Source organism: Mycobacterium sp. ENV421, assembly GCF_002887815.1.
In the GTDB taxonomy this organism is placed as follows: domain Bacteria; phylum Actinomycetota; class Actinomycetes; order Mycobacteriales; family Mycobacteriaceae; genus Mycobacterium.
This window is the reverse complement of record NZ_PDHO01000001.1, coordinates 173,014-399,753: the sequence shown is the minus strand read 5'-3', so window position 1 is coordinate 399,753 and position 226,740 is coordinate 173,014. Positions and strand designations below refer to the sequence as shown.

Sequence of the window (226,740 nt, the reverse complement as noted above, 5' to 3'; positions counted from 1 at the left end):
GGTTGATGCAGCCGTTGGTGACGTTGGTATTGCCCTGCGCACCGGAGCTGGCCGGGTTGGCGTGGATGAACTCGCCGTTGTTGGAGATCCGAACCGCCCAGCGCTCATGGACATTCGAATATCCGGCGGCCTGGTTCGTCATGTAGAAGTCGGCGTACTTCTCGCTGACGACGTGAATGCCGCTGCGGGTCACGTTGCGGGGCTTGTCGGCTTCGCCATAGCTGCACGGGAAGTCCATGATCACGCCCTCGTCGGTGATCACCTGGATGCGGTGCGACGTCGCATCGGCCTTGACCACCTGCCGGCGGCCGATCTCGAAGTCCAGCGTCGAGTCCGTCGCGCCGAAGGAGTCATCGCCGAACTTCACCCCGTAGAGCCGCGCGTCGACGTGGACCTTGGTTCCCGGTTGGTAGTACTCCTTGGTGCGCCAGTGCACCCGCGAGCCGCCCACCTCGTCGGGAAGCCAGGCCCAACTGCCCTCGTTCGGCGGCGTGGTGGTGACGGTCAGCGCCCTTTCGACATCCGGCTTGTGCTCGTCGTCGATCGCGGCGTCGAACTGCAAGATGATCGGCGCGGCCACCCCGACGGTCTGCCCGTCGGACAGCTGGAACTGGCCGTTGACCTGTTTGGTGGGGTTGATCGTGGTGAACGCCGCGGCGATTGGTACCGCCTGCCCGTCGCGTCCGACCGCCGAACCGGTCCAGGTGTAGGACGCGCCGTAGCCCAGCGGTTCGGTGACGGTGAAGGCGGTGCGATCGCGATTGAGCGTGCCGGCCACGGGATTGCCGTCGGCATTGGTCAGCGCGACGTGCTGGAGCCAGCCGTCTTTGACCTCGAGGCTCACCGGGTTGGTGGGCAGCACATCCTTGGCGTCGTCGGCCGGGGTGAAGTTCAGCGACGCCTTCGGCGGGGGTCCCTGCTTCTCGGCCTGTTTGCCAGGGCCACTCATGCATGCCGCCAGCGCACTGGGCGCGGCAACGCCGACCGCCAGCGCTGCCAAAGCGCGTCGCCGGTTGATCGGCGGTCGGTCGGCTGGGCTCACGTCAATCCAAGATACGGAACCCAGCCGCCCGGCGGCCAATCGGCGGAATGTGGGATTCGCCCCACCCCCGCGGGATCAGAGGCCGAAGATCGCCAGGAACGCCGGTGCGGCACCGCCGAACTTCGATCCGGCAAACACGATGTCGCCGGCGCTCAGCGTCACCGTGACGCCGGACTGGTCGGTGCTGTACTCATCCCAGGTCACCCGCAGCGACCGAGCCGGGGAGAAGAACCCGCCGACGGGGATGTGCGCAACGATCGCCGGACCTGTTCCGCCGGTCGGGATCGGCAGGTCGAGCGTGCTGCTGCCGAACAGCAGCGCATTTGTGAACTTCGGTGCGGCCGCCGCCCAGGCGACGAACGCCCCCACCACGTTTCCGCTGCGTGCGGCGGTGACAAAGGTGTTCAGGCTGTCGGCCGCGCTGAGTCCGGCGCCGACGAACGCCCCGGCCGCGCTGGCGGCGAATGCCACCGCCGGCGGCACTTGGAGAGTTCCTTCGGTTAACGCCGTCGTGCTGGTGGTCGGCGGCCCTGCGACAAACGTCTGGGTGCCGCCGAGCGAGAACTTGGCACCGCCGATCGGAGTCTTGGCGGTCACGTCCACCGTCACCGCACCGCTCTGGCCGGGATCCGGGATGGTCACATTCGCCACGAACGAGATCGGGCCGAACGGCGTGTCGATGGTCTGGTTGATCGGCGGAATCGCGGCGTTGGCGGTGGCTGTCTTGACCTTGGCGGCCGGTTTGACGCTGGCTGCGGGCTTGGAGACCGCCGCGCTCGAGGGAGCCGTCGTCACCTTGGCGACCGTGCGGGCCGAGGCGGCCACGGTGCGCTTGGGCCCGGCGTCGGACTTGCCGGACGAGCTCGAGGAGGCCGAACCCGACGCCGAATGGCCGCCGGTATCAGCCGACGCGACAGCAGTGGCGCCGGCCAGTGCGGCGCCGACGCCGAGGGTCAGTGCCCCCGCCCCCAGCCATGTCTTGACGCCCAGTGTGCGGTTGCGTCCGCGATTGACAGTTTTGGTGCTGGCAGTAGCCATTCACATCCCCCGTAGATGATCTAAGCAAACCCGGTGCCGGGCTGACACCCACCATTCTCCGCATTTTTCGTCGCGCGGGTTAATTATCAGAATATTCGCGGACCGGGCACCGGAAGTGCCTACAGCGAACAGCCGACCAGCACCGGTTCCGGCACCAAAGTGATGCCGAAGCTGTCTCGCACACCGTCGCGGACCGTGCGCGCCAGCGCCAGGACGTCGGCGGTGGTCGCACCCCCGCGGTTGGTCAACGCCAGCGCATGCTTGGTCGACAGCCGGCACGGTGCACCATCCGGGCCGGGGTAACCCTTGCCGAAACCGGCGTTCTCGACCAGCCAGCCGGCCGCCAGCTTGACCCCGTCGTCGCCCGGATAGTGCGGCACCGGGCCGTCCACCCGGCCCTGCAGCTCTTCGAATTGCCCCGCGGGGACAACAGGATTGGTGAAGAACGATCCGACACTCCAGGTGTCATGGTCGTCGGCGTCGAGCACCATGCCTTTGCGGGCGCGCAACGACAACACGGCGCTGCGCACGTCGGCAGGTGCGGCCCGCTCCCCCATAGGCACGCCGAGCGCCCCGGTCAGCTCGGCATACCGCAGCGGAGCCGAGCGACCGTCGGTGTCCAGGCCGAATTCCACCTCCAGCACCACCACGTCGGACGAGCCCTTCAGATCGCTGTGCCGGTAGCCGAGACCCAGATCCGCGGCGGGCACCCACCGCACCATCGAGCTGCGCCGCTCGAGCAGCCGGACGCGGGTCAGGCAGTCGGCCACCTCCACGCCGTAGGCGCCCACGTTCTGCACCGGGGTGGCGCCCGCCGACCCCGGGATCCCGGACAGGCACTCCAGTCCGCCGAGCCCGGCCGCGACGGCGGCGACGACCAGGTCATCCCAGACCGCGCCTGCCTCGGCGCGAAGCAGCCCGCCCTGGATGCTGATGGTTCGGCTGGCCAGCAGCACGACGGTCAGGTCGGTGAGGTCGTCGGCGATCACCACGTTGGAACCCCCGGCCAGCACCAGAACCGGGCCGTCGGAGTCGCCATCGACGGTGCCCAATGTCGACACGATCTGCTCGGTGGTGGTGCAGGTGATGAGGCGACGCGCGACCGGACCGACCCGCAGGGTGGTCAGCGGAGCCAGCGACACGTTCTCGGCAACCGCCGCGCCACCGTATGAGTTCCCAGCTGCCACGGCCCGTAACGGTAGCCTCACCAGCTATGCCGCGCTCATTCGACATGGCCACCGCCTACGAGGGCAGCGTCGAACAAGTGCACCGGGCTCTGCGCGACGAGCAGTACTGGCTGGCGCGGTTGGCCGATTCCGGTGCCGACCACGCGTCGCTCGACTCGATTCGGTTGACGGCCGGCGGTGGCGTCGACGTGGCGACCACCCAGGTGCTCAGAGTCGACCGACTGCCTGCCGTGGTCACCCAGTTCCACCACGGCGATCTCGAAATTCGCCGGGTGGAGAGCTGGACCGGACTGGTCGACGGCACAGCCGAGGCAACTGTCAGCGGCGCCATCCCCGGAGCGCCGGTGTCATTGACCGGAAGTGCTCACCTGACACCGGCAGAGTTACAGGCGCACTTGGCTTTTCGCGCCACGGTCGAGGTTCGCATCCCCCTGGTGGGCGGCAAGGTGGAGAATTTCATCGGCCACCAACTCGTCGACCTTCTGATCGCCGAGCAGCAGTTCACCACCAGGTGGATCGCCGAGAACAGCTGACGTCACAGGTACCGTTGGGCACATGTCCCGCCGCATGGACTACGTCATCGGGCTCGACAAGCCCGTCGCTGAGCTCTACCAGAGCTTCACCAGTCGCGAGTACTGGGAAGACCTCGTCGCCGAGCATCAGCAGCACACGGATTCAGAGATGACGCGTTTCCACTCCGACGCCAACGGCACCGACATCGTGTTCACCCACACCGTGTCGCGCCGCGATATGCCGTCGATGATCGCCGCGGTGGTTCCGTTGCGGCTCACCATCACCCGCGAGCAACATTTCGACCCGTTCGACGCCGGGACGAACTCGGCCGACGGGCACTATCGGGCACTGGTGCCCGCCGCCCCGCTGGACTTCGACGGCACCTACGTCCTTCAGCAGACCGGCGCGGGAAGCGAACTGCGCCTGCGCAGCCTCTGCAAGGTCAACGTGCCACTCCTCGGCGGCAAGATCGAAAAGTGGGTACTGGACGGTCTGCGCGGATTGTTCGACAACGAACGGGATTTCACCCGCGACTGGATCGCCAGCCATCACTAGACCACCACGGCCGGTGGGTGTCCCCACCCGCGGCACCACCAACGCCAACCGGCTGCGGCGTGCCGATCGCTGGATGGTCAACTCCCCCCGGGTGCGCGCGGCGCTGGAGTCGGCCACCACCCCGGTGATCGTCGACCTCGGGTACGGCCGATTGCCGGTCACCACACTGGAATTGGCCGCACGCCTTCGCGCGGTCCGGCCCGATGTGCGGGTCGTCGGGCTGGAGATCGACCCGCAGCGGGTGGTGCCCGACGTCGACGGGGTCGAGTTCAGGGTCGGCGGTTTCGAACTCGCGGGCCTGCATCCGGTCCTCGTGCGGGCGTTCAACGTGCTGCGGCAGTACCCCGAAGAGGCGGTGGACCAGGCGTGGGCGCAGATGCGGGCCCAGCTGGCGCCGGGCGGGCTGATCGTCGACGGCACCTGCGACGAGCTCGGGCGGCGCTGCTGCTGGGTGCTGCTGGACCGCGACGGACCGGTGAGCCTCACCCTGGCGTGCGACCCCCGACATATCGACCGCCCGTCCGACCTGGCCGAGCGGTTGCCGAAAGTGCTTATCCACCATAATGTTCCGGGCCAGCCTATCCACGACCTGTTGTCGTCGGCGGACCGGGCGTGGGCGAGCGCGGCCGGGCATTCGGTGTTCGGCCCGCGTGATCGCTGGCGCGCGATGCTGGCCGAGCTGCGGGCGGCCGGTGCCCCCATCGAGGCACAGCGCCGCACCGTCCGGGATGCGGTGCTCACCGTGCCCTGGTCGACGGTCGCACCGGACGTAGGCTGAAGCCATGCGGATTGCGCTGGCCCAGCTGCTGTCGGACACCGACCCGGCCGTGAACCTGAAGCTGGTCGAGGACTACACCCGTCGCGCCGCCGACGCCGGTGCCCGGCTGGTGGCCTTCCCGGAAGGCACGATGTGCCGCTTCGGGGTGCCGCTGGCCCCGGTGGCCGAACCACTCGACGGCGCCTGGGCTGACGAGGTGCGCCGCATCGCGCAGGGTGCGGGCATCACCGTGCTGGCCGGGATGTTCACTCCCGCCCCCGACGGGCGGGTCACCAACACGATCCTGGCGACGGGACCAGACGTCGACGCGCACTATCACAAGATCCACATGTACGACGCGTTCGGATTTGCTGAATCCGAGGCGGTGGCCCCCGGCCGGGAACCCGTCGTGATCACCGTCGACGGCGTCGGCGTCGGGATCACGCTGTGTTACGACGTCCGGTTCCCCGCGCTCTACACCGAACTCGCCGACCGCGGGGCGCAGCTCATCACCGTGCATGCCTCGTGGGGCGCAGGGCCGGGCAAATTGGAGCAGTGGACCCTGCTGGCCCGCGCTCGCGCGCTGGACTCGCAGTCTTTCGTCGCCGCCGTCGACCAGGGTTACCCGGGCGACGAGCTGGCGACGTCGACCAAGGCGCCGACCGGTGTCGGCGGCAGTGTGGTGGCCTCGCCGCTCGGTGAAGTGGTCGCCGTGGCGGGCGCCGATCCGCAGCTCCTGGTGACCGACATCGACATCGATCGGGTCGCGCCGACCAGGGAAACCCTCGCGGTGCTGCGTAACCGCTCAGAGTTCGCTCAGATTGATAAGGCAGAATCGCCCAGGTGACGAATCCGCCACAGGGCCCCAACCATCCCGTCGGCCCCGGCGACCCGACCACGCCGGCATGGGCCGCCTCCCCGGGTCAAGGCACACCCACCGAGTACATCCCCCGACCGGGCGGCCCCGCTGACGCGCCGACTCAGCACATCCCGCATATGCCCCCGCCGTCGCAGACACCGCCCGGCGAGGAGCCGGACGAGGGTAAGCGGGGGTTCCTGCGCGACCCGCTGTCGATCGTGCTGGTACTGGTCATCGTGCTGGCCGTGGTGATTGCCGGGCTGCTGGGCACCGAACTCTACGTGCGCCACGAGGCCGACACCGTGGTGTCGCGGGCCGTCTCCTGCGTGGTGCAGGACCAGGCCGATGTCTCGTTCGGCGCGCGGCCCTTCCTGCTGCAGCACCTGTCGAAGCACTACAGCGACATCCACGTGCAGACCGCCGGCAATCAGATTCGCGGGGCCAAGGGCATGAAGCTCGACCTGTGGCTCGATGACATCCGGATTGACCAGACCGCGAACTCGGCCGGCACGATGGGTTCGCTGGACGCCACGATCGCCTGGACCAAGGACGGCATCAAGGAGACCGTGCAGAACGCCATCCCGTTCTTCGGCAGCCTGGTCAGCGGCGTGAGCACGAGCCCGTCGGACGGCACAATCGAGCTGAAGAGCGCGATGGGCTCCATCACCACCAAGCCGGCGATCTCCAACGGCGGCCTCACCCTGCAGGTGGTGAATCTGACCGGGCTGGGCTTCACGCTGCCGCGGGAAACCGTGCAGCCGGCGCTGGACGCCTTCATGTCGACGCTGACGAAGAACCTGCCGATGGGCATTCACGCGGACAGCGTCGCGGTCACCGACGAGGGCGTCACGGCCAAGTTCGTCACCCAGAACGCGACCATCCCCAACGGCCAGCAGGATCCCTGCTTCGCCGGGGTCTAGCCCGCCAACCCGTCGAGCACCGCTCGCGTCCCGGACAGGCCCAGCCTGGTCGCGCCCGCGTCGAGCATCGCGATCGCGTGCTCGGCGGTGCGGATACCGCCGCTGGCTTTGACGCCGAGCCGACCACCCACGGTCGCCGCCATGATCTCGATCGCGACCACGGATGCGCCGCCGGCGGGATGGAATCCGGTGGAGGTCTTGACGAAGTCGGCTCCCGATTCCTCGGCGGCCCGGCACACCGCGACCAGGGTGTCCTCGTCGGCCAGGCTCAGCAGGGCGGCCGATTCGACGATGACCTTCAGGACAGCTCCGGGCACCGCGGAACGGACGGTCGCGATGTCGGCCGCCACCTGGGCGATGTCGCCGGCCAGGGCGGCCCCGACGTCGATGACCATGTCGATCTCGGTGGCACCGTCGTCGACCGCCGCGAGAGCCTCCTGCGCCTTGATGACCGGCAGGTGCTTGCCCGACGGGAACCCGGCGACAGCGGCGACGACCAGGGCCTCCGGATGCGCGCTCGCGGCCTTGACGGCGACGGACACCATCGACGGGGACACACAGACCGCCAGCACGCCGAGGTCCACGGCCTCGTCGACCAGCGCAATCACGTCAGCGTCGGTGGCCTCGGGCTTGAGCAGCGTGTGGTCGACCAGTGCGGCGACCTGAGCGGGGGTCAGCATCAGAACGGCTCCTCGAGGCCACCCGGATTGCAGCCGGCTTCGGTCATGGTCTGGTCGTCGACCACCGGCCGCCACGGCTCCAGATTCCAGCTGGTCTTGCCGGGCTGACCGAACTCCGCGAACCGGAAGTGGCAGACGAACTGGTCCCGCATCCCGGGCAGGTCGGCCTCGGGTGCCAGCGCCAGCACCTCACCCCAGGCTTCGTCGATGTCGGTCTGCGGCTTGAGCAACTGACCGGCCACCGCGCGGCCGGCCGATGTGGGATAGACCCGCAGGCTTTTCAGATCGCCCCAGGCGGCCCACGTGACGTGGTCGATGTACGGCGGAGCGGGAGTGGGCGCGGCGGCGGCCGGAGCGGCGAGCATCAGCCCGACCGGGCCGGCCAGGAGCACCGCGGCCAGACGGCGTCGAGCGCTCAGCGCGACTTCCCCTGGACCTCGAGCAGCCTGGGCCGCACGTCCACCAGGTAGACGCCGGTGGCCACAGCGGCAATCGCCACGCCGGTGACGCCCAGGAACAGCGACAGCAGACCCGCGACACCGAGGATCACCAGCCACACCGGCTTGGTGAGTTTCTCGGCCGCGGTGTAAGCATCCGGTCGCTGCATCGCCGCATTGACGAACGCATAGATGGTCACCGCGGTGACCACCCAGAAGACGACCTGAAGAACAAGACCCGCCACACCTTGCAGCATCACGGCTACAAGCGTAGGCGGGTCTTGTCCTTACGACGAATTGCTTCTGCTTACTTCTGGGTGACCTTCTTGGCCGGCGCCTTCTTGGCGGGAGCCTTCTTGGCCGCAGCCTTGGCCGGGGCGGCCTTCTTGGCCGGCGCCTTCTTGGCCGGAGCGGCCTTCGTGGCGGGGGTGGCCTTGGCGGGCAGTTCGACACCGACCAGCTTGGCGGCGCGCTCACCGACGGCGCGGGTCTGCGACGACACGTTGCCCAGGGCCTCCTGGGTCAGCTCGACGGCCTGGTCGACGTAGCCCTCGGCACGAGCGGCGACGTCCTTGAGGTCCGACTGGCTGCGCAGGCGCTCCAGGGCGGCCTCGCCGCGCTCGACGAGGCTGTTGTAGGTCGCGGTGGCCGACTCGACGTAGCCCTCCGCAGCCTTGCGCAGCTCCTCGCTGGACAGCCGGCCGCGCAGCTCCTCGGCGCGCTGCGGCAGGTCTTCCTGCAGCTTGGTCAGCGCGGCGCGACGCTCTTCGACGCGGGTGCTGGCCTCGCTGCGGGCCTCTTCGGCACGGTCACGCAGAGTCGCGAGGATTTCGTTGACGGTGGCCAGGGCCAGATCGGCAGCGCCGACCGCAGCGAGCAGCGGGGCCTTCAGATCTTCGACATTGGGGTTGTTCTCAGCCATCGTAGTGGCTCCTTTCACATGTGGATGTTGTTGTCTGGTAATGGTTTTCGTGGGTTGCTGGTCTGTTACTCAGTGAGGAACTCCTCACGGGCAGCTTCGTTCTGCTGACAGAACGAGGTGTAGATATCGAGCAGCACCTGCTTCTGACGCTCGGTGATCACGGTGTCGCCGATGATCGCGTCGTGCACCAAGCTCGCCTCCCCGGGCTCGAGAATTCCCGCCCGGATGTAGAGCACCTCGGCCGATAGCCGCAGCGCCTTGGCGATCTGGCTCAGCACCTCCGCAGACGGCTTCCGCAGTCCCCGTTCGATCTGACTGAGGTACGGGTTGCTGACACCGGCCTTCTCGGCCAACTGCCGCACCGAAACCTGAGCGGCTTCACGCTGCGCCCTGATGAAGCCACCGATGTCATGCGCGGCGTTGGATACCACGGCCTGAAGATCGCCGTCTTGCGCCATGAGTTCCCTCCCGCCGCGATGGGTGTCCGATGCGTACGAACGCCACCCTACGCGGGGGTGCTAGCTTTTGCAAGCACTCGTGCTAGCGCAGGTCAGAACAGTAATTGCGCCACGGTGTAGATGATCAAGCCGGCCAGCGAGCCCACCACGGTGCCGTTGATCCGGATGAATTGCAGGTCGCGTCCGACATGCAACTCGATGCGCCGGCTCGCCTCGTCGGCGTCCCAGCGCTCGATGGTGTCGGTGATGATCGTGGTGATCTCCGCCCCGTACTGGGCGACCAGGTGCTGCGCGCCGCGCACGATCCAGTTGTCCACCTTGTCGCGGAGTTCGGCATCGTCGCGCAGCGACTCCCCGATCCGCATCACCGACTCGGTGACGCGGGTTCGCAGGGTGCTCTGCGGGTCGTCGACGCCCTCGAGTACCAAGCGTTTCAACGTCTTCCACGCCGTCTCGGCCGCCCGTGCGACCTCGTCGCGTTCCATCAGCTGCTCTTTGACCGCTTCGGCGCGCGCAATGGTCGCATCGTCGTTCTGCAGATCGCTGGCGAACTCGAACAGGAATCGGTTGGCCGATTGCCGCAGTTCGTGATTCGGGTCGCGCCGCACTTTGTCGGTGAAATCCATGAGCTCACGGTGAATCCGGTCCCCCACCAGCTGGTCGACGAATTTCGGTGACCAGCTTGGTGAGTCACGGGTGACCACCCGCTCGATCGTGTCGCCGGCATTGAGCGCCCACTGGAACGCGCGGTCGCACAGCAGCTGGATCAGGGCTTCCTGACGGTTCTCCGCCAGAAGTTGCCCGAGCACCCGGCCCACCGGCGGCCCCCACTGCGGTTCGGCGAGACGACGGACGATGGTGCGATCGATGACCTGCTGGATGTCGTCATCGTTGAGCAGCTCCACCACGACCCGCAGCACGGTGCCCGCCTCGGTGGCGACCCGCTCGGCATGTGACGGCTCGGATAGCCACTTGCCAAGGCGCCCAGCGACTTCGGCGTCACGCAGCTTGGTCTCCACCACCGCGGGCGACAGGAAGTTCTCCCGCACGAACGTGCCGAGCCCCTCGCCGAGCTGATCCTTTTTGCGCTTGATGATCGCGGTGTGCGGGATCTTGAGCCCCAGCGGGTGGCGGAACAGCGCGGTGACGGCGAACCAGTCGGCCAGCGCGCCGACCATCCCGGCCTCGGCGGCCGCCCCGACGTACCCGATCCAGGCCGGGCCGCCGTGGGCCTGGCCCCAGCGGCAGGCCAAGAAAATCACCGTGGCACCGAGCAGGAAGCTCAGCGCCACCGCCTTCATCCGGCGCAGGGCACGTGCTCGTTGCGCGTCCGCCTCCGGGTCGGCACCGGCGAACGATTCCGCAAGCGAGGTACCTGTGCGGACTGCCTCCGCGGGCAACCCCGGGAGGCGATGTTTGGCTGCCACTCCACCATCATCCGCTATCCCGCGACCCAGTTAATGTGACGCTGCCCTCGGATCAGACCGTAGAATCGTTGCGAACGAGGGGAACGGACTCCGCGATAGTGGCACAGAACATGAGCCATGGCCTGGACGGCAGCCGGGCCAAGACAGACGGTCGCAAGCGACGCTGGCATCAGCACAAGGTCGAGCGACGCACCGAATTGGTGGACGGCGCGCTCGAGGCCGTCCGCCAACGCGGCCGTGACGTCAGCATGGACGAGATAGCTGCGGAAATCGGTGTGTCAAAGACCGTGCTGTACCGCTATTTCGTCGACAAGAACGACCTCACCACCGCGGTGATGATGCGCTTCGCGCAAACCACCCTCATCCCCAACATGGCCGCCGCCCTGTCGTCGAACATGGACGGTTTCGACCTCACCCGCGAGATCATCCGGGTGTATGTGGACACCGTCGCGGCCGAGCCCGCAACGTACCAATTCGTGATGGCAAACAGTTCCGCCAGCAAAACCAAAGTCATCGCCGACTCGGAGCAAATCATCGCCAGGATGCTCGCCGTGGTCCTGCGCAGACGCATGAAGCGGGCCGGGATGGACACCGGTGGCGTCGAGCCCTGGGCTTATCTGATCGTCGGCGGCGTGCAGTTGGCGACGCACTCGTGGATGTCGAACCCGCGGATGAGCAGCGACGAGTTGATCGACTACCTGACGATGCTGTGCTGGAACGCCCTGTGCGGCATCGTCGAGGCGGGCGGATCGCTGAAACGGTTCAACTCCGGCCCGCATCCGTCTCCGACGCTGCCGCCGCTCATTTGATATACGGGCCGAGCAAGGTATCCCACGAACTGCTCAGCTTGGTGTACTCGTCCTCGCAACCATCGGCGCGGTCCTGGGGCAGCGCGCCGCTGCTCACCAGATCGGCGTTGCCCGTGGGATCGGCGCCGTAGACCCAACACTCGAGGTTGTACATCCGAGCCAGATCCAGTGTGTGCACGTCGGCGAGCTGACCTTCGTCGATCTCGCCGCCCCGCTGGTCGCTGTATCCCTTGAACTCCCGGGCGAAGTCCTTGACCGCCTGGACCGATTCCGGGTCGATCTTCCCGTCGGGGCCGGGTGCCAGCAGGATGTACGCAGCCAGCTGATCGGCGACGTCCTCTTCCCGCCCGGTCGCCGGCAGGTCGTAGATGTCGATCACCATGTGCCCGGTCTCGTGATAGAACGTCGCGATCTCGGAGTTGATCGCCGAGGCCGTCGGGTCGGGGTCACCGGCCCTGGTGTAGATGCTCAGCGCGTCGGCGGCGTCTTCGTAGCAGATGGTGACCGACTTGGCGTCGGGGCTCCAGTACGCGTTGGCCGTGCCGCACTGCTTGCCGATCAGCGGGATGTCGAACGGCAGCTTCAGCGACTCGTTGATGCCGTCGGCCAGATCCTCCAGCAGATGGTCATTCTTGATCAGGTCGCGACCCGTCACCGCCTCCGGCGAGGTGGCGTCCTCATAGGTCGCCGTCATCTTGCCCGGCCAGTCGTTGTCGTCGGCCGAGGAGTCCGGAACGCCGTTCTCGTTGACGTCCGGTTGTCCCGACGGCGTGGCAGATGCCTGAGCTGTCGACGGGGCCACCACCGACTCCGACGTCGATGTCGCTGAGGTGTCGCGTCCACAACCGGCGGCGGCCACCGCGACCGCAAGCACCGCTGCACTGATCGACCAGGTTCGCGCCCGCACCAATCCCCCCGAGGCTCATCCGCACATAAGCACATGATGTTAACTGCCTGCCGGGGAAAACGGACGCGCACGAGCGCAGGAAACCCAACCTCCCATGAAAGTGCTGCGAATCATGTAGAACAATCCTTCGGGCCTGCCCGTGAGATATGTCCTCGGGCGGAATGGTTTCGCGTCATAAGGGTCTAGGGAGGCCGGGGTGGACAACGACAGCACCGCAAAATTCCGTAAGCCGGCGGCGGTGATCGCCGCCGTCGCTTTATCGACGTCGGCGCTGTTTGCTGGTACCGCGGTCAGTTCAGCGGATCCGTTCGGCGACGACGACGGTGGCGGCAGCAGCTACAGCGGCGACGACGGCGGCAGCGCACCCGAGGCCCCGTCCGGCGGCGGCGTGGAGGAGCCCTCGGACGGCGGGATCCATCAGGAACCGGGCGGCGGCGAACCGCCTGCCGGCGCTCCTCACGACGAACCGGGCGGCATCGACATGCCGGGCGGTGGCATGCACGACGAGCCCGGCGGCACCGAACCGCCCACCGGCGCCACAAACGACGAACCAGGCGCGCCCTCTGAGCCCGGCGGTGCCGAAGCCCCCGGCGGCGGCGGCACGAACGAGGCGCCCGGCACCCCGGCGCCGGCGCCCGGCGGCGGCACGCAGGAACCCACGAACGCCGACGGGCTGGCCGAACCGGCCGAGCCGCAGGTGTCCCAGGAAGACGTCGCCACGGCGCTCGCCTCGGAGGTCGAGACCACCACGTCCACCGAGGTGACGTCCGAGGAGGTCACCTCCTACCAGGAGTCGGTGTCGTCGACGGTGAGCACCTCGACCATGACCACCGGCATGACCCTGAGTAGCCCGGTGACACTGTGGAATTCGAGCTGGATCACCTATGACCGCTTCTACCGTCCGGTGTTCACCAATCCGTACCGCACGCCGCTGAGCGTGCTGTACGACTACGGCGGACGCACCCAGGTCTTCACGGTGCCCCCGCTGCAGCGCGCCGCGCTGAACGTGCCCAATGCCGGCACCTACAACTTCACCGCGATGACGCGTCCGGCGTCCGGACCGGCTACCAACCTGTCGGTGGGCAGCTTCTCCGGCGGCGGGTACCAGCCGGGTCCGGGCCAGGCGCCGCCGCAGAAGCCGGCGCCGGTGAACACCCAGAAGAACGTGCTGGTTCAGGTCAAGTTCGACCGGGGACAGTCCGAACCGTTCCGGGTGACGTCGCTCACCGACCTGGGCAAGGATCCGGCCGTCAACAACGCCACCAAGGTCCTGCTCGACGAGGAGGTCCCGGCCTGGGGCGAGTGGTCGAAGACCGACAAGGGCGACGCGTTGTTCGTCATCAACCAGACGCAGCTGCTGCCCGGCATCCAGCGGCCGGCCCAGGAGCCGCTGCCCGGCTACAACGTGAAACTGGCCGCCGCGTCCAAATCGACGTCGTGGATCGACAGGAACCGGAGCGTCCTGATCAGCGTGGCCGTCGCGGCGGGCGTACTGGCACTGGCCGTGGTCGGGTTCATGATGGTTTCGCGGCGCCGCGGCACAGGCGGGTGATTGAGGGTTAGTCTCGTCCGCTATGAGTGATCTGCCGTCGCAATGGACCCATGAGCCGCGCAAGGTCCTGCGGTTCAGTCCCGGTGACAAGGTGGCCGACATCGACACCGATTCCTCACCGGGTTACTCCGACGGCAAGGACGGGTCGGAGGAGCTGCAGGACGAACGCAACGAGCGGTTCGCCGGTCTGCAGGAGATGCTCTACGCGAACGGCCGCGCCGGCGACAACCGCTCACTGCTGCTCGTCCTGCAGGGCATGGACACCGCCGGCAAGGGCGGCACCGTGAAACACGTTGTCGGAGCGGGCAATCCGCAAGGCATCCATTACACGAGCTTCGGCGTGCCAACCGAGGAGGAGCGTGCCCACCACTACCTGTGGCGCGTACGCAAGGCGCTGCCCGCGGCAGGCAACATCGGGGTGTTCGACCGGTCCCACTACGAGGACGTGCTGGTCGTGCGGGTGCACGAGCTGGTTCCGCGCGACGTGTGGGAGCCACGCTACGACGAGATCAACGCCTTCGAGAAGGAGCTCGTCGAATGCGGGACCACGATCGTCAAATGCGCGATGTTCGTCTCCCTCGACGAGCAGAAGAGGCGGCTCTCCGAACGCCTCGAACGTCCGGACAAGTACTGGAAGTACAACCCGGGCGATGTCGCTGAGCGCAAGCTGTGGCCGGCGTATCAAGAGGCGTATCAGGCAATGCTGGACCGGACCTCGACCGATTACGCCCCGTGGTTCGTCATCCCCTGTGACAAGAAGTGGTATTCCCGGCTGGCCATCAACGAGCTGTTGATCGAGGCGCTCAAAGGAATGAAGCTGGAGTGGCCGCCCGCCGACTTCGACGTCGAGGCGGAGAAGAAGAAACTGGCGGAGGCTTAGGCCGGCCTGAGCCTCAGCCCTTGACCAGGGTGAACTGACCGATGTTGGTGATGCCGCGGCGGAAGAAGTCCGCGCACCCGGTCAGGTACTTCATGTAGCGCTCGTAGATTTCCGTCGAGGTGATCGCAATGGCCTCGTCCCGGTTGGCGACCAGCTTGGCCGCCCACATGTCCAGCGTGCGAGCATAGTGATGCTGCAGCAGGTGAACGCGCTCGAGGGTGAAGCCGGAATCGACGGCCAGCTGCTCGATGTCCTCGACGGCAGGCAGCCGGCCGCCCGGGAAGATCTCCTGCTCGATGAACTTCATGAACTTCAGGTCGCTGATCGTGACCTTGATCCCGTTGTCGCGGAAGAACTTCTGGGTGTGCGCCAATATCGTGTGCAGCAGCATGCGGCCGTCGTCGGGAAGCAGCTGGTAGGCCTTCTCGAAGAACAGTGGGTAACGCTCGACCTTGAACGCCTCGAAGGCGCCGATGCTCACGATGCGGTCGACGGGCTCGTCGAACTCCTCCCAGCCCTGCAGCCGCACCTCGATGGAGCGGTTGGTGTCGAGTTTGGCCAGGCGCTTACGTGCGAACTCCGACTGGTTCTTGCTCAGAGTGATGCCGATGACGTTGACGTCGTACTTCTGGACGGCCATCTCGAGCGCCCCGCCCCAGCCGCAACCGACGTCGAGCAGTGTCATGCCGGGCTGCAGGTCGAGCTTGCCCAACGCGAGGTCGAACTTGGCGGTCTGGGACTCGTCGAGCGTCATGTCGTCGCGCTCGTAGTAGCCGCAGGTGTAGCCCATGGTCGGGCCCAGGAACAGGGCGAAGAAGTCGTCGGAGACGTCGTAGATGGATTGTGATTCCTCGTAGTAGGGAGTCAGATCCGTATCCACATCGGCCATCGACAGCTACCTCCAACGCATTGTGTGCACGGCCGGTTGCCGCGAAATGCAATGTTGCTGCGCGGCCCCCCGACCAAATCCAGGAGCCTAGCCAATCAGCGAAGGAAATGCACAAGCGGCGCGTGCGGCGGTGCGCTCAGTAGGTGTAAAACCCCTGGCCGGATTTCTTGCCCAGCTGTCCCGCCTCGACCATGCGCAGCAGCAATGGCGGCGGCGCATAGTGCGCGTCCTTGAGTTCGTCGTACATCGAGTCGGCGATGAGCTTCATGGTGTCCAGGCCGATCAGGTCCGAAAGACGTAGCGGGCCCATCGGGTGGGACAGGCCGGCGACGATTGCGGTGTCGACGTCCTCGATGGTGGCCACGCCGGCCTCGACCATGCGGATGGCGGACAGCAGGTAAGGCACCAGCAGGGCGTTGACGACGAACCCGGAGCGGTCGCCACAGCGCACCACCTTCTTGCCGAGCACCTCACCGGCGAACTGCTCCACCCGGGCGATGGCGTCCGCGGAGGTGACCAATGTGTTGACCAGCTCGACGAGCGGCAGCACCGGAACCGGGTTGAAGAAGTGCAGGCCCAGCACCCGGCTCGGATTCTTGGTCGCCGCAGCGATCTTCATGATCGGGATGCTCGAGGTGTTGGACGCGAGCACGGCGTCGGGGTCGGTGATGAGCTCGTCGAGTTGGGCGAAGATCTTGCCTTTGACGGCCTCGTCCTCGACGACGGCCTCGATCACCAGCTGACGATCCGACAGAGCCGCCATATCCGTGGTGAACGTCAGTCGGGCCAGCGTCGCGTCGCGATCGGCTTCCGAGAGCTTGCCCTTGCTCGTCGCGCGTTCGAGCGAGGAGGTGACGCGGTCACGTCCGGCGTTGATCAATGCGTCGGTCGGCTCGTAGACGACGACGTTCGCACCCGCCTTGGCGCACACCTCGACGATGCCCGAGCCCATCTGCCCGGCTCCGACCACACCCACTCGTTCAATACTCACGAGAACTCTTTCTACTAGAGGCGCGAACAGACACAAACTCGCACTCTCGGATGTCCGATCGTGCGAGTTTGCGTCTGCTCGTGCGGTGATTTAGTGGAACTGGCCCTCTTCGGTCGAGCCCGCGAGCGCGGTGGTCGACGAGGTCGGGTCCACCGTGGTGGCGATCCGGTCGAAGTAACCGGCGCCCACCTCACGCTGGTGCTTGGTGGCGGTGTAGCCGCGCTCCTCGGCGTCGAACTCGCGCTCCTGCAGCTCGACGTAGGCGCTCATCTGGTTGCGGGCGTAGCCGTAGGCCAGATCGAACATCGAGTAGTTCAGGGCGTGGAAGCCGGCGAGGGTGATGAACTGGAACTTGAAGCCCATCGCGCCGAGCTCCTTCTGGAACTTCGCGATCGTCGCGTCGTCCAGGTGCTTGCGCCAGTTGAACGACGGCGAGCAGTTGTAGGCCAGCATCTGGTCCGGAAACTCGCTCTTGACGCCCTCGGCGAACTTGGCTGCCAGCTCCAGGTCCGGGGTGCCGGTCTCCATCCAGATCAGGTCGGAGTACGGCGCGTAGGCCTTGGCGCGGGCGATGCACGGCTCGAGACCGTTCTTCACCCGGTAGAAGCCCTCGGCGGTGCGCTCACCGGTGACGAACGGCTTGTCGCGGTCGTCCACATCTGAGGTGATGAGCGTGGCGGCCTCGGCGTCGGTACGGGCGATGACGACGGTCGGGACGTCGGCGACGTCGGCCGCCAGGCGGGCCGAGGTCAGGGTGCGGATGTGCTGCTGGGTCGGGATCAGCACCTTGCCACCGAGGTGGCCGCACTTCTTCTCCGAGGCCAGCTGGTCCTCCCAGTGCGAACCGGCGACACCGGCGGCGATCATCGCCTTCTGCAGCTCGTAGACATTCAGTGCGCCACCGAAGCCGGCTTCGCCGTCGGCGACGATCGGGGCGAGCCAGTTCTCGATCGAGGTGTCACCCTCGACCTTGGCGATCTGGTCGGCACGCATGAGCGCGTTGTTGATCCGGCGCACGACCTGCGGCACCGAGTTGGCCGGGTAGAGGCTCTGGTCGGGGTAGGTGTGGCCGGACAGGTTCGCGTCGCCGGCGACCTGCCAACCCGACAGGTAGATGGCCTTCAGGCCGGCGCGGACCTGCTGCACGGCCATGTTGCCGGTCAGGGCGCCCAGCGCGTTGACGAACTCCATGTCGTGCAGCTGGTTCCACAGCACCTCGGCGCCGCGGCGGGCCAGGGTGGCCTCTTCGACGACACTGCCCTGCAGCGCGACGACGTCGGCCGGGCTGTAGGTACGGGTGATCCCTTTCCAGCGGGGATTGGTGTCCCAGTCCTTCTGGATTTCTTCTGGGCTCTTCGGCTGGCCAACGTTGGACAGTGTCATGGGCGCCTGCGCTCCTTCTTTATCGACTGGCCACCTTGACGGCAAATCAGTTGTTAACGTCAACGCAGCGTGGCTGGTGTGCTGAGTCGAGCATGCCTCGCACCATTAGCGCAGTTCAAGCCATTAAGAGTGCCAATTTTCGCCAACCCGACTGGTAACTCTGCAAAGGTTGCGAAGACAGCCAACAGCTGAACCGGTTCAGAAGTTACCGTTCAGTAGCAGATTCCCGCAGGTCAGTACGCCCGTACTGTTAAACCGGGGATGGTCAGACCGCGAAGATCGATGCGACGGCTTTGACGTCTTCGCCGACAACGTATGTGAGCGTTCTAACAGTGCGATCCGCGAGCTCCGGGCCGAACTTGTCGGTGGAGCCGGGCGGATACACGTGCAGCAAGATCTCCAGCCTGTCGCCGAACGCGACCGGCGCATCGTGTTCGATGGTGACCCGCAGCGGCGACTCGAACAGCTCCGGCTGCGGCGCCAGGAACTCCTCGACCACCTTCCAGTACACCGAGTTGTTGACATGGTCGAATAGGTCGATGTCGCTGACCCGGATGGGGAAAGCACGGATCTCGTTGGCGTCATGCCGGGAGCCGGCGGTCAGATAGGCCTTCCAGCGCAGCCGCTTCACATCGGTGGTGCGCTGCAGACCCTCCAGGAAGTCGTCGGCGATGCGGGCCGGCCCCTGAGTCTCCCGGTTGATGTTGATCCAGAAGGCCTCGGATTCAATGAGGCCGCCCTTGCGGCCGTCGATCCGGACCCGCATCTCACACCAGCGGTTCGAGGTCCCCGAGCACCAGCGCCGCAGCCGCAGCATCTCCGGGTACTCGATCGGGCGGATCAGATCGACCATGGTGCGCCGGACGATCCACAGCGGATGCGTTTCCTCGTGGCCCATCTCGCGGAGCTGGTCCTGGCCGATGTCCTGGATATGGCGGCAGGCGGCGTCCAGACGCAACCGGCCGACGCGATCGATATCGCCGACGCGCAGCGGCCATTCGCGGTCGAAAACATCGGGATGCGGATCGGGAACCGGCATCAACACCTTTGCCAAGCCGGTGTCGGTGGTGCTGGTGGTCATCTGGTCTGTCGTCCTCTCCCATCCCGTCCCAGCGCGATCATGCCAAAGGCCCTCCCGGATGCCAACCAGCCTGCGTTGGCAACGCTGCGAAGCAGCCTTCGCAGGCGTGAGTAGGCTGGGCGCGTGGCCAAGACGTTCGTCGGCTCCCGGATACGACAGCTCCGCAGCGAACGCGGATTCAGCCAAGCCGCACTGGCCCAGATGCTGGAGATATCACCGAGCTATCTCAACCAGATCGAGCACGACGTCCGGCCGTTGACCGTCGCGGTGCTGCTGCGCATCACCGAGGTATTCGGGGTTGATGCCACCTTCTTCTCGTCGGAGGACGACACCCGACTGGTGGCCGAACTGCGCGAAGTGACCATGGATCGCGACCTCGACCTCGATGTCGACATGACCGAGATCGCCGACATCGTCGGCACCCACCCGGCGATCGCCCGCGCGATCGTCAATCTGCATCGCCGCTACCGGATCACCACCGCGCAACTCGCGGCAGCCACCGAGGATCGATTCAACCTCAACACCGGGGGCAGTGGCTCGGCGTCGATCTCCATGCCGCACGAGGAAGTTCGCGACTACTTCTACCAACGGCAGAACTATCTGCACGAACTCGACACCGCCGCCGAGGATCTCACCATCCGGATGCGGATGCACCGTGCCGAGCTGTCCCGGGAGTTGGCCGACCGGCTGACGATGGTGCATGGCGTGCACATCATCCGGCGTGTCGATATGGGCGATACCGTGCTGCACCGATACGACCCGGTGGCGCGCACTCTCGAGATCAGTAACCACCTGTCGTCGGGCCAGCAAGTGTTCAAGATGGCCACGGAGCTGGCGTATCTCGAGTGCGGTGACCTGATCGACAAGTTGGTCGACGAGGGAAAATTCACCAGCGAGGAGTCGCGGAAGCTGGCCCGCCTGGGCCTGGCCAGTTACTTCGCGGCCGCAACGGTGTTGCCCTACGGGCAGTTTCACAATATGGCCGAGAACTTTCGCTACGACATCGAGCGACTCTCGGCCTTCTATCAGGTCAGTTACGAGACGATCTGCCATCGGCTCTCGACGTTGCAGCGGCCGTCCATGCGTGGCGTACCGTTCTCGTTCGTCCGGGTGGACAAGGCCGGGAACATGTCGAAACGCCAGTCCGCCACGGGCTTTCACTTCTCCTCCGCCGGCGGCACCTGCCCACTGTGGAACGTCTACGAGACGTTCTCGAACCCGGGCAAGATCCTGGTGCAGATCGCGCAGATGCCCGACGGGCAGAACTACATGTGGGTGGCGCGCACAGTTGAACGGCGGGCGTCGCGCTACGGCCAGCCGGTCAAGACCTTCGCGATCGGACTGGGCTGCGAGATGCGGCATGCCAACCGGTTGGTTTACTCGAAGGGTCTTGATCTGTCATCAGACAGCGCGACACCGATCGGTGCGGGCTGCCGGGTGTGCGAACGGGACAACTGCCCGCAGCGGGCATTCCCGGCATTGGGACGGGCGCTGGATCTCGATGAGCACCGCAGCACGGTGTCACCCTATTTGGTCAAGGAGTCTTGATGGGTCAACGTATTCCACCCGGGAGCCGACGTGAGCTCGGCCTGGTCAACTGGGGCATCTCCCGGCTGGGTGCACGGTCGATTCGCGCTCCGCACATGCACCTTTTCGAAGTCCTGGGCCGGCACAAGCTGCTGTTCCTGTCATTTCTGCCGTATTCGGGTGTGCTGCTGAATTGGGGCAAGCTACCCAAGCGGGACAAAGAGCTGGTGATCCTGCGCGTCGGTCACCTGCGCGGTTCGGAGTACGAGCTGCAGCAGCACCGCAGGCTGGCCGGCAGCCGTGGCGTCGATGCGGCGTTGCAGGACAGGATCTTTGCCGGCCCGGCGGCCGAGGGACTGACTGACCGGCAGCGCGCGCTGCTGACCGCGGTGGACGAGTTCGTGCTCAATCGCGACCTGTCCGATGACACGTTCGCCACACTGTCGACGCACTTGAGCCGCGAGCAGGTGATCGAATTCTGCGCCCTGGCAGGGCATTACGACGCGATCGCAGGGATTCTGGCCACTCTGCGGGTTCCGATGGACTTCCCCGACTAGGACGGGCTACCCCTTGTAGGGCTGGGCCTTGTGCGTCACGACGGCCTTCTCGGTGTCCAGAACGGTCGGTGGAATCGTTGTGGTCACCGTCTCACCCTGAGTCATGGGGCCAGGCATCACCGGTGCCGCCACCGGCGACGAATCCATCGGCACACCGTCGTCGAACGCGACGGTCAGGCCCCCCATCGCGAGCACGGCGCCGCCCCCGATCACTGCCATCAGAACTTTCGTGCGCCCAGCACGTGCCGACTCGGCCATGTCGCCCCCCGTTCACAGCCGGACCCTGTCTGGCACCGGCTATTACGGAGTCGACACCCTGTTGCTTGAGGCAGCCTGAAACGGACCTGCCGAACAGCTGGCAGATCCGTCTACAGGTAGGTGACGCCGAGAACGATCAGCGTGAAGATCACCGGTGAGACCGGCACGCAGCCGAGAAAAGCCGCCCACACCATGCTCTTACGCTGGTACGCCCGCCATGCCAGATAGCCGACGACCGCGGTGACAACGAGGATCACCGCCGAGAGGATCAGCACCCAGAAGCTGACGTCCTGCCCGCTGGTCGCCAACGAGATACCGATCAGCCATAGGATGTGGCCCAGCACAATGCCGCCGATACCGGCTATCAGCGTCGGTCTCAAAAGTTGATCATGTGGCCGGCGAGACCGTGGAAGCATTCCTGGAGTGCCTCCGACAGCGTCGGGTGGGTGTGCACGTTGCGGGTCAGCTCGTTGACGGTTAGATCCCACTTCTGTGCCAAGGTCAGCTCCGGCAGGAGTTCGGAGACGTCGGGCCCGATCAGGTGGCCGCCGAGGAGCTCGCCGTATTTGGCGTCGGCAATGACCTTGACGAAGCCGGTCGGGTCGCCCAGCCCGTGCGCCTTGCCGTTGGCGGTGAACGGGAACTTGGCCACCTTCACGTCGTAGCCCTCGTCGCGGGCCTGCTGTTCGGTGAGGCCGAAGCTGGCGACCTGCGGCTGGCAGAACGTCGCGCGCGGCAGCATCCGGTAGTCACCCAGGGCCAGCGTTTCGGCACCGGCGATGGTCTCGGCGGCCACCACACCCATCGCCTCGGCGACGTGCGCGAGCTGCAGCTTGGCGGTGACGTCGCCGATGGCGTAGATGTGCGGCACATTGGTGCGCATGTAGTCGTCGATGCCGATGGCCTTGCGGTCGGTCAGCTCGACGCCCGTCTTGTCGAGTCCGAAGCCTTCGACATTCGGGGCAAAGCCGATGGCCTGCAACACCTTCTCGGTCTTGATCTCCTCGGTCTTGCCGTCCTTGCTGACCACGACAACCACGGACCCGTCGGCCTCGTTATCAGTGATGGACTCGACCTTGGTGCCGGTGAGGATCTTCACGCCGAGCTTCTTGTACTGCTTCTCGATCTCCTTGGAGACCTCGGCGTCCTCATTGGGCAGCGCGCGCGGCAGGAACTCGACGATGGTGACGTCGACGCCGTAGTTCTTCATGACGTAGGCGAATTCCATGCCGATCGCGCCGGCGCCGGCGATGACGATCGACTTGGGCAGCTCCCGGGACAGGATCTGCTCCTCGTAGGTGACGACGTTCTTCGACAGCGAGGTGCCCGGAACCAACCGGGTACTCGAGCCGGTCGCGATGATCGCGTTGTCGAACTCGACCTTCTCGGTACCGCCCTCGTTGAGGTCGACCTCGATGCTGTTCGGGCCGGTGAACTTCCCGTAGCCGTGGATCTCGGTGATCTTGTTCTTCTTCATCAGGAAGTGCACCCCGGCCACACGGCCGTCGGCGACCTTGCGGCTGCGGTCGAAGGCGACTCCGTAATCGAAGGTGGCCTCTCCGCTGATGCCGAACGTCTTGGCGTCCTTGGTGAAGATGTGGGCCAGCTCGGCATTGCGCAGCAACGCCTTCGACGGGATGCAGCCGACATTGAGGCAGACTCCGCCCCAATACTTGGGTTCGATGATTGCGGTGTTCAGTCCGAGCTGTGCCGCGCGGATCGCCGCGACGTATCCGCCGGGACCGGCTCCGACAACGACGACGTCATAGTGAGTCACGACCTCAGCCTATCGTCGGACGGGCAATCCATTCGAAGTAGTAGGCGCCATGCAGCAGCGCGGCGGTGGCCACCGAGGCCAACGGTGCCGACATCAGCGCGATGGCCAGGGCCGTTACCGATGGCCGGTTCGGCACCATCGAGACCAGCATGCTGGCGACCGAGCAGACGATCAGGTAGATCAGCACGCAGAACACCGCGGGGGTCTTCTGCAGCGAGGTGTACCACCAGAAGTAGAAGCCCAGGCCGGCGGCTGCGGCCAGCACCCATACCGCGGCGACGATGAACACGAAGTGCCACCGCTTCACGTACTGATGGGTGCCGGCGGCGGCGGTCGACGCGGGCGGCACCACCACCGGCTCCGCGTGTAGCGAACCCTCGACCCGGTGCAGGAACGCATCGGTGTCGAAGTTCTCCAACTCGCTAAAGGCGATGGATTCCTCCGAGACTTCCGCCTCGGGTTCGTCGGTCAGCGACCGGAGTGCGTGGGGATGCGGGCCGGTGTCGAAGATCGGCGCGTGGTGGGGCTCGGTCGACGGAAGGGACGTTTTTTCAGCCATGGGACACCACCTGAACCAGAACCAATGCCCCCAGCCAACCTGGCGCCATCGCCAGAATGAATGCCCCCACTGTCGTCATCCAGCGGCGGCCCGAGAACAGGATCAGCAGTATGCCGATGACGCTCGGAACAGCCACCACCAAGCCGACCACCAGGTCGGGGCGAACGGGGGTCTTGACCAGCAGGGTGGCCACGACCGCCGCAATGAGGCCGGTCACGGTGCCCACCAGCAACGCACTTGTGAGCAGCCATGCCCGAGGCAGGGGTATCACGCTTATCAGGGTACGTGCAGTGGCACGGACTATTGCTGAACGACTCCGGCGCGCCGACCAGGGATTGCACACGCGTCTGGTGCCTCGATGACCACAAGATCGGTCCGTTCAGCGGGTCGCGCACCGCGCTCGTAATCGGCTCCGGTCAGCGGAGAATCGCTGGCCAGCAACCGGTTTTCCGCATCGGTGAACGCCCGTCCGCGGCTGAGGAAGCGCATCCCCTCGGGGGCCTCGAGGCTGAAGCCGCCGCCGCGACCGGGGACGACGTCGATGACGAGCTGGGTGTGCTTCCACGTCTCGAACTGCGGGCCGGAAATCCAGACCGGGGTGCCTTCGAGAACCCCGAGCAACACGTCACGGTCGCCGACGATGAAGTCCCCGTCCGGGTAACACATCGGCGACGACCCGTCGCAGCAGCCGCCGGACTGATGAAACATCAGCGACCCGTGCCGCTGCTGCAAGCGATGCAGCAGCTCAGCAGCCGCCGCGGTGATCAGTGCCCGCGGCGGCGTCTGCTCCGTCATCAACGGTGCCAATCCTTCCTTCTTCGCTCCGCTCGTCAGAAGAATCCCTGCGCCTTGTTGGAGTAGGACACCAGCAGGTTCTTGGTCTGCTGGTAGTGGTCGAGCATCATCTTGTGGTTCTCGCGGCCGATGCCGGACTGCTTGTACCCGCCGAACGCCGCGTGCGCGGGATAGGCGTGGTAGCAGTTGGTCCACACCCGGCCGGCCTTGATGTCGCGGCCGGCGCGGTAGGCGGTGTTGCCGTCGCGGCTCCACACTCCGGCGCCCAACCCGTAGAGGGTGTCGTTGGCGATGCGGATGGCGTCGTCGTAATCGCTGAACGAGGTCACCGACACCACCGGGCCGAAGATCTCTTCCTGGAAGACCCTCATCGCGTTGTCCCCGGTGAAGATCGTCGGCTGCACGTAGTAGCCGCCGTTGAGGTCGCCACCGAGGTCGGCGCGCTCCCCGCCGGTGACGATCTGGGCGCCCTCACTCTTGCCGATCTCGATGTAGGACAAGATCTTCTCGAGCTGATCGTTGGACGCCTGCGCCCCGATCATCGTCTCGGTGTCCAGCGGGTCACCCTGGCGCACCGCCTTGGTACGGATCGCGGCCATGGCCAGGAACTCGTCGTAGATATCCGACTGGATCAGGCTGCGCGACGGGCATGTGCAGACCTCGCCCTGGTTGAGGGCGAACATCGTGAAGCCCTCCAACGCCTTGTCCTGGTAGTCGTCGTTGGCGGCCATCACATCGGAGAAGAAGATGTTCGGGCTCTTGCCGCCCAACTCCAGGGTGACCGGGATCAGGTTCTGGGAGGCGTACTGCATGATCAACCGGCCCGTGGTGGTCTCCCCGGTGAACGCGATCTTGGCGATCCGGTTGCTCGACGCCAGCGGCTTACCCGCCTCGACACCAAAGCCGTTGACCACGTTGAGGACTCCGGCGGGCAACAGGTCGGCGATCAGCGAGATCAGATACAGCACCGAGGCCGGGGTCTGCTCGGCGGGCTTGAGCACGATCGCGTTGCCCGCGGCCAGCGCCGGCGCCAGCTTCCACACCGCCATCAGGATCGGGAAGTTCCACGGGATGATCTGCCCAACCACACCAAGCGGCTCGTGGAAGTGGTAGGCGACGGTGTCCTCATCAATCTGGGACAGGGCGCCTTCCTGGGCGCGGATCGCGGCGGCGAAGTACCGAAAGTGGTCCACCGCCAACGGAATATCGGCGTTCAGCGTTTCCCGGATCGGCTTGCCGTTGTCCCACGACTCGGCCAGCGCGATCGACTCCAGGTTCGCCTCGATGCGGTCAGCGATCTTGTTCAGGATCACCGCCCGCTCCCCCGCCGACGTCTTCCCCCAGCCGGGCGCCGCAGCGTGCGCGGCGTCCAACGCCTTCTCGATATCGGCCTCGGTGGACCGCGCCACCTCGCAGAACACCTCACCGGTCACCGGTGTCGGGTTCTCGAAGTACTGGCCGCCCACCGGCGCCGTCCACTCACCACCGATGAAGTTCTCGTAGCGGGACTGAAAAGACATGGCAGATCCCGACGTTCCGGGGCGGGCGAACACTGGCATAGGTACTCCTCTACGAGACACTTGCATTGATACGAATAGCGCGAACCGCGGGTGCGGTCGACGCGGGCAACACCATCGAGAGGTCCGTTGGGTAGCGCACCGTCACCTCGATTCCGCCGGCGAAGCGGTAGGGCTGGGCGGCAAGCAGACCGGCGAACTGCTTGCGCAGCCGGGACAATTCGGCGCGAACCGTGACGAACCGGGAACGATCACCATAAAGGTCGGCGGCCAACTCGGGCGCCGAACGGCCGCGGGGATCACGCGCCAGGATCAGCAAGATCTCGGCGTGCCGCAGCGAGACGTCGTGGCGCCACCGCCCGAACTGTCCAGTCATGTCCAACGCCGGTGCGCCGGCGACGCTCAAGTCCAACGAGGCCTGTGCCAACGCGGGCGCGTCGTCGTCGTCAGCCGGCCGAACCAGCCACCCGCCGGGCAGCACATCGATATCGCAGATTCCGAAGGTGGGGATCCACGAGCGGCCTGCCGCGATGTCCTCCGGTAACAGGATGCGGTGATGCAGCGGCAGCGAGTCGACAGCCGCCACCCAGCCCTCGGCGTCGACCGCCAACGCCGGCTTGCCGATCCGGGCCAGGATCGGGGCCGCGACCATGCGCAGCCGGTTCAAGGTGCGGTCGTGTTGTTCACGCAGGTGCGACTCGGCGAGCCGGGCGACGGCGTCGACCAGCGCGACGGTCGTCGGGTGCACGGTCGCCGCGGGACCGGATACGTCGACCACGCCGATCACCTGCCCGGTTCGCGGATCGCGGATGGGCGCGCCCGCACACGTCCAGGAGTGGTGGGTGCGCAGAAAATGCTCGGCGGAGAACACCTGCACGGCGCGCTTGGACACCAAGGCGGTGCCGATGGCGTTGGTGCCGACTTCCCCTTCCGCCCAGTGCGCACCTTCGATGAAGCCCAGCCGGTCGGCGTTGTTGAGCACCGCGGGCGAGCCCGACCGCCACAGCACCCGGCCTTGCGAGTCGGCGACGACGAGGATGTTGGTGCCGTCGGCGACCAGGGATTCCAACCCGCGGGAGACCTCGTCGAGCACCGCCATCAAGCCGGACGCCCGGCGCAGCGCCTCCAGCCCGCCGGCTTCGACGACGGGCTGGGCGCGGCGGTCCGGGTCGACCCCGGCCGACATCAGCCGGTGCCACGATTCGCCGATGACGTCGCGCGGGCGGGCGGGGGCGCGATGGCCCGCCATCGTCGCGTCGTAGACAGCCGACATCAGCCGCGCATAGTTGCGCGGGTCCTCGCCGAGCGCGACTGCGGGCTCAGGCACGTACACCCCTTGCATTACTGCCGATTGTGCTCCGCATCTCAGCGGTAGACCAGGCCGCCGTCGATCAGACCCGACTGGCCGGTCATGTAGTCGGCGTCCGGGCCGGCCAGATACGAGACGAAGCCCGCCACGTCATCGGGGGTTTCGGCACGTCCCAGGGCGATACCACCGACGAACTTCTCGTAAGTCTCGCCTTCGGCGGCCCCGGTCAGTTCGGCGAACCGTTTGTCGATCTCCACCCACATGTCGGTGCCCACCACACCCGGGCAGTAGGCGTTGACGGTGATCCCGTCGGCGGCGTGTTCCTTGGCGGCGGCCTGGGTCAGCGCGCGCACGGCGAACTTGGAGGCGCTGTACGGGCCGAGCATCGCGAAGCCGTCGTGGCCGGCGATCGACGAAGCATTGATGATCTTTCCCTTGGTGCCGTTGCGTCTGAACATGGCGACGGCGGCCTGGGTGCCCCACAGCACGCCGTTGACGTTGATCGCCCAGAGCTTCTCGATCTGGTCGGGCGTGACGTCGGCGATCGGGCCGACCAGTGCGATACCGGCGTTGTTGACCATGATGTCGAAGCCGCCAAGCGCCGAGGCGGCATGGTCGACGGCGGCGAAGACTTGTAGGCGATCGCTGACGTCGGCGACGAATGTGGTTACTTTGCAGCCGATCTCGCTGATCTCGTTGGCGACGGCGTCGATACCTTCCGGTCGCACGTCGACCAGGGCCAGGTCAGCGCCGTCGCGGCCGAGCCGCAGCGCGATGCCGCGTCCGATGCCTCGTGCGGCACCGGTGACCAGCGCGACCTTTCCGTTCAGGCTCATGATTCTCCGTTGGGGTCGACGAGAACTTTCATCTTGGTGCCGGCATGCAACGCCTCGAACCCCTCGTCGACCACATCGTCGATCGGGATGCGGGTCACCCAACCGGTGGTGTCGTACTTGCCGTCGGCCATCAGCGCGATGACCGCGTCGAAGTCGGCGCCGGTGTAGCACAGCGATCCCTGGATCCGGGACTCGTTCATCACCAGGTTGAGAAGTGGTGTCTCCAGTGGTTTTTCGTAGATCGCGACACTGACCATGGGTTTGCGGGAACCTACGCACGCCAGCGCGGTCGCCACTGCGGGGGTGACGCCGGCGGCATCGAACACCGCATCGGCGCCGCGCCCTCCGGTGTGTTCTGCGACGAAGCCGGGGATATCGAGGGCGGCGGGATCCAGGGTCGTCGCGCCGAGCACCTCGATGGCGGCGCGCCGGGTCGGAGAGGGTTCGACAACCAGAACGTCGTCAAGCCCCTTGCCGCGCAACGCGAACCACAGTCCGATGCCGATCGGCCCGGCACCGAACACCATCGCGGTGTCGCCGGGGCGGACATCGCCCAGGGTGGCGGCGTGATAGGCCACCGACATCGGCTCGACGAGTGCCCCGAGTTCCAACGAGACGTTGTCGGGGAGTTTGTGCAGCATGCTGGTCGGCACCGTCGTGTACTCGGCCATCCCGCCGTCGGACATCAGGCCGTGGAAGCCGATCTGCTGGCAGACGTTGTAGTTGCCCGCCCGGCACGGTGCACAGTGGTCGCACTTGTAGATGGGTTCGACGGCGACGCGGTCGCCTTCCGCCCAGCCCGTGACCCCGTCGCCGACCGCGGTGATGGTGCCCGAAAATTCATGGCCGATGGTAAGTGGCAGCTCCGCGCCGGTCAGGGGATGTGGCTGGGTCGGGATGAAGATCGGCCCGGCGTAGTACTCGTGCAGGTCGGTGCCGCAGATCCCGTTGAAGCCGACCTTGAGTTTGACGGTGCCCGGCTTTGGGTCGGGCTCGGCGACATCGTCGATCTCGATCTTGTTCGGTCCGTAGTACACAGCTGCCTTCATTCCGCAGTTCTATGTGACGGCGACCACATCCGAAAGAGTTGCAGGGGGTTGCAGCCGGCGCAGTGCAACGGCTCGCAACTCTTGCCAGACCGTGCACCTCGGGTGTGGTGTGGCTCACATGACTTCAACTCTGGACCCTCAGACCACCAGCGACGTGACTGCGCAGCAGCGCGTCGATGCCTGGCTCGCCGACTTCGAAGCCGCGTTGGCCGGCCGCGACGTGGAACGGGTCGCCGGCATGTTCGCCATCGACAGTTTTTGGCGTGACCTGGTGTCTTTCACCTGGAACATCAAGACGATGGAGGGCCGCGACCGGATCGCCGAGATGCTCGGAGCCCGGCTGGCCGACACCGACCCGTCCGGTTTCCGCACTCGTGAGGAACCCACCGTCGACGGCGATGTCACGTCGGCGTTCATCGAGTTCGAAACCGGCGCCGGACGCGGCATCGGACATCTGCGGCTTCGAAGCGACTCAGAGACTACTGAGGCGTGGACCCTGCTGACCGCGCTGCAGGAACTCAAGGGACACGAGGAGCGCAAGGGCGCCTCCCGGGTGCTGGGCGCGGTTCACGGTGACGACCCCGACGCCCGGTCGTGGGCGGAGAAGCGCGCCGAGGAGGAAGCCCAGCTGGGTCGCACGGTGCAGCCCTACACACTGGTCATCGGGGGCGGTCAGGGCGGGATCGCGTTGGGTGCGCGGCTGCGCCAGCTCGGCGTGCCCGCCATCGTCGTCGACCGCCACGAGCGGCCCGGGGATCAGTGGCGCAAGCGGTACAAGTCGCTGTGCCTGCACGACCCGGTCTGGTACGACCACCTTCCGTACCTGCCGTTCCCGCAGAACTGGCCGGTGTTCGCGCCGAAGGACAAGATCGGCGACTGGCTGGAGTTCTACACCCGGGTGATGGAGGTGCCGTACTGGCCGAAAACCACCTGCCTGTCGGCGACTTTCGACGAGGCCGCCCAGCAGTGGACCGTCGAGGTCGACCGCGACGGTGAGCGGCTGACCCTGCATCCCGCGCACCTGGTGCTCGCGACGGGCATGTCGGGCAAACCCCACGTTCCGGTGCTGCCGGGTCAGGACATCTTCCGCGGCGATCAGCACCACTCCAGTGCCCACCCCGGCCCTGATCCGTACGTGGGCAAGAAGGCGGTGGTGATCGGCTCGAACAACTCCGCCCACGACATCTGCAAGGCGCTCTACGAGAACGGTGTCGACGTCACCATGGTGCAGCGGTCCTCGACGCACATCGTCAAGTCGGACTCCCTGATGGACATCGGCCTGGGTGACCTGTATTCCGAACGCGCGCTGGCGGCGGGAATGACCACCGAGAAGGCCGACCTCACGTTCGCGTCGCTGCCGTATCGGATCATGCACGAGTTCCAGATCCCGCTCTATGACCAGATGCGGGAACGCGACAAGGAGTTCTACGCCAGGCTCGAAGCAGCAGGCTTCGAACTGGACTGGGGTGCAGACGGATCCGGACTGTTCATGAAGTACCTGCGCCGCGGCTCCGGCTACTACATCGACGTCGGCGCCTGCGACCTGGTGGCCGACGGCAGGATCAAGCTGGCCCACGGCCAGGTCGATCGGCTCACCGAGAACTCGGTGGTGCTCGCCGACGGCACGGAACTACCGGCCGACGTGGTGGTCTACGCCACCGGATACGGGTCGATGAACGGCTGGGCGGCCGACCTGATCGGCCAGGAGGTCGCCGACAAGGTCGGCAAGGTATGGGGGTTGGGTTCGGACACCCCGAAGGACCCCGGACCGTGGGAGGGCGAGCAGCGCAACATGTGGAAGCCCACCCAGCAAGAGAACCTCTGGTTCCACGGGGGCAATCTGCACCAGTCGCGGCATTATTCGCTGTACTTGGCGCTGCAGCTCAAGGCTCGCTACGAGGGAATTCCCACTCCGGTGTACGGGCTGCAGGAGGTGCATCACCTCAGCTGAGGCCCCGCCCGCAGAATAGAGGGCATGCCCGAAGACGACCCGTACCTGTGGCTCGAAGAAATCGCCGGTGAAGACCAGCTCGCATGGGTGCGCAAGCACAACGATCCGACTGTCGCCGAATTCAGCGACGAGAGGTTCGAGCAGATGCGCGCCGAGGCACTGGAGGTTCTCGACACCGATGCGCGGATTCCGTACGTGCGCCGGCGCGGTGAGTATCTCTACAACTTCTGGCGCGATGCCGAGAACCCCAGGGGGCTGTGGCAGCGGACCACGCTGGAGAGCTACCTGACCGAGGATCCCGACTGGGATGTGATCATCGACGTCGATGCACTCGCCGCCGCCGATGGCGAGAAGTGGGTGTGGGCGGGCGCCGACGTCATCGAACCGGATTGCACCCGGGCTCTGGTCAGTCTGTCACCGGGCGGCTCGGACGCGGCTATTGTGCGCGAATTCGACATGGTCACACGAGAATTCGTTGCCGGCGGGTTCGAACTCCCGGAGGCGAAGTCGCAGGTGTCGTGGGAAGACCATGACACGGTCTTGGTGGGAACGGACTTCGGACCCGATTCGATGACGGAGTCCGGCTATCCGCGAGTGGTCAAGCGATGGCGCCGCGGCCAGCCGCTGACCGAGGCGCAGACCGTGTTCACCGGACCGGTCACCGACGTGATCGTCGGGGCATCGGTGGACCGCACACCCGGCTATGAGCGCACGATGCTGCACCGCGCCATCGACTTCTTCAACGATGAGGTGTACGAGCTGCGCGCCGGCGAGCTGGTCCGCATCGACGCCCCGACCGACGCCAGCGTGTCGGTCCACCGTGAGTGGCTTCTGATCGAACTGCGCAGCGACTGGGAGACCGGGACCGCGTCATACCGGGCCGGGTCGCTTCTGGCCGCCGACTACGACGAATTCCTGTCGGGGACAGCGCAGTTAGTGGTCGTCTTCGAACCTGACGAGCATTCCAGTCTGCACCAATACTCCTGGACGCTGGATCGCCTGCTGCTGGTGAGTCTGGTCGACGTCGCCAGCCGGGTCGAGATCGTGACACCGGGATCCTGGACTCGTGAACCCGTCACGGGCGTCGGGGACAACACCGTCATCGTTGCCACCGATCCAGACGGTGACGAGATCTTCTTGGATTCCAGCGATTTCATCACGCCATCACGACTGCTGCACGGCACGGCCGGTGGCGAACTGACCGAGATCAAGCGCGCGCCCTCATTCTTCGACGCCGCCGACCTGGAGGTGTCCCAGCATTTCGCCACCTCGGATGACGGCACAGCCATCCCCTACTTCGTCGTCGGCCACAAGCACAGCGGGGCGCCAGGCCCGACGCTGCTGGGTGGATACGGTGGTTTCGAGGTGTCCCGAACTCCGGGGTACGACGGGGTGCTGGGACGACTGTGGTTGTCGCGGGGCGGGACGTACGTGTTGGCCAACATCCGTGGCGGCGGAGAGTACGGCCCGGGCTGGCATACCCAGGCCATGCGGGAGGGGCGGCACAAGGTAGCCGAGGACTTCGCGGCGGTCGCAAGTGATCTCGTTGCCCGCGGGGTGACCACCGTCGAGCAGCTGGGCGCCCAGGGCGGCAGCAACGGTGGGCTGCTGATGGGCATCATGCTGACCAAGTACCCGCAACTGTTCGGTGCTCTGGTGTGCCAGGTGCCGCTGCTGGACATGAAACGGTTTCATCTGCTGCTGGCGGGAGCATCATGGGTGGCTGAATATGGTGACCCGGACGAACCCGAGGACTGGGCGTTCATCTCGGAATATTCGCCGTATCAGAACATTTCGCCCGACAAGCGGTATCCGCCGGTGCTGATCACCACGTCGACGCGTGACGATCGGGTGCACCCGGGTCATGCCCGCAAGATGACGGCCGCGCTGGAGGCCGCCGGGCATCCCGTCTGGTACTACGAGAACATCGAAGGCGGCCATGCCGGGGCGGCCGACAATGCGCAGACGGCGTTCAAGTCCGCCCTGAGCTACTCGTTCCTGCATCGGATGCTGGGCTGATTGGGTGAGTTGACCAGCATGGACTATCGAGTACCCTCTAGCTAACAGCTAACTCGCTTGGGGGTGTTTCATGCAGGTCGATGTCGAAGAAATGCGCTCCGGCGCGAACCGGTCGTACAACGCCGCATCCTTCGCCATGGAAGGCGCTGACCAGCTGAGTCGCTCACGCGTGGGCGCGGGCATCTTCGGTGATTTCTCGGCCGCGGAGTCGTTTCACAGCGCACTGTCCGATGCGCACAGCAACCACATCCAGCGGCTGCGCGACCACGAGAACCGGCTGGGGGTCGTCGGCGACAAGGGGCACAAGACGGCGTCGGTGTTCGTCGAGATGGAAGAGCGCAATGCCGAGGCCCTGCGTTCGGTGCTGTGACCGAATACCCGAGCCTCAAGCACATCAGCATCGGCGCCCTCGTCGGTGAGGCCGGCGGTGATCCGTGGAAGGTAGACCAGACGCTGCAGAGCGGGGATCCCGGGGCGATCAACGACCTCGGGCGGGCGTTCTACAGCGCGGGCGCATGCACGGCCGAGACGTACTCGGAGTTCGAACAGGCGCAGCAGCGATTCCGCGCGTCTTGGAATCGGGAGAACGGCGAGCACCCGATCAATGACAGCGCTGAAGTTCAACGCGCCACGACCCGGCTGATGGTCCAGCGTGACCAATTGCCGGCGATCGGAGTGGACCTGTCCAACATCGCGGCAACTCTCGCCGAGACACAACGCTTTTCGGGCATGCAGGTGGAGAACCTCAACACCCAATTGCACTACATCGACGCTCTCATCGATCAAGCGCTGGCGCATGACCAGGACACCTCCGCACTCGAGGACAGCGCGATCACTGCCACCTCCGGGGTGCTGCACCAAGTCGAGGCGCTGCGCGACGACTACGGCACAAAATTGAATGCGGCGTTGACCGACCTACGCGCCGAGCACGGCTACGATCCGGCCCCGATCGAGGACGTCGACGGTGACGGTGAGCCCGGCGGCGAACAGCGCGGCCGCGAATCCACCGACTACTACGACGCCAACCAGCGCGCCAAAGACGAGGCGTTGGTCAACAGCGACGGCCCGATGACACCGGAAAAGGCCGACGCCGCAGCGCGGTTGCGTGACTTCGCCACCGCCACCAATCCCGCCGCCGATGCCGATGCACGACGGCTGGCGGGCGAACGGCTCGATGATTTTCGAATGGCTCACTTCACGGGGCCGTTGCCGAAGGATCCCATTCTCGGCGGGGACGCCCGCACGCGGGCGCAGTCCCGGCTGGACCTTCAGCGGAAGCTGGAGCAGGGGCTGTACGGCCTGCCGCCGATGTCGGCTGATCAAGCGACCCAGCAACTTGACGATGGAGAGCAGTTCGCGCGGTCCCTCACTGTCAAACAGGCTGTGAATGCACTTGAACACCAAGGTATGTCACCTGCGGGAGCAGCCACCACAGTCAGTGAATTGTCAGATGGCGTGACCCTAGCTGATTTGACAAAGGGCTTGACCACTTACGGCGGTGCTACCGCCAGCGGTATCGAAGTGTACGGCGACTCCGCGAGCACAGGCAGGCACGCAATCGGAGCCTTGTCGGCTGCGGATGCGGAGGCGCTCAGCACGATCGGGAAGCGTATGGGCGCCGTTGGCGCCGCCATTGAGATCGTGATGGCTGGTCGTGCCCTGGAGGACGGCGCCCCCATGGGGCAGACGATCGGCGAGACGGCCGGTTCGATTGGCGGCGGCTATCTTGCCGGCGTCGGCGCCTGGGCGCTGGCGGGTACCGCAATCGGTCCGGCAGGCGCGGCAGCTGCCGCAGTAGTCGGTGCAATCGTGCTGGGCTTTGGCGGAGGCAAGTTCGGTGGATGGGTAGGTTCGCAATTTGACAATTGAGTCGCTCGCATACGCGGGGAGATCGGTGGCGATAGCTGCCGCGGGCCCGGTGCGTCTAAGCGCTTCGTCTGCCCTTCTGCTATGTGCGGCAGCAGGAGTCGTGTTCGTCGTGATGTCTCAGCTTCTATGCCAGGCGCGCCGTATGGCACGTCTGTGTTACTGGCTCGGATGTACGGCCACAACGGCAATCCTTGGACTCGGGTTGCAGCAGTCGGGACGACCCTTGCGGGTGGTACTACTCGCAGTGGGGCTGGGCTTAGTCTTCGCAATTGGCTTCGCATATTTTGTTGGTTGGCAACTGAGAATTGGTGGCCGGACGCGCTCCGTGTTCGTCAAGAACACTCATCCGGACCCGCCGGAAGACGGGTCAGAGCCCCCGCCACCGCCTCCCCCACCCCCACATAGCTACAGCGGCGTGGTTACAGCTGACGGGTTCTGGTGGATTGCAGTCGTTCTTACTTCAATAATCGCGGCTGACGTGTACTTGTTCGGCTGGGTTTGGCAGTCAGTGATCGGAGCCATTGCGTTGACAGTGATGGGTGCGTTCGCCGGTGCGGATGACGCATCACGAGGTGAGCCAGTTGCGCGTGGACAGATTGTCCAGGCTGTCATCGCCGTTGTCGCGTCATTGCTGTTGTGGGGACTACCAACCATCGCGTACGCGGCTGGCTACCAGTTCGGCAAGCGCCGTCCACTCAAAAGCGCCGGTCGCACTGAGCGGCAGCCCCGACATTGAAGATGACACGTGACCTCCTGCCCGACCTCCAACTCGCGTGGTGAGAATGCAAGAAGTATTCGGTTATTCAGCAATAGGCGCGCTCGGTGCGGGCGCAATCTTTAGCAGCTTCCCGCTGTGGAAGTCCGCGAAGCTCTCACCTGACTCGATCCAACGTCGCGTTTGGTGGACGGGTTGCGCCGTCACCGCCGTATCGCTGTTCTTGTCCCAGCTGCCGTATTGGCAAGGTGGATTATTCGCTGCGGTCATGACGGTCCTCGCGTTGTTCGCTGTCGCCGGATTCTGGACGAACTTCATCAAGATCAACGGCCGCGTCTACGGCGCCTTTACACATAACCGGCCCGATCGACCGCCGGCGTTGGCGCCCGTCGATCCCGATGACTGAACGCCTACTGTTCGCGGCCGGATTGTTCGCCGGCTTCATAGGCGTTGCCGCGGTGGCATTACCGTTGAGCACGAAACAGAAGCGGCGGGTGTTTTGGAGCGGATGGTGTGGCGCAGCGGTTCTCTTCGCGCTCTATGTCTCCGATCGTGGTGCTACCACCTCTGCTCTAACCGCTGCAGGATGCGTCTTCGTTGCGGCCATATATGCCTTTTATTTCACGCCCTTCATCAAGATCAGTGGCCGTGTATGGACCTTCTGGATCAGTGATGCTCGTGAGGACCCGGACACCCCGCCTCCTCCGCCAGACAGCTACCTAGAGCGCGTCACAGCTCCCAGCATGTGGTGGAACGTAGCCCTACTTGGCGTTATCACAGGCGGGTTTGCTTTGTCGATGGGATGGCTTGTCCCAGTTGGCATCATGGGTGGCGCGCTCGTCGCGGCGCCGCTCGCTCTAATGGGGCACCTAGACAGGAAGGACCGGTATCCAGTAGCTCGAGGGCACTATCTTGCATTTGCCATCGTGGTCCTGTCATCAATACCGACGCTGCTGTGGCCGACGCTGGTGTACTTCGTCGCCTACTACATGACCACGCCGACGCCGCGTGAGGAACTCACGCACGAACCCTTAATGGACCATGACTCTTGAAACCTGGTCGCAATGGCTGTTTATCGTAGGCGCAGCACTTCTCGTCGCCGGCTGGCTCGGCACCGCCTTCGTCAAAGACCGTCAGTACGAGCGGTGGGTGTACTGGTTCGGCTCGCTGCTCGGCGGCTCCTTCATCTCCCTGAGCTTGGCAGGCCGGGGATGGAAGGTCGTTGTGGCCGCGGCACTCTGCATCGCGTTTGTCACCGTCCTGCAGGCGTATTTCAAGACGCCCTACATCAGGATCCGCGGACGCAATCATGCATTCTCGATGCAGGACAGCGCGCCTGACCCAACCGACGCCGACGCCGACGAGCCGGCATCGATGCCGCCGCGCGACAGCTACCCCGGTCGCGTCACAGCGTCCAAGACGTGGTGGTTGTTCGTCGCATGTGTCGGGTTTTTCGGTCTCGGAGGCGCACTGACGGAGTGGAACGCGAAGACTCTACCCGCCGCAGCAATAGTTTGTCTGGGAGCCCTCGTCTCCGGTATCGACGACGCGACACGCAAACTCCCGAAGGCGCGCGGGCAGAACACCCAAGCCATCATTGCTGCGGCACTGTCGGTTTCGATGGCGTTCCTGCCGCCGATCCTCTATCTCATCGGCTACCGAATCGGCACCATCCGACCGATGGGCTACGGCCTACGAGACCCGGTCGCCCGGCACTACGCCCGTGAAGACGACGACGAGTCGTCTGCCTAGTTCGTCCTGGCCAGACTCACCAGCAGCGACACGATCACCCCGATGATCACCAGCCCGCCCCCGGCAATCAAAGTGATGTTCAACCACTGATGCATGCTGTCCTGCGCAGTGCCGACCATCACCTCGGCGATCCGCCGGATATCACCAGACGAGTTGTTCAACACCGCATCCAGGCGACGGCGGCCGAATTCGATTGCGGCCCAACCAGCCGCGCCTACCAGCAGAGCCGACACGCCCAGTCCTATGAGCATCTTGCCCCGACTGCGTGCCACGAAAAGGGTCAGCAGGGCGAACAGCCCGGCCACTACCGCGGCGCCGACGCTGACCCACGGGCCGAATGTCGCAACCGGACGTAACGCGCCGGGCCGTAACGCCGCAGGCGCGTTGTCGGTCAACGGGATTGGCAGAGACGACGGCAGCGTGACGTTGTAGTCGCTGAGCGTCTCTGTGAACGCGGCATCTGACAGCATCGGCGCGGCGTCAATCACCCACCGGCCTTGCGAATCGACACTCGACCGGACCCGATCAGTGAACAGCCATCGGTGCGCGAAGCGATTCGCCTGCGCGAACTGTCCTGGGAACGTCGAACTCGCGGTGTATGCGGCCGCGACCAAACTCACCGTCCCGGTGTTCACGCCAGTACCCAATCGGCCCACCTGTGAGGTCAGCTCCGAGGCCATCGCCGACTGCAACCCGGGATCGGCCGCCGCCTTCTGCGCCAGCGCCGCGTACCCGTCCTCGTCGACCAGGTGCTGCTGCACCCAGACCGCCGGCAAGGCGACCGCCAACAAGAGCGTCGTGACGAGCCACATCAGTAGCGTCGTCGCGAACCGCACGCGCCCTCCTCTGCGGGGACGCGACGCCTCAGTCGGAGTGAGTGGCGCGGCCCACGATCAAGGGGTCGGGCTGGCCGACCACCTCATGGTCTTTGTTGTCGTAGTTGAACTTACTCAGCACGTGGCGCATCGCGTTGATCCGCGCGCGTTTCTTATCGTTGCTCTTGATGACCGTCCACGGCGCGATCTCAGTGTCGGTCCAGGCGAACATGTCTTCCTTGGCCGAGGTGTAGTCGTGCCATTTGTCCAGCGACGCCAGGTCCGTCGGCGACAGTTTCCACTGCCGGACGGGGTCGACCTGGCGGATGGTGAACCGGGTGCGCTGCTCGCTCGAGGACACCGAGAACCAGAGCTTGGTCAGGCTGATGCCGTCGTTGACCAGCATCTGCTCGAACAACGGCGCCTGCCGGATGAACTCGGCGTGCTGCTTGGGCGTGCAGTACCCCATCACCCGTTCCACCCCGGCGCGGTTGTACCAGGACCGGTCGAACATCACGATCTCGCCTGCCGCAGGCAGGTGGTTGACGTAGCGCTGGAAGTACCACTGAGTGCGTTCCTTCTCAGTGGGTTTCTCCAATGCCACCACCCGAGCGCCCCGCGGGTTGAGGTGCTCCATGAAGCGCTTGATGGTGCCGCCCTTGCCCGCCGCGTCGCGCCCCTCGAAAACCAGGACGTGCCGCAGCCCGTTCGTCTGGCTCCACTTCTGCAGCTTCAGCAGCTCGATCTGCAGCAGCCGCTTCTGCTCCTCGTACTCGTTGCGCGACATCCGATGTTCGTACGGGTAGTTCTCCCGCCAGGTGTCGACGGCCAAACCGCTGGCGTCGAGCAGCACCGGGTCGTCATCGTCGTCATCGAAAACGGTGTATCCGTGGCTGTCTAGTGACACGCGCGGAAATTAGCAGCGTGAAGGAAACCGGGGGTGACGCCGCGGTGAACGAGCGGTCCCGCCGACAAGCGCGGCGGCCAGGCAGGCGATCGCGCTGCCCAGCAGGAGCCCACCAACGGCGTCGGTGAAGTAGTGATAGGTCACCGCCTGCCCCAGCATCCCCAGCAGCGCCCAGACAACGGCGACCACCACGACATACAGCTGCGCCCCCACCACCAGAAGGACCATGCCCAGCACCACCACCATCAGCGTGGTGTGGCCGCTCGGATAGGCGAGCCCGCCACCCTTCTGGCGACCGAAGATGTCCTTGAAGAAGCGCGAAAGCCAAATGGCGGCAACAGGACTCACTGCGACTGCGGCGACCGGGAGCCAGCGGCGCCGGTAGACGGCGAGCGCCAGCACACCGACCACAAGAACCGCCATCGTGCGCTGATCGGTGAAGAACAGCAGTCGTCCCAGCCCGCTGCCGTTGGCAAGCTGGAACCAGTCGTCGACCGCGGTCGAGCCCTTCCCCACGGCCCACCCGAGCAGCGCCATCACGGCCAGCCCGACCGGCGGCCACCAGCGGACCGCGGAGGTGATCAGCGGGCGATGCCCCGCACGTACGCCGCCTGCCCCAGATGCTGGACACAGTCGTCGATGATGCTGACCAACCGCGCGCTTGCCGTCACCGGCGGATTCCAGTTCTTGTCGACGACGCGGGCGAGTTCCTCGGTGGTGACGCTGGCGATGTACTCCAACGTGATCTTGTGCACGGCGTGGTAGTAGCCGGCCAGCAAGTCTGCGGGAACCCGAACCTTGCCGACCTCCTCGGGAGTGTGGCCGTAGCCGTGCGCGTCGCGGGGCAGGTCCAGATCGAAGCGGTCCACCCATCCGCCGCTGAACCACACCTGCTCGGTTCCGGCTATATCAGCGAGCTGCGCATCCTGAATCCGGGCGCTGTGCCACACCAGCCACGCGATGCTGTTGGCCGTGGAGGTCGGCCGGAAGAACGAGAGTTCCTCGGTCAGATCGTCGGTGATGTCCTGGACATGCTCGATGATGCGGGTGAACGAGTCGCGCAGGAGTTCGCGGGCGGCATCTGCATCGGACAGTGAGTCAGCCATAACCGGAACGCTACGCGGAGTTCGTCGGGGTCTGAGCCTCAGGCTGGGCGCCATGGAAGACCGCTTCGACGTTGTTGCCCTCGGGGTCGCGCACGAAAGCGCCGTAGTAGCCCGGATGGTATTCGGGCCACAGCCGCGGCTCGTGCAGTGGCTCGACGCCGAGCGCCAGGGCGGTGTGGAAGAACGCCTGGACCGATTCGGCGTCCTTGGCCGCGAAGGCGATGTGCACCTCCCGGTTGGGTCCGGTGGCGTCACCGGCGGAGGCGTCGGCGATCCAGAACGAGGGCTTGCCGTCGGTGCCGTAACCGATGGCTTCACCGAAGTCCATCACCCGGTGGTAGCCCAAGACATGCAGGACCTTGTCGTAGAACTCCTGGGATTCGGCGTAGTTGTCGCAGTTGATTCCGAAGTGATCGATCACACCTCCATCGTGACAGGAGGTTGCGACGTAATGTCGTCGGTATGAGCTATGACCTGGTCATCCGCAACGGAACGATCGTCGACGGGCTGGGCGGCGAGCCCTACCCCGGTGACGTCGCGGTGTCCGACGGCGTCATCGCCGCGGTGGGCACCGTCACCGAGAAAGGTGAGCGTGAGATCGACGCCACCGGCCTGCTCGTCACCCCCGGCTTCGTCGACCTGCACACCCATTACGACGGGCAGGCGATCTGGTCGGATCGGATGACGCCGTCGTCGGCTCACGGGGTGACCACTGCAGTCATGGGCAATTGCGGCGTCGGCTTCGCGCCGTGCCGTCCGGAGGACCACGACACGCTCGTCGACGTCATGGCCGGTGTCGAGGACATCCCCGGCGTCGTGATGGTCGACGGTCTGCCGTGGACCTGGGAGACCTTCCCCGAATTCCTCGACGCACTGGATTCGCGACGGCGAGACATCGACGTCGCAGCGTTCCTGCCGCACTCCCCGCTGCGGGTGTACGTGATGGGTGAGCGCGGCGTCAACCGTGAGCTTCCGACTCCCGAGGACCTGGCGATGATGCGCAAGCTGGCGGAGGAGGCGATTCGCGCGGGTGCGCTGGGCTTCGCCTCGTCACGGCTCACCCTGCATAAAACCTCTGGTGGACAACCTATTCCGAGTTACGAGGCGCAGTACGAGGAGATCGAGGCGATCGCTCGAGGTGTCGACGACGCCGGCGGCGGACTGCTGCAGTTCGTGCCGGATCTGATGGCCGGAGACTACGAGGGTGCGCTCAGCGCGGTGTTCGACGTCGCCTCGGACGTGGGATTGCCGGTGACCTTCACGCTCGCGATCGGTAACGCGGGTCCGCCGATCCACCTCGACGCATTGCGTATGGTCGAGAAGGCCAACGCCAACGGCGGCGATGTCACGGGGCAGATCTTCCCGCGGCCGATCGGCCTGGTTCTCGGTCTGGACCTGTCCGGCAACCCGTTCGTCATGTACCCGGCATACCGGGAGATCGCCGATCTGCCGCTGGCCGAGCGCGTCGCCGAGATGCGCAAACCGGAAGTGCGCGAACGCATCCTGAACGACCAGCCGGCCAGCGACGGACATCCGCTGATGTTCGCCGCGCAGGCGTGGAACTACATGTTCCCGCTGGGTGACCCGCCGAATTACGAACCCTCCCCTGAGGATTCGATCGGTGCACGGGCGGCCACACGGGGCGTCAGCCCCCTGGAGGAGGCGTACGACCGGCTGCTCGACGACGACGGCCACGCCATGCTGCTGGTGACGCTGGCCAACTTCCGGGACAACTCGCTGGACACGGTGGCCGAGCTGATTCAGCGCGACGATGTCGTCCTGGGTCTGGGCGACGGCGGCGCGCATTACGGAATGATCTGCGACGCAAGCTTTCCCACCTACATGCTGACGCACTGGGTGCGAGACAGGCCATCTGGCCGGCTCTCGCTGCAACGGGTGATCCAGGAGCTGACGTCGGTGCCCGCCCGCATCGCCGGCCTGGCCGACCGCGGCCGGCTCGCGGTCGGCTACAAAGCCGACGTCAATGTGATCGACGCCGATGCGCTGCGGCTGCACCAGCCGACCGTCAAGGCCGATCTGCCCGCGGGCGGGCGGCGGCTCGACCAGACCGCCGACGGCTATGTGGCGACGATCGTCGCCGGTGAGGTGATCTCGGAGAACGGGGTGCCGACGTCGGCGCTGCCGGGCAAACTGATCCGCGGACGGCAACCCGTGCCTGCCCGGTGAGCCGCGCTGCGCCGCTGGCCCAGCCGTGGAGTGACGCCGACGCCGCCGACATCGGCAGCTGGGGCCATCCCGATCGCACCTATGAGCCGTTGCTGCTGGTGCGGTGTCTGCAGCGGCACCCCGACATGGCGCGCAAGCTGCGCAAGATGGGTGAATCCCTCTACGTCGACACCCGGCTGCCACCGCGCGTCCGAACGATCGCGATCCTGCGGATCTGCGGGCTGCTGCGCTGCGCCTACGAGTGGGGCGGGCAGGCCGCATTCTGGGGACCGATCGCCGGGGTGTCCGGTGATGAGGCCGACGCCTTGACGGTCGGCTCTGCTGACGATGCGCGATGGAGCGCTTCGGAGCGGATGCTCATCGAGGCCGTCGACGAGCTGGAGCGCACCGGCTCGTGGTCGGCGTCCACCTGGGCCGCGCTGGGTGAGAGCTTCGACGACGAGCAGCGGATGGAACTGCTGATCGCCGTCGGCTGGTACCGGACCGTGTGCACGCTGTGCAACGGACTGGACCTGCCGGTCGAGGGCTGGATGCGGGCCTGGCCGGGTTCAGCGTCGTGAACGAGTAGCGCTAGCCGAGGACACTGGTCTTCACCACCGTGACCCGGGTCGGGAAGGCAATCGACAACGGCGCCGAGGATCCGTTGTTGGTGTCGTAGATCTTCGTGCCGTCAGGTGAAATCAGTGCGCTGGAGACAGTGCCGCTGATCGCTTGTGTGCCTGTCGAGATCGCCGTGACGGCCGTCAGTGCCGTCACCTGCGTTTGCGAGCCGACGGCGGTGAGCTGATACACCCGTGAACCACCGTGATTCACCAAGAGGACTGTCGGTGTCCCAGGCAGCCACCTCGAGGTACCGGTGGCCGAGCCGTCTCCGTTGACCACACTGACTTGGACCTGGCCGGCGAGGCTGGCGGCGGACACGTACACATTGCCTACGTCGGGACCAGACACAATCGCGCCGTAACCCGGCAACGTCACGGGCGTCCCCACCACCGTGCCGTCGGAGGTGTCGACGACGGTGATGACCATCGAGTCGTAGGTCTGGGTGATCCCGGAGGCGACGAACAGGTGGCTGTCCGCCGGGTCGGGAACCTGTACCGCCATGAAGCGAGTGTCGTTGCCGGGCAGAGCGATTGGGGTACCGACGAGGTCGCCGGTGCTGCTGTCGATGATCGTCAGGACGGTCGAGCTGGTCTTGGTATCCGGGTCGTAGGCCCCGGTGATCTGATTGAGCCGCGCGCCGCCGTCGTTGAATAGCGGAACCGCGGCCGGGGCGCTGTAGGTGAAACCCTTGATGACCGTGGGTGTTCCGATCACGGTCCCGCTGGCGAGGTCGACGAGCGTGACGACGACGGTGTTGTCGGGAAAGCTGCCACGGTCGGTCGTCACCACAGCCCGGGTGCCGTCTGGGCTCGCGACGACGCCGCCGTTCGGGGAGCCGTCGACAGCGATCGGCGGAGCGACGAGCGACATGTCCGAGGTGTCGATCACTGCAACCTGGTCCGCGGTGGCCAGACAGAGCCGAGTGGCGTCGAGGTTGCGCACCATCGACCCCCGAATCCAACCCTGCACCGTCACCGGATCGCCTACGGTAGCGACCTTTGTGGTGTCGATGGCGCTCACCGCGGTGGTCAAGACGCTCCCGACACTGATGGTGGTCGCCTGGTAGGCGTAGTGGCCGTCGGCGCTGAGCACCACGCCGCCGGCCGACCAGCCGTCCAGCCGGACCGGCCGCCCGACGACGTTGCCGCTCGCGGTGTCGATCACCGTCACATACGTCGTGTTCACCCCGCCCGCCACCGACGAGCTCTGGTAGGCGCGGGTACCGTCCGCGCTGATCACGGGTGCCCCGATGGGGACGCCGCGGACGTTGATGGGCACTCCCACGACCGTGTTCGTCGCCGTATTTATCACCGTCAGCGTGGAGTACGCGGGCGGGACGTAGAAGATGCCCCCCAGGGGACTCGGCGGCACGGTGAGCTCGAACAGCAGATTGCCGGTGGGGCTCAACACCGCGCTGGACGGTGTCCCGGCCAGCCGGATCACGGTGGCCCCCGGCGTTCCCGGCGGATCGACGATGTTGAGCAGGTCGCGTATCGGGGTGTTGTTGATCAGCGGCACCAACGCGTTGAACAGTCGCGGGATGATCGCCCCGAGCGGCGGTGGTGGCGGCACCGCGGACGCCGAGGGCTGCACCGCCGCTCGACTGGCGGCTGCGGTGCGGATACGAGGCGAATGCCCAACGGAGGCAATCGTTATCGCGGTATCCGGCTTCTGTGCGCGCGCCGAGACGGCTCTACGCGCAGCACCGGGCGACGCGACCGGCGGGTGTGCGGCACGAAGATGTGGAGTGCCGGCAGCCGCGTGTGGCTTCGCGGGACCCGCGGCGGGCGAAGACCCGGTGGTGTCGGCATGGGCAAGGGCTGCACCACCGGTCACCGCAGCCCCCACGCCGACGGACATCACGCCTGCGGCCAACCACAGACGTCGCTGATCACGCTTCATGGCAATCCCCCAACGCTCACCGAAACCCCCGAAGGAGCATTCAAACTGTAATCGCAGGGAGCGCCCGGCGGACTCAGTAGCTAACTACTGAACGTCAGTGTCGGGTTTTGTCGCGCTTGAGCGCGGGGTGGCTCTTGGCCAGCAAGGGCAGCAGCACGCGATGCGGCAAGGTCTGGAAGATGCGGGTGCTGACCACGTTCTGAATACCGGCGATCACGTCGCCGCGGTCGCCGGCCAACGCGTCGACACCGATCTTCGCGACTGTCCGTGACGGCATCCACATGAATTTCGGGAAGGCCGAGGCGAATTCGCGTTCGTCCATCCCCGCGGCGGCGAGGAACTCGGTGCGTACCGGTCCGGGGTGCAGGACCGCGGCGGCCACGCCGGTGCCCGCGAGTTCGCCGCGCAGCCCCGCGGTGAAGCTGCGGACGAAGGCTTTGGTGGCGGCGTAGCCGGCCTGGCCCGGGAACGGTTGGAAGCCTGCGGTCGAACCGACGTTCAGGATCGCGCCGCGACCGCGCGGCACCATCTGCTGCACAGCGCGTGAGGTGAGGTCGATGACGGCTTCGACGTTGACACGTACTTGAGCGATTTCGTCGGCGACCGGTGCGGTGGCGACCGAGCCGACCACGCCGATGCCGGCGTTGTTGATCAGGATGTCGACGGTCAGGCCGCGTCGCTCGACCTCGTCGAACAGCGCTGCGCGGGCGTCGGCGTCGGCGACGTCGCAGGCGATGACCTCGACGCGAACCTGGTTGGCGAGTTCGGCCGCGAGCTCTCGGAGCTTGTCCTCGCGGCGGGCGACGAGGGTGACCCCGTGCCCGCGGGCGGCGAGTTCACGGGCGATGTCTGCACCGATTCCCGAGGAGGCCCCAGTGACGACGGCAGTGGACGTGGGGGACGGCGTAGGCAGCGGCATGTGGTCCTCAACTCGTGCGGGCAGCGACGGTATTCCCACGCTAGACCGGCGCAGTATCGTCGGCGCATGAGCGTCAAGGTGGATCTCGATCAGCTCGCCGGAGCGCTGGCCGACTATCCGTTCGGCTATCTGATCACCGTGAGCGACGAGCACCGCGCGCACACCGTCGCGATAGACCCTCAGCTCGTCGCGGGTGTGCTCGATGTCGGATCGGTGGGCAACAGCACGCGGCGCAACGCGCTCGCGCACCCCGACGTCACCATGGTATGGCCGCCACGAGAGCCTGGCGGGTACAGCTTGATCGTCGACGGCCGCGGCGAGTTCGCCGACGACCGGCTGCAAGTCGTCCCGCAGCGCGCGGTGTTGCACCGCCCTGCCGTCCCGGGTGTGGCGACGGCATCCGGCTGCGGCGACGACTGCGTCCCGCTGGCCTGACCGCCGAGCGTGCGGTTTCATCCGCGACACGCCGTCGATCGCGGATGTGGACGCACACTCACCACGTCCGCGGGCAGCCTCGCGCCGTGAGCGCTTGCCCGACCCGGTCGAGGATGACCCGCGGATTGTTGTGCAGCATAGAACTTGTCACCCGAACGTCGGTCCATCCGAGCTCTGGCAGTCGCGCGTAGCGTTCGATGTCCTTCGATCGCTGCTGTGGGTCAGTCCAGTGGTGCGCTCCGTCGAAGTCGACGCCGACTCGGTATTCGGGCCATCCCATATCAAGTCGGGCCACCACATATCCGTCGTCGTCGCATACTCGAACCTGCGTCCGTGGCCGCGGAAAGCCATTGCGGACAAGCAGTATTCGGGTGAGCGACTCGTACGGCGATTCAGCCCCGCCGTCGACAAGCTCAAGCAGTGACGTCAACTGCCGTAATCCGCGTACGCCCCCGTGGTGAGCTATGACGGACCAGACGTCGTCGACCTTCACGTCCGTGGCGTTCATGAGGGCGTCGATCCGTTGTATTGCCGTCGTGAAGTCGAGCCGCCGTCCCAGATCGAAGGCCGTTCGAGCCGGCGTGGTGACAGGCAGCCCGCGCGCGAGTTGGATCTCGGCAGGCAACAAGGTGTCCGAATGCACTGAGATCAGTTGTGGTGCGCGCCGATTGGTGTGCACCAGCTCCGCGGGCACGTCCGGATCGATCCATTTCGCGCCCAGCAACGCCGACGCGGACAAACCGGCCAGTACACCTCGGCGCCCCGACCAGAGCCATGCGGCGCGGGCGCGATCGATTGCTGAGAGTTCGACACCGCGCGGCGTCCACACACCTGGATAGACCGCTGCATGAAACCGTCTGAGCTCGCGAAAGGTGAGCTCATTGGCGGCCAATGCCTCGGCCGCGAGGAACGGCCAGGCAATGGTCTGCATACGCGAAGACTGCCAATGCGTCGCAGCGTGTGCGTCCTGCTGTCCACAGCGCAGCCGCGAGTGTGCGGATCGATACGCCAACCGCGGCGTGTTGCGGATGAAACCGCACACTCGGCGGAAGGAAGCGGAACGGACAAACGAAAAAGCCCCGATGCGCGGAGCGCACCGGGGCTTCTTTCGTACAGGGACTTAGAAGTCCATACCGCCCATGCCACCGGTCGGGTCGCCCGCAGGTGCGGCGGCCTTCTCCGGCTTGTCGGCGACGACGGCCTCGGTGGTGAGGAACAGCGCCGCGATGGACGCCGCGTTCTGCAGCGCCGAACGGGTGACCTTCACCGGGTCGGCAACGCCGGCCTTGAGCAGGTCCTCGTACACACCGGACGCGGCGTTGAGGCCGGTCCCCTGAGCAGAGTTCTGGACCTTCTCGGCGACAACGCCGGGCTCGAGGCCCGCGTTGAAGGCGATCTGCTTCAGCGGAGCCGACAGCGCGACACGCACGATGTTGGCACCGGTCGCCTCGTCACCCTCGAGCTTGAGCTCGTCGAGAGCCGGAGCCGACTGCAGCAGAGCCACGCCACCACCGGCGACGATGCCCTCCTCGACGGCGGCCTTGGCATTGCGCACAGCATCTTCGATGCGGTGCTTGCGCTCCTTGAGCTCCACCTCGGTGGCAGCTCCGGCCTTGATCACCGCAACACCGCCGGCCAGCTTGGCCAGGCGCTCCTGCAGCTTCTCGCGGTCGTAGTCGGAATCGCTGTTCTCGATCTCGGCACGGATCTGAGCCACCCGGCCGGCGATGGCGTCGGAATCACCGGCACCCTCGACGATGGTGGTCTCGTCCTTGGTGACGACGATCTTGCGGGCCTGACCCAGCAGCGAGACATCGGCGGTCTCGAGCGAGAGGCCGACCTCCTCGCTGACAACCTGGCCACCGGTCAGGATCGCGATGTCCTGCAGCATGGCCTTGCGGCGGTCACCGAAGCCCGGGGCCTTGACGGCGACGGACTTGAAGGTGCCACGGATCTTGTTGACCACCAGGGTGGACAGGGCTTCGCCCTCGACGTCCTCGGCGATGATCAGCAGCGGCTTGCCCGACTGAATGACCTTCTCCAGCAAGGGAAGCAGGTCCTTGACCGTCGAGACCTTCGACGACACCAGCAGGATGTACGGATCCTCGAGGACCGCTTCCTGACGCTCGGCGTCGGTCACGAAGTAACCCGAGATGTAGCCCTTGTCGAAGCGCATACCCTCGGTGAGCTCGAGCTGCAGGCCGAAGGTGTTCGACTCCTCGACGGTGATGACACCCTCGTTGCCGACCTTGTCCATGGCCTCGGCGATCAGGTCACCGATGGTCTGGTCGCCCGCGGAGATCCCGGCGGTGGCCGCGATCTGGTCCTTGGTCTCGACCTCCTTGGCGCTCTTGAGGAGCGTCTCGGTGATCTTCTCGACGGCCTTCTCGATGCCGCGCTTCAGGCCGAGCGGGTTGGCGCCGGCAGCGACGTTGCGCAGGCCTTCGCGAACCAGAGCCTGAGCGAGCACGGTGGCGGTGGTGGTGCCGTCGCCCGCGACGTCGTCAGTCTTCTTGGCGACTTCCTTGACCAGCTCGGCGCCGATCTTCTCGTACGGGTCCTCGAGCTCGATCTCCTTGGCGATGGACACGCCATCGTTGGTGATCGTGGGGGCGCCCCACTTCTTCTCCAGGACGACGTTGCGACCCTTGGGGCCCAGCGTCACCTTTACCGCGTCGGCGAGGGCGTTCAGGCCCCGCTCGAGGCCGCGGCGAGCCTCTTCGTCGTAAGCAATGATCTTGGACATTGCGAAGTGAATCCTCCGGTTGGGGATGGCACGTCTTCGGTCGGGTGCAGTGCCCGCGACGGACGGCTGGAGAGTGCTCCGCGCGTGCGCGGCCCCGGCCTCACCGTCCCGACCTAGCACTCACTGGTCGTGAGTGCCAACCACATTCTTAGCACTCGACCTAGGTGAGTGCAAGAAGTGGATCAGCCGTTCACCCGGCGCGTAAACCGGCCACGATGACGTTGGTGATCCGGTCGGCGACGTCCTCGCCGTATTCCTGGCCGCTCTTGCACACGACCAGCAGTGCCTTCAGTTCGGCGACACCGACGTCAGCTCGGGCGGCACCGGCCTTTTGCGCCGCCACCAGCATCTCCCCCAGCACCTCGAGAAACTCCGCTTCGGCGCCGGGCGCCGCGGAGTCGAGGTCGATCCCGTATCGCGCCAGCGCCTCGACCATCCCGTGGTCGGCAGCGCCGGAACGCACCATCTCGCGGAGGAATTCGAACAGCGCGGTGGACGGATCGGCAGCGAGCAGTTCCCGTCCTCGCGCCACCACCAGCCGTACCCGATCGCTGATGACGGCCTCGAACAGTGCTTCCTTGGTCGGGAAATGCCGATAGACGGTGCCGGCGCCGACGCCGGCCCGCCGGGCGATCTCGTCGATCGGCACGGCCAGCCCCTGCTCGGCGAAGACCTCGTAGGCCACCTGCAGCACCCGGGCACGGTTGCGCGCGGCATCGGCCCGTAGCGGCCGGCAGCTCAGCACCACCTCACACCCCTTCACGCGTTGACAAAGCGGGGCGCGCGTTCCGTATAGTCGGATAAAACCGGGGCGCACGCTCCGGTTAGCCAGTCTAACCGAGGAGAACCGCATGGCACCCTGGACTTCCGCCGACATCCCGGACCAGACCGGGCGGACAGTCGTCATCACAGGCGCCAATACCGGACTGGGCTATGAAACCGCCCGCGCACTCGCAGCCAAGGGCGCGCACGTGGTTCTCGCGGTCCGCAATCTCGACAAGGGCAAGGCCGCCGCCGACCTCATCGTGCGGCGCTACCCTGGGGCCGACGTCAGCGTGCAAGAACTCGACCTCACCTCGCTGGCGTCAATCCGCGCTGCCGCCGAGGAGCTGCGCGCCCGCCACGACCGCATCGACCTGCTGATCAACAACGCCGGTGTGATGATGACGCCCAAGCAGACCACCCAGGACGGGTTCGAGCTCCAGTTCGGCACCAACCACTTGGGCCATTTCGCGCTCACCGGGTTGGTGCTCGACCGGCTCCTCGCCACTGCGGGCTCCCGGGTCGTCACAGTCAGCAGCAACGGACACCGGTTCGGGCGCATTCGCTTCGACGATCTGCAGTCCGAGCGCAGCTACAGCCGCACCGGCGCCTACGGTCAGGCCAAGCTGGCCAACCTGCTGTTCACCTACGAACTCCAGAAGCGTCTGGCCGGCACCGACACCATCGCCACCGCAGCCCACCCGGGAAGCTCGGCCACCGAGCTGGGGCGCAACCTGCCCAAGATCGTCGAACGGGGTTTCGGCCTGACCGTGCAGAGCTCCGAGATGGGTGCGCTGCCCACGTTGCGCGCCGCGACCGACCCGACGGTGCACGGCGGCCAGTACTACGGCCCCGGCGGATTGCTGCAGATGCGGGGCTACCCGAAGCTCGTCTCCTCCAATGGGCGGTCGCATGACGTCGCGGCGCAGAAGCGGTTGTGGGCGGCGTCCGAAGAACTGACAGGCGTGACCTACCCGCTCGGATGACCGGCACAATGTAGCCATGTCGCTGCACGTGCCGCCCTATCCCCCGCCGCGGTACGACGGGGACGGCGAGGTCAGCGCCACCCTGCGCAAGGCCGATACCCCGGCCGACTTCGAAGTCGGCCCGGTCAAGTACACGTACCTGGCCACCGAGAAATCGACCGGCGGTGACTTCGGTCTGTACCGCGTCGACCTCGGCCCGAAGGCAGGTGGACCCGGGCCGCATTTCCACAAGGCCATGTCGGAGTCCTTCTTCGTGATCTCCGGCCGGATCCAGTTGTTCGACGGCCGCCAGTGGACCGTCGGCGAGCAAGGCGACTACCTCTACGTCCCACCCGGCGGAATCCACGGTTTCGGGAACCAGTCCGACGAGCCCGCCTCGATCTTGATGTTGTTTGCTCCCGGCGCGCCCCGTGAGTTCTATTTCGAGGGGTTGCCCAAGCTCGGTGAGCTGACCGACGACGAACGCCGCGAGTTCTTCATTCGCAACGACAATTTCTTGGTCTGACGACACGCCGGATCGAAGTGCGCGGGCGGATCTGCTTGCACTAGAGTCCATCTCGACCGAGAGGAGTCCCAGGGGTGCGGGCAGTTGATGCGCCCAGCACCCAGGCGTTACGGGGCTGGCAGCGACGGGCGTTGGTCAAGTATCTGGCCGCCAAGCCGCGCGATTTTCTCGCTGTCGCGACCCCCGGGGCCGGTAAGACCACCTTCGCCCTGCGGATCGTCGCCGAGCTACTCGCCGAGGGCACCGTCGAAGCGGTCACCATCGTCGTCCCCACCGAGCACCTCAAGATCCAGTGGGCGCAGGCCGCGGCACGACACGGGATCGCCCTCGACCCCAAGTTCTCCAACTCGAATTCGCAGACCTCCGCGGAGTATCACGGCGTCGTGGTCACCTACGCCCAGGTTGCCAGCCACCCAACCCGGCACCGGGTACGCACCGAGAACCGCAAAACGCTCGTCGTCTTCGATGAGATCCACCACGGCGGTGACGCCAAGACGTGGGGCGACGCCATCCGGGAGGCGTTCGACGACGCGACTCGGCGGCTGGCGCTCACCGGGACGCCGTTCCGCAGCGACGACAGCCCGATCCCGTTCGTCAACTACGAGGTTGGTCCCGACGGCTTCGCCCGCTCGTCCGCCGACCACACCTACGGCTACTCCGACGCACTGGCCGACGGCGTCGTGCGGCCGGTCATGTTCATGGCGTACTCCGGGGAAGCCCGCTGGCGCGACAGTGCCGGCGAGGAGCACGCGGCTCGCCTGGGTGAGCCGCTGACCGCCGAGCAGACCGCGCGGGCATGGAAGACCGCACTCAACCCCGCCGGCGAATGGATGCCCGCGGTGATCGCAGCAGCCGACACCCGGCTGCGCGGACTTCGCGAACACGTCCCCGACGCAGGCGGCATGATCATCGCCTCCGATCAGACCGCTGCCCGCGCCTACGCCGATCTGCTACTCAAGATCACCGGTGAGGCCCCCACCGTCGTCCTCTCCGACGACAAGGGCGCCTCAGATCGCATCTCGCAGTTCTCGGAGAGCACATCGCGCTGGCTGGTGGCGGTGCGGATGGTGTCCGAAGGTGTCGACGTACCGCGTCTGGCGGTCGGCGTGTACGCCACCAGCGCCTCGACCCCGCTGTTCTTCGCCCAGGCGATCGGCCGGTTCGTGCGGTCCCGGCGGCCCGGCGAGACCGCCTGCATCTTCTTGCCGTCGGTGCCCAACCTGCTGCTGCTGGCCAGCGAGATGGAGGCTCAGCGCAATCACGTGCTGGGCAAGCCGCACCGGGAGAACCTCGACGACGATCCGCTCGAGGCGGAGCTGGCCAAGCAGAACCGCGACGAGCCCGACGAGGGCGACAACAAGATCGAGTATCTGGGCGCCGACGCCGAGCTCGATCAGGTCATCTTCGACGGGTCGTCGTTCGGGACCGCGACGCCGGCCGGCAGCGACGAGGAGGCCGACTACCTCGGCATCCCCGGCCTGCTCGACGCCGAGTCGATGCGAGATCTGTTGCGGCGCAGGCAAGAAGAGCAGATCGAGAAGCGGACCGCCAGCGGTGAGGTGCCACGGCTGACCACGCACGGCCAGCTGCGGGATCTGCGCCGCGAACTCAACGCCCTGGTGTCGCTGGCCCATCACCGCACCGGCAAGACGCACGGTCAGATCCACAACGAACTGCGGCGGGTCTGCGGCGGACCACCGGTGGCCGCAGCCACCACCGATCAGCTGAAGGCCCGCATCGAAGCCGTTCGCAGCCTGACCTCGTCGTAAACCAGTTACGCTGCCGCCATGACGCCAGCCGGCCTCTCTGGAATCCCCACGGCGCCAGGGCGTCTGCCGTTGATCGGCCACGCCCACATGGTCACGGGCGATCCCCGCGAGTTGCTACTGCGCGCTCCCGGTATCGGCCCGATCGTCCGGGTGTATCTGGGCCCGCGGGCCTCCTACCTGCTCACCATCCCGGAGCTGATCCGCGACGTCAGCCTCGGCCGCGCGGGTGCGTTCCACCGCGAGCCGATGCGCGAGGCGATCCACGAATTGGTCAGCGGCGCGACCAATGTCCTCAGCGGGCCCGAACACGACTTGCGGCGCCGACTGATCGCCCCGGTTTTTCGGCAACGCCGTCTCACCGAGTACGGGCTCACGGTCGCGGCGATCGCCGACGACTGGTCGGGCTCACTTGTCAGCGGGACCCAGACCGACTTGCGGGCCAGCGTGCACCAGCTGGTGATGCGCACCATGCTGGCAACCCTGTTCCGCGCCCAATCCGACGCCGAGGAGATCGACGTCATCCGCGAGCGAACCCCTTGGCTGCTCAGCGAAGTCATCATTCGCGGCGCCCTGCCCAAGACCGCGAGGCAGTTGCGGCTGCTGGCCAACCGCCGATTCATCTCCGACTCGAGGCGAGTGCGCTCCGCGCTGAGGTCACTCATCGAGCGACGGCGCCAAGCACCCGACGAGGGCGACATGCTCTCGGCACTTCTGCATCACGTCGACGAGGAGACCGGGGCGACGCTGTCCGATGACGACCTCGTCGACGAACTGCTGCTGGCACTGGCGGCGAGCATCGGATCGCAGTCGTCGATGTTCTCCTGGCTCATCTACGAGACGAGTCGCGCCCCCGACATCACCGCGAGGATTCGACACGAGCTGGACTCCGTAGTCGGTTCTCGCCCTGTGGAAGTGGGCGATGTTCCCGCACTGCGCTACCTGCGCAACGTTCTCACCGAGACGCTGCGAATGTGGGCACCGTGGATCAGCATCCTCACCGCCGACGGACCGGTACACATCGGCTCGGTCGAGTTCCCGGACGGCACCAACATCTTGTTCAGCCCGTTGATGATCCATCTGCAGGACCAGTATTTCCCCCATGCCTCGACCTTCGACCCCGACCGCTGGGAATCCGACTCGGTGGACCGCGAGGTCATGATGGCGTTCGGCCTGGGGCAACGACATTGCCCCGGAAGCCAATTCGCGTTGTTGTCCATCACCTTGCAAGCCGCGGCGCTGTTCTCCCGATGGGACATCCGGTTGCCCGCCGGTTTCGAGGTCAAGCCGCAAGCCAAGGACTTCGTCCTGTCGCCGGCCGCCCTGCCGGTGGTGTTCTCGCCTCGACAACCTAGCTAGCGGGCCGCGGTCTTCTCCACGATGTCGCACACTCGCGGTACACCGTCTCCGGTCGCCTGCAGGCGTGCGCCGAACGCTTCGGCCCGGCGGCGCATCTGCGGATCCAAGATGGCATCGATCCCCGCGCCGAGAGTGTCGGCCCGCAACTTGGTGAACGGCACATGCGCGCCGACACCGAGCTTTTCGACCTGGTGGCCCCACACCGGCTGATCGAAGGACACCGAGCACACCAGAGTCGGCAGTCCCGCCCGCAGGCTCTCGAAGAGGGTGCCGATGCCACCGTGGTGGACGGCTGCCTTGCAGTGCGGGAAGACCAGGTCGTGAGCCAGCGCATCGACGACCTTGACGTTGTCGGAGGTGTTCCGCAGTTCAGGGCTCAGGGTGGCGCCGCCGACGCTGACCAGCGCCCGCTCGCCGGTTCGTTCGCAGATGTGCTCGATCATGTCGAGCACCGACCCGAAATCCAGGATGGGCATGCTGCCGAACCCGAAGAAGATCGGCGGTGTGCCGCCGTCCACCCACTGGAGCACCTCGGCGTGATCTTCGGCCGACTCGCCGATCGCCGCCCGGGCCGACTGCGGCAACCACAGGAAGCCGACCATGGGACGCGACGAGCCCCACTCCTGCGCCAGCCCCGGCACGAACGCGGGGTCGTACATTTGCAGCTCTGGGACATTGCGCTGGGCGAGAATCGATTCCGTGCTGGCCCACGATCGCGGCAAACCGAGCTTGCCGCGAAGGTTGTTGAGGTACTTGCCGAACACCACGGTCCGCAGTCGCTCGATCGCGGACCACGCGACGCGGGTGAACACGCCGGGCACCTTCCAGTTCGCCGGCACCGAGCCCGGCGGCGCGTACAAACTGTTCTTGCGGCACGGGTAGGTGTGCAGGGTCACCATCGGAATGCCCAGGGACTCAGCCACGATCGCCGACCGGTCCTCACTGAAGGTGGTGCAGACGATCATCTCCGCCCCGCTGGAGATGTCGATCAGCTCCTCATCCATCCGGTCGGCGTATTCCGACATCTGCTTCGACACCATCGACATCAGCTTGAACGTGCTGCCCGCCGCCAAGGCCTTCTGACCCTCCGGAGAGGAGTACAACGCATGGACGTCGGGACCGAATTGGCGCGCGGTCAGACCTGCTTTTGCGACGAAGTCGACGAAATTCGGTGGCGCGCCGATGATCACGTCATGGCCGCGACGCTCGAGTTCCAAACCGAGCGCAACCCCGGGCTGAACGTCCCCGCGACTGCCGACCAGCGGTATGAGGATCCGCACTCTAGGGCCCCTTTCTAGTGGTAGGCCAAACCTTGGCCGACGATGGCGAGGTAGAACACGATCACGAAAAGCGTTGGCAATCCTCGAGGGTGGACCTCGACCCGCCGCACGAAGAAGATCCACGCCGACAGGCACGGCAACGCCACAGTCGCGACGGGCGCCCAGGCAATCGGCCACCAGTGCCCCGCCCAATTCCACGGCGAGGTGACCAGCAGCTCCACCAGCACGGCCGACAACCCGAGAACCAACACCACGAGTCCGCTTGCGGTGGGCCCGATGACCCGCGAATACGACCGCAGGTCATCGGCTGCTGCCACCCGAGTGGTCTTGCGCGCCAACTCCACATGCAGGAAGGCGGTGGTGAACACCAGCAGGATGGCGGCCAGCTGTCCCCAGGACGCGTCCGCGACACCCGGCAGGCCCGTCATCGCGAAACCCGTTGCCAGGAACTGCGCGGGACATGCCGCCGCCAGGTTCACCAGCGGGTTATCCCGCACCACCGGAACCCGCGATTCCACCCACCACAGGACAAGGCTGTAGCCGAGAATGAACGCCACGAGCAGCGCCGTCCAGACCGAGACCGTCGCGCCCACCAGCACGGCCATCGCAGCAGCCGGGACCATCGCGATCCGCAACTCCCGGGTGCTGATCCGGCCTTGGACCAGAGGCCGGTCCGGGTTGTAAACTCGGTCGTAATCCAGATCCTTCTGGTCGTCGACCATGCGCAGGAAGGCACCGGCGGCGTTGAGCGCCACGATCTTCAGCGCGGTATCCCAGGACGGCCGCCACGGCCCGGGCGACTGGCCGACCACCACGACCATGCACTCGACTGCGATCACCCACAGCGCCAGATAGACGGGATAGACCGGCAGGCATCGTTCGACGAGGAATGCGCCGATACCGCCCGTCCTCCGCAGGACCGTCATTCCATGAAGGCCAGTTCGATGGTGGCCCTGGTCTGACCCGACTGCGTGATGTCGCCTCGGAAGGTCAGCGGGTCGGCACCATCGCGTGTCATCGACACCGTGCTCACCGAATCCAGTTCGGCGAACGACCGGAACCCGATCTTAAGCCACGCCGGACCGACCAGGTCCTGCGCCCGAGAGTCGGCGATCACCAGGGAAAGCTGTCGAGCGGCCTCGATGATGAGTCCGCCGGGCAGATGGTCGAGGGGATGGTCGAAGAGCGTCGCGTGACTGATGTCCACCACGAGCGGCGCGCTCGCCGCGCCGCCCTCCGCCGCCTGCGCGGGGGCGCCGATCACCACGTTCTCCATCCGCGTCCGGCCGACCGACCGAGGATCGGCCGGAGCCGGCTGCGGCCCCGGGTCCCAAGACGCGCCAGCCCGCAGGCGGTCCCACTTCTCCAACGGCATCCAGTTGAACGCGGCCGACAGCTCCATCATCTTCGTGCCGTCATGGGCCACGACGGCACGGACTTCCAGACCATGCACCGCGTCATGGCCGTCACGACGGAATTCCTTCTGCACCGCCATGTTCAGTTCCAGATCCAGCATTTCGGGCCCGCACACCAGATGGTCGAAGTCGACCACGGCCAGTTCGTACAGCCGCACGGTGTGCCGGGCGTCCGGCGGTGCGTCATAGAACAGATGGCTGCCCGCGATGCATGCCTGCCGAAACGCCTCCAGGACGAGGAGCGGATCGTAGTACGACCGCTGCCGCCCTAATCCGTCGGAGTGAAAGCTGTGCAGGCGTGGCAGTTGGGCATGCGCTGTCCAGGTGTCCCCTTGGCCGCCCATCGAGGTGACGAGCACCTCGGAGACCGCACGCTTGTGCACAAACTCTCGGCGGATCGTCTGAGAATATTTCTCCCCGTTCATATCCCGTCACTCCCCTGTCGGTGCATCGGAAGATAGGAGGACTCGATCACGATCCGGAACCACGGATCGACGTCGATGCCTCGTTTCTCTGCATCCACCAATGCGGCCAGCCATTCCTCACCGGTTCGGGGTCGATCCCACACATCGACCCCACCAAGGCCCTGCCAGACGGCGTCCTGCGCGGCGGTGAGGTCACCGCTTCGCAGGTCAAGGCCGGACTCGATGCCGTCGACGATGCGCACGGCATCTGCTGTTGCGTCGGCGCCGTGGACGCATGCGGAAATCACGGCGCTCAGTTGCGGATCGGGAAAGTAGATGCTCATTTCCCGCAACACTTCGTCGGGGTCGTCGGGGGTATGAACTTTGTTCAGCAGATAAGTTCCGGCCGCCAGCGCATGCCGGAGGTGATGAGGCTGCCGCTGCGCCGGGTCGGCGGGGCCTTTGTCCGCCGTGAGCCGGACCGACACCGGCTGCTCAGCGTCGGGATGGCTGACGACGAGAACCAGCGACGGTGACAGCGCGGCGAGGCGGTCGGCAACCCGGCGGCGCTCGGCGGTGGCTCGGTGCCAGTTGAAATACCACAACGCCCGTAGATGCAGATACGTCAGTTGCACCGGGTACGCCCCTACGATGAGGTAGCCGTGGTCGAGCAGCCAGGTGATGGCCGATCCCATCGCTGCGGTGACGGCCGCATCAGGCTTGAGCAGCATCAGTGCATACTCGTGGGCGAAGGTGTCACGGTCGACGTTCATCGAGGCGAGCGCATCGCACGTCTCGATGAAGTAGGTGTCCGAGTCATACCTGCTGCCGGTGCGGATCATGCGGAACTCCTCTTGGCCTGCAACCGGTCCAAAACCTCGGCGACCGATGGCTCGGGCCTTCCCAAATAGCCAGTGCGTAAGCAGGAGTCGAGAAGGCGCCGGAAGTAGCCGGCACCGATGGCGGGCGGGGTCACACCAAGTCGATCGCGGGTGTTGGTGCTGTCGAACTCCAGGCGCCGTCGCAGGTAGCTCGTATAGAGGACCCCGACCTTGTCGAAATAGCGGCGCTCGATGTCGTCGAGGTCAGACTCGCTGAACGTGCTGGGCGGCACGAAATCAGGTATGCAGAAGGACGGATACTCGGCCAGGACGTCGGAGACGGTGCGAAGCGACAGGGCGTTGGCGCCCACCGCATGGAATGTCCGTCCGATATTGTCGTCGAACGTCTCCACGGCGGCCGAGATAACGTCGGCGACATGGCCGATCGGGACCAGTCCCAATGTCGCGGAATAGTTCCCGGGCAGCGTCCGCAATCTGCCCTCGACGATCACCTTGAGCAGCTGGTAGATGTGCTTGTAGACCTCGGTATTCCCGGTGCGGTATTCGCCGGTCACGATGCCGGGGCGGACGACCACCGACCGGACTCCGGCTGCGGCGACCAGTTGTTCGGCCCGATACTTGCTGTGTTCGTAGGCGTTGCTGAACCGCTGACCGATATCGAGCTGATCCTCGGAGAAGACCCCTTCGGTGTCGCCGCAGACATAGGTGGTGCTCACATAGACCAGGCCGGCATCCACGCGGCGCGCCAAGGCCAGTGCATTGGCCGTCCCGTCGACGTTGATCTCGGTGTAGCGCTGCTCCGGCAGCCCGAAGTCGGTGACCGCGGCGGAATGCACCACCACGTCAACCTCGTTCGCGAGTTTCGACACGGTCTGGTCGTCGAGGCCGAAGTCTTCGCTGCGGACGTCTCCGGTCAGCATTCGTGCACCGGCGACCGGACGATCATGAGTCAGCGCGATCACGGTGTACCCGCGCCGGGACAGACGGGCGACGACGCCGGCGCCGACGTGCCCGGCGGCACCCGTGACCAGCACCGTCCTGCTCATGTCGATTCCTTTTGGGCCTGAACGAGATTCACCAGATCACCGACGGTCACGACGCCGGCGAGCATTTCCTGGTCGAGCTGCGGCAGCTCGAAGGCGCGCTCGGCGGCGATCGACAGCTCGAGCAGTCGCAGCGAGGTGTATCCGAGATCGCCGATCAGAGCGCTGCTCAACCCCGGCTCGCCCGCCGTCTCGGGGGCCATCGCCGCGACCAGCGCCAGAACCTCATCACCGATGTCGCTCATGGGGTAGGCCTCGCACAGGGTTGGGCTCCGCCGGTGGTCAGCAGATCGCGGGTCTCGTCGAGTTCGACGTAGGCACCGAAATATCCGCCCATCCGCAGCCAGTGGTATCCGTACCGGATGGTGCGCTGCCACTCCTCCCTCGACGCGAACGACGACGGGAAGTTCTCACCGCAGGTGACCTTGCGCACCTCGGCAACGAACGCATCGAGTTCCTGGTGTACCGATCCTGCGTCGTCCTCATCGGCGATCGAGAGCTCGCTGAGGCCGCGGGCGGTCTGGGCCAACCGTGGATGCTCGGGTACCAGCATGTCCAGCCTGCTCACCAGCACCGGGTCGGCAGGCAGCGGGGTGATTCCCCAGGCGCTGGCCAGGATTCGGACCGCCATGGTCACAATCCGTCGCCCGCACAGTGATGCGACCCGCCACTGCCCGTCTTTGACAGCTCCGCTGAAATCTTCGCGCGCGTTCTCGAGCACCATGTTGGCCAACAGCAACGCCCCTGCGCACTCGGCGAAAGCCCGTGCACCCAGCGGGGATCGAACGATATCCCGATCGGTGATGGCACCGTCGATCGTGATCGCCGGGCGCTGGTTGGACGGCAGCGGTGTGAGCGGGCGCCCGGGTGCGCACATCGCCGCCACCGGTGTGATCACTGCCCCTCCCCGCCATGCCAGCCCGACGAGGCCGTGGTCGACGAACAGCGCGATGTGATTCACGGCAGCCTGGGTGGTGGCGATCGACTCACCGAAGATCACCTTCCGCCATGATTGGGCGCAGTCGGCGGACAGGACGAACACGTCGGTCTTGTCGCGCACGACATGGGTGGCGGTTCCGATCGGCCAGGTGGTGACTCCGGGCACCCGCCGTAGTACGACGTTCGTGGGATCGAGCGAAATTTTCGGACCGCCCAATCGCGCGGCCAATTCCAGTGCCCGCTCGATGATGTCCCGGCTCGAATCCGTTGACGTGGCTGTCGCGTCGAGGGTTTCGTACTCATCCAGAAGTGCCGCGACAGTCACGTCGGCGTCGCGCGAGAGCCGAGCGATCTGTTCCGGCAGCCACTTGATCTCGATGTAACCCTCACCGTGGGCGGCGAGGAACGCTTTCATCTGCTGCGCCATGCCTTCTCGTACCCACCGCACGGCCTCGTAGCCGTCACCGAGCAGGGTCAGCGCGACGGCATGTCGCAGGCATCCGCCGGCCCGCCGGCGCCACCACGAGCTGAGCAGGGTGGTGAGCTCGGCGTAGGAGACGATGTCGAGGAGCTGCTCGTAGTCGGGTCCGACGTACAGCGGGATACCCCGCAGGAACCGCTGAACCCGGTTGAGGAGGTCTTCGGACACCCCGGCCACCGACCCAGTGTCGATCGCCCGCCTGACCTTCAGTAGCCGTTCGCGAATCTGCCCATGCGATTGGGCCCGAATCTCCACTCGGCGGCCGTCGACGAACAGGACCGTGGGCATCACCGCCTGTGTGGCCGTGCCGGGCACCAACAGCAGGAAGTCGATGTCCGAGCCTTCGTTGCCGAATCCCTCGGCGAGCGATCCCTCGAAATGCACTGTCGCATCGTCGGGAATCACGGCGAGCTCGCGGGCTTGCTCGAACAGAGCGCGGATCCGCTGGAGCCCCTGCACGTCTCGATTCGCGCCACCGATGGCGAGCAATCGGGACCTGCTGAATCGGCCCGAGCGCCACTGTTGCCACATGTGCGCCCGACGCGGCTTGCCACTCGACGTCCGGGACAGCGTTCCGCGCGGTGTGCTGATCAGCCACAGCGGGGCTTCCTCGCCGACGTTCGCCTGCAGGGATCTGAGTGCGGCGGTGATCATCTCGGGGGTCACCTTCATGTGTTCGATGAACACCGCGATACCGGGCCGCTCGGCTTCGTTCACCGCGACGGCGACCACGCGACTCGGGGCGATCCCGAGCGCATCGGCGGTGGTCACGTCCAAGTCTTCGGTGAAGACACTGCGCCCGTTGATCTTCAGGCTCGTCCCCATCCGGCCCAGTACGTGCAATTGGCCGTCGAGCAGGAATCCGGCATCACCGGTGCGCAGTTCGTCGTCGACGAACCGCGTGGTGCTGTCGCAATCCCCGTGGTATCCCTGCCCCACCGACGGCCCGGACAGGACGATCTCGCCCAACATCCCGTCGGGCAGCCGGTCACCGGACTCGTCGGTGATCCAGACCGCATGTCCTGGCGCGGCCTTGCCGACCGACACCACCCAATCGCTGCCGGTGTCGGCGGTGATATCGCCTGTCACGCGCGCGAGCACCCGAACCGGATGGCCATGACGCAACGCGGTCCGGTCCACCCGAACCATCCGGTGCGGCTCGCCCAGCCGGTGCGAGGTGGCGAACAAGGTGTGTTCGGCGAGTCCGTACGAGGGCATGAAGGCTTCCGGGGAAAAACCATGGCCCGCAGTGAGTTCGGTGAACGCCCGCAGATGGGCCGGGTTGATCGGCTCCGCCCCGACGACCAGCGTCCGAAGTCCTGACAGATCGATGCCACCGAGATCATCCGGAGTGAGCCTGGTGCTGGTGTACACCAGCCCGAACGACGGGGATGCGGTGTGTTGCGAGGTGGCGGCCGCTTTCAGCCACCGCAGCGGGTCACGGATGAACTGGTCGGGCCGCATCAGTTGCAGAAAGCGCTGCCGCGTCATGGCCTGGAAGAGCACGCCGATCAGCCCCATGTCGTGATACAGCGGAAGCCAGGAGACACCGACCTGGCCGTCGGCCATCCCGCAGAGTTCTTCCATCACATCGAGGTTGGTGGCCAGGCTGTGCCAGCCGATGCTGGCACCGCGAGGTGCGCTCGTCGAACCCGAGGTCATCTGCAGCAGCACGGCGGGAGCGGGCTCGGCGAGCTCGTCCAGGAGGTCGCACTCCGGAACATCATCGATGGCAATCAATTTGGGCTCGCGAGCAAGACCGGCTATCGCACGGCGCGCCAGCTCGACGAATGCGGACGACACCACCATCGCGCGGCAACCCGATGCCCCGAGGATGCCGCGCAGGTGGGTGGTGTACTGATCGGGCGGTTGGAACATCGGCGGCACGATCGGGGTGAGCGTGGCACCTGCGGCCAGCACCCCGAACATCGTCGACAAGCACAGGTCGGAGGTCGGCATCAGCACGCTGACGACGTCACCCGGCCGCACACCGTCGTCGATCAGCCGGCGCGCGATGCGTCGCGCATTGTCGGCCAGCACGCGGTAGGTGACGTAGTCCCACCCGTTCTTGTCATTGGCCAGGTGAATCCCGGTGTCGTCCCGTGGCTGCATCAACCAGCCGCGGATGCGGTCGACGTCGTTCATGACCCGGGTTCTTCCACCAAGACCACCCGGCCAGTGGATCCGTCGACCCTCAGCGTCATTCCGGTGCGAACCGCGTCGGTCAGGCCGTCGATCTGCACGACGGTCGGCACTCCGAGTTCGCGGGCGATGATCGCCACATGGGTGAGGGGGGACGCGCGCTCGATGAGGAGCGCGGATGCGAACGGCAGGGCCGACGCCCAGCCCGGATCGGTCCGGTATGCCACCAGGATGCCGCTGGAGAAGTCCTGCGGCTTCTCCACCACGACCGCGCGGCCGGTGACCACACCTGGGCTGGACGGCGTCCCGGTCAGCACGGTGCCGACGGGCGAGTGCGTCGACTCTTCGCCCGGCCGCCAGCCGGCCCGGGCCAGCTGGTGTTCCGAGTAGTCATATCCGGTTGTGGTGAACCGGGCGGGCGCGGCGAATCGTGAGTAGCTGTCCTGCAGCAGTTTTCGGCGAGCGATCGCCGACTGCGCGGCGGCGGTGGTCATCGTGCCCTCATAGAGATCGAACAGCTCGTCGATACGCAACAGGAAAACATCGGAGCGGTGGTCGATCGTTCCCCGTTGCTCCAATTCCCGACCCATCACCCCCACAAGCGATTTCAGAATGCCGAAGCCCTGAGTGCGGCAGAAACGCAGATGCTCACGGTGCGTCGCCGCGCGTTGGACCTTTCGCCGCAACGCATCGAACACCTTTCGGCGCCGACCTGGCAGGTGTGCATCGAGGTAGTCCTCGACCGAGCTCCCGGCGTGCTCGCGCCGCCCGGCGGTGTCCATCCGCAGTAGATGAAAGATCCCGGTCGGATCTTGGCGCAAGTCCGGTGTTTCGAGCTTGAGTTCGTCCAGACACCGATACCCGAAGCGATCGATGTACTTCTCGATCCTGGAATGCAGCTCTTGCCATATGGACGCGCCGTCGTCGGCGCGTTCGGCGAGATGCGCGTACGCGACCGAGGGCTCGGCTGACGCGATGAACTCATCGAGTTCGGGGTGCTCCCGGACGAAGGCGGCGATGTCGGCCAGTTCCCTGGCCGGTTCGACGGAGATCACGTCCGGCTCGGGGTTGACGACGGCGAACTGCACCCATTCCGGCGCACCGCGCAGGAACACTTTGGTGAGCACGGCCAGCGAGCCGACCATGGTCAGCAACATGGCGTCGAGCACCATCATCGGGCCCCACAGGTCGGCGACTTCGTCGTAGATCTGGCGGAACATCCGGTATGCCGACGGTCCGTCCATCGCCGATACGTCCATCAGGCCGTGGCGGTCGATGAAGTCGACGAACGTCTCATCGAAGTCGTCGATCATGGCATCGACGGATCTGATGCTGCGCAGGTAGGCGATGGTCGTGCGGCCGCGCGACACCGCTTTTTCGACCGGATTCGCAAAGGCGAACGGACGCAACCGATTTGCCGTCACACGGTCGAGTGGTTCGCTGACGCCGAGCGCGACTTCCAGGACCCGTCGGTTCAGCGGATAGCCCGGCGCGATGCCCACCATCCGGTACCAGTGCAGCAGGTTGTAGTAGACGTGGCCGTGGAACTGGCCGAGCATCACCGGCAGCCACGATTCCATCTGTTCGAGCTGGGCGGGTGGGACTTTCAGGCTCCGGGCGTAGGCCCGGTAGACGTCGCCGTACAGTTTGCGGGCCGTGGTGAAGGTCAATGGCGACGTGACACCGGCGAAGCTCTCGATGATGTTCGAGTTGTCCCAAATGCGGATCCCGTCGGTGAATTCTCCGAAATGCTCAGCTGTTAGGTCGAACTCGCGATGAAGGGTGGTGACCGGGCGGGATTGCAGGATCCAGGTGCTGGTGTCGTCACAGGCCCACTCGACATCCTGCGGGCAGCCGAAATGCTGTTCGAGCCGAATCCCCAAGTCCACCAACGTGGCACGCAGTGCAGGGCCGACGCTGGTTTCCTGCTGACGGTCGACCGGCACGCCGACGGTGGCAACTCCGCCGCCTGCGGCGCTGACCATCATCTCGCTCTTGGCCGAGACCATCTCGTCGAGGATTCGGCCAGTGTCCTTGTCGATGCTCACCGAGTCGGAGTCGACGGAGCCGGAAACCAGACCCTCACCAAGGCCCAGTACGCCGTTGATCACCAGCCGGTCTGGCGCACCCGTAAGCGGGTCGACGGTGAACATCACCCCGCTGCTGTGGGGTGTCAACGATCGCTGGATCACGACCGCGAGGGCGACCTCGCCGAAGTCGAGCCCGCGCACATGGCGGTACCGGGTGGCACGTTGGGAGAAGGCCGACGCCCAGCAACGCCGCACCGCGTCTTCGGTGGCATCGAGCCCGGCCACATTCAAGAATGTGTCGAACAGTCCCGCAAACGAATCGCGCTCACCGTCTTCTTGCCGCCCGGACGAACGGACGGCCACAGTTTCGGCACCGACGTAGTCGAGCGCCGCGGCAATGGCGTCCCGAATGTCGGCCGGCATGGTCAATTCGCACAGCGCGGTTTCGGCGGTCGCCGCCTCCGTAAGGCGTTCGGCCAATGAGAGCGGTGCTGGGCTGATGCTCACGCCGGCGGCCGCACAGGCGTTCTCGAAGGCTTCGGTGCCGAGGATGGCCCACCGTGGCACGGGGAAACCGGCGGCCGTCAGGTCGCACAGATTGCGGGCTTTTCCGCCGGCCAGTTTTCGCAACTGCTCGTCGGATTCTTGCCCCGTGAGGAGGATCGGCACCGCGCGCCCTTCGTGTCGGTTCCGCGATATCTCAAGCGATGAGATCGGGTGCCGACGTTAGGGATCCAGTTCCGCTACCGGTTCCAAGTTTCGAGAGTATTGAATTCAGATGTGGCATGACTGTCCCCCCGACAGGTAAAACCCACGGCCCCTTTCGGCACCACCGATGGCTGAATGCTTACCACACGCAGTGGCACGTCGGCAGGCAGACGCAGCAAATTTACATGCGCGTTGCGCCACGCCCGGTCAGCGCGCGTGCGGGCTGTCCGCGAGGCCTTGTCGAGGTGGTCAGCGGCCTCATCCCCTGTCGATGGCCAGCTTGCCCAGATTCGCCAGCGAATTATCGAGGTGGGAGACGGGGAACGGCGGGAAGACGATGTTCTTCCGGATCTCCGGGGTGGCACCCGACCAGTCGTAGGTCAGCGTGACCCGAGTCTGCTCGTCGCCGAGGGGCTCGAGGTCGTAACGCCATGTCCAGCCGCCGAGTTCGATACTGCCGTCCTCGGCCAGGCCGCCCGGCGCCCACCCGATCACCCGGCCCGGTTCGAGCGCGGTGACCTGGTTGGCCATCTCGTAGTGCTTGTCGGGATGGTTGTCGTGGTACATCGCGATCCGGAAGATCTGTCCTGCTTCGGTCAGTTCCCGGCCGTCGTCCAAGGGTTCCCGAACCCAGCCGGTGCCGTCGATGTCCTGGTGAGTGCTCGGATCGGCGAGCACCCCGAATACGGCGGCGGCGGGTGCGTCGATGGTGGTGGTGACAATCAGAATTTCGGTCATAGTCAGACAGACCCGCCCCGGCGGAGAAACTCATCGCCGCCGGGCGTCACACCAGCGTCACGCTCGACGTCGACGGTGACTCTGGAGTGACGTTGGGCGCACGTGGGGAGCCGCGTCCGCCGCTACAATCCGAGCAACTCCGGCAGCGCGGCGACCGAGTCGATGACGTGGTTGGGCTGCATCGCAAATTCGTCTGCGGCCCAACGGTCCAGGGTGTCCTGACGGAACTTGCCGGTGCGCACCAGCACACCGGTCATCCCGACCACCTGGGCGGCCAGAACGTCGTTGTTGAGGTCGTCGCCGACCATGTACATCTCATCGGGATCGACGCCGAGGCGGGCCGCGGAGGCCAGAAAGCCTGCGGGCGCGGGCTTGCCGACACCGGTGGCCTTGCGCCCGGAGGTCTCCTCCATGCCGATCAGGTACATGCCGGTGTCGATGCGCAGACCTTCGGTGGTGGTCCACGCGGTACTGCGATGCATGGCCACCACCGGTACGCCCTGGGCCATCCATTCGTACACCCGGCTCAGGGTGCGGTGGCTGTACTCCGGACCGGCGCCGCCGAGCAGGATGACGTCGGGGGCCTCGAGATCGGCGCCGTCGTACGCCTCCGAGTCGACGATGTCGATGCCCGGCATGTCGTCGGTGATCTGGCCGTTGTTGACCAGCAGGCAGTGCGCATCGGGATAGTTGGCGCGCACATAGTCGGCGGTCAGCGCCGCCGCGGTGATCACCTCGTCGGGCCGGACGTCCATTCCGGCGTCGCACAACGCCGCTGCGATCTGCTTGCGGGTGCGGGTGGTGGTGTTGGTCAGGTAGGACCGCGCGATCTGGTGGTCGGCCAGCACCGCCAGCGCCTCGGCGGCACCGGGGATCGGCGTCCATGAGGTCACCAGGACACCATCGATGTCGAACAGCACCCCACCGATAGCCATACCGCGACAGTAAACGGCCACCGATTGTCCGCAACTTGGGCCGTCTATCGTCGTGCCATGAGCGCACAGAAGTGGACCGAAGCGGACGTCCCCGATCAAAGCGGACGCATTGCGATCGTGACCGGCTCCAATACGGGGCTCGGATTCGACACGGCCCGGGTGCTGGCACAGCACGGGGCTCAGGTGGTGATGGCGGTCCGCGACACCGCCAAGGGTGACGCGGCGGCCGCCGAGATCCGGCGAGCCGCACCCGGCGCCGAGGTGACGGTGCACAAGTTGGATCTGGGCTCGCTGGCATCGGTGCGGGAAGCAGCGGCCGAGCTGGGCAGCGCCTACCCCCGGATCGATCTACTCATCAACAACGCCGGGGTGATGTATCCACCGAAGCAGACCACTGCCGACGGTTTCGAATTGCAGTTCGGCACAAATCATCTGGGCCACTTCGCGCTCACCGGCCTGTTGCTGAACAATCTGCTGGGAGTCGACGGATCACGGGTGGTTGTGGTGGCCAGCGTCGCGCACAACATCCGCGCCAAGATCGCGTTCGACGATCTGCAGTGGGAGCGCCGACGCTATGAGCGGGTCGCCTCCTACGGACAGTCGAAGCTGGCCAATCTGATGTTCGCCTACGAGCTGCAGCGGCGCCTCGCCGCGGCCGACGCGAAAACGATTGCCGTAGCGGCACACCCAGGTGTCTCGGACACCGAGCTGATCCGCCACGTCCCGGGCAGCTCGCTGCCCGGGGTCAAGCTCATCAGCGGGCTGCTGTTGAACAGCGCGGAAATGGGCGCGCTGGCCACACTGCGGGCCGCCACCGATCCCTCGGTCACCGGAGGGCAGTACTACGGGCCCGACGGGTTCCGCGAGCTGCGCGGCCACCCCAAGCTGGTGAGCTCCAGCAATCAGTCCCACGATCGGAACGTCCAGCAGCGGCTCTGGGCAGTATCCGAGGAGCTGACCGGCGTGAAATTCCCCGTCTGATGCGCACTGTCGAGGAGCACCAGCGGGTCGTCGCCGATCTGATCACCGCGCGCCCGGCCGCGACGGTGGGGCTGGCCGACGCCGAGGGCCTGATTCTCGCCGCCGACGTGGCGGCCCCGATGTCACTGCCGGTGTTCGACAACTCGGCGATGGACGGCTACGCGGTTCGCGCCGAGGACGTCGCGGATGCCTCCCAGACCAGTCCGGTCACATTGCCTGTCGCCGAGGACATTCCGGCTGGGCGCGTTGACTCCTTGACGTTGGCGGCGGGCACCGCGCACCGGATCATGACGGGCGCACCGCTGCCCGCCGGGGCGACGGCGGTGGTGCCGGTCGAGGCCACCGACGCCGGTATCGACACCGTCGAGATCCGGACCGCGTCCGCACCCGGCCAGCACGTGCGGCGCGCCGGTGAGGATGTGACGGCGGGGACGACGGTGCTGCGCGCCGGCCAGCTGGTGACGCCGGCGGCTTTGGGGCTGGCCGCCGCGCTGGGCCTGGGCTCGCTGACGGTGCAGCCGCGGCTGCGGGTCCTGGTGATGTCGACGGGTTCGGAGCTGGTGTCGGCGGGCACCGAGCTGCAGCCCGGCCAGATCTACGAGTCCAACGCGATCATGCTGGCCGCCGCGGTCCGCGAGGCCGGCGCCGACGTGATCGCGACCCCGACGTCGAGCGATGACGTCAACCAGTTCAGCACCGTGCTGGAGGGCTTCGCCGGCCAGGCCGACCTGATCATCACCACCGGCGGCGTGAGCGCCGGCGCCTACGAGGTGGTCAAGGATGCGTTCGGCGCGGGGGCGGTGGACTTCGTCAAGGTCGCGATGCAGCCCGGTATGCCGCAGGGCGCCGGCAAGGCAAACGGCACGTCGATCATCACGCTGCCGGGCAACCCGGTCAGCGCGCTGGTCTCCTTCGAGGTGTTCGTCCGGCCCGCACTGCGCGCGGCGATGGGCCTGGCCACCCCGAACCGGCCGCGTCGCACCGCCGTGCTGGCCGACGACCTGACATCGCCGAAGGGTAAACGCCAGTTCCGGCGTGGTGTCTACGACCCGGAGGCGGGCACCGTCACGACCTATGGGCCGCCGGCATCGCACCATCTTCGCTGGCTGGCCTCGGCGAACTGTCTTCTAGAGATCGCCGAGGACATCACCGAGGTGGCCGCCGGCGAGCAGGTTCAGCTCTGGGATCTGTCCTAGGTCTGCGCCCGCACAATCACAGCGCGCACGTAGAATCGTCGCCGATGGCCAGACGCCCCCGCACAGCGGAAGACAACATGAAGTCCGGCCCCCAGCGGCTGGTCGCGCTGGTGCGTTCCTCCGTTCCCCCTGTTCACCCCGCCGGCCTGCCGTTCATCGCGGCGGGCCTGGCGGTGGCGGGCGTCGGCCGGAAGAACCGCTGGCTGCGCCGCGCGGGCCTGACCGCGGCCGCCGCGAACGCCGGCTTCTTCCGGCATCCGCCCCGGACTCCCCCGAGCCGTCCCGGCGTGGTGGTCGCCCCGGCCGACGGACTGATCTGTCTGGTCGAAGAGGCCGAACCACCAGCCGAGCTCGGTCTGCCCCCGGGTCCGCGTCCGCGGGTGAGTATCTTCTTGTCTCTGCTCGACGCCCATGTGCAGCGGTCGCCGGTGGGTGGCGAGGTGCGCGCCGTGGAATACCGGCCCGGCCGCTTTCATTCCGCCGAGCTGGCGGCGGCGAGCGAGGACAACGAACGCAACAGCGTCCTGATCCACACACCGGACGGGCACGAGGTGGTGGTCGTGCAGATCGCCGGGTTGATCGCGCGTCGCATCGTCTGCGACCTGCACCCCGGTGACAAGGTCGCGATCGGCGACACCTACGGGCTCATCCGGTTCGGCTCGCGGTTGGACACCTACCTGCCTGCCGGCTCGCAGATCCTGATCGAACCCGGTCAGCGCGCGCTCGCCGGCGAGACTGTGTTGGCGCAGCTGCCGTGATCAAACCCCGCCCGTCCGCCATGCGCATCCTGCCGAGCGCGACGACGGTGCTGGCCATCTGTGCGGGGCTGACCTCGATCAAGTTCGCGCTCGACGGCCGCCCGCACATCGCGTTGGCCCTGATCGGTGCCGCGGCGGTGCTCGACGGGATCGACGGCGGCATCGCGCGGGCCCTGGACGCTCAGTCCCGGATGGGCGCCGAGATCGACTCGCTGGCCGACGCGGTGAACTTCGGTGTCGCGCCCGCGCTGGTGGTCTATGTGACGCTGCTGCCCACGTCGCCGGTCGGCTGGATCTTCGCGTTGCTCTACGCCGTGTGCATCGTGCTGCGGCTGGCCCGATTCAACGCACTGCTCGACGACGACACCCGCCCCGCCTACACCCGCGAGTACTTCACCGGTATGCCGGCGCCGTGCGGTGCGGTCGGCGTGATCGGACCGCTGGCGGCGATGCTGCAGTTCGGCCACGGCTGGTGGACCTCGCCGTGGTTTGTCTGCTTATGGTTCGCCGCCAACGCCGCTCTGCTGATCAGCCGGGTGCCCACGCTGGCGCTCAAGGCTGTGAAGATGCCGCCCAATGCCGCGCCGATCCTGCTGATCCTCATCGCTGCCGCCGCGGCGGCGCTGCTGCTGTTCCCGTACATCCTGGTGTTGCTGATCATCGCGGGCTACCTGTGCATGATCCCGTTCACGGTCTACAGCCAGCGCTGGGTGGCCGCGCGACCGGAGGCCTGGAACGACGCGCCCAAGCAGCGGCGCGCTGCGCGACGTGCGAACCGCCGTGGCCTACCGAATCGCCGCTCGACGCGCCTCGGCCTGCGCAAGCCCGGTCGCTGACATGGCGCCGTCCAACCTGTCGCTGACCGCACGGTTGAACACCTCGGCGCTGGACTCCCGGCGCGGTGTGGTGCGGCTGCATCCGGAGGCTCTCGCCGCGCTCGGCATCCGCGAGTGGGATGCCGTGTCGCTCACCGGCTCCCGAACCACCTCCGCAGTCGCAGGGATGGCTCCTGCGGATGTTCCGGCCGGCACCGCCCTCCTGGACGACGTGACGTTGTCCAACGCCGGCCTGCGTGAGGACACCACCGTGCTGATCGCCCCGGTCACCGTCTACGGCGCACGGTCGGTCACGTTACGCGGATCCACCCTGGCCACTCAGTCGGTCACGTCGGCGACATTGCGCCAGGCCCTGCTCGGCAAGGTGATGACCGTCGGTGACACGGTGTCGCTGCTCCCGCGCGACCTCGGTCCCGGGACGTCCACCACCCAGGCCAGCTCGGCGCTGACCTCATCGGTGGGTATCACGTGGACGTCGGAATTGTTGACCGTGACCGGCACCGATCCGGCGGGACCGGTGAGCGTGCAACCGAATTCGTCGGTCACCTGGGGGGACGGTGTGACCTCCTCGGTCGGCGGGCCCGGGCCCACCGCGGCGGTGAGCCAGCCGATGACGTGGCCGGAGGCCCCGGCGGTCTCGATCGACGACCTCAAGGGCCAGCACGTGCAGGCCGGCCGGCTCACCGAATGGCTCAAACTCGCACTCGATCAGCCGGAGCTGCTGGAAAAGCTCGGCGCCACAGCAAATTTGGGTGTGCTGGTCACCGGGCCGGCGGGCGTAGGCAAGGCGACATTGGTGCGCGCGGTGTGCGCCGGGCGACGGTTGGTCGAGCTCGACGGGCCTGACACCGGCGCCCTGGCGGCGCAGGATCGACAGCGCGCTGTTGCCGACGCGGTCGCCACCGTCACGAATGGTGGTGGCGTGCTGCTGGTCACCGATATCGACGCGCTGTTGCCCACCCCGGCCGAACCGGTGTCCGCGATGATCCTGACCGAGCTGCGCAAGGCGGTCGTCGCTCCCGGGGTCGCGCTGGTGGCCACCTCTCAACAGCCGGACGCGGCCGATCCGCGGCTGCGCGCACCGGATTTGTGCGACCGCGAGCTGGGCCTGAGCCTGCCCGACGGCGCCACCCGCAAGGCACTGTTGGAGGTGCTGCTGCGCGATGTCCCCGCAGGCGATCTGAAACTGGACGAAATCGCAGAGCGCACACCGGGATTCGTTCGCGCCGACTTGGTCGCGCTGGTTCGGGAGGCCGCCTTGCGGGCCGCTGCCCGCGCCAGTGAGGACGGCAAGCCGCCTGCACTCACCCAGGACGATCTCGCGGGCGCGCTGAGCGTGATCAGGCCGCTGTCTCGCTCGGCCACCGAGGAGGTGTCCGTCGGGTCGGTGACCCTCGAGGACGTCGGCGACATGGTCGAGGTCAAGCAGGCGCTGACCGAGGCGGTGCTGTGGCCGCTGCAGCATCCGGACACCTTCGCCCGTCTCGGCGTCGAGCCACCCAGGGGCGTGCTGCTGTACGGCCCGCCCGGCTGCGGCAAGACCTTCGTGGTGCGCGCACTGGCCAGTTCCGGCCGGCTCAGTGTGCACGCGGTGAAGGGCGCCGAGCTGATGGACAAGTGGGTCGGCTCCTCGGAGAAGGCCGTCCGCGAATTATTCCGCCGGGCAAGAGATTCCGCGCCATCGCTGGTTTTTCTCGATGAAATCGACGCGCTGGCGCCCCGGCGCGGGCAGAGCTTCGATTCCGGTGTCACCGACCGGGTGGTGGCCGCGCTGTTGACCGAGCTCGACGGCATCGAGCCGCTGCGCGACGTCGTGGTGCTCGGCGCCACCAACCGGCCGGATCTGATCGACCCGGCACTGCTGCGCCCGGGCCGGCTGGAGAAGCTGGTGTTCGTCGAGCCGCCCGATGCCGATGCGCGTCGCGAAATACTGCGCACCGCAGGCAAATCCGTGCCGTTGTCGGCGGACGTCGACCTCGACGCGCTGGCCGGCGAACTGGACGGATACAGCGCGGCGGACTGCGTGGCACTGCTGCGCGAGGCGGCGCTGACCGCGATGCGCCGCTCGATCGACGCCGCGGACGTCACCGCCGCCGATGTGGCCAAGGCCCGCGAAACGGTACGGCCGTCGCTGGACGCGGCGCAGGTGGAGTCGCTGAGAGAGTTCGCCGAGCGCCGCTAACCCTGTTCGGCGAGCGCGGCGAGCCGGTCGATCGAGGCCGCCAGTTTGTCCGCGGTGGTGGCTTGCGCCCGGGGCAGACGGTCCGGGTCGGTCAGCTCCGTCCAGTCGTAGGTGTGCGTGACGACGGTGGTGCCGTCGTCGGCGGGGTCGAGCCGCCAGCGCCACAGGTGACCCGGTTGGGCGCCGCCCGGGGGCGCGGGCCGCCACGCGATCAGTCGGCCCTCGTCGAACTCGACGACGTGGTTCTCCCGGTTCGCACCCTGGGTGAGCGTGGTGGTGAAGACGTCCCCGACGGCGCGGACCCGCTGACCCCGGGCTGCTTGCGCGAGGTTGTCGTTGCCGTCCCATTCCGGCTGGCGCGCCGGGTCGGCGATCAATTCGAAGATGGTCGTGGCGGGTGCGGAGATCCGTCGGGTGGCGCTGACGATCTTGTCCTGGTCGGCCATGCCCCAATTCAACAACACCCGTTGACAGTCCATTAGTGACATGTCAGAGTTGGACGGTATGACCACCACCGTCGTCCGGGTCGGAGACCGCGACCGGGAAAACACCGCTGACCTGCTCTCCTACGCTCTCGCGCAGGGATACGTCGACCTCGCCGAGTACGAGACCCGTGTCCAGGCCGCCTTCGCCGCGGAGAACACCGAGCAGCTGCGCCGAGTCCTCGTCGACCTTCCGGTCGATCACCTGCGACGCACCGATCCCCGCCGCGTGGCCGCCCGCAAGCGAGCCGCCCGCGCCTCGGTGCGCCTGCATGCGGCCGGCTATCTGGCGATGGTCGCGATCGTCCTGGCGGTGTGGCTGGCGGTGGCCCTCACCACGGGCGAGACAGCGTATTTCTGGCCGGTGTGGCCGATCCTCGGCGGGGCGATCGGGCTGCTGGGGCACGTGCTCCCGGTCCGTACGTACTGCCGGTAGTCCGATTGGGGGACACCGGTTTCCTCCCGCACGCCCTCCGATCGGCCGATGCGCAGTCGTCACCGTCCACGGGATCCTTACTGGCACTTGGCAGTTACCTCGAGCGCAGAAGGACACCCATGAACGCCACCATGACCGCTATGCCGGATCAACCAGATCTCTGGGGACCGAACTACGACGGGTGGGAGTTCGAGCTGACCAACACGACCGACCACGATCTGGTCTTTGTCGCCGACATCACCGCCAACGTCGCGAGCTATCCGCCCCGGATCGCCGCGGGCGCAACGGCATTCCTCAAAGGAAAAAGCCGCGCCAAGGGCGGTCCGGCGAACTGTAACTTCGCCTACCGGCACCCGGATCACCTGGTCAATGCCGGTGGCATCGCGATCGCCGCGAGCGCCGACGCGCGTCGCGCCCGGATGACCGCCAGCGCAACGGGTACCACCGAAGTCCTCCATACCCCGAACCCGGCCGTCAACAGCGTCCAGACGATCACCTATATGCAACGTTAGGCCGGTGCGTCCGGCACTGGCGCCGTCAACAGCGCCCGAACCGATGCAGACAGATCGGCCCGCGCCCACGACGGCACGCCCTCGCCATGGGCATGGCGCCGCACCACGGCGTAGGGCAGGTCGACGACCGCCCTGGTGACGGCGTCGACGCTGCGGGCGTCGGAGCGTCCGTACAGCTGGCGAGCCAGCTCAGCCACCCGGTCGGCCAGCGGCGCATTCATCGCCGTCAGCGTCGCCGTGAATTCCGGGTCCGGCTGAGCGTCGCGTAGATCGCCGGGCCGGATGGCCAACAGCACGCGCGCATCCTCGGTGCAGTCCGTCGCGAATTCGAGCGCGGCCAGGGCCATCGCGACCGCAACCTCCAGCGGGTCCGAGCCGGCCGCAGCCATCGCCCGGGACTGGAAGCGGGTGAGGGCGCGCAGCCACACCGCCGTCACCACCGCGTCGCGATTACCGAACCGGTGGTAGAGCGTTCCCACCGGGGCGCCGCTGGCTTTGGCGATGGCCGCGACGCTGGCCGCGCGAGGCCCCTCGGCGAGGATCAGGCCGCGCGCCGCATCCAGGATGGCGTCGGTTTCATGCTTCCGCGGGGGTGCCACGATCTAGTACAGTCCTTCTATATGGAGCGTTTGCCCTATATTGATGAGCATGCCATAACGGTCCCCGCGGACCGGGCAGCGACGTGGCGCGCAGTGCTGCGAACGATGTGCAGCAACCCCGACGACCCCGAGACGGTGCCGCTCGGATTCACCCTCGAGGCCGCCGAGCAAAACGAACGCCTCGCCCTCACTGGACGCCACCCGTTCTCGGTCTACCGCTTGATCTTCCTGCTCGACGACGACGCGAACGGCGGCACCCGGGTGGTGGCACAGAGCTGGGCGGCCTTTCCCGGATTCACGGGCAGGATCTACCGTGCCCTGGTGATCGGATCCGGCGGACACCGGGTCGTCGTCCGCAACATGCTGAAACGCATTGCTCGACAAGCACTTTCAGCACCAGCGCCACAACGCTGAGCACCAAGGCAGTCCGACCGGCCATTCTGCGCAGCAGTCAACCACGTAGACTGCACGAAGGACATAGCCGAAAACCTTTGGCTGACACCCCGACCGACCGGTAGATCCCGACACGCTGGCGCGCCCAACAGATCCACGACGCGCAGGCGGGTCCTCAAGATCGGAGTGCCATGCTCGTCATCCTGATCGCGCACGCGATTGCCGCCGCCGTGGCGCCGGCTCTCGTATGGCGATGGGGGCGGCTGGCCTTCTACCCGCTGGCCCTGGTGCCGGCGGGCTCACTGGTCTGGGTGGGGCTGAACTGGCCGCAGTCCGGGCGCCCGGCCCCATCGGTCAATATCCCGTGGGCGCCCGAGCTGTCGATGAACATCACCCTGCGATTCGACACCCTGACCGCGATCATGAGCGTCCTCGTCCTGGGTATCGGGGCGCTGGTGCTGTTCTACTGCGCGGAATACTTCCACCACCACGACGGCCACACCGAGAACCGGTTGCCCAGCTTCGCCGCCGAACTCGTCGCGTTCTCGGGAGCCATGTTCGGCCTGGTGGCCAGCGACAACATGCTGCTGCTCTACACGTTCTGGGAACTGACCACCGTGTTGTCGTTCCTGCTCGTCGGGCACTACGCGGAGCGGGCCACCAGCCGCCGGGCAGCCATGCAGGCACTGCTGGTGACCACCGCGGGCGGGCTGGCCATGCTGGCCGGCATCGTGATCCTCGGCCACTCCGCCGGCACCTATCTGCTCTCGGAACTGGTGGTCACGGCTCCGCACGGCACCGCCGTCGCGGTGGGCGTCGTCCTGGTCCTCGTCGGCGCGTTGTCGAAGTCGGCGATCGTGCCGTTCCACTTCTGGCTCCCCGGCGCGATGGCCGCGCCGACTCCGGTGAGCGCGTATCTGCACGCCGCCGCGATGGTCAAAGCGGGCGTCTACCTGATCGCCCGGCTCGCCCCGGGGTTCGCCGACTCACCGGGCTGGCGCCCCACGGTCATCACCCTGGGCGTGCTGACCATGTTGCTGGCCGGCTGGCGCGCGGTTCGCGAGAACGATCTCAAACTGATCCTCGCGTTCGGCACGGTCAGCCAGCTCGGCTTCATCACGGTGATGGTCGGTGGTGGCGGTCAGGATCTGATGCTGGCCGGGCTGGCCATGCTGTGTGCGCACGCACTGTTCAAGGCGACTTTGTTCATGGTCGTCGGTGTCATCGACCATTCCACCGGCACCCGCGACATCCGCAGGCTGGCGTGGCTGGGCCACCGGATGCCGGGACTGTTCGTCATCGCGGCGGCAGCGACCGCGAGTATGGCTGCCATCCCGCCGTTCCTCGGGTTCGTGGCCAAAGAGGCCGACTTCGAGACCATCGCGCACAGCCAATCGCTCGGCGCCTGGGCACCGGTCGTGCTCACCTGCGTGGTGACGGGATCGGTGTTCACCACGATCTACAGTCTGCGATTTCTGTGGGGTGCGTTCGCGCGCAAGGGATCTCACCAACCCACGACGCTGGTGGCCAATCTGCACCGCCCCAAGGCGAGCTTCCTGGTGGCGCCCGCGATCCTGGCCGCGGCCGGATTGTTCTTCGGTCTGGTGCCCAGCCGGCTGGACACCACACTGGACGGCTACGCGGCCACCATGCCGGCCGCCGGCGCCGACGACGGCCACTACACGCTGGAACTGTGGCACGGGGTCGGCCTGCCGCTGCTGCTGTCCGCTCTGGTGCTGGCGATCGGCATCGGGGCGTTCGTCAGCCGTGAGCGGCTACGCCTCGCCCAGCTGGGATCCTGGCTGCCGCTGGGCAACGCCGACCGGATCTACGACGCGGTGATCCGCGGCGCCGACGTCGCCTCGGTCCGGTTGACCGCCATCACCCAACGCGGATCGATTCCCGTGACGCAGTCGGTGATCCTGTCGACGCTGGTGTTGTTCCCCGTGGTGGTGCTGGCGTTCGGCCCGCTCGACCGTCCCGAGTTCCGGCTGTGGGATTCCCTGGTCCAGCCGGTGGTGGGCCTGCTCATCCTGGCCGCCGCGGTGGCCGCCACCGTGATGCGCAACCGGTTGGCGGCCGTGCTGCTGGTCGGCATCACCGGCTACGGCTGCGGCGCGATCTTCGCCTTCCACGGCGCCCCCGACCTGGCGCTGACACAGTTCCTGGTGGAGACCTTGACGCTGGTCATCTTCGTCCTGGTGCTGCGCACGCTGCCCGCCGAGGCCGAGGAGTCGCCGCGCTTCCGGCTCCCCCGAATCGCGCTGGCGCTCGCCGTCGGCGCCACCGTCACCACCCTGGCCGCATTCGCGATGGCCGCCCGCACCGGCACCCCGATCGCCGATCTGCTGCCCGACGCGGCCTACTACCGCGGGCACGGCGCCAACACCGTCAACGTGCTGCTGGTCGACATCCGCGCCTGGGACACCCTCGGCGAAATCTCGGTGCTGGTGGTCGCGGCCACCGGCGTCGCATCACTGGTGTTCCGCAACCGCCGGTTCGGCGCCGCGCCGCGAGTCTCCGATGCCGGCCAGCCCGACATCGGGGCGCTACCGGCACCGGCCTACAGCCCGGCGGTCGGTGACACCACCTGGCTGCGGGGCAGCGAATTGCGCGACCCCCGCAACCGCTCCCTGGTGCTCGAGGTGGCGACCCGGCTGATCTTCCCGTTGATCATGGTGCTGTCGGTGTACTTCTTCTTCACCGGGCACAACACTCCCGGCGGCGGGTTCGCCGGCGGGCTGACCGCGGGCCTGGCGCTGGTGCTGCGCTACCTGGCCGGCGGTCGCTACGAACTCGGCGAGACACTGCCGCTGGACGCCGGCAAGATCCTCGGGGCGGGGCTGGCGCTGTCGGGCGGCACCGCCGTCGGCTCGATGCTGCTGGGCGCTCCCGCGTTGTCCTCGGCGGTCATCTCGCTGCATCTGCCGCTGCTGGGCTCGGTGAAGTTCGTGACGGCCCTGTTCTTCGACCTCGGCGTGTATCTGATCGTGCTGGGTTTGGTGCTCGACGTGTTGCGCAGCCTCGGCGCGCGCATCGACGAGGAACTGGCCACCGCCGCCCGCCCCGCGCTGAGAGCGAAAGCGTCATGATCGTCTACCTGGTCCCGTTGATCATCATCGGTGGCCTCACCAGTTGTGGTGTGTACCTATTGCTTTCGCGCAACCTGACCCGGATGCTGCTGGGTCTGCTGCTGGCAGGCAACGCCGTCAACCTGTTGATCCTGACCGTCGGGGGGAAAGCCGGGAACCCGCCCATCCGCGGCCGCACCAGCGGTGCGGAGACGACGACGGCTGACCCGCTGGCCCAGGGCATGATCCTGACCGCGATCGTCATCGCGATGGGGATCGCGGCGTTCGTGCTGGCGTTGACCTATCGGTCGTTCCGGTTGACCACCGAGGAGGACGTCGGCAACGATCCCGAGGACACCCGGGTGTCCAAGTTGTCCGACTCCGAAGCTGCCTCGATCGACGAGGACGCACCCCGGCCTGTGCCGGCGCGCGACACCGACGAGCCCGACGAACTCGATGCGCTGCCCGGCCACGAGGGGTCGCGATGACAGCCACGGGTGTGTTGATGCCGCTGCCGGTGCTGATCCCATTGATCGCGGCCGCACTGACGCTCGTCGCCGGGCGCAGGCCGCGGCTGCAGCGGCTGATCGCCCTGTTCGCGCTGAGCGGCGTGCTGGCGGTCTGCGCGGTGCTGCTCTACTTGACCGACCGCGACGGCACCCAGGCTTTGCATGTCGGCGGGTGGGGCCCTACCGACGCGGGACTCGGGCCGCTGGGCATCACGCTGGTGGCGGACCGCCTTTCGGCGCTGATGCTGGTGGTGTCGGCGATCGTGCTGCTGGCCGTGGTGTTCTACGCCATCGGGCAGGGCATCCGGGACGGCGACGAGCGCCAACCGGTGTCGATCTTCCTGCCCACGTATCTGGTGCTGTCGGCCGGCGTGTGCACGGCGTTCCTGGCCGGTGACCTGTTCAACCTGTACGTCGGTTTCGAGGTGCTGCTGTCGGCGAGCTTCGTGCTGCTGACCATCGGAGCGAGCAAGGAACGGGTCCGCGCCGGCATCTCCTACGTGATGGTGTCGATGGTGTCGTCGCTGATCTTCCTGATCGGATTGGCACTGATCTACGCAACGACCGGAACGCTGAACATGGCGGAGCTGTCGCTGCGGCTGCAGGACGTCACCACCGGCACTCGCAGCGCCATCTTCGCGGTACTGCTGGTCGCGTTCGGCATCAAGGCGGCGGTCTTCCCGCTGTCGGCGTGGCTGCCGGATTCCTATCCGACCGCGCCGGCCCCGGTCACCGCGGTGTTCGCCGGCTTGCTGACCAAAGTCGGTGTCTACGCGATCATCCGGGCGCACTCGCTGCTGTTCCCCGCCGGGCGGCTGGACAACGTGCTGCTGGTCGCGGCACTGCTGACCATGCTCGTCGGCATCCTCGGCGCGATCGCGCAGAGCGACATCAAACGACTGCTGTCGTTCACCCTCATCAGTCACATCGGCTACATGGTGTTCGGCATCGCGCTGTCCAGCAGGCTGGGCATGTCGGGGGCGATCTACTACGTCGCCCACCACATCATCGTGCAGACCACCCTGTTCCTGGTCGTCGGATTGATCGAGCGGCAGGCCGGGGCGTCGACGTTGCGCCGCCTCGGCGGGCTCGCCGCAGCCAGCCCGCTGCTGGCATTCGTGTTTGTGGTGCCGGCACTCAATCTCGGTGGTATCCCGCCGTTTTCGGGCTTCATCGGCAAGGTTGCGCTGCTCGAGGCCGGAACCGCCAGCGGTTCGGTGTTGGCCTGGCTGCTGGTCGCCGGGTCGGTGATGACCAGCCTGCTGACGCTGTACGTGGTGGCCCGGGTATGGACCAAGGCGTTCTGGCGGGCGCGGGTCGACGCACCGGAAGGCGCGCTGGCCGACTCCGCGCCGTCGGTTCTGCTCGACGACTACGCGCAAGACGTCGCGTTCGACGACCGGGGCGACGTCGGCCGGATGCCGGCCGGAATGCTGGTCCCCACAATGGCTTTGATCGCCGTCGGGCTGGTGTTGACCGTCGCGGCGGGGCCCATCCTCGGCTACACCGATCGCGCGGCCGACGAGGTGCTCGACCGCGGCCAGTACATCACCGCGGTGCTGGGGAGCCACCGATGAGAATCTGGGCGCTTCGGGTCTGGACGCTGGTGTGGCTCATTCTGGTGTGGTTGCTGCTGTGGGGCACCGTGTCGGTGGCCAACGTGCTCTCGGGGCTGGCGGTGGCGCTGCTGATAATCCTGCTGCTGCCGCTGCCGTCGGTTCCCGTGCAGGGCCGGCTGCATCCCGTGTCGCTGCTGCGGCTGGCACTTCATGTCGCGTGGTGGCTGACGCAGTCCTCGGTGCAGGTGGCATGGCTGGCGATCCGGCCGGGCAAGCCACCGCCGTCCGCGGTGCTGCGCGGCCACCTGGCGCTCAAGTCCGATCTGGTGCTGGCCCTGGCGGTCAATATCGTGAACCTGACGCCGGGGACGATCGTGCTCGAGATCGACCAGGCGCGACGGCTGGTGTACGTCCACGTGCTCGACGTGGGCTCCCCCCGCTCGGTGCAGCGGTTCTACCGGCAACTGACCCAGCTGGAGCGGATGCTGGTCGCCGCGTTCGAGCGGGATTCCGAATGGCGTCCCGCGGCAAGCGAAGCCGAGGAGGAGATCCCGTCATGACGATCGTGTGGGTGCTCTCGGGCGTGATGCTGGTCGCGGCGGCCGCGGTGACGATGATCCGGCTGTTGATGGGGCCCAGCACACTGGACCGGCTGGTCGCGGTCGACACCCTGGTGGCGGTGACGATGTGCGGCGTCGGCACGTGGGCGGCGTTCAGCCTGGACACCACCGTCACCTACAGCCTGGCTGCTCTCGCCCTGATCAGCTTCGTCGGCTCGGTCAGCGTGGCCCGGTTCCGGGTGCCTGACGTGGCGCGGCGGGACGAGTCATGAACTCCCTCAACCTGCTGGCGGGCGTGCTGGTCCTGGCCGGATCCGCACTGGCCCTGACCGCGGCCATCGGTGTGCTGCGCTTCCCGGACACGCTGACCCGCATGCACGCCGCAACCAAACCGCAGGTGCTGGGACTGCTGCTGGTCCTCGCGGGCGCGACGATCCGGCTGCGCGGCAACGTCGATGTCGGCATGCTGGTGCTCACCGCCATGTTCACCCTGATCACCGCGCCGGTGATCGCGCAACGGGTCGGGCAGCTGGCCTACCGGGAGCAACGGGTCAGCGACGGGCTGACGGTCGACGAGATGCGTGCGGACAAACGGACGCAGGTCCCGCCACCGGATGACTTTCGACCCTGACCCTCCCCGGCCCGACTCCGACAGTGTGGGACAGCCACCAGCTGACAAACCCGCTGTGAAGTAAGGAGCTCTTGGCCTTGACAGTGTCAGCGGCCGCCGCGCATCACGGCCTAGCCGAACACGAGGTGGTCCTGCTTCTGCAGACTGACCCGCATCGCGGGTTGTCGGATTCAGAGGCAGCAGGGCGACTGGATACTTTCGGACCGAACGCATTGCCGCCCTCGCCTGGGGCAGGGCTCCTCGTCCGTGTGCTGCGGCAATTCCACCATCCGCTGATCTACGTTTTGCTGGTCGCCGGGATCATCACTGCTGGGCTGGGCGAATTCATCGACTCCGCAGTCATCTTCGGCGTCGTCGCGATCAACGCCGTGGTGGGATTCATCCAGGAATCGAAAGCGGAGTCCGCACTGGCGAGCCTGCGGTCGATGGTGCACACCAATGCCAAAGTCGTCCGCGACGGCCACGAGCACACCGTCGTCTCAGACTGCCTGGTTCCTGGAGATCTGGTGCTGCTGGACTCCGGTGACAAGGTCCCCGCCGACCTTCGGCTGCTCCGAGCGACCGAGTTGAGGATCAACGAGTCTGCATTGACGGGGGAGTCGGCACCTGTCCATAAGGACGAGCTCGTCGTGCCGGACGCCGCGCCGGTGGCCGACCGACGCAACATGGCCTATTCCGGCACCCTGGTGGTAGCGGGCAGCGGCGCCGGGGTGGTCGTCACGACGGGAGCTGAGACCGAGGTCGGTCAAATCCATCGCCTCGTCGGCGCCGCCGACAATCTCAGCACGCCGTTGACCGCCGACCTCGCCCGGTTCAGCAAGATCCTGACTATCGGCATATTGGGCCTGGCTGCAGTGACTTTCGGTATGGGTCTGCTGCGCCATCAGGGCGCGGTCGAGACGTTCACCGCGGCGACCGCGCTTGCGGTCGGAGCCATACCCGAGGGATTGCCGGCAGCCGTCACGATCACTCTGGCGATCGGCGTCGCGCGAATGGCCAAGCGCCGCGCTGTCATCCGACGCCTACCGGCAGTGGAAACGCTGGGCAGCACGACAGTCATCTGCACTGACAAGACCGGCACCCTCACCGAGAACCAGATGACGGTTCAGGTGATCTGGACACCAAACGGTCGCGTCGAGGCGACCGGAACGGGGTACGCACCACAAGGTTCCCTTCGCGATGTCTATGGAGCCCCGGTGGAGGTGGAGTCCGACAAGGCATTTCGCTGGTCGTTGTTGGCGGGTGCTTGCTGCAACGATGCCGCCTTGATCAGCGACGGTGGACGGTGGGACGTTGTCGGTGACCCGACCGAGGGTGCGATGTTGGCTGTCGCCGCCAAAGCCGGTCTGGACAGGGCCACACTCGCCGCCGCGCTGCCCCGACTGGATGTCATCCCATTCAGCTCGGAACGCCAGTACATGGCTACCCTCCATCGAGACGGCGAAGACGACCATGTCGTGCTCGCCAAGGGAGCCGTCGAGCGTGTCCTGCGACTGTGCACCTCGCAGATGAACGCAGACGGCACGACTCGGCCCGTGGACCGCTCAGAGGTTCTACGAACGGCTGAATTGCTGAGCTCACAAGGTCTTCGCGTGCTCGCCACCGCAGTCCGCGCCGCCAGTGGTCCCGACGATTTCGGGGAGGAAGCGTTGCCCGGCTCGCTGACGTTCACCGGGTTACAGGCCATGCTCGATCCGCCGCGGGCGGCGGCGTCCTCAGCTGTGGCCGCGTGCCATAACGCGGGTGTCCAAGTCAAGATGATCACCGGCGATCACGCAGCCACCGCATCCTCGATCGCCGCCAAAGTTGGACTGCTCGACGACAGTCAAAACCACCGAGGCGCGGTGCTCGCCGGCGCCGACCTGGCTGCGCTGGACTCCGAAGAACTCCAGGAAGCAGTGGCCGAGGCCACCGTATTCGCCCGGGTCTCACCCGAACAGAAGCTGCGGCTGGTGGAGGCACTACAGGCCAGGGGGCACGTCGTGGCGATGACGGGCGACGGCGTCAACGACGCACCCGCGTTGCGGCAGGCCAACATTGGCGTCGCGATGGGCCTCGGCGGTACCGAAGTCGCCAAGGACGCGGCCGACATGGTGCTCACGGACGACGATTTCGCCACAATCGAGGCTGCCGTTGAGGAAGGCCGGGGGGTATTCGACAACCTCACCAAATTCATCACCTGGACCCTTCCGACCAACATCGGTGAGGGCCTGGTGATCCTCGCCGCCATAGCGTTCGGCACCGCGCTGCCGATCTTGCCCACGCAGATTCTGTGGATCAACATGACCACGGCAGTGGCGCTCGGCCTCATGCTCGCATTTGAAGCTAAAGAAGACGGCATCATGACCCGCCCGCCCCGCGACCCCCGGCAGCCGCTGTTGACGCGTGGTCTGGTGATGCGGATCCTGCTGGTATCGACGATGATGGTCGCCAGTGCATGGTGGCTGTTCGAATGGGAGCTCAGTCGGGGCGCCAGTCTGGCCGAAGCCCGGACCGTGGCGTTGAACCTTTTCGTCGTGATCGAGGTGTTCTACCTGTTCAGTTGCCGATCGACGTCCTATTCGGCCTGGCGGATCGGCATCTTCAGCAACCCCTGGGTCATTCTCGGCGTAGCGGCACAAGCCGCCGGTCAGTTCGCTATCACCTACCTGCCCGCCATGAACACCATGTTCGGCACCGCACCCATCGACGCGCCGGCGTGGCTACGGATCCTCGGCGTCGCTGTCGTCACGAGCATCGTTACCTCCATCGACAAGCGACTGCGCCGACCGCGGGATGCGGCCCCGGAGTAGAGCTGACCGCACTAGTCTCGAGCTCAGCGAACGACACACCCAAGACTGAGGTCCGTGGGCAGAGCGTCCGTGACGACAACGAGAGAGCGAAACCCAATCCGTGAGCCGAACAGACGATGACACCTGGGATATCACCGAAGGGGTCGGCGCCACCGCGCTGAGCGTGGCCCGTGCACGGGCGACGGAGACCGGCGCCGAATGTCCGCTGTACCTCGACCCGTATGCCCACTTCTTCGTCGAGGCCGCGGTCGAGGCAGGTTGGCGTTCACCGTTTCTCGACGAAGACCCGGTGCGGGCGCAGGCCATGGCCGCCTACATCGCCTCGCGCACGAAGTTCTTCGATGAGTTCTTCACCACGGCCGGTGCCAACGGACTGGATCAGGCGGTGATCCTGGCTGCCGGCCTCGACACCCGCGCCTGGCGGCTGCCGTGGATCAGCGGCACGACGGTCTACGAGATCGACCAGCCGAAGGTGCTCGAATTCAAGGAGCGGGTGCTGGCCGAGCATCAGGCAAAGCCCGGTGCCGGGTATGCCGCGGTGGCCGTCGACCTGCGTCATGACTGGCCAACGGCACTGCGCGAGAACGGTTTCGACCCATCACGCCCGACAGCATGGTCGGCCGAGGGGTTGCTGCCCTACCTGCCCGCCGCCGCGCAGGACGCGCTCTTCGAGCAGATCGACCAGCTCAGCGCAGCCGGCAGCAGACTGTCGGTGGAGGCGTTCGGCGAGACGTTCTACTCCGCCGAACAGCTGGCTCGCCGGCATGAGCGGATGGCGCAGGCCCGCCGGGCCGCGGCCCAGGCCGGTGGTGCGGGGTCAGCGAGAAGCGAAGCGGGATCGCGCATGTCCCAGCCCGACGTCACCCGGCTCTGGTACATGGAGGCGCGCACCGATGTCGAGAAGTGGCTGACCGAGCGCGGCTGGGAGGTCACCGCGACCTCGGCTGTCGACCTGATGGCGCACTACAAGCGGCCCGCACCAGACGGTCTCGAGGACCCGGTTCCCGATACCGTCCTACTGGACGCCCACAAGCTCTGAGCCTGCGCTCCGGGCACCGATTCTGCGTTCAGCGCTACCGCGCGCTGGTGAATCACGCGCTCACCGCAGAGTCGGCGCGGAGAAGTTGGCCAACAGGTTTCAGACCCCGGCCGCCCCGTCGATGCATTCACGGATCAGGTCGGCGTGCCCGCAATGGCGGGCGTACTCGGTGACCATGTGGGTGTAGATCCAGCGCAGACTAACCTCCCCGCCCATGAAGGGGCTGGTGTCATCGAGTGCCCGCGCCGCACAGTTCGCGCGCGCGTGCCTGACCTCGTCCTGCCAGATCCCCATGGCGGCGCGATATGACGACTCCGCCGTCACCGCGAACCCACCGTCGTGGCCTTCGGGTTGATCGGCTGGACCGAAAATCGGCGGCACGTTCTCGCCGGCGAGGACGCGCCGGAACCAATTCCGCTCCACCTCCGCGGCATGCTGAAGCAAACCCAGCAACGTCAACGGCGACGGCGGCACCGACGCAAGGCGCAACCGGTCGTCCTCGAGTCCTTCGCATTTGGTGGCCAGGGTCACGCGGTAGAAGTCCAGCCAACTCTCCAGTGTGGTGCGCTCATCGGCATTCAGCGGCGGCATCGGCCGTTCCATCGATGTCATGCACCAAGGGTGTCACCCCGCCCCGACAGTCTGACGGCGGACTCGGTCCGGGAGGAAACTGGCGCGGCTATTCCCCCGTGTCGTCGGAGGCGATCTGGAATTCGACCATGGCAGAGACTGTTTCGATCGCGTCGGCCAGCACGTCGACCCGTTCGGCGAGTGTCGGCGCCGCCAGCACCGCGTACCGGTCGGCCTGCCCCATCGGCACCCGCGAGGCGAGTGCGTAGATGTGCCGGGACGGGTCGTCGGCGACCTCGGGCGCCACCGCGAGCGCATCGGGTCGCAGCCGCGCGCCCCGCGCGCTGACGATCCGTTCGAACAGTGCCAGCATCGCATCGACGATCTCGCCGATGCGTTCGTGCGTCACCGGTGGGCCCGGCTCGTCGGGCCAGGGTTCGATGTCAGCGCGGGGGTAGGGGTCATCGTCCAGCCACTCGCGTACCCGGATCCGTTCACCGATGACGGTGCCCAATTGGTATTGGCCCATCCCGTGGTCGGCGTATTCGGTGATGCGGGCCAGCGCCCCGACGTCGCCGCGGACATCGCCGCCACCGACCTCGAGGCCGCGGGTGATCAGCACGACCCCGAACGCGGGATCGGTCATCTCCAGGCAGTCCCGCACCAGCTGCGAGTACCGCGGCTCGAAGATCCGCAGCGGCAATGGTTCTCCGGGCAGCAGCGCCGACTGCAGCGGGAACATCGGCTGGGCGGTCATGGCTACCGGATGCCCTGCCCCATGACCACATCCTTGACCGGCGCGGAGGGATCGACGAATCCGCACAGCGCGCTGGCCACGCCCGCCCACAGTTGCGGGTTCATCGAGACCAGCTGATTTCCGCTCTTCCCGATCGCCACGATCACTTCGCGCCGGGTGACGGTGTCCATGGTCAGGAACTCACGGCAGGTCGTGGTGAGCAGATCGGCGGGCACCATCCCCTTGCCGGCCTCACCGGGGGTGGCCACCGGGGTGCCGGTGATCGGTTTGGCGCAACCGCCACCGGTCAGGACGACGGCCGTCGCCACCACCGCGAGTCCCAGTCGTCTAATCCTCATGGGCGCCTCCCTCGGGTCCATTGCACCACTCCTCCTCGGGCTTGCGGCCCGCATCGTCGTGACGCGGGCTAGATATCCAGCTCCCCGACCAACGAGTCAACCACCGCGAGCAGATCACCGCCGCTGTCCTCGGCCACCCGGTGCTGGCGCTGATAGGACGCGCCACGCCGGGGGATGTCGGCGACCGCTGCCAATTCGTCTGCGCAGTGCAGTGATTCGGCCACCGGCTGCAGCCGGGTCAGCAGATCGTCGAGGTCCTCGGTGACCAGTCGTTCATTGCTGTCCGCGTCGAGGATGATGATGGCGTCCAGACCGTACCGGGCGGCGCGCCATTTGTTCTCCTGCACGTGCCACGGCGGCATCACCGGCAGCTGTTCACCGGCTTCCAGTCGACGGTCGAGGTCGACCACCAGGCAGTGCGTCAGCGCCACCAGTGCCGCGAGCTCTCGCAGATTGGACACCCCGTCGAAGACCCGCACCTCGATGGTGCCCAGATGCGGCGACGGCCTGATGTCCCAACGCACTTCGTTGATGTGGTCGATGATGCCGGTCTTCTTCTGGTCGTGCACGAACCGCTCGAACTGCCGCCAGGTCTGGAATTGGAACGGCAGGCCCGCGGTCGGCAACTGCTGGAACATCATCGCCCGGTTGCTGGCGTAACCGGTGTCTTCGCCGGCCCAGAACGGTGAGGAGGCCGACAACGCCAGCAGATGCGGATACTGGTTGAGCAGTGAGGAGATGATCGGCATTACCTTGTGCGCCGACGACACCCCGATGTGAACGTGCACACCCCAGATGAGCATCTGCCGTCCCCACCACTGGGTCCGCTTGATCAGCTCGGCGTAGCGCGGCGCGTCAGTGAGTTTCTGCGTCGACCACGACGCGAACGGATGGGTGCCTGCGCAGAACAGCTCCATGCCGCGTCCGTGCACGATCTCGCGCGCGCTGCGCAGGGTGCCCTTGAGATCGACCATCGCCTCGTCGACGGTGTCACAGACGCCCGTGACGACCTCGATGGTGTTGCGCAGCAACTCTTTATGGACGTGCGGGCTCTCACCGACATCGGCGATCACCTCGGCCGCCTCGTTACTGAGGTCGCGGGTGGCCGCATCGATCAGCGCGAACTCCCACTCGACGCCGAGCGTCGGCCGGGGCGACCCGGCGAAGTCGATGCGGCCGGGCTTCTCCGAAGGTGTTCTAGCCGGTGCCGACGACACCGCACGCCACCCGCTTGCCGGCGTCGCCGGTGGCCATCGTGGCTTCATCCGGGCCGGGCGCGCCACCCTGGATCTGCTGGTAGCGCTCCGGCGGGATGTTGGCGAAGTTGTCGGCGTCGGCGTGGATGATGATCGCGGTCCCGTTGCCGCCCAGCAGATCCTGCTTGGTGAAGGCGTCGGTGGTGGTCACCAGCATTGCCGAACCGTCCTCACGCACCTGCAGCGAGGCGAGGTCACCGCTGGCGGGATGCCCGCTGTGGCCGCCGGCCTGGAAGTGGCCACCCGCGGAGAGGAAGTCGCCGGGCGCGCCGCCGGTCGGGGCGACGGAGTTGGCCTCGCACTTGGCGAACGAGTGCAGGTGCAGGCCGTGGAAGCCCGGTGCCAGCTTGCCGGTTCCGGTGGTCTGCACAGTGACCGTCGCGAAGCCGTCCTGGAACTCGAAGGTCGCCGCGGCGACCTGGGTGCCATCGGCAGTCTTGATCTGGGCGGTCAGGGTGTCGGCGCTGGACGCGGACGCCTGCGGAGCGGCGTGGGTGTCCTCACCGTGGCTGGTGCCGTGGGTGCCTTCGCCCGCGGCGGCCGGCGCCGGGGATCCGGTCCACACGGGCGGCGTGGTTCCGGGCTGCGAGGCGATCGGCTCGTTCGGGCTGCACGCGCTCAACACGGCGACGGGAGCGACGAACAGGATGGCGGCGGCAGTTCTCAGCGGGCTGACGGTCGTGACCATGAGCCGAAGCCTATCCGGTCACCAAAACGATCACGCCCGGTGGCTGCTCGGCGATTTCCGGGATTCTCGGGGCCACCGGCGCGTTGAGCACCTTGGCCACCGCTTCCGCGGCGTCCTGCTCCCCGTCGGTGGTGCCGTAATACACCGTGGTCGCAGGCAGCGGCGGCACCTGCAGGTTGCTGGTCTCGGTGACATTCCAGCCGGCTTCGCGCAGCCGGTCACCGATCCGGCTGGCGGCGCCTTCGCCTTCACCGACGTTGAAAACCCGCACGTCGGCCTTGGGTGCGGGCGCGGCCGAGGTCGTGGACGTCGTCGTGGTGACCGTCCGCACCGACGTGTCGTCGCTGCTGTCGTCAGTGCCCGAGCCCATGGCCTGGAAGCCGACCAGCAGGAAGATCACCCCGAGGAACAGCAGCACCATCACCATGGCGCGCAGCGGCAGCCCGGCGGAATCAGGTACGCGGTCGTTCATCGCGCCCACTGTAACCAGCGGGTCCGCCACGGGAGAAAAATCAGGTGACCTCGAAGCCGAGTCGGCGCGCCGCGCGCGCCTTCTGCCGGCTCGCCCGAAGCCGTCGCAGCCGCTTGACCAGCATCGGATCGGCGGCAAGCGCCTCGGGGCGGTCGACCAGGGCGTTCAGCACCTGGTAGTAGCGGGTGGCCGACATCGAGAAGAGTTCCTTGATGGCCTCTTCCTTGGCGCCGGCGTACTTCCACCATTGCCGCTCGAAGGCCAGGACGTCGTATTCGCGGCGAGTCAGCCCATCGGGAAGGTCAGCGTCGTCATTGGACCGCTCGGCCCGTGCCATGGCGCCGTCCATTTCGATCTGTAGACCCTTTCGAAGACCTGCAAAAGACTTGCCTATGCTCGGCGCTCATTCAATCACGGTTGTCTCGGTTGGGACGGCAGCCAAGCCCGCGCGTCGGCTGACTTAAGCTTGCCGATCATGGCGGTTAGACCAATCGTGATTCTGGGTGATCCTGTTCTGCATTCGCCGACGCAGCCCGTGCCGGTCGGTGACGACGGTTCGCTGCCCGCGGATCTGGCCGATCTGATCACGGACATGTACGACACGATGGACGCGGCCAACGGAGTCGGGCTGGCGGCCAACCAGATCGGCGTCGGCAAGCGGCTGTTCGTCTACGACTGCGCCGACGAGCGCGGCAAGACGACGCGGCGGCGGGGTGTGGTCATCAATCCCGTGTTGGAGACCTCGGAGATTCCCGAGACCATGCCCGACCCGGACAACGACGACGAGGGCTGCCTGTCGGTTCCCGGCGAATCGTTTCCGTGCGGCCGCGCCAAGTGGGCGCGGGTCACCGGCCTGGACGCCGACGGCAACGCGGTCACCCTGGAAGGCCACGACCTGTTCGCCCGCATGCTGCAGCACGAGACCGGCCACCTCGACGGGTTCCTCTACGTCGACATGCTGATCGGCCGGCACGCGCGGGCGGCGAAGAAGACCGCGAAGCGGAACGGCTGGGGGGTGCCCGGCCTGTCGTGGACACCTGGTGAGGTGCCCGACCCGTTCGGTCACTGACCGATGGTCAGTCTGCCGCCGGTCGGCAGCCGGGTGAGCATCCGCTACCGCCTGCCCGCGGGGACCACACCGCCGATGTCCGACGTGATCGGTGAGCTGCTGGCGCAGGACCCGATGATCGTGGTGCGCACCAAGTCCGACGGCGTGGTGGAGGTCCGCCGAGCTGATGTGGTTGCGGTACGCGAGCTCAGCGTGGTTCCGGTGCGCACCTCCGAGATCCGCAACCTCGAGCACGCGGCCGCACTGGCCTGGCCGGGCACCGAACAGAGCTGGCACGACGGCTGGCTGCTGCGGGCCGCTGGCGGGTACACCAGTCGAGCCAACTCGGCTGTGCCACTCGACTTCTCGTCGAACATCACCGCCCTGCCCGCGATCGTGGACTGGTACGCGCAACGCGACCTGCAGCCGTGGCTGGCGCTGCCGGAGCGACTATTGCCGATTCGCGCCGACGGCATCAAGCACACCCGGGTGATGGTCACCGACGTCACCGCCACCGAGCCGGACGAGGCGGTGACATTCCTGCCGAGCCCGGATGCGGCCTGGCTGGCGTGCTACCAGCGCAACGTGCCGCCTGAGGTACTGACGGCGGTGGTCGACGGCGAGGTCGTCTTCGCCTCGACGGCCGGCGCCGGGGTCGGGCGCGGGGCGATCACCACCGCACCCGACGGCACCCGCTGGCTGGGCATCTCGGCCGTGCACGTCGACGCCGAACACCGCAGGCGCGGGCACGCCCGCCGGCTGTGCGTGGCCCTGCTCGACTGGGGCGCGCACCGCGGCGCCGACCGGGCGTACGTGCAGGTGCTGAACGACAACTCGGGCGCGATCGTGCTGTATCACTCGCTGGGTTTTCGGCTGCATCATCAGCACCGCTACGTCGATGCCCGGTCGTTGAGCCCCCGTACGCTGTAGGCCATGTCTGCCGACGTCTTGCGCCTGGCCACCTGGAATGTGAATTCGATTCGCGCGAGGGTGGACCGGGTCGTGGACTGGCTCGGCCGCGCCGATGTCGACGTGCTGGCCATGCAGGAAACCAAATGCGCCGACGACCAGTTCCCCACCATGCCGTTCCTGGAAGCCGGCTACGAGGTGGTGCACTGCGGGTTCAACCAGTGGAACGGCGTGGCGATCGCCTCCCGCGTCGGCTTCGACGACGTCGAGGTCGGCTTCGACGGCCAGCCGTCGTGGGGCAAGGACGCCGACGCCAAGGCCGAGGCCCGCGCCTTGGCGGCCACCTGCGGCGGCGTACGGGTGTGGAGCCTGTATGTGCCCAACGGCCGTACGCTGGCCGATCCGCACTATCAGTACAAGCTGGAATGGCTTGCCGCTCTCCGCGATACGGCTGAGTCGTGGCTGCGCGACGATCCGCAGGCGCCGATTGCCCTGGTCGGCGACTGGAACATCGCGCCGATGGACGACGACGTCTGGGACATCTCCGTGTTCGACGGCGCCACCCACGTGTCGGAACCGGAACGCAAGGCGTTCAACGACATCGTCGAGACCAGGTTCACCGACGTGGTGCGCCCGTTCACTCCCGGCCCCGGGGTCTACACCTACTGGGATTACACCCAACTGGCGTTCCAGAAGCGTCGCGGCATGCGCATCGACTTCATCCTGGGCTCACCGGCATTGGCCGAACGGGTGACGCACGCCGAGATCGTCAAGGACGAACGCCGCCCGGGTAAGAAGGGCGATCCCTCCCCCAGCGACCATGCCCCGGTGCTGGTCGATGTGAGCCGCTAGGCGTCCTCAGACCTTCGCCGGCTCGCTGACCTTCACCAGCATCTTGCCGATGTTGGCACCGGTGAACAGTCCGTTGAGCGCGTCGACGCAGGCTTCCAGACCGTCGAAGACGGTTTCGCGGTGCACCAGCTTGCCCTCGGATTCCCAGCGCCGCAGATCGGCGAACGCCTCATCGAAGCGGCCCCACATGTCCAGGGCGTTGAACCCCTGCATCGAGGCGGTCTTGGCCAGCAGGTTGACGTAGTTGGCCGGCCCGGGATGCTCGCCGGTCAGGTAGCTGGAGATGACCCCGCACAGCACGACCCGCGCCTTGGGTGCCAGCCGACCCAGCACGGCGTTCAGGATCGGACCGCCGACGTTGTCGAAGTAGACGTCAACACCCTTGGGGCAGTGCTGTTTCAGCGAGGCGGCGATGTCGTCGTTCTTGTAGTCGATGCAGGCGTCGAATCCGAAGTCCTCGACCACCGCCCGGCACTTGTCCGGGCCGCCGGCGATGCCGACCACCCGGGCACCGGCGATCTTGGCGATCTGCCCCGCCACCGAACCGGTGGCACCGGCCGCCGCCGACACCACCACCGTCTCGCCCTCTTTCGGACGGCCGATGTCGGTCATCCCGAAGTAGGCGGTGGCGCCGGTCGGTCCGTACACGCTCATGATGGCCAGCTGATCGGTCTCGCCGGGGATCGGGGTGCTGAACATGTCGTCGCGGATGACGGCGTAGTCCTGAAACCCGGTCAGGGTGGTGACGATGTCCCCGACCGCGAACGCGTCGCAGCGCGATTCCACCACCTCACCGATACCGGCGGCGCGGATGACCTCGCCGAGCTGCACCGGCGGCAGGTAACTCGGCTGATCGTCCAGCCAGGTGCGGACCGCGGCATCCAGGCCCACGTAGGTGGTGCGCAGCAGCGCCTCCCCCTCGGCGAGGTCGGGTGCGTGGGTGGTGATCAGCTCGGTGTCGGTGGATTGCACCAGGCCCGAGGGGCGGCGGCGAAGGAGTATCTGGCGGTTCGTCAGCGCGGGCACGGTGTCCGAAGCTACCGAAGGCAGCGCCGATTCGGAGGCCAGTTGGGACAGTCGCGATGCGGCGGCATGACACGCCACCACTGCCCAGCAAACGGCGAAGACGTTCCATCATCGCGGCCAGGATGATTTGATGGCAGTGCCACGGCCGGTCCGTGGTTCCAAGGGGGAGGTCTCGGTGCGCCGCGCAACCGCAATGTTCTGTTACAAGCCTGCAGCTTTCACGGCAGCCGTCGCCCTGTCGATGTCGACGTTGTTCGCCGGAATCCCGGTGAGCTCCGCCGACCCGGACGACGGCGACGGCGGCAGCAGCTACGACGATGGTGGCGGATACGACGACGGCGGCTATGACGACGGCGGTGCCTACGACGAGGGCGGCGTGGATTTCGACGACCCGGGGGACGTCGACGACGGCGGCATGGATGATGCGCCCGAGGTGGACGACCCCGCCGACGAGGACGCGCCGGAGTCACCGGGAGAGGACCAGCAGGAGCCCGAGCAGGCCCAGCAGCCAACGGGCGAGGAGCCTGGCGCCGAGGATGAGCACCCCGACGGCGAGCACCCGGACGGCGGCCCCGCGGAGCCGTCCGCCCCGGACACCCACAGCCCCGACGACGAACCGAATCCCACCGCGGACCCGGACGACGAGCCCGACGCCGAGCCCAAGCCGGACACCGCCGAGGTCCCGCGCGACGACGGCACCACCGCTCGGCGCGGCAGGGTCGTCGGCCCGAAGACCACCACCAAGGGTGCCCGTTCCTACGCGAACAAAGTGAAGGCCGCAGTCCCCCGGCCGGCCCGATCCAGGGGTGGGCGGCTGACCAGTCCGGTAAAGAAATGGAACTCCCGCTGGACCTCATACGACCGGTACTACCGGCCGGTCTTCATCAACCCGTACCAGGCACCGCTGCGGGTGGTATACGAATCCGGTGGTACACCAAGGACATTCACTGTCCCGCCGATGCAACGAGCTGTGATCGACACCCCAGGACCCGGCGTGTACAGCTTCACCGCGTCGATTGAAACCGGTTCTGCCCCACCGACCAACATCGCGGTCGGCAGCTTCTCCGGCGGCGGCTTCAAACCGGCGCCCGGGCAGGCGCCCCCGCAGAAGCCGGCACCGCTCAACATCATCAAGAACGCCCTTGTCCAAGTGACGTTCGACCAAGGCACCTCCGCGCCGTTCCGGGTGCGCACGCTGACAGATCTGGGCAAGGACCCCGCCGTCGGCGATGCCACGCGGGTTCTTCTCGACGGCGAGATTCCCGCCTGGGGGCAGTGGTCGAAGGACGACCACGGCGAAGCGCTGTTTCAGATCTCCCGGACGCAGCTGCTGCCCGGCGTCGACCCGCCCGCTCAGGACCCGCTGCCCGGCTACGACATCAAACTCGTTGCCGGCCAACAGGCGCCCCCGGCGCAGGCTCAGCGACACCAGAACCGCGCGCTGTTGATCGGCGGTGGGGTCGCAGCGGTAGTGGTCCTCGCGGGCGTCGCGATCACCGTCGTGGTGGTTCGCCGGCGGCGTTCCAGTGAGCAGCCGGAGAGTGTGGAGATCGCCGACGGCGGCGCGTGAGCCGTCGCCGTGATCCCGCGCCCCAGAGCACGGGCGGGCATTGTCCGTAGTATTTGGCGAATGGCGCAGATCGGCTGGACTCTCGTTGCCGCTCTCGCGCCGGTGATGCTCGCATCGTGCGGCGCCCCCACATCCGCGACACCGTCACCGACCTCGGTGGTCGCGTCGAGCGGCGCGGAGTTGCCGTCGACGATTCCGTCGAGCCCTGGGCAGCCGTGCCACCTGGCGCCGGTGCGTGACCTCATCGAGTGGCACAGATCCAGCCATCCGCCCAGCGTGGACGGTTCCACAGGGCCGGCAGCGTCAGCGGTCAGACTTGGCAACGTGAACCTCGTCGGCTGCAAGAGCGTGCTCGACGGGTGGGTGGAAGATCATTCGGTCAGCGACGCCGAAACCGCAGCAGGGTTTCGCGACTGCTCCGAGATCGCCTGGGCTGATGACAATCCCGGCTATGACGTTCACGCCGTACCGGCACCGCGCCTGAAAAAGGTTCTCCTGCAGGCCGGCAACGACTGCTGATCCGCGCCGGTCGCTCTCCCTGCTGTCCATCGGTCGTTCCGGTCCACGCCATCGCCGGGTTTCCGGGAGATGAACATTCCGCGATTCGTGTGGCGCCCACGGCTGTCCGCAAGAACCATGGTCGAGATGGGGTCGTTTGTGTCGGTGTACGTCGATTGGGCAGCGACGGTGGAGCACGTTCGTGCGGCCGCCAGGCAACTTCCATTGCCTGTGGGCGTGCAGGGCATCAACGTGGTGGAGGCCGGCGATACGTTCGGCTGCCGGATCGCCGTCGATCTGACCGGTGACTTCGACGAGCAGCGCGACGGGACCCGCATCGCCCGATCCTTCGCCGCCCAGCTCTCCGATGCGCTCGCCGTCCCGGCGTTCGCGCTTCGTGACCTGATCTTGGTCGGCCGTTCGGATTCGTGATCCGTAGCCGTTCTCGGCTGGTCACGGTCCGTTCGAGCGGGCGTGCTGGGCTCTGAGGGTGAGCTCGGACCTCAGCATCCCGATCCCGAAAAGCACTGCGCATCAGGCGTTGACCTGTATCGACGCACTCATCGAAGGATATCGACGGCAGCGTCCGGCCGGCGGTGCCAGGATGGTCGGCGATCTGCTCGAGTTCCGTGAGGCGATCGCGCAGAGCATGCGCGCCTCGCGGGACCGCACCGCCCGGATGGGCGCCCTCACCCTGTCCAGGATCTCCGAGCGCCTGACCGCATGCGCACAAGCCGAGGTCGGGCCGGCCGAACTGCAGGCCGCAATGTGGCGCACCGCGGGACGGTTACATCGCTGGGTCGCCGAGGGCAGCGCCCCGCCGCCGGCTACTCGGTCGTCGTCGCGGGCGCCTGGTCTTCGGTGACCTCCGCGACGCCGTAGCGGCCCGGGTTGAACATCGAGGCGATCGCGCCGATCACCATCATCAGCGCGGCGGCACCGAACACCACCACCAAGCCGGAGTGGAACGGTTCGGTGATCAGATTCGGGAAGAACGTCTGCCCGGTCAGCACGTCTGCGTTGACGCCGGGCTGGTGCAACGCATTGTAGGGCGCCAGGAGTTCGCCGATCGGGTTGTACCCCAGGAACGCCGCGAACAGGCTGCCGACGGGCGGCAGGTTGGCGACGTCGTGGGCTACCGAAGCCGAAACACCTTGAGCCTGAAGGCCTTCGCTCATCGCAGCGGGCAGGGTGTGGGCCAGCCCGACGATCATCAGTGAGAAGAAGATCCCGATGGACAACGAATTGCCCGCGTTGAAGAACGTCGAGCGCACCCCGGAGGCGGCCCCGCGCTGCGACGCGGGGACGCTCGACATGATGGCCGCGGTGTTGGGTGCGGTGAAGATGCCACCGCCGATGCCGTTGAGGAACACCAGAACCGCGAACACCCAGTAGTTGAAGTTCACCGGAATCAACAGCAGGGCAACGAAAGTGACCGCCATCAAAAGCATGCCGCCGACGGTGAACGGCCGCGCGCCGAACCGGTCGGCGAGCGACCCGGCGATCGGTGCTGCGGCCAGGAAACCGAACGTCGCGGGCAACAAATAGATGCCCGCCCACAGCGGAGTCGATTCGAAGCTGTAGCCGTGCAACGGAAGCCAGATGCCCTGCAACCAGATGATCAACATGAACTGCAGGCCGCCGCGGCCGACGGAGGACATCAGCCCGGCGAGGTTGCCCATGCCGAACGCCGCCGACCGGAACAGCCGGATGTCGACCATCGGTTGCGACACGCGCAACTCGATGAAACAGAACACCACCAGCAGCGCCAGCCCACCGATGATCGAGCCCAGCACCATCGGGCTCGTCCAGCCGGTCGTCGAATCGCCGTAGGGCTGGATGCCGTAGGTGATGCCGATGAGCAACACGGTCAGCCCGACACCGAAGGTGATGGTGCCTGCCCAGTCGACGCGGCCCGGGTTTCGCACGCCCAGTTCCTTCAGCGAGCGCACGCTCCAGAGGGTGCCGATCACGCCGATCGGCACACCCACCCAGAAGATCGCTTGCCAGTGCACCTCGGAGAGCACGCCGCCGATCAGCAGGCCCAGGAACGAGCCGGCAACGGCGGCGACCATGTTGACGCCCAGCGCCATGCCACGCTGGTTGGCCGGGAAGGCGTCGGTGAGGATGGCCGACGACGACGACATCAGCATCGCGCCGCCGACGCCCTGGACCACCCGCCAGGCGATCAGCCAGATCGCGCCGCCGTCGAGGTGGAACGGATCGAATGACAGCGCGATGGCCGCCAGGGTGAACACAACGAAGCCGATGTTGTAGATCCGCACCCGACCGAACATGTCGCCGAGTCGGCCGAACGGAACCACCAGAACCGCAGTCACCACGAGGTAGCCCATCAGCATCCACAGCAGGTAGCTGACGTTGCCGGGAGCGAGCGGATTCAGGTCGATACCGCGGAAGATCGCGGGCAGGGAGATCAGGACGATCGAGGCGTTGATCGAGGCCAGCAGGATGCCGAGCGTCGTATTGGACAGGACCACCCACTTGTAGTGCGGGTGGTCGTGGTCCATCCGGCGGCGGCGCCGGTCGGTCTCGGCAAGGGCCGGGTCAAGCTCCGTCGTCACGGGCGAATCTCGTTTCGTATGCAATCGTCCAGCAAAAAGCAATGGGCGCCGTCCGGCGCAATAACGCATATGTTAGCTATACAAATCATTCGGAGCCAATCGTTGTCCCGGCTCTCGCGGTCCCGCTCACCCGTCGAATTTCACGTTTCGCAGCGAAAGGTCGAGTGGGCAGCCGCAAAACGTGAAAATCGGCGAGGCTCGGTCATGGCCTCCAGCCGCGGGACCGCAAGAGCTTGGCGGCGCGCCGGATGATCTCGTCAGCGCCGCCCTCCTCTTTGATCACATGGTCGACCGTCCACCCGAGGCTTTCCACGATTGGACGCAGCCGCAGATCCTTCACGTACGCGCGGCGATCGGTTCGATGTACGTCGCCGTCGTACTCCGAGCCGACCCGGAATTCCTCCCAGCCGAGATCCAGAATCCGCACCGCCCGCCACCCGTCGAACACCGGAACCTGCGTCGTGGGACGCGGGAGTCCGGCGTCGATGTACAGCAACCGCAGCCGCGTCTCCTGCGGTGAGGCTGCCCCACCGTCGACCAGGGGCAGCACACCGGCCAACTGCTTCAGTCCCCGCGCACCGGGATACCGCTTGGCGAGGATGAGCACGTCTTCAGCGGAGAACACCGAGTTGCGCATGAGCGCATCCATCCTGGCGATGGCATCCCCTCTCGGCAGGTGCCGGCCCAGGTCGAAGGCTGCGCGAGCACGCACCACGACGGGGATGCCTGAAACCTTGGTGACCTCGTCGGGTGCGAGCGACTCCTGACGGACAACCAGACCCGGTTGCGGCCGCGCATGTCGCGGCGATATCAACTCGATGGTCGTGCGTGCGTCGACCCAACTCGCACCGTAGAGACCGGACGCCGCGACGCCGGTGATCACGGCCTGGCGGCCGGTCGCCAACCAGGCCGCCTTCGCCCGGTCCCACAACGTGACTGGTGAATCCTTGGGCATGTACACGCCGCGGAAGAGCGGTTGGTACCAGCGAACCAATTCACTCCTGGTGAGCCGGCCATCGGACAGCGCTTCACGGCCGACGAACACTTCCCGCTTGGCCATGAACGGGAGCATGCCAGCGCCGCCCGACACCGCCGCCGAATTTCACGTTTCGCAGCGAAAGATCGAGTGGGCAGCTGCGAAACGCGAAATCCGCGGCTCGGCTGCTAGCGTGGGCGACGGAACACCAACCACACGGGAGCGCACAACGAGTGCGCTGAGAGGACGGCTGACCGGCCGTCGACCGTAGAACCTGTCCGGGTAATGCCGGCGTAGGGAGTGAACATGACCGATCTCTTTGTCGATCCCACCGTCACCACCGGCCCGATCGCCGGTAGCACGAAGATCTACCGCGACGGCGTTCCGTTTCGCCGGGTGAACCTCTCGAACGACGAACATCTGGACCTCTACGACACCTCGGGCCCGTACACCGATGCCGACGCGGTGATCGACCTGCACGCCGGCTTGCCCGCGCGGCCCGGGATCGTCACCGACCGGGGCACCCAGCTGCAGCGGGCGCGGGCCGGTGAGATCACCGCCGAGATGGCCTTCATCGCCGCGCGGGAGGGCGTCGACGCCGAACTCGTGCGTGACGAGGTGGCGCGCGGCCGGGCGGTGATCCCGGCCAACCATCGCCACCCGGAGAGCGAGCCGATGATCATCGGCAAGGCGTTCGCCGTGAAAGTCAATGCCAATATCGGTAATTCGGCGGTCACCTCGTCGATCGCCGAGGAGGTCGACAAGATGGTGTGGGCCACCCGGTGGGGCGCCGACACCATCATGGACCTGTCCACCGGCGCCGACATCCACACCACCCGGGAGTGGATTCTGCGCAACGCCCCGGTTCCGGTCGGCACGGTGCCGATGTACCAGGCGCTGGAGAAGGTCAAGGGCGACCCGACCCAAATGACGTGGGAGATCTACCGCGACACCGTGATCGAGCAGTGCGACCAGGGCGTCGACTATATGACCGTGCACGCCGGTGTGCTGTTGCGCCACATCCCGCTGACGGTCAAGCGCGTCACCGGGATCGTCAGTCGCGGCGGCGCGATCATGGCCGCCTGGTGCCTGGCTCATCATCAAGAATCGTTCCTGTACACCAACTTCGAGGAACTGTGCACGATCCTCGCGCGCTATGACGTCACGTTCTCGCTGGGTGACGGCTTGCGCCCGGGTTCGATCGCCGACGCCAACGATGCAGCTCAATTCGCCGAACTGGCCACCCTGGGCGAGCTGACGAAGATTGCGAAAGCCGCTGGGGTGCAGGTGATGATCGAGGGCCCCGGCCATGTGCCGATGCACAAGATCGTCGAGAACGTTCGCCTCGAAGAGGAGCTGTGCGAGGAGGCGCCGTTCTACACGCTAGGGCCGCTCGCGACCGACATCGCACCGGGCTATGACCACATCACGTCGGCGATCGGGGCGGCGATCATCGCCCAGGCCGGCACCGCGATGCTGTGTTACGTCACGCCGAAGGAGCACCTCGGCCTGCCCAACCGCAAGGACGTCAAGGACGGCGTGATCGCTTACAAGATCGCCGCCCATTCCGCCGATCTGGCCAAGGGCCACCCACGTGCGCAGGAACGCGACGACGCGCTCTCGCGGGCCCGGTTCGACTTCCGCTGGCACGACCAGTTCGCGCTGTCCCTGGACCCCGACACCGCCCGGGAGTTCCATGACGAGACGCTGCCCGCCGAGCCCGCCAAAACCGCACACTTCTGCTCGATGTGCGGGCCGAAGTTCTGCTCGATGCGCATCACGCAGGACATTCGCGACGCCATGGACACCAAATCCGAGGAGTTCGCCGCACACGGCAACCGGGTGTACATCCCTCTGGAAAACTCAGTGCCGTGAATCTGCTCCCCCTGACCCCGCCGGGACAGACGCCACTTCGCGTCATGACCATCGCCGGCTCCGATTCCGGTGGCGGCGCGGGCATCCAGGCCGATATGCGCACCTTCGCCCTGCTCGGGGTGCACTCACTGGTCGCCGTGACCGCGGTGACCGTACAGAACTCATTGGGTGTCAAGGGTTTTCACGAAATTCCGACGGACGTGATCGCCGGTCAGATCTCGGCGGTGGTCACCGACATCGGCGTGCAGGCCGCCAAGACCGGCATGCTGGCCTCCTCGCAGATCATCGACACGGTGGCGGGCACATGGCGTGACCTCGGCCTGGCGGGCACCACACCGTTCGTCGTCGACCCGGTCTGCGCCTCGATGCACGGCGACCCGCTGCTGCATCCGTCGGCACTGGAGACCCTGCGCAGCCAGCTCTTTCCGCTGGCCAGTTTGGTCACCCCCAATCTCGACGAGGTCCGACTGCTGGTCGGTATCGACGTCGTCGACGAGCAGACCCAGCGCGATGCCGCCAAGGCGCTGCACGCACTCGGCCCGCAGTGGGCGCTGGTCAAGGGCGGCCATCTGCGGGGGTCGACGCACAGTCCGGACCTGCTCTACGACGGCACCGACTTCCACGAGTTCGACGCGCCACGGGTGGACACCGGCCACGACCACGGCGCCGGCGACACGCTGGGGGCGGCCACCGCATGCGCCCTGGCTCACGGGTACTCGATGCCCGACGCGGTGGCGTTCGGCAAGGCGTGGGTCACCGAGTGCCTCCGCGCGGCGTATCCGCTTGGCAGCGGCCACGGCCCGGTGTCGGCGCTGTGGCGGCTGCAGTCATGACCGACCTCGACGAGATCGCCGGCGTCTCACACGAACCGGACGGCACCCCGGCCGGCGTGGTGGTGCTGACCCACGGCGCCGGCGGCAGCCGGGAGTCGCCCCTGCTGATCAGGATCTGCGACGAGTGGGCCGCCCGCGGCTGGCTCGCGATCCGCTACAACCTGCCGTACCGCCGGCGGCGCCCGAAGGGTCCGCCGTCGGGATCGGCGGCCGGCGACCGGGCCGGAGTCGTCGATGCACTCACGCTGGCCCGCTCGCTGGCCGCGGGTCCGCTGCTGGCCGGCGGACATTCCTATGGGGGTCGGCAGACCTCGATGGTCGTCGCCGAGCATCCCGGCCTCGTCGACGTGCTGACCCTGTTCTCCTACCCCCTGCATCCGCCCGGCAAGCCGGACCGGTTGCGCACCGAACACTTCGGCGACATCACCGTGCCGACGGTGTTCACGCACGGCACCGCCGATCCGTTCGGCACCATCGACGAACTCCGCGAGGCGGCCACGCTCATCCCCGCGCCGGTGTCGATCGTCGACGTCACCGGCGCCCGCCACGACCTCGGCTCCAAGAAGCTCGACGTGCCCGCCCTCGCCGTCGACGCCGCGCTGTCGGCGTTGCCCTGAGCGCAGCTCGACGCGATGAGCAACGTCGGCCGAGACGACATCAGTCCCCGGAATTGGGGTCTTACGGCGTATCTTACCGACGAGTAAGATACGGTATTCTGTTCGCATGCCAACGCAGTACGACGCGATCATCGTGGGCGCCGGTTTCGGAGGAATCGGTGCGGCGATCCAGCTCAAGCGCCTCGGATTCGACAACTTCGTCATTCTGGATCGCGAGGACGATCTCGGCGGCACCTGGTACGTCAACCACTACCCGGGGCTGACCGTCGACGTCCCCACCACCACGTATTCGTATTTCTTCGAGCCCAACCCGAACTGGGACCGGCTGTTCTCCACCGGCGCCGAGATCAAGCAGTACGCCGACAACGTCGCCGACAAATACGACGTGCGCCGCCACATCCGGTTCAACACGACCGTTGAAAGCGCGCGCTGGGACGAAGAAGACAAGCTGTGGCGGGTCACGGTCGCCGACGGTGACACCCTGGCGGCGCGATACCTGATCACCGCGACGGGCTTTTTGTCGCAACCGCGCACGCCGGAGATCCCGGGCATCGACACGTTCGAGGGCAAGATCGTCCACACCGCCGCCTGGGACGACACCTACGACGCGACCAACCGCAAGATCGGCATCATCGGCACCGGCGCCACCGCGGTCCAGCTCATCCCCGAATTGGCCCGCGACGCTGCCGATCTCACCGTGTATCAACGCACCGCGATCTATGTGGTGCCCAAAGTCGACATCACGTTCTCCACCAGGGCCAAGCGGTTGTTCGCCCGCGTACCGCTGGCGCAGCGCGTCATCCGCGCGATCACCGACTTCGCCTACGAGGTGCTGGTGGACTGGGGCGTCCTGCACTACAACCGATTTCCGCTCGGGAACCGCATCGCGGCCTACCTGTCGCAGCTGTGGCGCTTCGCCGTCATCCGGGACAAAGAGCTGCGCCGCAAGCTCACCCCGGACTACGACTTCGGTTGCAAACGGCCAACGTTCTCCAACAAGTTCTATCGGGCGTTCACCCGACCGAACGTGCACCTGCAGTCCAGCGGCATCGACCACATCGAGGCCGACGGCATCGTCGCCAACGACGGCACCAAGTCCGTCATCGACACCCTGGTGCTGGCAACAGGTTTCGATCTCTGGGAAGCCAACTTCCCCGCCATCGAGGTGATCGGTCGCGACGGCCGCAATCTCGGGAAGTGGTGGCGCGAAACCCGATTCCAGGCCTATCAAGGCGTATCGGTTCCGTACTTCCCCAACTTCCTCAGCCTGGCCAGTCCGTACGCGTTCCTCGGCTTGAACTTCTTCAATTCGATGGAATATCAGATGCGGCACATGGACCGGCTGTTCGGCGAACTGAAGCAACGCGGGGCAACCACGTTCGAGATCACCGAAGAAGCCAACACCCGCTATCTGGACGAGATGACCGAGCTGCTCGGCACGTCTTTGTTCACCCTCGGCAATTGCGCGACGGCGCGGTCGTACTATTTCAATCCCAGTGGTGAGGCGACGCTGTTGCGGCCGATGACTACGCATGAGGCACTACGCGAAGCGTCGACGTACCCGCTCTCCGACTACCACATCAGTTGACCTGCGAGAGGACGTCGATGTCTGCAGAGCCGTTGATCAAAGCGACCGGGCTGGTGGTGGCCGCCACCGGGTTGTCGCACTTCGTGCGCCCGGAGCTGTTCGAATCCGCCACCAAGTCGGCGTTTCCGGACAACACGTTGCAGCACACCTACATCGACGGCGGCATCGAGACCGCGATCGGGCTGGCCCTGATCGCACCCAAGACGCGCAAGCTCGCGGTGGCCGGGTTGCTCGCCTACGGCGCCTATCTGGGCGCCAACATCGTCCGCAACCGCTGACTTTCAAGATCACAGTTCCGACAAGATTTACGTCATCGTCAGATTTTTCGCTTACATTGATCGAGCACGAAAGGTCGGGGGACCGTGCCGGACCGGCTTGGGCGCGGGCAACTGCTCCCAGGTCGGTCCGCATTCATCTTCAGCGCTTAACATCCCGCCGGTGAGCACGCTGCAGCGACGCCTGGGCACCACCGACGCCGTGATCATCGGGCTCGGCTCGATGGTCGGGGCCGGCATCTTCGTCGCGCTGGCGCCCGCCGCCGCGGCGGCCGGATCCTGGTTGCTGGTCGGGCTGGCGGTTGCCGCCGTCGTCGCCTACTGCAATGCCAACTCCTCCGCGCGGCTGGCGGCCCGCTACCCGCAGTCCGGCGGCACCTACGTCTATGGGCGGGAACGGCTCGGCGACTTCTGGGGCTACCTGGCCGGCTGGAGCTTCGTCGTCGGGAAGACCGCGTCGTGTGCGGCGATGGCGCTGACCGTCGGCTTCTACGTATGGCCCGCCTACGCCCATGCGGTGGCCGTCGCCGCGGTGATCGCGCTGACAGCGGTGAACTATCGCGGTATCCAGAAATCGGCGCTACTGACCCGCATCATCGTCGCCGTCGTGCTGGCGGTGCTGGCCGCCGTCGTGGTGATAGTGACCGCCTCGGGACACGGGGACGTCGACCAGTTGCGGCTCGGCGACGGCACGGTGCTCGGTGTGCTGCAGGCGGCGGGTCTGCTGTTCTTCGCGTTCGCCGGCTATGCGCGGATCGCCACCCTCGGTGAGGAGGTGCGCGATCCGGCCCGGACCATCCCGCGGGCCATCCCCCTGGCACTCGGGCTTGCGCTGGTCATCTACGTGGCCGTCGCGGTCACGGTGCTCATGGCTCTGGGGCCGGACCGATTGGCAACCGCCGCAGCACCATTGGCGGACGCGGTGCGGGCTGCCGGGGCGGCCGGCTTCGAGCCGGTGGTGCGGGTCGGCGCGGCGGTGGCGGCGCTGGGCTCCCTGCTGTCGCTGATTCTCGGGGTGTCGAGAACCACCCTGGCGATGGCGCGCGATCACCACCTGCCCGTTGGGCTGGCGACCGTGCATCCGCGCTTCGGCGTTCCGCACCGCGCCGAGGTGGCCGTCGGGGTGGTGGTCGCGGTGCTCGCCGCGGTGGCCGATGTCCGTGCGGTGATCGGGTTTTCGTCGTTCGCGGTGCTGGTGTACTACGCGGTCGCGAACGCCTCGGCGTGGACGTTGGGGCGCCGCATCATTCCCGGGGTCGGTTTGGTCGGTTGCGTGGTGTTGTCGGTCGCGCTGCCACTTCCGGCCGTGCTATCCGGGGTGGGGGTGCTCGTCCTTGGCGCCGTCATCTATGCGGTTCGGCGGTTACGGTATGACCGTGATTCCCATGACCTGGACACCGGTGGAAAGCCGGGCTGACCAGAACTTTGTCGTCGCCCCGCATGAGCGGTTGAGCTGGCCGCGCACACTCGGTATCGGCGCCCAGCATGTGGTCGCCATGTTCGGCGCCACGTTCCTGGTGCCGGTGCTCACCGGGTTCCCGCCGGCCACCACGCTGCTGTTCTCCGGTATCGGGACACTTCTGTTCCTGGTGATCACCGGCAACCGGCTGCCGAGCTATCTCGGCTCCAGTTTCTCGGTAATCGCGCCGGTGACCGCCGCGGTGGCCTCGCATGGGGCCGGCAGTGCGCTGGGCGGGCTGATCGCGGTGGGTGTGCTGCTCATCGTGATCGGCCTGGCCGTGCACCTGGCCGGCACCCGCTGGATCGACATCGCGCTGCCGCCGGTCGTCACCGGCGCGATCGTCGCGCTGATCGGGTTCAACCTGGCACCGGCCGCCAAGACGAACTTCGAGAAGGGCCCGCTGGTCGGCATCGTCACGCTGGTGCTGCTGGTCGCGGCGCTGGCGTTCTTCCGCGGCATCATCGGACGGCTGGCGATCTTCCTGGCCGTGGTCGCCGGTTATCTGTTGGCGCTGACACTCGGCCAGGTGGACACCGCGGGGATCGCAGCTGCCGGGTGGATCGGACTCCCGGAGTTCCAGACGCCGACACTGAACCTCTCGGTCCTGCCGATGTTCCTGCCCGCGGTCATCGCGCTGATCGCAGAGAACATCGGGCACGTGAAATCGGTGGGTCAGATGACCGGGGTCGACACCGACCCGCTGACCGGCCGTGCGCTGGCGGCGGACGGTGTCGCGACCGTGCTGGCCGGTTTCGGCGGCGGCTCGGCCACCACCACCTATGCCGAGAACATCGGCGTGATGGCTGCCACCCGGGTGTACTCCACCGCCGCCTATTGGGTGGCCGGCGTAACCGCGATCCTGTTGGCGTTGTGCCCCAAGGTCGGAGCGACGATCTCGGCGATCCCACCCGGCGTGCTCGGCGGTGCGACGATCGTGCTCTACGGTCTGGTCGGCGTGCTGGGTGTGCGGATCTGGCTGACCAATCGGGTGGACTTCAGCCTGCCGATCAACCAGATGACCGCCGCGATCGCACTGATCATCGGCATCGCCGACTTCACGTGGAAGATCGGCAATCTCACGTTCACCGGCATTGCGCTCGGTTCGATCGCCGCGCTCATCATCTACCACGGCATGCGGGCGCTGGGGGTGCTGCGCGGCGCACCGTCATAACGCGCATCGAATCTGCGCTCACGGCATCGAGATTGCGCTAGGACACCGTACCCGCGTGCCGAGTGCGGTCATCCCGAATCGGAATGCCGTTGCGGCCCTCGATGTCCTGCGCGTAGAGACCGACTGAGAACGCGACTCCCCCGCCGAGGATGCCCAGCGCGGCCTTGTCGATGTGATCGATGGTGTCGGTTGCCTTGTGATAGTTCGGATCGAACGGCGCGTCGGCGGTACCACCCCACAGCTTCTGCTGATCGGCGGTCTTGTTCTCCTCGGCCCCGGAAAACAGCCCACCGGAGGGAATCCCGGCCTTGGTGAACGCGTCGTAATCCGACCGGCCGTCGAAAGACGTGTCCTGGGCCGTCTTTCCGGCCGATTTCAGATAGGCGACCAAGGTCCGCTCGATACCCGCGGATCCCTCCGGCACGCGCGGAGCCCGCTCCCCGCGCCCCGGGGCGGTGGACTGGTCACCGTCGTAGGTGAAGTAGCCGGGATTGGGTGAGCCGATCATGTCGTAGTTCAGATACAGCGCAATGTCCTTGAGCTGGTCGACATTCAGCGACTCGATGTACTTGTTGGATCCGATGGTCCCGAGCTCCTCGGCACCCCAGAACGCGAATCGCACAGCGTTTTTCACGTCGGGATTGGCGCCGAGCTGCACCGCGGTCTCCAGGACAGCGGCCACCCCGGAGCCGTTGTCGTTGATGCCGGGCCCCTCCGGAACGCTGTCCAGGTGGGCGCCGGTCATGATCACGTCGGTGGTCGACCCGGTCTTGGTCTGCGCGATGACGTTGCGCGCGTTGACCAATTGCGTGCTGGCCTCGAGCTTGAGCATCGTCGGGCCGGGATTGGCACGCAGCCGCGCGCCGTCGGCCTTGCTCACGCCGACCACCGGGATCTTGACGTCGGTCGTCTCGCCGAGGGTGGCGCCCATCGCCGGCTCGTCGACGTTGTCGGCGACCACCATCGCGATCGCACCGAGCTTGGCCGCGATGGCCTGCTTATCGGAGAAGGGGCAACTGCCCCGGTCGACGAGCACCACCGCGCCCTGGACGGCGAGGCCGTCGTAGTCGGCCGGCGCGCAGCCCGGCGTGTCGTCCGCAGGGGCGGCGACCAACGGCCCGGTGACGCCCTGCGGCGGGGTGGACAGGCTGAACTCCGCGGCCTGCGCGGTGACGGTGTCGCCACCGACCCGCAACTCCGGCTTACCGGCTTTGAACACCTTGGCCTGGAACTCCGGGGTCTGGACGTCGAACCCCTTCGAGCGCAGCACGCCGGCCACATAGTCGACGCTGGCATCGAAGCCGGGGGTGCCCACCGCCCTGGTGCCGTTGTTGGCGTTGGCAATGTCCTGCAGCTTCTGCAGGTGCGCCACCATGGCGTCGGTGGTGACCCGCTGGCGGAGCTCGTCGGCGAACTGCGCAGCGGCCTTGGCCGGGGCTGCCGGTTGGCCGGAGTCGGCCGGCCGGTTGCATCCCGCCACCGCCACGACTGCGACGGACAGCGCGACGGCCAGGTGTCTGTACTTCATCGCGCCCAGGGTACGTATCGGCGAGTGCGCAGGTTCGGGTGGCACCATGTGCCCGATGACCGTCACGTCCCCGCGCCGGCGCCTGGTGACCTCCACCGAGGTGCTGGTGGCCGCATTGGTGGTGTGCGCGCTCGCGGGAACCTGGATGCGCGACGGGGTCGCTGGCGATCCGCGGCTGTCCACCGCCGGGACCGTGTTCGCCGGGGTGTTTTTGCAGGCTGTGCCGTTTCTGGTGCTCGGCGTGATGATCAGCGGGCTGATCGCCGCCTTTGTGTCCCCGCAGCGGCTGGCTCGGTGGCTGCCCCGCCGCGCGCCTGCGGCGGTACTGGCCGCGGGCGTGGCCGGGGCGGCGTTGCCGGGGTGCGAGTGCGGCTCGGTTCCGGTGGCCCGGCGCCTGTTCGGCGACGGAGCGACCGGCGCAGCAGCGCTGACGTTCATGCTCAGTGCGCCCGCGATCAATCCGGTGGTGCTGGTGGCCACCGCGGTGGCCTTCCCCGGTCAACCCGAGATGGTGGCCGCCCGCTGCGCCGCATCGTTGGCGACCGCGGTGGTGATGGGAATGTTGTGGTCGAGGTGGGGCCGGCCGGGCTGGGTCACCCGCAGGCTGCCCCGCTCCGACGACGCGGATCAATCCCCCTGGGTCGCGTTCAGCGAGGCCGCCCGGCACGACTTCCTGCAGGCCGGTTCCTATCTGGTGATCGGCGCCGCGGCTGCCGCCACGTTGCGCGTCGTGGTACCGCCGTGGATGTTCGAGCATGTGGCCGGCCACCTGGTGATCGGCGTGATCACCATGGCGCTGCTGGCGTTCGTGCTGGCGTTGTGCTCGGAGGCCGACGCCTTCGTGGCGGCCAGCCTGACCATGGTGCCGCTGGTGCCGCGGCTGGTGTTCCTGGTGGTCGGGCCGGCCGTCGACGTGAAACTCGTTGCCATGCAAGCCGGTTTGTTCGGCCGGAGTTTCGCGCTGCGCTTCGCCCCGGTCACCCTGGTGGTGGCGACGGTGGTGGCGACGGCAGTCGGGCTGGTGCTGTTGTGAGGCGCGAAACCGAGAACACGCTGCTTCTGATCGTCGGGATCGCCCTGGTGATGGTCACAGTCACCGGGGCCTACACCCGATACGTCAAACCGGGAATGCTGCCGTGGCTCGCGATCTCGGCCGTCGTGCTGCTCGGGCTGGCATTGACCGCGATCGTGCGCGACGTCCGGCGCGGCGGCCCCCACCACGAGCACACCGGTCACCATCACCGCAACGGCATCGTCTGGTTGTTGGTGCTGCCGGTGATCCTGCTGATCTTCGTGGTGCCACCGGCGTTGAGCGCCCGGGCCGCCGCTCCCGCGACGGTGTCGATCGCGCGATCGTTCCCGCCGCTGCCGCCCGGGCCTGCGCCATCGTTGTCATTGCCCGAGGTGTTGATGCGGGTGGCGGTCGGAAAGGTTGGCGGCCTGGATGGCCACCCGATCACCACGACCGGTTTCACGATGCGCGACGGCGATCGCGTCGACTTGGCCAAGATCGTGATCGTCTGTTGTGCCGCCGACGCCCAACTGGCCCGCCTCCACCTGTCCGGTCCGGCGGCGCAGGCGGCGGCGACGATGCCGGAGAACACCTGGCTTCGGGTGGTGGGCACGGCCCCACCGGGCCAAACCTATTCCGGCACAGGGTCGATACCCACCCTCGAGGTGACCAGCGTGGTGCGGATCGACCCACCCGCAAACACCTACGGCTGACACACCCTCGCGACGATCAGATCGGCGACCGCGCGCATGCCGGCTGCATTCGGGTGCCACGGTTTCGGCCGCCACGGCAGCACGGACCCGGCGCCGACCGTCCACGGTTCGGCCGACCAGGGGTGGTGGTCGCGGCTCATTTCCGCGGCATGGATCACCTCGCAGCCCGTGGCCGTCGCGGCTTCGAAGGTCTGATCGGCCAAGCGAGTTGCGACGTGACGACCCAGATCGGCGACCTCGTCCGGCAGTGGCGGCGCCGGCGTTCCCGGGGGAGGCAGCAGGGTCAGGTAGTCCACGAACATGATCCGCGCCCGCGGCGATCGCTCCCGCAGTACCCGTCCCACTTCTCGCAGCGACGCACCCACCTGGTTCAGCGCCGCGCCCCGGGCGGCGGGGTCCAGGAGCTCGTGCAGGCGCGCACCGAGCGCCGGAAGCTTGTGCAGGACAGGCGGGAGCGTCGCGGCGAACAGCAATGGGACGTAGCCGACGTCGTTACCACCGATCGTGACGGTGACCAGTTCCTCTGTGCCGTCGAGGGCATCGATCTGCGGTGGCACACCGTGCTGGCGATCGCGCAGCACGTGCGCGGTGGTGGCGCCGGAGTAGGTGACGTCAACCAGGTCGAGGCCCAGACGTTCAGCCGTCAGGTGTGGGTAGTTGCGGGCTGATCGGCCGGCCGGGATCGGTGAATTAGCTGCCCTGGGCTTAATTCCCGGGCCGGCTGCCATCGAACTACCCAGCGCGACGTAGCGGCTCACGCATCCTGCCAGGACACGCTCGGACTCGACGCCTGTGCCCAGAACCGCTTGGGGATACGCCCGGCGTGCCGTGCCAGCAGGCCCGCGGTCACGGCGGCCGACATCGCGGCGGCCATCGCCGGCGGATCAGCGGCCCGCGTCACCGCACTGGCCAAAAGGACTGCATCACAACCCAATTCCATGGCGAGTGCGGCATCGCTGGCGGTGCCGATTCCGGCGTCGAGGATAACCGGCACACCGGCGGCCTCGACGATCATCTCGATGTTGTGCGGATTGGAGATACCCAGCCCGGTGCCGATCGGCGAACCCAGCGGCATCACCGCCGCGCAACCGGTGTCCTCGAGGCGGCGGGCCAACACCGGATCGTCGTTGGTGTACGGCAACACCACGAATCCGTCGTCCACCAATTGCTCTGCCGCGCGTACCAATTCGACAGCATCGGGCAACAGGGTGCGCTCGTCGGCGATCACCTCGAGTTTGATCCAGTTGGTGCCCAGCGCCTCGCGGGCCAGCTGTGCGGTGAGCACCGCCTCGGCCGCCCCGCGACAGCCCGCCGTGTTGGGCAGTGGGGTGATCTCCAGGCGGGCAAGCAGATCCAGCACACCGGTGCCGCCCTCGGCGTCCACCCGGCGCATCGCGACGGTGGTCAGTTCGGTGCCCGAGGCCACCAACGCCTCTTCCAGCACGGTCAGGTTCGGCGCACCGCCGGTGCCCAGGATCAGCCGCGAGCCGAACGTGCGTCCCGCGATCGTGAGTTGTTCAACCACCTTGCACCGCCGTCACCACCTCGACCCGGGCCCCCTCGGGCACCGTCGAATCCCATTGTGAACGAGGCAGAACCGACCAGTTGACGGCGACCGCAATGCCGCGGTCGGGAAACCCGAGCGTGTCCAGCAGTCCCGAGACGGTGGTGCCGTCGTCGACTTCCAGTTCTTCGTCGTTGACCATCAGCTTCACGCGTGGGCTCCCATCAACTCTGCGGCGATGCGCTGCGCGGTCCAGGGCGCCAACAGGAAGCCGGACCGGCCGTGCCCGGTGGCCACCAGGGTGCGCTCATCGAGGCGGCCGACGATCGGCATGTTGTCGGGGGTCATCGGCCGCAAACCCGCCGCGCACTCGGCCAGCTCGTATTCGCCCAGCGCCGGCATCACCTCGCAGGCGTCGTCGAGCAGCTCGCGCACCCCCGCCACCGACGGCGCGGTGTCGCGGCCGTGTTCGTACTGGGTCGCACCGACCACCACCCCGTCAGCGCGGGGCACCAGGTAGACCGAGCGGCCGTGCACCCGGGCCCGAACCACGCGCTGCGGCACCGGCATACAGCCGCGCCGCCAGCGCAGCCGCAGCACTTCCCCCTTCACCGGCCGCACCGGCAGGCCCGGCCACAGTGCGGGCGCGTCGATGCCGTTTGCGATGATCACCGTGTCGACCCCGTCGCGGGCGTCGTCGAGGCGCTCCACCGGTGCCGCCCACTGCACCCCGAGCTGCTCACAGTGCGCCTCCAGGGCGGCCACCAGTCTGCGGTTGTCCACCGCCAGCTCGTCGGATGCGACGAAACCGTGGCGAATGCCTTGGGCCAGAAGGGGTTCGATGTCACGGGCGGTGGTCGTCACGGTGACCGGATGCCCCTGGGCCGACAGCCAGTCCGCGACGGTCCGCAGATCGGCCGCATCGGCCCGGTCCACACCGACGACCAGCGACTCGCGCGCGGTGACGACATCGGCGGGTAGGCCGTCGAGGAAGCCGTCGTGCCACAGCCGCAGCGACTCCAAACCCAGCGCCAGCAGTTGCTCCTCGCCCGGCCAGCCTTCGCTGTGCGGGGTCAGCATCCCGCCGGCGACCCACGAGGCCCCCAGGGACGGGGTCCGGTGCACCCGCACCGAAAGCCCGTCGAGCAGGGCGCGCCGTGCCACCGCGAGTCCGATGACACCGCCCCCGATGACGGCCAGAGAATCCTTCGACATATCCCTTTCGCTTCCTTCGCCGGCATGACCCGGATCAGGTGGTGACGGTCTGGAGCGTTGCGCTCCACTCTCAGCCCCGCCCCGGGGCTCCCGTGCCGATCCTCCACGCTAGCCGCTACCGTCGCGGTGTGCACGAACCTCACTCCAGGCTGGCGACCGCACGGCTGTACCTGTGCACCGATGCCCGCCGCGAACGCGGTGACCTGGCCGCGTTCGCCGAGGCGGCGCTGGCCGGCGGCGTCGACATCATCCAGCTTCGCGACAAGGGTTCCCCCGGCGAGCAACAGTTCGGGCCGCTGGAAGCCCGCGACGAGCTGGCCGCACTGGACATCCTGACCGAGGCCGCGCACCGGCACAGCGCGCTGGTGGCGGTCAACGACCGCGCCGACATCGCCCGCGCGGCGCACGCCGACATCCTGCACCTGGGTCAGGACGACCTGCCGCTGGCCGTGGCCCGCGACGTCGCCCCGCAGGCTCTGATCGGCCGTTCCACCCATCAGAGCGGCGAGGCCGCCGGCGCGATCACCGAGGACGTCGACTATTTCTGCGTCGGGCCGTGCTGGCCGACGCCGACGAAGCCGGGCCGGGCCGCGCCGGGCCTGGATCTGGTGCGCGACGTCGCCGCCATGGGGTCGGCCAAGCCGTGGTTCGCGATCGGCGGAATCGACGAGACGCGCCTACCGGAGGTGCTCGAGGCCGGCGCGACCCGAATTGTGGTGGTGCGGGCGATCACCGGGGCCGACGACCCGAAGGCCGCCGCCGAGCGACTCCGGGCGGCGCTTAGCTGACCTCGGCGGCCGCCGAGGTGCACCAACCGAACACCCCGGCCCGGATCTCCACGGTGTGCGGCACCGGCTGCAGGCATTCCTCGTGCTCGTGGGCGCTCAGCATGGTCGTGATGCGTAACCGTTCCCAGCTGGCGGCGAACCCGGGGTGCAGCGGCAACTCGATCACCTCGTCCTCGGCCACCCAGCGCAATTCGGAGCTCTCCCGGTTCGCGACTGTGCTGAGCAGTTCGGGGGCGTCGGCGACGACGGTGGTGTAACTCCACTGCGCGCCCCCGGCACCGACGACCTCCGCCGTCACCACGGTCGCTCGGACCTGGACGTGTTCGGCGAGCAGGCCGGCTTCCTCGTGGGCCTCCCGCACCGCGGCCTGCTCCGGGGTCTCGTGGCTGTCGCGGGCGCCGCCGGGCAGCGCCCAGGTGCCGCCCTGGTGACTCCACGGGGCCCGGTGCTGAAGCAGCACGGCGGGGGTACCGTCGGCGCGAGGCGCCCGCAGCAACAACCCCGCGGCGCCGTGCCGTCCCCAATAGGGCGTGCCGGTATCCGACACCACCCAACCGTCGCCATCCCCGCGCACGCGTTCAGGATAAGCACGCCACGCCGGACTTAGGTCGGTCGATCCCGCCCCATCCGTCACAGCACCTCTTAGGATTGTCTCAGAAAGCGTGCCGGGCCCCCCGGCAAAGGGCAGCAGTGGATCCGGACAACACGGAATGAGGTCCGCAAACGTGACCGTTGAGCTGGCGCACCCGTCGACCGAGCCGTTGGGCCAGCGGTCGACGGTGCCGCCCGCTCACCCCCGGTGGTGGTTTGTCCGCACCACACCCGGGCGCATCCTGACCCTCGGCGTCATCCTCGCCACGCTCGGGATCCTCAGCGCGTTCGCCACCTCGACGACGATCACCGACCGGCAAACGCAGCTGACCGCCGTCCTCAACCACACCGAGCCGTTGTCCTTCGCCGCCGGCCAGCTCTACACCACGCTCTCGGTGGCCGACGCCGCCGCGGCGACCGCGTTCATCGCCGGCTCCGAGCCGCGCGCCGTGCGGCAGCGCTACGAGCAGGCCATCACCGATGCCGCTGTGGCGGTGACCCGCGCGTCCAGCGGCCTCACCGACGAGCCCCTGGTGCAGCTGCTCGGCCGGATCAACGCCCAGCTGGCTGTGTACACCGGCCTGATCGAAACCGCCCGGACCAACAACCGGATGGGCAATCCGGTCGGCTCGTCCTATCTCTCGGAGGCCTCGGCCCTGATGCAGCAGCAGATCCTGCCGGACGCGCAGCGGCTGTACGAGCAGACCTCGGCGCGGGTCGACGCCGAAACCACGGCCTCCACCCGCGTCCCAGCGCCGGTGATCATGGTGGTCGCGGTGACGCTGTTGTTCGGGGCGTTCGGTCACCGGTGGCTGGCCGATCGCACCAAACGTCGGGTGAACGTCGGCCTGATCGCCGGCGGCCTGGCGATCGTGGTGATGATCATCTGGGTGGGCTCGGCGCTGCTCATCTCCACCGCAGGCAGCCGGGCTGCGAAGAACACCGCGGCCGAGTCGCTGAAAACTGTGACTAGCCTGGCGATCACCGCCCAGCAGGCTCGCGCCGACGAGACGCTGTCGCTGATCCGGCGGGGAGACGAAGACGTCCGCAAGCGCTCCTACTACCAACGCGTCGAAGCCATGCACACACAGCTCACCGAATACCTCGCCCGCAAGGACGCCATCGCCAAGGACGACCTGGCCGATGCCGACGGCTTGCTGACCAAGTGGCGGCAGGCCGACGAGCGGATCAACGCCTACATCTCGGTCGGCAACTACCAGGCTGCGACACAGGTGGCGCTGGGCACCGGTGAGGACGACTCGACACCGGCATTCGACAAGCTCGACGCGGCGCTGTCGAGCGGTATCCGGCAGAGCCGCAACCAACTGCGCAACGACATCCTGTCGGCTCGCCGGGTGCTGTCGGGCACTACCGTCGGCGGAGTGGTGCTCTCGGTCGGCGCGGCGGTGTCGGTGGCGCTCGGCCTGTGGCCTCGGCTCAGCGAGTACCGGTGATGAGCGCCCGCGCGAAGAACAGACGGCCGGTGATGAGCGCCCGCGCGAAGAACAGACGGCCGCTGATGAGCGCCCGCGCGAAGAACAAACGGCCGACGATGCGGATGCGCCGGTTGCTCTGCGTAGCGATCGCCGCGGCAACAGTGCTCAGCGGCTGCGGCAAAACGGAGTACATCGGGGCGCCGCCGGTGCCGACGCTGGCCCCGCCGACGCCGGCCGGGATGCAGGAGCTCGCACCGGAACCGCCGCTGCGTCCCGACCCGTCGGAGAACTCCTGTGACCGCACCGCCAGTCTGCGGCCCTTCCCCACCAAGGCCGAGGCCAACGCGGCGGTCGCCGGCATTCGTGCCCGCGGCCGGCTGATCGTCGGGCTCGACGTCGGCAGCAACCTGTTCTCCTTCCGCGATCCGATCACCGGCGAGATCACCGGGTTCGACGTCGACATCGCCGGCGAGGTCGCCCGCGACATCTTCGGCACACCGTCGGCCGTGGAGTACCGCATCCTGTCGTCGGCCGACCGGATCACGGCGCTGCAGAACAACACCGTCGACATCGTGGTCAAGACCATGACGATCACCTGCGAGCGCCGCAAGCAGGTGAACTTCTCGACCGCGTATTTCATGGCCTACCAACGCATTCTGGCTCCACGCGAGTCGGCCATCTCGCAGGCCTCCGACCTGTCCGGACGGCGGGTGTGCGTCGCCAGCGGCACCACGTCGCTGGACCGGGTGCGTCAGATCGCGCCGCCGCCGATCATCGTGACCGTGGTGAGCTGGGCGGATTGCCTGGTCGCGTTGCAGCAGCGCGAGGTCGACGCGATCAGCACCGATGACTCCATCCTGGCGGGCCTGGTGGCCCAGGATCCGTATCTGCACATCATCGGACCGAACATGGCCCAGGAGCCGTACGGCATCGGGATCAACCTGGCCAACACCGGGCTGGTGCGATTCGTCAACGGGACCTTGGAGCGGATCCGCCGCGACGGAACCTGGAACACGCTGTACCGCAAGTGGTTGACGGTACTGGGACCCGCGCCCGCTCCCCCGACGCCGAGGTACCTGGACTGATGGCCGCCGCCTCCGATCAGCCGGACGTCGACGTCGGAACACAGCCCGCGTCGTTCGACGACTTCGCCATGGATTCGGCCTCGACGGTGCGGCCGATGGCCACCCAGGCGATCTATCGGCCGCAGTTCGAGGACGACGACGACTCGATGGGTAGCGTGGGCACCGAACCGGAGGCCATGGTTCACCCCACCGTGGCTCGCAAGCTGTCGCCGACACGGCGTCTCGGCGGCGGCCTGGTAGAGATTCCTCGGTATCCCGAGATCGACCCGCTCAAGGCTTTGATGGTCAATCCCGTTGTCGCCGAGGCGAAGCGGTTCTGCTGGAACTGCGGGCGCCCGGTGGGCCGCTCGACCGACGACAGTGAGGCCCCGTCGGAGGGTTGGTGTCCGCACTGCAACAGCCCGTATTCATTTGTGCCGCAGCTTGTCCCCGGGGACATGGTCGCCGACCAATACGAGATCAAGGGATGTGTGGCGCACGGCGGCCTGGGTTGGGTGTATCTGGCCGTCGACCACAACGTGAACGAGCGGCCGGTGGTGCTCAAGGGCCTCGTGCATTCCGGAGACGCCGAGGCGCAGGCGATCGCGATGGCCGAGCGCCAATTCCTGGCCGAGGTGGTCCACCCGTCGATCGTCAAGATCTTCAACTTCGTCGAGCACCCCGACTCTCACGGCGAACCCGTCGGCTACATCGTGATGGAGTACGTCGGCGGAAAGTCGCTCAAAGTGCCCAAGGGCGAGAAGCTTCCGGTGTCCGAAGCCATCGCCTACGTGCTGGAGATCCTGCCGGCGCTCGGCTATCTGCATTCGATCGGCTTGTGCTACAACGACCTCAAGCCGGAGAACGTGATGGTGACCGAGGAGCAGCTCAAGCTGATCGACCTCGGCGCGGTGTCGCGGATCAACTCGTTCGGGTACCTCTACGGCACGCCCGGCTATCAGGCACCCGAGATCGTCCGGACCGGGCCGACCGTCGCCAGCGACATCTACACGGTGGGCCGCACCCTGGCGGCATTGACGCTGAACCTGCGAACCCGCAAGGGCCGCTATGTCGATGGGCTGCCCGAAGACGACCCGGTGCTCAAGAAGTACGACTCGTTCGCGCGACTGTTGCGCCGGGCGATCGACCCGGATCCGCGCCGCCGGTTCGCCAGCGCCGAGGAGATGTCGTCACAGCTGCTGGGTGTTCTGCGTGAGGTGGTCGCCGAGGACACCGGTGTGCCAAGGCCGGGCTTGTCGAACGTCTTCACCCGAACCCGGGCGGCGTTCGGGGTGGAGCTTCTGGTGGCGCACACCGACGTGTACCTCGACGGTCTGGCCCACGCCGAGAAGCTGACGGCCGCCGAGATCGTCACCGCCCTGCCGGTTCCCCTGGTGGATCCCACCGACATCGCCGCGACGGTGCTGTCCGCTACGGTGCTGTCGCAGCCGGTTCAGACGCTGGACTCCCTGCGCGCGGCCCGGCACGGCGTTCTCGACTCCGAAGGGGTCGACCTCACGGAGTCGATCGAATTGCCGCTGATGGAGGTCCGCGCACTGCTCGACCTGGGCGATGTCGCGAAGGCCAACCGCAAGCTCGACGACCTGGCCGAGCGAGTGGGCTGGCGCTGGCGGTTGATCTGGTTCAAGGCCGTCTCCGAGCTACTCACCGGCGACTACGATTCGGCGACAAAGCATTTCACCGAGGTTCTGGACATCTTCCCGGGCGAACTCGCGCCCAAGCTGGCTTTGGCGGCAACGGCCGAGCTGGCCGCCACCTCCGACGAGCTGCCGTTCTACCGAACTGTCTGGCACACCGACAACAACTCAATCTCGGCCGCGTTCGGCCTGGCGCGAGCCCTCTCGGTGGAGGGCGATCGCGAAGCCGCGGTCCGAACACTCGACGAAGTCCCCGCTGCATCACGGCATTTCACCACAGCCCGGTTGACCAGCGCGGTGACGCTGCTGTCGGGCCGGTCAGCTCATGAGCTGTCCGAGGAGCAAATTCGCGATGCCGCGCACCGGGTCGAGGCACTGCCCGATTCCGAACCGCGCGTGCTGCAGATCCGCGCATTGGTGTTGGGCACGGCGATGGACTGGATGAGCGGGAACACCGCCAGCACCAACCACATTCTCGGTTTTCCGTTCACCGAGCACGGTTTGCGTCTTGGCGTGGAGGCGTCACTGCGCAGCCTGGCGCGGGTGGCGACCAGTCAGGCGCACCGCTACGCGCTGGTCGACATGGCCAACAACGTCAGGCCCACCAGCACGTTCTAGCGCGAGAAGCGATCGCGCAGCGCAGGGTCGTTCTCCCACCACAGCGTCGACGGCCCGTCCGCGGTCGCCTCGTCGAGTTCGGCGTCCGCCCGCTTGGCCTTCCGGCGCTCGTCGGTACCGAGCTGACGCATCAGCGCGACCACGAACGGAATGCTCAACACATCACCGACGATCCATAGGATGCCCGCGCCGATGGACTGGTCGGTCCGTAGGCTCGGTCCCCAATCACGCTGCAGCGCAGCGTAGTAGTCGACGGCGATGAGCGGCCCGAGCCAGAGCACGATGCCGAGCAGGCCATCGGCCAAGGACTCCACGACACTGATGGCGATGGACAGCAGCGGGGAGAACCGTCGCGGTACCGGATCGATCTGCAAGCGGGTGTAGAAGTACCCGAATCCGACGAGCACCAGCAGCACTCGAGTTACCGCCGCCAGCGGTCCGGTCATCGAGGCGACATACCAGGGGGTCAGGTACAGCAGCCACGGTGTGGCCAGCATGGCGGCTGACGTCGTCAACGGCGACAGCGCCACCCGCATGACTCTCGAACGCAGCACTCGGTCGACGACCCGCCCCGTAGGCGCCGAGAGCGCGCACAACCATACGACCGGGCGCGCTGATGCCAGCAGGAACGGTGCGACGAACAACAGCAGCAGTACCTGCAACGCGCGTACCCAGAACAGCAGCGGCGCGTACTGACCGATGGGGCTGAACGTGGCCAACGCCCACACGGTTATGCCCAGCATCAAACATGACCAGCGAACCACAGCTGCTGACGCTAAACCGGTCAGCTGGGGATCGACTGTGCGCTCAGCGCGGCGAAGCGAGCCTGGCCGCGAGCTGGGCGAAGGTGTCGATCCAACCGCTGTGGAACGAGTCGAATTCGCTTGTCGGCAGCAGCGAGTGCTCGATCGACATCAACGTCTCGTCCGCGCCGACCGGCTCGAACGTCACGTCGACGATGCTCACCTGAGAGGGATCCTCCCAATTCGAGTTGCTCCAGGTGAACCGCAGCAGACGCGGGCGGTCGATGGTGAGGAACTGTCCGCTGATGAGCACCCGGGTGCCGGAATCGTCGACATCGAAGCGCACCGTTCCGCCGACGCGAGGGTCCACGGTGACCTCGACCACGCGCACCGGGTTCGGGCACATCCATTCCTGCAGCGCTTCCGGATCGAGCCACTCGTCGAACACCTCCGCGGGCAGGCCGGGCATGACGCGCGAGACGACGACGGTAACGGTCTCACTCATCGCTCGTCAGCCTTCTTGCGGCGCAGCCGTGCGGCCAGCGCATCAGCACGGGTCGACCAGAACCGGGTCTGTTCATCGATCCAATGTTGGGCAGCCGTGAGCCCTTCCGGACGCAACGAGACCCAGTGTTCGCGGCCGCGGACCTCCCGCTGGATCAGGCCGGCCGCTTCCAGCACCCCGACATGGCGCGACACTCCGGCGAACGTCATCGGCAGTGGGGCGGCAAGGTCGGTGATCCGCGCATCGCCTTGCCGCAACACCTCGATCAGGTGGCGGCGAGTCGGATCGGCCAGGGCGGCGTAGGCCCGGTCCAAGATCTGATCTTCAACCATCTTGTTGACTATAGCCGCTCCCCGTGGTTCCCTGAAGGCAGATACTCAACTAATTTGTTGAATGATTCGCAAGGAGCAACTGTGCAGATACCTGACATCGTGTCGGCACCCGAGTGGGACGCCGCCCGCAACCAAATGCTGGAAAAGGAAAAGGAATTGACGCGCGCCCGCGACGCGCTGGCCGCACTGCGCAGGCGCATGCCGTGGACACCGGTCGAGAAGAACTATGCGTTCGACGGGCCGGACGGCACGATCAGCCTGCTCGACCTGTTCGACGGCAGAAAGCAGCTGATCGTCTACCGCGCCTTCCTCGATCCGGGTGTCCACGGTTGGCCCGACCACGGGTGCGTCGGATGCTCGTTGATGGCTGACCACATTGGTAACCTCGCGCATCTCAACGCGCGGGACACCACGCTGGTCTACGCATCACGGGGCGCACAAGCCGATATCACGCGGATCAAGGCCAGGATGGGCTGGGACATCCCGTGGTACACGATGCTGCCCGGCCGGGACAACGCCTTCGACGTCGACTTCGAAGTCGATCAATGGCACGGCACCAACGCATTCATCCGCGACGGCGACCAGATCTACCGGACGTACTTCATCGACAGTCGCGGTGATGAAATCTTCGTCAACACATGGCATTTCCTCGACATGACCGCACTGGGCCGCCAGGAGACCTGGGAAGACTCACCCCCGGGCTATCCACAGAGCAAGCCCTACGAATGGTGGGCGTGGCACGACCACTATCCAGAGCACACCGCGTCGCGGTGGTTCGGCGACCCCGATCCCGATGATCCGCGCGATCCGCGGCCGGCGAGCTAGACCGCTGACCAACCGACTTCTCCCACTTCGGGCAACACGAACTGCAGCCAATCCCACGACAGCGCGCCAACCCGGACCGGAGTGGCTACATCGAGCATTACCATCTGGGTCGTGCGACGAATTCTGACCGCCCTGGCCGCCGTTACGGTGGTTGCCCTTGTCGGGACTGCCTGTGGCGGTCCCAAATCGCGCACCCCGACGTCGCCCGCACCACTCGAGGAATCTGGGGCAATCCTCAACAGCGAAGGGGTACGAGACCTCGATCCGTCATTGCAGTCGGCGGTCGCCTGGGCCCAGCGATTCACCTACCATTCTCGATCGGGAATCAACGACAGCGGCACCCATGTAACAGCAATCCTGTTGGTTCCCAATGGCACACCCCCTGACGGAGGATGGCGGATCGTCGCGTTCGGCCACCCCGCGACCGGCATCCTGCCGGGCTGCGGACCGTCGACATCGCCGACTCTGCTCGGCTCCGCGGACACCGTGAGACAACTGCTGCAAGCCGGCTACGCCGTGGTGATGTCGGATTACCAAGGGTTGGGCAGCCTCGACAAGACCCACGATCAGCCTGACCTGGACACCTACCATCCCTACCTCGACTCGATGACGGCCGGCTACAACCTGATCAATGCCGTGCGCGCCGCACGCAAACTGTTCGACAAGGCCAACACCCCGTCGTCCGCCTCCTGGCTGGCCTTCGGGATGGGCCAAGGCGGACAAGCGGCATGGGCGGCCGACGAGCTCGCGGGGAACGAGGGATGGAACCTCACTTTGCTTGGCGCTGTCGCGATTTCCCCGGTTGCCGACATCACCGGGCTGGCCGACGCGGCCGCAGCGGGCACGCTCAACACCCAGCAGGAACTCGACCTGACAGCATTCCTGGCCGGCCTGAAGAGTTCGTACCCGCGTGACTTCAACCTTGACGACTACCGCAGCGGAATCGTCGCGCAGAAATGGGACGCACTTCTGGCCTGCGACTCGGCGGGCCTTGAAGCACGCAGCGCGATCGCTGCTCAGATCACCCCGGACGATCTACGGCCCAAGTCGCCCGCCGCGCTCGAGACGTTGCGAGGGTTCCTGAAAAAGGTAAGCCTGCCCCAAGGCCCCACGCAGGCGCCGATGTTGGTGATCTACGGGAATCAGGATCCGCTGGTGCCCGCGGCGTGGACCGACGCCGCGTTGAACAACGCCTGCGCGGCGGGTGCCGTCATCACCATCCGTAGGCTGCCGGACGATGCCCCCGACAAATTCGACATGACGGAGGCGTTGGACTGGATGGGCCAACGCGTCAATTCCGTTCCAGCGCCCAATGATTGCGAAGGCCGCAAACCGTGAGCTTGATCCATGGCTGGCTGTTGATCGTTCTGCAACTCCTCGCGGCGGTGGCCTTGTTGGCGGCGATCGGCCGCAGATCGCCACGGTGGCTTCGGGTCTGGTTGCCGGTCGCGCTTCTCGTCGGTGGCGTCTGCGCGGCGTTGACCTTCTGGTTCATCAAAGACCAAGGGATGTCCCAGGACCCTGCCCCAGCGACGTTCTGGGTGTGGATCGTCGGCTTCGGCGCCGCTCTCGTGGTCCTGCTCGCGGGCTGGCGCGGCGTCGGGTGGACCCGCCGAAGTGCGGCAATACTTGCCGTTCCGCTCTGCCTGCTGTGCACAGCGCTGGCGGTCAACACCTGGGTCGGCTACTTCCCCACCGTCCAGTCCGCATGGGACCGGGTCACCGGTAGCGAACCGGACCGCTGGATCGACCAGGCGACCTTGGCGGATATGCAGCAGCGCGGGGCCAGGCCCACCCAGGGCGTCGTCGTCAAGATGACGACACCGGATACGGAATCGGGCTTTGCGCATCGACAGGAGTACGTCTACCTGCCGCCGGCGTGGTTCGCGACCACACCCCCGCCGTCCTTGCCGGCGGTGATGATGTTCGGTGGCGAGTTCGGCCGCGCCGACGACTGGCTGCGGTCGTCCAATGTGCTCACCACATTGGACGATTTCACGGCGCGACATCACGGCAACGCTCCCGTGCTGGTCTTCCCCGATGTGGGCGGATCGTTCATCAACGACACCGAGTGCGTCAACGGCCCGCGCGGCAACGCGGCCGATCATCTCATCAAAGAAGTCCTGCCTTACGTGACCTCGACGTTCGGCATCAGTCCGAAGCCAGAGAACTGGGGCGTTGCCGGCTGGTCGTCGGGAGGCACCTGCGCACTGATGCTGGGGGTCGTACACCCCGAGTTGTTCAGCGCGATCGTCGACATCGACGGTCAGCTCGGGCCCAACGCCGGGACCAAGGATCAGACCGTCGGGCGATTGTTCGGTGGCGACGTCAGCGCCTGGGAAGCCTTCGACCCGAAGACCGCGATCACCCGGCACGGCACCTATACCGGCATGTCCGCGTGGTTCGCCGTGTCGTCGAACACGACGCCCGAATACCGACCCGGCGACCACTCTGGCGCTGTCCCCACACCACCCTCCAAGTGGGATACCGATTCCGAGAATCACGCCGATATCGCACACGCCATGTGCGACCTTGCGAGCAGCTACGGCATCGAATGCGCCGTGGTCAATTTCTACGCAGGCCACGATCTGCAGTCTGCGGGTTACGCTTTCGCAGATGCGCTGCCCTGGCTGGCAGGAAAGATCGGGACCCCCGGCGTCAAGCCGATTCCGATGCCCGGCGCCAGCTAGCTCGACGTTCAGACCACCGAAAGGCAGCCTTGGGCGATCGCCAGCTCCTCGTTGGTCGGAATCACCAGCACGGTCGTCGGTGACTTGTCGGCCGAGATCCGTCGCGCACCCCGGGCGGGGCTGTCGTTGAGGTGCTCGTCGAGTTCGATGCCGAGCGGCGCCAGCCCGGTCAACGCATCGCGCCGCACCTGTGCGTCGTTTTCGCCCACACCAGCGGTGAACGTCACCACATCGGTGTGCCCCAGGACGGCCAGGTAGGCGCCGATGTACTTACGCAACCGGTGGATGTAGACCTCGTAGGCCAATTGCGCTGCCTCGTCGCCGGATTCGATCCGCTGATGCACCACCCGGAAGTCGATCTCACCGCCGAGGCCATACATTCCAGAGTGCCGATTGAGCATGGTCTCGATCTCTTCGACGCTCATACCCGCGGTCCGCCAGAGATAGATGAGAACGCCGGGGTCGATGTCGCCCGAGCGGGTCCCCATCACCAGCCCCTCCATCGGCGTGAGTCCCATCGAGGTGTCGACCGGCCGGCCGCCGGCAATGGCCGACGCCGACGCGCCGTTACCCAGGTGCAGCACGATCTGGTTGAGAGATTCGATCGGTGCGTCGAGGAACTTTGCGGCCTGTTGGCTGACGTACTGATGCGACGTCCCGTGAAAGCCGTAGCGGCGAATATCCCAGCGTTGCGCCAATTCCCGGTCCATCGCGTATGTGGCCGCAGCGGATGGCAGATCATGGAAGAACGCGGTGTCGAACACCGCGATGTGTGGCAGGTCGGGCAACACTCGGCGGGCGACCTCGATACCGAGTACGGCCGGCGGGTTGTGCAGAGGAGCCAGCGCTGCGAGCTCCTTCAGCTTGGTGATCACCGCATCGTCGACGAGGGTGGGGCGGTACAGCTCCTGGCCGCCGTGGACGACCCGATGCCCGACGGCGATCAGCCCCAGATCGTCCAAGTGCTGGCCGGATTCGGCGAACAGGTCGAACGTGGTGCGCAGCGCCGCCTCGTGATCGGCGATCCGGCCGTCACGGCGGGTCTCTTCACTGCCCCACTTCAATGTCGCGGTCGACGTCTCCTCACCGATCCGCTCGACGAGCCCAGATGCCAGCGATGTACCGGTATCCGGTTGCACCAACTGGTATTTCAATGATGACGAACCGGAGTTGAGTACCAGAACGGTATCGGCCATCACAGCCCCTGCGCCTGGATCGCGGTGATCGCCACGGTGTTGACAATATCCTCGACGAGCGCGCCGCGGGACAAGTCGTTGACGGGTTTGTTGAGCCCTTGCAGCACCGGGCCGATCGCGATGGCACCGGCGCTGCGCTGGACCGCTTTATAGGTGTTGTTGCCGGTGTTGAGGTCGGGGAAGATCAGTACGGTCGCACTCCCGGCCACCTCAGAGCCCGGCATCTTGGCCGCGGCAACGGTCGGGTCGACGGCAGCGTCGTATTGAATCGGCCCCTCCACCAACAGCTCCGGCGCCCGCGACCGGACCAATTCGGTGGCGGCCCTGACCTTCTCCACACCGCTGCCGCTGCCCGAGTCGCCGGTGGAGTACGACAGCATGGCCACTCGAGGATCGATACCGAACTGCGCGGCCGTGCGCGCCGAACTGATCGCGATGTCGGCGAGTTCCTCAGCGGTCGGATCCGGCACGATCGCGCAGTCGCCGTAGGCCAGCACCCGGTCGGACAGGCACATCAAGAAGATGCTCGAGACCGTCGAGACATCCGGCTGGGTTTTGATGATCTCGAAGGCCGGCCGAACCGTGTGCGCGGTGGTGTGCGTCGCGCCGGAGACCATCCCGTCAACGATTCCGTTGTGCACCAACATTGTTCCGAAGTACGACACGTCGTGCATGATCTCGCGCGCCTGCTCCAGCGTCACACCTTTCTTCTTGCGGAGCTCGGCGTACTGTTCGGCGAACTCGTCACACAGCTCGCTGGTGCGCGGATCCATCACAACCGCTGCCGTCAGATCGACACCCAATTCTGCTGCACGGGAACGCACTTGAGCCTCCTCCCCGAGGATGGTCAGATCGGCGACACCGCGCAGCAACAACCGTCCGGCCGCCCGCAGGATGCGGTCGTCGTCCCCCTCGGGCAGCACGATGCGCTTACGATCAGCTCTGGCCCGCTCCATCAGCTGATAGGTGAACATCTGCGGGGTGGTCACCGTCGGGATGGGCAGGCTGAGCCGGTTCTGTAGCTCGTCGATGTCGACGTAGCGCTCCATCAGCGTGATCGCGGTGTCGATCTTGCGCTGCGATGTGGCGGTGACCCGCCCGCGCGTTCCTGCCACCGCGCTGGCCGTCTCGAAGGTGCCGAGCTCGGTGGCGATGATCGGCAATCGGAGGCCCAGCCCGGTCACCAGTTCGGCGATCGAACGATGGAGCGCCAGCCCGCCGTTGAGAATGACCGCCGACAGCGACGGGAACCCCTCGGCCGCATGCGCACTGGTGACGGCGAGTACCACATCGGATCGATCGCCCGGCGTGATGACCGCTACGCCCTCGGTGAGGCGCTCCAAGCAGTGCTCAGCGGTCATGCCCGCCACCAGCACGCCCATCACCTCACGGCCGAGCAGCGAGTCGTCACCGTGCACCAGAACACCGTCCACGGCGTGGCTCAGATCCGCGACGGTGGGGGCTACCAGAAGCGGCTCCTCCGGGATGACGTACACGCGTGGGCCCAGGTTCGCGCATGCGTCGGCCACCGCGCGGAGTCTGGCCGGGTCGGCGCGGTTGGCCACCACCGCGGCGGTGTGTGCGTGCTGGGCAGCCAGCTCGGCCAGGCACAGCGTGATGACCTCGGCGACCTCCGCCGGGGAGCGATCCCGGGCGCGCACCGACAGCAGCACCGGCGCTCCCAGGTTGGCCGCGATCCGCGCGTTGACGCTCAGCTCGGTCGGGGTCGCCACGTCGGTGTAGTCAGATCCGACGATCACCACCGCATCGCAGCGGGCCGCCACCTCGTGATACCGGTCGACGATGTCCGCGATCGCGCCGTCGGGATCCGCGTGCAAGCGCTGGTAGGTCACCCCGACGCATTCGTCGTATGTCAGGCCGGCGTTGCTGTGCGCCAGCAACAACTCCAGGATGTAGTCGCGGTTCTCCCGCCGGGTGATCGGACGGAACACTCCGGCCCTCGGCACCATCGCCGTTAACCGGTGCAGGATGCCGAGTGCGACGGTGGATTTCCCGGTGTCGCCTTCGGGGGAGGCGATGTAGATCGACGTGGTGGTGCGCGCGGCGGTCACGGTCTTCAGCATTGCGCATCCACTGCGGCTTCGTACCCGCCGCACCCTCCGCTCACAGCCCAAACGTGAGTTACACCACACTGGCCTGGGTTTATCAGCGATGCATCGAATGTTTGCTGTAATTGTTGTCGACGTAACTTTTTCCTAGTTGTGCCCATGATTCATCAAATGCCCACATCTGCCGTAAGCGATCATGCAAACGCAAGTTAGCTGCTGCAACATTATTTGGACACCGGATGGATAGATGCCAAACATCGATGTGACGGCCACCGTCGGGCCGCGGCCGGTCACCGACACCGAACTGCCAGACGATATTTCGACTGACGCCCCGGACCGGCCAACCGGTCTCGGCGTGTTGACTCGTGGCACAGCGGTGGCACTGCTCTGCCTGGTCGCGTACGCATCCAGCTACGCACACAACTTCGCCGATGCGCTCGCCGGCTCGCGCGCCGCGTATCTGGTCGTGCTGCCTGTCCTGGCTCTTCTGATCGCCGCCGGGTACCGCAGCACCTCACCCGGGGTCGGCGACGGTGAATCGGACTGGATCGTGGCCACGTTGATCGGCATTCTCGGGCTGGCGGCCATCTATCTGTTGATCGGCCGGATGCCGACGCTGTCGGCGTGGTGGCGCCTGGAGTCCCTGACGGTCCTGGTGTGGGCCGTGTGCTGTGTCGTCGTCTTGTTCGGAATGCGTCACGCCCTGACGATGTGGTCGCTGTGGCTCTTCCTGGCTTGCTTCGCCACACCGGTGCCCTACCTGACAGCGACCGCCGCCTTGGGCGGGACCCCCACGGCCGGCGCCGTTGTCGCCGCCGCGATCGGTGCCGTGGCGGTTTTCCTTGCCACCCGGACCCTGCCCATGCATCGTCGGGCAGCCGCCGCAGCGATCAGCCTCGCGGCAAGCTCGCCGTTGGTATTCGGCTGCGCCTCCTGGTTTCTGCCAACGATCATCGTCGTCGCCGGAGTCATTCCCGTCCTGTCGGTGACGGGTGCGCGGCTGGCGCCGAGCCGCCGGTCCGCAGATCCCACCGAACACCCGATCAGCGCGGGGATGCCTCACCGTTCCGCGCGAACGGTGGGCTTCCTCGCCGTCGGCACGGCGATCCTGGCCGCCGCGGGGTTGCACCAGCACGAGGCGGCAGCCCTGCGGACGGTCCCGACGGACTGGGCGGCACGGAGCGGTCTGTCTCCCGTGTCGTCCTATGACTTCGTCACCAAGTTCGCCGGGCCCGGCTCCACCCCGCAGACGTGACTGAAACCCTGCAACCCGCGAAACTGCATCCGCGGTTCTCGGCCCACAATCTCCTCGGTGCACGCACCCTGAGCGCATGCGGTGTTGTGATCGCCGCCCTGATCACCGGCGGCGTCATGTTTCCTTACGCTGTCGCACCAACCTTGACCGCGCTGATCGCGGCGTTCTATCTGATGTCAAGCATCGACCGGAATTATCTTCTGCTGCGCGGGATTCGCTCATCGGCACTCATCCGGATCTCTGACGAAGAGGCGCGGGCCCTCACCGACGACGAGTTGCCGGTCTACACCGTCCTGCTGCCCGTCTATGACGAGCCCACCATCGTCGCCAATCTTCTGAACGGGGTGGGGCGCCTCGACTACCCCAGGGACAAGCTGGAAATCCTGCTGTTGGTCGAGGAAGACGATCTGCCGACCCAGATGGCCTTGCTCGACGCGAATCTCACGTCGATCAGGGTCATCATCGTTCCGCACAGCATGCCGAAGACGAAGCCGAAGGCCTGCAACTACGGCATGGCGACGCCTGGGCTGCGCGGTGAACTGATGACCATCTACGACGCCGAGGACATCCCCGACCCACTACAGCTTCGTCGGGCCGTCGCCGCGTTTCGGCAGACCCCCGCCGAAGTCGGATGCTTGCAGGCCCGACTCGGCTATTTCAACGAGCGGCAGAATCTGCTGACCCGATTCTTCTCGTTGGAGTACGACCAATGGTTCGGCGTCGTGCTGCCCGCGGTGGAACGGGCCCGCTGCGTTGTGCCACTCGGCGGCACCTCCAACCACATGCGCGCCGACGTATGGCGCGAGATCGGTGGGTGGGACGAGTACAACGTGACCGAAGACGCCGATCTCGGTGTTCGGCTGGCCCGCTGCGGCTACCGAACCCGGATCCTGGACTCGGTGACGTTGGAAGAAGCGAATTCCGATGTGGTGAACTGGATTCGGCAACGCTCGCGCTGGTACAAGGGCTACTTGCAGACCATGCTCGTTCATCTGCGTAATCCCGCGGCACTGCGCAGAGAGATCGGTGTGAAGGGCACCTGGCGCCTCATCAACATGACCGGCGGTGTGCCGCTGACCGCCGCGTGCAATCTGCTGTTCTGGTTCATTCTGGCGACGTGGATGTTGGGCCGGCCCCACGCAGTCGAGGTCGTGTTCCCACCGATGACCTATTACGTGTGTCTGATTCTCCTCCTCATCGGCGCGCCCATATCGATCTTCGTCGGCCTCATCGTCGCTCAGGCCTTGGGCAAGCCGCACCTGTGGTGGGCGGCTGCGCTGGTCCCGCTCTACTGGTTCCTGCAATCGATCGCGGCGGTGAAGGCGCTCTACCAGCTGGTGACCAAACCGTGTTTCTGGGAGAAGACCGTCCACGGGCTGTCCCACACGCACACTGTTCCTGAGTCGACGGGAAACCTTTCGTGAGAGCCTTTTTCGCGGCGCTCGGCACCGTGGGTATGGTGTCGGTTCTGCTTGCGGCACCGATGCTGGGCAGCGCGCTCGCGCCGGCGTCGGCAGACCCGGACGGTGACGTGGTCGAGGTGATCGCCACCGAACCCGCGCCCGATCCCCCGCGGTTGATCGGGTGGCCCCAGCTGGGGTTGCCGGACAGGATCGATCTACTGGGAGCCAATCAACCCAGCGAGACCGCGATCCCGGTACCGGCCGGCACGGTGCCGACGACGCTCAGTGGCATCATCGGCGCGGTTGTCAACGTGGTCAGCGGACGGGTAGACGTTCTCGACGACCGCGGGATGGTGCTCGGCACCATCCCGGTGCCGGCCGACGCGACGACCGTACCGTTCGAAATCGACATCAGCCCAGCTCTCGTCGCCAACGGCATGGCCAAGCTGAGCTTCGTCATCCGTGACAACAACCAAAACGTCAACAATTGCACTCAGATACCGGCACTTTCGATCAGCCAGCTCGCCAGTTCGTTCGCCGGCCCGCCGACCGACCCGGCATCGGTGGCCGACTACCTGCCGAGCTTTCTGGACAAGATCCTGATCAATGTGGGCCCGAACCCGACTTACGTTCAGCAGCAGGCGGCACTGGACTTGGTGGCACGGCTGACCAAGAAGTACCGTCCGATGCCGGTCCGCATCGACGTCACCACCCTGGATATCGCACCCGCGCCGGAGCCCACCGTGCGGGTGATCGACATCCGTGACAACAGCCAGCCAGGGGTGATCGTCGAGAACGCCGGCACCCCGGCAGCCACGCTGGTGATCAGCGGCACCGGGCAGACCCTGGCTCGACAGGTGCAGCTATTCGTCGACCAGAGAACGAATTTGGCCCAGGCCCCGGCAGCCGTTGTGTTGTCGTCGAGGGATGACACCACGCTGTCGAGCAACACCAAGACCTTTGACCAGCTCGGCGTCAACGGCCAGGCGTCGGTCCTCGGGGTCACGACCATTTATGCCGGTTTCGACGTCAGCGCCTTTGGCGCGGGTCCGATCAGCAGCGCCAGCGTCCACCTGATGGCCAAGTACACCCCGGTCGGCAGCGGCCAGGCGTCGGTGTTGATCCGTTCGGGATCAACAGTTTTGGCCACCCACAGACTGGACAATTCGGGCACATTGGACATCACCGGCGTGATCCCTCCGGAAGAGATCGCGTCGAACGTCGGACTCGCGTTGGAGCTTCGCTACATTCCGCAGCAGGAGTGCGCTCCCCTCAATGACCGCATGACGTTCGCGTTGGACGGACAGTCGACCGTCACCGTCACGCCGGGTACCAATAACCGGGGCGGATTCCCGGTGCTGCCCATGGCATTCACCCCTGACTTCAACGTGGCACTCGACAGCCCCGAATACATCAGGTACGCCGCGCAGGCCATCAATCTGATGGCGCAGCAGACGTCGGTGACCTTGCGTCCGAAGGTGACGACCTTCGGACAAGCGGCCAGTTCCGGCACCGGATTGTTGGCTGTCACCAGCGGCGCCGCGATGTCCAAAGCAGGGATGAAGGCACCACTGGTTCCCAACGGAGCAAGCGACGTCGGCGTCAACGGCGACCCCACCACGGATCTCAACATCAACGGCCAGGTCGGCGCCATTCAGGCGTTCACCTCCAACAACCGTACGGTGCTTGCCATCTCGGCCACCGGCGACCGGTCGCTGGTCGACGCGTCGTTCGACTACATCCGCGGCCTGCCGAGTCGTTGGGCCTCAGTGGTCGGTGATGTGGTCGCGACCGGACCGCAGGGCCGCACGGTGAACATGTCCATCAACGAGGGCGGCCCGATGGCTCGCCAGCCCCATCCCAGCCCGGCCTGGAAATGGTGGGCGTGGCTCAGTCTCGGCGTCGGCGTCGCCGCGATCGTCATCGCCGCGACAGTTCTGGTGATCCGGCTACGCAGGCGCACCCCCACCAGTCCTGAGCTGTGACCACAGTTGTAGTCGCGCCGATCCAGGCCGACCCCGACCAGTCCGCGCCGAGGAGGCCGCGCTGGCCGGGGTTGCTGCTCTTCACCGCCCTCACGGCGCTCTACTGTGTGATCGGCACCGTTCTGGTGCTGCGGTACAACATCTTCGAGCCGGATGCGCCCAACCGGGTGGCCAACGCCGGCTTCGCAATCTATGCACGCGATCCACACCTGTCGGCCATCGGGTTCGTCTGGAATCCGCTGCCCAGCATGGTCGACATACCCTTCGTTGCGCTGAGCCACTGGTGGCCCGCGCTGAAGTACTACGGCATCGCCGGCGTCATCCAGAGTTCGCTGTTCATGGCCGGTGCCGCCCTGATGGTCCGGGGTATCGCGCTCGACCGCGGGCTCCCGACGGGGTGGCGGTGGGTCGCGGTCGGCGCTGTGGCCCTGCACCCGATGATCATCCTGTACGGCGGCTCTGGTCTGAGCGAGGCCGCTGAAATGTTCTGCCTGGTGTGGGCTGTACGTCACCTGATGCGGTGGTGCGACGGCGAGCGGGTCGGCGACCTGGCCTGGGCCGGCATCGCCTTGGGCTGTGGATATCTCACCCGCTACGAGGTGGTCCCGGCAGCCGCCGGTGCCGCACTGTTGGTGGGTGTGGTCACCTGGCACCGCTCACGCGATTCCGACCGCCTCCAGTCCACGGTCCTCAACCTGGGCATCATCGGATTCCCGATCGCCGTTACCATCATCATCTGGGCAGTCACCGGCTGGATCATCAACGGGGAACTGTTCGCCACCTTCTCCTCCCAGTACGGCAACAGCAGCCAGGTGGCCCAGCGGTTGGCACATGTCGGGCGCGGTGACCCCGGTTCCGGATGGCTGGTCGTCGCCGCACGCCTCTTCGGCATGCAACCTCTGACCGGGATCGCCGTTGCGATGGCGGTGCTGGTCGCAGTGTTCCGCAGACAGGTCAGCGCCGTCGTCCCGCTGGCAGTCCTAGGCGCCACCCTGACCTTCGCCGCAGTGGCACAACATCTTTCCATGACATTCGGTTGGTTCCGCTTCTATCTGCTGGCTATCCCGATGGTGGTCTGCATCGCCGTCGCCTGTTGGGCGTCGGCGCGGCCGGGAGCTGCCCGCAGCACGGCGGACCTGCGTTCCACCCAAGCCGCCGCCGCCTTGCTCACCGCGTCGGTGGTGGTGGCGATCCCGGTGACGACGCCGCTGGTCGTCAACGAGGACATCGCATACGGGCAGCTGGAATCCAGCTTCATCTCTCTCGTCGATCCGGTCGGCCATCCCCCGGAGAAGCAGTCCGCACGCAGGCGCCTGGTCAGTGAGCGACAACTGGCCGCCTGGCTCGACGCGAAAAAGCTTCCGGACGGCGCGGTGTTGATGGACACCTTCTTGGCATGGGGGGTTTGGCTGTCCTCGGACCACCCGAAACAGTTCGTGATCACCAGCGACTATGATTTCTCAGCCGCCTTGAATCGCCCGTGGGACATGGGAATCCGCTATATCGTGGCGACCAATCCCCGGCTCAATATCCCCGACGCGATCAACCGCCGCTACCCGGACCTGTGGTCCACCGGTGCGGGTATCGCCAGACTGATCTATTCAGCGGACGGCGTGACCAGCGACGAGATGTTCCGCGTCTACGAGGTGATCGGCAAGCCCATCGATCCGGTCAGCACACCCGGACCACCCTCACCGGTCTCCGCCGTCGAGCCCGTCAAACCACCGCGCTGACGCACGCCTCACTGCGGCAAACCACCGCCGCAGTCCCGGCGCCAATCGGCGAATGCCTCGCGAAGTGAATACTCGGCGGTGAAGCCGATATCGGCGAGGCGCTCGGAGCTGATGTTGGTGTCGAACTGCAATTTCTGAATACGCCTGGGATGCAGGCCGAAACGTGCCCCCGTCGGATCGACCACGGCGAACGGTGAGGCGGCCGCCAGGGCGAAACGATACGGAACAGTTCGCGGGTGGCGGTCCCATCCCCAGGCCGCATTGATGGCGTCGACGTGATCGTGGATCGTGGTCGGCTGCGGATAGACGGCGTGGTAGGTATCGTGCGGCCCGTCGTCTTCGGTGAGCAGGACGAGCAGCCGAACCATATCCTTCAGGTAGATACAGCTTTTCACCGTGTCATCGCGACCGATGTACGCGAAGCGCCCTTTGCTCAGGCCGTGGATCAGCCGCCGCATATTGCCTGTGTCGCCAGGGCCGAACACCACACCTGGACGCACGATGCGCAGGCGCCGTCCTGGTTTCGCGGCCTGCCACGTCCGCAAGATCTCCTCTGCCTGCAGCTTGCTGGCGCCATAAGCGGTGTCGGCGTCGCCGAAATCGCTCTCGCTACGACGCCAGGGACCGGCAGCGAAGGCCATCATCGAACTGGTGAATACGATGTTCTGCACGCCCGCTTCATCGGCGGCCCGGCACAGGCGGCGCGTCGCCTCGGCGTTGTTGGCGAAGTAGTCCCGCCACGGAAATCCGGGTTCCTTGGATAGTGCAGCAAGGTGCACGATCGTCGGCGGGCACGGCCGAGGTAGGTCAGCCGCGGTGATGGTGGTCAGGTCCAGACGCAACGAGTCGGCGCCCGGCTCTGCGGCACGGTCGATCCCCATGACGGGGCGGCCCATCTCCCGCAGGCGTGACACCAGGGCACTACCGATGAAACCCGCACTGCCCGTGACTATCACCGCATTGTCAGCAGTCATGAACAACCCCCTCCAAATAGACCGACATCAATCGCCCGGAGTCGCGCCGGCCTTGCGGGCGTGAGCAAGGTGGTCGGCGAGTCGGACTCCGAGCGCGATCCCGACGAGTGTCGGGTTGGCCTGACTCGAGGTGGGGAGCACCGAGGTGCTCGCGACGTACAGTCCGCGCACCCCGTGCACCTGGAGGTCGGAATCCACGACGCCACCCTCAGCGGTCTCGGACATTCGCGTCGTCCCGGCCTGATGGTAACCGGCGAACCCGTGCATGAACTCCCGTACCGAACCCTCGGGGTCGTCGGTGAGCCACTCCACATTTCCCGCGCCGTTGGCCCGTAAGTGAGCATCGATGAGATCGATTGCCTTGTGCGCACTTTCGTAGTCGGCATCGGAGAAGTGCATATGCGTCCGGACTTTGCGCATGCCGAGCGCGTCACGCTCATCGGTGAGCTCGACCCGACTCTCCCAGTGCGGGAGATGCTCGCCGTGGTAATGGAGCAGGTACCGATTGTCGGCGCTCTTGATGAAAAAGCCCGGCGCCTTGCGCCCCTTGCGGAAGAGGCGGGCGTAGGAGAATGTGACCGCGAACCGGACCGACGGAAACAGATCGCGCACGATGTTGCGCAGGTGCGCCATGATCTGTGGCGAACCCTCGGTCTTGGTGTGGGCCTCGCGAATCGCCTCGGCGAGCAGGAAGCGACCGACCGGGGAAATCAGAGTCAGGTAGACGCCCGACAGGATGCCACTTCCGTGTCCCGGATCGCTGATCGGCGGGTTGACCAACCAGGTTGCGGCATTGGGAATTTCGAGCTCGCGCTGCAGCTGCGGGCTGAAGGTGAACCGTCGACGGACGTAAACTCCGTCGCGGTCGCGCTCATGCTCGTAGGATACGTTGTCGGTGTTGAACTTCACGCGCGCGAATCGGCCCTCCACGTGGGCCATGTACCACCGCCCGAGGTGCCCGCCCGCGTTACCCAGCCCCCCCGGGTGGTGCCGGTCGGACGCCAGCAGCAGCCGGGTTGCCTCCACGCCGCCGGTCGCGATCACGTAGTCGTTCGCGACGACCTTGCCCTCCGTGCCATCGAGTGTCTTGACGACGAGGTGGTCGACGCAGTCGCCGCTCTCACCGGTCACGATCTCCGTGCACGTCAACCCGGTCCACAGTGACAGCGCCGGAGTGTGGTGCAGCGCATCGCGGTACTCGCGCCCAAACCGCGTCGGCAACGCCCATCGTTCGAGGTCGGTCGTGCGCACATCACCGTCAGCAAGCCCGGCGACCAAGTCGCGGTGCGCGAGCTCTGGAATGTCGCGCGCGTTGAAAGCGGCCTGGCCGCACTGCGCCCAGTCGCAGGCGCGTTGCATATAGGGCTCGACATCAGCAGCCGTGATCGGCCACGGTGCCTGGGCGGTCAGCGGCCGGTCCTCGAAGTCGATCGGGTCGAACGCGACACAACGGCCACCCCATAGGGCGGACGCACCGCCCACCGCGCGGCGAACCGTGAGATCGCTGCGGGCGTGGAAGACATCGTCTTGACGCGAGTCGAAAGACGCCAAGTCCTGGGCAGTGTTATCGGTGCGTTCCAGGCCGCTTTCGATGAGCGCCACCTCGACGCCCGCCTTCGCGAGTTCCAGTGCGGTGGCGATACCGATCGGGCCGGCGCCGACGACAACGACGTCCGTCTTGATCGTCGTGCCCGCAGTGAAGTCCTCGGTCCTACGAACCATCCGGCCGCTTTGCCGGAACTCCTCGGCGAGTTCGAGAAACCGGGCCAACGTCTCGGCGTCGTATGGCGATGTGACGGCGCTGGCCGCTTCGGCGACGCGCGCAGGATTGGTGGTGCTGTACAAAACCGCGCGGGAATCCGTTGCCCTGGTGGCCGATCCGAGTATGAGCTTCGCCAACACTCCCGGAGCCAGTGGGTCGAGCTGTAAAGAGTCACGCCAGTGGGCCGCCATCCGGTCGTCACCGCGCAGCCCGGCCGACAGTGCCGCGAACGGCCGGTTCAGAACGCCGAAGGTGATATCCGACGAGCGCGGCGGCGGACTGAACACGTCACCGCGAAGCTGGTCCACCGCCTCGGGGCCGAACGGGCCTGCAAAATCTACGTCGAGGTCCTCGTCCTGAGACACCCCCCAGGCACGGATCTTGCCCTGCTGACGGGCAGTCTCGAAGAATTGGCGGAGTTCATCGGTGGCCACGGTGTCCATATGCCGCGGGCCGTGCACGAACAGGATGTCCACATAATCGACGCCCAGCGCCGCGAGGCTTTGGTCGAGACTGCGCGCGGCCACGGTCGCGTCATATGTACGAGGGGTCGGGGCCGGCGCCTGACGGCCTTTGACGGCCGCGCGCAAGGCCGGCGCCTTTCGCAAGATCGCCCGCGCCGGAGCCTGAAACCGGGCGAGCCGACTGGCCAAGCCGCCGATCTCGTTGCCGAATTTGGTGCCGATGGTGACGCTGTCTCGGTCTATGGTGCGCAGAAACGCACCAAGCTCAGCCTCCGCCATCCCGAGCCCGTACATTCGCGCAGTGTCGAAATGGGTCATCCCGCTGTCGACAGCGCTGCCCAGGACAGCCATTCGCTCCTTGCGGGAAGGGGACTGCATCAGGCCGCCGCACCCGAATCCGACCGCGCTCACCGTCAACTGCGGTCCCTGGAGTTCAACCCGCCCCAACACCGCAGCCCTCCCCTATCGGTTGTGCGATTCGGCCGAGTTTAGTCAGTCGGAATTGTCTGTGCCTTCGGTACCGACGAGTTCCTTCTGGGTTCTGCGCCGACGCAACAACAGTGTCACCGCGAATGCCGCAAGGGCCACGAGGGCCACCACGCCGCCGACGACGTAGCCATACGACGACCAGCGGGACGTGCTGGACACGGTCTGCTCGGCGGCGCCGGCGCCGGCCTGCCGGATGGCGACGTTGACGGGGTTCCCCGACTCGCCCGCGGCGAGCACGTCACCCCTGAGCTGCGTCCAGTCGTCCCCATTCGGGCCGTTGAAATAGTTGAACAGCGGGTCTACCAACGTCCAGTCCGAGGTCGTCGTGACGAGGATGACCGAACGGTTGCGTGCCGGATCGGCGAACGCCTGAATGGATCCCAGGCCCTTGTCGATATTGAGCTGCAGCTGGGTCGGGAGCGCGATGTTCAGAGTCGAGCCGTTGGCACCCACCGGCGGAGTCAGCGGTGTCCCTTTGATGGCATCGGAATTGGCCACGATCAGCGCACCTGACGTTGCGGATGCGGCCTTCTGGACGTCCACGACCTGTGGCATGAGCTCGGTCTTGCTCAGACGTGCGACGGCGGCCACGATCCGCGCCGCGTAGCCGAGCTGATTGGGGCCACTACCGTCAAGCGCCACCACGAATTTCGGGCTGAACTCCGACGGGAATGCGGCGAAGCCGCCGAGCGGAGCGCCACCGCGGTGCATGGTCAGCGTTGATTGCGGGCTGACCTGGAAGGTCAGCGGCGCGACGAACGGGCCGCAAGGCTGATCCGGCGTGTAGGTCAGAGCGAACTGCAGATTGACCCACTGCTGGTCGAGGACCGAGCTGTCCAACGTGAATGTTGCGTCCAGATGGCCGGTGTTGTTCAGCAACGCTCGATAAACGACGGATTTCGACGAACGAATCATGACCGAGGCCGCGGCACGGTCGGCCACCGGCGTGTAGTCGGCCAGAAGGTGCACCTGAACGCTGTCGAATCGTTGGCCCAACAGCGTCCGCTGAAAACCGACCTCGAGATTGCTCGTCCCGAATGTGTCGACCTTTTCGTCACCCAGACCCAACTGGGAGAACGTCACTGGATCCCCGATTTGAGCTGTGCTGGAGCCGGCCTGGTCGACGCGAACCGCGCTTGCCTGCGCCAGTGGCTGCAGCTGGGTCGAGACCAACGACACCTGTTTCACGAGCCCGTCGCCGTCGCCCGAGACCCGAAGGTATGCGTTCGGTGTCCCGGGGTTTTCCACCGTCAGACCCGGATCGCCCTTCTCGACGACGATCGCCCGGTCCAGCCCCGCCGTCGGCGGCGGTACAGCGCCACGCGGTTGACTGACGACCGAGATGGCCACCGGCTGGGTCGCGTAGTAGCGGCCCAGCGCCGCGGTGAGTGCCAGCACCGCCTGCTGTTCGGCGGGACTGGCATCGTTCGGCGCGTAGAACGTGACCTTGCCCAGCACCGGCGCGAAGAAGTTCGCGACCGTGGTCACGGGAAGCTGCGTGCCGGCGAATACCGTTCTCAGATCACTGATCTGGAGTTGCGGAAGCGGCCGACAGAATCGGTCCCGGTCGTCACGCGGGCGGATGGTGAACGACAGGTCGACCGCGGAGCTCTTCACCCGCGCCGCCGAGATGTCGACATCGAACGGTGTCATCACCGCGCCGGAGCCCGCCGGTGGTAGGTCGACAGCCCCGAGGAACTTTCCCTCACTGTCGTCGATCTCGAGGTATCCGGCGTCGATGTTGATCGGCGCGTGAACGGTTCCCTGCAACCGCACAGCAGTCAGCCCGTCGGGAAGCGCCACGGTGTAACCGCTGGCACCCTCACCGAACAGATTGACCGAGGAGGGCAAGCCCAGAGCAGACCACGGCAGCGTGAGGCCGGTGGCAGCCGTCTCGTTGTCCACCACTGTCACATCGCCTGGGTCACCGGGGGCCGCAGACGCCGAGCCGGCGAATGATCCCGCCAGTGTGATCGGCAGGACGAGCACCATCATCCAGGCGAGTCTGCGCGCCATAGCGCTAGCGCTCATGAACATTCCTCGTTGTAGGCGCTGACGCCCGAGGCGTGAACGACCTTTTCCATTACGGGGCGCCCGCGCCCCGAGCTCCTGCGAGGCCGCAAACCGGGCCGCACCGATCGAGTTCACGCAGTTCCACTTTCAAGAGTTTTCCAGCCCGAACACGCTGGCCGGATTAGTACCCTAGCAGGGCGTGGACGGCAAATCTCGGCGACTTAGCCACGGTCGGGCAAGGAATGGTCCGGACACAGCCAGCCACCACATCGCACCCCACAAAGCACACCTGCACCTTTCACCAGGTACCGGCGATTAGTGGGGTGCTACCGTCATGTCCATGCGTGACGAACTGTTGGGCCGCAACGCCCGCCTTGCCGGGCGCGATCTCGGGCGGAAGTCGCTTCGCTGCCATGCCAGCAAGCGATGACCTCAGCCCCACCCGGGGGGCTGGAGCCAATGTCGGACCGAACGTGTCGCGAGTAGCACCAAATGTACTTCCGGGATTGTCGGACGCGCGCGACTTTGTGCTGATTGCGGCGAATGCGCGGATCCAGATTCGCGAGCGAGAGAGCGAATAAATTTCGTGGGGAACTGCGTTCGGGACACCTGCGTAGCCGTTTCACCCGGCGGGGATTCGTCGCGCTATTGTCTCTGCACGAAGCCAGCCACCGCTGACGTGCGGGCTTCGTGGTGTCTGGTGCCGACAAGTCTGGTGGGATATGGACCTTCGTAGCTACTTTCGTAGGCTATTGCGGCGCTGGCCGGTGCTCCTGTCCGTTTTCGTCCTGGTCGGTGCGGCGCTGGCCGGTGCGGGATTCTTCATACCGGCGACCTATACCTCCACCGTCCGAATGGTGTTCGCCCCCAACCTGTCCGTGACCACGGGCATGGAAACCCGCCAGGTTGCCGACCTGTATGTCACGAGTCGGATGAAGACCTATGCGCAACTGGTGACGACGAACCAGGTTCTGCAGCCGGTCATCGACTCACTCAGTCTGGGCACCACGGTTCCCGACCTGGCCAAGCAGTTGGAAATCACGATCCCAACGGGGACGTCGGTTCTCGACGTCCGGGTGTCGGCACGGACGGGCTCGGATGCCGCGTCGATCGCCAATCGCATTGCCATGGAGATGCCGGGCGCCGTAGCCGGCCTCGAAGGCGCCACCGTGCCCGCTGAGTCACCGATCCAAGCGTCGGTGCTGCAGCCTGCCGGCATCCCGTTGTTCCAATCGTCGCCAAACTTGTTGTTGAACCTCGTCGTTGCCGTGATGCTCGCCTTGGTCGCCGGGGTGTTCGCGGCGTTGATCATCGACAATTTCGACACCCGGGTGCGAAGTCGTCGCGACGTCACCGCACTAGATGTTCCGTATCTTGGCGGAATACCAAAGGTGCGTGACGCGAAGGCCTGGGATGTATTGCAGTTCGCGGAGCAGTCACCCGAATTGCGCTCGATACTTCACCGCATCGCCATCGACATTTTGTATGCCGCCGATGAGACACCCCCTTTCCTGCTCTTCACCTCGCCCCGGGCGGGCGCCGGCAAGACGACGCTGGCCGCCAACGTGGCAGGCGCCCTCGCCGAGGCCGGAAATCGAGTGACCTTCATCGACGCCGACGTCCGGGGCGGGCGCCTGGCTGCTCAGGTCGGGATCCCGCAGACACAGGGAATCACCGATTTGATCTCGGGCAGAACCGAACTCGACGAATCGATGTTCGACGCGCAGTGGGGTGGTTTCACGGTGATACCGTGCGGCGGGAGCGCCATCGACGTCGGTGAGATGCTCGCAGGCGAGAAGTTCCGGCAGCTGATGAGGGATCTCGCCGGCCGTTTCGATGTGGTGATCGTCGACGCCCCCCCGATCACCAATTTGAGCGATGCTTCCCTTTTCACACAGAACATCTCGAATGTCGTCGTGGTTGCAGAGGCAGCGAAAACGCGGCGTGCTGAATTGCAACGAGTCACCCGCTCATTGCGTCACAGCGGCGCTAGGATTCTCGGTGTTGTGTTGTCGCGAGTTCGCCGGGACGAGCAGTCGGCGCCAGCCGATCAGGAGGGTCAAACGAATGACTGACCGTCCGCCGGTTTCACGCATCAGTGACTGACTTGTGCGACTCTCCCGCCGCTACGTCAGTGAGGTGGTCTTATGACATTGCTCATCGTCACGCCGATGCACAATGAGATCGACAACGTGGCGGGACTCGTGGAAACCCTTCGGGCGCAGCATTTCCAGGACTTTGACTGGGTCGTCGTGGACGACGGCAGCACCGACGGCACCGCTGAACGCCTCAGGGAAGTCGACACCGACAACATCGCCACCATACTGGCGAAGGACAACTCCGGCGGCCTGCTGACCGGCTCGGAATTCAAAGCATGGCGGCACGGCGTCGTGACCGCGCTGCCGAACAAGCCGTATACGCACGTCATGAAGATGGACGCGGATGTGCGACTGGCTCCGGACTACCTCGAACGGATCGTGGCGCGAGCTCAGGGCCCGATCGGTATCGCGGGCGGCATCGTCGTGACCAAGGGCATGGCTGAGCAGAAGTTTCACGTTCAGGGTTCGGTGAAGCTGTACACGATCGAGGCGTACCGGGCCACGGAGTCGATGCCGGAGGAACACGGCTTCGACGCGGTGGACGAGATGGCGGCCAGCCTGGCGGGGCTGCAGACATACGTGGACACCGATGCGCACTTTCACTTGACCCGAGCTGTCGGCGCCAGCGAGGGCGAAATCAACGGGCGTTACCGCAATGGCCGGACATGCCGATGGACCGGTTACTCGTTCCCCTACTTCGTCCTGCACTGCATCCGCTATATCTTCCGGCGTCCCTACGTCGTCGGCTTTTTCGCGGTGGTATGGGGATATGTCAGCGCCGGCCCAGGCCCGTTCGCGCGTGAGATAAAGCGAGAGCACGCCCGGATCCAGCGAGAGAAGCTCTGTCGGGCACTGCGCAACCCGCTGGGCTTCTGGCGCGACGCGTACAAGGTCTGACGTAACCCGCTGACGCCTACTGGAAGAAAACTTTGCGAATATCGGCGACCGGCGTTCTCGATTTCGCCGAGATCATCACCGACTCATACTCCGGCGTCAGCTTCGCCTTGAACTCCTGTAGTTCTGGCACGGTCATCGGGACGGGAGCCCAATGATTCAGAGTTCGGACCGTGCCATCGTCCCAGTGTCCTGACGCGTCACCGAGTACCTGGGTCACGTAGAGCCCGTAGAGGATGTATTCGGAGAATCCACTCAGCGGCGCGATGGCCCGTTCCCACTGCTTGTGGGCGACGCTGTGTAAACGCTCCTGCATCTTCAGCACATTCTCGCGCCGCCAACAGATCGCGTTGCCGATGAAGTTGGTGTCGTATTCCTTTTCTGCGGGGATCCCGAGCAGCCCGGCAGCTACGGCGTGCCAATGATCGTTGTTGGCGATCAGACCGCGCTGCCCGGTCTCGATGAACAACGGCACCTTGCCATCCCGCTCGTAGGCCCGGGGATCGTAGGGCGCGACGTAGAAGACATCGGAATCGGTGTAGAGCAGAATGTCGTCGTTGACCACGTTCGGAATCGACAGCTTGACGATCTGCTGCAGAATCCAGTTCTTGACTGGCCGCGTACGAAAGCTGAACCAGAACCGACGGACACCGGGAATGCGTACCAGCCAGCTCGGAATGATGTCCTCGACGACCAGGATTCGGGTACGCGACGACTCGAAGGATTTGAACATCGGAACGTCGCGCCGGTCGATGACCAGATAGTGCTGCAAATACGGTGCAGCCCAACGCTCGACACTCTCGACCAGCAGCGCGCAGCGGTCCACGTCCAGGCGAAAGCTCGGTGTCACCAGCGCATAAGAGAGGGGATTTTCGGCCGGGCCGCTCATGACATCACCTTGTCGTAGGCGCGGATCAGGTTGGGAACTTCGTAGTCCCATGCCAACTCGTCCCGGACGCGGCGCACTCCGAACTCACTCATGCTCGCCCGCCTCTCCGGGTCGTCCAGCAGTTCGACTATCTTCTGCGCCAGATCGACAGGGTCGTTTTTCGCCGCGTACAGGGATGCCTCCCCCGCGGAGTATCGCCCTTCGGTGAGGTCGAATTGCACGATCGGCTTGCCGAGAGCCATGTACTCCATGATCTTGTTCATCGTCGACTTGTCGTTCATCTCATTGGCGACATCGGGATTGACACAAATGTCGGCGGTATTCAGCATCTCGAGAAGCTCTTGGTCCGGAACGCGGCCGGTGAAGGTGACGTAGTCGGATACGCCGAGGTCGACCGCCATCTGTCGCATCTCCGCCAGGGAAGTGCCGCCACCGACCAACCCGAAGTGCACGTCGTGACGGTCCATGTCGCGGACGATGTGCTTCACCGCGAGCAACAGAAGATCGATGCCTTCCTGCTTGCCCATCACGCCGACATAACCCACCAGATACTTTTTGCCACATCGCAACTCCGGCTTCGGCGGCAAGATCTTGAGTCGTTCGAGCATGGGTCCGCTGCGCACCACGAATACCCGTTCCGGGTCCATGCCGCCCCGCTCGATCGCAACGCGGCGATAGGACTCGTTGGTCGCGATCGATACGTCCGCCGTGCGAAAAGTCCAGCGCTCCAACCAGACCATCAGTCGCCAGAAGAAATCGCGACGCCCGAATTTTGCTTCGTAGAGTTCGGGGTTGATGTCGTGGTGGTCGAACACGAATCGGGTCTTGCCGAAGATCTTGAAGAACACCGCCACCACGAACAACAGGTCGGGCGGGTTGCACGCGTGGATGACGTCGAAACCCCGCTCTTTTCGGACCCGGAACGTCAAACGGAACGTGTGCCAGAGCGCAGCCGAGTACTCGATCAGATAGCCCAGGGCGCCGTCGCCCTGCGTGGGCAAGGGATAACGGTAGATGTGGATTCCGTCGACGATCTCGCGCGTCTTCTCGTAGCCATCGCCGGTGATACAGATGACGCTGACCTGCCAGCCATGCGCCTGCAGTGTGGTCGCCTCTTGCCAGACGCGCCTGTCGAAAGGTACCGGCAGATTCTCGACCAGGATCAGGACCCGCTTGGGACTACCGGCTTTGTTCGGCACCGGGGCGCTCACCAGCAGATTCCGTCGTAGCTGTCGTCACTCGTACGGTCTGCTACGCGTACCAGATCGATCACTATCTGATCGGCTCCCAAACGCTCGATTGCTGAGCGGAACTCCTTGGCGCCATTGCCCACCACGATCGTTTCGGCAAAGTCGATGACCTCGTCGACGGTATCCACCATCAGGCGGGCGATATGTGGAATGTGGTTGAGAATGTAGTCACGGTTCGCCCCCGTCAGCGCCGCCATGTTCACGTTGTCGTCGTACAGCCGAAGATCGTATCCCTTGCCGATCAGATGCTCGATAACATCCACGACCGGGGATTCGCGCAGATCATCGGTCCCGGCCTTGAAAGCGAAACCGAGCACGCCCACCTTTCGCTTGCCCTTGGACGTGATCATCGCGATCGCACGTTCGACTTGACGACGGTTAGACGGCAGGACCGAATTCAACAGCGGTACATCAAGATCCAGTTCACGCGCCTTGTATGTCAGCGCCCGCACATCCTTCGGCAGGCACGACCCACCGAAGGCGAAGCCGGGCTTCAGGTAGTACGGCGACAGGTTGAGCTTGGTGTCCTGACAAAAGATCTCCATCACCTGTCGGCCATCGATTCCGATCGCTTTGGAGATCGCACCGATCTCGTTGGCGAAAGCCACTTTGATGGCGTGCCAGTTGTTGTCGGCATACTTGACCATTTCCGCCACCTCGACCCCCGTCCGGATCATCGGCGAATCGAGATTTTCGTAAAGCGAGGCAAGCAACTCCCCGGCTTTGGCATCCGTCTCGCCGATGACAGTTTTCGGAGGGTGGTGGTAGTCCCACACGGCGGTGCCTTCGCGGAGAAACTCCGGGTTGTTGCACACCCCGAAATCGGCGCCGGCGGTTTTGCCCGACGCGGCCTCCAGAGTGGGAATCACGACACCGCGCATACTGCCCGGCAACATCGTGGACCGCGCCGCCACAACGTGGTAGCTGTCCTCGTCCCGCAGCGCCTCGCCGATTTGCTCACACACCCGACGTACGTAGGTCAGGTCAAGGTTGCCGTTCAGCTGACTTGGCGTACCCACGCAGATCAACGAGATGTCACTGGAATTGACCGCTTCACCGGTTTCGGTTGTCGCACGGAGTCGGCCGCCGTTGACCTCGGCGCCGATCATCTCCCCGACATCAGCCTCGATGATCGGCGTCTGGCCGGCGTTGATCAGGTCGACCTTTGTTTGATTCGGATCGACTCCTATTACCTGGTGGCCATCTGACGCGAGGCACGCGGCCGAAACGGCGCCGACATAGCCCAACCCGAAAACAGCAATCTTCATACGCCCCCGCCTGTCACGAGACGATCGTAGAAGAATTCACCTGGTGCCGCGGCAGGTGAGCGGAACGCGTTCTCATCGTTTTCGCGTCACCGGCGGGCGCGACGCCTCTTGACGGCCAGGAAGCCGAGCACCGCTGCCACGGCAACACCATCGACCGCGACCGCGACCACCGCGACCCATTCCGCGACGGTCCACCCCCCGGTCGCCTGACCCCCGTCTCCCTCGAGTAGACGAAGCGCACCCGATGGCCAGAACCCGAGTATCGGGCCGCCATGGCACATCCCGTCGGTCTCACCTGGATTCTTCACCCACAGAAGGCCATCGAGGGGGCCGCCCTGGTACAGCTGCGGAGCGTGGCCGATCCGGGCCCCCGGCGCATTGCAGTAGTCGTCCTGCCCACCCGCGCCATTTCGGCTGATGTCGATCACGTAGTGCACATCGGTGATACCGAGCTTGTCGAGTTCGGATCGCACGCTCTCCGCGTACTCGACTTCACTGTCCGTCTTGTTGTAGTTCGAGACGTTCAGGCTGAACCCCGTGACCCGGTCGACGTCAACCTTCTTCAATCGGTCCGCGACTTCGGCTGCGCTCAACCACTTTTCGTGTCCTGCGTCGATGTAGACCCGGGCACGAGTGGTGGAGAGCGCATCCACGGCGTAACGCAGGGTGTTCAGGCGATCGCCCTGTTCGCAATGCCCTAGTTGCGGAAGCGCATCGGGTTCGAGGATGACGATCGCGTCAGCGTGCCCCTTCAGCGCTGCGGCGGCGCCGTCCACCCACGCCTTGTATTCCTGCTCATCGTGCGCACCCGTGTACACCTGTTCAGGGTGTTCGCCTCCGCCACAGTCGAGGTTCGGGATCCGGTACAGCACGAGCGTCGGGACGGCGTTGGACGCCGCTGCGGCCCTGAGGTAGTCACCAACCTCCTCCCGAATCGTGGAAGAGGTGGTCCAGTCGCTGAACCACTTGGCTTGAGGCGTTTCGGCAATCGGGTCGAAGCGGGAATCGTCGCGTGCCGCAGCGATCGCCAACATGTCGGGATCGGTGTACAGCGTGGTGTATACCGGGGTGCTGCCATCGATCACCCCGGGACCGTCGGTGTACGGGCGTTGTCGCGGGCTCGCGACCGCGACAATCGCCACCAGCAGAGTCGTGACGACGATCGCGGCCGGTATCGCGAGAATCAAGCGCCGCTCTCGTAGCTCGATCCGCTGCCACCATGACGAAACCAGACGAGTTCGATTCCCCTTCATCGACCCGGTATTTCGTGTCCACCGTCGCCGGGTGGCGCCAAGAACAACACCGCAAGCGGGATCACGGTGACGGTCCAGTACATCGACCCGTCGACGAAGCGCAGCGGTACCTCAAGCCAGCCGCTGACTGCGATTGCCGAAACCAGCATGGCGCCGATCGCGAGATAACGGCTTCTGGGCATCGTGATGACATACCCCTGTACCAACAGCGCACCCACAGCCAGGACCGCAAACACGATTCCGCCGGTCGCAAGCAGGTGGACGAACTCGTTGTGACCTGAGTAGGCCCCGTTCATCAACGTGGACGTGTCACTTTCCACGATCCGCTCATACCATTTCCGGCCGAAACCGAAGAGGATCCCCTTCGTCGACCACTCGGTCAGCGAGCCATTCCAGATGACACCACGGCCCGTATAGGCGTCGCCATCCCATCCCGTCGGCGACAGAAGCCATCCCGACAGTGGGAGCGCACACATGACCGCGACTGCCCCACCGGCTGCCAGCCGCGCCACCGCAGATGCCGCGCGGGCCCACCCGAGTTGCGTCACAATCCAGATCACGCCCGCCAGTGACAGCATGAATCCCGTGGCCAACATCGAATTTCGAGCCGAAGACCAGGCGATGGCGAACCCGACGATGGCGAACCCGACGAACCGCCACCACCGCGGCAGCATGGCCACTGACGCCACCCCGATTGCGAGGTACACCCCCAGGCTGTTCTCGGCTGTGAACATTCCCTGCAGCAATCCCAACGAGGGGAACACCGCCTTGTCGGGGCGGTCGTACAGACTCCCATCTGCACCATGTGCCAGGCCGGCATCCGGGTCCAGGAATCCGAACGCGATCGCGATGATCGCGGTGAGCACGACGAGCACACCCAACGCGGCGAGTACCCGAGGGCGGGGACGCAACGCGGCCAGCGCCAATATCACCACGACGTAGAGGACGGTTTCGGCGTTGAGCTCGCCGCCGACGTAGAGGCCGCGGGTCATGATGTACAGCCAGGGGGCCAGCAGAACAGCGATGCGCCACAGGCCCGGACGGGTGATGTCGTTCATCCGGAACAAAATGATGAAGACGCCCAAACCTACCGCCAGCAGGTAGAACACCTTTGACACGATGTTGGCTGCGGGTGGCCAGATGGGATCCGCGCCAACGGGCACGAACACCTTCTCTGCGGTCAACGACAGCGCGATGAACGAGCCGATTGTCCGGAACCACAGGAAGGCGATGAGGAGAACGGCCGCGGCATCACACGTGATGAACAGCCGGCCTCTTCCTTGCATCGGCCCTCCGCTCGTGCTGCCCGGGCAAAGTCGCCGAGATGACGGCACACGGGTTCGTCGAGCATGTTACCGGCCAGGTGATCGAGAATGCGGTTCTGGCCCTGACCGGCAATGGAACAATCATTCTGTGGCCGACAACTATCTGATCGCGATCGCTACGTACCGCCGCCCAGCCGGACTGCAGCGACTACTCGACAGTTTGGAAGTGGCCATCTCGTCGACGAACCTGAACGTGGATATCGTCGTCGTGGACAATGACGCCGGGGAATCGGGACGTTCGGTAGCAGTCACACATCCGGCTGGCGCGACGTATGTCGTCGAGCCCGAGCCGGGAATCTCGGCCGCCCGCAACCGCGCCCTCGATCATTTCACCGATCGGTACCACGCGATCATCTTCGTCGACGACGACGAATGGGTGCAGCCGGATTGGCTGACCACCCTGACGACGTTCGCCACTCAGACACGCGCTGACGTGGCGGTGGGTCCGGTGCAGAGCGCCTTTCTTCAGCCTGCACCGGAATGGGTGCGACGTGGTGGCTTCTTTGCGGCCCGATCCCACACCACCGGTGAAAACCTGCGGCACGCGCCTTCTCACAACACCTTGTTGGTTCGCGATATGTGGGTTCGCGCCGGCTCGCCCCGCTTCGACCCGGCGTTCTCGAAGACGGGCGGTGAGGACACCGACTTCTTCTACGGGATCCGATTGGCGGGCGCGACCATGCTCTTCTGCGCCGAAGCAATCGTGCACGAAGAGGTGCCGAGTAACAGGCAGACGTTGCGTTGGGTGCGTCGCCGCGCGATTCGCGAGGGCGCCAACGAGATTCGCGTGCTACGCAAGCATCATGACGCGCTGTTCGCGGCACTGGGAAGGGCCGTCCGGAGCGCGGTGTATGGACTCGTGTTCATTCCGGTGGGGTTGGCCAGACGCCGTGGCATCCAGGCACGACCGTACTTCAGCCTGTTCTATGCGTGCGGACAGTTTGCGGGGCTGTTCAATTATCAGGTCGAGGGATACCCGTGAACCAGCTAGGAGAGCGTCCGCGCGACGAACTCCCGATGCCACACTTCCAGCGACAGCAAGGTCCAGATGCGCGACTCTTCGTCGCTGACACCTTTCGCATGGTCGCTCAGCAGTCCGGACACGATCGCACTGTCGAAGTTGTTCCCGACATAAGACGACGGTCCGGTCAGCAGGTCGAATGCCATGTCCCGCAGGCCATGCCGGAACCAACGGTCCAGCGGGACTTTGAAACCGACCTTCCGGCGATCGACGATCTCGGCAGGCAGGTAGCGATGCGCGACTTGCTTGACCACCCACTTCGTCTTGCGGTCACGGATTTTGACGCTGCTCGGTAGGTCGAACGCGAGATCTACCAGACGATGGTCGAGGAAGGGCGGGCGCGTTTCGAGTGACGCGGCCATCGACATCCGGTCGCCCCGCTCGAGCAGATTCTCGGCAAGCCAGACCAGAGTGTCGGCGTAGAGCATGCGGCGCAATGCGTCGCCACGCCCCCTGCTGTACGCGGCGGGTGCGCCGCGCAGTGACTGGCGACCGGTCATTCGGCTGCGTTCGGCCACGGTAAATGGCGCAAACCAGCCCCGCAGCCGCTCGTCGTAGGTGCTCTCGTCCATGGCGCGCATCGCGATCCGGAGACGAGCCTTGCTCGCGGGCAGTGCCTTCTCCAGGCGGCCGAGGAGCCCGAGCGAGGGAATCGCCCCGAGCCAGCGGGTTGCGCCGGCGAACGTGTACTTGGGATACCCGGCGAACAGTTCGTCGCTCCCCTCGCCGCTCAAAACGACCTTGACCTGTTCGCGCGCGAGTTGCGCCAACCGATACACCGCCACATCCGCAGGCTCGGAAAGCGGCCCGTCCCGTTGCCAACTCAGCTTCGACCAGTTGCTCATGAAGTCGTCGGCGGTGACAACGACGTTGTGGTGGGTTGTTCCGTTGAGCTCGGCCACTTTTCGGGCCCAGACCGTCTCGTCATAGCGTTCGTCGCCGAAACTCGCCCCGAACGTGTGCAGCAACTGCCCGGGATTCTCGCGGCGGGTCATGGCGGTCAACAGGCTGCTGTCGACGCCGCCCGAGAGGTAGATGCCCACCGGTACGTCAGCGACGAGGTTGTCACGGACGGACGTTCTGAGCGCCTGGTCGACGAGATCGACCGCCTCCTCAGCAGTGACCTTCCGGCCCGAAGCCCGGGCGGCCAACTCCCAATAGGCCGACACCCGGGTGGTGCCGTCACGTGCGACGACGAGGTGATGGCCGGCGGGAAGCTTTCGCACACCTCTGATGAGTGTGTGAGGCGCAGGTACCGACCGATGCGCCAGGTAGTCGTTCAGACTGTCGTCGTCCACCGAGGGCCCATTGATGACCGGCAACAGTGCCTTGATCTCAGAGCCGAAGGCGAAAAGATGGTCATCCGCGTAGTAATAGAGCGGCAGAACTCCTAGACGATCCCGAAATAGGTGAGTTTCGCCGGTAGTGGCGTCATAGATCGCATAGGCGAACTGGCCTCGCAGGCGATTCACTCCCGCCGGGCCGTATTTATCGTAGACAGCGAGCAGCGTCTCGGTATCGCCGTGCGTCTGAAACGGGTAGGACAACTCGGCGCGCAGCTCTTGATAGTTCAGAATTTCGCCGTTGAACACGAGGTGCCGCTGTCCCCCGGCGTCGACCATCGGCTGTTGGGAGCCTTGCAGGTCGATGATGGACAGCCTGGTATGCGCCAACCCGATGGGACCGTCCAGCCAAAAACCCATCGCATCCGGGCCGCGATGACGAATGGTCGCGGCCATGCGCTCCAGCGTCTCCCGATCGACGGGCTGCCCGTCAAACCGGCGGATTCCGGCTATCCCGCACACGGAAAAATCACGCGTATCGCAGGGTTGAAAGATCCGATCAGACTCGTCTTGGTCGCGGCCGCCAATTTCCCCCCTCAATACATATTCACGAAACCCACATGTGGCGGCAGATCTCGTGTGTTCGCCCTTCCGAAGTCTAGCCGCGGGATCTGGGCGCCAAGGGCTCAACGCGCGCCGCCGAATCTGCGATCATGCCGGTGCCATGGGCACCGTCGCGATATCTTGGGCACAGCTGGCGGCTCTCTCGTTCCGATCTCAACAGCGTTGAGGGAGTCATCGATGGGGGCATCGGCGAAATCGCGGAGGTAGCAACATGATCGCCGTGCGTCGCGTCGAATGCGGCATGTGTCATTAGGGGAATGAGGTAGATGGCGCCGACTTTTGCCCGCAATACCATTCTTGGCGCCCTGTCGGGCGCCGCCATCACGCTTTCCGGTTTCGTCGGCAGCGCGATCGCGGCGCGGCTGCTGGGGCCCGACGATCTCGGCGTCGTCGCGTACGTCATCTGGTGCGTCACGGTCGCTATAGCGGTCGCCACCATGGGAAGCGATGTCGTGCAGCAGCGCTTCATCCCGAACCTCCGCGCGGCAGACCGAAATGATGAGGTCGATGGCCTCATCGGGGCGATCACCCGGCTGTCGATGGTGGTCGCGCTCGTGGTCGGTGTGGTGTTGTTCCTCTGGCTTGACGGGCCTGGCAGAGGCGCGCTCCGAGGAAGTTCTGAGCAAGCGCAAATCATCGTGATCGTCGTCGCGTTGACCTGGTTCATCTGCTGGCGAATGTCCGACTTGTATCTGTTCAATCTGAGGGGCGAACAGCGATTCGACAAGCTCGCACGGGTCTCCACGCTCTCGGCATTGCTACGCGTTACGACGACCGTCGTGGGCGCCTGGCTTTTCGGTATTCCCGGCACGCTGGCAGGCAACATCGCCGGCACCATCGTGCCGGCCAGCCGAGTCTTCCCGCAGCTGCGGAAGAAGCCTCGAGTCGATCGCGGGCTCAGGCGAGAACTCGTCGGGTTCACGATGGTCAGTTGGACGATCGCCATCATCGGCAATCTCGTGTTCGGCCGAACCCAGATCATCTTCCTGGAGCACTACGCCACCCTCGCGGCTGTCGGCTTGTTCGCAGTGGCACTGACCGTGGCCGAGATAGCGGCACAGCTGCCACAGCTCCTACTCTCGGCCCTCTTGCCACGTTTCAGCGAGCAGAGCGGCCAGGGCGCCCACGACCGCATGATGAGCCTCTACAAAACCATGACGGCGCTGATGGCCATGCTGATGTTGCCACTGTGCCTGGGTCTCGCGGCGATCGCACCGGCCTTGATACCCTTCATTTTCGGTGCCGATTTCGCCGACGCCGCCCCCGTTGCGTCAATACTGCTCATCGCCCTGGCATTCAGCAGTCTGGGCGGCACCACTCTGCAGCTCATCCTGAGCCTGGGTAAGACCCGAATCCTGTTGGTATCCAATGCGGTTGGCCTGGCCGGCGTGGTTTTGCTGGGCTTTGTGTTGATACCCCACTACGGGCTGATGGGGGCGGCCTGGTCTCGTGGAATCGTCATGGTTTTGGTCATTGCTATCGAAATAGTCTGCGCAGCTGTTCAATTGGGATTCCATCCGCCCTATCGCGCATTGGGAGTGATCGCACTTGCCGCAGTGGCGCAGGGCGCGGTCGCTTATGGCGTCGTCGTAAACATCGGGGGGGCCTGGTCATTGGTGATCGCCACACCCGCCGCGGTCATCACGTACCTGGTCGCCTTGCGCTTGTTCGGTGTGATGCGACTGGTTGATCCCGAGCTCGCGAGTCGACTTCTCTCGCGAGTTCCTGCCCGCGCGAAGCCACTGGCCTCTCTCATCTTGGGGCCGTTGTCGTCGCCGCCCACAACAGAGCGCGCAGAGCGGGACTGACCATACGCGAGTGCCCGAGGTACTAGGCTTGACCCGCGAAACTGGGCCTGTTGGTGGGGGGAGAGGCTGTCGATGATCAGAGTCCTCTTGATCGGCGCAGGAGCAGTGGTCGGGGAGCATTACCGACCTCCTCTGCGTCGGCTGGAAAAGGCCAAGGCCATCGAGGTCCTGGGCGTCGTTGACCCCAACCAATCACGAGCACGCCAGATCGCGGCGAAGTTCAAACGGGCGCGGCCGTACCCGGATTGCGAGGCAGCGTTTCGGGACGCTGCGTATGACCTCGCCATCGTCGCCTCACCGCCCGGCTTCCATGCCGAGCATGCGTGTGTGGCATTCGAACACGGTTGTCACGTCCTCTGCGAGAAGCCGATGACGACGACGGTGGCCGATGCGGATCGGATGAACGCCGCGGCCACAAAAGCCGACCGGGTGCTGGGGGTGGCATACCCCCGTCGGTTCTACTCGAACTTCGCTGACGTCGCACAGCTTGTCGCGAGCGGCGAGCTCGGTGACGAGCTCGAGTTCACCTACCGCGAGGGAAATACCTACGGCTGGCAGGCGGCTACCGATGCGGCGTTCCGGCGTGAACGAGCAGGCGGCGGCGCGCTGCTGGATATCGGTGTACACATGCTGGACCTGTTGACCTGGATTTTCGGCGACCCGGTGGTCACTCGCTCGTTCGACGACAGCCTGGACAACGGCGTGGAGACGAATTCGCTTCTGGAACTGACATTTCCGCGCGCACGCGGCATCATGCAGGTCAGCTGGGAGTACCCGTTGAACAACGGGCTGTGGATACGCGGCGCATTGGGTGAGGTGAAGCTCGACGGCGGAGACCTTCGTACCTACAGCCGCAAAACGCCACACGGATGGTCACTGATCCCGAGCATGGCCTCCTGGCCCACAGACCTCACGCCAGGAGGCGGGAAGCGGGTCCGGCCCGGCAATCTCCGTCCGTGCTTTGACGCCGAACTGGTCGCCATGCTGCGGTGCATTCGCTATGGGGAAGCGTTTCCCGTGACCGGTATGCAGGCCGCAAGTGTGCAAGTCGCGATCGAGCGGGCCTACGAAAGCGCAGAAGCACTGGATTGTTCGTGGCTGCCCCAAGACGAACAGGCAGCCGCGCGAGCCAAGCACTGGAAGGCGGGCCGTCCGTGACTACGCCAATCATGCCCATCGCAATTGTCGGCGCGGCGAGCTTCGTCGGTGCCCGCCTCGTCGAACGTGCCGAACTCCTCGGGGACCTGACGATCGTTCCAATCGTCCGATCGCCGCGCAGTCAAGGGCGATTGGCGCGGTTCGGCGCGCGGCTCGCAATCGGTGACGCCGGCGATGCGGCATCTCTTGTTCCGCTTTTGCGGGGATGCGGAATGGTGGTGAACCTGACCCTGGCCGACGACCGGCGCATCCTCGGCGACGTGCAAGCCATGTACACCGCATGCCAGGAGGCGGAAGTTCCCCTGTTCGTGCACATGAGCTCGGCTGAGGTGTTCGGAAGGGCCGAAGAGCCCGAGCTGAACGACGATTCCGTCGCCGACAGCCCGCACTGGATGGAGTACGCCCACGGAAAGCGGGCGGCCGAAGCGTGGCTGCGCGCCCAGCCGGAAGGCCCTGTGAAGGTCGTGATTCTCCGGCCGGGACTGGTCTGGGGACCGGGGGCCGGCTGGTTGGTCGATCCGGCCAAGGCATTGCTCGACGGCACAGCGTATCTGTTCAACGAAGGGCGCGGGATCTGCAATCTGATCCATGTGGACAACCTGATGGAGTATCTGGTTCAACTGGCGAAGTCCCCCAACACCCGCTCCGGTGTCTTCAATATCTCTGATGCGGAGACGCACACGTGGGCTGATTTCTATCGCGCCGTCGCCCACGAAGTCGGCGCTGATCCGTCGACGATTCGGATGTTGCCCGACTCGGCATTCCGGGAGAGCCGACTTTCCGCGGTGCGGCAAAAGCTGTTCAACATCGCACCCGCGCGCGCCGTCAAACGTCGAATGACCGGCGACACCAAAGGCCGGATCAAGCAAGCGTTGCGGGATCGGTTCTCGCCGCCGATCTCCGAACCTCAACCGATTTCGCCCGAACCCGCTGTGAGCAAGCAGATTTGGTGGCTTCAGGGAACGGCAAGGAAATTGCCGTCGACGAAGTTCGCCCAGCAGTACCCCGACCTCCAGCTCAAGCCGTTTGATGAACTGATGACCGCAGCCGGAAAGTGGCTGCGTTTTGCCGGTTTCGAGAATCCGGACCGCACCTAGCCAAGCTTGCGCAACCGCGGCTCCAGATCCCTCTGGAATAAGTCGAGGAACCGGCGTTGGTCATGGCCCGGGGCGTGGAACACCAGGTGGTTGAGACCGTATTTGACGTAGTCGCCGACCTTTTCGACCGCTTCGTCGGGATCGGAAGCCACGATCCACCGCTTGGCGACCTGCTCGATGGGCAGTTCGTCGGCCGCCTTCTCCATCTCCAGCGGATCGTGGATGTTCGTCTTCTGCTCGGCCGTCAGGGACAGGGGAGCCCAGAACCGCGTATTCTCTAGCGCCAGTTCGGGATCGGTGTCATAGGAGATCTTGATTTCGATCATCCGGTCGATGTCGTCGGGGTTCTTGCCCGCTGCTTCGGCACCCTCTTTCATCGCCGGGATCAGCTTGTCCTTGTAGAGCTCTTCGCCCTTGCCGGACGTGCAGATGAACCCGTCACCCGCGCGGCCGGCGTACTTGGCCACCTGCGGGCCACCCGCGGCGATGTAGATCGGGATGCCACCATCAGGCACGTCGTAGATCGAGGCGCCCTTGGTCTTGTAGTACTCACCCTCGAAATCAACCCGATCGCCCAGCCACAGCTCACGCATCAGCCGCACCGACTCGCGCAGCCGGGCGTAACGCTCTTTGAACTCCGGCCACTCCCCCTCGTAGCCGGTGGCGATCTCGTTGAGCGACTCACCGGTGCCGACGCCGAGGAAGATGCGATCCGGGTACAGGCACCCCATCGTGGCGAACGCCTGTGCAATCACGGCGGGGTTGTACCGGAAGGTGGGGGTCAGCACCGACGTTCCGAGGACCAGCCGCTTGGTGCGCTCACCCACCGCCGTCATCCATGCCAGTGAGAAGGGGGCGTGCCCACCCTCGTGACGCCACGGCTGGAAGTGGTCGCTGACCGTCGCGCTGTCCATCCCGTGCGCCTCGGCCAGCACCGCCAGCTCGACCAACTCGCGCGGCGCGAACTGCTCCGCCGACGCCTTGTATCCCAGTTTCAGTTCAGCCACGCTCTCGTTTCTACTCCCCTTTGGTGCACAGCGAGCGGCCGAGTCCTAGTCGAGGGCGCGGGCCTACACTCGCGGCATGGCCGTGGCCCTGACCGCTATCACCGACCGCGTGCACATGGCGCAGACGCCGCTGGTCAATTGGACGGTCGTCACCGACGACGCAGGCGTGATGTTGATCGATGCCGGATTCCCCGGCAGCCGCGATGACGTCCTGACGTCGTTGCGGGAACTCGGGTTCGGCCCGACGGATGTGACGGCGATCCTGCTGACCCACGCGCACGTTGATCACCTCGGCACCGCGATCTGGTTCGCCAACACTCATGGCACCCCGGTCTACTGCCACGCCGACGAGGTCGGCCACGCCAAGCGCGAGTACCTGCAGCAGGCGTCGCCGGTCGATCTGGTTCGGCACGCCTGGCAGCCCCGCTGGGTGAAGTGGTCACTGGACATCGTGCGCAAGGGCGCGCTGATTCACGACGGCATTCCGACAGCAGGTGTGCTCACGCCGGCCGTCGCCGAGACGCTGCCCGGTCGGCCGCTGGCCGTTCCGACACCTGGCCACACCGGCGGGCATTGCTCATACGTCGTCGACAACGTTTTGGTCAGTGGCGACGCTCTGGTGACGGGGCACCCGTTGTCCCCGACCAAGGGTCCGCAGTTGCTGCACCGGGTGTTCAACCACGACGAGGCGGGTTGTGTGCGCAGCCTGTCCGCGCTGGCGTTGCTGGACATCGATGTGCTGATCCCCGGGCACGGCGCCCTGTGGCGCGGTCCGGTTCGGGACGCGGCCCGTCAGGCCACACCAACCTGACGCGCGAACGTTCCTGCCTTCACAGCGATTTCACGAAGGCGATCGGATATTGCTCGACGTCACTGGGCAGCGGCTGCTCCAGACGGGTGTAGCCGACGCTGTCGTACAACGCCTCGGCCTCGGGCTGCCGGTTGCCGGTGGTGAGGTAGATGCGGCGATAACCGCGCCGGGCGATCTCGGCTTCCAGGGCGGCGAGAAGGGCGGCGGCATGGCCCTGACGACGATGCCGGCTGTCGGTCCAGATCCGTTTGAGTTCGGCGGTGTCGTCGTCGAAGCGACAGAACGCCCCGCCGGTCACCGGCTGATCGCCGAGCAGCCCGATGAGCATGCCGCCGTCCGGCGGGTGGAACTGGTCGGCCGGATGGTCGCGCAGCCACCGCGCCACCGCCGTTTCGGCAGCCTCGTAGCGGGTGGCGTACTCGACGGCGAGCTCGGCCAGTAGCGGCGCGGCGAGCGCGTCGTCCTCGTCGACAGGGACGAAGCGCAGACCGTTCACGCGACCATTCTGCCCCTTTCGCCCAAAAGTTGACACCTGTAAAGTTTCGGTTCATGGACAACATCCGGGGCAAGACCATCGCGATCACCGGCGCCGCCCGGGGCATCGGTTTCGCGACCGCACGGGCCCTCTTGCAGCGCGGCGCGCGCGTGGTCATCGGCGACCGGGACGTGACGCTCGAGGAGTCGGCCGTCGCGCAGCTCAGCAAGCTCGGGCCGGTCTCGGGGTATCCGCTCGACGTCAGTGATCCCGAATCGTTCGCGACGTTCCTGGACAAGGCCCGCGCCGACGGCGGCGGACACATCGACGTGCTGATCAACAACGCCGGGGTCATGCCGGTCGGGCCGTTCCTCGACCACTCCGATCAAGCAGTACGCACCGCCGTGGAGGTCAACTTCTATGGCGTGCTGACCGGCTGCCGCCTGGTGCTGCCGGAGATGGTCCGGCGCCGCAGCGGTCACATCGTGAACATCGCCTCGATGGCCGGCATGCTCGCCGTGCCCGGCCAGGCCCTCTATGCCGGAACCAAATTCGCCGTGGTCGGGCTCTCCACCGGGCTGGCGGACGAGTACGCACCCCAGGGCGTTCAGATCAGTTGTGTCATGCCGACATTCACCAATACCGAACTGATCTCGGGCACCCACACCACCGCGGCCACCAAGCCGGTGCAGCCCGAGGACATCGCTGCGGCTGTGGTCAAGGCTTTGGACAATCCGACGACGTCGATCTCCGTTCCGGGTTACTCGCGCTTCCTGGCCACCGCCGTGATGTTCCTGCCGCCCCGCGGCCGGCGTTGGCTGTCCAAGAAGATGGGCACCGATCGGGTGTTCCTCGACTTCGACACGACGGCCCGCGCCGCCTACGAGAAGCGGGCGCAGAGCGCCACCGGCGTGGTGGAGGACCCGCAGCAGAGCTAGTGTCTCGGCCCGGCGGTGAACTCGTCGACCAGTAGGCGAACCCGGTCCGCGTCGTAGCCGGCACGGAGTCGGCCGGCGCGGGACAGCGCGACCAGTCCGTGCACTGCTGCCCAGAACACTTCGGTGAGCGTGTCGGCGTCCCGATCACCGGCGACCGCAGCCACCGCGCGCCGCACCTCACCGAAGGCCGCCTCGAGTTCGGGTGGGGTGTCGTCGGCGGCAAAACGCAGACCGGTCGCTCGGGTGAACATCGCGTCGTAGACCGCTGGATTGTCCCGGGCGAAGTCGAGGTAGGCGTGCGCGACCCGTTCCAGGGAAGCGCCCGCGTCAGCGGTGGTGGAATGGGCGGCCCGGATCGCCTGTGCCAGTTCGCCGAAGCCGTCGACTGCGACCGCATCAGCGATCTGATCCATTCCGGTGAAGTGCTTGTACAACACCGGCTGGCTGTACTCGATCTCCGTCGACAACCGCCGGGTGGTGACGGCATCCCAGCCCTCGGCCTCGGCGATGCTGCGCGCGGTGCTGACGATCAGCCGGCGGCGGGCAGCTCGTTCACGCTCGCGACGGTCGTCGATGGCCATATCGCACGGTAGCACGGCTAGAAAAAATAGCACCGCTATTGCGCGAGCTGGACCCAAGGGTTAGCGTTGCTAGCGGCCGGCGTCGACAGGAGCTTTCGATGGATCTGGATGTCCTCACCCGAATCGCGGCGGCAGTCGCCGTGTTGGGTACCGCGGTGGTCTACGGCACCGACATGTTCTGCGCGATCGTGCTGAGGCCGGCGCTGGCGGCGGTCGACGACGATGTGCTGGTCACGGTCACCGGCCTGACCCACAAATACGGTGACCGGCGGATGCCGGTCCCCGGCATGCTCGGTGTTCTCGCCGGCGCGGCATGCGCGGTACTGGCAGCACTCAACGGGCGCGCAGCGCAGGCGAGTTCGGCGGGCATCGCAGTGCTTCTGTTGCTGGCCTGGCTCACGATCTACACCCGGGTGAGCGCACCGATCAACCGCCAGCTGACCGCGGCCGCGATCTCCGGCGAACACCTATCGAATGGGCGTGCCCTACAAGCGAACTGGGACCGCGTCATCAACGCTCGCGCGGCTCTGCAGGGACTCGCCGTGGCCGCTCTCTGCGTGGCACTGGCCATCTGACGATGCTGCTCGACCCATTTCACTGACACCCGAAAGGTTTTCATCATGATCACGACAGTCGGCTATACACTCTCGGGTCTCATCGCCGCGGGCATCATCGTCATCGGCGCGCGGTTCATCGTCGCCCCGCGCGTCGCTTCAGCCGGATACGGCGTGCCCGCCGACCCAGACCAACACGCCATAGGCGCCTATCTGAGCGTCAAGGGCGTGCGCGACATCGCATCGGGGCTCGTCGTCATCGTCCTGCTAGTCGCCGGCGCAGCCCACCTACTGGGCTGGATGCTGGTGGCCGCCACGGTGATTCCCGTCGCCGACGCGGTCATCGTGCATCGCAACGGCGGGCCCACGTCCATCAGCCTTGGCATCCATGGCGCCACCGCCGCGGTTATGCTCGTCACCGCTGCGCTGCTGCTGTTGTCCTAGGCCTCGCCGAGTACGGGCACGGCATCACCGGGCCGGTAGGCCTCGATCGAATCGATGTGGGCGAGAAGCACTTCCGGCTCGACGGTGTAGAGAGCACCCGCGTCTTCGCCGGTGCCGACCAGCACCGCCTTGACCCCCGCCGGGAAGTCGTCGTCCTCGCCGGACGCCGTGATCCAGATCCGCGTGACCGGCTCGTACCCGTCGTCGGCCACCGCGGCGGCCGACGGCTCGAAGAACCAGCTGATCAGAGTATCGGTGGAGAAGTCGGCGTCGAACGTCCAGCCCCGCGATGTCAGCCACTCGTCGAATGTCTCGACCGCCTGGGCCAATTCGACGTCGACGTCGTCCAAAGCCCCCTTCACGTCACCGGGCAACCAGCGTTCGTCACGGCTCGCCTGACGCTTCTTGCGGCGGGCCTTCTTGGCGTCGGATTTACGGGACACCGCTAGCCCAGCGCGCGATCCAGGTCGGCGATCAGATCCTCGGTGCCTTCCAGCCCCACCGAGATCCGCACCACCCCGTCACCGAGCCCGATCGAGGCACGACCCTCCGGCCCCATCGCTCGGTGCGTGGTGGTCGCCGGATGAGTGATCAGCGTCTTGGCATCGCCGAGGTTGTTCGAGATGTCGATGACCTGAAGCTTGTCGAGCACCTCGAAGGCGCGGGCCTTGCCGCCGTCCAGTTCGAACGTCACCACCGTGCCGCCGCCGCGCATCTGCCGCTTCGCCAGGTCGAATTGCGGATGGGATTCCAGGAAGGGGTATTTCACCCAGTTGACGCCCTGTTGGGCTTCCAGGAATTCGGCGACGCGTTGCGCGGAGCGATTCGAGTAGTCCACCCGCACCGCCATGGTTTCCAGGCCCTTCAGCAGCACCCAGGCGTTGAACGCGGACAGCGCGGGGCCGGTGTGGCGCATCAACTTCTGCACCGGACCGTCGATATAGTCCTTGTCACCGAGGATCGCACCGCCGAGCACCCGGCCCTGACCGTCGATGTGCTTGGTGCCCGAATACACCACCACGTCCACGCCCAGCGGGATGCCCTGCTGCAGCAGCGGGGTGGCAAACACGTTGTCCAGCACAACCTTTGCCCCCGCAGCGTGCGCCATCTCGGAGACCGCCGCGATGTCGACCAGCGACTGCATCGGATTGGAGGGGGTTTCGAAGAAGACGGCCTGCGTCGGCACCGATAGGGCCTCTTCCCATTGCGACAGGTCGTCGCCGTCGACGAAGACGGTCTCCACACCCCAGCGCGGCAGAATCTCGTTGCACACCACGAAGCAGGAGCCGAACAGGCTGCGCGCGGCCACCAATCGATCGCCGGCACCCAGTAGCGCGCCCAGCGAGGTGAACACCGCGGCCATCCCCGATGCGGTGGCGAATGCCGCAGGCGCACCTTCGATCAGCCGCAGGCGTTCCTCGAACATCGAGATCGTCGGGTTGCCGTAGCGGGAGTAGACGTACCGGTCGATCTCGCCGGTGAACGCCTTCTCAGCCTCGGCGGCTGAGGAGTACACATACCCCGAGGTGAGGTACAGCCCCTCGGCAGTCTCCTCGAACCCCGAGCGCAGCAGACCGCCGCGAACCCCGATGGTCGCCTGGCTGACCCCATCGGGCAGCGGCGCGGGAATCCGGACCGAGGGCACCGGATCAGTCGACTCGGTCATGACTGCTTCCAGGGCAGACCCAGGGCGCGCCAGCCGGTGCTGCCGCGGTGGCCGTCAGCATCCAGCTGGCCCTCGAACCCGTCAAGCATGTTGTAGGAGGGCGCGATTCCCGCGGCGGTCGCCGTCTCGGCTGCGGGGATGGAGCGATTCCCGGAGCGACAGATGAACACCACCGGGCGCTCGCCGGCCGTCACGCCGGCAGCGTTCAATTCGGCGACGAAGTCCTCGTTGCGCTGACCGTTGCTGCGGTTCCACTCCACAAACACCACATTGCGGCCCAGGCTGGACAGATCGGGCACACCGACCCAGCGCCATTCGGCGTCGGTACGGCAATCCACCAGCACCGCCTCGGGGTTCTCGCTGAGCAGCTTCCAGCTCTGCTCAGGGGTGATATCTCCTGCGTAACTCACCCGTCCGATCCTTCCACACCGTTCGAGACGGCCCTCAGACCGGACCGGGCGAGCAGACGGTCCACTCCCCGTTTTCCCGGACGAAGGTCATCGGGGTCTTGAGCTTGGTGTCCGCCGTTTTCTCGAAGTGGTAGACGACGGTGGCGGTGGCCCTGTCACCGTCGATCTTCACGTCGGTGACATCGTCGACGTACCGAGCGCCGCGTGCGGCCTTCGACTTCTTTTGGCCGCCAAGAACATCCGCCTCGGCGCCCTGCTGCGCGGCGCAGGTGTACTTGCGAAAGTCCGGGTAGTTGTCGCGCTGCAGCGCGTCGTTCTGCCCGACCGCGGCGCGGCCGACCAGCACGTCCTCACTCATCGGCTTCTTGTCGTCGACCAGCCAGGCGATCCCCACCGCGGCGAGGATCAGTACCGCGACACCCAGCGCGATCAGGATGGGCATCGGGCTGGCGCCGTCGTCCTCGGGTTCGGTCACGGCTGCCACACGCGGTGCAAGGCGGTCGACACCTGGCGAACCCTATCGCGGGCGGCGGTGACATCGGATGCGGTGGCCAAGGCGACTCCCAACCGCAATCGCGCGGCACCCTCGTGCCGGCCCAGCAGGCGCACATCGCTCTCGGGCACGGCCATGGCCTCGGCCAGCACCACCGGGTTGATGTCGGTGCGACCTGCGGTCTCCTCGGCACCGCCGTAGGTGACCTCCGCGGCGCCCGGCGAGATCATGATGGTGTCCACCGGCAGCCCCAGAACCGCTCGGGCATGCAGCTCGAACTCCGACAACCGCTGAGTGCGCAGTGTGACCAGCCCGCTGTCGTAGGGACGCACGCTGACGTCGGAGAAATACACTTCGTCCCCGCGCACCAGCAGCTCCACCCCGAACACGCCGCGGCCGCCGAGCGCCCGCACGATCCGTGCGGCCACCGACTTCGCCGCCCCGAGCGCCGCCAGCGTCATCTGCTGGGGCTGCCAGGACTCCAGCACACCGCCGTCGACCTGGCGATGTCCGATCGGTTCGCAGAAATGCAGGGCCGGGCCGGCAGGCCCGTCGGTCCGCACGGTGAGCAAGGTGACGGCGTAGTCGATCTCGACGACGGTCTCGGCCAGCACCCGGTTGTGCGGGACCCGGCCACCCGCTGCGACGGCCCGCTGCCACGCGGGCTCGACGTCGTCGGGGCGCAGCAGCACTGACTGGCCCTGACCCGGCACCCCGATCACCGGCTTGACCACCAGCGGGAAGCCGGCATGGTCGGCGACGGCGGTCAGCTCCGCGACCGACCCGGCGAACCAGAACGGCGCGGTCGGCAAGCCCAACTCGTCGGCGGCGAGCCGGCGCATGCCCTCGCGGTCCAGGCTCAGCTGGGTGGCATACACACCGGGCACCACCTGCGTGGCGCCACTGTCGGCGGCCGCCCGGAGCGCGTCGATGGCCACGGCATTGGTGTCGACGACGACGTACTCCGGTTCGACCCGGGCGATGGCGGCGGTCAGCTCGTCGGGATCGGTGATCTTGACGACCAGCGCGTCGTCGGCGACGTCGTGCGCCGGCGCGTCGGCGTAGCGGTCGACGGCGACCACCTCGGCTCCGAGTCGCTGGAACGCCAGCACCAACTCCCGACTCAGCTCACCCGATCCGACCAGCATCACACGCATGATGCCCAAGGATAGGTGGGTTCATCCCCGTGCAGGCCAGTGCCAGGACGGCTCGTCCAGTAGGCCCTGGCCGACGATCGCGGTCTGGCCCTCCTGTTTGGTGAGCTCGATCGCGTTCACGTCGCGCTGACGCCTGCGTAGTGCCTCCACCAACGGGGCGGAGTGGGTGACGACCACGAGCTGCGATCGTTCCGAGGACCGCGCGATGAGTGCGGCCAGCGCGGGCAACAGGTCGGGGTGCAGGCTGGACTCCGGTTCGTTGAGCACGGTCAGCTCGGCCGGTCGCGGCGTCAGCAGCGCGGCAGCCCACAGCAGGTAGCGCAGCGTGCCGTCGGACAACTCGGCCGCGGTGAGGGCACGCAGCATGCCGGGCTGGCGCAGCGTCACCTCGAACCGGCCTTCGGTGCGGATCTGCACCCTGCTGCCGGGGAACGCGTTATCCACAGCCTCGGCCAGCGCGCCTGCGTCACCGATCTCGGCGATGGTCTGCAGTGCCGCGGCAAGGTCTGCCCCGTCATGGCTCAAAACCATTGTGCGGGTGCCGATCTGGGGCTGACGCGCGGGTGCGTCAGTGTCGGTGCGGACGTGGTCGTAGAACCGCCACGAGCGAACCCGCTCGCGCAATGCCAGCAGTTCGGGCGCCGCCTGCGGGTCGGCGACTTCACTGAGCATGCTGTCGAACGGCCGCAGTGTGGCAGCGGGGTGCCAGCTGTCGTCGGCATCGCGGAGCAGAACGGTGCGCACCGATCGCTGCGCCAGCAGTGCTGAGGGCCGCAGTGTCGCACCGACCCAGACGGCTTCCGACTTGATCTCGGGGTCGAGGTTGAACGCTGTTTCGGTCTCTTGGGGCAGGCCGAAGTCCACGGCGTAACCGAAGTCCTCGCCGGCGAAGCCGAGCTTCAGGCTCACTGGGCCCGTCTTGCCGGGACCGGCCCACATCGTCGAGCTCAGCCCGCCCTCCCGGGCCAGCGCACTGACCGCGCCGTTGCGCGCAGAGTCGGCCAGCAGCCGCAGCGCGCGGTACAGGCTGGACTTCCCGGCGCCATTCGCGCCGGTGACGACATTGAGCCCGCGCAGCGGCACGACCAACCGGCGCAGCGACCGGTAGTTCTCCACGGCGACGGTGTCGAGCACGCCCCCACCTAACCAGGCGGGGACGACAACCGGCTTGGGCAGGAGCGCAGCGACCCGGGAAAGTGGCCTGCGTCAGACCGCGATCGCGACAGGCGTCGGCACGGTGGCCGTCGGCGGCGCCGGCGGCAACGGCTGAACACCGGGCACCGGCGTGTACGGCCACAGGTCCGGCGGGATGATCTGGTTGCCGGTCACCCCGGTCAACCGGGCGATGATCTGCGCCGGAATGTTGACCAGCTGGTAGAGCACCGCACCAACGAATTGGATCGGCAGCTTGAACGGTCCGGTCATGTCGGCGGTGAGTCCGTTGAAGAGCGAGTACACGAAATAGGGAACGAATCCCGCGACGGTCCGCAGGTCCAGGGCGATGTTGGTCGCCACGTCGGGATAGCCGTACATAGCGATCGCGTCGGTCAGCGCCTGGTTGATCCCGTCGAAGCCGGGGACCAGGGGCTTGTAATCACTTCCGGAAAGGTCCATCAGAGGGGAACCGGCCGAATACGACGGCGGCGTCAGTCCGAACAGTGCATCCACGGTGGGGGTGATGTCGATGTTCGAATAGGTGTTGTTGATCGCCCCCGCGGTGAAGCCGGCGCCGTTTGCGATCACGAACGTGGTTGTTTCCCATGGCGTTTGGAAGCCGTGTGCCCGCATGTCCGAGCCGAGCCGGATCGTCGGCCACGGCACCTGGCCGTGGTCGGTGGTCACCAGCACGGTCCACTTCTCATCAGGATGCTCAGAGTTCCAGTCGGTGACCGCTTGCATGATCTCGCCGACGTTGTCGTCGACGTTCTTCAGTGCATCCTTGTATTGCTGCGACCCGGCGTCGTACTCGTGCCCGGTGTTGTCGACACCGACGAAGTACGTGAAGTTGAAGCTCGAGACGCCCGCGGTGGTGCCGTTGATCGCGTCGACGGACGCCTGGCCCACCAGGTCGTCGGTGTCCAGCCAGCTGTTGTTGTACTTCGGGAAGAACTTGATCACGTCGGCGGGAATCGAACCGGCCCCGGCGATCTGGGCGATGTTCTCCCAGTCCGCGATCGCGGTGGTCTGGATCGTGGGGTCGGCGGCCTCGAGCTGATTGAAGACCGTCGGCCACTTGTCGTAGGTCCACGGCGTGAAGACATTGTTGAACAGACCCGCCTTCTCACTCCACACGCCGGTCAAGATGCTCGTCCACGACGGGTTGGAGATCGTGGTGTGCCCGACCATGGTCGACGCTGCGGTGGTGCCGGTGGTCATCAGGGCCTGCAGGTTGACGTTGTCGGGGTTGGACAGGATGGCGCTGAGATTCGTTCCGTCGATCCCGATCACCAGCACGTGGGTGGGTGTACCGGCAGCCAGCGTGCTCACCGATCCGCCGTTGCTCGCCGCGGTCGCGGACGCGGTTGCCGTCATCACCAGGCCGCGACGGCTGCGGCCGACCGCGGGCGACACCGTCGACGAGGCCCCGCCGCCGCCGGAGACCACCGGCGTGATGCCCAGAGTGGACAGGGCCACCGAAAGAGCCTCTGCCGCTGGGCTCGCCGACTTGCGAACCCCCGCTGCGGGCTTACGAACCGCCGACGACTTCACGGGTTGACTCACCGCACCCGCGGTAGCCGAACGATGGCGGGCCTTCGGCCCCGCGCTGGGTGTGCTTGCCTTCGACGAGCCGGCCGACGGGCCCGCCGAGGAATCCGGCGAATCGGCGTAGGCGACCGCGGTCGCGACCGTTGACCCCAGACCGAAGATTCCTGCCGCCGCGACGCCGACGCAGAGTTGTTTGGTTCGCTTCATCGCGCAATCACTCGATTCCCCAAGACCCGTTAGACGCCAATAGCTTTGCCTACTTCACCATGGGCCGCAGCAAAGTCGGCAAAAATGACGCGGCCGCCAGGTGGACCGGCTATGAATTCAGATCTGCGCGGAAGTCCGACATCGCCGCCAGTACCGCGGTGAACACTCGATGGGCCGCTTCGAGATCAGAGTCGGGTATCTCGTCCAGGGCGCGGTGGGTGTGGGTGGCCAGCGGCGTGAAGAACGCCCGGCCCACCTCGATGCCGTGGTCGGCGTAGCGAAGAAGCACCTTGCGCCGGTCCGTCGGGTCGGAGTCGCGCCGAAGGTGCCCGGACTCGATCATCCGCTCGACCAGGTAGGTGATCGCCGCACCCGAGAGTCCCATCCGGGCGCGCAACTCCCCCGCGGTCAGTGGCGTGCCGGCGTTCTCGGCCACCATCACATGCACCAATGCGCGGAAATCGTTGGCGGACAACTGGTGGGTACCGGCGAATGCCCGGCCGATCTGATCCGATTCGGCCGACAGCGCCTGGACGTCGGCGACCACGGCGGCCTCCAGGGCGGGCCGGCCGGAGGGATCCATGCCACCAGAGTATCTGTTAAGTAGATGAAATGTTAAGAAAATGAAGCTATGTTGGTGTCATGCACCGAGGACTCGAGGGCCGGCGACCCGTCTGGGACCGCGTCGGCGAGCTTGTCAGCAAGCGATTTTCCTGGCTGTTGGCGCTGATCATCGCGGTGATCGGCGGCGGACTGATGGGCGTCCTCGGGCAAGGCTCGTCGGCCGATCAGTCACCGGTGGCACTTCCTCCCAGCGCGGAATCCGCGAAGGCCGCTGCCTTGCTCAAGGAGTTCCCCGGGGGTGGGGCGGCGCCGGTGATCCTCGTCGTCACGCGCACCGACGGCGAGGCGCTCACCCCTGCCGACCTGGCCGCCGCTGACGCGGCCCGCGGACGGATGGTCGCCGCAACCGGCACGGGCGGTCCCCCGATTCCGGTCACCGCATCCGAGGACGGCAAGGCCGCCCTCGCGCCGGTGCCGATTGACTCCACGCTGTCCGGCTTCGCGCTCAACGACGAAGTCAAATCGCTGCGAGAGGCGGCCAAGTCGGGGCTGCCCGGCGACCTGACGACCAACGTCACCGGCGGACCGGCATTCGGCGCCGACATCGCGAATGCGTTCTCCGGCGCGAACATCACCCTGCTGGCCGTCACCGGTGCGGTGGTCGCGCTGCTGCTGATCATCACCTACCGATCGCCGGTGCTGTGGCTGGTGCCTCTTCTCGTCATCGCGTTCGCCGACCGGGTGGCCGCGGTGCTGGGGTCGGCGATCGCCGAAGGCACCGGGATGACCGCCGACGGGTCGACCTCGGGCATCACCAGCGTGTTGGTGTTCGGTGCCGGGACGAACTATGCGCTGCTGTTGATTTCGCGCTATCGGGAGGAATTGCGTTCGACAGAAGACCATCGAGCGGCGCTGCGCACCGCGGTCCGGTTCGCCGGCCCCGCGATCGCAGCCAGCAATGCCACGGTGGTGCTGGCCCTGCTGACCCTGTTGTTCGCGTCGTCACCGAGCACCCGCAGCCTCGGAGTGCAGGCCGCCTCCGGTCTGGTGGTCGCAGCCGTGTTCGTGCTGCTGATGCTGCCGCCGCTGCTGGCACTGTGCGGCCCGAAGCTGTTCTGGCCGTTCATCCCTCGCACCGGCGGCGAACAGATCACCGCCACCGGCGCCTGGCACCGGGTCGCGGACTGGGTGTCCAACCATGCCGGTCGGGTCACCGTCGCCTCCACGGCTGTGCTGATCGTGCTGGCGACCGGCTTGCTGGCCACCCCGGTGGGCCTCAACCAGATCGACCAGTTCCGGGTCAGCGCCGACTCGGTGGCCGGATACCGGACACTGTCGGCGCACTTCCCCAGCGGCTTGACCGACCCGACGCGGGTCATAGGTCGCAGCGACGCGGGCGCCGCGCTCGAGGAGGCCATCCGGAGCACACCGGGCGTCATCTCGGTCAATCCGGCGGGCAACTCAGCCAGCGGCCTCAGTCAATGGCAGGTCGTGCTCGCGGCCGAGCCTGCCTCCGATGCATCATTCGATACCATTGCTGCCCTTCGTAATTCAGTCCACCGAGCTGATCCCGGGGCGCTGGTGGGTGGATCGGATGCGCAGGCATTGGACGCCAAGAACGCGGCGGTCCACGACCGGTGGGTGGTGATCCCGGCGATCCTGATCGTCGTTCTCGCGGTGCTGTACATCCTGCTGCGAGCGGCACTGGCGCCGCTGATTCTGGTCGCCGCCACCGTGCTGTCCACCATGGCCGCGCTCGGTCTGGGCGGCTGGGTCAGCGTGCACCTGCTCGGCTTTCCCGCGCTGGACAACACCACCCCCCTGTTCGCGTTCCTGTTCCTGGTCGCCCTCGGCGTGGACTACACGATCTTCCTGGTCACCCGTGCCCGCGAGGAAACCCCGCAGCACGGCACCCGCGGTGGGATCGTGCGGGCGGTCTCGGCGACGGGCGCGGTCATCACCAGCGCCGGCATCGTGCTGGCGGCGGTGTTCACCGTGCTGGGCGTGCTGCCGCTGATCGTGCTCACGCAGCTGGGGATCATCGTCGGCCTTGGCATCCTGCTGGACACCTTCGTGGTTCGTACGGTGGTGATCCCGGCGCTGTTCACCCTGATCGGCCCGGCGATCTGGTGGCCGGCGTTCTCTCGCGCGGAGATCGAACCCGCCGAACGCGCGTAACGTCGTGGCATGACATCTGCCGCCGCACTGCCACCACTGCATATGCGGCGCAACGGGTTCGATCCCACCCCGGAATTGCGCGATATCCGTGACGGCAGCGGAGTGGTCACCGCCGTCAACGCGTTCGGAATGCAGGTGTACCTGATCACCCGCTATGACGACGTCCGGGCGGTGCTGTCCGATCACGAGCACTTCGCCAACGGACGGCCGCCCGGCTTCGTGTTGCCCGGTGCACCGCAGCTGCCAGAGGATGAGCAGGCCAACGCCCGCGCCGGCAACCTGCTCGGCCTCGACCCACCCGAGCACACCCGGCTGCGTCGGATGCTGACCGGCGAGTTCACCGTGCGCCGGATGAAAGCGCTCGAACCGCGCATCGTCGAGATCGTCGAATCACGACTGGATGCGCTCGAGACTGCCGGTGCGCCAGCCGATCTGGTGGCCGAGTTCGCGCTGCCGATCCCGTCGCTGGTCATCTGCGAGCTGCTCGGCGTGCCGTATGGCAACCGGGACGATTTCCAGCGGCGCAGCGCCCGTCAGCTTGACTTGTCCCTTCCGATTCCCGAACGCCTGGAGTTGGCGCGCCAAGGCCGCGAGTACATGGGCACGCTGGTGGCCGCGGCCCGGCGCACACCCCGCGACGACATGCTCGGCATGCTGGTGCGCGACCACGGCGCCGAGCTCAGCGACAACGAGCTGATCGGCATCGCCGGCCTGCTGCTGCTCGCCGGCCACGAGACCACGTCGAACATGCTGGGATTGGGCACCCTGGCGCTGTTGCGCCACCCCGATCAGCTCGCCGCCGTCCGGGACAATCCGGATGCGGTCGCCCCCGCCGTCGAGGAGCTGCTGCGCTGGCTGTCGATCGTGCACAGCAGTATCCCCCGCCTGGCCACCACTGACACCGAGGTCGCCGGCGTTGCGATCCCGGCCGGCAGCCTGGTGCTGGCGTCATTGGCGTCCGGCAACCGGGACGCAGCCTTCGTCGACGATCCAGACGTATTGGACATCAGACGAGACATCGTGAGCCACTTGGCATTCGGTCATGGGGTGCACCATTGTCTCGGCGCGCCGCTGGCTCGGATGGAGATGCGCATCGCGTTCCCGGCGCTGCTGCGCCGCTTCCCGGCACTGGCATGCGCCGAGCCGTTCGACGACGTCGAGTTCAGGCCGTTCCACTTCATCTACGGATTGCGGTCGTTGGCAGTCGCCTGGTGATCCTCGAATACGCCCGCGCGGGCGAGCAACAGAAGACTCACCACCAGCACCCAGATCGGGAAGCTCAAGGTGAGCCACATGCTGACATCACTGGCGATCAACAACGCCGCCGCGAGCAGATAGCTGACATACACCAGCCACCGCGGCATCAGGCGGGTGCGCAACCAGATCGTCGCCAGCGAGATCATGAACACCGCGGCCATCCGCAGCGCATAGGTCTTCGACAGGGTCAGCACCACCATCTGCCCGAACAGCGCCACCTCGCTGTTGCCGAGCAGATCGTGGCCGAGCGCACTGTTGCCCGCCGCCAGACCCGCTCCGATCGCGCTCGTCACGAACATCATGGCCAGGAACAGCAGTCCGCTGCCGAGGAACACCGTGCCGAAGAACCGGTCTTCGAGCCGGCCAAGGCCGTCGCGCACGACGCCGATGAACCACAGGAAGCTGATCCCCGCGAATGGCATCAGAACCGCAGCGATCTTCATCTTGCCGCTGGCGGCGTCCAGCCACTGCGACCCGGGCTGCGCCCCCTCGGGTAGCGACGAGCGGATCAGGATCAGGTTGGCGCCGAACAACAACGCGAACGCGACCCCGGCCGCCGCGGCAGCCCGCGGCGTGGTCAGGCTTTTCAGGGTTGACGAGCGCTTGGTGTCAATGTTGGAGCCGGCCACACGATTATCGTGACAGACGTCAGGGCTGGCCGGGCAGCAGACGCACCATCAATCCGTGCGCTTCCGCGCAGAGTGTGCCGTCCGGATCTCTCATCTCGGCGTTGACGAAGGCCTTGCGCCCCTCGGCTTCCCGGAGCCAGCCGCGCACCGTGAGCTCGGTGTCGATCGGGGTGACGTTGCGGTAGTCGACATGCAGGAACGCGGTGCGGCTGATCGGGCGGCCGGTGGCGTGAATGACCATCCCGAACACCGAGTCGAACGTCAACGGCAGCACGCCGCCGTGCACGGCGTAGTTGCCACCGACGTGAAACCGGCTGAACCGGACAGTCAATTCGACTGCCTCAGAATCGAATTGGGTGACCCGATACGGGGGCATCAGCAGGCTGCCCGCACCAGGCAGGCTGGGCACCCGGTTGGCCGGTCCGACCCCTTCGGCTGCTTCGAACGGTCCGAGTAGCGCAACCAGCTGATCGGCAAGGTCGGCGGCCGCGGTCCAGGTGTCCGGGTCCGGGTCGGCAGAGACCGCCAGGTCCTGCGCCCGCCGCATCGCGGTCAGGAACCTGCCGAAGCCTTCACCGGGCCGGGCGACTTCGAATTTCGGGAAGCCGCCGTGCTTGTAGTAGTCGGGGTCGAGTTCGTATTCGTCTCGGTCGGTCATCGGGGAGCCAGCACGTCGCGGCGCACGATCGTCTGGTCCCGTCCCGGTCCCACCCCGATGCACGAAACGTAGGCCCCGGCAAGCTCTTCCAGACGCAGCACGTAGTCCCGCGCCTTGGCAGGCAGGTCGTCGAATTCGCGGGCGCCGGAGATGTCCTCCCACCAGCCGGGCAGCTCCTCGTAGACCGGTTCGGCGCGGGCGATGTCACTTTGGGTCATCGGCATCTCGTCGGTGCGCTTGCCATCGACGGTGTAGCCAACGCAGATCGGCACCGTCTCCAGGCTGGACAACACGTCAAGCTTGGTCAGGAAGTAGTCGGTGATGCCGTTGACCCGGGTGGCGTAGCGGGCGATCACCGCGTCGAACCAGCCGCAGCGGCGCGCCCGGCCGGTGGTGACGCCGACCTCGCCGCCGGTCTTGGACAGATATGCGCCGTTCTCGTCGAACAGCTCGGTGGGGAACGGCCCCGATCCGACCCGGGTGGTGTAGGCCTTCAGGATCCCGAGCACGGTGGTGATCCGGGTGGGGCCGATGCCGGACCCGACGGCGGCGCCGCCTGCGGTGGGGTTCGACGACGTGACGTACGGGTAGGTGCCGTGGTCGACGTCGAGCAGCGTGCCCTGGGAGCCCTCCAACAGCACCGTCTCGCCGGACTCCAGCGCGGTGTTGAGCTGCAGGCGGGTGTCGGCGATGCGGTGCTTGAAGCCGTCGGCCTGGGCCAGCAGCGTCTCGAGCACCTCCTCGGCGTCGAGCGCCTTACGGTTGTAGATCTTGACCAGCACCTGGTTCTTGAGCTCGAGGGAGGCCTCGATCTTGGCGGCCAGCAGGTCGCGGTCCAGAACGTCGGCGACGCGGATCCCCATCCGGGCGATCTTGTCCTGATAGCAGGGCCCGATGCCTCGGCCCGTGGTGCCGATCTTCTTGCTGCCCATGTAGCGCTCGGTGACCTTGTCGATCGCCACGTGATACGGCATCAGCAGATGCGCGTCCGCCGAGATCAGCAGGCCTGAGGTGTCGACGCCACGATCCTCGAGCCCGGCGAGCTCGCCCAGCAGCACGCCCGGGTCGACGACCACACCGTTGCCGATGACGTTGGTGACGCCGGGGGTGAGGATGCCCGACGGGATGAGGTGCAAGGCGAAGTTTTCGCCTGTCGGCAGTACGACGGTGTGGCCGGCGTTGTTACCGCCTTGGTAGCGCACCACCCACTGCACGCGTCCACCGAGCAGATCGGTGGCTTTTCCTTTGCCCTCGTCACCCCACTGGGCGCCGATGAGGACGATTGCCGGCATGGTATTTCTCCTGCTTATTGTGGTGCAGCCGGTGACCTACCCTATCGGAGCGCAGCACGAGGAGTGTCGTTGACCAACACCACGATCACCGTGTTGCGTTTCGGGGGCCGCCGGCTGCCCCGCGTGCTGGCGTCCCTGAACCACCATGACGGCGACGATCCGGCCGGAATCGACGCCGCCGTCGCGGGGGCGTCGAGGGTGATCGTGGTGGGCTCGACGGCCGACCTGGCGGTGGTGCTGACCCGGCTGATGCGCCTCGACCGCCTCGACGTGGAGGTCGCCACGGTATCGCGGTGGCGCGGCACCCGGCGCGCATTGACCGGTGTCGCACAACGCATTCCGCTGATCCGTGACGAGACCGGCACAGCGTTGGCGGACGCCGCGTACTGGCTGCCGCCCGGCGAGGGGCAGGTGATCCGGGGCGAAGCCGTCGTCGACGACCAGGTGCTCTTCGACGGCGAGGTGACCGCGGTGCGGGTCGAGCCGATGGCCGTGATGCCCGGGCTGCGGGCGGCGGTGCTGACCGGCCGGATGCGTCCGCGGCGCTGGCTGACCGGACGCGCCGTCCAACTCGGCACCACCGGCGCCCGGGTGGTTCGCGACGGGTCGTTGATGCCGAGAGAGGTGAAACGCTCGGCCTTCTACCGGCACACCACGGGGTGGCTGCGCGTCTCGTGAGGACCAGGTCGCGGCGGTGTCTCCGGTAGTTTCGTGAGGTGAGCGTTCGACCGCTGCGCCAATCGGTGCGGCCCAGTCCCGTCTTCCTGGTGATCGTCGCGATCACGGTTGCCGGCGGGGTGCTGGCCTGGCTGGCCGCCGAAACCGTGCGGCCGCTGGCCTACGTCGGGGTGTTCATCTTCGTCATCGCCGGCTGGGTGGTGTCGCTGTGCCTGCATGAATTCGGCCACGCCTACACGGCCTGGCGCTTCGGCGACCATGACGTCGCGATCCGCGGCTACCTCACCCTCAACCCGTTGAAGTACACCAGCCCGCTGCTGTCGCTGGCTCTTCCGCTGCTGTTCATCGCGCTCGGCGGCATCGGACTGCCGGGCGGCGCGGTCTACGTCCGCACCTTCTTCATGACGCCACGGCAGCGCACCCTGGTCAGCCTGGCCGGACCCGCAGCCAATCTGCTACTGGCCGTCGTGCTGCTGGCGGCCACCCGAATGTTCTACGACCCGGCCCACGGCGTGTTCTGGTCGGCGGTGGCGTTTCTGGGCTTCCTGCAGATCACCGCATTGCTGTTGAACCTGCTGCCGATCCCGGGCCTGGACGGTTACGGCGCGCTCGAGCCGCACCTGAGCCCCGAAACGCAACGCGCGGTGGCCCCGGCCAAGCAGTTCGGGTTCTTGTTCCTGCTGGTTCTGCTGCTGGCCCCGGCCGCGAATCGATGGTTCTTCTCGGTGGTGTTCTGGTTCTTCGACCTGTCCGGAGTGCCCGGCGGTCTGGCGGCTATCGGGTCACAGCTGACCCGGTTCTGGTCTGCCTGGGTCTGATCTCAGGCACCAAGACGGGGGGCAGCGATCCCCTCCGTCGTTGCCCCCCGGCTCGGTCCATCCCCCGGATTGGCACCCTCAATTTATCCAGGGAAACGACCGCTCGGCAGCGACTTGGCAAGAAATTTCCCGAGGCGTCAGTTGCGAGGCATGACTCACTCGGAATTGCGACGCTTGCGACATATGCGCTTCTATGCATATATTTCTGGCATGGGAGCCGGACACGACCACAGCCACGGCGGTGACGCGCGGGTGAGCCGGATGCTGATCGCCGCGGGCATCCTGACCGTGTTCTTCGCGATCGAGCTGACCACCGCGTTGATGATCAATTCGATCGCGCTGCTGGCCGACGCCGGACACATGCTGACCGACCTGGTCGCCATGTTCATGGGACTGACCGCCGTGCTGCTGGCGCGGCACGGACCGGCCTCGGCGGCCCGTACCTACGGCTGGCACCGGGCCGAGGTGTTCACCGCCGTCACCAACGCCGTGCTGCTGCTCGGTGTCGCGGCATTCATCCTCTACGAGGCGATCGACCGGCTGGGCAACGCACCCGAGATCCCCGGCTTCCCGATGATCGTGGTCGCCATCGCCGGTCTGGTCGCCAACCTGGCCGTCGTGCTGCTGCTGCGCTCGCAATCCCAGGAGAGTCTGGCCGTCAAGGGCGCCTACATGGAGGTGGTGGCCGACACCGTAGGCAGCATCGGCGTGCTGATCGCCGGCATCGTGAACGTGACGACGCACTGGCCCTACGCCGACGTGGTGGTCGCAGTGTTCGTCGCGATCTGGGTGCTACCCAGGGCGATCGGACTGGCCCGGGCCGCACTGCGGATCCTGTCCGAATCGTCGCCCGCCCACATCGACGTCGACGAACTGCGCGCCGCACTGGCCGCCGTCGACGGCGTCACCGAGGTGCACGATCTGCACGTGTGGACCCTGGTGCCGGGCAAGGACATGGTGACCGCGCACCTGACCAGCACCGGAGATTCCGACCGCGTGCTCGATGACGCCAGGGCGGTGCTCTCCGCCCGCGGCCTCGAACACGCGACGGTGCAGGTGGAGCCACCCGGATGCGCCGACGACTGCCCCGGCCAGACCGACTGGTGAGTTAGTTGAACACCCCGCCGCGCTGGCCCATCGGGCTGCGCGCGGCGATCAGCACCGCCATTCCTGTCACCGCGGGATGGGCCGCCGGGGTCATGGGCTCCGGACTGATCGCCACCCTCGGCGCGTTCACGTCCCGATTCGGCGGCGACCGGCCCTACGCCAACCGCGGTATCGAGCTGGCGACTGTCTCGGTGTCGCTGGCCGTGGCTGTTGCCCTGGGCGGGTGGTCCGCGCAGGTGCCCTGGCTCGGGGTGCTGATGGTGTCACTGGTCGCCGTTGCGGCGGTGTGGCTGTGCAACGCACTGGCGATCGGACCGCCCGGGGCGTACATCTTCGTCGTCGCCTGCGCCGCCGGAATCGGTGCCTCCGCAGCCCATTTGGCGCCCTGGACGCTGGGGTTGCTGGTGCTCGCCGGGGGTGCGGTGGCGTGGCTGGTTCAGATGGCCGGGGCGCTCGTCCATTTCCGCAAGCCGGAGCGAGCCGCGGTCGCAGCCGCCGCCGAGGCGGTCGCCGACTACATCGAGGCCGCGAACTCGCCCAGGGAACGCGCCGCCCGCCACCGTGCGGCCGCCGCACTGCACCGCTCGTGGAGCGTGCTGGTGAATTACCAACCGCTGCAAGCCAGCCCGAGCAGTATCCTGCACCTGCTGCGCGCCGCCAACCACTCGGTGCATGTGTTGTTCACGACGGCCGTCACCGCCGCCGCGCAGGGCGCCGCCCCAGATCCGGAGACCGCCGCGCTGGCCCGCCGACTCGGCACGCTGCAGTCGCCGCCGGAGGACGTCGCCACCCGCGACGCCGGCCGGATACCGCTGGGCAGTCCGCCCGTGCTCACCGTGCTCCGTCGCGCGATCAGCCCGGGATCGCCGGTCCGCCACATCATGCAGCGCGTCGCAGTCGGCGCTCTGCTGTCCGGTGCGGCGGCGATGGCCCTGGGTGTCGATCACGCCTACTGGGCGATGGCCGCCGCGGTGCTGGTGCTGCACCAGGGCACCGATCGCAGCCGCACGCTGCGCCGCGGTGGCGAGCGGCTGCTGGGCACCTGGGTTGGCCTCGCGCTGGCCGCGTTGATCATGTCGCTACACCCGCACGATCTGTGGCTGGTGCTACTGCTGGCGCTGCTGAACTTCGTCATCGAGGTTCTGGTGGTCCGAAATTACGCGCTGGCAACGGTTTTCATCACCACTGCAGCGCTGACCATCTCGTCGGGCACGCATACGGTCGACGTCGGGCACCTTCTGCTGGCGCGCGGCGTCGACACGCTCATCGGCTGCGCGATCGGACTGGCCGTCTACCTGGTGGCTGTCCGCTGGCAGGAGTCCACCCGGCTGACCGACGCGATAGCGCGCACCCTCGACGCCGCCGCGCAGGTGCTCCCCTACGTCGCCGCCGGGGACTACCGTCGGGCTGGCGGCACGGGCGGCTCGACGGGACCTGCAGATCGCTGCGATCACGCTGATGGAATCCGACGAGGCCGCGATGGCCGGGTCGATACGGCAGCGGGAAGCCGCCGAGCAGTTGTTGCCTGCGGTGACCGCGACCGAGCAGCTGGCCTACCGCACGATCGCGGCCTGCTGGACCATCGAGCACCGCGCTGACGGCGTCAAGTTCGGCCGCGCGCTGTTCGGCGGCCGATCAGCGCAGCCGCACGTCGAGGCGCTGACGGCGCTCGCAACCGCGGTGCGCACCGGCGCTGCGGCGCCCGAGCACGGCGACCCCCTGCCGTTCCTGGCGGACGAGGTCACCGAACTGCGCAGGTCGCTGGCCCACAACTAAGCCAAGGCCAGCTCGACGCGGGCCACGGGATCGCAGTCGTCGAGCAGGTCCAGGCACCGGGCGAACTCGTCGGTCTCCCCGATGGCGTCGGCGGCCCGGGCCAGCGCCGCAACGCAGCGCAGGAAGCCGCGGTTCGGCTCGTGGCGATACGGGACGGGACCGAAACCCTTCCAGCCGTTGCGGCGCAACTGGTCCAGCCCCCGGTGGTAGCCCGTCCTGGCGTAGGCGTAGGCGGTGATCGCCTTGTCATCGGCCAGCGCTTCCTCGGCCAGGGTCGCCCACGCCACCGACGCGGTCGGATGCGCCGCGGCGACAATGGCCGCCTTCTCCCCGGCCAGCAGTTCCGCTTCGGCCTCGATATCCCCAGGCAGCAGCACGGGCTCGGGGCCCAGAAGGTCACCAAACGATGTCATTGCCCTATTGTGCCGGTGCCGCCGCCCGCCGATGGCCGGACCCAACGGTTAGGGTCAGAAGCACCAGTACTTCAGGAGGACGGCAGCACCCCATGTCGAACCCATCTGGGCCCGACCACGACGAGGTCACCGGACCCGTCGCGCCCGCCGGCGACGAGCAGGCTCCTCAGGAGACCGACCCGGCCACCGAGGTGTTCGGCGCCACCGAGCCACCGGCCGAACGCCGTTTCACCGCACCGGGATTCGATGCGGGGTCGACGCAGATCATCCATCGTGAGCCCGACCCGGAAACCGAGATCTTCTCCACGCCAACCGAGGTCTTCCCGGCGTCGGGACCGCCCCGGACGGGCCCGCAGGCCATCCCGCCGCGCCCGCCGGCTACCCGCAGGCGCAGCTGGGCTTTCGTGATCGCGGTGATCGCGGTGATCGCCGCGCTGGCGGCGATCGCCGTGCTCGTCACCGTCCTGCTCACCCGCAACGACTCGGCGAAGGCGTCGCAAGAGGACATGGTCCGCGCGACCATCCAGAATTTCGACACCGCCGTGCAGAACGGCGACCTGGTCGCCCTGCGCGGTATGACCTGCGGCCAGACCAGGGACAGCTACGTCAAGTACGACGACGCAGCCTGGTCGGACACCCACGCGCGGGTGGCCGCGGCCCGGCAGTACCCGGTGGTGGCCAGCATCGACGAGATCGTCGTCAACGGCGACCACGCCGAGGCCAACGTGACGTCGTTCATGGCGTTCGACCCGTCGATGCGGTCGACCCGCAGTTTCGACCTGCAGTTCCGCGACCACCAGTGGAAGATCTGCCAGGCCTCCTGAGCCCGACAGCCCGCGAGATCGACACCAGGGCCGGGAATCGGGCTGATCCACAACCCTGACGTCGATCTCGCGGGCAGGTCAGTACAGCTAGCCGGCCGACACGGAGCGGCCTGCGCTGTGCAGGTCGTTGCACGCTTCGACAACGCGCTCGGCCATCGAGGCCTCGGCCTTCTTGAGGTAGCTGCGCGGGTCGTAGACCTTCTTATTGCCCACCTCGCCGTCGATCTTGAGCACCCCGTCGTAGTTGGTGAACATGTGCGCGGCCAGCGGGCGGGTGAAGGCGTACTGGGTGTCGGTGTCGACGTTCATCTTCACCACGCCGTACTTCAGCGAATCCTCGATCTCGGACTTCAACGAACCCGAACCGCCGTGGAAGACGAAGTCGAACGGCTTGGACCCCTCGGGCAGGCCGAGCTTGGCCGATGCCACCCGCTGGCCCTCGGCCAACACCTCGGGCTTGAGCACCACATTGCCCGGCTTGTACACGCCGTGGACATTGCCGAACGTCGCGGCCAGCAGGTACTTGCCCAGTTCACCGGCGCCGAGCGCATCGATGGTCTTCTCAAAGTCCTCCGGCGAGGTGTACAGCTTCTCGTTGATCTCCGCCTCGACGCCGTCCTCTTCACCGCCGACCACACCGATCTCGATCTCGAGGATGATCTTGGCGGCGGCGGCCTGCTTGAGCAGTTCCTGCGCGATCGACAGGTTCTCGTCGATCGGGACCGCCGAGCCGTCCCACATGTGCGACTGGAACAGCGGGTTCTGCCCCTTGCTGACGCGCTCTGCGGAGATCGCGAGCAGCGGACGGACCAGGCCGTCGAGCTTGTCCTTGGGGCAGTGGTCGGTGTGCAACGCGACCGTGATCGGGTACTTCGCGGCGACGACGTGGGCGAACTCAGCGAGGGCAACCGCGCCGGTGACCATGTCCTTGACACCGAGACCGGACCCGAATTCAGCTCCGCCGGTGGAGAATTGGATGATCCCGTCACTGCCGGCGTCGGCGAAGCCCTTGATGGCCGCGTTGATGCTCTCCGAACCCACGCAATTAATTGCCGGGAACGCGAACGAGTGCTCCTTGGCGCGGCCCAGCATCTCGGCATAGACCTCGGGCGTGGCGATGGGCATGGCACTTCCTTCCGACTGTCCGGCTGACGAGGTCAGTATGACAAGAAGCCGATCGACTGGCACAGGTCGCTGACAGTGACGGCTCGACGGTCACCGGTACCCTTGGGCCTCGTGACCACCACCACCCTGGCGCTCATGCCCGACTTCCTCGACCCGCTGAAGCTGATCGAGCAGTTCGGCACCTGGGCTCTGGTCGGCATCCTGGTCGTCGTCTTCATCGAGTCCGGCGTGCTCTTCCCCGTGCTGCCCGGCGACACCCTGCTGTTCGTGGCGGGCATGCTTGCCGCCGGAACCGCCGCACAGGGCGCCGACGTCGACGCCAACTTCCAGCTGTGGCAGCTGCTGGTGTTCATCCCGATCGCCGCCGTACTCGGCGGCCAGGTCGGTTACGTTGTCGGCCGCTTCTTGGGCACCGCCATGTTCAAACCGAACGCGCGCATCCTCAAGCAGCGCTACCTCGACGAAGCGCACCTCTTCTTCGAGCAGCGCGGACCGTTCGCGATCGTGCTGGCTCGCTTCGTCCCGATCGTGCGCACCCTGGCCCCGATCACCGCAGGCGCGGCGAAGATGAAGTACACGGTCTTCACGCTCTACAACGTCATCGGCGCGGTGCTCTGGGGTGTCGGCCTCACGCTGCTGGGCTACGGGCTTGGGCAGTTCGAGATCATCCAGAAGCTGCTGGAACCGATCTTCATCCTCATCGCGGTCGCGTCGATCACCCCGATGATCTGGGAGTGGTACAAGCGCCGCAAAGCCTCCAGGGATGCTGCCGATCCCGTTTCCGGGGCGTAAAAGTTGCCCGCTGCTTTGCATGCGGGACCGTTCTGACCGGCACACCCGCAGGTGACCCAGCCGTTTGGCAGCTAGCGCACAGCGATCCTCACAGCATCGGCGGCTAGTTTGCGCTGATCGCGTGAAAGGTCACAGCAAATGGTCAAGATCATCCTCAGTGGACTCCTAGCTTCGGCGGGCATCGGCCTTGCCACACTCTTCGGCGGGATCGGCGTCGCGTCGGCCGGCAGCCCCACCACAACGTTTGCCGTACAGGACGGCGACAGCGGTGCCGGCGGCGCGGCGATCGACTCCGACGGGACTCAGGGCGACTTCAAGTCGGCCGTCGACGGGTCGATGAGCGGCCCGCTCATGGTCGCCGCACCACAGGACAAAGCCGTCCCGTAACTGACAGTCACCCGCGGCGTCGGCTGACGACCGCGATCAGGATCAGCAGCACCAGCGCGGCGACGCCGGCTGCCACGTACTTCGTCATCGACGTGCCGCCGGCCAGCGCCAGCAGATCGATCGGTTCCGGTTCCCGAGCGGGGGTGGCCGCGGGCGCGACCCGCGGCGCGGCCGTCGCCGCCGCGGTGCCCAGCCCTGCGGCACCGGGCGTGGCCGGGGTGTCCAGGGCGGCTTCGACAGCGCTCTCGGGGATCTCCGGTACGTCCGCGCCCTCGGCCAGCTTGGCTTCCAGCGAGTCGACGAACTGTCCGAGCAGCTTCTCGGACACCTGCTGCAGCATGCTGCTGCCGAACTGGGCCAGCTTGCCGACGATCTTCAGGTCGGTCTCGACGCTGACCCGGGTGTGATCGCCCGCCTCGTGCAGCTGCAGGACGACGACGGCCGCCGCGTTGCCGGTGCCGCGAGCCTCCTTGCCGCGCCCGTCGACGACGGCGCGGTGCTGGGTCTCGTCGCGCTCCACGAAGTGCGCCTTGCCGCTGAACTCACTGGTGACCGGTCCGACCTTGACCTTGACCTTGCCCAGGTAGTCGTCACCCTCCTGGCCGGTGAGCTGCGCACCCGGCATCAACGGGACCACCTGCTCCATATCGCTGAGGACTGCCCAAGCCTGCGCGATCGGGACGCTGACGGTGAACTCGTTGTCGATCTTCATGGGCTCTCCTCATCCGGTGGCGAGTGCGGTACGGAACTCGTTGCGCACCAGCCTGCCAGCCCCTCAAGGTGGTCCGCTGCACCGACCCCTGATGTGATAGAGCAGCGCCGCCAGCGACTCAGATATTGCTCAATTCTGCTGCCACCGAGGCACTGTCGCGCTCGTCGTCGTGATGAATCCGGCCGTCGGTCTCCGACAGCGGACGCCCCCCGCCACCCCATCGGCGAGCGATGATCTCGGCGGCGATCGACACCGCGGTCTCCTCCGGAGTGCGGGCGCCGAGGTCCAGTCCGATCGGGCTGGCAAGCCTGCTCAGCTCCGCATCGGTCAGGCCCGCCTCGCGCAGCCGGGCCAGCCGGTCCTCGTGCGTGCGCCGCGATCCCATCGCGCCGACGTAGCCGACGTCGAGCCGCAGGGCCACCTCGAGCAGCGGCACGTCGAACTTGGCGTCATGGGTGAGCACACAGATCACCGTGCGGGAGTCGATCGCCCCGGCCTCCGTCTGGGCGGCCAGATATCGGTGCGGCCAATCGACGACCACCTCGTGCGCGGTATGGAACCGGGCAGGCGTGGCGAACACCCCGCGGGCGTCGCAGACCGTCACCCGATAGCCGAGGAATGCGCCCTGCTGGGCCACGGCGGCGGCGAAGTCGATGGCGCCGAACACCAACAGCCGGGGGCGCGGGGCGTGGCAGGCGACGAACACCTCCATGCCCTCTCCCCGGCGCTGCCCGTCCGGACCGTAGCTGAGCACCTCGCTGCGGCCGGCGGCCAGCAGGCCCCGCGTATCGTCGGTCACTGCGGCGTCGGCGCGGGCCGAACCCACAGTGCCAGCGGCACTTTCCGGTTCGACGACAAGCCGCCGCCCCAGCCACTCACGGTCGGGGTGGGCGATCACGGTGGCGACCGCCACCGGTCGATGCTCGGCGATGGCGTCGAGCACGCGGTCCAGGTGCGGAAATGTGCTGCGCGAGATGGGCTCGATGAAGACGTCGAGCGTGCCGCCGCAGGTCAGGCCGATGGCAAAAGCGTCGTCGTCACTGACCCCGTACCGCTCCAATCGGGGCGCTCCGCTGGCGAGGACGTCGGTGGCCGAGTCGTAGATCGCGCCTTCGACACACCCGCCCGACACCGAACCGCTGACGGCTCCGTCGGGGGCCACCACCATCGCCGCACCGGGCGCTCGAGGCGCCGAGGAGAACGTACGCACGACGGTGGCCAGCCCGGCGGTCTCGCCGGTCCGCCAGATCGCCGCAAGCTCGGCAAGAACGTCCTGCACGAGATCAAACGTAAGCCGAATCGCGGTCACCGGCGCGCAATCATGACAAGCAATGGCGTAGCGGGGGTTTGCCCCTCACTTAACCGCTAGCTGGGGAAGTTGACGTCCTTGGTGACCGCTTCCCACTGATCGATCGATGCCGACAGAGCAGCGATCTTGTCCCGCATCGCCTTGAGGACATCTCGTCCGAGCAGCAGTCGCAGCGGCGGCTCGTCCAGCTTGGTCACCATCAAAACGGCTTCGGCGACCTTGCGCGGATCGCCGGGCAGATGATCGGCGAATTGCTTGATCAGATCCTTGCGCGCGGCCACGTCGGAGTATTCGGTGATCGGCGCGCCGGATTCCTTCATCGAGCGCGATGCCCAATCGGTCCGGAACGCCCCCGGCTCGATCAGTGTCACCTTGATGCCCAGGGGCGCCACCTCGGCGGACAGCGCCTCGCTGACGGCCTCGAGTGCGAACTTTGTCGACGAGTAGTACGCATTGGGCGGGTTGGCCACCAAACCGGTCATCGAGGAGATGTTCACGATGTGCCCCGAACCGCGGGCCCGCATGGCGGGAAGCACCGCCTTCACCATGTCGACGGACCCGAAGTAGTTGACGTCGAACAACTTTCGGACCTCGGCGTCTTCGCCTTCCTCGACCGCCGACAGGTAGCCGTGTCCGGCGTTGTTGACCAGAACGTCGACGCCACCGAAGGCATCGTCGGCGGCGCGTACCGCGGCCGCGATCTGATCGGCGTCCGTCACGTCGAGCGCGGCGGCCACCGCGAGGTCAGGAAACTCGTCCACCAGATCGGTGACGGCGTCCGCGCGGCGGGCGGTGACGAGCACCTGGTGGCCGTCTTGCAGTGCGGCACGGGCGATTTCGCGCCCGAAACCGGTGGAGCAGCCGGTGACCAGCCAGCGAGCCATCAGTTGGTCCTCTCGTTGGGCGTGCCTTCGGGTAGCCGGCGCAGATAGGCCTGCCGCCGCGACGCCAATTGTTCGGCCCGCTGTTCGGCGGTGACGCGGGCGAGACCGGGGACCTCGTCGTCGAGCCGGTCGAGCGGGACGACGCGACCGGTGGCACCGAGATCGGGTGTCGGCCCGCCCTCGGCGAACTCCGCCATCCGCAGCGTGAGGACACCTTCCCGCAGGCCGTCGGAGTCGATCCAGTTGGCCACGCCGGGATCGACCGGGGAGATCACGTAGGTGTAGCTGCCGTCGGCGTCGGGCACCGACTGCGCCTTGTTCAGGCTGCCGGTGGCGTCGACGATGTTGAGCGTGGTGCCCCAGATGTTGCTCAACGGAACCGTGAAGTACTCGGCGCCACCGTCGTTGACGTTGACCACGAAGGTCTCCCCGGGACCGAGGTCGAACCGGCCCATCACATACACCTGGTTCTTCATCGCGCCCACTTTGTCCGCCGACCAGGCCAGGTTGAAGTGGTTGGCCGGCATCTTGTAGATGCCGTGGCTGAGCTTGCCGGTGAAGTTCGCGAAATACGCCATCATCGCCGCGGTCGCCTCGGCTTGTTCGTCGACGGTGCGGGCCGGTGTGCGGGGCGCGCCACCGAGACGTTCGACGGTGATGTGGTTGGGATCGTCACTGGCCCAGTCCAAAAGCACATCGCGGATGTAGAACTCGTGCGCTTCGGACGTGGTCTGTACGTGGTTGCGCCGACCGTTGGCAGGCTCGGAGTCCACGGTGATCGTGTAGCTGCCGTCGCTGTCGACGTCCATGGTCTTGCCGTTGAGCACAGCCACGGTGCCCATGTTGGCGTCCCACAGCGTGAAGTAATTCTCGGTCATCCGGTGTTCGCCGACGCGTCCGCGGATCTCGTAGCGCTCATCCCCCGAGATCGGGATGACCCGGTACACGGTGTCCGGATTGTCGATGCCCCAACGTGATCCGGGGATCTGCCGATCGCCGACCGGGTGCGCCAGCCGGGTGATGCAGCTGACCTTCGGCCGCAGCTTGTCCTGGTTGGACGACCACACCGCCGCCGAGAACATCACCTCGGCGAACGCCACGTCGAACCGCTCCCGCATGGCGTCGGAGGCTTTGGCGCGGCTCAGCCAGTTCTCCGCGACCGTCCGGTAGGCCTCTTTGACGGTCGGGTGTTCGGTCAGCTCGAGCGCGGCCAGCTCCTGCTCGTGCTGTGACGGTGTCGCGACCGGGTCGTCGGCACTCATTGATCGTCCTTTCGAAAACGCTTGTTGTACAACGAGAAACGTTCATCAACCTGCCCGCCACTGAGACCGTAGGCACCAAGGTCGTACGGTGGGCGCGGAACCTCGCGCGGCCGGTTGGCCAGCCAGCCGGACATCGCGGCGGCCGCGGTGTCGGTCAGCTCCAGCCCGACGGCGTCGTACACTCGGCGCACCTCACCGATCGGGTCGGCGACCGCATCTTCGTACTGGATGTCGCTGACCCGCACCGACTCGTCGGACCAACTGTCCCGCACGGCCATTGCGCGGTCATTGGTCCAGCCCATCCGCTCCAGCCACTGCGCACCCACCCGCCGCGGGTCGACCTCGTCGGCGTGCATGGCGTGCAGGGTCGCGTTGAGACTGGCGCCGGAGGCGACAGTGGTACGCGGATCGCGATGCATGTGGACGATGTGTACGCCCGGGAATTCGTCGCGCAGCGCGTCGAGGTACCCCAGATGGGCAGGCGATTTCAGCACCCAGCGACCGGCGGTGATCCCCCGGCGGCGCTGCTGCCACTGCAGGAATCGCAACATACGGTGCAGATAACGGTAGGCCGGCGCGAAATCCTGGGTGTTGAGCCAGGATCGGTAGGTGGGCAGGTTGGCGCCGGACTCCGGAACATGCGACAGGAACGCATCGGCCAGGAAGACGATCTCCTCCTCGGCCTCCCTGGCATACATCGGATGGATGGCGAACAGTTCGGGCGCCAGCTCTCGGGACTTGCTCTCCCGCACTTCACTGATTGCGATGCGCGGGTCGGTACCGGCGAAATCGTGGTCGAGTTTCGGCGCGGCCTCGACCACCTCCCAGCCGCGGGCACAGTGCAGCCGGGTGTCGGCGGCGAGCAGACGCTGCAGCAGCGTGGTCCCGCTGCGCATCATCCCGACGACGACGATCGGCGCCTCGATCTGCTCGTCGAGGATCTCAGGATGCCGCTCGATCCACGCCTGGGTCCGCAGCCGCATGCGGAGGCTGTGCACGATGCCGGATCGCAGAATGTGCTCACCGATCGCATTGAGCCCCGCGCCGGGGTAGTCGTCGAGCAGGACGCCCAGAGGTTCCTCGAAGTCCCCGGGCCCCCAGTCGCTGCGCCCTTCCTTGCGCTGCGCGTCGGCCAGGACGGCCGCCATCGCAAAGGTGCCGGCCACCGGCTCAGAACTTCAGGTGCTGGCTCACGTCGCCGACTTGGTCGACGAACATGGTGCGCGAGTCGAACCACCACTGGCCGTCGATGCGGTGGAAGGTGTCGTGATAGTGCCCCGTGACGATGGCCTGCAATGGCAGCTCCGGCGTGGCCTGGGTGACGCAGTAGTAGGACCTACTGCGGGCGGTGCCGGCCTCGTCGTCGATGTACAGCTGCACATTGCTGGTGTTGTGCTTGGTCTTCGGGGTCCCGTCCTCGTAGAGGCGGGTGGCCATCTCGTACATGCCGCGCACCCGGTCCCGGCCCTCGAAGACCGTCTCGGGTGGCCCGTTCTCCACACCGCAGATGCGTCCGTGCGCGAACAGGTCGGCGACGCCGTCGAGGTCGCCGGCGTCGATCAGTTCGGCATAGACGTAGATGAGGTTGGTGATCGCTTGCGCACTGTCACTCATGTCCAGCCGATGATCGCAGAGCAATTGCTTAGATGGGCTTGTTTGTCCAGAATTGCCGCTATGCTCGCCCGCGTGACTCAGTGGTCGCCGGCCCGGCTCGGCAATCTCACCGGTAAGCGGATCATCGTGACAGGCGCGACCAACGGCGTTGGCCTGGGCACCACGCGAGCCCTGGCCCGCGCGGGCGCCCACGTGATCATGGCTGTCCGCAACACCACCCTCGGCGAGCAGCGCGCCGCCGAGATCACCGGGTCCACGGAGGTGATCGAGCTGAACCTGGCCGATCTCGGATCGGTCCGCGGCTTCAGCGACCGGCTCGACGGCGACGTCGACATCCTCATCAACAACGCAGGCGCACTGACCGACAAGCGCCACGAAACCGTCGACGGTTTCGAGACCACCTTGGGCACCAACGTGCTCGGCCCGTTCGCGCTGACGAACCTGCTGTTCGCCAGGGTGCGGTCGCAGATCATCAACGTCTCCTCCGACGGTCACCGCCAGGCGACGCTCCGCCTCGACGACATGCATCTGCGCCACACCAAGTGGACGTCGATGAGCGCCTACACCCATTCCAAGCTGGTCATGATGTTGTGGGGCCTGGAACTCGACCGGCGGCTGCGCGCCGCCAACTCCGGCGTCGTCACCCAACTGGTGCATCCCGGCTGGGTGGCCTCCAACCTGACGCAGACGTCCGATTCGCCGTTGATGTCGTTGGCGCACACGGTGGCCAAAGGGGTGGCCGACCGGTTCGGCAACGACATCGACCAGGGCGCGGCACCGACCCTGTACTGCATCAGCGAGCCGATCCCCCCGGGCAGCTACGTCGGGGCCAGCGCCCGGCTGGGATTGCGCGGCGAGCCGGCGCTGATCGGCCGCTCCCCCAAGGCGTGTGACTACGACGCGGCGGCCCGAGTGGTGCAGTTCGCCGAAAAGGAAACCGGCACAACGATTCCGGTCTAGAGATCAGGTCGTTCAGCTCGGCCGCCCGGCCTCCAACGCGCGGATCAGGCTGGCCGCATCCCATGGGCCCTTGTGCCGAACGCCGTTGACGAAGAACGTCGGTGTCGCGTTGAGGTCCATCAGCTCGGCGTCCTGAGCGTCGTCGTCGACCCGGTGCAGCACCCGTGATGAATGCAGATCATCATCGAATTGTTCTATGTCACAACCGACTTGGTCGGCGTAGCGGTAGATGTGTTGCCATTCCAGGTAATCCTGGAACTCGAACATCTGCGCCGCCAAGTCGAAGAACTTGCCCTGCAGGGCTGCGGCCTCGCTGGCCCGGGCGGCGTCGATGGCGCGCGGATGCACCCGCTCCAGTGGCAGGTGTCGCCACACGTAACGCAATCGGTCGCCGAAGTACTCGCGGACTTCGTCGATCGATCCGGTGGCACGGCTGCAGAACGGGCACTCGAAATCGCCGTATTCCACCAGGGTCAGCGGCGCGTCGACCCGCCCGCGGATGTGGTCGCGTTCCGGGTCGACGTCGCGGACCAGCTTGTGGCCGACCGGGACCGGCGGGCTGAGCTTGTCGGTGAGCCGGAAGACGGCCCACCCCAACGTGAATGCGATCACCGATGCCGCCAGTACACCGACGCGGGCCAGGTCTGCCGAACGCGGATCGGGGATCGCCAGGTCGACGATGAACAGCGAGATGGTGAAGCCGATACCGGACAGTGCCGCACCGCCGGCGACGCGCCGCAACGTCAAGCCCGGCGACAGCCTGCCGAGCCCGGTGCGCTGCACGATCCAGGTCGCGCCGGTGATGCCGATCAGCTTGCCGAGCACCAGGCCGGCCACCACACCCCAGGTCAGTGGTGAGCGGACGGCCGCCAGCACGGTGTCGGTGTCCAGCCGCACGCCGGCGTTGGCCAACGCGAACAACGGCAGCACCCCGAACGAGACGTAGGGCCCGAACCCCGTCACCAGCCGCTCGTTGATCGAGATCGAGTCGCGCAGGCTCCGGGTGGCGGCGCGGGCGTACTCCGAGTTCGGTGACTGGCGGAACGCCCGGATCACGTCGACGGCCGCCTCCACTCGCTGGCGCTCGGGTGTGAACACCGGGATCACCAAGGCCACCAGCACACCGGCGAGGGTGGGGTGCACTCCGCCGGCGAAGAGTGCCAGCCATAGGGCAACGGCGAGAATCGAATACGACACCCCGCGCAGAGCGGCCGGCAGGTAGCGCACGCCGATCAGCGCACCGACGAGCACCACGGCGACCACCAGCGGACCGACGCGGATCTGTTCGGAATAGAACAGCGCGATGGCGGCCAGTGCGCCCACGTCATCGACGACGGCCAACGTCAGCAGGAACGTCCGCAGCCGCGCCGGATACTGGGGCGCGATGATGGCCAGCGCCCCGACCAGGAACGCGGTGTCGGTGGAGATGACCACACCCCAGGCGCTGGCGTCCTGACCGGAGGGGTTGAACAGCAGGAAGATCACCGCGGGCATCGTCAGCCCGGCGATCGCGGCGACCACGGGTACCAGGGCGCGGGAACGCTCGGTCAGTTCGCCGATGGTGAACTGGGCCTTGACCTCCAGTCCGACGATGAAGAAGAAGAACGCCATCAATGCGTCGTTGACGAGTTCCTTGACCGTCAACTCGCCATGCATGTTTCCGAAGCTCAGGCCGACATGCGTTTCCCAGAACTCGGAATAGGTGTGCGCCCAGGGCGAATTCGCCCACAGGATGGCCGCGAGGGTGAATGTCAGCAGTAGGGCCGCGGCGGCGTTCTCGCCAAAGCGCTTCGCTGTCGGGTCGCGACCCAACCGGCTCCCTCTCACGCTGTCACCGTATGCGCCGCCTCCATCAACATCCAACCCGACAGCTGCACCGACAGATCACGTTCGGGTGTCTGCGACGAGTTCACCGCGCCCTCGACGAACTGTGCCTGTCCGCCACCGGCGGTGGGGATCTCGGCGATGCTGCCCCAGGAGGGGCCGAACAACGGCAACCCGTCGACGTTTTGGCGGTTGTCCCACGCCGCCTGCGCCGACGCCAGCACGACAGCGCGAGCGCTCTCGCGGGTGTCCGCCGCCGCGTCGCCGGGCAGGATCGTCGCGGTGAGCGCAAGGTAGCGGGCGGTGATCCCGGCGAACAGGCCCCCGTCGCCGCCGCCGGCCCCGTTCAGGATTCCGTCGGGCGCCATGTGTTCACCGATCGCCGCGACCAGTCGGCGCACCCGATCCGCGTGCCGGTCGTCGTGCGTGCGCGCGGCGAGCTCGGCCTCCAATCCCAGCACCACGCCCTGGCAGTAGGTGTACTGGGCGCGGACCAGCGACCCGGCCTTGATGCCGTCGAACACCAGGTGGGTCTCGGGGTCGATCAAGGTCTCGTCGATCCAGTCGGCCATCTGCTGGGCCCGGCGCAGCCGGTCGTCATAGCGACTCAGGAAGATCCCGGCCGGGCCGTTGGCGGGTGCGTTGAAGAACTGATCCTGCTTGCGCCAAGGGATTCCGCCGCCGTCTTCAGGTACCCAGGAGCTGATGAACTGGTCGCATAACGTTTTCAGCGCCCGTGGCCGTCCTATGCCGGCCACCCGGTCGGCGCGTTCGAGCGCAAGGGCCAGCCAGGCCATGTCGTCGTAGTAACTGTTGGTCCAACGTCCGTTGTTGCGCAGCCGGTGCCCGCGAATCTGCCGCTTGATCTCGCCGAGCCGGTGCGGCTGCGGGTCACGCAACTGCGCATCGACCAGACAGTCGAGCAGGTGCGCCTGCCACCAGTAATGCCATGTCCCGAACAGCCGGTCCCGGCGGGCGGACGGCCACGCCACGACGCCGAGTTGCGTTCCGGGCAGCCCCCAGAGCCGGCGCAGGTGCCGCGTCGCGACGGCTGTTTCGGCGCTGGCAGCGCGGTTCGCCCACAGCTGGTCCATGCCGTCAATCCTGCCCTACCAGGCCTGCGCAAGGTCGGCCCATTGCCTGATCCAGGCGTGCATCGCGATGCCGGCGGCGACGGCGGCGTTGACGCTGCGTGTCGACCCGAATTGGGCGATCGAGACGGTGACCGCCGCGCCGGTCTGGGCAGCCTCGGAGATGCCCGGCCCCTCCTGCCCGAAGACCAGCACGCAATCCCGGGGCAGCACGGTGGTTTCCAGCGGCACCGCGCCCGGGACGTTGTCGACAGCGACAACGGTCAGTCCGGCACCGGCGGCGAAGGCCAGCAGGTCCTCGGTGTTCTCGTGATGGGCCAGCCGTTGGTAGCGGTCGGTGACCATGGCGCCGCGGCGATTCCACCGCCGCCTGCCGACGATGTGCACGGTGTCGACAGCGAATGCGTTGGCGGTGCGGACCACCGCGCCGATGTTGGCGTCGTTGCCGAAATTCTCGATCGCGATGTGCAAGGCGTGTCTGCGCCGATCGATGTCGGCGATGATCGCTTCCCGCGTCCAGTACCGGTATGCGTCGACGACGTTGCGAGTGTCGCCCTGGCGCAACAAGTCCGGGTCGTAGCGGGGATCGTCGGGCAGGTCGCCCACCCAGGGGCCGACGCCAGGGGCCCCGGTGCTCCATTCGGTGGGACCGGCGTCAGTCACGACTGACCCAGACCGCGGCGTGGGCGCCGATCACCGACTCGGTCGCATTCAGCAGGGCGTCGTTCGGCCGGATCAGCACGGAAGCACCATAGGCCGCGCCGGGTTCGTTCACCGCACCTAGGCTCGCCGTCTTCGTGAGTCGTCGCTGCCCGGCGGTCTCCACCGGATGCGCCGGCGTGCCAATGAGGCCGACGCGGATGTCGTCGGGCTTCACGCGCGGTGCGGACCCCGCCGGCCCCCCGAGATCAGGCACCGTGCCGGGTGCGGCGTCGATGAGGATGTCGATGTCGGAGAGCACGAATTCACCGTTCCAGCGAAATTCAGCAACTCTGACGCTCCGGCCCAGCAGTGCCGGCGACTCACCGATCTTTGCCTGCGCGGCACTATAGGTCGATTTGCTGGGGGAATCTGCGCATGCGGTTGCGCAGAGCGGACTGAGAGCAGCCGGTATTGGCGTGCCGAGGGCGGTGATTTTCCGTCGCGGCGCGGCGGTGCCAGGGGGCGGCAACAGAGGTGCGATACAGGTCACCCAGCACCCTTTCTGCCCCCTAGATCACGCTCGGCACATACCATGCGCCCGCTACGGCACCGGTAATAACAGATCGGTCTCAGCCGATATGGAGTCTAGGGTCTCCAGCTCCCTCAGCAGGTGCGCCGCCCTTGACCAGGAATTCTGTGCGCACAGGTGTTCACGCAAGCCGCTCTGTCGGCCGGAGTTCACTGCGGATTTCGTCGGCTACCCCCCGGTAACCAGCGCTTTTCCTGCTAACAGCTGGAGTCTTGGCACGTTTCGGCGAGATACTGATATTTGCAAGTTCGAATAAATAACCCATGTTCCACCCCGGTACCCGCTGCGGGACCCCCTTCCGCAGGCCCCTCCAAAGATGGGAAATGATGAACGCCTCCGTGCTGGCCTTTCCGGAACAAAAGCTCTACACACTGCCCGAAACCATTAGCTGGCGCGACGCCGATACCGGGTGCACGATCGTGCTGGCCCAACCGGACAGCGAACCTGGGCTATGGGAGGACTACCTGCAGGGAGCGCTGAATAGTTATGCGAAGCACGGCGTTGAGGCGGCGCTGGACATCGACTCGTTCCGAGACGGCCGGGACACGACGCTTTTCTATACCGCCCTCGACGACAACGGAAAAATGCTCGGCGGGCTGCGGGCAAAAGGCCCGTACCTCCTTGCCGACGAATCGCACGCGATCGTCGAATGGGACGGCCAGCCCGGCCAGGACGCCGTCCGCAAAATGATCACCGACCGCCTGCCGTTCGGTGTGGTGGAGATGAAGTCGGCGTGGGTCAGTGACGACCCGGCCCGCAGCGGTGAGCTCACCCGCGCGTTCGCGCGCACCGCCTTCCCCACGATGACCCTGCTGGGGGCCCAGTTCATCCTGGCGACCGCGGCCGCGCACGTCTTGGACCGGTGGAGCACCTCGGGCGGCGTCGTGGCTACCAAGATCCCCGCGGCGGCTTACCCCAGCGATCGCTACCGTACCAAGATGATGTGGTGGGATAGGCGCACGTTCGCCAACCACGCCGAGCCGGGGCAGTTGGCCAAGATCGTCAAGGAGATGCGCATGCTGGCCACGATTTCGGACGAGTTCAGCGGCTTCGGCATGCAGTACGGGAGCGGCATGTGAGTTTCGACGTCTCCGCCGGCACCGGCGCAGACGCGTACAACGCGCGGATTCTGCTCGACGACGATCCCCACGACGAAACCATATTGGCTCGGTTGCGCGCCGATGCGAGTACCGAATTCATCGATGGCTCTTCGGAATTCACGGATGCACTCCGCTCGCTTCGCCCTGCGGTGGAACCTGAACTCCTCGCCGAACCGATGCGCTGGGCGCACTACCCCTGGCGACACTCCGTGGTGGCTGTGCCGGGCCCCCAAGCGTTTCGCCGGCTGCGGCTCGACCGCAACCGCAACATGATCACGCTCGCCGAACAACAGCGACTGGCCGCCGTGACCATCGGCGTGGTGGGTTTGTCGGTCGGCCACGCGATCGCCCATACCCTTGCCGCCCAAGGGTTGTGCGGTGAGCTGCGGCTGGCCGACTTCGACACGTTGGAACTCTCCAACCTCAACCGGGTCCCCGCAACCGTGTTCGACATCGGCGTGAACAAAGCGATCGTGGCGGCGCGACGGATCGCCGAACTCGACCCGTACCTCCGTGTGCACGTGCTGACCGACGGCCTGACCATGGACACGATGGGCGTTTTCCTCGACGGGCTGGACATCGCCGTCGAGGAATGCGATTCCCTGGACATCAAGGCTGCGATACGAGAGGCGGCTCGTGCCCGCCGCGTTCCGGTACTCATGGCCAGCAGCGACCGCGGCCTGATCGACGTCGAACGCTACGACCTCGAACCTGACCGGCCGATCCTGCACGGCCTGCTTGGCGACATCGGTGTTGCCGAGCTCGCCGGTCTGAGCAGTACCGACAAAGTGCCGCACGTTTTGAGCATCATCGACGCAGGCCGGCTCTCCGCGCGTGGTGCGGCCTCACTGGTCGAAGTCGGCCGCACTCTGTCCACGTGGCCTCAGGTCGCCGGTGACATCGCCGTCGGCGCGGCCACGGTAGCCGAGGCTGTCCGCCGGATCGGCCTTGGCGAACGACTGCAGTCGGGCCGGGTGCGCATCGACGTGTCCCACTCACTGGACAACTTGGAAGAGCCCGTGCGCCGGCCCGAGCCGGCCTCCGCCGTCCCTGCCCACCCGGTAGGACGAGCCGACACCACACCCGCGGACACTGTCGCGGCTGCGGCACGCTGCGCCCCGTCCGGGGGAAACATGCAGCCGTGGAACGTCATGTCGCACAATGACTCGGTGACCGTCGAGCTGGACCCGAAGTACACCTCGACGATGGACGTCGCGTACCGGGGCAGCGCCGTCGCGGTCGGGGCGGCCACATTCAACGCCCGGGTCGCCGCCGCGGCGCTCGGCATGCTCGGGCCGGTCGACATCTCCGAGGACAACGACCAGACCACACCGCTGCGTGCGGTCGTTCGACTGGCGGCGGGCAGCGACGACACCCTGGCCGCGCTCTACGAACCGATGCTGGAGCGGGAAACGAACCGCCACCGCGGCGCACCCACAAAGCTCACGCCGGCGATCGTCGCCGATCTCCAGGCGGCCGCAGAGTCCGAGGGCGGCACGCTTCGGCTGCTGACCGAACGTCCGGACATCGAACAGGCGGCCGCCATCTTGGCGGCCACCGACCGGATCCGCTACCTGCAGCCACGTCTGCACGCCGAGATGATCTCCGAAGTTCGCTGGCCCGGCGACGACACCTCTGACGGACTCGACATCCGCACCCTCGAGCTGGCCCCCTCCGACCTCGCCACACTGGATGTCCTGCGCCGTGGCGACGTGATGGCCCGCTTGGCGCAATGGGATGCCGGTGCAGCCCTCGGCCAAGACGTGACCGACCGCGTGCTGTCCAGCTCGGCGCTCGGGGTCGTGACGTTCGCCGGAAGCGCGCTGACCGACTATGCCCGCGGCGGCGCCGCAGTTGAGGCGGTGTGGGTGGCCGCCCAGCGGCTCGGCTTGGGCGTCCAGCCGGTCTCGCCGGTATTCCTATACGCCCATGATGACCGGGACCTGGAAGAGCTGGCCGCCGAATACGTCGCGCAACTGCGAGACCTCCAACACCGGTTCCGTTCATTGACAGGGACCGCGTCGAACGAGGCCCAGGCTCTGGTGCTGCGGTTCAGCCACGCGCCACGACCGTCGCTGCGCAGTAGCCGTCGCGCAGCCGATAGGGGGACACTCGGGGAATGAGCCTCGACAACCTCGTCACGAATGTGGCCGCCAAGCTCATGGCGGCCACATCCGCGACCTCGGCTCAAGTCAGCCAGGACGTACTCGCGGACCTGGTGGCGTCGTTCGGTGTCGATTTCAGCTTCCTGCGGTACAACGACCACGCGATCCGGGCCACCGTGCTCATCGCTGAGTGGCCGCCGCGGCCGGACGTACCGGATCCCGATCCTCTCGGAGTGGTGTACTTCGACGGCGCCGACCCGATTTTCGCGGCCGCGGAGAACGCCAAGGAGCCCGTTTTCTTCTCTCCCGAGCCGGCCCCCGATGACGCCGACGACTACCAGCGCCGGGTCCAGGAGGCCAGCGGTGTGACCCTGCCCTCGCTGGCGTCAGTGCCGTTGCTGTCGGGTGAAATCACCACCGGGTGCCTGGGATTCATCAAGATCGGGATCAAGGATTGGACACCCGAGGAAACCAACGCGCTCAAGGCGATCGCCTCGCTGTTCGCCCAGGTGCAGGCGCGGGTGGTCGCCGAAGACCAGCTGCGTTACCTCGCCGAGCATGACGATCTGACCGGGCTCTACAACCGGCGGGCATTGCTGGCCCACATCGATGATCGGTTGCGGGTCGGTCAGGAGGGGCCCGTCTCGGTGCTGTTCCTCGACCTCGACCGACTCAAGGCGATCAACGATTATCTGGGGCATCATGCCGGCGACTGGTTCATCCAGGCGTTCGCCGAACGGTTGCGCGAGGAGACCGGCGACGGAGACGTGATCGCACGCCTCGGTGGCGACGAGTTCGTGATCGTGCCGGCCGGTTCTGTGGACGCCGGCGCCGCCGAGGCACTGGCCCACCGACTACAGGATGCGTTGCGCGACCGGGTGACGATCGGCGGTGAGACTCTCACCCGCACGGTCAGTGCTGGTGTCGCAGTTGGTGTTCCGGGGCGGGATACCACATCGGACCTGCTGCGCCGCGCCGACCAGGCAGTGCTCAACGCCAAGAACGCCGGCGGCAACAAGATCGCGGTGTTCACCGACGAAATGTCGCTGAGAAGCGAATTCCGCAACGACATCGAGTTGCATCTACAGAACGTGATCGACACCGGGTCGCTGATCCTGCACTACCTGCCCGAGGTCGACATGCGCACCGGGGAGATCCTGGCGACCGAGGCGCTGGTGCGCTGGCAACACCCGACCCGCGGTCTGCTGCTGCCGGACTCGTTCATCCACGTCGCCGAATCCATCAATCTGGCAGGCGAATTGGGCCGCTGGGTGATGCGCACCGCATGCGAGGAGTTCAGTCGCTGGCAGGCCAGCGGCATCGCCAAGGATGCGGTCATCCGGATCAACGTCTCCCCCGTGCAGCTGGTCGCGGACGGGTTCGTCCAATCGGTCGCCGACACGATCGCCGAGTTCGGCCTCGACGGCAAGTCTGTGTGTCTGGAGATCACCGAAAGTGTTGTGGTGCAGGACATCGAGACCACCCGCATCACACTTGCCGGGCTCAAAGATGTCGGTGTGCGTATCGCCATCGATGACTTCGGCACCGGCTACAGCGTGCTCACCCATCTGAAATCGCTGCCGGTGGACACCCTCAAGATCGACAAGGGCTTCGTCCTCGAGCTGGGCACCAACCCGGAAGATCTGGCGATCGTCCGGGCGATCATCGCGCTGGCCGAAGCGTTCAACCTCGAACTGGTCGCCGAGGGTGTGGAGTCGCCGACCGCGGCGATGACCCTTCTCCAGCACGGCTGCCACCGCGCTCAGGGCTTCCTGCTGTCGCGGCCCATCCCCAGCGATGCCATGGCTGAGTTGTTCGCCAAACGGGTTATCCCAGTGGACTTTTCCGTGCCGAGCCGGAACTGACTCAGAGGCTGTCCAGCAGTTCCACGCGGCCGAATCTGCTGGCTGTCCGACTCACCAGCGCGACCTGAGCACCCTCGGGGAGCCCGGTTTGGACAGGCCAGTCGGCCTCGGCGGGCGCCGGTCCGATCGACAGCGCCACACCTGCGGTCGCACGCACCAGTCGCGTCTGTTCCGGCGTGGACAACTCCGCGCCGGCGATGCGCCCGTGCTCAAAAATCAACCGCTGCAACGCCATACCGCGCGCACCGTAGATGTCTCGCGCGTCGGCCTGCTGGCGCAGCCACTGAGCCAGCGCCCAGCCGGGGCGGTCCGAATCGGGCCGGTAGTCGCCCAGCACCGCAACCCGGACGGTCTCGGCGGATTCGGCGCGCATCGGCGTCATGATGTCGGGCACCTGGCTGTAGATCACGCCGAACGGCGAGGCGAGGCAGCGCACCGACCAGTCACGCAACCGGGAGCCGAAGAACGGCTCAATCGTGGCGCGGCGGTCGGTCCTGACCGGCACCGGTTCGGCCCGAACGGCTGTCAGCTCGAGATCCCGGTCCGGCGTACCGTCGAGCCCGAGGTCTTCGGTCATCGAAGCCAGGTAGGCAGCGGTATCGGGATCCAATGCCTGCCAGGAGATCTCGGCGTCCGCGATCTCCACGTCCAGATCGTGGTCGTCGCAGCAGATCGCGTGGGCGAGCGCGCCGGGACCGGCGCCGGCGCAGATCACGTCGACGACGTCGTCCCACGGCCATTCCGAAGCCTCGATGAGCTCCTCGTCGTTTTTCACCGGAGGTATCAGGTGGTCGGCAGGCCCAGGTCGGCCAGACCCAGCAGGCTCCGGTAGGGCACCCCTTCGGCCTCGATCGCCTCGGCCGCCCCGGTTGCCCGGTCCACCACCGTCGCGACCCCCACGACGGTCCCACCCGCCTCGCGCACACTCTGCACGGCGGTCAGTGCGGAGCCGCCGGTGGTGCTGGTGTCCTCGACCACCAGGACCCGCTTGCCGGATACTTCCGCGCCTTCGATCAGACGTTGCATCCCATGGCTTTTCACCGCTTTGCGCACCACGAAGGCGTCGATCGGACGGCCCGGCGCGTGCATGACCGCGCCGGCCACCGGGTCGGCACCCATGGTCAGTCCGCCGACGGCGGCGTAGTCCCAGTCCGCGGTCAGCTCGCGCATCAGCCGACCAATCAGCGGAGCGGCCCGATGATGCAGGGTGGCGCGGCGCAAGTCGACGTAGTAGTCGGCCTCCTTGCCCGACGACAGGGTCACCCGGCCGAACACCACAGACAGCTGGCGGACCAGCTCGGCGAGTTCGGCGCGTTCGGTGGCGTTGAGTTCAGGTGCGCCCACGGCCTCTTCCTATTCCGTTGTTGACCGCGCGGACCAGCCCACGCGGAACGAGTCGGCCCACCGAGGTCAGTACCTTGTACTGCAGGCCGGGAATGCTGATGACCTTGCCCTTGGCCACATCGGCCAGGCTTTCGGCGACAACGTCATCGACATTGAGCCACAAGATGTTCGGGATCGACTTCATGTCGATGCCGGCCCGCTCATGAAACTCGGTGTGCACGAATCCCGGGCAGACGGCGTGAATGCTGACGCCGGTGCCGGCGATACCGTTGGCGAGCCCTTCGGTGAACGACACCACCCAGGCTTTCGATGCCGAATAAGTCGATCCGCGACCCGACAACAGCCCGGCCACACTGGCGATGTTGATCACGGTGCCCGAGCCGGCCTCGATCATCGACGGCAGGGCCGCGCGGGTGAAGTGCATGACGGCGGTGACGTTGACGTCGAGCTGGGCCTGCAGCTGGGCGGGGTCGGCGGTCCAGAACTCGCCGGAGGTGCCGAACCCGGCGTTGTTCACCAGCACCTGCACCCCGGCGGCCAGCCGGTCGGCGACTCGGGCGCGGTCGGCAGCCTCAGTGAGGTCGGCGGGCAGCACCTCGACGTCGACACCGTGGGCGGCCCTCAGCTCGGCGGCGAGGTCCTCGAGTCGATCCACGGAGCGGGCGACCAGTACGAGGTTGTAGCCGTCGCGCGCGTAACGGCGGGCGTAGCCCGCACCAAGGCCCGCGGTGGGACCGGTGATCAGGGCGACAGGACGGGGCACGCGGCGACCCTACCGGGTCAGCGCTGGTAGTTGGGAGCCTGAGTGCCAGTCTGGCCGACACTGCGCGGCTGCTGCGGGCGCAGCGGCGGCGGAGCGTCGACGTGTCCAGGCGGCAGTTCCCGGCGGCCGGCAGGGGCCAGCGGGCGGCCCGGGGAGGCGTTGCGCCGCCCGGCCGATTGAGTCAGCGCCGGCTGCACGGTCGGCGGCAGCACCCGCAGCAGGTCGTTGAACTGCCGCACGGTGCGCAGGCCTTCATCCCACTGGGCCCGGGTGGACGTGATCGGCATGGAGACCAGCGTCCAGTTCTGCTCGTTCCACATGATCTCGGCGCAGTCCGGCGCGGTGTGGGCGAACGTCACCATCCGGCGGTCACACGCCCGGCGGGCGGCGTCGAGGTTGGTCGAGTAGACCATCCGCGGGCCGATGGCGCCCAGCAGCCAGACGTCGCTCTCCCGCGGCTCGGCGATGCCCTTGAGGCGCAGGTCCATCACCACGTTGGTGCCGACCTTGCGGTGCAGCGCGATCACGGTGGCGACGTCTTCGAGGTCGAAGATGTAGACCGCTTCACCGCGGATCTGCCCGAGCACCACGTTGCGGGCGGTGACATCGCCGACGGTGGACATCACCCCGCGCTTCCAGCGGTCGATGATCTCGGCGGACTCGGGTTCGAAGTCGAACCCGTGCGACCGCGCCCAGGACTTACGGCGGCGGCCCAGACCACGTCGACGACCGATGTCGACGTACAACAGCACCGCCGCACCCACGAAGCAGAGCGCGGACAGCGTGAACCAGAACGGAACCATTAGCCCTAGCGTATCTGCTCACTGCCCGGAAGCGAGAACTCCAGCAGGTCACAGACCTATTACGGCCCGGTCGCCTCGGCGAGTTCGAGGATTTCCGTGCGGTCGGCCGCCAGCAGGACACCGGCCGCGATGGCCGTGTCCAGCGCAGCGGTGAACCGCTCCAGGTATTCGGCGCCGCCGCCCGGATACAACTCGGCCAGCGTCGCGGCGTCGAACGGCTGTCCCGAGCCGAAGATGGCGAGCAGCACGTTGTCGTCGCCGCTGGCCCCCGATGTCCGAGCCGTGGGCACGTCGACCCAGGGCGTTCGCACGCCGCCGGTGGCCACCCCGTGCGTATCGAGGACTATTTCGGCGGGATCAGTGTCGATCAGGTCGATCCGCGGCGCGCTCGGCGCCGGCCTTCCGGTGCGCACCCAGTCGTGCAACTGCGCGACCGCGGCCTGCAGCACGTAGTGGTGTTGCGGGGCGAAGTTGATGAAGTGCGGCAGCTGCTGGCCCATCAGGTCATTGGTGGGCGCGTAGGCCGCCACGATCTGATCGAGCGGGACGGCGCCGCTGTCGATGAAGCCGACCCGGATCGTGTAGTTGTCGGCGTGCGCCGAGCCGGGGATCTCCCAGACCCGCAGATGCTCGGCGTCCGGTACGCGGGCGTGGCAGTAGCCCAGCAGCCGCGCGCCGAGCAGATCGGTCTCGGTGATCACGGCGAGCACCGGCACGCGCAGGTCGGCGCGAAACGGCACCGGTACGGAGTGGAACGACCCGGATTCGTCGAGCAGGGAGGTCCCGTCCAGCGGTGCCGCCGAGCCGAACCGGGAGTGGATCAGGAAGCCGTCGAACACCGCCACGTTCGGATCGACCTCGTTGACGTAGGTGGTCAGGAAGGTGGCCGACTGCGATTCCCCGGCCGCCAGCACGACGTCCGGGGCCAAACCGCCGACCCTGCCGGCACGCACCGCCCGGCCCACCTGGGTGAAGATGTCGTAGGCATACGCGTCGCCCGGGTGGCAGAGGTCTGAATAGCGTTGCGGATCCAGTGTTTTCAGGGACGCATCGCCGACCAGGCTGAGGCCGCCCTCGATGCCGACTCGTTGGGCGGAGACGACGACGTAGGCGTATCCGCTGCGGGCGATCTCCCGGTGCGCCATGAACCAGACGGCGGGGGCATCGATTCCGCCGCTGACATTGAGCCATTCGACGATGGCGGTCCCGTTCCAGGCGGCGTCGTCCACCGGCCGAAGCACGACGATGCGGGTGACGTAGTCCGCTGATTGGTCGAGCGCGTAGGAGGCCGCGGTGCCCGAGACGAAGAACTCGTCGGCGCGGTATCCCAGCGTCGCCAGGTCGTAGGCGCCGAGCAGCAGATTCGGCTGCCCGGGAACCGCGGTGATGACGGGATCAGTGGTCGGCACCATCAATCAATAGCAGAGGCGGGCACCGGGTAGTCGGGGTAGCCCATGGCGTCGTAGAGCCGGACGCCGGTGGTGTTGAGCTTGGCGACGGCCCTGGTCAGACCCGCCGGCAGCGCGTCGAGGGTGCGGCCTGCGGCGACCAGCGCCCACACCCCGAATTCCGTACGCGGCACCAGGCTCTTGGCCACCGTGCGGGCGAACGCGCGGCTGTGCCGCACCGGGTCGGCCATCACCGCCTCGTACGCGGCGAACGCGGCGGCGTGATCACCCCCGGCCCGCTCGAGTTCACCGGCGAGCACATAGGCACCGAGCACCGCCAGGCTGGTGCTGCCGCCGACTGCGGGTCCCGGGCAGTACCCCGCGTCGCCGACCAGGGTGACCCGGCCCCGCGACCAGCTGGTCAGCTCCAGTTGGGTGATCGAGTCGAAGTAGAACGAGCCAGCGCCGTCGAGTTCGGCGAGCCAGCGATCGACGGTCAGATTGAGCCCGGCGAACGCGGCGCGCAGCAGCACTCGCTGCCGTGCCTCGTCCCGGTGGTGATAGTCCAGCGGTTGTTCGGGCCGGAACAGGAACACCGCGCGGGCATCGTCGAGGTGGTCGGCGGTGTAGATCATCGCCCATCGCCTGGTATCAACGAAGTTCGTCATTTCACCGTCGCGCGCAAAGCTTTTCGGCACCGACAGCACAGCAAGATAGCCGCCGAGGAACCGGCTGTGCCCGGCGTCGGCACCGAAGACGAGTTGCCGCACACCGGAATGCAATCCGTCCGCACCGACGACGATGTCGTAGCGACGCGGCCCGGCGTGGGCGAAGTCGACGGTGCCGTCGTCGGCGATCGCGGTGATCTGGTCGCCGAACAGATATTCGGCATCGTCGCGACCGGCGTCGTAGTAGATCTGGCTCAGGTCGTCGCGCATGATCTCGACGTGCTGGTCCGAGATGACGCCGACCAGTTTCAGGTAGTCGACTTCGACCGGCGGACGCCCGTTGGTGCGTTGCAGGATCATCCGGGTGGTGCCGGTCGCACGCGCCCGGACCTGGTCGATCACCCCCATCCGCTCGGAGATCTCCATCGCGGGCCGGAACAGGTCGACCGCGTGACCGCCGGTCTTACGCAGTGCCGCAGCGCGTTCGACGACGGTGACGTCGAAGCCGCGACGAGTGAGCCAATAGGCCAGGACGGGTCCGGCGATGCTGGCACCTGAGATGAGCACGCGCATGGTTGCCTCCACTTCACTTACTTAACGGTCGGTAAGCATATCGGCCACGAGCTTACTTAACAATCGGTCAGTTAGGGTGGTCACGTGAGCAGGCCCGCGTCAGGAACCCGTGAGCGGATCCAGGATGTCGCCCGTGAGTTGTTCGGCCAGAAGGGTGTGCAACGCACCAGCCTGCAAGACATCGCCGACCGGCTCGGCATCACCAAACCCGCGCTGTACTACCACTTCAAGTCCCGCGAAGACTTGGTCCGCAGCATCCTGCAGCCGCTGATCGACGAGGGCGAACGCTTCGTCACCGAGCAGGAGAGTCGCCCACCGGCCGCCCGGGCCACGCCTCGCGAACTGCTCGAGGGTTACTTCGACTTCCACTACCGCCACCGGGCCGACCTGATGCTGGTGGTGACCGAGCTGACCACGCTGGCCGATCTCGGATTGATCGACACGCTCCTGGCATGGCGAGAGCGCCTGTGCCGGTTGGTGTTCGGTTCTCGGCCCACACTGGAACAGTCGGCCCGCGGCGTCATTGCCTTCGGCGGTCTGCAGGACTGCTGCCTTCAATTTCCGGACAGCTCACCGCGGCGGCTCCGGGATGCGACGGTCACCGGCGCCCTCGCCGCGCTGGGTATGCCCGACGACTGACGCAACGGGCCCCCACACCGAAGTGCGGGGGCCCGTCACGTCACTTTCAGCCGAGGATCAGCGATTCGCCATCCGGGCTGACGTTGACCGGCACGACGTCGCCGTCATGCACCTCACCGGCCAGCAGCAGCTTGGCGAGTTGGTCACCGATCGCCTGCTGGATCAGCCGGCGCAGCGGCCGGGCGCCGTAGAGCGGGTCGAATCCGCGCTCGGCTAGCCACTGCTTGGCGGGCAACGACACCTCGAGGGTGAGGCGCCGCTGGCCAAGGCGCTTCTGCAGCTGAGCCAGTTGGATGTCGACGATCGACACCAACTCGTCGGGCTGCAGTGCGTCGAAGACGATCACGTCGTCGAGCCGGTTGATGAACTCGGGCTTGAACGCCGAGCGCACCGCCGCCATCACCTGCTCCTCGGTGCCGCCGGCGCCGAGGTTGCTGGTGAGCACCAGGATGGTGTTGCGGAAATCGACCGTGCGGCCCTGACCATCGGTCAGCCGGCCCTCGTCGAGCACGGCGAGCAGGACGTCGAACACATCCGGATGCGCCTTCTCGACCTCGTCGAACAGCACCACCGAGTACGGCCGCCTGCGCACCGCTTCGGTCAGCTGACCGCCCTGGTCGTAGCCGATGTACCCGGGAGGCGCACCGACGAGTCGCGCGACGGAGTGCTTCTCGCCGTACTCGCTCATGTCTATGCGGATCATGGCCCGCTCATCGTCGAAGAGGAACTCCGCCAACGCTTTTGCGAGTTCGGTCTTACCGACACCGGTCGGCCCGAGGAACATGAACGAGCCCGTCGGGCGGTTCGGGTCGGCCACTCCGGCTCGGGTGCGGCGCACCGCATCCGAAACGGCCTGTACGGCCTTGACCTGTCCGACGACACGCTTGCCCAGCTCGGACTCCATCCGCAGCAGCTTGGCGGTCTCGCCCTCGAGCATCCGGCCTGCCGGGATACCGGTCCACGCCGACACCACGTCGGCGATGTCGTCGGGTCCGACTTCCTCCTTGAGCATCACGTTCTCGCGTGCTTCGGCCACGGGCAACGCCGCGTCGAGCTTCTTCTCGACCTCGGGAATGCGCCCGTAGCGCAGCTCGGCGGCCTTGGCCAGATCGCCGTCACGCTCGGCCCGGTCGGCCTCACCACGCAGCTTGTCGAGCTGCTCGGTGTAGTCGCGCACGACGTCGATCGCGTTCTTCTCGTTCTGCCACCGGGTGGTCAGCTCGGCCAATTGCTCCTTCTTGTCGGCCAATTCGGCGCGCAGCTTGTCCAGGCGATCGACGGACGCCGCGTCTGTTTCTTTGGCCAGCGCCATCTCCTCGATCTCGAGGCGCCGGACGATCCGCTCGACCTCGTCGATCTCCACGGGTCGCGAGTCGATCTCCATTCGCAACCGTGACGCGGCCTCGTCGACCAGGTCGATGGCCTTGTCCGGCAGGAACCGCGAGGTGATGTAGCGGTCGGACAGCGTGGCCGCGGCCACCAGCGCCGAGTCGGTGATACGCACACCGTGGTGGACCTCGTAGCGGTCCTTGAGCCCGCGCAGGATGCCGACGGTGTCGTCGACCGACGGTTCGCCGACCAGCACCTGCTGGAAGCGGCGCTCCAGGGCGGCGTCCTTCTCGATGTACTTGCGGTACTCGTCGAGGGTCGTCGCACCGACCAACCGCAGCTCGCCACGGGCCAGCATCGGCTTGATCATGTTGCCGGCGTCCATCGCGCCTTCGCCGGTGGCACCGGCGCCGACGATGGTGTGCAGCTCGTCGATGAACGTGATGATCTGCCCGGCCGAGTTCTTGATGTCGTCGAGCACGGCCTTGAGCCGCTCCTCGAATTCACCGCGGTACTTGGCGCCGGCCACCATCGACCCCAGATCCAGGGAGATGACGGTCTTGTCGCGCAGGCTTTCCGGGACATCGCCGGCCACGACCCGCTGGGCCAGGCCCTCGACGATCGCGGTCTTACCGACGCCCGGCTCACCGATCAGCACCGGGTTGTTCTTGGTACGCCGGCTCAGCACCTGGATGACGCGGCGAATCTCGGTGTCCCGGCCGATGACCGGGTCGAGCTTGCCTTCCCGGGCGCGTGCGGTCAGGTCGGTGGAGTACTTCTCCAGCGCCTGATAGCTCGCCTCGGGGTCGGCGCTGGTGACGCGCGCGCTGCCACGGACCTTCACGAACGCGTCGCGCAGCGCCTCGGGAGAGGCGCCGTGACCGGTGAGCAGCTTGGCTGTGTCGGAGTCGCCGGTGGCGAGCCCGACCATCAGGTGCTCGGTCGAGACGTATTCGTCGTCCATCTCCGTTGCGAGCTGCTGGGCGGTGGTGATCGCCGCCAGTGACTCACGCGAGAGCTGGGGTTGCGAGGTCGCACCGCTGCTCGACGGCAGCCGGTCGACGAGTCGCTGTGCTTCGGCGCGGATCGTGGCTGGATCGACACCGACAGCCTCGAGCAACGGCGAAGCGATGCCGTCGGCCTGCGTGAGCAGTGCCAACAGCAGATGAGCGGGCCTGATCTCCGGGTTGCCGGCGGCCGAGGCAGCCTGCAACGCGGCGGTCAGCGCCGCCTGAGTCTTGGTTGTCGGGTTGAAAGAATCCACGACACCTCCGTTTCGTCTAGAAAAGCTTGTCGAGGTTTACAACGCCGTCAAGGTTGAGTCTGTTCCGCTCAAGTTTAGCGAATTTTCCGGGCAGGCTGAAAGAGGCTTTGGACATCAACTTGACCCAGGCTGATTCAGGCCGCGGAGATGCGGGCCCGGATCTCGAAATCGAGGTCGATCGCCTCGGCGACATACACGTCCTGGCTCATCTGGTTGCCGCGCATCGTGACTTCACCGCGCGGGCTGATGTAGGTCAGGCCGACCGCCGCCGCGGTCAGGGCGGGCACCGCCAGGGAACCAGCCCGCGACACCAGCGCGATCAACAAGGTGATCGCCTCGTAGCAGGACTCCCCGATGCTGTTGAGCGCAGGCGCGGCCGGGCCGAAGGTGGCGTAGTAGTGCGCGGCGAACTCCAGGCTGGCGGTGGTGTGGAGCGCTTCGAAGTAGCCGGCCGCCGCGAACAACCCCCGGTTGCTCTCACTGCCACTGGCCATCAGCATGTTCTCTTCGACGTGCGGGCTCAGCCTGGGCACCGCGGCGTCCAGCCCGACCTCGGCGAACTGCCGGTTGAACATGACCCCGTCACGTCCGACGAGCAACAGGACCACCCCGGTCACGCCACTGCTCTCGACGTGACGCAGGGTGGCCGAGAAGTCCTCGGTTCCCAGCGGGACGTAGATCTCGCCGGCCAGCGGCTTGCCTTTGGCGCGCGCATGCCCTGCCGCCGCCGCACCCGTCTGCCGGGGCCAGACGTAGTCGTTTCCGATCACGATCCAGCGATCGACGCCGTGTTGGTCCGTCATCCAGTCCATCGCGGGCAAGAGTTGGCGCGACGGCGTCTCCCCGGTCAGGAACAGTCCCGCGGTGCGTTCGCCGCCCTCATAGAGCGGCCCGTACACGTATGGCACCCGTCCGGCGGTCACCTTGGCGATCGCCTGCCGCACCGGGGAGATGTGCCAGCCGGTGACCGCATCGATCGCACCGCGGTCGACCAGGCGCGCGATGTCGGCGGCAACCACGGCGGGCGGCCTGCTGCCATCCACCGGAACCAGACGAACCGGCCGGCCCAACACCCCGGCCGTCGCGTTGACGTCGGCAATGGCGAGCTCGGCACAGGCTTCACACGACGGACCGTAGATACCGGCCGATCCCGAGCGCGGGATGACCAGGGCGACGTTGATCGCCGGTGTCTGGTGCACCATCGACCTCCATCCAGCTGTCTTTCGACCGCACCCTCGACCCATCGTCGGCCTGCCGCGTTACTAGCGCGTTGCGCGACCGTTCACGGGGTGGAAAACAGGTCGCCGACGCGGGCAAGAGTCTGGATGAACTGTGCGGCGTTGTCCTCCCCCAGTTCGTCGACCAGCACGGCCTTGAGCCCAGCTTCCTGCTTGGTCAGCTTGCGCACCTTGGCCTTGCCGCGCGCCGACAGGTGAACCAATACCCGCCTGCGATCCGCCGCGTCGACCCGCCGGAGCACCAATCCAGAGTCGACGAGCTTGTCCACGATGCGGGTCAGTGTCGGCGGGGGTATCGACATCGCCGCCGAGATGTCGCTCATCGTGAAACCGTCACCGGTGCGCAGCGCGCCGAGCACCCGCCAACCCTCGATCGTGTTGACGTCGGCGTCCAGCAACCCGTTGCACAGCGCATCGGTCCACCGGCGCTCGGCGCGGACGAAAACCTCGGCAATGCTGTCCAGATTGCTCGTCGATGTCAGCACGACGCTCCCAGCTCTCGATCGCTTCTGCGGTGACAACTAGTCTGCGCGACAGCGTATCTCACTGTGCCACGCGCCGCGGGACTGTCACCTGCGAGATCATCCCCAGCGCCGCGGCACCCCACTCCGAGGCGATACCGAAGCTTGCGCCTACCAGAGCCGTCGTCGCCGCGATCAGCGCCGGATTGGACACACCGGCGGTCGTGATGGAATTCCCCGTCGCCGCAATGGTTCCGACGGTCATCGCGAAACCGAACACGATCGCCGGTGTAGCCGACACCCAGGCCAGCCGCGAGACCTGCACCATGGCGAAGCTACCCACTCCCACCGCGACGGCCAGCAGTACCGCACTGGAGGTGTTGTGCACCGACAGCAGGGTGAGCGTGGCGATCGCGATACCGGTCCAGTTGCACACCACCGACTTCACCAGCCCCGGAACTCCTGTCCCCACGAAGAAGAATGACGCCCACGCCAGAAACAGCACCCAGACCGGAAGCTTCCAGACCGTTGCCGTCATGAGTGTCGACAGCGCCCCGAGCACTCCCACGCTCAGGGCCAGCGCAGAAATTTTCGACATCCGCGAAATCTCCTCTGCCTCAGTGCTCGTGGTCGTGGTCGTGGTCGTGGTCGTGATCGGCGTGGGCGAGGCGCTGCGCCTCGGTGACGGTCCGCGTTTCCAACTGGTCGGTGTCGAAGAACTGCTTCTGTGCTGCCAACCGGCAGAACGCCTCGGCGAATTGGCGGTAGTAGACCTCCGGGTCGCAGGTCTCGTCGACCCCGGAGTCGCCGATCGCCGCGATCAGGTGCACCTTGAACTCGTCCCACTCGAAGGCCCCGGACTTGCACAGGTGCACGACGAGCCCGAAAAGCCTTCCCTGCCAAGGTGCGTCGAACACCAGCTCACCGTTGGAACGAGGCAGCGCGATTGCACCGCCGAGGTCGTCGAACCCGGTCAGATCAAGGGTCGCGGTCATCGGTTCACTCCCCCGGCACGGAGGCGAGCGCGGTGCCCACCATGGAATCGCGGTTGATCAGCGGGATCAGCTCGTCAACCGTCATGGTCTCGGTGCCCTTGGGGCGCTGAGGGATGACGAGGTAGCGGATCTCCGCGCTGCTGTCCCACACGTCGATCTTGACTTCGGGCGGCAGCTCGAGTCCGAACTCGCCGAGTACCCCGCGCGGGTCCTTGACCACGCGCGCACGGTATTGCGGGTACTTGAACCAGGCCGGCGGAATGCCCAGCAGTGTCCACGGATAGCAGGAGCACAGCGTGCACACCACCACGTTGTGTCGTTCATCGGTGTTCTCGACTGCCACCATGTGTTCGGTCTGCAGGCCGGTGAAACCCATGTCGGCGATCGCGGCGGTGGCATCGCGGAGCAACCACTCGCGGTACTCGGGTTCGGTCCACGCCCGCGCCACCACCTTGGCCCCGTTGACCGGGCCCATATCGTTCTCGAACGAGGCGACGACAGCATCGACTGCCTCGTGTTCGGCCAAGCCCTTTTCGACCATCAGCGACTCGAGCGCGTTCACTCGCGCCTCGACGTCAGACAAAGACAGCCAATCCATTTCGCTCATTTCTCCTAGTCTCAGGCCGGTTCGAGGTAGTTCTCGAACAGATCGGCGTACAGGTTGAAGTCCTCGACCGCCTCGTCACCCCACAAGTCAACGGAGTTGAACTTGACCATGTAGAGCTGATGGGGAGTGTCGATCTGCTTGTGCGCGCTGTCGGCGGGATCATGAAATGCCCCGTACTGCTTGGCAATAACGCCCACGGTGCGATTCAGATAGCCGGGCAACCGGTTGTGGGTCACCTCATTGAGATTGCGCACCGCCACCTTGTCACCCACGCCGTAACGTGGCGGGGTGTCGGCGGGCAGATCATGCGGCGTCCCTTTCCACAGGATGTCGATCATCTGCTGGGCGAACGGCGATAGGTTCTCCGGCTTCTGCGGATGCGGCGTCATCGATGGAGCGCCCAGTTCCTGCATCCGTGCGTCGATCTCCTCGTGGGAGACGTAACCCTTGTCGTTGAGCAGCTTTTCCACCGAGAACAACCAGTGGGCGTAATAGGTGGAGTCAAGGTACTCACTCCACTTCATCAGCTCGATGCCATGGCGTTGTTCATCAAGGTTGAAGGCACCTTTGGCGATCGCCATGGCGGTAACCGCGTGCATCCGGCCTTCGAAGGGGTAGCGCCAGTCCGGGATCCCCGGTTCGAGGAATTCAGTGGCGACGGGGCCGATGCCGTCGCGCCCACCCAGGTCGTGTGGACCGTGCATATCCGGCTCTCCAATCATTAGTTCACGGTCATAATACTTTCATTTGGAACTATGCGCACTGTCGGCAGCCTTACGCAATCCGTACCGCCATGCGTAACACAGGATTTACGCACGACCGGCCTCGTGTTAAACCTGGATTTCAGGCCCGCCAGACCAGGCTCTTCCGGTTGACCGCTCGGAACCCTGCGGGGTATTCAGAGCAAGCGAAATATTTGCAATATGGAAGTAACTACCGAGAGGGACATGATGTCTTCGACTACTCGACGGTCCGCCGCGCGGCCGAGCGCGACGTTCGAGCTGCCCGACACCCACACCACAGGCATGGCCCTGCAGCTGACGGTGACCACCGTGCTGGCCTTGATCGCGTTCTATTTCATCGGATTCGACCAGGGCGCGGTGTCGGTATTCGGCTCCGACACCCACATCCATGAGTTTGTCCACGACGCCCGGCACCTGCTCGGCTTCCCCTGCCACTGAAAGGTCACGCCATGCAGAGAATCATCGGCCTCGGCCTGACAGCCGGACTGTCAGGTGGGATCGCCGCATTCGTTTTCGCGCGCATTCTGGTCTCCCCACTCATCGATGCGGCCATCGGCCACGAAGAGGCACACGCCCACGGCGAGGAACACGAGATATTCAGCCGCGCCCTGCAAGAGAATGTCGGCGCCGGTGTCGGCACGGTGATGTTCGCCGTCGTGCTGGGCGCACTGTTCTCTGTCGCGGTCGCGGCACTGTCGATGCAGATGACCCGGCGCGGTATGCACACCGACCTTCGGTGGCCGGTCAGCGCCTTGGCGGCGATCGGCTTCGTCGCGGTCAATCTCGTTCCGGCCCTGTGCTTCCCGGCGAATCCGCCCGGCGTCGGCCAGGCAGACACCATCGGGGCGCGCACCACTGCATATCTGGTCATCCTGCTGGCTTCAGTGGCGCTGGCGATCATCGCCGTCGCAGCCGCCGTGCGGCTCAGTGCGCGTCTGGGCACGTGGTCGGCAGTCGCAGTCGCAGGCTGGGGCTACCTGGTCAGCATCGGCGCCATCGCGCTCCTGGTCCCCCGGTTCGATGAGGTCTCCGATCATTTCCCGGCCGACTTCCGGATCAATTCACTGCTCACCCAGGCGCTCATGTGGCTGGTACTGGGCACCGTGTTCGCGGCGCTGCTGCCCCGCGTCCTCAGCACCAGGATGGTCGATGCACGTCGTTGAGTTCACTCCCACCCGCGATCAATACGTCTGGACCTTCGGGGGCGCCGAGCCCGTCCTGGAGGTCTCGCCCGGCACCGCGATGCGGCTATGGACCGAGGACGCCTTCGCCGGGCGGGTCACGTCCAGCACCGACAAGCCCAGCCGCGTGCTGAACACCAAGGAGCTCAACCCGCAGACCGGCCCGTTCTATGTCACCGGGGCGGAGGTCGGTGACACCCTGGCGCTTCACTTCGTGTCGATCGAGCCGGCCAGGGACTGGGCCGCCTCGACGACGATCCCGCTCTTCGGCGCCCTCACCGGCACCGATCGCACGGCCACTCTGCAGGCGCCGCTGCCCGAATTGGCCTGGATCTACCGGATCGACCGGGCGCGGGGTACCGCAACCTTCACCGCACACGAAAGCGACTTCACCCTCGACATCCCGCTGGCACCGATGATGGGGACGGTCGGCGTCGCACCCGCCCTGCGGGAGGTCCGGACCACTCTGGTCCCGGACTACTTCGGCGGGAACATGGACACCCCGGAGCTGCGCGCGGGCACCACGGTCTACCTGGGCGTGAACACCGAGGGCGCGCTCTTCTCGGTGGGTGACGGCCACTATCGCCAAGGTGAGGGTGAAACCTGCGGAACGGCCCTGGAGGGCGCGATGAACGTGACCCTGGTCGTCGACCTCATCAAGGGCGGCGCGCCGGCGTGGCCGCGCTTCGAGCACGACGACGCATTGCTGACGGTGGGTTCGGCACGCCCGCTCGAGGACGCCTGGAGGTGCAGCCAGGTCGAGATGGTGCGCTGGCTGGAAGAGCTGTACGGGTTGAGCACCATGGACGCCTACCAGCTGTGCAGCCAACTGTGCCTGTCCCCGTTGGCCAACGTGGTCGACGTCAACTACAGCGCGGTCACCAAGATCGCGAAGGCGCTCCTCCCGTCGGCAGACCCCTACGGCGGCGTGCACCGCAAACTGCGACAGATGTCGGCGCAGTTGACCTGAGCACACGGGCGGGGGTGGACACCGATCGGATCGAACATATGATCGAACAGTGGGTGAGCTGACCTCGATCGGTTACAACGGTCAGCCGCTGCGGCCGCCCTTCCGGCCGGTGTCCCCGCCCGAACCGGTGCTCGTCGATCTGACCGTGCTCTTTCCCCGCGAACCGCACCGGACCGGCCGCTACCACCCGCATGGATTGCAGATGCACAAGGTCGTCAGGGGCATGCTGTCCTGCTGGGGATTGTGCGAGCAGGGCGATTGGTGGGGCCTGGTCACCTACGACATCTCGTACGGGCCCAAACGCAAGGCAGTGACGCACTGGGTTCCGGCCTGGACACTCAAGCGGACCTAGCCTCGCGCGAAGTCCCAGTACTGCAGCCACCGAACGACCGCGAACACACCCAGCGTCACCAGGTAACCGACGACGATCGCGCTCGCGCCGAGCACGCTGACGCGGACCCCCGCCCCGTCGATCGGATCGAGCCAACGCCGGAACCACCGCCCGACCCACGGCATCAGCGCCCACTGCAGGACAGCCACGCTGACCACCTGACTGAGCCACATCGCCAACCACGGCGGGGCACCGGCGCCGTCGAGGACCGGGCCCATGAACCGCGACAGCAGCATCACCGTCGGGTAGAGCACCAGCAGGATCAGCATCGCGGTCTTCCATCTCGGAGTGACCGCGGTGTGGCCGTTCTCGGTCCGCACCGTGCTGCCGAAGGTCGTGATCGAGGACACCAGGGAGAATTCTCGGGTCAGGCTCAACCGCAGCGGCCCCAGCGCGGCGCGGCGTTCCGGCGACTCCAGCCACGTCACGAGTTGGTGTTCGGTACGGAACCGCAGCACCGCGAACGAATCGCCGCCGGTGTCCGGGGCGAAGGTGCAACATCCTTCGAACCCGCTGAACCGGGCGCTCACCTCCGCCAGCTGAGCCTCGGCCGCCACGAAGTCGGCGGCGCGGTCCGCCGCCACCATGTGCCGAAAGAAGCCGACGCCGGGCGGCACCCCGCTGTCCTCGACGATCACGATATCGGCTGTGGCACGAAGAATTCCGCGCCTCCTGCCATCGTTCAGCGACCGTTGGCGGGCCGAGCTGTCCAGCCAATGGTGCAGCGCCCGCGCGTTGGCGAAGGTGACGGCGAGTCCCCAGTCCAGGTGCGGATCAGCCAGCACGGAGACCCGGAAATCGGTCGACTCCGATGCGGTGGTGCGCATCGTGTCGGCCCACTCGATGAAGTCGGCGGGGTCGTTCGCGGGGTGGAAGATCGTGACGACGGTCGCCGTGCTCATGGGCTAGGTCCGCCCGGCGTTCGGCACCGAGGTCGTGGCGTACGGGTTGGTCAACGTGACCGTCGTGGTGGGAGTGGTGTACTCGGTCTCCGACGGGATGACCACTTCGCTCGAGGTGTCCGACGGCGACGTCGAGGTCGACGATGGGGAGCCCGGGTTCAGATCGGTGGTGGAGATCCGCGTCGACGTGGTGCGCGACGTGGTGGACGTCTTCTTGCTCGAGGACGTGGTGGTGCTGATCGCCGGCGCATAGGTCACCGGCCCGTCGCGCCGCTGCGAGCTCTCCGAGGTGTCCAGTACCGCGTACACCAGGATCGCGAGCAGCACCAACGCTGCCACCCCGGAGACGTAGACCAGAGTGTTCTGCTGGCCGTCGTGGCCGCCATCACCCTTTTCTTCGTCGGCATCCATGCCCACGGGCAGAGATAGTACGGTCAGCCGTGATCGAGCGTTGCCCGTCTACGCCCCAGGAGGCATCTGTGACGACCGGCCTCGGTTCGGAGCTGACCGAACTGATCCCCCTGGCGCTCGTCATCACACTGTCCCCGCTGACGATCATCCCGGGCATCCTCATGCTGCACACGCCCTCGCCCCGGCCGACCAGCATGGCGTTCCTGCTGGGCTGGGTGCTCGGCATCGGCGGCCTGACCGCGGCGTTCGTGCTGGTGTCCAACGCTCTGGGCGGACTCAACAAGCAGCCGACGTGGGCACCCTACGTCCGCATCGTGATCGGGGCGGCGCTCGTCGCGTTCGGGCTCTACCGCTGGTTCACCCGCAAGCGCACGGAGCACACCCCCAAGTGGCTGACATCGATGACCAGCATCGGTCCGCCCCGCGCCTTCGTGACCGCGGTGGTGCTGGTGGTGGTCAACCCGAAGGTCCTGTTCATGTGTGCCGCAGCAGGTTTGGCGATCGGCTCGGCGGGGCTGGGGACCACCGGGGCGTGGACGGCCGACGCCGTGTTCACCGCCGTCGCGGCGTCCTCGGTGGCGTTGCCGGTGCTGGCCTATCTGGTTGCCGGTGAGCGGCTGGACGAGCCGCTGACCAAGCTCAAGAACTGGATGGAGGCCCAGCACGCGACTCTGGTCGCCGTGATCCTGGTCGTCATCGGTGCCATGGTGTTGTACAAGGGCGTTCACGGCCTGTAGTTCGCGGGCCTACACTCGCGGCCGTGGGTCTGGAGGATCGTGATGCGCTCGCGGCGCTGCAGGCTGCGTTCGAAGACGCCGCGGCTCCCCAGTCGGCATCCCAGCAGCTGCTGAACCGGTTCTACACCCGATGGTTCGCCCTGGACTCTGAAGTGCGGGATTTGTTCCCCCCCGAGCTGGCGCCGCAGCGGGCGGCGTTCGGTCAGGCGATGCACTGGGTGTTCGGCGAATTCGTCGCCCAGCGCGCCCAGGCCCCGGTGGCTTTCCTCGCCCAGCTCGGCCGTGATCACCGCAAATACGGTGTCACACAACGACATTACGACAGTATGCGGCAGGCGTGGTACTCCGAGATGCGCAGCCACCTCAGTGATCGCTGGACCCCGGCCGTCGACGACGCCGCAATCCAGGCCGTCAACCTGATCACCGGAATCATGGGCGGCGCGGCCGACGCCGAGAATGGGCCTGCGTGGTGGGACGGCACCGTCCTCGAACACCACCGGGTATCACGCGACCTCGCAGTCGTCCGCCTGCACCTGGACCGGCCGATGCCCTACCACCCGGGGCAGTACGTCAACGTCCATGTTCCTCAGTGCCCGCGCCGCTGGCGCTTCCTGTCACCCGCCATGCCACCGGACCCGGACGGGTTCATCGAGTTCCACGTGCGCTCGGTGCTCGGCGGCATGGTCAGCAATTCGATCGTGGCCGAGACCCGCCCCGGCGATCGCTGGCGGCTGTCCAGCCCGCACGGCGCGATGGAGGTGGACCGCGACGGCGGCGACGTCCTGATGGTGGCAGGCAGCACCGGCCTGGCGCCGCTGCGGGCGCTGATCATGGATCTGTGCCGATACGGCGAGAACCCGCGGGTGCATCTGTTCTTCGGCGCCCGCTATCCGTGCGAGCTCTACGACCTGCGGACCTTGTGGGAGATCGCCGGCTCCAACCCGTGGCTGTCGGTATCGCCGGTATCGGAGTACTCCAGCGATCCGCCGTGGGCGGCCGACTATCCCGATGTCCAGCCACCCCGCGGCCTGCATGTGCGCCAGACCGGGGGACTTCCCGAAGTGGTGACCAAATACGGCGGCTGGGGCGATCGCCAGATCCTGATCTGCGGAGGTCCCGCGATGGTGCGCGCCACCCGCGACGCTCTGCTCACCAAGGGCGCACCGCCGGAGCGCATCCAGCACGACCCGCTGCACTGACCCAGCCGGTCGCAGCCCGTTAGCCCCGAGTTCGGGGACTTTCGTCCCTTCCAGCTCGCATCAGCCTCGACCACCATCGTTTGTGGGGGTGGTAAGTGAGGGGTGGAGATGACTTCTGGTTTGGCCGACGAGACTGAACTCGACGCCGTTGCTTGGGAATTCCTCTGCTCGCCATACACCGGACGCATCTACTGGGACTGGTCGCTGGAACGGCGGCTCGACGCCTACCTCCGCCATCAGGACCGCCACGACATCCTCAACAGCGGCGCCGCCTACGCGACGTTGCGCGACAGGGTGATGGCCAACCTGGGGCAGGCGCGCCGCAAGGGCGTCCTGGCCCCGCCGCACGTGTGAGGGACACCATGGACGTCATCCACAAAGGCGACGGCGACCTCAAGGTCACCCCCAACCTCGTCGACTACGCGCAGACCCGCGCCTCGTTCCGATGGTCGGATGTGCCCGACCTGTGCGCCGCGATGGGCCAGGGCGGCTGCAATATCGCCTACGCCGCTGTCGACCGGCACGCCGAAGGTTCGGATGCCGACCGGACCGCGTTGCGGTTCATCGCCGACATCCCCGACTCCCCCGAGCTGACCACCCACGACATCAGTTACGCCGAGTTGGGCCGGTTGTCGCGTCGGTTCACCAACGTGCTGCGCGGCTTGGGAATCGGCAAGGGTGACCGCGTCTTCGTCATCATGGGCCGCGTCCCCGAGCTCTACACCACCATGCTCGGTGCGCTGCGCAACGGCAGTGTGGTCTCACCGCTGTTCTCCGCGTTCGGCCCCGAACCGATCGCCACCCGCGTCAACATCGGATCAGCCGACGTGCTGGTCACCACGGCGGCGATCTACAAGCGCAAGATCGCCAAGATTCGTGGGGAGCTGACGTCGGTCAAACATGTCCTGGTGGTCGGTGACGACATCGAGGGCACCGAGAACTTCCATCGGCTGATGGCCGCCGTCGGCGACGACGCACCCATCGAACACACCACCGCCGACGATCCGTCGCTGCTGCACTTCACCAGCGGCACCACCGGCACACCCAAGGGCGCCCAGCACGTCCACGGCGCAGTCGCCATGCACTACATCACCGGCCGCTACGCCCTCGATCTCCACGCGGGCGACATCTATTGGTGCACAGCCGATCCCGGCTGGGTGACCGGCACCTCATACGGGATCATCGCCCCGCTGCTGCACGGCGTCACCTCGATCATCGACGAGGCCGAGTTCGATGCACAACGGTGGTATCGCATCCTGCAAGACGAGCAGGTGACGGTGTGGTACACCGCCCCGACCGCCATCCGGATGCTCATCAAGGCCGGCCCGGAACTGCCTGCGCAGTACCACTTTCCGCACCTGAGGTTCATCGCCAGTGTGGGTGAGCCGCTCAACGCCGAAGCGGTGTGGTGGGGCAAACGGGTGCTGGGCTTGCCGATTCACGACAACTGGTGGCAGACCGAGACCGGCGGCATCATGGTGGCCAACACCCCGGCCTTCGACATCAAGCCCGGGTCGATGGGCCGCCCACTGCCCGGGGTCGACGCCTGTGTGGTGCACCGCGACGATTCCGGCGCGGTCACCGTCATCGACGAGCCGGACGTCGAGGGCGAGTTGGCGTTGCGCGTCGGCTGGCCGTCGATGTTCCGCGCATACCTCAATCAAGACGAGCGCTACCGCAACAGTTTTGCCGGTGACCTGTACCTGTCGGGCGATCTGGTCAAGCGGGACGCCGACGGCTATCTGTGGTTCGTCGGGCGGGCCGACGACGTCATCAAGTCGTCGGGGCATCTGATCGGACCGTTCGAGGTCGAGAACGTGCTGACCGATCATCCCGCGGTCGCCGAGGCGGCGGTGATCGGCAAGCCCGACCCCACCTACGGCGAACTGGTCAAGGCGTTCGTCACACTCAAGACGGGGTATGCCGAGAGCGACGAGTTGCGTCGCGATCTGATGGGCCATGCGCGAAAGCGGTTGGGGGCCGCGGTGGCACCCAAGGAGATCGACTTCGTGGACGCGTTGCCCCACACCCGCTCCGGCAAGATCATGCGCCGGCTGCTCAAGGCCCGCGAGCTGGGACTGCCCGAAGGTGACACCTCGACGGTGGAGACCGCCGCCGTCCAGCACGGCAGCGAGGTGACCGCATGACCGATCAAGACCTGGCGCGCGGGCTGCTCTCGGACATGATCCGGGTGCGGCGCATGGAAGAGAAATGCGCCGAGATGTACAGTGCGGCAAAGATTCGCGGCTTCCTGCACCTCTACGTGGGCGAGGAAGCGGTGGCCGCGGGCTCACTGCGCGCGCTGGGACCCGACGATGCTGTGGTCGCCACCTACCGGGACCATGCCCACGCCCTGCTCCGCGGGATCCCGCTCACCGCGATCATGGCCGAGATGTTCGGCAAGCAGGAGGGCTGCTCGCGCGGACGCGGCGGGTCGATGCACCTGTTCGACGCCTCGCGCCGGTTCTACGGCGGCAACGCGATCGTGGCGGGTGGTCTGCCGCTGGCCACCGGTCTTGCCTTTGCCGACGCGCAACTCAAGCAGAATCGCGTCACCGCATGCTATTTCGGCGAGGGCGCCATCGCCGAGGGCGCCTTCCACGAGTCCCTGAACATGGCCGAGCTGTGGCAGTTGCCGGTGCTCTACCTCTGCGAGAACAATCGCTACGCCATGGGCACCGCGATCGACCGCGAGCTCTCCCAGACCGACGTCACCGCCAACGCCGCGGCCTACCGGGTACCCACCGCATCGGCGGACGGCATGGACGTGCTGGCCTGCCATGCCGCCACGGCCGCCGCCGTCGAGCACATCCGCACCGAGGGCGGCCCGTTCTTTCTCGAATTCCGCACCTACCGGTTCCGCCCGCATTCGATGTTCGACCCCGAGTTGTACCGGGAGAAGACCGAAGTGGAGCACTGGCGTGAACGCGATCCGATCCGCCTGTTCACCGAGAAGTGCCTCGCCGACGGCACTCTGAGCGCCGACGACGTCGCGGCGATGGAGCAGCGCGCCGCCACCGAGGTCGACGACGCGGTGGCTTACGCCGAGGCCGGAACATTGGAGAGCGTCGAGGAACTCACCCGAGATCTGATGACCCCGGCGGAGGCACTGTCATGAAGACCACCTACCGCAATGCCGTCCACGACGCGATTCGCGAAACAATGCGCAACGACCCGCGGGTGGTTCTGCTGGGCGAGGACGTCGGACGCTACGGCGGTACCTATGCGGCGTCGAAGGGACTTCTCGAGGAGTTCGGCCCCGAGCGGATCCGTGACACCCCGCTGTCCGAGCTGGGATTCGTCGGCATCGGCATCGGGGCCGCGATCAACGGTCTGCGTCCGATTGTCGAAGTGATGACCGTGAACTTCAGTCTGCTGGCGCTCGACCAGATCGTGAATACTGCTGCGGCACTTCGACATATGTCCGGTGGGCAATTCTCGGTCCCGCTGGTCGTCCGGATGGCGACCGGCGCCGGCCGACAGCTCGCCGCCCAGCACTCGCACAGCCTGGAGGGGTGGTACGCCCACATCCCGGGGATCACAGTGGTGGCCCCGGCGACGGTGGCCGACGCGTACGGGATGCTGCTCACCGCGTTGGAAGATCCGGACCCGGTGATCGTGTTCGAGCATGTGCAGCTCTACAACACTGCCGTCGACGTCGACGCCCTGGTGCCGACCGACATCAACCGGGCCGCAGTTCGGCGCGGCGGAACTGACGTCACGATCATCGCCTACGGCGGCTGCGTGCCCAAGGCACTCGACGCCGCCGACCAACTGGCTCTGGTCGGTATCGACTGCGAGGTGATCGATCTGCGCGTGCTGCGCCCCCTCGATGACGACACCATTATGGAGTCGGTGCGCAAGACGCACCGCGCGGTCATCGTCGACGAGATGTGGCGCACCGGCAGTCTGGCCGGGGAGATCAGCGCGCGGATCGTCGAGGGGGCGTTCTACGACCTGGATGCTCCCATCGCCCGGGTGTGCAGCGTCGAGGTGCCTATCCCCTACGCCAAGCACCTCGAACAGGCGGCACTGCCGCAGCCGGACAAGATCGTGGCCGCGGTGCGGGGGCTGTTCGGAGAGGGTACCGGCGGGCAGGAGCGAAGCGACCCGGGGAAAGGTACCGGCGGGCAGGAGCGAAGCGACCCGGGGAAAGGTACCGGCGGGCAGGAGCGAAGCGACCCGGGGAAAGGTACCGCCGGGCAGGAGCGAAGCGACCCGGGGAAAGGTACCGGCGGGCAGGAGCGAAGCGACCCGGGGAAAGGTACCGGCGGGCAGGAGCGAAGCGACCCGGGGAAAGGTACCGCCGGATGATCGAGTTCACGATGCCGGCCCTCGGTGCGGACATGGACGAGGGCACCCTCGACGAGTGGCTGGTCAAGCCCGGCGACACGATCACCCGCGGACAGATCGTCGCGGTCGTCGAAACCACCAAAGCCGCAGTGGAAATCGAATGCTGGCATGAGGGTGTGGTCGCCGAGTTACTTGTCCCCGTGGGGCAGACAGTGGCCGTGGGCACACCGCTGGCCACCCTGGCCGAATCAGGTGAGACGCCGCGACCGCACATGGCGGCCCCGGCCGCGGCACCGGTTGCGGCACCCCACCCCGAGACCCCGGTTGCACAGCGACCGACCCTGGCCGCGCCCGTCGGCCACCGACTGTGGGTGTCCCCGGTCGCACGGCGTACGGCGGCGTCACTGGGCGTCGACCTGGGCGCTGTGACCGGAACCGGCCCACAGGGGGCGATCACGCTCATCGATGTCGAGCATGCCGCTGCCGCACAGCATCACGCCGAGCCCAAGCCGGCCGCCCCGGTCGCGAGTTCCGAACCGAAGTCGGCGGCGGAGAAGGCCAAGCAGCGCGGCGCCGCCATGCGCGCGTCGATCGCCGCGGCGATGGGCCGCTCCAAGCGGGAGATCCCGCACTACTACCTGGCCGACGAGGTGATCCTTGATACCGCGCTGGGGTGGCTGACCGAGCAGAACGTGAACCGGCCGATCACCGAGCGGCTGCTGCTCGCGGTGCTGCAGCTCAAAGCCGTGGCGCTGGCCGCGCAGCGGTTCACCGAGTTCAACGGCTTCTGGCATGACGACGGCTACCAGCCGGCCGCGGGTGTGCATGTGGGCGTGGCGATTTCGCTGCGCGGCGGCGGGCTGGTGGCGCCGGCGATCCACGACGTCAACGAGAAGAAGCTCGACGAGCTGATGAGCGACCTGACGGATCTGGTGGCCCGCGCTCGGGCCGGCTCGCTGCGCAGTTCGGAGATGTCCGATCCGACCATCACCGTCACAAACCTGGGCGACAAGGGCGTCGACTCCGTCTTCGGCGTGATCTACCCGCCGCAGGTCGCGCTGGTCGGGTTCGGCAGGCCCGCCCAGCGCGTGGTCGTGGTCGACGGCGGAATCCGGGTTGCGACAACGGTGCACGCCAGCCTGGCCGCCGACCATCGCGCCAGCGACGGTCATCGCGGCGCGTTGTTCCTTGCCGAGATCAACCGGTTGCTGCAGCAGCCCCAGGAGCTGTAGGAGGTGCTCGACGTGAGCGATACCGAGATCCGCGACCAGGTTGTGCAGGAACTGCTAGCCATCGCGCCGGAGATCGAAGAGGGCGACCTGTCCGACGCCGAGCTCCTGCGTGACCAGGTCGACCTGGATTCGATGGACTGGCTGAACTTCCTGGTTCGGTTGCACAAGCGCTTCGAGGTCGACATCCCGGAGTCGGAGTACGCCTCACTGCGCACGATCGACGACTTGACCAGCTACATCGGCGCCCACCGCTAGACTTCGACGGTGGCCGAGCTGCCGTCCGTCGTTCTGCATGATCCGTCCTCGCCGCTGACGGCGACGTATGTCCCGTCGGCGGGCATGATCTGCACGTCGCTGTCCGACGATGGCGTGGAATTACTAGGTCAGCGCCGCGGCCTGCAGGCCTATCTGAGCGACGGGAAGACGCTCGGCATCCCGATCCTGTATCCGTGGGCTAATCGGTTGAGCGCCAACGGCTATGGGCTCGACGGCGGCGCAGTGACGTTGACCCCCGGGGTCGGCGGTGTGCGCACCGACCCGAACGGCCTGCCGATCCATGGCGTGCTCGCGGCATATCCCGGGTGGCAGGTCACCGAGCAGTCCAAGAACCGGCTGATCGCCGATCTGGACTACGGAAGCCGGCCGGCCCTGCTGGCCAGCTTCCCGTTCCCACATGTGGTCACCCTCGACATCACGTTGGCCGATCGAGCGCTGACGGTGCAAACCACCGTCACAGCCACCACGTCGGCGGCCGTGCCGCTGTGTTACGGCTTCCACCCCTACCTGACGGTTCCCGGGGTTCCCCGATCAGAGTGGACGTTGGAGACGCCGCCCCTCGAGCATCTACTCGTGGACAACCGCGGTCTCCCTACCGGCGAACGAGTGGACTGGCCCGCCTACTCGGAGAAGCTGGGCGACAAGACATTCGACGACGGGTTCGACGGGGTGCCGGCAGGTGGGGTGTTCGCACTCACCGGCGGTGACCGCCGCATCGAAGTGCTTTTCGCCCAGGGGTTCCCGGCCGCGCAGATTTTCGCGCCGGGCAACGACGATGTCGTGGGACTTGAGCCGATGGCCGCGCCCACCAATGCGCTCGGCAGGGGCGGCTACGACACCGCGACGCCGGGGCGGCCGGCGGTTTCGGTTTTCACGATCCGGTTGCGCTGATCGCTCAGCGTGACCGTCGGGCGCTTCGGCAGTTCCGGGGCGGACCGACTCAGCATCCGCATGTGTTGCCGACCCGTAGCGTCGGTTCCAGGACGCCGAGATCCGGCCCGACATCTCCCAACAATTCGGCAAGGGCGCGGTGGGCGATCGCATCGACCGGCTGTTGTGCGGCAGTCAGCTGGAATACACCGTAGTCGTTGTCGCTGCCGTCGAACCCGACCACCCGGATGTCACCAGGAATCGCATACCCGGCGTCAATCACCGCCCGAATCGTCGCCGCCGTCTGCCCGAAGGTCCCGACGACAAAGGCATGTGGTGGGTCCGCCGCGCCATGAAGGCAGTGACTGACCGCGGCGTAGGCACCGGCGGGGGTCAGATCGGTGCGGACCGCCCGGACGCCGCCGCCTGCGACGGCTGCGACGCCGACGTACCGTTGATGGACCGTCTCGCGGTCGCCGTGTCCGACATCGGCGGCGGTCCAGCCGCCGACGAATACCATCTCAGAACAGCCGTGCACGTCGCGTAGGTGGCGCGCGACAAGTTCGCCGGCCTGAACATGGTCTATGCCCACGATCTCGGCCGCCACCTCACCGCGGACGCTGTGCATCCACACCACCGGGATCCGCTCCTGCACACACAGCTTGGCGGTCTGCTGCGGGTTGGCGGCACCAATCACCACCAGCCCGTCGATCCCCACCTCCGCGAAGGCCGTCGCGAACTCGAGCTCACGCTCCGGGTCGTAGCCGGTGTTACCGATCATGGTGAGGTGGTCGCGAGCGCGCGCTTCCACTTCGATCCGGCCGACGAACTCCCCGAAGAGCGGAAGCATGAGATCCGGTACCAGCAGCCCGATCTGGCGCCAGCGCCGCGGTCGTCGAAGTGCACGCGCACGCAGGTCCGGGCGGTAGTTCAGCTCATCGATGGCGCTGATCACCTTGGCGCGCAGGGTCTCTGAGACTGGCCGCGGTCCGTTGTTCAGCACGTAGCTCACGACAGCCGTCGACGTGCCGGCCCGGCTCGCCACGTCAGCCAACGTCGGCCGCTTACCGCTCAAGTGGGCCCCCTTCGGTAGTCCGCGACGCCGCCGCCAAGCATTGAAATCACACCGATTGTGACAGTTCCGCCCGGCCGGCGCCGAGCTTACGCTAATCGATTAGAAGATTTACTGGGAGGACTCGTGGTCGTAACAAGCTCTTGGTGGAGTGGTTGACATGGCATTCGTACGACTCGCGGGAGTCACCTACCTCGACCCTGAACTCGCCTACGACAGTTACATCCTGTTCACCGGCGCCGACTCGGTCACCCGGTTGATCGACCTCAACGGTGACGTCATTCACGAATGGCCCTATGCCGGTGTCCCGGCCCGGATTCTCGATCCGGCACTCAACGCAGGGCGAGTCGGTGACGTCATCGTCCAGCTCGCCGACAGCGGAGACGGTCGGGGCGGCATCTACGCCAACGGCACCATCGGTCAGCTCGACTGGGATGGCGAACGCATCTGGGAATGGGGCGCCGAGGCGCCCGGCGGCGCGGCGCGGCAGAACCACGACTGGGAACTGCTCCCCAACGGCAACCGACTGATTCTGGTGACGGTGCCCCGGCGGGTACCGGCGTTCGGCGACCTGATCGTGGGCGACCAGGGGCTCTACGAGGTCACGCCGGATGGCCACATCGTCTGGCAATGGCTGGCCGGCGATCACCTCGACGAGTTCGGGTTCTCCGAGGCCGGCTGGCGCGCACTGCGTGAGACCGTTGCCCGCGACCCCGAAGACCCGTGGGGCTATCTGGAGATGAACAGCGCGAAATCACTGGGCCAAAACCATTGGTACTCCGAGCACTCCGACCCGACCTTCCACCCCGACAACATCCTTGTCAGTTTCCGCAAAGCAAATATCGTCGCACTCATCGACAAGTCGACAGCGAACATCGCCTGGCGAATCGGTCCCTATTACGCTGCCGAGGCCGGCGCACAGCATCAACGGATCAGCGTGCACAAGGTGCCTCGCCCGCTCGACCAGACCGCCGGCCAGCACAACCCCCACATGATCGCGGCGGATCTGCCCGGCGCCGGGAACATCCTGGTGTTCGACAACCAGGGCGGCGCCGGCTACCCACCCGCACCGATCGGCATTTACGCCGGCTCGCGGGTACTCGAAATATGCCCTACGACAAAAGAAATCGTGTGGCAATACACCGCTGAGGACTCCGGGTTGCCACCATGGACGTTCTTCAGTTCCTTCGTCAGCAACGCGCAACGACTTCCCAACGGCAACACACTGATCACCGAAGGCATGCAGGGGCGGCTCTTCCAGGTCAGCCCGGGCGGTGACGTGGTCTGGGAATACCACAGCCCCTATCAGGGCTACGGTGTCGCGGGCGAGCCTGAAGTGAAACAGCCCCGAGTGGCTGACATCGACCGGCTCAGCCGCACCGCCCTGATCTACCGATCGCAGGCTGTTCCCTTCGGCTGGACCCCCGCGGGAACCCCGCGAACCGCGCCACGGAAAGTCGACCTACGCCGATGAGCACCGATATCGGCGTACTGCACATCGCGTCCACCTCGGCTGCGCAGACGCCGGGAACCCGCCATCAGGCCCACCGTTCGACTCTGTCCAGACGGGTGCTGAACCGCTTCAAGGCACTCGGGTGGATGCTGACCGGCTTGGTCCTCGCGTCAGCTGTCTGGTCGCTCGTGGTGGCCAGCGGCCGCTTTCCTCGTCAGCTTTTCCCAAGTGTGGCAGAGATTTTGGCAGCCGGACACGGCCTGTGGACCGACGGGCTGCTCGCCGCGGACATCACCGCCAGTCTGAGCAGGGCCGCCACGGGATTCCTCCTGGGCGCGACGGCGGGAATCGTGGTGGCGGTCGTCACCGCCACCACCACGGTCGGACGCCGGGCACTGCAACCCGTGTTGCGGATATTCGCGCCCATCCCGACCATCGGCCTGGTCCCGCTTGCCATTCTGTGGTTCGGGCTCGGGGAGAACAGCAAGACTCTGGTGATCGCGCTCGGCGTCTTCGTCCCGGTCTGGATCAACAGCCACGGGGGGCTGGCCGGGACGCCGACCGACTATCTGAAAGCCGCACGCTGTCTGGGTGCCGGCCGGTGGCAGACCTTACGCAAAGTCGTCCTCCCCGAGGCGACCCCCGACATCGTGTCCGGCCTGAGAGTGGGAGCGGCGATGGCATTCGTACTCATCGTCGTCGCCGAGATGACCGGGACCACTGCGGGTATCGGCTACCGCATTTACCAGGCGCAGCTCTTCTCGCAGGCCGACCGGTTGATCTTCTGCCTGATCGTGCTGGGTGTCATCGGCGCGGCATGCGATTCCCTCATCGACACGGCGAGCGCACCGTTGACTCGCTGGGCACGA

225 protein-coding genes, 2 pseudogenes and 2 riboswitches (2 of these 229 cut by a window edge) are annotated in these 226,740 nt (G+C 66.5%); of the genes and pseudogenes, 108 read left to right on the top strand and 119 right to left on the bottom strand.

Features of this window, described 5'->3' with window-relative positions; translation table 11 throughout:
* The 3 genes from CRM90_RS01850 to CRM90_RS01840 form a co-directional block, all read right to left on the bottom strand.
* On the bottom strand, nucleotides 1-1,042 hold the 5' portion of the coding sequence (locus CRM90_RS01850; RefSeq protein ID WP_102805291.1) for a L,D-transpeptidase. 362 nt of this gene lie to the left of the window's left edge; 1,042 of the gene's 1,404 nt are visible here — the first part of the coding sequence; its start codon is at nucleotides 1,040-1,042; its stop codon lies off the left edge, out of view.
* Between the two features lie 75 nt (nucleotides 1,043-1,117).
* Nucleotides 1,118-2,080, bottom strand: a complete 963-nt coding sequence (locus CRM90_RS01845) for a hypothetical protein (RefSeq protein ID WP_102805290.1) — start codon at nucleotides 2,078-2,080, stop codon at nucleotides 1,118-1,120.
* 119 nt (nucleotides 2,081-2,199) lie between these two features.
* A complete protein-coding gene (locus tag CRM90_RS01840) occupies nucleotides 2,200-3,288 on the bottom strand; it encodes a UDP-N-acetylmuramate dehydrogenase (RefSeq protein ID WP_102805289.1) in 1,089 nt (362 codons plus the stop codon).
* Nucleotides 3,289-3,293: 5 nt separating this feature from the next.
* Between CRM90_RS01840 and CRM90_RS01835 the strand changes: the two genes are divergently transcribed.
* Genes CRM90_RS01835 through CRM90_RS01815 form a run of 5 tightly spaced genes read left to right on the top strand, consistent with a single transcriptional unit; the run spans nucleotide 3,294 to nucleotide 6,871 of the window.
* Entirely contained in the window at nucleotides 3,294-3,800 is a 507-nt protein-coding gene (locus CRM90_RS01835) for a DUF2505 domain-containing protein (RefSeq protein ID WP_102805288.1), read from the top strand.
* A 22-nt stretch (nucleotides 3,801-3,822) separates the two neighbouring features.
* Entirely contained in the window at nucleotides 3,823-4,335 is a 513-nt protein-coding gene (locus CRM90_RS01830; RefSeq protein ID WP_102805287.1) for a DUF2505 domain-containing protein, read from the top strand.
* On the top strand, nucleotides 4,328-5,113 hold the full coding sequence (locus tag CRM90_RS01825) for a class I SAM-dependent methyltransferase (protein WP_102805286.1): 786 nt from the start codon (nucleotides 4,328-4,330) through the stop codon (nucleotides 5,111-5,113). The genes CRM90_RS01830 and CRM90_RS01825 overlap by 8 nt, the downstream gene beginning before the upstream one ends.
* A gap of 4 nt (nucleotides 5,114-5,117) precedes the next feature.
* A complete protein-coding gene (locus tag CRM90_RS01820) occupies nucleotides 5,118-5,939 on the top strand; it encodes a carbon-nitrogen hydrolase family protein (protein ID WP_102805285.1) in 822 nt (273 codons plus the stop codon).
* The gene (locus CRM90_RS01815; protein WP_370509118.1) at nucleotides 5,936-6,871 is read left to right on the top strand and encodes an LmeA family phospholipid-binding protein; all 936 of its coding nucleotides are present in this window, start codon (nucleotides 5,936-5,938) and stop codon (nucleotides 6,869-6,871) included. The genes CRM90_RS01820 and CRM90_RS01815 overlap by 4 nt, the downstream gene beginning before the upstream one ends.
* Here the strand turns inward: CRM90_RS01815 and deoC are convergent.
* From deoC to CRM90_RS01785, 6 genes are all read right to left on the bottom strand, one after another.
* Nucleotides 6,868-7,551, bottom strand: coding sequence for a deoxyribose-phosphate aldolase (gene deoC / locus CRM90_RS01810; RefSeq protein WP_199189733.1), 684 nt, complete (start codon nucleotides 7,549-7,551; stop codon nucleotides 6,868-6,870). The two genes, CRM90_RS01815 and deoC, sit on opposite strands and share 4 nt — an antisense overlap.
* A complete protein-coding gene (locus CRM90_RS01805) occupies nucleotides 7,551-7,916 on the bottom strand; it encodes a DUF2599 domain-containing protein (protein ID WP_102805393.1) in 366 nt (121 codons plus the stop codon). The genes deoC and CRM90_RS01805 overlap by 1 nt, the downstream gene beginning before the upstream one ends.
* 50 nt (nucleotides 7,917-7,966) lie before the next feature.
* Complete coding sequence (locus CRM90_RS01800) at nucleotides 7,967-8,242, bottom strand: DUF2516 family protein (RefSeq protein ID WP_199189745.1); 276 nt, start codon at nucleotides 8,240-8,242, stop codon at nucleotides 7,967-7,969.
* 53 nt (nucleotides 8,243-8,295) lie between these two features.
* Nucleotides 8,296-8,910, bottom strand: coding sequence for a heparin-binding hemagglutinin (locus CRM90_RS01795; RefSeq protein WP_102805283.1), 615 nt, complete (start codon nucleotides 8,908-8,910; stop codon nucleotides 8,296-8,298).
* A 65-nt stretch (nucleotides 8,911-8,975) separates the two neighbouring features.
* The gene (locus tag CRM90_RS01790) at nucleotides 8,976-9,368 is read right to left on the bottom strand and encodes a helix-turn-helix domain-containing protein (protein ID WP_102805282.1); all 393 of its coding nucleotides are present in this window, start codon (nucleotides 9,366-9,368) and stop codon (nucleotides 8,976-8,978) included.
* Nucleotides 9,369-9,460: 92 nt separating this feature from the next.
* Entirely contained in the window at nucleotides 9,461-10,795 is a 1,335-nt protein-coding gene (locus CRM90_RS01785; protein ID WP_233209113.1) for a DUF445 domain-containing protein, read from the bottom strand.
* 110 nt (nucleotides 10,796-10,905) lie between these two features.
* Between CRM90_RS01785 and CRM90_RS01780 the strand changes: the two genes are divergently transcribed.
* The gene (locus CRM90_RS01780) at nucleotides 10,906-11,604 is read left to right on the top strand and encodes a TetR/AcrR family transcriptional regulator (protein WP_102805391.1); all 699 of its coding nucleotides are present in this window, start codon (nucleotides 10,906-10,908) and stop codon (nucleotides 11,602-11,604) included.
* On the opposite strand, the gene CRM90_RS01775 is transcribed toward CRM90_RS01780, so the two are convergent.
* Nucleotides 11,597-12,511: a DUF4344 domain-containing metallopeptidase gene (locus CRM90_RS01775; protein ID WP_102805280.1), complete on the bottom strand. Its 915-nt coding sequence runs from the start codon at nucleotides 12,509-12,511 to the stop codon at nucleotides 11,597-11,599. The genes CRM90_RS01780 and CRM90_RS01775 overlap by 8 nt on opposite strands.
* A gap of 196 nt (nucleotides 12,512-12,707) precedes the next feature.
* Here CRM90_RS01775 and CRM90_RS01770 point away from each other — a divergent pair, with 196 nt between their 5' ends.
* Together CRM90_RS01770 and CRM90_RS01765 are read left to right on the top strand one after the other, a co-directional pair.
* Nucleotides 12,708-14,063 carry a hypothetical protein gene (locus CRM90_RS01770; protein ID WP_102805279.1) on the top strand — a complete coding sequence of 452 codons (1,356 nt, stop codon included), beginning with the start codon at nucleotides 12,708-12,710 and terminating at the stop codon, nucleotides 14,061-14,063.
* Nucleotides 14,064-14,085: 22 nt separating this feature from the next.
* Nucleotides 14,086-14,943, top strand: a complete 858-nt coding sequence (locus CRM90_RS01765; protein ID WP_102805278.1) for a polyphosphate kinase 2 family protein — start codon at nucleotides 14,086-14,088, stop codon at nucleotides 14,941-14,943.
* A 13-nt stretch (nucleotides 14,944-14,956) separates the two neighbouring features.
* On the opposite strand, the gene CRM90_RS01760 is transcribed toward CRM90_RS01765, so the two are convergent.
* From CRM90_RS01760 to CRM90_RS01745, 4 genes are all read right to left on the bottom strand, one after another.
* Nucleotides 14,957-15,832, bottom strand: a complete 876-nt coding sequence (locus CRM90_RS01760; RefSeq protein ID WP_102805277.1) for a cyclopropane mycolic acid synthase family methyltransferase — start codon at nucleotides 15,830-15,832, stop codon at nucleotides 14,957-14,959.
* Nucleotides 15,833-15,968: 136 nt separating this feature from the next.
* Entirely contained in the window at nucleotides 15,969-16,823 is an 855-nt protein-coding gene (locus CRM90_RS01755) for a 3-hydroxybutyryl-CoA dehydrogenase (RefSeq protein WP_102805276.1), read from the bottom strand.
* Nucleotides 16,824-16,913: 90 nt separating this feature from the next.
* Nucleotides 16,914-18,200, bottom strand: a complete 1,287-nt coding sequence (aceA, locus tag CRM90_RS01750) for an isocitrate lyase (protein WP_102805390.1) — start codon at nucleotides 18,198-18,200, stop codon at nucleotides 16,914-16,916.
* A gap of 271 nt (nucleotides 18,201-18,471) precedes the next feature.
* Entirely contained in the window at nucleotides 18,472-19,287 is an 816-nt protein-coding gene (locus CRM90_RS01745) for an acyl-[acyl-carrier-protein] thioesterase (RefSeq protein WP_102805275.1), read from the bottom strand.
* A 123-nt stretch (nucleotides 19,288-19,410) separates the two neighbouring features.
* Between CRM90_RS01745 and ramB the strand changes: the two genes are divergently transcribed.
* Both ramB and CRM90_RS01735 read left to right on the top strand, forming a co-directional pair.
* The gene (gene ramB / locus CRM90_RS01740) at nucleotides 19,411-20,835 is read left to right on the top strand and encodes an acetate metabolism transcriptional regulator RamB (RefSeq protein WP_102805274.1); all 1,425 of its coding nucleotides are present in this window, start codon (nucleotides 19,411-19,413) and stop codon (nucleotides 20,833-20,835) included.
* The gene (locus tag CRM90_RS01735; RefSeq protein WP_102805273.1) at nucleotides 20,835-21,371 is read left to right on the top strand and encodes a carboxymuconolactone decarboxylase family protein; all 537 of its coding nucleotides are present in this window, start codon (nucleotides 20,835-20,837) and stop codon (nucleotides 21,369-21,371) included. Before ramB ends, CRM90_RS01735 begins: the two co-directional genes overlap by 1 nt.
* A gap of 6 nt (nucleotides 21,372-21,377) precedes the next feature.
* Here the strand turns inward: CRM90_RS01735 and CRM90_RS01730 are convergent, their stop codons facing one another.
* From CRM90_RS01730 to CRM90_RS01685, 10 genes are all read right to left on the bottom strand, one after another.
* Complete coding sequence (locus CRM90_RS01730) at nucleotides 21,378-21,590, bottom strand: hypothetical protein (protein ID WP_142391310.1); 213 nt, start codon at nucleotides 21,588-21,590, stop codon at nucleotides 21,378-21,380.
* A gap of 149 nt (nucleotides 21,591-21,739) precedes the next feature.
* Nucleotides 21,740-22,009 (bottom strand): hypothetical protein, encoded by a 270-nt coding sequence (locus CRM90_RS01725; protein ID WP_199189732.1) that lies wholly within the window; start codon nucleotides 22,007-22,009, stop codon nucleotides 21,740-21,742.
* On the bottom strand, nucleotides 22,006-23,406 hold the full coding sequence (lpdA, locus tag CRM90_RS01720; RefSeq protein ID WP_102805270.1) for a dihydrolipoyl dehydrogenase: 1,401 nt from the start codon (nucleotides 23,404-23,406) through the stop codon (nucleotides 22,006-22,008). The genes CRM90_RS01725 and lpdA overlap by 4 nt, the downstream gene beginning before the upstream one ends.
* Before the next feature lie 4 nt (nucleotides 23,407-23,410).
* Nucleotides 23,411-23,965, bottom strand: a complete 555-nt coding sequence (locus CRM90_RS01715; RefSeq protein ID WP_102805269.1) for a hypothetical protein — start codon at nucleotides 23,963-23,965, stop codon at nucleotides 23,411-23,413.
* Nucleotides 23,958-24,236, bottom strand: a complete 279-nt coding sequence (locus CRM90_RS01710) for a putative holin (protein ID WP_102805268.1) — start codon at nucleotides 24,234-24,236, stop codon at nucleotides 23,958-23,960. Before CRM90_RS01710 ends, CRM90_RS01715 begins: the two co-directional genes overlap by 8 nt.
* Nucleotides 24,237-24,265: 29 nt before the next feature.
* Nucleotides 24,266-24,760 (bottom strand): DUF779 domain-containing protein, encoded by a 495-nt coding sequence (locus tag CRM90_RS01705; RefSeq protein WP_102805267.1) that lies wholly within the window; start codon nucleotides 24,758-24,760, stop codon nucleotides 24,266-24,268.
* Nucleotides 24,761-24,795: 35 nt separating this feature from the next.
* Nucleotides 24,796-26,319, bottom strand: coding sequence for an aldehyde dehydrogenase (adh, locus tag CRM90_RS01700; RefSeq protein ID WP_102805266.1), 1,524 nt, complete (start codon nucleotides 26,317-26,319; stop codon nucleotides 24,796-24,798).
* Between the two features lie 10 nt (nucleotides 26,320-26,329).
* Nucleotides 26,330-27,619 carry a GAF domain-containing protein gene (locus CRM90_RS01695; protein ID WP_102805265.1) on the bottom strand — a complete coding sequence of 430 codons (1,290 nt, stop codon included), beginning with the start codon at nucleotides 27,617-27,619 and terminating at the stop codon, nucleotides 26,330-26,332.
* A gap of 23 nt (nucleotides 27,620-27,642) precedes the next feature.
* A complete protein-coding gene (locus CRM90_RS01690; protein ID WP_102805264.1) occupies nucleotides 27,643-28,422 on the bottom strand; it encodes an acetoin reductase in 780 nt (259 codons plus the stop codon).
* Complete coding sequence (locus CRM90_RS01685; protein WP_102805263.1) at nucleotides 28,419-29,471, bottom strand: 2,3-butanediol dehydrogenase; 1,053 nt, start codon at nucleotides 29,469-29,471, stop codon at nucleotides 28,419-28,421. The genes CRM90_RS01690 and CRM90_RS01685 overlap by 4 nt, the downstream gene beginning before the upstream one ends.
* A 118-nt stretch (nucleotides 29,472-29,589) precedes the next feature.
* On the opposite strand from CRM90_RS01685, the gene CRM90_RS01680 reads away from it, so the two are divergent.
* The 7 genes from CRM90_RS01680 to CRM90_RS01655 all read left to right on the top strand — a co-directional run bounded on the left by CRM90_RS01680 (nucleotide 29,590) and on the right by CRM90_RS01655 (nucleotide 37,777).
* Nucleotides 29,590-31,422 carry a flavin-containing monooxygenase gene (locus tag CRM90_RS01680; protein WP_199189731.1) on the top strand — a complete coding sequence of 611 codons (1,833 nt, stop codon included), beginning with the start codon at nucleotides 29,590-29,592 and terminating at the stop codon, nucleotides 31,420-31,422.
* 24 nt (nucleotides 31,423-31,446) lie between these two features.
* Entirely contained in the window at nucleotides 31,447-33,441 is a 1,995-nt protein-coding gene (locus CRM90_RS01675; RefSeq protein ID WP_102805261.1) for a prolyl oligopeptidase family serine peptidase, read from the top strand.
* 70 nt (nucleotides 33,442-33,511) lie between these two features.
* Nucleotides 33,512-33,811, top strand: a complete 300-nt coding sequence (locus CRM90_RS01670; protein ID WP_102805260.1) for a DUF2563 family protein — start codon at nucleotides 33,512-33,514, stop codon at nucleotides 33,809-33,811.
* Complete coding sequence (locus CRM90_RS01665; RefSeq protein ID WP_102805259.1) at nucleotides 33,808-35,310, top strand: putative alpha/beta hydrolase; 1,503 nt, start codon at nucleotides 33,808-33,810, stop codon at nucleotides 35,308-35,310. Before CRM90_RS01670 ends, CRM90_RS01665 begins: the two co-directional genes overlap by 4 nt.
* Before the next feature lie 983 nt (nucleotides 35,311-36,293).
* Nucleotides 36,294-36,431: a hypothetical protein gene (locus CRM90_RS30450; protein WP_158248974.1), complete on the top strand. Its 138-nt coding sequence runs from the start codon at nucleotides 36,294-36,296 to the stop codon at nucleotides 36,429-36,431.
* A complete protein-coding gene (locus CRM90_RS01660) occupies nucleotides 36,424-37,077 on the top strand; it encodes a hypothetical protein (RefSeq protein WP_102805258.1) in 654 nt (217 codons plus the stop codon). The genes CRM90_RS30450 and CRM90_RS01660 overlap by 8 nt, the downstream gene beginning before the upstream one ends.
* The gene (locus tag CRM90_RS01655) at nucleotides 37,067-37,777 is read left to right on the top strand and encodes a hypothetical protein (RefSeq protein ID WP_102805257.1); all 711 of its coding nucleotides are present in this window, start codon (nucleotides 37,067-37,069) and stop codon (nucleotides 37,775-37,777) included. Before CRM90_RS01660 ends, CRM90_RS01655 begins: the two co-directional genes overlap by 11 nt.
* Here CRM90_RS01655 and CRM90_RS01650 read toward each other — a convergent pair.
* Genes CRM90_RS01650 through CRM90_RS01630 form a run of 5 tightly spaced genes read right to left on the bottom strand, consistent with a single transcriptional unit; the run spans nucleotide 37,774 to nucleotide 41,026 of the window.
* A complete protein-coding gene (locus CRM90_RS01650; RefSeq protein WP_102805256.1) occupies nucleotides 37,774-38,613 on the bottom strand; it encodes a hypothetical protein in 840 nt (279 codons plus the stop codon). The genes CRM90_RS01655 and CRM90_RS01650 overlap by 4 nt on opposite strands.
* A 28-nt stretch (nucleotides 38,614-38,641) precedes the next feature.
* Entirely contained in the window at nucleotides 38,642-39,499 is an 858-nt protein-coding gene (ppk2, locus tag CRM90_RS01645) for a polyphosphate kinase 2 (protein ID WP_102805255.1), read from the bottom strand.
* Nucleotides 39,500-39,508: 9 nt separating this feature from the next.
* On the bottom strand, nucleotides 39,509-40,036 hold the full coding sequence (locus tag CRM90_RS01640; RefSeq protein WP_102805254.1) for a phosphatase PAP2 family protein: 528 nt from the start codon (nucleotides 40,034-40,036) through the stop codon (nucleotides 39,509-39,511).
* Nucleotides 40,037-40,080: 44 nt separating this feature from the next.
* Nucleotides 40,081-40,605: a mycothiol transferase gene (locus CRM90_RS01635; RefSeq protein ID WP_102805253.1), complete on the bottom strand. Its 525-nt coding sequence runs from the start codon at nucleotides 40,603-40,605 to the stop codon at nucleotides 40,081-40,083.
* A gap of 10 nt (nucleotides 40,606-40,615) precedes the next feature.
* On the bottom strand, nucleotides 40,616-41,026 hold the full coding sequence (locus CRM90_RS01630; RefSeq protein ID WP_102805252.1) for a VOC family protein: 411 nt from the start codon (nucleotides 41,024-41,026) through the stop codon (nucleotides 40,616-40,618).
* A 41-nt stretch (nucleotides 41,027-41,067) separates the two neighbouring features.
* On the opposite strand from CRM90_RS01630, the gene CRM90_RS01625 reads away from it, so the two are divergent.
* Together CRM90_RS01625 and CRM90_RS01620 are read left to right on the top strand one after the other, a co-directional pair.
* Nucleotides 41,068-42,792 carry an N-acyl-D-amino-acid deacylase family protein gene (locus CRM90_RS01625; RefSeq protein WP_102805251.1) on the top strand — a complete coding sequence of 575 codons (1,725 nt, stop codon included), beginning with the start codon at nucleotides 41,068-41,070 and terminating at the stop codon, nucleotides 42,790-42,792.
* On the top strand, nucleotides 42,789-43,352 hold the full coding sequence (locus tag CRM90_RS01620) for a carboxymuconolactone decarboxylase family protein (RefSeq protein ID WP_102805250.1): 564 nt from the start codon (nucleotides 42,789-42,791) through the stop codon (nucleotides 43,350-43,352). Before CRM90_RS01625 ends, CRM90_RS01620 begins: the two co-directional genes overlap by 4 nt.
* Before the next feature lie 10 nt (nucleotides 43,353-43,362).
* Here the strand turns inward: CRM90_RS01620 and CRM90_RS01615 are convergent, their stop codons facing one another.
* Both CRM90_RS01615 and CRM90_RS01610 read right to left on the bottom strand, forming a co-directional pair.
* Nucleotides 43,363-45,297, bottom strand: coding sequence for a YncE family protein (locus CRM90_RS01615; protein WP_233209112.1), 1,935 nt, complete (start codon nucleotides 45,295-45,297; stop codon nucleotides 43,363-43,365).
* Between the two features lie 94 nt (nucleotides 45,298-45,391).
* On the bottom strand, nucleotides 45,392-46,216 hold the full coding sequence (locus CRM90_RS01610) for an SDR family NAD(P)-dependent oxidoreductase (RefSeq protein WP_102805248.1): 825 nt from the start codon (nucleotides 46,214-46,216) through the stop codon (nucleotides 45,392-45,394).
* A 66-nt stretch (nucleotides 46,217-46,282) separates the two neighbouring features.
* Here CRM90_RS01610 and CRM90_RS01605 point away from each other — a divergent pair, with 66 nt between their 5' ends.
* A complete protein-coding gene (locus CRM90_RS01605) occupies nucleotides 46,283-46,651 on the top strand; it encodes a hypothetical protein (RefSeq protein WP_102805247.1) in 369 nt (122 codons plus the stop codon).
* A 58-nt stretch (nucleotides 46,652-46,709) separates the two neighbouring features.
* On the opposite strand, the gene CRM90_RS01600 is transcribed toward CRM90_RS01605, so the two are convergent.
* From CRM90_RS01600 to CRM90_RS01590, 3 genes are all read right to left on the bottom strand, one after another.
* Complete coding sequence (locus CRM90_RS01600) at nucleotides 46,710-47,582, bottom strand: endonuclease domain-containing protein (protein WP_102805246.1); 873 nt, start codon at nucleotides 47,580-47,582, stop codon at nucleotides 46,710-46,712.
* Nucleotides 47,583-47,771: 189 nt separating this feature from the next.
* Nucleotides 47,772-49,397 (bottom strand): chaperonin GroEL, encoded by a 1,626-nt coding sequence (gene groL / locus CRM90_RS01595; RefSeq protein ID WP_102805245.1) that lies wholly within the window; start codon nucleotides 49,395-49,397, stop codon nucleotides 47,772-47,774.
* Between the two features lie 190 nt (nucleotides 49,398-49,587).
* Nucleotides 49,588-50,145: a TetR/AcrR family transcriptional regulator gene (locus tag CRM90_RS01590; protein ID WP_102805244.1), complete on the bottom strand. Its 558-nt coding sequence runs from the start codon at nucleotides 50,143-50,145 to the stop codon at nucleotides 49,588-49,590.
* A 103-nt stretch (nucleotides 50,146-50,248) separates the two neighbouring features.
* On the opposite strand from CRM90_RS01590, the gene CRM90_RS01585 reads away from it, so the two are divergent.
* From CRM90_RS01585 to CRM90_RS01570, 4 genes are all read left to right on the top strand, one after another.
* The gene (locus CRM90_RS01585) at nucleotides 50,249-51,145 is read left to right on the top strand and encodes an SDR family NAD(P)-dependent oxidoreductase (protein WP_102805243.1); all 897 of its coding nucleotides are present in this window, start codon (nucleotides 50,249-50,251) and stop codon (nucleotides 51,143-51,145) included.
* Nucleotides 51,146-51,161: 16 nt separating this feature from the next.
* Nucleotides 51,162-51,650 carry a cupin domain-containing protein gene (locus tag CRM90_RS01580; protein WP_102805242.1) on the top strand — a complete coding sequence of 163 codons (489 nt, stop codon included), beginning with the start codon at nucleotides 51,162-51,164 and terminating at the stop codon, nucleotides 51,648-51,650.
* A 74-nt stretch (nucleotides 51,651-51,724) separates the two neighbouring features.
* Nucleotides 51,725-53,419: a DEAD/DEAH box helicase gene (locus CRM90_RS01575; RefSeq protein ID WP_102805241.1), complete on the top strand. Its 1,695-nt coding sequence runs from the start codon at nucleotides 51,725-51,727 to the stop codon at nucleotides 53,417-53,419.
* Between the two features lie 18 nt (nucleotides 53,420-53,437).
* Nucleotides 53,438-54,775, top strand: a complete 1,338-nt coding sequence (locus CRM90_RS01570; protein ID WP_102805240.1) for a cytochrome P450 — start codon at nucleotides 53,438-53,440, stop codon at nucleotides 54,773-54,775.
* On the opposite strand, the gene CRM90_RS01565 is transcribed toward CRM90_RS01570, so the two are convergent.
* From CRM90_RS01565 to CRM90_RS01520, 10 genes are all read right to left on the bottom strand, one after another.
* On the bottom strand, nucleotides 54,772-56,055 hold the full coding sequence (locus tag CRM90_RS01565; protein WP_102805239.1) for a glycosyltransferase: 1,284 nt from the start codon (nucleotides 56,053-56,055) through the stop codon (nucleotides 54,772-54,774). The genes CRM90_RS01570 and CRM90_RS01565 overlap by 4 nt on opposite strands.
* Before the next feature lie 14 nt (nucleotides 56,056-56,069).
* Nucleotides 56,070-56,981 (bottom strand): UbiA family prenyltransferase, encoded by a 912-nt coding sequence (locus tag CRM90_RS01560; protein WP_102805238.1) that lies wholly within the window; start codon nucleotides 56,979-56,981, stop codon nucleotides 56,070-56,072.
* Nucleotides 56,978-57,895: an AfsA-related hotdog domain-containing protein gene (locus tag CRM90_RS01555; protein WP_102805237.1), complete on the bottom strand. Its 918-nt coding sequence runs from the start codon at nucleotides 57,893-57,895 to the stop codon at nucleotides 56,978-56,980. Before CRM90_RS01555 ends, CRM90_RS01560 begins: the two co-directional genes overlap by 4 nt.
* Nucleotides 57,892-58,716: a nucleoside-diphosphate kinase gene (locus tag CRM90_RS01550; RefSeq protein WP_102805236.1), complete on the bottom strand. Its 825-nt coding sequence runs from the start codon at nucleotides 58,714-58,716 to the stop codon at nucleotides 57,892-57,894. Before CRM90_RS01550 ends, CRM90_RS01555 begins: the two co-directional genes overlap by 4 nt.
* Nucleotides 58,713-59,762, bottom strand: a complete 1,050-nt coding sequence (locus CRM90_RS01545; protein WP_102805235.1) for an SDR family oxidoreductase — start codon at nucleotides 59,760-59,762, stop codon at nucleotides 58,713-58,715. The genes CRM90_RS01550 and CRM90_RS01545 overlap by 4 nt, the downstream gene beginning before the upstream one ends.
* Nucleotides 59,759-60,004 carry an acyl carrier protein gene (locus tag CRM90_RS01540; RefSeq protein ID WP_102805234.1) on the bottom strand — a complete coding sequence of 82 codons (246 nt, stop codon included), beginning with the start codon at nucleotides 60,002-60,004 and terminating at the stop codon, nucleotides 59,759-59,761. Before CRM90_RS01540 ends, CRM90_RS01545 begins: the two co-directional genes overlap by 4 nt.
* Nucleotides 60,001-63,324: an AMP-binding protein gene (locus CRM90_RS01535; protein ID WP_102805233.1), complete on the bottom strand. Its 3,324-nt coding sequence runs from the start codon at nucleotides 63,322-63,324 to the stop codon at nucleotides 60,001-60,003. Before CRM90_RS01535 ends, CRM90_RS01540 begins: the two co-directional genes overlap by 4 nt.
* Nucleotides 63,321-66,020 carry a phosphoenolpyruvate synthase gene (locus CRM90_RS01530; protein WP_233209111.1) on the bottom strand — a complete coding sequence of 900 codons (2,700 nt, stop codon included), beginning with the start codon at nucleotides 66,018-66,020 and terminating at the stop codon, nucleotides 63,321-63,323. Before CRM90_RS01530 ends, CRM90_RS01535 begins: the two co-directional genes overlap by 4 nt.
* A gap of 297 nt (nucleotides 66,021-66,317) precedes the next feature.
* Entirely contained in the window at nucleotides 66,318-66,797 is a 480-nt protein-coding gene (locus CRM90_RS01525; protein ID WP_102805232.1) for an SRPBCC family protein, read from the bottom strand.
* A 122-nt stretch (nucleotides 66,798-66,919) separates the two neighbouring features.
* Nucleotides 66,920-67,732: an HAD-IIA family hydrolase gene (locus CRM90_RS01520; RefSeq protein ID WP_102805231.1), complete on the bottom strand. Its 813-nt coding sequence runs from the start codon at nucleotides 67,730-67,732 to the stop codon at nucleotides 66,920-66,922.
* 57 nt (nucleotides 67,733-67,789) lie between these two features.
* On the opposite strand from CRM90_RS01520, the gene CRM90_RS01515 reads away from it, so the two are divergent.
* Genes CRM90_RS01515 through CRM90_RS01495 form a run of 5 tightly spaced genes read left to right on the top strand, consistent with a single transcriptional unit; the run spans nucleotide 67,790 to nucleotide 73,685 of the window.
* Complete coding sequence (locus CRM90_RS01515; RefSeq protein WP_102805230.1) at nucleotides 67,790-68,713, top strand: SDR family NAD(P)-dependent oxidoreductase; 924 nt, start codon at nucleotides 67,790-67,792, stop codon at nucleotides 68,711-68,713.
* On the top strand, nucleotides 68,713-69,909 hold the full coding sequence (moeA, locus tag CRM90_RS01510; RefSeq protein ID WP_102805229.1) for a molybdopterin molybdotransferase MoeA: 1,197 nt from the start codon (nucleotides 68,713-68,715) through the stop codon (nucleotides 69,907-69,909). The genes CRM90_RS01515 and moeA overlap by 1 nt, the downstream gene beginning before the upstream one ends.
* A 44-nt stretch (nucleotides 69,910-69,953) precedes the next feature.
* Nucleotides 69,954-70,667, top strand: a complete 714-nt coding sequence (locus CRM90_RS01505; protein ID WP_102805228.1) for a phosphatidylserine decarboxylase — start codon at nucleotides 69,954-69,956, stop codon at nucleotides 70,665-70,667.
* 20 nt (nucleotides 70,668-70,687) lie between these two features.
* Nucleotides 70,688-71,503 (top strand): CDP-alcohol phosphatidyltransferase family protein, encoded by an 816-nt coding sequence (locus CRM90_RS01500; protein WP_102805388.1) that lies wholly within the window; start codon nucleotides 70,688-70,690, stop codon nucleotides 71,501-71,503.
* 1 nt (nucleotide 71,504) lies between these two features.
* On the top strand, nucleotides 71,505-73,685 hold the full coding sequence (locus CRM90_RS01495; protein ID WP_102805227.1) for an AAA family ATPase: 2,181 nt from the start codon (nucleotides 71,505-71,507) through the stop codon (nucleotides 73,683-73,685).
* On the opposite strand, the gene CRM90_RS01490 is transcribed toward CRM90_RS01495, so the two are convergent.
* Complete coding sequence (locus CRM90_RS01490) at nucleotides 73,682-74,164, bottom strand: SRPBCC family protein (protein WP_502693209.1); 483 nt, start codon at nucleotides 74,162-74,164, stop codon at nucleotides 73,682-73,684. The genes CRM90_RS01495 and CRM90_RS01490 overlap by 4 nt on opposite strands.
* A gap of 25 nt (nucleotides 74,165-74,189) precedes the next feature.
* Between CRM90_RS01490 and CRM90_RS01485 the strand changes: the two genes are divergently transcribed.
* Nucleotides 74,190-74,603, top strand: a complete 414-nt coding sequence (locus tag CRM90_RS01485; RefSeq protein ID WP_102805387.1) for a DUF1707 domain-containing protein — start codon at nucleotides 74,190-74,192, stop codon at nucleotides 74,601-74,603.
* A 140-nt stretch (nucleotides 74,604-74,743) separates the two neighbouring features.
* The gene (locus CRM90_RS01480) at nucleotides 74,744-75,115 is read left to right on the top strand and encodes a hypothetical protein (protein ID WP_142391309.1); all 372 of its coding nucleotides are present in this window, start codon (nucleotides 74,744-74,746) and stop codon (nucleotides 75,113-75,115) included.
* Here the strand turns inward: CRM90_RS01480 and CRM90_RS01475 are convergent.
* On the bottom strand, nucleotides 75,112-75,714 hold the full coding sequence (locus CRM90_RS01475; RefSeq protein WP_102805224.1) for a TetR/AcrR family transcriptional regulator: 603 nt from the start codon (nucleotides 75,712-75,714) through the stop codon (nucleotides 75,112-75,114). The genes CRM90_RS01480 and CRM90_RS01475 overlap by 4 nt on opposite strands.
* A 21-nt stretch (nucleotides 75,715-75,735) precedes the next feature.
* On the opposite strand from CRM90_RS01475, the gene CRM90_RS01470 reads away from it, so the two are divergent.
* The 9 genes from CRM90_RS01470 to CRM90_RS01430 all read left to right on the top strand — a co-directional run bounded on the left by CRM90_RS01470 (nucleotide 75,736) and on the right by CRM90_RS01430 (nucleotide 86,268).
* Nucleotides 75,736-76,128, top strand: a complete 393-nt coding sequence (locus CRM90_RS01470; protein ID WP_102805223.1) for a hypothetical protein — start codon at nucleotides 75,736-75,738, stop codon at nucleotides 76,126-76,128.
* Nucleotides 76,129-76,298: 170 nt separating this feature from the next.
* On the top strand, nucleotides 76,299-79,199 hold the full coding sequence (locus tag CRM90_RS01465; protein ID WP_102805222.1) for a Na+/H+ antiporter subunit A: 2,901 nt from the start codon (nucleotides 76,299-76,301) through the stop codon (nucleotides 79,197-79,199).
* Nucleotides 79,196-79,666 carry a Na(+)/H(+) antiporter subunit C gene (locus CRM90_RS01460; RefSeq protein WP_102805221.1) on the top strand — a complete coding sequence of 157 codons (471 nt, stop codon included), beginning with the start codon at nucleotides 79,196-79,198 and terminating at the stop codon, nucleotides 79,664-79,666. Before CRM90_RS01465 ends, CRM90_RS01460 begins: the two co-directional genes overlap by 4 nt.
* Complete coding sequence (locus tag CRM90_RS01455; protein WP_102805220.1) at nucleotides 79,663-81,264, top strand: Na+/H+ antiporter subunit D; 1,602 nt, start codon at nucleotides 79,663-79,665, stop codon at nucleotides 81,262-81,264. The genes CRM90_RS01460 and CRM90_RS01455 overlap by 4 nt, the downstream gene beginning before the upstream one ends.
* A complete protein-coding gene (locus CRM90_RS01450; RefSeq protein ID WP_102805219.1) occupies nucleotides 81,261-81,806 on the top strand; it encodes a Na+/H+ antiporter subunit E in 546 nt (181 codons plus the stop codon). Before CRM90_RS01455 ends, CRM90_RS01450 begins: the two co-directional genes overlap by 4 nt.
* A complete protein-coding gene (locus tag CRM90_RS01445) occupies nucleotides 81,803-82,078 on the top strand; it encodes a monovalent cation/H+ antiporter complex subunit F (RefSeq protein ID WP_102805218.1) in 276 nt (91 codons plus the stop codon). Before CRM90_RS01450 ends, CRM90_RS01445 begins: the two co-directional genes overlap by 4 nt.
* Nucleotides 82,075-82,437, top strand: a complete 363-nt coding sequence (gene mnhG / locus CRM90_RS01440) for a monovalent cation/H(+) antiporter subunit G (protein WP_102805217.1) — start codon at nucleotides 82,075-82,077, stop codon at nucleotides 82,435-82,437. Before CRM90_RS01445 ends, mnhG begins: the two co-directional genes overlap by 4 nt.
* A 71-nt stretch (nucleotides 82,438-82,508) precedes the next feature.
* Entirely contained in the window at nucleotides 82,509-85,229 is a 2,721-nt protein-coding gene (locus tag CRM90_RS01435) for a cation-transporting P-type ATPase (protein ID WP_102805216.1), read from the top strand.
* 100 nt (nucleotides 85,230-85,329) lie between these two features.
* Nucleotides 85,330-86,268 carry an SAM-dependent methyltransferase gene (locus CRM90_RS01430; protein ID WP_102805215.1) on the top strand — a complete coding sequence of 313 codons (939 nt, stop codon included), beginning with the start codon at nucleotides 85,330-85,332 and terminating at the stop codon, nucleotides 86,266-86,268.
* A 99-nt stretch (nucleotides 86,269-86,367) separates the two neighbouring features.
* Here CRM90_RS01430 and CRM90_RS01425 read toward each other — a convergent pair whose 3' ends face one another.
* The 7 genes from CRM90_RS01425 to napA all read right to left on the bottom strand — a co-directional run bounded on the left by CRM90_RS01425 (nucleotide 86,368) and on the right by napA (nucleotide 90,698).
* Entirely contained in the window at nucleotides 86,368-86,880 is a 513-nt protein-coding gene (locus CRM90_RS01425) for a DinB family protein (protein WP_199189730.1), read from the bottom strand.
* Nucleotides 86,881-86,947: 67 nt separating this feature from the next.
* Nucleotides 86,948-87,595 carry an LON peptidase substrate-binding domain-containing protein gene (locus CRM90_RS01420; RefSeq protein ID WP_102805213.1) on the bottom strand — a complete coding sequence of 216 codons (648 nt, stop codon included), beginning with the start codon at nucleotides 87,593-87,595 and terminating at the stop codon, nucleotides 86,948-86,950.
* A gap of 2 nt (nucleotides 87,596-87,597) precedes the next feature.
* Nucleotides 87,598-87,933, bottom strand: a complete 336-nt coding sequence (locus CRM90_RS01415; RefSeq protein WP_142391308.1) for a hypothetical protein — start codon at nucleotides 87,931-87,933, stop codon at nucleotides 87,598-87,600.
* 68 nt (nucleotides 87,934-88,001) lie between these two features.
* A complete protein-coding gene (locus CRM90_RS01410; RefSeq protein ID WP_102805211.1) occupies nucleotides 88,002-89,150 on the bottom strand; it encodes a glutamate--cysteine ligase in 1,149 nt (382 codons plus the stop codon).
* Nucleotides 89,131-89,877, bottom strand: a complete 747-nt coding sequence (gene sodC, locus CRM90_RS01405) for a superoxide dismutase[Cu-Zn] (protein WP_102805210.1) — start codon at nucleotides 89,875-89,877, stop codon at nucleotides 89,131-89,133. Before sodC ends, CRM90_RS01410 begins: the two co-directional genes overlap by 20 nt.
* A gap of 10 nt (nucleotides 89,878-89,887) precedes the next feature.
* The gene (locus CRM90_RS01400; protein WP_102805386.1) at nucleotides 89,888-90,349 is read right to left on the bottom strand and encodes a LytR C-terminal domain-containing protein; all 462 of its coding nucleotides are present in this window, start codon (nucleotides 90,347-90,349) and stop codon (nucleotides 89,888-89,890) included.
* 40 nt (nucleotides 90,350-90,389) lie between these two features.
* Nucleotides 90,390-90,698 carry a nucleoid-associated protein NapA gene (gene napA, locus CRM90_RS01395; protein WP_036343097.1) on the bottom strand — a complete coding sequence of 103 codons (309 nt, stop codon included), beginning with the start codon at nucleotides 90,696-90,698 and terminating at the stop codon, nucleotides 90,390-90,392.
* A 126-nt stretch (nucleotides 90,699-90,824) separates the two neighbouring features.
* On the opposite strand from napA, the gene CRM90_RS01390 reads away from it, so the two are divergent.
* Genes CRM90_RS01390 through CRM90_RS01380 form a run of 3 tightly spaced genes read left to right on the top strand, consistent with a single transcriptional unit; the run spans nucleotide 90,825 to nucleotide 93,158 of the window.
* The gene (locus tag CRM90_RS01390; protein WP_102805209.1) at nucleotides 90,825-91,418 is read left to right on the top strand and encodes a peptide deformylase; all 594 of its coding nucleotides are present in this window, start codon (nucleotides 90,825-90,827) and stop codon (nucleotides 91,416-91,418) included.
* Between the two features lie 3 nt (nucleotides 91,419-91,421).
* Nucleotides 91,422-92,327: an N-acetylglutamate synthase, CG3035 family gene (locus CRM90_RS01385; protein ID WP_102805208.1), complete on the top strand. Its 906-nt coding sequence runs from the start codon at nucleotides 91,422-91,424 to the stop codon at nucleotides 92,325-92,327.
* A gap of 18 nt (nucleotides 92,328-92,345) precedes the next feature.
* Entirely contained in the window at nucleotides 92,346-93,158 is an 813-nt protein-coding gene (locus CRM90_RS01380; protein WP_102805385.1) for an exodeoxyribonuclease III, read from the top strand.
* Between the two features lie 6 nt (nucleotides 93,159-93,164).
* On the opposite strand, the gene CRM90_RS01375 is transcribed toward CRM90_RS01380, so the two are convergent.
* The gene (locus CRM90_RS01375) at nucleotides 93,165-94,184 is read right to left on the bottom strand and encodes an NADP-dependent oxidoreductase (protein WP_102805384.1); all 1,020 of its coding nucleotides are present in this window, start codon (nucleotides 94,182-94,184) and stop codon (nucleotides 93,165-93,167) included.
* Between the two features lie 130 nt (nucleotides 94,185-94,314).
* Here CRM90_RS01375 and CRM90_RS01370 point away from each other — a divergent pair, with 130 nt between their 5' ends.
* From CRM90_RS01370 to CRM90_RS01355, 5 genes are all read left to right on the top strand, one after another.
* A complete protein-coding gene (locus CRM90_RS01370; protein WP_142391307.1) occupies nucleotides 94,315-95,754 on the top strand; it encodes a hypothetical protein in 1,440 nt (479 codons plus the stop codon).
* Between the two features lie 116 nt (nucleotides 95,755-95,870).
* Nucleotides 95,871-95,993, top strand: coding sequence for a hypothetical protein (locus CRM90_RS31280; RefSeq protein ID WP_286145606.1), 123 nt, complete (start codon nucleotides 95,871-95,873; stop codon nucleotides 95,991-95,993).
* Nucleotides 95,994-96,078: 85 nt separating this feature from the next.
* The gene (locus CRM90_RS30180; protein WP_142391306.1) at nucleotides 96,079-96,273 is read left to right on the top strand and encodes a hypothetical protein; all 195 of its coding nucleotides are present in this window, start codon (nucleotides 96,079-96,081) and stop codon (nucleotides 96,271-96,273) included.
* A gap of 126 nt (nucleotides 96,274-96,399) precedes the next feature.
* Nucleotides 96,400-96,684, top strand: coding sequence for a hypothetical protein (locus tag CRM90_RS01360; protein WP_131536177.1), 285 nt, complete (start codon nucleotides 96,400-96,402; stop codon nucleotides 96,682-96,684).
* Between the two features lie 58 nt (nucleotides 96,685-96,742).
* A complete protein-coding gene (locus tag CRM90_RS01355; RefSeq protein ID WP_102805204.1) occupies nucleotides 96,743-97,117 on the top strand; it encodes a hypothetical protein in 375 nt (124 codons plus the stop codon).
* Here the strand turns inward: CRM90_RS01355 and CRM90_RS01350 are convergent.
* Both CRM90_RS01350 and CRM90_RS01345 read right to left on the bottom strand, forming a co-directional pair.
* On the bottom strand, nucleotides 97,080-98,780 hold the full coding sequence (locus CRM90_RS01350; RefSeq protein WP_102805203.1) for an MFS transporter: 1,701 nt from the start codon (nucleotides 98,778-98,780) through the stop codon (nucleotides 97,080-97,082). The genes CRM90_RS01355 and CRM90_RS01350 overlap by 38 nt on opposite strands.
* 256 nt (nucleotides 98,781-99,036) lie before the next feature.
* Nucleotides 99,037-99,894 (bottom strand): putative endonuclease domain-containing protein, encoded by an 858-nt coding sequence (locus tag CRM90_RS01345; protein ID WP_199189728.1) that lies wholly within the window; start codon nucleotides 99,892-99,894, stop codon nucleotides 99,037-99,039.
* Nucleotides 99,895-100,016: 122 nt separating this feature from the next.
* Nucleotides 100,017-100,127: riboswitch (TPP riboswitch) on the top strand.
* On the opposite strand from CRM90_RS01345, the gene thiC reads away from it, so the two are divergent.
* The 7 genes from thiC to CRM90_RS01310 all read left to right on the top strand — a co-directional run bounded on the left by thiC (nucleotide 100,117) and on the right by CRM90_RS01310 (nucleotide 107,631).
* Nucleotides 100,117-101,685: a phosphomethylpyrimidine synthase ThiC gene (gene thiC, locus CRM90_RS01340; RefSeq protein WP_102805201.1), complete on the top strand. Its 1,569-nt coding sequence runs from the start codon at nucleotides 100,117-100,119 to the stop codon at nucleotides 101,683-101,685. It overlaps the preceding riboswitch by 11 nt.
* The gene (gene thiD, locus CRM90_RS01335; RefSeq protein WP_102805200.1) at nucleotides 101,682-102,518 is read left to right on the top strand and encodes a bifunctional hydroxymethylpyrimidine kinase/phosphomethylpyrimidine kinase; all 837 of its coding nucleotides are present in this window, start codon (nucleotides 101,682-101,684) and stop codon (nucleotides 102,516-102,518) included. Before thiC ends, thiD begins: the two co-directional genes overlap by 4 nt.
* Entirely contained in the window at nucleotides 102,515-103,135 is a 621-nt protein-coding gene (locus tag CRM90_RS01330) for an alpha/beta hydrolase family protein (protein WP_102805199.1), read from the top strand. The genes thiD and CRM90_RS01330 overlap by 4 nt, the downstream gene beginning before the upstream one ends.
* 106 nt (nucleotides 103,136-103,241) lie before the next feature.
* Nucleotides 103,242-104,723 (top strand): flavin-containing monooxygenase, encoded by a 1,482-nt coding sequence (locus CRM90_RS01325; protein ID WP_102805198.1) that lies wholly within the window; start codon nucleotides 103,242-103,244, stop codon nucleotides 104,721-104,723.
* A gap of 17 nt (nucleotides 104,724-104,740) precedes the next feature.
* The gene (locus CRM90_RS01320) at nucleotides 104,741-105,001 is read left to right on the top strand and encodes a DoxX-related protein (protein ID WP_102805197.1); all 261 of its coding nucleotides are present in this window, start codon (nucleotides 104,741-104,743) and stop codon (nucleotides 104,999-105,001) included.
* Between the two features lie 220 nt (nucleotides 105,002-105,221).
* Nucleotides 105,222-106,415 (top strand): APC family permease, encoded by a 1,194-nt coding sequence (locus CRM90_RS01315; protein ID WP_233209128.1) that lies wholly within the window; start codon nucleotides 105,222-105,224, stop codon nucleotides 106,413-106,415.
* Nucleotides 106,369-107,631 carry a uracil-xanthine permease family protein gene (locus CRM90_RS01310; protein WP_102805195.1) on the top strand — a complete coding sequence of 421 codons (1,263 nt, stop codon included), beginning with the start codon at nucleotides 106,369-106,371 and terminating at the stop codon, nucleotides 107,629-107,631. Before CRM90_RS01315 ends, CRM90_RS01310 begins: the two co-directional genes overlap by 47 nt.
* A 37-nt stretch (nucleotides 107,632-107,668) precedes the next feature.
* Here the strand turns inward: CRM90_RS01310 and CRM90_RS01305 are convergent, their stop codons facing one another.
* Nucleotides 107,669-109,159: a M28 family metallopeptidase gene (locus tag CRM90_RS01305; protein WP_102805383.1), complete on the bottom strand. Its 1,491-nt coding sequence runs from the start codon at nucleotides 109,157-109,159 to the stop codon at nucleotides 107,669-107,671.
* Between the two features lie 55 nt (nucleotides 109,160-109,214).
* Between CRM90_RS01305 and CRM90_RS01300 the strand changes: the two genes are divergently transcribed.
* Complete coding sequence (locus tag CRM90_RS01300) at nucleotides 109,215-110,192, top strand: permease (protein WP_102805194.1); 978 nt, start codon at nucleotides 109,215-109,217, stop codon at nucleotides 110,190-110,192.
* Nucleotides 110,189-110,884, top strand: coding sequence for a TIGR03943 family putative permease subunit (locus tag CRM90_RS01295; RefSeq protein WP_102805193.1), 696 nt, complete (start codon nucleotides 110,189-110,191; stop codon nucleotides 110,882-110,884). Before CRM90_RS01300 ends, CRM90_RS01295 begins: the two co-directional genes overlap by 4 nt.
* Here the strand turns inward: CRM90_RS01295 and CRM90_RS01290 are convergent.
* The 4 genes from CRM90_RS01290 to thiO form a co-directional block, all read right to left on the bottom strand.
* Nucleotides 110,875-111,642, bottom strand: a complete 768-nt coding sequence (locus CRM90_RS01290; RefSeq protein WP_199189727.1) for an SGNH/GDSL hydrolase family protein — start codon at nucleotides 111,640-111,642, stop codon at nucleotides 110,875-110,877. The two genes, CRM90_RS01295 and CRM90_RS01290, sit on opposite strands and share 10 nt — an antisense overlap.
* Entirely contained in the window at nucleotides 111,639-112,409 is a 771-nt protein-coding gene (locus tag CRM90_RS01285; RefSeq protein ID WP_102805192.1) for a thiazole synthase, read from the bottom strand. Before CRM90_RS01285 ends, CRM90_RS01290 begins: the two co-directional genes overlap by 4 nt.
* Complete coding sequence (gene thiS / locus CRM90_RS01280; protein WP_036343078.1) at nucleotides 112,402-112,599, bottom strand: sulfur carrier protein ThiS; 198 nt, start codon at nucleotides 112,597-112,599, stop codon at nucleotides 112,402-112,404. Before thiS ends, CRM90_RS01285 begins: the two co-directional genes overlap by 8 nt.
* A complete protein-coding gene (thiO, locus tag CRM90_RS01275) occupies nucleotides 112,596-113,603 on the bottom strand; it encodes a glycine oxidase ThiO (protein ID WP_102805191.1) in 1,008 nt (335 codons plus the stop codon). The genes thiS and thiO overlap by 4 nt, the downstream gene beginning before the upstream one ends.
* Nucleotides 113,598-113,707: riboswitch (TPP riboswitch) on the bottom strand. It overlaps the preceding gene by 6 nt.
* Before the next feature lie 24 nt (nucleotides 113,708-113,731).
* On the opposite strand from thiO, the gene thiE reads away from it, so the two are divergent.
* On the top strand, nucleotides 113,732-114,391 hold the full coding sequence (thiE, locus tag CRM90_RS01270; RefSeq protein ID WP_102805190.1) for a thiamine phosphate synthase: 660 nt from the start codon (nucleotides 113,732-113,734) through the stop codon (nucleotides 114,389-114,391).
* On the opposite strand, the gene CRM90_RS01265 is transcribed toward thiE, so the two are convergent.
* Nucleotides 114,384-114,965, bottom strand: a complete 582-nt coding sequence (locus tag CRM90_RS01265; RefSeq protein ID WP_199189726.1) for an NUDIX hydrolase — start codon at nucleotides 114,963-114,965, stop codon at nucleotides 114,384-114,386. The two genes, thiE and CRM90_RS01265, sit on opposite strands and share 8 nt — an antisense overlap.
* Before the next feature lie 151 nt (nucleotides 114,966-115,116).
* On the opposite strand from CRM90_RS01265, the gene glnX reads away from it, so the two are divergent.
* From glnX to CRM90_RS01245, 3 genes are all read left to right on the top strand, one after another.
* Nucleotides 115,117-116,436 carry a protein kinase G-activating protein GlnX gene (glnX, locus tag CRM90_RS01260; RefSeq protein WP_102805188.1) on the top strand — a complete coding sequence of 440 codons (1,320 nt, stop codon included), beginning with the start codon at nucleotides 115,117-115,119 and terminating at the stop codon, nucleotides 116,434-116,436.
* Nucleotides 116,437-116,534: 98 nt separating this feature from the next.
* The gene (locus CRM90_RS01250; protein ID WP_199189741.1) at nucleotides 116,535-117,503 is read left to right on the top strand and encodes a glutamate ABC transporter substrate-binding protein; all 969 of its coding nucleotides are present in this window, start codon (nucleotides 116,535-116,537) and stop codon (nucleotides 117,501-117,503) included.
* Nucleotides 117,503-119,758 (top strand): serine/threonine-protein kinase PknG, encoded by a 2,256-nt coding sequence (locus CRM90_RS01245; protein WP_102805187.1) that lies wholly within the window; start codon nucleotides 117,503-117,505, stop codon nucleotides 119,756-119,758. Before CRM90_RS01250 ends, CRM90_RS01245 begins: the two co-directional genes overlap by 1 nt.
* On the opposite strand, the gene CRM90_RS01240 is transcribed toward CRM90_RS01245, so the two are convergent.
* Genes CRM90_RS01240 through CRM90_RS01230 form a run of 3 tightly spaced genes read right to left on the bottom strand, consistent with a single transcriptional unit; the run spans nucleotide 119,755 to nucleotide 121,338 of the window.
* The gene (locus CRM90_RS01240; RefSeq protein ID WP_233209127.1) at nucleotides 119,755-120,546 is read right to left on the bottom strand and encodes a cytochrome c oxidase assembly protein; all 792 of its coding nucleotides are present in this window, start codon (nucleotides 120,544-120,546) and stop codon (nucleotides 119,755-119,757) included. The genes CRM90_RS01245 and CRM90_RS01240 overlap by 4 nt on opposite strands.
* A 19-nt stretch (nucleotides 120,547-120,565) precedes the next feature.
* On the bottom strand, nucleotides 120,566-121,006 hold the full coding sequence (locus CRM90_RS01235) for an SRPBCC family protein (protein ID WP_102805186.1): 441 nt from the start codon (nucleotides 121,004-121,006) through the stop codon (nucleotides 120,566-120,568).
* Nucleotides 121,003-121,338 carry an ArsR/SmtB family transcription factor gene (locus tag CRM90_RS01230; protein ID WP_102805185.1) on the bottom strand — a complete coding sequence of 112 codons (336 nt, stop codon included), beginning with the start codon at nucleotides 121,336-121,338 and terminating at the stop codon, nucleotides 121,003-121,005. The genes CRM90_RS01235 and CRM90_RS01230 overlap by 4 nt, the downstream gene beginning before the upstream one ends.
* An 81-nt stretch (nucleotides 121,339-121,419) precedes the next feature.
* Between CRM90_RS01230 and CRM90_RS01225 the strand changes: the two genes are divergently transcribed.
* The 3 genes from CRM90_RS01225 (at nucleotide 121,420) to CRM90_RS01215 (ending at nucleotide 124,853) form a co-directional block, all read left to right on the top strand.
* The gene (locus CRM90_RS01225; protein ID WP_102805184.1) at nucleotides 121,420-122,163 is read left to right on the top strand and encodes a DUF899 domain-containing protein; all 744 of its coding nucleotides are present in this window, start codon (nucleotides 121,420-121,422) and stop codon (nucleotides 122,161-122,163) included.
* 111 nt (nucleotides 122,164-122,274) lie between these two features.
* The gene (locus tag CRM90_RS01220; protein WP_142391305.1) at nucleotides 122,275-123,501 is read left to right on the top strand and encodes a lipase family protein; all 1,227 of its coding nucleotides are present in this window, start codon (nucleotides 122,275-122,277) and stop codon (nucleotides 123,499-123,501) included.
* Nucleotides 123,498-124,853 (top strand): alpha/beta hydrolase, encoded by a 1,356-nt coding sequence (locus CRM90_RS01215; protein WP_233209110.1) that lies wholly within the window; start codon nucleotides 123,498-123,500, stop codon nucleotides 124,851-124,853. Before CRM90_RS01220 ends, CRM90_RS01215 begins: the two co-directional genes overlap by 4 nt.
* An 8-nt stretch (nucleotides 124,854-124,861) precedes the next feature.
* On the opposite strand, the gene CRM90_RS01210 is transcribed toward CRM90_RS01215, so the two are convergent.
* Entirely contained in the window at nucleotides 124,862-126,049 is a 1,188-nt protein-coding gene (locus CRM90_RS01210) for an acetate kinase (protein ID WP_102805181.1), read from the bottom strand.
* On the bottom strand, nucleotides 126,049-128,133 hold the full coding sequence (gene pta, locus CRM90_RS01205; protein ID WP_102805180.1) for a phosphate acetyltransferase: 2,085 nt from the start codon (nucleotides 128,131-128,133) through the stop codon (nucleotides 126,049-126,051). Before pta ends, CRM90_RS01210 begins: the two co-directional genes overlap by 1 nt.
* A gap of 232 nt (nucleotides 128,134-128,365) precedes the next feature.
* Between pta and CRM90_RS30175 the strand changes: the two genes are divergently transcribed.
* From CRM90_RS30175 to CRM90_RS01180, 4 genes are read left to right on the top strand one after another with little or no spacing between them, the layout of a single operon-like run.
* A complete protein-coding gene (locus CRM90_RS30175; RefSeq protein WP_142391304.1) occupies nucleotides 128,366-129,373 on the top strand; it encodes a hypothetical protein in 1,008 nt (335 codons plus the stop codon).
* Complete coding sequence (locus CRM90_RS01190) at nucleotides 129,370-130,797, top strand: glycosyltransferase family 2 protein (RefSeq protein ID WP_502693208.1); 1,428 nt, start codon at nucleotides 129,370-129,372, stop codon at nucleotides 130,795-130,797. The genes CRM90_RS30175 and CRM90_RS01190 overlap by 4 nt, the downstream gene beginning before the upstream one ends.
* Nucleotides 130,794-132,761, top strand: a complete 1,968-nt coding sequence (locus tag CRM90_RS01185; RefSeq protein WP_233209109.1) for a hypothetical protein — start codon at nucleotides 130,794-130,796, stop codon at nucleotides 132,759-132,761. The genes CRM90_RS01190 and CRM90_RS01185 overlap by 4 nt, the downstream gene beginning before the upstream one ends.
* Nucleotides 132,758-134,494, top strand: coding sequence for a glycosyltransferase family protein (locus tag CRM90_RS01180; protein ID WP_233209108.1), 1,737 nt, complete (start codon nucleotides 132,758-132,760; stop codon nucleotides 134,492-134,494). Before CRM90_RS01185 ends, CRM90_RS01180 begins: the two co-directional genes overlap by 4 nt.
* A gap of 8 nt (nucleotides 134,495-134,502) precedes the next feature.
* On the opposite strand, the gene CRM90_RS01175 is transcribed toward CRM90_RS01180, so the two are convergent.
* From CRM90_RS01175 to CRM90_RS01160, 4 genes and pseudogenes are all read right to left on the bottom strand, one after another.
* Nucleotides 134,503-135,468, bottom strand: a complete 966-nt coding sequence (locus tag CRM90_RS01175) for an NAD-dependent epimerase/dehydratase family protein (RefSeq protein ID WP_102805176.1) — start codon at nucleotides 135,466-135,468, stop codon at nucleotides 134,503-134,505.
* Nucleotides 135,469-135,495: 27 nt separating this feature from the next.
* Nucleotides 135,496-137,190: an FAD-dependent oxidoreductase gene (locus CRM90_RS01170; RefSeq protein WP_102805377.1), complete on the bottom strand. Its 1,695-nt coding sequence runs from the start codon at nucleotides 137,188-137,190 to the stop codon at nucleotides 135,496-135,498.
* Nucleotides 137,191-137,199: 9 nt separating this feature from the next.
* Nucleotides 137,200-138,111, bottom strand: a pseudogene (locus CRM90_RS01165) (aldo/keto reductase); the annotation flags it as partial.
* 75 nt (nucleotides 138,112-138,186) lie between these two features.
* A complete protein-coding gene (locus tag CRM90_RS01160) occupies nucleotides 138,187-140,214 on the bottom strand; it encodes a hypothetical protein (protein ID WP_233209107.1) in 2,028 nt (675 codons plus the stop codon).
* A gap of 704 nt (nucleotides 140,215-140,918) precedes the next feature.
* Between CRM90_RS01160 and CRM90_RS01155 the strand changes: the two genes are divergently transcribed.
* Nucleotides 140,919-142,271: a tyrosine-protein kinase domain-containing protein gene (locus CRM90_RS01155; RefSeq protein ID WP_102805175.1), complete on the top strand. Its 1,353-nt coding sequence runs from the start codon at nucleotides 140,919-140,921 to the stop codon at nucleotides 142,269-142,271.
* Between the two features lie 72 nt (nucleotides 142,272-142,343).
* The gene (locus tag CRM90_RS01150; protein ID WP_102805174.1) at nucleotides 142,344-143,192 is read left to right on the top strand and encodes a glycosyltransferase family 2 protein; all 849 of its coding nucleotides are present in this window, start codon (nucleotides 142,344-142,346) and stop codon (nucleotides 143,190-143,192) included.
* A gap of 16 nt (nucleotides 143,193-143,208) precedes the next feature.
* On the opposite strand, the gene CRM90_RS01145 is transcribed toward CRM90_RS01150, so the two are convergent.
* From CRM90_RS01145 to CRM90_RS01125, 5 genes are all read right to left on the bottom strand, one after another.
* Nucleotides 143,209-144,078, bottom strand: a complete 870-nt coding sequence (locus CRM90_RS01145) for a DUF6492 family protein (RefSeq protein ID WP_102805173.1) — start codon at nucleotides 144,076-144,078, stop codon at nucleotides 143,209-143,211.
* Entirely contained in the window at nucleotides 144,075-145,289 is a 1,215-nt protein-coding gene (locus tag CRM90_RS01140; protein ID WP_233209106.1) for a glycosyltransferase family 4 protein, read from the bottom strand. Before CRM90_RS01140 ends, CRM90_RS01145 begins: the two co-directional genes overlap by 4 nt.
* Complete coding sequence (locus tag CRM90_RS01135; RefSeq protein WP_102805172.1) at nucleotides 145,286-146,596, bottom strand: nucleotide sugar dehydrogenase; 1,311 nt, start codon at nucleotides 146,594-146,596, stop codon at nucleotides 145,286-145,288. Before CRM90_RS01135 ends, CRM90_RS01140 begins: the two co-directional genes overlap by 4 nt.
* Before the next feature lie 86 nt (nucleotides 146,597-146,682).
* Nucleotides 146,683-147,783, bottom strand: a complete 1,101-nt coding sequence (locus CRM90_RS01130) for a glycoside hydrolase family 6 protein (protein WP_233209105.1) — start codon at nucleotides 147,781-147,783, stop codon at nucleotides 146,683-146,685.
* A 62-nt stretch (nucleotides 147,784-147,845) separates the two neighbouring features.
* On the bottom strand, nucleotides 147,846-149,135 hold the full coding sequence (locus CRM90_RS01125; protein ID WP_158248973.1) for an O-antigen ligase family protein: 1,290 nt from the start codon (nucleotides 149,133-149,135) through the stop codon (nucleotides 147,846-147,848).
* A gap of 127 nt (nucleotides 149,136-149,262) precedes the next feature.
* Between CRM90_RS01125 and CRM90_RS01120 the strand changes: the two genes are divergently transcribed.
* Nucleotides 149,263-150,156, top strand: coding sequence for a glycosyltransferase family 2 protein (locus CRM90_RS01120; RefSeq protein WP_158248972.1), 894 nt, complete (start codon nucleotides 149,263-149,265; stop codon nucleotides 150,154-150,156).
* A gap of 5 nt (nucleotides 150,157-150,161) precedes the next feature.
* On the opposite strand, the gene asnB is transcribed toward CRM90_RS01120, so the two are convergent.
* Nucleotides 150,162-152,000 (bottom strand): asparagine synthase (glutamine-hydrolyzing), encoded by a 1,839-nt coding sequence (asnB, locus tag CRM90_RS01115; RefSeq protein WP_233209104.1) that lies wholly within the window; start codon nucleotides 151,998-152,000, stop codon nucleotides 150,162-150,164.
* 368 nt (nucleotides 152,001-152,368) lie between these two features.
* Here asnB and CRM90_RS01110 point away from each other — a divergent pair, with 368 nt between their 5' ends.
* The 3 genes from CRM90_RS01110 (at nucleotide 152,369) to CRM90_RS01100 (ending at nucleotide 156,165) form a co-directional block, all read left to right on the top strand.
* Nucleotides 152,369-153,910 carry a lipopolysaccharide biosynthesis protein gene (locus CRM90_RS01110; protein ID WP_102805168.1) on the top strand — a complete coding sequence of 514 codons (1,542 nt, stop codon included), beginning with the start codon at nucleotides 152,369-152,371 and terminating at the stop codon, nucleotides 153,908-153,910.
* Between the two features lie 72 nt (nucleotides 153,911-153,982).
* A complete protein-coding gene (locus CRM90_RS01105; RefSeq protein WP_102805167.1) occupies nucleotides 153,983-155,068 on the top strand; it encodes a Gfo/Idh/MocA family protein in 1,086 nt (361 codons plus the stop codon).
* Nucleotides 155,005-156,165, top strand: a complete 1,161-nt coding sequence (locus tag CRM90_RS01100; RefSeq protein ID WP_233209126.1) for an NAD-dependent epimerase/dehydratase family protein — start codon at nucleotides 155,005-155,007, stop codon at nucleotides 156,163-156,165. The genes CRM90_RS01105 and CRM90_RS01100 overlap by 64 nt, the downstream gene beginning before the upstream one ends.
* Here the strand turns inward: CRM90_RS01100 and fgd are convergent.
* Complete coding sequence (fgd, locus tag CRM90_RS01095) at nucleotides 156,162-157,172, bottom strand: glucose-6-phosphate dehydrogenase (coenzyme-F420) (protein WP_102805165.1); 1,011 nt, start codon at nucleotides 157,170-157,172, stop codon at nucleotides 156,162-156,164. The genes CRM90_RS01100 and fgd overlap by 4 nt on opposite strands.
* 76 nt (nucleotides 157,173-157,248) lie before the next feature.
* On the opposite strand from fgd, the gene CRM90_RS01090 reads away from it, so the two are divergent.
* Nucleotides 157,249-157,983, top strand: a complete 735-nt coding sequence (locus CRM90_RS01090; RefSeq protein WP_102805164.1) for an MBL fold metallo-hydrolase — start codon at nucleotides 157,249-157,251, stop codon at nucleotides 157,981-157,983.
* A 19-nt stretch (nucleotides 157,984-158,002) separates the two neighbouring features.
* Here the strand turns inward: CRM90_RS01090 and CRM90_RS01085 are convergent, their stop codons facing one another.
* Entirely contained in the window at nucleotides 158,003-158,479 is a 477-nt protein-coding gene (locus CRM90_RS01085; RefSeq protein ID WP_102805163.1) for a GNAT family N-acetyltransferase, read from the bottom strand.
* Nucleotides 158,480-158,532: 53 nt separating this feature from the next.
* Here CRM90_RS01085 and CRM90_RS01080 point away from each other — a divergent pair, with 53 nt between their 5' ends.
* A complete protein-coding gene (locus CRM90_RS01080) occupies nucleotides 158,533-159,396 on the top strand; it encodes an SDR family oxidoreductase (protein WP_102805162.1) in 864 nt (287 codons plus the stop codon).
* On the opposite strand, the gene CRM90_RS01075 is transcribed toward CRM90_RS01080, so the two are convergent.
* Nucleotides 159,393-159,977, bottom strand: coding sequence for a TetR-like C-terminal domain-containing protein (locus CRM90_RS01075; protein WP_102805161.1), 585 nt, complete (start codon nucleotides 159,975-159,977; stop codon nucleotides 159,393-159,395). The genes CRM90_RS01080 and CRM90_RS01075 overlap by 4 nt on opposite strands.
* A gap of 98 nt (nucleotides 159,978-160,075) precedes the next feature.
* On the opposite strand from CRM90_RS01075, the gene CRM90_RS01070 reads away from it, so the two are divergent.
* Complete coding sequence (locus tag CRM90_RS01070; RefSeq protein ID WP_102805160.1) at nucleotides 160,076-160,552, top strand: DUF1772 domain-containing protein; 477 nt, start codon at nucleotides 160,076-160,078, stop codon at nucleotides 160,550-160,552.
* A gap of 45 nt (nucleotides 160,553-160,597) precedes the next feature.
* Entirely contained in the window at nucleotides 160,598-160,975 is a 378-nt protein-coding gene (locus CRM90_RS01065) for a DUF4267 domain-containing protein (RefSeq protein WP_102805159.1), read from the top strand.
* Here CRM90_RS01065 and CRM90_RS01060 read toward each other — a convergent pair.
* The 8 genes from CRM90_RS01060 to CRM90_RS01025 form a co-directional block, all read right to left on the bottom strand.
* Complete coding sequence (locus CRM90_RS01060; protein WP_102805158.1) at nucleotides 160,972-161,418, bottom strand: hypothetical protein; 447 nt, start codon at nucleotides 161,416-161,418, stop codon at nucleotides 160,972-160,974. The genes CRM90_RS01065 and CRM90_RS01060 overlap by 4 nt on opposite strands.
* A gap of 2 nt (nucleotides 161,419-161,420) precedes the next feature.
* Nucleotides 161,421-162,641 (bottom strand): O-succinylhomoserine sulfhydrylase, encoded by a 1,221-nt coding sequence (locus CRM90_RS01055; protein ID WP_102805157.1) that lies wholly within the window; start codon nucleotides 162,639-162,641, stop codon nucleotides 161,421-161,423.
* Nucleotides 162,638-163,051 carry a rhodanese-like domain-containing protein gene (locus CRM90_RS01050; RefSeq protein WP_102805156.1) on the bottom strand — a complete coding sequence of 138 codons (414 nt, stop codon included), beginning with the start codon at nucleotides 163,049-163,051 and terminating at the stop codon, nucleotides 162,638-162,640. Before CRM90_RS01050 ends, CRM90_RS01055 begins: the two co-directional genes overlap by 4 nt.
* 34 nt (nucleotides 163,052-163,085) lie before the next feature.
* Nucleotides 163,086-163,526 carry an Rv0361 family membrane protein gene (locus tag CRM90_RS01045; protein ID WP_102805373.1) on the bottom strand — a complete coding sequence of 147 codons (441 nt, stop codon included), beginning with the start codon at nucleotides 163,524-163,526 and terminating at the stop codon, nucleotides 163,086-163,088.
* A complete protein-coding gene (purT, locus tag CRM90_RS01040; RefSeq protein ID WP_102805155.1) occupies nucleotides 163,523-164,701 on the bottom strand; it encodes a formate-dependent phosphoribosylglycinamide formyltransferase in 1,179 nt (392 codons plus the stop codon). The genes CRM90_RS01045 and purT overlap by 4 nt, the downstream gene beginning before the upstream one ends.
* A 21-nt stretch (nucleotides 164,702-164,722) precedes the next feature.
* The gene (locus CRM90_RS01035; protein WP_102805154.1) at nucleotides 164,723-165,835 is read right to left on the bottom strand and encodes an AAA family ATPase; all 1,113 of its coding nucleotides are present in this window, start codon (nucleotides 165,833-165,835) and stop codon (nucleotides 164,723-164,725) included.
* 72 nt (nucleotides 165,836-165,907) lie between these two features.
* A complete protein-coding gene (locus CRM90_RS01030) occupies nucleotides 165,908-167,614 on the bottom strand; it encodes an alkaline phosphatase family protein (protein ID WP_102805153.1) in 1,707 nt (568 codons plus the stop codon).
* Between the two features lie 109 nt (nucleotides 167,615-167,723).
* On the bottom strand, nucleotides 167,724-168,197 hold the full coding sequence (locus tag CRM90_RS01025; RefSeq protein WP_102805152.1) for a MarR family winged helix-turn-helix transcriptional regulator: 474 nt from the start codon (nucleotides 168,195-168,197) through the stop codon (nucleotides 167,724-167,726).
* A 59-nt stretch (nucleotides 168,198-168,256) separates the two neighbouring features.
* Between CRM90_RS01025 and CRM90_RS01020 the strand changes: the two genes are divergently transcribed.
* Both CRM90_RS01020 and CRM90_RS01015 read left to right on the top strand, forming a co-directional pair.
* Nucleotides 168,257-170,356 carry an MMPL family transporter gene (locus CRM90_RS01020; protein WP_102805151.1) on the top strand — a complete coding sequence of 700 codons (2,100 nt, stop codon included), beginning with the start codon at nucleotides 168,257-168,259 and terminating at the stop codon, nucleotides 170,354-170,356.
* Between the two features lie 9 nt (nucleotides 170,357-170,365).
* The gene (locus tag CRM90_RS01015; protein WP_102805150.1) at nucleotides 170,366-171,571 is read left to right on the top strand and encodes a cytochrome P450; all 1,206 of its coding nucleotides are present in this window, start codon (nucleotides 170,366-170,368) and stop codon (nucleotides 171,569-171,571) included.
* On the opposite strand, the gene CRM90_RS01010 is transcribed toward CRM90_RS01015, so the two are convergent.
* From CRM90_RS01010 to CRM90_RS01000, 3 genes are read right to left on the bottom strand one after another with little or no spacing between them, the layout of a single operon-like run.
* Nucleotides 171,538-172,242, bottom strand: a complete 705-nt coding sequence (locus CRM90_RS01010) for a hypothetical protein (protein WP_233209103.1) — start codon at nucleotides 172,240-172,242, stop codon at nucleotides 171,538-171,540. The genes CRM90_RS01015 and CRM90_RS01010 overlap by 34 nt on opposite strands.
* A 19-nt stretch (nucleotides 172,243-172,261) precedes the next feature.
* Nucleotides 172,262-172,900: a PaaI family thioesterase gene (locus CRM90_RS01005; RefSeq protein ID WP_102805149.1), complete on the bottom strand. Its 639-nt coding sequence runs from the start codon at nucleotides 172,898-172,900 to the stop codon at nucleotides 172,262-172,264.
* Complete coding sequence (locus CRM90_RS01000) at nucleotides 172,897-174,192, bottom strand: adenylosuccinate synthase (RefSeq protein ID WP_083118023.1); 1,296 nt, start codon at nucleotides 174,190-174,192, stop codon at nucleotides 172,897-172,899. Before CRM90_RS01000 ends, CRM90_RS01005 begins: the two co-directional genes overlap by 4 nt.
* 69 nt (nucleotides 174,193-174,261) lie before the next feature.
* Between CRM90_RS01000 and CRM90_RS00995 the strand changes: the two genes are divergently transcribed.
* The 5 genes from CRM90_RS00995 (at nucleotide 174,262) to CRM90_RS30445 (ending at nucleotide 178,571) form a co-directional block, all read left to right on the top strand.
* Nucleotides 174,262-174,870 carry a peptidase M50 gene (locus CRM90_RS00995; RefSeq protein WP_102805371.1) on the top strand — a complete coding sequence of 203 codons (609 nt, stop codon included), beginning with the start codon at nucleotides 174,262-174,264 and terminating at the stop codon, nucleotides 174,868-174,870.
* 38 nt (nucleotides 174,871-174,908) lie between these two features.
* Nucleotides 174,909-175,688 (top strand): site-2 protease family protein, encoded by a 780-nt coding sequence (locus CRM90_RS00990; RefSeq protein ID WP_102805148.1) that lies wholly within the window; start codon nucleotides 174,909-174,911, stop codon nucleotides 175,686-175,688.
* Between the two features lie 210 nt (nucleotides 175,689-175,898).
* Nucleotides 175,899-176,795 carry a cation diffusion facilitator family transporter gene (locus tag CRM90_RS00985; protein ID WP_102805147.1) on the top strand — a complete coding sequence of 299 codons (897 nt, stop codon included), beginning with the start codon at nucleotides 175,899-175,901 and terminating at the stop codon, nucleotides 176,793-176,795.
* A gap of 5 nt (nucleotides 176,796-176,800) precedes the next feature.
* A complete protein-coding gene (locus CRM90_RS00980; RefSeq protein ID WP_102805146.1) occupies nucleotides 176,801-178,393 on the top strand; it encodes an FUSC family protein in 1,593 nt (530 codons plus the stop codon).
* Entirely contained in the window at nucleotides 178,326-178,571 is a 246-nt protein-coding gene (locus CRM90_RS30445) for a hypothetical protein (protein WP_102805145.1), read from the top strand. Before CRM90_RS00980 ends, CRM90_RS30445 begins: the two co-directional genes overlap by 68 nt.
* Here CRM90_RS30445 and CRM90_RS00970 read toward each other — a convergent pair.
* Nucleotides 178,568-178,984 (bottom strand): DUF3151 domain-containing protein, encoded by a 417-nt coding sequence (locus tag CRM90_RS00970; RefSeq protein ID WP_102805144.1) that lies wholly within the window; start codon nucleotides 178,982-178,984, stop codon nucleotides 178,568-178,570. The two genes, CRM90_RS30445 and CRM90_RS00970, sit on opposite strands and share 4 nt — an antisense overlap.
* Before the next feature lie 92 nt (nucleotides 178,985-179,076).
* Between CRM90_RS00970 and CRM90_RS00965 the strand changes: the two genes are divergently transcribed.
* Nucleotides 179,077-179,808, top strand: coding sequence for an Rv0361 family membrane protein (locus CRM90_RS00965; protein ID WP_102805143.1), 732 nt, complete (start codon nucleotides 179,077-179,079; stop codon nucleotides 179,806-179,808).
* An 87-nt stretch (nucleotides 179,809-179,895) separates the two neighbouring features.
* On the opposite strand, the gene fbaA is transcribed toward CRM90_RS00965, so the two are convergent.
* On the bottom strand, nucleotides 179,896-180,933 hold the full coding sequence (gene fbaA / locus CRM90_RS00960) for a class II fructose-bisphosphate aldolase (RefSeq protein WP_102805142.1): 1,038 nt from the start codon (nucleotides 180,931-180,933) through the stop codon (nucleotides 179,896-179,898).
* 135 nt (nucleotides 180,934-181,068) lie between these two features.
* Here fbaA and CRM90_RS00955 point away from each other — a divergent pair, with 135 nt between their 5' ends.
* Complete coding sequence (locus CRM90_RS00955) at nucleotides 181,069-181,725, top strand: VTT domain-containing protein (protein ID WP_102805370.1); 657 nt, start codon at nucleotides 181,069-181,071, stop codon at nucleotides 181,723-181,725.
* A gap of 138 nt (nucleotides 181,726-181,863) precedes the next feature.
* Nucleotides 181,864-182,112 (top strand): hypothetical protein, encoded by a 249-nt coding sequence (locus CRM90_RS00950; protein WP_102805141.1) that lies wholly within the window; start codon nucleotides 181,864-181,866, stop codon nucleotides 182,110-182,112.
* Nucleotides 182,113-182,119: 7 nt separating this feature from the next.
* On the opposite strand, the gene CRM90_RS00945 is transcribed toward CRM90_RS00950, so the two are convergent.
* The 6 genes from CRM90_RS00945 to CRM90_RS00920 form a co-directional block, all read right to left on the bottom strand.
* Nucleotides 182,120-182,824: an SRPBCC family protein gene (locus CRM90_RS00945; RefSeq protein ID WP_102805140.1), complete on the bottom strand. Its 705-nt coding sequence runs from the start codon at nucleotides 182,822-182,824 to the stop codon at nucleotides 182,120-182,122.
* Nucleotides 182,825-182,942: 118 nt separating this feature from the next.
* A complete protein-coding gene (locus CRM90_RS00940) occupies nucleotides 182,943-184,103 on the bottom strand; it encodes an XdhC family protein (protein WP_102805139.1) in 1,161 nt (386 codons plus the stop codon).
* Nucleotides 184,104-184,189: 86 nt separating this feature from the next.
* On the bottom strand, nucleotides 184,190-185,017 hold the full coding sequence (locus CRM90_RS00935; RefSeq protein ID WP_102805138.1) for an oxidoreductase: 828 nt from the start codon (nucleotides 185,015-185,017) through the stop codon (nucleotides 184,190-184,192).
* Nucleotides 185,017-186,279 carry a hypothetical protein gene (locus tag CRM90_RS00930; RefSeq protein ID WP_102805137.1) on the bottom strand — a complete coding sequence of 421 codons (1,263 nt, stop codon included), beginning with the start codon at nucleotides 186,277-186,279 and terminating at the stop codon, nucleotides 185,017-185,019. Before CRM90_RS00930 ends, CRM90_RS00935 begins: the two co-directional genes overlap by 1 nt.
* Nucleotides 186,276-187,427, bottom strand: a complete 1,152-nt coding sequence (locus CRM90_RS00925; RefSeq protein WP_102805369.1) for a sulfotransferase family protein — start codon at nucleotides 187,425-187,427, stop codon at nucleotides 186,276-186,278. The genes CRM90_RS00930 and CRM90_RS00925 overlap by 4 nt, the downstream gene beginning before the upstream one ends.
* A gap of 22 nt (nucleotides 187,428-187,449) precedes the next feature.
* Nucleotides 187,450-187,893 carry a nuclear transport factor 2 family protein gene (locus tag CRM90_RS00920; protein WP_102805136.1) on the bottom strand — a complete coding sequence of 148 codons (444 nt, stop codon included), beginning with the start codon at nucleotides 187,891-187,893 and terminating at the stop codon, nucleotides 187,450-187,452.
* Nucleotides 187,894-187,953: 60 nt separating this feature from the next.
* On the opposite strand from CRM90_RS00920, the gene CRM90_RS00915 reads away from it, so the two are divergent.
* Entirely contained in the window at nucleotides 187,954-188,853 is a 900-nt protein-coding gene (locus CRM90_RS00915; RefSeq protein ID WP_102805135.1) for an SDR family NAD(P)-dependent oxidoreductase, read from the top strand.
* Between the two features lie 12 nt (nucleotides 188,854-188,865).
* On the opposite strand, the gene nhaA is transcribed toward CRM90_RS00915, so the two are convergent.
* Genes nhaA through CRM90_RS00895 form a run of 4 tightly spaced genes read right to left on the bottom strand, consistent with a single transcriptional unit; the run spans nucleotide 188,866 to nucleotide 192,729 of the window.
* Nucleotides 188,866-190,680 (bottom strand): Na+/H+ antiporter NhaA, encoded by a 1,815-nt coding sequence (gene nhaA, locus CRM90_RS00910; protein WP_102805134.1) that lies wholly within the window; start codon nucleotides 190,678-190,680, stop codon nucleotides 188,866-188,868.
* Nucleotides 190,677-191,771 (bottom strand): glycoside hydrolase family 76 protein, encoded by a 1,095-nt coding sequence (locus CRM90_RS00905; RefSeq protein ID WP_102805133.1) that lies wholly within the window; start codon nucleotides 191,769-191,771, stop codon nucleotides 190,677-190,679. The genes nhaA and CRM90_RS00905 overlap by 4 nt, the downstream gene beginning before the upstream one ends.
* A 15-nt stretch (nucleotides 191,772-191,786) precedes the next feature.
* On the bottom strand, nucleotides 191,787-192,431 hold the full coding sequence (locus tag CRM90_RS00900) for a TrmH family RNA methyltransferase (RefSeq protein WP_102805132.1): 645 nt from the start codon (nucleotides 192,429-192,431) through the stop codon (nucleotides 191,787-191,789).
* Nucleotides 192,424-192,729 (bottom strand): hypothetical protein, encoded by a 306-nt coding sequence (locus CRM90_RS00895; protein WP_102805131.1) that lies wholly within the window; start codon nucleotides 192,727-192,729, stop codon nucleotides 192,424-192,426. The genes CRM90_RS00900 and CRM90_RS00895 overlap by 8 nt, the downstream gene beginning before the upstream one ends.
* A 593-nt stretch (nucleotides 192,730-193,322) precedes the next feature.
* On the opposite strand from CRM90_RS00895, the gene CRM90_RS00890 reads away from it, so the two are divergent.
* The 3 genes from CRM90_RS00890 to CRM90_RS00880 are packed head-to-tail and all read left to right on the top strand — an operon-like array spanning nucleotide 193,323 to nucleotide 198,069.
* Nucleotides 193,323-194,078, top strand: a complete 756-nt coding sequence (locus CRM90_RS00890; protein WP_102805368.1) for a hypothetical protein — start codon at nucleotides 193,323-193,325, stop codon at nucleotides 194,076-194,078.
* The gene (locus tag CRM90_RS00885; protein ID WP_102805130.1) at nucleotides 194,075-196,222 is read left to right on the top strand and encodes an Rv1355c family protein; all 2,148 of its coding nucleotides are present in this window, start codon (nucleotides 194,075-194,077) and stop codon (nucleotides 196,220-196,222) included. Before CRM90_RS00890 ends, CRM90_RS00885 begins: the two co-directional genes overlap by 4 nt.
* Entirely contained in the window at nucleotides 196,219-198,069 is a 1,851-nt protein-coding gene (locus tag CRM90_RS00880) for a putative bifunctional diguanylate cyclase/phosphodiesterase (protein ID WP_102805129.1), read from the top strand. Before CRM90_RS00885 ends, CRM90_RS00880 begins: the two co-directional genes overlap by 4 nt.
* Before the next feature lies 1 nt (nucleotide 198,070).
* On the opposite strand, the gene CRM90_RS00875 is transcribed toward CRM90_RS00880, so the two are convergent.
* The 6 genes from CRM90_RS00875 to CRM90_RS00850 are packed head-to-tail and all read right to left on the bottom strand — an operon-like array spanning nucleotide 198,071 to nucleotide 203,608.
* Complete coding sequence (locus tag CRM90_RS00875) at nucleotides 198,071-198,844, bottom strand: FAD-dependent oxidoreductase (RefSeq protein WP_102805128.1); 774 nt, start codon at nucleotides 198,842-198,844, stop codon at nucleotides 198,071-198,073.
* An 8-nt stretch (nucleotides 198,845-198,852) separates the two neighbouring features.
* Nucleotides 198,853-199,413 carry an orotate phosphoribosyltransferase gene (gene pyrE / locus CRM90_RS00870; RefSeq protein WP_102805127.1) on the bottom strand — a complete coding sequence of 187 codons (561 nt, stop codon included), beginning with the start codon at nucleotides 199,411-199,413 and terminating at the stop codon, nucleotides 198,853-198,855.
* Nucleotides 199,400-200,176, bottom strand: a complete 777-nt coding sequence (locus CRM90_RS00865) for an SDR family NAD(P)-dependent oxidoreductase (protein ID WP_102805126.1) — start codon at nucleotides 200,174-200,176, stop codon at nucleotides 199,400-199,402. The genes pyrE and CRM90_RS00865 overlap by 14 nt, the downstream gene beginning before the upstream one ends.
* 17 nt (nucleotides 200,177-200,193) lie before the next feature.
* The gene (gene ttfA, locus CRM90_RS00860) at nucleotides 200,194-200,979 is read right to left on the bottom strand and encodes a trehalose monomycolate transport factor TtfA (protein WP_102805125.1); all 786 of its coding nucleotides are present in this window, start codon (nucleotides 200,977-200,979) and stop codon (nucleotides 200,194-200,196) included.
* A gap of 59 nt (nucleotides 200,980-201,038) precedes the next feature.
* On the bottom strand, nucleotides 201,039-202,388 hold the full coding sequence (locus tag CRM90_RS00855; protein WP_502693215.1) for an alpha/beta hydrolase domain-containing protein: 1,350 nt from the start codon (nucleotides 202,386-202,388) through the stop codon (nucleotides 201,039-201,041).
* A gap of 2 nt (nucleotides 202,389-202,390) precedes the next feature.
* Complete coding sequence (locus CRM90_RS00850) at nucleotides 202,391-203,608, bottom strand: FAD-dependent monooxygenase (RefSeq protein ID WP_102805367.1); 1,218 nt, start codon at nucleotides 203,606-203,608, stop codon at nucleotides 202,391-202,393.
* A gap of 84 nt (nucleotides 203,609-203,692) precedes the next feature.
* Between CRM90_RS00850 and CRM90_RS00845 the strand changes: the two genes are divergently transcribed.
* Complete coding sequence (locus tag CRM90_RS00845; protein ID WP_102805123.1) at nucleotides 203,693-204,247, top strand: TetR/AcrR family transcriptional regulator; 555 nt, start codon at nucleotides 203,693-203,695, stop codon at nucleotides 204,245-204,247.
* A 46-nt stretch (nucleotides 204,248-204,293) separates the two neighbouring features.
* Here the strand turns inward: CRM90_RS00845 and clpB are convergent, their stop codons facing one another.
* From clpB to nthB, 7 genes are all read right to left on the bottom strand, one after another.
* A complete protein-coding gene (gene clpB, locus CRM90_RS00840) occupies nucleotides 204,294-206,840 on the bottom strand; it encodes an ATP-dependent chaperone ClpB (RefSeq protein WP_102805122.1) in 2,547 nt (848 codons plus the stop codon).
* Nucleotides 206,841-206,974: 134 nt separating this feature from the next.
* Entirely contained in the window at nucleotides 206,975-208,042 is a 1,068-nt protein-coding gene (locus CRM90_RS00835) for a substrate-binding domain-containing protein (protein ID WP_199189725.1), read from the bottom strand.
* A gap of 80 nt (nucleotides 208,043-208,122) precedes the next feature.
* Nucleotides 208,123-208,563, bottom strand: a complete 441-nt coding sequence (locus tag CRM90_RS00830; RefSeq protein ID WP_233209101.1) for a MarR family winged helix-turn-helix transcriptional regulator — start codon at nucleotides 208,561-208,563, stop codon at nucleotides 208,123-208,125.
* A gap of 58 nt (nucleotides 208,564-208,621) precedes the next feature.
* A complete protein-coding gene (locus tag CRM90_RS00825; protein ID WP_102805121.1) occupies nucleotides 208,622-209,137 on the bottom strand; it encodes a DUF1097 domain-containing protein in 516 nt (171 codons plus the stop codon).
* A 19-nt stretch (nucleotides 209,138-209,156) separates the two neighbouring features.
* Entirely contained in the window at nucleotides 209,157-209,534 is a 378-nt protein-coding gene (locus tag CRM90_RS00820; RefSeq protein ID WP_102805120.1) for a nitrile hydratase accessory protein, read from the bottom strand.
* A gap of 4 nt (nucleotides 209,535-209,538) precedes the next feature.
* The gene (nthA, locus tag CRM90_RS00815; protein ID WP_102805365.1) at nucleotides 209,539-210,132 is read right to left on the bottom strand and encodes a nitrile hydratase subunit alpha; all 594 of its coding nucleotides are present in this window, start codon (nucleotides 210,130-210,132) and stop codon (nucleotides 209,539-209,541) included.
* A gap of 20 nt (nucleotides 210,133-210,152) precedes the next feature.
* Nucleotides 210,153-210,863, bottom strand: a complete 711-nt coding sequence (gene nthB, locus CRM90_RS00810; RefSeq protein ID WP_233209100.1) for a nitrile hydratase subunit beta — start codon at nucleotides 210,861-210,863, stop codon at nucleotides 210,153-210,155.
* Nucleotides 210,864-211,091: 228 nt separating this feature from the next.
* On the opposite strand from nthB, the gene CRM90_RS00805 reads away from it, so the two are divergent.
* The 4 genes from CRM90_RS00805 to CRM90_RS00790 are packed head-to-tail and all read left to right on the top strand — an operon-like array spanning nucleotide 211,092 to nucleotide 213,387.
* Nucleotides 211,092-211,322 carry a CbtB domain-containing protein gene (locus tag CRM90_RS00805; RefSeq protein ID WP_102805364.1) on the top strand — a complete coding sequence of 77 codons (231 nt, stop codon included), beginning with the start codon at nucleotides 211,092-211,094 and terminating at the stop codon, nucleotides 211,320-211,322.
* An 11-nt stretch (nucleotides 211,323-211,333) separates the two neighbouring features.
* Nucleotides 211,334-212,047 (top strand): CbtA family protein, encoded by a 714-nt coding sequence (locus tag CRM90_RS00800; RefSeq protein WP_102805119.1) that lies wholly within the window; start codon nucleotides 211,334-211,336, stop codon nucleotides 212,045-212,047.
* Nucleotides 212,034-213,035, top strand: a complete 1,002-nt coding sequence (locus CRM90_RS00795) for an acetamidase/formamidase family protein (protein ID WP_102805118.1) — start codon at nucleotides 212,034-212,036, stop codon at nucleotides 213,033-213,035. The genes CRM90_RS00800 and CRM90_RS00795 overlap by 14 nt, the downstream gene beginning before the upstream one ends.
* Before the next feature lie 49 nt (nucleotides 213,036-213,084).
* The gene (locus tag CRM90_RS00790; RefSeq protein ID WP_102805117.1) at nucleotides 213,085-213,387 is read left to right on the top strand and encodes a hypothetical protein; all 303 of its coding nucleotides are present in this window, start codon (nucleotides 213,085-213,087) and stop codon (nucleotides 213,385-213,387) included.
* On the opposite strand, the gene CRM90_RS00785 is transcribed toward CRM90_RS00790, so the two are convergent.
* Complete coding sequence (locus CRM90_RS00785; protein WP_102805116.1) at nucleotides 213,384-214,328, bottom strand: putative antibiotic biosynthesis monooxygenase; 945 nt, start codon at nucleotides 214,326-214,328, stop codon at nucleotides 213,384-213,386. The genes CRM90_RS00790 and CRM90_RS00785 overlap by 4 nt on opposite strands.
* Nucleotides 214,329-214,331: 3 nt before the next feature.
* Complete coding sequence (locus CRM90_RS00780) at nucleotides 214,332-214,745, bottom strand: hypothetical protein (protein WP_142391301.1); 414 nt, start codon at nucleotides 214,743-214,745, stop codon at nucleotides 214,332-214,334.
* 62 nt (nucleotides 214,746-214,807) lie between these two features.
* Here CRM90_RS00780 and CRM90_RS00775 point away from each other — a divergent pair, with 62 nt between their 5' ends.
* The 9 genes and pseudogenes from CRM90_RS00775 (at nucleotide 214,808) to CRM90_RS00735 (ending at nucleotide 223,367) form a co-directional block, all read left to right on the top strand.
* The gene (locus CRM90_RS00775) at nucleotides 214,808-215,476 is read left to right on the top strand and encodes a GAP family protein (RefSeq protein WP_102805114.1); all 669 of its coding nucleotides are present in this window, start codon (nucleotides 214,808-214,810) and stop codon (nucleotides 215,474-215,476) included.
* A gap of 23 nt (nucleotides 215,477-215,499) precedes the next feature.
* Entirely contained in the window at nucleotides 215,500-216,675 is a 1,176-nt protein-coding gene (locus CRM90_RS00770; protein WP_102805113.1) for an FAD-binding oxidoreductase, read from the top strand.
* Nucleotides 216,676-216,783: 108 nt separating this feature from the next.
* Complete coding sequence (locus tag CRM90_RS00765; RefSeq protein ID WP_036346847.1) at nucleotides 216,784-217,029, top strand: hypothetical protein; 246 nt, start codon at nucleotides 216,784-216,786, stop codon at nucleotides 217,027-217,029.
* A gap of 8 nt (nucleotides 217,030-217,037) precedes the next feature.
* Nucleotides 217,038-218,822, top strand: coding sequence for an acetate--CoA ligase (gene acsA / locus CRM90_RS00760; protein ID WP_102805112.1), 1,785 nt, complete (start codon nucleotides 217,038-217,040; stop codon nucleotides 218,820-218,822).
* Nucleotides 218,819-219,793: a pyruvate dehydrogenase (acetyl-transferring) E1 component subunit alpha gene (gene pdhA, locus CRM90_RS00755; protein WP_102805111.1), complete on the top strand. Its 975-nt coding sequence runs from the start codon at nucleotides 218,819-218,821 to the stop codon at nucleotides 219,791-219,793. The genes acsA and pdhA overlap by 4 nt, the downstream gene beginning before the upstream one ends.
* Nucleotides 219,790-220,758, top strand: a pseudogene (locus CRM90_RS00750) (alpha-ketoacid dehydrogenase subunit beta); the annotation flags it as partial. The gene pdhA and the pseudogene CRM90_RS00750, both read left to right, overlap by 4 nt.
* A 227-nt stretch (nucleotides 220,759-220,985) precedes the next feature.
* Entirely contained in the window at nucleotides 220,986-222,200 is a 1,215-nt protein-coding gene (locus tag CRM90_RS00745) for a dihydrolipoamide acetyltransferase family protein (protein WP_102805110.1), read from the top strand.
* 12 nt (nucleotides 222,201-222,212) lie between these two features.
* Nucleotides 222,213-222,455, top strand: a complete 243-nt coding sequence (locus tag CRM90_RS00740; protein WP_102805363.1) for an acyl carrier protein — start codon at nucleotides 222,213-222,215, stop codon at nucleotides 222,453-222,455.
* A gap of 9 nt (nucleotides 222,456-222,464) precedes the next feature.
* Nucleotides 222,465-223,367, top strand: a complete 903-nt coding sequence (locus CRM90_RS00735; protein WP_102805109.1) for an aldose 1-epimerase — start codon at nucleotides 222,465-222,467, stop codon at nucleotides 223,365-223,367.
* A gap of 49 nt (nucleotides 223,368-223,416) precedes the next feature.
* Here the strand turns inward: CRM90_RS00735 and CRM90_RS00730 are convergent, their stop codons facing one another.
* Nucleotides 223,417-224,421: a LacI family DNA-binding transcriptional regulator gene (locus CRM90_RS00730; protein ID WP_233209099.1), complete on the bottom strand. Its 1,005-nt coding sequence runs from the start codon at nucleotides 224,419-224,421 to the stop codon at nucleotides 223,417-223,419.
* A gap of 157 nt (nucleotides 224,422-224,578) precedes the next feature.
* Here CRM90_RS00730 and CRM90_RS00725 point away from each other — a divergent pair, with 157 nt between their 5' ends.
* On the top strand, nucleotides 224,579-225,892 hold the full coding sequence (locus tag CRM90_RS00725; protein ID WP_102805107.1) for an aryl-sulfate sulfotransferase: 1,314 nt from the start codon (nucleotides 224,579-224,581) through the stop codon (nucleotides 225,890-225,892).
* Nucleotides 225,889-226,740 carry the 5' portion of an ABC transporter permease gene (locus CRM90_RS00720; RefSeq protein WP_102805106.1) on the top strand. The gene runs 12 nt beyond the window's last position, so the window shows 852 of its 864 coding nt (coding positions 1-852); it begins with the start codon at nucleotides 225,889-225,891; its stop codon lies beyond the right edge, outside the window. Before CRM90_RS00725 ends, CRM90_RS00720 begins: the two co-directional genes overlap by 4 nt.

What these genes read in the sequence shown, in the direction of transcription:
- CRM90_RS01845 (WP_102805290.1), bottom strand. Translation starts at nt 2,080, where the DNA reads ATGGCTACTGCCAGCACCAAAACTGTCAATCGCGGACGCAACCGCACA.
- CRM90_RS01835 (WP_102805288.1), top strand. Translation starts at nt 3,294, where the DNA reads ATGCCGCGCTCATTCGACATGGCCACCGCCTACGAGGGCAGCGTCGAA.
- CRM90_RS01830 (WP_102805287.1), top strand. Translation starts at nt 3,823, where the DNA reads ATGTCCCGCCGCATGGACTACGTCATCGGGCTCGACAAGCCCGTCGCT.
- CRM90_RS01820 (WP_102805285.1), top strand. Translation starts at nt 5,118, where the DNA reads ATGCGGATTGCGCTGGCCCAGCTGCTGTCGGACACCGACCCGGCCGTG.
- deoC (WP_199189733.1), bottom strand. Translation starts at nt 7,551, where the DNA reads ATGCTGACCCCCGCTCAGGTCGCCGCACTGGTCGACCACACGCTGCTC.
- CRM90_RS01805 (WP_102805393.1), bottom strand. Translation starts at nt 7,916, where the DNA reads ATGCTCGCCGCTCCGGCCGCCGCCGCGCCCACTCCCGCTCCGCCGTAC.
- CRM90_RS01795 (WP_102805283.1), bottom strand. Translation starts at nt 8,910, where the DNA reads ATGGCTGAGAACAACCCCAATGTCGAAGATCTGAAGGCCCCGCTGCTC.
- CRM90_RS01790 (WP_102805282.1), bottom strand. Translation starts at nt 9,368, where the DNA reads ATGGCGCAAGACGGCGATCTTCAGGCCGTGGTATCCAACGCCGCGCAT.
- CRM90_RS01780 (WP_102805391.1), top strand. Translation starts at nt 10,906, where the DNA reads ATGAGCCATGGCCTGGACGGCAGCCGGGCCAAGACAGACGGTCGCAAG.
- CRM90_RS01765 (WP_102805278.1), top strand. Translation starts at nt 14,086, where the DNA reads ATGAGTGATCTGCCGTCGCAATGGACCCATGAGCCGCGCAAGGTCCTG.
- CRM90_RS01760 (WP_102805277.1), bottom strand. Translation starts at nt 15,832, where the DNA reads ATGGCCGATGTGGATACGGATCTGACTCCCTACTACGAGGAATCACAA.
- CRM90_RS01745 (WP_102805275.1), bottom strand. Translation starts at nt 19,287, where the DNA reads ATGACCACCAGCACCACCGACACCGGCTTGGCAAAGGTGTTGATGCCG.
- CRM90_RS01735 (WP_102805273.1), top strand. Translation starts at nt 20,835, where the DNA reads ATGGGTCAACGTATTCCACCCGGGAGCCGACGTGAGCTCGGCCTGGTC.
- CRM90_RS01730 (WP_142391310.1), bottom strand. Translation starts at nt 21,590, where the DNA reads ATGGCAGTGATCGGGGGCGGCGCCGTGCTCGCGATGGGGGGCCTGACC.
- CRM90_RS01715 (WP_102805269.1), bottom strand. Translation starts at nt 23,965, where the DNA reads ATGGCTGAAAAAACGTCCCTTCCGTCGACCGAGCCCCACCACGCGCCG.
- CRM90_RS01705 (WP_102805267.1), bottom strand. Translation starts at nt 24,760, where the DNA reads ATGACGGAGCAGACGCCGCCGCGGGCACTGATCACCGCGGCGGCTGCT.
- adh (WP_102805266.1), bottom strand. Translation starts at nt 26,319, where the DNA reads ATGCCAGTGTTCGCCCGCCCCGGAACGTCGGGATCTGCCATGTCTTTT.
- CRM90_RS01695 (WP_102805265.1), bottom strand. Translation starts at nt 27,619, where the DNA reads ATGCAAGGGGTGTACGTGCCTGAGCCCGCAGTCGCGCTCGGCGAGGAC.
- CRM90_RS01690 (WP_102805264.1), bottom strand. Translation starts at nt 28,422, where the DNA reads ATGAGCCTGAACGGAAAGGTCGCGCTGGTCACCGGTGCCGCACGAGGC.
- CRM90_RS01685 (WP_102805263.1), bottom strand. Translation starts at nt 29,471, where the DNA reads ATGAAGGCAGCTGTGTACTACGGACCGAACAAGATCGAGATCGACGAT.
- CRM90_RS01680 (WP_199189731.1), top strand. Translation starts at nt 29,590, where the DNA reads ATGACTTCAACTCTGGACCCTCAGACCACCAGCGACGTGACTGCGCAG.
- CRM90_RS01675 (WP_102805261.1), top strand. Translation starts at nt 31,447, where the DNA reads ATGCCCGAAGACGACCCGTACCTGTGGCTCGAAGAAATCGCCGGTGAA.
- CRM90_RS01670 (WP_102805260.1), top strand. Translation starts at nt 33,512, where the DNA reads ATGCAGGTCGATGTCGAAGAAATGCGCTCCGGCGCGAACCGGTCGTAC.
- CRM90_RS30450 (WP_158248974.1), top strand. Translation starts at nt 36,294, where the DNA reads ATGACGGTCCTCGCGTTGTTCGCTGTCGCCGGATTCTGGACGAACTTC.
- CRM90_RS01660 (WP_102805258.1), top strand. Translation starts at nt 36,424, where the DNA reads ATGACTGAACGCCTACTGTTCGCGGCCGGATTGTTCGCCGGCTTCATA.
- CRM90_RS01655 (WP_102805257.1), top strand. Translation starts at nt 37,067, where the DNA reads ATGACTCTTGAAACCTGGTCGCAATGGCTGTTTATCGTAGGCGCAGCA.
- CRM90_RS01640 (WP_102805254.1), bottom strand. Translation starts at nt 40,036, where the DNA reads ATGGCGCTGCTCGGGTGGGCCGTGGGGAAGGGCTCGACCGCGGTCGAC.
- CRM90_RS01635 (WP_102805253.1), bottom strand. Translation starts at nt 40,605, where the DNA reads ATGGCTGACTCACTGTCCGATGCAGATGCCGCCCGCGAACTCCTGCGC.
- CRM90_RS01625 (WP_102805251.1), top strand. Translation starts at nt 41,068, where the DNA reads ATGAGCTATGACCTGGTCATCCGCAACGGAACGATCGTCGACGGGCTG.
- CRM90_RS01615 (WP_233209112.1), bottom strand. Translation starts at nt 45,297, where the DNA reads ATGAAGCGTGATCAGCGACGTCTGTGGTTGGCCGCAGGCGTGATGTCC.
- CRM90_RS01610 (WP_102805248.1), bottom strand. Translation starts at nt 46,216, where the DNA reads ATGCCGCTGCCTACGCCGTCCCCCACGTCCACTGCCGTCGTCACTGGG.
- CRM90_RS01605 (WP_102805247.1), top strand. Translation starts at nt 46,283, where the DNA reads ATGAGCGTCAAGGTGGATCTCGATCAGCTCGCCGGAGCGCTGGCCGAC.
- CRM90_RS01600 (WP_102805246.1), bottom strand. Translation starts at nt 47,582, where the DNA reads ATGCAGACCATTGCCTGGCCGTTCCTCGCGGCCGAGGCATTGGCCGCC.
- groL (WP_102805245.1), bottom strand. Translation starts at nt 49,397, where the DNA reads ATGTCCAAGATCATTGCTTACGACGAAGAGGCTCGCCGCGGCCTCGAG.
- CRM90_RS01585 (WP_102805243.1), top strand. Translation starts at nt 50,249, where the DNA reads ATGGCACCCTGGACTTCCGCCGACATCCCGGACCAGACCGGGCGGACA.
- CRM90_RS01580 (WP_102805242.1), top strand. Translation starts at nt 51,162, where the DNA reads ATGTCGCTGCACGTGCCGCCCTATCCCCCGCCGCGGTACGACGGGGAC.
- CRM90_RS01570 (WP_102805240.1), top strand. Translation starts at nt 53,438, where the DNA reads ATGACGCCAGCCGGCCTCTCTGGAATCCCCACGGCGCCAGGGCGTCTG.
- CRM90_RS01560 (WP_102805238.1), bottom strand. Translation starts at nt 56,981, where the DNA reads ATGACGGTCCTGCGGAGGACGGGCGGTATCGGCGCATTCCTCGTCGAA.
- CRM90_RS01555 (WP_102805237.1), bottom strand. Translation starts at nt 57,895, where the DNA reads ATGAACGGGGAGAAATATTCTCAGACGATCCGCCGAGAGTTTGTGCAC.
- CRM90_RS01550 (WP_102805236.1), bottom strand. Translation starts at nt 58,716, where the DNA reads ATGATCCGCACCGGCAGCAGGTATGACTCGGACACCTACTTCATCGAG.
- CRM90_RS01545 (WP_102805235.1), bottom strand. Translation starts at nt 59,762, where the DNA reads ATGAGCAGGACGGTGCTGGTCACGGGTGCCGCCGGGCACGTCGGCGCC.
- CRM90_RS01540 (WP_102805234.1), bottom strand. Translation starts at nt 60,004, where the DNA reads ATGAGCGACATCGGTGATGAGGTTCTGGCGCTGGTCGCGGCGATGGCC.
- CRM90_RS01535 (WP_102805233.1), bottom strand. Translation starts at nt 63,324, where the DNA reads ATGAACGACGTCGACCGCATCCGCGGCTGGTTGATGCAGCCACGGGAC.
- CRM90_RS01525 (WP_102805232.1), bottom strand. Translation starts at nt 66,797, where the DNA reads ATGACCGAAATTCTGATTGTCACCACCACCATCGACGCACCCGCCGCC.
- CRM90_RS01520 (WP_102805231.1), bottom strand. Translation starts at nt 67,732, where the DNA reads ATGGCTATCGGTGGGGTGCTGTTCGACATCGATGGTGTCCTGGTGACC.
- CRM90_RS01515 (WP_102805230.1), top strand. Translation starts at nt 67,790, where the DNA reads ATGAGCGCACAGAAGTGGACCGAAGCGGACGTCCCCGATCAAAGCGGA.
- moeA (WP_102805229.1), top strand. Translation starts at nt 68,713, where the DNA reads ATGCGCACTGTCGAGGAGCACCAGCGGGTCGTCGCCGATCTGATCACC.
- CRM90_RS01505 (WP_102805228.1), top strand. Translation starts at nt 69,954, where the DNA reads ATGGCCAGACGCCCCCGCACAGCGGAAGACAACATGAAGTCCGGCCCC.
- CRM90_RS01500 (WP_102805388.1), top strand. Translation starts at nt 70,688, where the DNA reads ATGCGCATCCTGCCGAGCGCGACGACGGTGCTGGCCATCTGTGCGGGG.
- CRM90_RS01495 (WP_102805227.1), top strand. Translation starts at nt 71,505, where the DNA reads ATGGCGCCGTCCAACCTGTCGCTGACCGCACGGTTGAACACCTCGGCG.
- CRM90_RS01490 (WP_502693209.1), bottom strand. Translation starts at nt 74,164, where the DNA reads ATGGACTGTCAACGGGTGTTGTTGAATTGGGGCATGGCCGACCAGGAC.
- CRM90_RS01485 (WP_102805387.1), top strand. Translation starts at nt 74,190, where the DNA reads ATGACCACCACCGTCGTCCGGGTCGGAGACCGCGACCGGGAAAACACC.
- CRM90_RS01480 (WP_142391309.1), top strand. Translation starts at nt 74,744, where the DNA reads ATGCCGGATCAACCAGATCTCTGGGGACCGAACTACGACGGGTGGGAG.
- CRM90_RS01470 (WP_102805223.1), top strand. Translation starts at nt 75,736, where the DNA reads ATGGAGCGTTTGCCCTATATTGATGAGCATGCCATAACGGTCCCCGCG.
- CRM90_RS01465 (WP_102805222.1), top strand. Translation starts at nt 76,299, where the DNA reads ATGCTCGTCATCCTGATCGCGCACGCGATTGCCGCCGCCGTGGCGCCG.
- CRM90_RS01460 (WP_102805221.1), top strand. Translation starts at nt 79,196, where the DNA reads ATGATCGTCTACCTGGTCCCGTTGATCATCATCGGTGGCCTCACCAGT.
- CRM90_RS01455 (WP_102805220.1), top strand. Translation starts at nt 79,663, where the DNA reads ATGACAGCCACGGGTGTGTTGATGCCGCTGCCGGTGCTGATCCCATTG.
- CRM90_RS01450 (WP_102805219.1), top strand. Translation starts at nt 81,261, where the DNA reads ATGAGAATCTGGGCGCTTCGGGTCTGGACGCTGGTGTGGCTCATTCTG.
- CRM90_RS01445 (WP_102805218.1), top strand. Translation starts at nt 81,803, where the DNA reads ATGACGATCGTGTGGGTGCTCTCGGGCGTGATGCTGGTCGCGGCGGCC.
- mnhG (WP_102805217.1), top strand. Translation starts at nt 82,075, where the DNA reads ATGAACTCCCTCAACCTGCTGGCGGGCGTGCTGGTCCTGGCCGGATCC.
- CRM90_RS01425 (WP_199189730.1), bottom strand. Translation starts at nt 86,880, where the DNA reads ATGACATCGATGGAACGGCCGATGCCGCCGCTGAATGCCGATGAGCGC.
- CRM90_RS01420 (WP_102805213.1), bottom strand. Translation starts at nt 87,595, where the DNA reads ATGACCGCCCAGCCGATGTTCCCGCTGCAGTCGGCGCTGCTGCCCGGA.
- CRM90_RS01415 (WP_142391308.1), bottom strand. Translation starts at nt 87,933, where the DNA reads ATGAGGATTAGACGACTGGGACTCGCGGTGGTGGCGACGGCCGTCGTC.
- sodC (WP_102805210.1), bottom strand. Translation starts at nt 89,877, where the DNA reads ATGGTCACGACCGTCAGCCCGCTGAGAACTGCCGCCGCCATCCTGTTC.
- CRM90_RS01400 (WP_102805386.1), bottom strand. Translation starts at nt 90,349, where the DNA reads ATGAACGACCGCGTACCTGATTCCGCCGGGCTGCCGCTGCGCGCCATG.
- napA (WP_036343097.1), bottom strand. Translation starts at nt 90,698, where the DNA reads ATGGACGGCGCCATGGCACGGGCCGAGCGGTCCAATGACGACGCTGAC.
- CRM90_RS01390 (WP_102805209.1), top strand. Translation starts at nt 90,825, where the DNA reads ATGGCGGTTAGACCAATCGTGATTCTGGGTGATCCTGTTCTGCATTCG.
- CRM90_RS01385 (WP_102805208.1), top strand. Translation starts at nt 91,422, where the DNA reads ATGGTCAGTCTGCCGCCGGTCGGCAGCCGGGTGAGCATCCGCTACCGC.
- CRM90_RS01370 (WP_142391307.1), top strand. Translation starts at nt 94,315, where the DNA reads ATGGCAGTGCCACGGCCGGTCCGTGGTTCCAAGGGGGAGGTCTCGGTG.
- CRM90_RS01360 (WP_131536177.1), top strand. Translation starts at nt 96,400, where the DNA reads ATGGGGTCGTTTGTGTCGGTGTACGTCGATTGGGCAGCGACGGTGGAG.
- CRM90_RS01350 (WP_102805203.1), bottom strand. Translation starts at nt 98,780, where the DNA reads ATGGACCACGACCACCCGCACTACAAGTGGGTGGTCCTGTCCAATACG.
- CRM90_RS01345 (WP_199189728.1), bottom strand. Translation starts at nt 99,894, where the DNA reads ATGGCCAAGCGGGAAGTGTTCGTCGGCCGTGAAGCGCTGTCCGATGGC.
- thiC (WP_102805201.1), top strand. Translation starts at nt 100,117, where the DNA reads ATGACCGATCTCTTTGTCGATCCCACCGTCACCACCGGCCCGATCGCC.
- CRM90_RS01330 (WP_102805199.1), top strand. Translation starts at nt 102,515, where the DNA reads ATGACCGACCTCGACGAGATCGCCGGCGTCTCACACGAACCGGACGGC.
- CRM90_RS01325 (WP_102805198.1), top strand. Translation starts at nt 103,242, where the DNA reads ATGCCAACGCAGTACGACGCGATCATCGTGGGCGCCGGTTTCGGAGGA.
- CRM90_RS01320 (WP_102805197.1), top strand. Translation starts at nt 104,741, where the DNA reads ATGTCTGCAGAGCCGTTGATCAAAGCGACCGGGCTGGTGGTGGCCGCC.
- CRM90_RS01315 (WP_233209128.1), top strand. Translation starts at nt 105,222, where the DNA reads ATGGTCGGGGCCGGCATCTTCGTCGCGCTGGCGCCCGCCGCCGCGGCG.
- CRM90_RS01310 (WP_102805195.1), top strand. Translation starts at nt 106,369, where the DNA reads ATGACCGTGATTCCCATGACCTGGACACCGGTGGAAAGCCGGGCTGAC.
- CRM90_RS01305 (WP_102805383.1), bottom strand. Translation starts at nt 109,159, where the DNA reads ATGAAGTACAGACACCTGGCCGTCGCGCTGTCCGTCGCAGTCGTGGCG.
- CRM90_RS01300 (WP_102805194.1), top strand. Translation starts at nt 109,215, where the DNA reads ATGACCGTCACGTCCCCGCGCCGGCGCCTGGTGACCTCCACCGAGGTG.
- thiO (WP_102805191.1), bottom strand. Translation starts at nt 113,603, where the DNA reads ATGTCGAAGGATTCTCTGGCCGTCATCGGGGGCGGTGTCATCGGACTC.
- CRM90_RS01250 (WP_199189741.1), top strand. Translation starts at nt 116,535, where the DNA reads ATGCGGATGCGCCGGTTGCTCTGCGTAGCGATCGCCGCGGCAACAGTG.
- CRM90_RS01245 (WP_102805187.1), top strand. Translation starts at nt 117,503, where the DNA reads ATGGCCGCCGCCTCCGATCAGCCGGACGTCGACGTCGGAACACAGCCC.
- CRM90_RS01235 (WP_102805186.1), bottom strand. Translation starts at nt 121,006, where the DNA reads ATGAGTGAGACCGTTACCGTCGTCGTCTCGCGCGTCATGCCCGGCCTG.
- CRM90_RS01230 (WP_102805185.1), bottom strand. Translation starts at nt 121,338, where the DNA reads ATGGTTGAAGATCAGATCTTGGACCGGGCCTACGCCGCCCTGGCCGAT.
- CRM90_RS01210 (WP_102805181.1), bottom strand. Translation starts at nt 126,049, where the DNA reads ATGGCCGATACCGTTCTGGTACTCAACTCCGGTTCGTCATCATTGAAA.
- pta (WP_102805180.1), bottom strand. Translation starts at nt 128,133, where the DNA reads ATGCTGAAGACCGTGACCGCCGCGCGCACCACCACGTCGATCTACATC.
- CRM90_RS30175 (WP_142391304.1), top strand. Translation starts at nt 128,366, where the DNA reads ATGCCAAACATCGATGTGACGGCCACCGTCGGGCCGCGGCCGGTCACC.
- CRM90_RS01175 (WP_102805176.1), bottom strand. Translation starts at nt 135,468, where the DNA reads ATGACTGCTGACAATGCGGTGATAGTCACGGGCAGTGCGGGTTTCATC.
- CRM90_RS01170 (WP_102805377.1), bottom strand. Translation starts at nt 137,190, where the DNA reads ATGGTTCGTAGGACCGAGGACTTCACTGCGGGCACGACGATCAAGACG.
- CRM90_RS01160 (WP_233209107.1), bottom strand. Translation starts at nt 140,214, where the DNA reads ATGAGCGCTAGCGCTATGGCGCGCAGACTCGCCTGGATGATGGTGCTC.
- CRM90_RS01155 (WP_102805175.1), top strand. Translation starts at nt 140,919, where the DNA reads ATGGACCTTCGTAGCTACTTTCGTAGGCTATTGCGGCGCTGGCCGGTG.
- CRM90_RS01150 (WP_102805174.1), top strand. Translation starts at nt 142,344, where the DNA reads ATGACATTGCTCATCGTCACGCCGATGCACAATGAGATCGACAACGTG.
- CRM90_RS01145 (WP_102805173.1), bottom strand. Translation starts at nt 144,078, where the DNA reads ATGAGCGGCCCGGCCGAAAATCCCCTCTCTTATGCGCTGGTGACACCG.
- CRM90_RS01135 (WP_102805172.1), bottom strand. Translation starts at nt 146,596, where the DNA reads ATGAAGATTGCTGTTTTCGGGTTGGGCTATGTCGGCGCCGTTTCGGCC.
- CRM90_RS01125 (WP_158248973.1), bottom strand. Translation starts at nt 149,135, where the DNA reads ATGCAAGGAAGAGGCCGGCTGTTCATCACGTGTGATGCCGCGGCCGTT.
- CRM90_RS01110 (WP_102805168.1), top strand. Translation starts at nt 152,369, where the DNA reads ATGGCGCCGACTTTTGCCCGCAATACCATTCTTGGCGCCCTGTCGGGC.
- CRM90_RS01105 (WP_102805167.1), top strand. Translation starts at nt 153,983, where the DNA reads ATGATCAGAGTCCTCTTGATCGGCGCAGGAGCAGTGGTCGGGGAGCAT.
- CRM90_RS01090 (WP_102805164.1), top strand. Translation starts at nt 157,249, where the DNA reads ATGGCCGTGGCCCTGACCGCTATCACCGACCGCGTGCACATGGCGCAG.
- CRM90_RS01080 (WP_102805162.1), top strand. Translation starts at nt 158,533, where the DNA reads ATGGACAACATCCGGGGCAAGACCATCGCGATCACCGGCGCCGCCCGG.
- CRM90_RS01075 (WP_102805161.1), bottom strand. Translation starts at nt 159,977, where the DNA reads ATGGCCATCGACGACCGTCGCGAGCGTGAACGAGCTGCCCGCCGCCGG.
- CRM90_RS01070 (WP_102805160.1), top strand. Translation starts at nt 160,076, where the DNA reads ATGGATCTGGATGTCCTCACCCGAATCGCGGCGGCAGTCGCCGTGTTG.
- CRM90_RS01065 (WP_102805159.1), top strand. Translation starts at nt 160,598, where the DNA reads ATGATCACGACAGTCGGCTATACACTCTCGGGTCTCATCGCCGCGGGC.
- CRM90_RS01055 (WP_102805157.1), bottom strand. Translation starts at nt 162,641, where the DNA reads ATGACCGAGTCGACTGATCCGGTGCCCTCGGTCCGGATTCCCGCGCCG.
- purT (WP_102805155.1), bottom strand. Translation starts at nt 164,701, where the DNA reads ATGCGTGTGATGCTGGTCGGATCGGGTGAGCTGAGTCGGGAGTTGGTG.
- CRM90_RS01030 (WP_102805153.1), bottom strand. Translation starts at nt 167,614, where the DNA reads ATGAAGCGAACCAAACAACTCTGCGTCGGCGTCGCGGCGGCAGGAATC.
- CRM90_RS01025 (WP_102805152.1), bottom strand. Translation starts at nt 168,197, where the DNA reads ATGGATCCCTCCGGCCGGCCCGCCCTGGAGGCCGCCGTGGTCGCCGAC.
- CRM90_RS01020 (WP_102805151.1), top strand. Translation starts at nt 168,257, where the DNA reads ATGCACCGAGGACTCGAGGGCCGGCGACCCGTCTGGGACCGCGTCGGC.
- CRM90_RS01015 (WP_102805150.1), top strand. Translation starts at nt 170,366, where the DNA reads ATGACATCTGCCGCCGCACTGCCACCACTGCATATGCGGCGCAACGGG.
- CRM90_RS01005 (WP_102805149.1), bottom strand. Translation starts at nt 172,900, where the DNA reads ATGACCGACCGAGACGAATACGAACTCGACCCCGACTACTACAAGCAC.
- CRM90_RS01000 (WP_083118023.1), bottom strand. Translation starts at nt 174,192, where the DNA reads ATGCCGGCAATCGTCCTCATCGGCGCCCAGTGGGGTGACGAGGGCAAA.
- CRM90_RS00985 (WP_102805147.1), top strand. Translation starts at nt 175,899, where the DNA reads ATGGGAGCCGGACACGACCACAGCCACGGCGGTGACGCGCGGGTGAGC.
- CRM90_RS00970 (WP_102805144.1), bottom strand. Translation starts at nt 178,984, where the DNA reads ATGACATCGTTTGGTGACCTTCTGGGCCCCGAGCCCGTGCTGCTGCCT.
- CRM90_RS00965 (WP_102805143.1), top strand. Translation starts at nt 179,077, where the DNA reads ATGTCGAACCCATCTGGGCCCGACCACGACGAGGTCACCGGACCCGTC.
- fbaA (WP_102805142.1), bottom strand. Translation starts at nt 180,933, where the DNA reads ATGCCCATCGCCACGCCCGAGGTCTATGCCGAGATGCTGGGCCGCGCC.
- CRM90_RS00955 (WP_102805370.1), top strand. Translation starts at nt 181,069, where the DNA reads ATGCCCGACTTCCTCGACCCGCTGAAGCTGATCGAGCAGTTCGGCACC.
- CRM90_RS00950 (WP_102805141.1), top strand. Translation starts at nt 181,864, where the DNA reads ATGGTCAAGATCATCCTCAGTGGACTCCTAGCTTCGGCGGGCATCGGC.
- CRM90_RS00945 (WP_102805140.1), bottom strand. Translation starts at nt 182,824, where the DNA reads ATGAAGATCGACAACGAGTTCACCGTCAGCGTCCCGATCGCGCAGGCT.
- CRM90_RS00935 (WP_102805138.1), bottom strand. Translation starts at nt 185,017, where the DNA reads ATGGCTCGCTGGCTGGTCACCGGCTGCTCCACCGGTTTCGGGCGCGAA.
- CRM90_RS00930 (WP_102805137.1), bottom strand. Translation starts at nt 186,279, where the DNA reads ATGAGTGCCGACGACCCGGTCGCGACACCGTCACAGCACGAGCAGGAG.
- CRM90_RS00925 (WP_102805369.1), bottom strand. Translation starts at nt 187,427, where the DNA reads ATGGCGGCCGTCCTGGCCGACGCGCAGCGCAAGGAAGGGCGCAGCGAC.
- CRM90_RS00920 (WP_102805136.1), bottom strand. Translation starts at nt 187,893, where the DNA reads ATGAGTGACAGTGCGCAAGCGATCACCAACCTCATCTACGTCTATGCC.
- CRM90_RS00915 (WP_102805135.1), top strand. Translation starts at nt 187,954, where the DNA reads ATGCTCGCCCGCGTGACTCAGTGGTCGCCGGCCCGGCTCGGCAATCTC.
- CRM90_RS00905 (WP_102805133.1), bottom strand. Translation starts at nt 191,771, where the DNA reads ATGGACCAGCTGTGGGCGAACCGCGCTGCCAGCGCCGAAACAGCCGTC.
- CRM90_RS00890 (WP_102805368.1), top strand. Translation starts at nt 193,323, where the DNA reads ATGATGAACGCCTCCGTGCTGGCCTTTCCGGAACAAAAGCTCTACACA.
- CRM90_RS00880 (WP_102805129.1), top strand. Translation starts at nt 196,219, where the DNA reads ATGAGCCTCGACAACCTCGTCACGAATGTGGCCGCCAAGCTCATGGCG.
- ttfA (WP_102805125.1), bottom strand. Translation starts at nt 200,979, where the DNA reads ATGGTTCCGTTCTGGTTCACGCTGTCCGCGCTCTGCTTCGTGGGTGCG.
- CRM90_RS00850 (WP_102805367.1), bottom strand. Translation starts at nt 203,608, where the DNA reads ATGCGCGTGCTCATCTCAGGTGCCAGCATCGCCGGACCCGTCCTGGCC.
- CRM90_RS00835 (WP_199189725.1), bottom strand. Translation starts at nt 208,042, where the DNA reads ATGGTGCACCAGACACCGGCGATCAACGTCGCCCTGGTCATCCCGCGC.
- CRM90_RS00825 (WP_102805121.1), bottom strand. Translation starts at nt 209,137, where the DNA reads ATGTCGAAAATTTCTGCGCTGGCCCTGAGCGTGGGAGTGCTCGGGGCG.
- CRM90_RS00820 (WP_102805120.1), bottom strand. Translation starts at nt 209,534, where the DNA reads ATGACCGCGACCCTTGATCTGACCGGGTTCGACGACCTCGGCGGTGCA.
- nthA (WP_102805365.1), bottom strand. Translation starts at nt 210,132, where the DNA reads ATGGATTGGCTGTCTTTGTCTGACGTCGAGGCGCGAGTGAACGCGCTC.
- nthB (WP_233209100.1), bottom strand. Translation starts at nt 210,863, where the DNA reads ATGATTGGAGAGCCGGATATGCACGGTCCACACGACCTGGGTGGGCGC.
- CRM90_RS00805 (WP_102805364.1), top strand. Translation starts at nt 211,092, where the DNA reads ATGTCTTCGACTACTCGACGGTCCGCCGCGCGGCCGAGCGCGACGTTC.
- CRM90_RS00800 (WP_102805119.1), top strand. Translation starts at nt 211,334, where the DNA reads ATGCAGAGAATCATCGGCCTCGGCCTGACAGCCGGACTGTCAGGTGGG.
- CRM90_RS00795 (WP_102805118.1), top strand. Translation starts at nt 212,034, where the DNA reads ATGCACGTCGTTGAGTTCACTCCCACCCGCGATCAATACGTCTGGACC.
- CRM90_RS00785 (WP_102805116.1), bottom strand. Translation starts at nt 214,328, where the DNA reads ATGAGCACGGCGACCGTCGTCACGATCTTCCACCCCGCGAACGACCCC.
- CRM90_RS00765 (WP_036346847.1), top strand. Translation starts at nt 216,784, where the DNA reads ATGACTTCTGGTTTGGCCGACGAGACTGAACTCGACGCCGTTGCTTGG.
- acsA (WP_102805112.1), top strand. Translation starts at nt 217,038, where the DNA reads ATGGACGTCATCCACAAAGGCGACGGCGACCTCAAGGTCACCCCCAAC.
- pdhA (WP_102805111.1), top strand. Translation starts at nt 218,819, where the DNA reads ATGACCGATCAAGACCTGGCGCGCGGGCTGCTCTCGGACATGATCCGG.
- CRM90_RS00745 (WP_102805110.1), top strand. Translation starts at nt 220,986, where the DNA reads ATGATCGAGTTCACGATGCCGGCCCTCGGTGCGGACATGGACGAGGGC.
- CRM90_RS00725 (WP_102805107.1), top strand. Translation starts at nt 224,579, where the DNA reads ATGGCATTCGTACGACTCGCGGGAGTCACCTACCTCGACCCTGAACTC.